This window comes from Bifidobacterium cuniculi (assembly GCF_000741575.1).
In the GTDB taxonomy this organism is placed as follows: domain Bacteria; phylum Actinomycetota; class Actinomycetes; order Actinomycetales; family Bifidobacteriaceae; genus Bifidobacterium; species Bifidobacterium cuniculi.
The window spans coordinates 1-172,397 of sequence record NZ_JGYV01000005.1 but is presented as its reverse complement, the minus strand read 5'-3'; the positions used below and the strand labels follow the sequence as shown (position 1 = coordinate 172,397).

The window sequence follows — 172,397 nt, the reverse complement described above, 5'->3', positions numbered from 1 at the left end:
CATCCAGCATCCACCGTTTACGGCGTGGACTACCAGGGTATCTAATCCTGTTCGCTCCCCACGCTTTCGCTCCTCAGCGTCAGTAACGGCCCAGAGACCTGCCTTCGCCATTGGTGTTCTTCCCGATATCTACACATTCCACCGTTACACCGGGAATTCCAGTCTCCCCTACCGCACTCCAGCCCGCCCGTACCCGGCGCAGACCCACCGTTAAGCGATGGGCTTTCACACCAGACGCGACGAACCGCCTACGAGCCCTTTACGCCCAATAAATCCGGATAACGCTCGCACCCTACGTATTACCGCGGCTGCTGGCACGTAGTTAGCCGGTGCTTATTCGAACACTACACTCAACACCCCCGAAAGGATGCCTTGCTCGTGAACAAAAGCGGTTTACGACCCGAAGGCCTCCATCCCGCACGCGGCGTCGCTGCATCAGGCTTGCGCCCATTGTGCAATATTCCCCACTGCTGCCTCCCGTAGGAGTCTGGGCCGTATCTCAGTCCCAATGTGGCCGGTCGCCCTCTCAGGCCGGCTACCCGTCAAAGCCTTGGTAGGCCATCACCCCACCAACAAGCTGATAGGACGCGACCCCATCCCATGCCGCAAAAAGCCTTTCCCACAATCACATGCGATCATGTGGAACATCCGGTATTACCACCCGTTTCCAGGAGCTATCCCGGTGCATGAGGCAGGTTGGTCACGCATTACTCACCCGTTCGCCACTCTCACCAGCCAAGCAAGCTTGGCCGGATCCCGTTCGACTTGCATGTGTTAAGCACGCCGCCAGCGTTCATCCTGAGCCAGAATCGAACCCTCCACAAAAAACATGAAGAGAGCATCAACAACGACTCTCAAAAAACAATCAAGATTTATTCATAAAGGAAAATCAACGAAACACCACCGACCCCACCCCCAAAAGGAGACAGGACACGGCGATGCCCACTCAAAACCTCCCAACCCCATTCACAGCTCTCACTGACCCACACCACACAGGCACGGGCGGGATTGGACTGGCAATCAAAAAACAAACCCTCCAACAAACGCTGGAGGAAGTAGTACAGTACACGCTCTTGAGTTCTCAAACCACCACCACACACCAGGAAAGCCCGGCACCCGAAGGAACCCGACCGCCCAGCGGCAGCAAGAGAAAAACCTACACCACAACCACCCAAAACGCAAACCCACCCCTCCCGGACACGCCCCGAACCCAACAAACACAACATCTCCACCGGCGTGTCGCAAACACCCCCACCCAACGCCCGCTTTAAGAACGAAAACACCACCAACCAACTGCCCACCTTAACGAAGAACAACAACCCCATGACACATTTCTACAGGCGTGAGAAATTGTGTAGGCCTCTGGCCCGCACAATTCCCAATTGTGCGGGCCAGAGGCCTACACAATTTCCCCGGCGCCAAAAATGTGTCATGCCCCCATCTGCCCAGACACACAAAGGCCGGGACGGCATACTCCGTCCCGGCCTCCTTCAGTCCTGTTACCTCACCGCTCCAGCAGAGGTGCGACCTGCTTGTCGAAAGCGATGAGAGCCTGGTTGATCACCTTGTCCATGTCGTAATAGGCGTAGGTGCCCAGACGTCCGCCGAACACCACCTGCGGCTCCTCGGCGGCCAGGCGTTTGTACTCGGCGTACAGGGCCTTGTCCTCGTCGGTGTTGATCGGGTAGTACGGCTCGTCGTCGCGGTCGGCGAAGCGGGAGTACTCCTCCCAGACCACGGTCGAATCGTGGCTCTGCTCGTCGGCACGGTCGGGACGGAAGTTCTTGAACTCGATCGCGCGGGTGTACGGCACGTCGGCGTCGGAGAAGTTCATCACCGGGCAGCCGAAATGGTCGTCCTCGTCGTAGCGCACTTCCTTGAAGTCGACGGTGCGCCACTTGAGCTCGCCGAGCTGGTAGTCAAAATAGCGGTCGACCGGGCCGGTGTACACCACCGGCACGCCCGCCTCCAGCAGCGCCTTCTTGTTCAGCGGCTGGGACTCGTCGAAGAAGTCGGTGCCCAGGGAAACGGTGATGCGCGGGTCGTCGATCATCTTCTCGAACCACGCGGTGTAGCCGTCCTCCGGCAGGCCCTCCCAGGTGTCCTTGAAGTAGCGGTTGTCGTAGTTGAAGCGCACGGGCAGTCGCTTGATGATGCTCGCCGGCAGTTCGCTCGCGTCGGTCTGCCACTGCTTGGCGGTGTAGTTCTTGATGAACGCCTCGTACAGCGGACGGCCGATCAGCGAGATGCCCTGGTCGTTGAGGTTCGTCGGGTCGGTGCCGGCCAGCTCGCCCGCCTGCTCCTCCACCAGCGCCTTCGCCTCGGCGGGCGTGTAGTGCGCGTGGAAGAACTGGTTGATCGTGCCCAGGTTGATCGGCAGCGGGTACACCTCGCCGTCGTGGGTCGCGTAGACGCGGTGGACGTAGTCGGTGAAGTCGGTGAAGCGGTTGACGTACTCCCAGACGCGCTCGTTGGACGTGTGGAAGAGGTGCGCGCCGTACTTGTGGATCTCCGCGCCCGTGGCCGGGTCGATGTACGAGTAGGCGTTGCCGCCGATGTGGTCGCGCACGTCGATGATGTGCACGCGCACGCCCAGCTTCTCCACCGCCTGCTGCGCAATGGTCAGGCCGAAGAGGCCCGCCCCCACGATGACGAGGTCCGGCGCCTCGGTCTTTGCTTCCGTCATGCCGCATCCTTTCTCGGTAACCAGCCGGCGGTCCGTCAGCCGACGGTGTTCGACGAAACTGTTGGACAGTCTACTGCAAGCCCACGCTTTCCGCCGCCACCCCGCGAACATGGCACCCGTCATGTTCGCGGGGCGCTTGGAGCGCAAACCTGCGCGCGATTCATAGCAACCGTGGTTTACGATAGTGTGCGTGACCGATTCCGAACTGCATGACCGCCGCGCATTGCCGCCCTTCACACTGCTCATGTCAGTGTACGCCGGCAACACCATGCGCGAACTCGAGCGTGCCGTGCAGTCGGGCACCATCGAGCAGCAGCTGCCACCGAGCCAGGTGGTGATCGTGCGCGACGGCCCGGTGCCCGAGGAGATGCAGCGCTACCTCGATTCGCTGCAGTCGACCGTGGCCGTGTGGTTCGCCGTCGAGTATCCGCTGATGGAACCGCCGACGGTGACCATCGTCCCCCTCGAACGCAACCATGGGCTGGCGCACGCACTGAACGTGGGGCTGAAGTACTGCGAATACGACTACGTGGCGCGCGCCGACTGCGACGACGTCTCCCTGCCCAACCGTTTCTCGACGATCATGCCGCACTTCGTCGGGCAGCACAAGGCCGGCCATGCCTCCGACGACACCATCGACGTGGTGGGCAGCGCCATCCGCGAGTTCCAGGGCGACGAGGACCATCCCGGCCAGGTGCGCCTGCTGCCGGCGGAAGGCAAGGAGCTGGAGCGGTACGCGCGCATGCAGTCGCCCGTCCACCATCCCAGCGCCGTCTTCCGCAAGGCCGCGGTGCTCGACGCCGGCGGCTACCCGGAGAACGCCGGTCGCTTCGAGGACTATCTGCTGTGGGAACGCATGATGCTCAACCACGCGCATTTCCTCAACGTGCCGCAGCCGCTGGTGCTCTACCGCACCAACCAGGAGGCGTACGAGCGGCGCGGCGGCTTCGCCATGTTCCGCGAGGAGTGCCGCCTGCAGTGGCGCTTCCTGCGTGACGGCTTCACCAATGCCTGGGAGTTCGTGCGCAACGTGGTGGTGCGTGCGGCCTACCGCGTCACCCCCACCGCCATCCGCAAACGCGCCTACCACGCCCTCGTGGAGCGGCACAACGTGACGCTGGGCGACGACCAGCTGCATCCACCGCCCGCCCCGCATGGCCGCCACAACCCGGCTGCCGTCAACGACGCTGCCCGCACCAACGCCGGCAGCGGCTCCGAGGGCTGAAGCCGGTCCGTTCGCCGGCGTTCCCCCCGGCCATGCCCGTGCCACGCATTGACGACGGTGCGCGGCCGTCCTGTCACCGTCCGCTCAGCCGAGCGACGGCAGTCCGGCGTCGGCCAGGATGCGCTCCGTGGGCGCCGGCTGCTCCTTCCACCCTTCACGCCAGCCCTGGCGGAAATACGCCGCGATCGACTGGCGGTCGGAGGCATGCAGCCAGGTAAGACCCCAGCGGCGCAGCGCCTTCGGCCAGTAGGCGAGCTGTTCGCCGACGTGGAAATTGCCGCGGGAGAACCGCCACAGCCAGATCTTGTTGCGCACCTCGTTGACGAAGCGCGGGCCCGGGTCGGCGTCGCTCGAGCCGAACACGCGCGTCTTGTGCACCACCACGCTTTCCGGCACGTAGTAGCCGACGTGGTCGCGCAGCAGCGCGGTCGTGTACTCGTAGTCGTCATTCCACAGGAAATAGCCGGCCTGCGGCAACCGCCCCAGTGCGCGGATCGCATCCGCGTTGAGCAGGCAGGAGACGAAGGACAGCGAGCGCACCTGGTATGTCTCAGGGAAGCCGGCGAGTCCGGCGGTGCCCTTGATGAGCCGTGTGCGCGGCCGCGGCTTGTTCATGAGGTGTTCGCGACCGTCGGTCCAGATGGCCTTCGAGCCGAGGGCGGCGGGCATGCAGTGGTTCTGGTCGGCGCAGGCGTCGGCGGCGGCGAGCAGCTCCTCGAGCGCGGTGGGTTCGGGGATGGTGTCGTCGTCCATGAGCCAGACGGCGGGGATGCGGCCGTCGGAGTCGGCAGCGTCGAGGGCAAGCGCGATGCCCGCGGCGAATCCTCCGGCGCCGCCGGTGTTGGCGGTCAGTGCCTTGATCTGGGTGGGCGTGGCGGCGGTGGCGGCGAAGGTGCGGGCCACGTCGAGCGCGTGGTCGGTGCTGGCGTTGTCCACCACGATGAGCAGGTCGGGCCGGCGCGTCTGTGCGTCCATGGCTGCGAGGCATTCCGCGAGGAGTTCCTCGCGGCTGTAGGAGACGACGACGGCTGTTACGTGGTACTGCATACGCGGCATTATACGTGGGCGCCGGGGCGCTGGTTGCCTCGTGAGGATACAATCAGCTCAGCGATTATCGCCCTCCCCATAGTGTGCCGGCGCCGTTTTCTGCGTGCGCCGAGGTGGTGGGAAGTGGCCATGGCGCCGTATGCGCGACTTGAGGAAAGGTTGATGTCCATGGGTGATCTGTCCCGGAATCGAGAGCTGCCGGAGGAGGAAGCGGTATCGGACGACCAGCCGCGGCCTGTCGACGGCGCAACGTCGGCCGTCCCCGCGGATACGGCGGAAGATGCCGTCGACGACGGTGCGGCGGTCGACGTGTCCGATGTGGACGTGACGGTCGACGGCGACGCCGTGACGGTGGCGGAGCAGACCGTCGCTGCCGGCGACCGTGCTGCCGCCGGCAGCCGCCACGGGACCGCAGACAACGGCATTGCCGCCGATTCCGTCGACAGTGGTGCCGCCGACGGCGACAGCACCGCCGATACCACCGAACGCGACACCGCGGACGGCGCCGACGGCGCGACGCCGGACACGGCTACGTCGGCCGTCACCAAGCGCCGTCGGCTGCACGCGCCGGCGTGGTGGCGCCACTACCGGGAGTCGAAGTTCTACCAGGTGTGGAACAAGCGGCCGAAATGGTCGTACGGCTCGTACGGGCTGGTGGCGCTGGTCGTGCTCGCCGTCGCGGACCTGCTCGTGTTGTGGAGCATGAACATGGACGCCAAGTACGATCCCGAGGCCGGCTGGATCGTCAATCAGGTGTTCCTGTCGGAGCTGCTCAAGCTGTCGAGCCTGCCGGGCTTCCTCAACTTCATCGCCCTGGCGCTCGTCTACCTCATCTGCGTGACGCTCATCAACCGTTTCTGGGTGGGCACGGCGGTGTTCGGCGCGATCGCCGGCGTCTATGCCTTCGCCAACAAGGTGAAGGTCACGATGCGCAATGAGCCGGTCATCCCCTCCGACCTGGGCTTCCTGACCGGCGGGGGCGGCGGCGAGGACGTCGCGTCGTTCATCACGGAGACCGTCAAGCCGACGGTCAACGCGGGCGTGGCGCTCGTCGTCTGGTTCGTGGTGCTGTGCGTGCTCATGCAGTTCGTGGACCGCCGCCGCGCCTTCATCCACTGTTCGTGGCGTCGTCCGCTGCGCCCGTGGACCAACGGCTTCGGTCTGGTGTGCCGCATCCTGGCGCCAATCTTGAGCATATGCCTGCTGGTGAGCTACGCAGGCGGCCTGGGCGAGCCGACATCCGCCACGCGCGCCTTCCTGAGGGAGTTCGGTTACCAGCCGACGCTGTGGAACGTGCTCGACGACGCCAAGTCGAACGGCGCGCTCACCACCTTCCTGAGCCTGACGGACGTGAAGGCGATGGACGACGAACCCGACTATTCCAAGGAGACGATGGCGGCCATCAACAGCCGCTACGCCAAGCTGGCGGACGAGGTCAACCAGGAGCGCACGCAGCAGCTGACGGACAGCACCGTCATCATGGTGCTCTCGGAGACCTTCTCCGATCCCAACCGCGTGCCCAACGTGCATTTCGACATCGACCCGATGCCCTTCATCCGCTCCCTCAAGGGCACCACGACCTCCGGCCTGATGCTCTCCCCCGGCTACGGCGGCGGCACCGCGAACATCGAGTTCCAGCAGATGACCGGCTTGAGCATGGCCAACTTCAGCGCGTCCATGCTCTCGCCGTACCAGCAGCTCGTGGCCACGCGCCCGAAGATGTTCTCCTTCAACCAAATGTGGAACGAGGCGTGCGGCGGCGACACCAGCTGTTCGGTGGGCTTCCACCCCTTCCTGCAGCGCTTCTACCTGCGCGGCGTGAACTACAGGAAGTTCGGCTTCTCGCACCTGTACACCCTGGACAGCGACCCGAAGATCACGCACGCCGACACCTACGAAGGCGCCGTGGCCAAGTCGAGCAACGTGTCCGACGAACAGGCCTACCTCAACGTGCTCGACGAGGTCAAGGCGAACGCCGCGGCGGACAAGCCGGCCCAGTTCATCGAACTGGTGACCATGCAGAACCATGCGCCCTACCCGGACCTGTACGGCGCCACCAACGAGTTCCATGCGGCCAACAAGACCACGGACACGCCCGGCGGCGAGATGGGCGTGATCGCGGAGTACGCCAAGGGCCTGCAACTGACCGACCAGGCCACCGAGGACTTCCTCGAGGAGCTCGACGCGATCGACGAGCCGATCACCGTGGTCTTCTACGGCGACCACCTGCCCGGCATCTACACGACCGCCGCAGCCAAGGACGAGAACAGCCTGACCCTGCACGAGACGGACTACTTCATCTGGTCGAATCAGGCCTCCAGCTCGCATGACGTGAAACTGCCCGAGTCCGACGCGGCCTACACCTCGTCGAACTTCTTCATGGCGCAGGCCGCCCAGCAGATGAACGCACGCATCTCGCCCTACCTGGCGCTGCTGACCAAGCTGCACCAGGAAGTGCCCGCGATGTCCCGCTCCGTGACCAGCGGCGGCGTGTGGAACACCGATGGCTCCGTCACCCTGCTCGACTCGTCGGGCAACCCGATCGACGAGAAGGACCTCAGCGACGAAGCCAAACAGCTGCTCAAGGACTACAAGCTCGTGCAGTACGACATGACAGTGGGCGACAACTACCTCATGGACGACGGTTTCATGGCCCTGCCGAAGCAGTAAGGGCGCCCTTGGCGCCCACACATGGTCCCCTTGCCGCCCCGGCAAGGGGACCATGTCGTTGAGAGATATCAAATTCCCCCGTATGGCGCGCAAGCGTATTTTCAAAACGGCTTGAAATCAAGGATCTTCGAATGTCCATATACGGCCGATGCCCCGTTTTTGATATCTCTCAACGTCATCCATGGTTCCCCAGAGCCTTGTTGCGCGGTTTTCACTGCGCAACAAGGCGGCAGGCCCCTGTTCATGGGACAAAGGACCCCGCTCACTATACTGGGGCGCATGGCTACCGACTTTGACTCCTGGGAGACCGTCAACCACGTGGTGTTCCCCGTGCGCGACGCCGACGAGACGATGCCCCTCTACGCAGTGCCGTGGACGCGTCCGCACCCCACGAATGAACAGTTCGACCCCCACCAGGACTTCGAACGCATCGGCTTCGAGGCCATGAACCGCAAGACCTTCCACCATCTGTTGCAGGAGACGGAACCGACCCTGCCGGGCGAACTGTCCGACGACACCGCCGTCGTCGGCCGCACCGCCATCACGCTGGCCGCGAACGACCACCTCACCTTCTGCACCTACTTCAATGCCTTCCCCGCCAGCTACTGGCGCCGCTGGACCGCCGTGCGCACCGTCCGCCTGACCATGGACACGGCCGGCGAAGGCACCATCGACGTCTTCCGTTCCACCGGCCGCGGCATCCCCAAGCCCGTCGAATCCATCGACGTGAGCGGCGAACACAGCCACATCGCCGTGGAGCTGTCCCTCGACGGCCTGCTCGACGGCGGCCTGTTCTGGTTCGACGCCAAGGCGGGCCCCGAGGGTCCGCTCACCGTGGCCGACGCCGCCTGGAGCGTACCCGAGGCCGCGCGGCGCACGCCGCAGCCGGGCACGCTGTCCATCGCCATCACCACCTTCAACCGCCCCTCCTACTGCCACGACCAGCTCAAGGCGATGGCCGGCGACGCGGGCGTGCGCGCGCGGCTCGACACGATCTACTGCGTCGACCAGGGCACCGACCTGGTGAGCGACCAGCCTGGCTTCGCGGACACCGCAGCCGACCTGGGCGGCCAGCTGACCTACCTGCGCCAGCCGAACTACGGCGGCTCCGGCGGCTTCTCCCGCGGCATGTTCGAAACGGTGAAGGCGGCGAAGAGCGCCTACGTGCTGCTGCTCGACGATGACGCGATCAGCGAGCCGGAGTCGATCGTGCGCGCCGTGTGCTTCGCCGACTATTGCACGGCGCCCACCATCGTCGGCGGCGGCATGCTGCACCTCGACAACCGCACCGTGCTGCACACGCAGGGCGAGAACCTTGACCCCAACCAGCAGCGCATGTCCTCCGCGGACCCACGCGGCTACAACCACGACTTCGCGCGTTTCCCGCTGCGCGACACCCCGGACCTGCACAAGCGCATCGACTGCGACTACAACGCGTGGTGGATGTGCCTGATCCCCGTGGAGACGATCCGCGAGATCGGGCTGTCGCTGCCGATCTTCATCAAGTTCGACGACATCGAGTACGGCGTGCGCGCCCGCGAACATGGCTACCTCACGGTGAGCCTGCCAGGCGTGGCGGTGTGGCACCAGGCGTGGCACGACAAGAATTCGCAGCGCACCTGGGAGGAGTACTTCATCGCGCGCAACCGGTGGATGTGCGCGTTGCTGCACCAGGACAGGCCGACGCTGCGGCACGCGGTGGAGATGATGTTCATGGACCTCAACCCGGGACTCAAGTTCTTCTACTCGGCCATGGCGCTCAACCGCATGGCGCTGCGCGACCTCATGCGCGGCCCGCAGTACGTGGTCGAGACGATGCCGCACACCCTGGCGGACGTGAACCGTGCGCGGCAGGGCTTCGTGGACACTGAGACGAAGCCGAACTTCGACGCATTCCCGGAGCCGCGCCGGCGGTTCTCAATCGACGACAACCCGGAGAACGGCGCGGACACGCTCAAGTCGGGCATGAAGACCTGCCTGCGAGGGATCCTGGCGAGGCGCGACGGCGTCGACGCCGAGCGACCGGACGTGGCCGTCCCCGCCCAGTTCACCGTGTGGCGCGCCTTCGAGAACGTGCAGTCCGCTCTGGTCACCTCCCCCGACGGCAACTCCGTGGCCTGGTGCCGCCGTGACAACAAGCTCTTCCGCGAGCAGCTGCGCCGCGGCCTGGTGCAGGTGCGCGCGCTGATGAGCCGCTGGGAGGAGCTCGCCGCGGAATATCGCGCCGCGGACATGGCGAGCTTCGAGACCTGGGAGAGGATCTTCGCGCAGTGAACGTCCGCGGCAAGGAGACGGGCCGCATGCGGCGCCTTCCCCAAGTTTTTGTTCATTTTTTGAACAAAAACTTGGGGAAGGCGGACAAGGCGAGCAGGGTACAGGGATGCGACAGCCCGTTCGGCCAAGTGCCCGACAGGCAAGCGCATGCAGGCGGCACGCAGCGTGCTGGCCACCGGCATGGCGATGGCATGCCTGGGCCTTGCGGCGTGCGGACCGGCCGCATCCGGGCGGCAGGGCGGTGAGGGGACAACGCCGTCGTCCTTCCTGCAGGTGGTGACGGGACACGACGATGCATGGCTGCGCGAGCAGGTGGCGTCGATGGACCGCGAGGAAAAACTGGAGAAGATCGCACACCTCTTCGACTACGGGTACAGCTCCAAGACCGGCCTCGAGTATTCGGGCATGACGAGCGACGGCACCATCTATCTCGAGATGCGGGGCGAAGGCACACGGGCTCCCGACTACGCTGAACAGGACCTGGAGCGCGACGCGCAAGCCACGTGGGACGAGATCAGCGACATCACCGGCCTGACCGACTTCGACCTGCATGTCACGATGCGCAACCGCGACGGCGATGTGGTCACGTGCAAGGTCGGGGCCGGGTCGTAGGAGTGTGGGTGTGAGGAGGATCCGGCGCAGCGGACTCCGTCATGTCCCACGCCGGTGCCCGCCTCTGCATCTCCGTGCACGTCTGCAGTTTGCACTTGTGCGCTCACAACTGTCGGAATGGGTCCGCATCTTCCAAAAGATGCGGACCCATTCCGACAGTTGTGAGCGCACAAGTGCAAATTACCTTCAATGTCGGAACCACAACCCATACAAAGCGATGGGCTCACGCGTCTTTTTGCATCATGCGTTCAAGCAGGTGCATCGGCTTGAGCAGTGCATGTCCAAGCCGATAGCTGTGGCTGGCATATATACGGCCGGCTTCTGCCTGCAGCCGCTGGTTTTCCGAGTACGCATGGTCCAGCTCATGCCGAAGGTCAGCCATCCTGCTGCGTTGCTCTTCGATGGTCCTTTTGCTTTCTGCCTCAGCATGCTGCAGGTCGGATACCTGCCGTTCTCGCTCCCTCATCTGGCCATTCACCCATATCTCGTAATCCCATGCCCGGTAGTATCGCCACGCGAAACGCATCTGATGCATCAGGCTCATGTCATACGTCTCGTAGGGGAAATGAATCGAGTCCCGCGGCTTGACATCCAGGAAGAGACGGGACAATACAGCGGAGAGACCGTATTGCCCTCGCCATTCGGCACAATGGGAATCGGCAAAATCGCATGCAGCGGCATAATCTTCCACAAGGCAACGTGCGATGTCATCTGATGCCATGACCGTCCCTCCGCGCCCAGAGAAATTCGCATAGGCACATGCTTCAAAATTCTGGGTATTCAAGTACCCGAATCCGCCGAACCTGTCGTATACGAACACCGGAGTGGCAGACATCATGCAGTATTGCACGGTCTTTCCGATGGTAACGACTGCGTCATAGCGTCCAATGAGCTCGGGGGTCACTTCAGTGACAATGCCCGATTCACCAATGATGTCCACGACAATGCCGTCAGCCTCCAATATCGTCTTGGCCTTATCCAACTCGTCAGGCACATGATTGGATACGATGGCGATGCGTCTCAGATGGCTGGCATGGGAGCTCGCCTTGTCGGGATGACAGTATGATTCCGGTGCCGGATTGGGGACGATGACCTGCGGGACATCCCGATTGGCGTCGGCATCATATTCAGATTGCAGTGCATCCTGTGCTTCCGGCGAAACGAAGACCTCCGCAGAAGCCAAGGACTCTTCAAGAAGAGGAATGTACGGGTGTTCGTCGGGCGCAATGTCCAATGCTGACATGTGATTAAAGACAAAGGCCGGCAATGGTTTGCCTTCCGGGACACCGTTCCGCGAAACTTCTGCGAGCGCACGGACGAATCCCAGGGGGAGCAACTGCGAATGCACCCAGACGTAATCGAAGTCAAAGGGATCGAAATCTTCGCCTTCCCCCACCACGACGTTCAATCCCCGGGTCTCGAACATGACGCGCGCAGGACCCGTATAGGCGGAAGTCAGAATCGTGACATCTGCGCCCATGTTCTGCAGAGCCTCGGCAATCTGGGCGCACACCACCGTGGACCCCATGATGTTGGAGATGAGCGTATGCGTGATGAGTATCCGTGTATCCTTGAGCAACATGGACGCCAGTGTAGCATTTACGTCATCAGCATCTGAGAGCTAAGCCACCGTAGATTCCTCAGCTGTCTCTCCAAGTGCCTCCTCGGGCGAAATGGGGACAATGGTCATCGCTCGATCGCTTAACAGTGCGTAATTACTGGTATTACGCTTGTCACGCACCACGAAGGTACATGCGTTATCGTCCAACGCCACCGCCACGGCATCGGTCATCGTGTCATTGTCTGGTTGGGGAATGCGCAAGGATGTGAGCAGTCGGAACTCGCCGTCGTTGAACAATTCCACCGGAAGCTCAAAATACACGGTGTGATGACCATGCTGTTCCATCTTGAATCGCTTGGGGCCGGTGTCGTATGTGATGCCTCCACGACGTATGTCGTGCATGGCGATGGCCAGATAGAAGTCACCCGGCTCATCATACTGGTATTCCACGGCGAATCGGAAACGTTCAGCTCCGCTGACCATTGCCTTGTCGACTGGATAAGTGCGAAGAATGGGACAGCGGGCATTCAGCCCATTAGGATATACTACGCCGTCCTCTTCGGTCTCCAGTCGCTTGCGACGTTCCGCCTGTTCCTGACGCTCCGCCTCGAGATTGGATAGCGTATACCGCTCTGCCACACTTGCTTTGTCGCCGATGACGGCCACCTCGCCGTCCTCGATGAACATGGCGCGGGTGCAATAGCGCTTCACGGCGCTCATGTCGTGGGTCACGAGGATCACGGTCTTGGTGGGGTCCTTACGGATCTGGGTGAAGAAGTCGTCGCACTTGCGCTGGAAGGCCTCGTCGCCCACGGCGAGCACCTCGTCGAGCACGAGGATGTCGCCCTGGGCCTTGATGGCCACGGAGAAGGCGAGACGCACCTGCATGCCGCTCGAGTAGTTCTTGAGCTTCTGGTCCATGAATTCGCCGAGCTCGGCGAATTCGACGATGTCGTCGTACATGCCGTCGACTTCCTCGGGGGTGAAGCCCAGGAGGGCGCCGTTGAGGTAGACGTTCTCGCGGCCGGTGAGTTCGGGATTGAAGCCGACGCCGAGCTCGATGAAGGGCACGAGCTTGCCCTGCACGCTCACCTTGCCGCGGTTGGGCATGTAGATCTGGGAGATGATCTTGAGCAGCGTGGACTTGCCACCGCCGTTGCGTCCGACGATACCGAAGAACTCGCCCTGATGCACTTGGAAGGTGATGTCCTTGAGCACGCGCTGCTCCTTGTATCCCTTGATGCCGCGCGTCCAGTTGATGAAGGCCTGCTTGAGGCCGCTGGCCTGCTCGGTGGGCAGCTTGAACCACTTCTCCACGTGTTCCACGTCGAGCACGACCGGCTGGTCCATGTAGTTGTGCATGCCGACGGCTTCGTCGCCGTCGGCCCTGGTCACGTCAGTCACGTACTGCGCCACGGGTCAGATCACCTCCGCGAACTTGCTGCTGTTGCGGCGGAACAGCCACACACCGAACCAGGCGAGCAGCAGCGTCACCGCGATGGGGAATGCCTTGGCCCACGGGTTGGAGAACATGTTCCACACAGTCGGCGTGGTCGCCGGGGCCAGGAAGTTATGCCGGATGTCCTGGATGCACTGCGCGATGGGGTTGAGTACCTCCACGCGTGCCACCAGCTCGCCGTAGGTACCGGCGTGGGTGAGGACGTACGACAGTGGGTACATGATCGGCATGCAGTAGAAGAGGATCTGCTGGACCACGTCCCAGATGTGCGCGATGTCGCGGAAGTAGACGTAGCAGGTCGCGCAGATCATGGCGATCGACAGGGCCAGCACATACAGCTGTATCAGGTTGAGCGGCAGCCAGAGCACTTCCCAGGTGAACTGCACATGACTGAAGAAGGCGAAGACGAGCACGACCACGAAGTTGATCGCCAGCGAGATGAGGGCGCCCAGAGATGCGGATACCACTACGATGACGTTCGGGAAGTGCACCTTGCGCAGCAGGTCGCCGCGGTCCACAATGGAGCGCAGGCCCATGGTGACGGTCTCCGTGACGAACTGCCAGGAGACGACGCCGCACAGCAGCACCACCGGGTAGGTGGGGGTGCCGTCGGAGATCTTCAGGAACCTGGCGAACACCACGTACATGACCGCGAACACCATGAGCGGCCGCAGCACGCTCCACGCCACCCCGAGAAACGACCCTTGGTAGCGCAGCTTGAAGTCGGTCTTCACCAGGCCGCGCAGCACGGTCATTGCATAGCCGTAGCGGCTCTTCACCGCCTCATTCACATTCGTCACACGGACCATCCTATCAGCGGCGTGGATGCAAACGCCCATGGCGCAACGGCTTTTTCCCGCGCGTGACTATGCTGGGAGACATATTGACCGAACCCGTCCGGGGCCCCTCGAAGAAACAAGGAAAACAGACCATGTCATCCATTCGGTTCGCCAACGTGCTGCTGGAGACGAAGCCGCGCGCCCTGAGCTATCCCACCATGTACTACCATACCGACCAGCTCCTGCACCCGGGACGCGCCAAGGGCGAATGGGTGATCGCCGGCGAGGGCACCGTGGACTTCACCACCTATTTCAATGCGCTGTCCGTGCTCAAGCTGCGCCGCTACACGCGCGCCACCGGCTTTACGCTGCACCTGGAGGTGCGGTCGAAGGCTCCGGCGCTGGTCATGCAGACCGTGGCCGACCGCCTGGCCACCGAGCCTCAGCCGGTGCCGTCCGTGAACGAGACCGTGCCCGGCGACGGCAAGTGGCACCAGCTGGCGCTCAAGCTGGAGGTGGACGAGCATGCGGTGCTCGCCGGCTTCCGCATCGAGACCGGCGCGGAGACCTCCATCCGCAACGGCTGGTACGAGGTGGAATACGAGGGCGAGGCAAACCCGGTGGAACTGTCCATCGCCACCACCACCTTCCGCAAGGAACGCTTCATCGAACGCAACATCGAGCTGGTGCGCACCGAGCTGCTCCAATCGGACGACGACATCGCGCAGCACCTGACCATGCACGTCATCGACAACGGCTCCACGCTGGACGCGGCGGCGCTGTCCGACGGGCGCATCACGGTGAGCCCCAACGAGAACGTGGGCGGCGCCGGCGGCTTCGCGCGCGGCATGATCGAGTCCCTTGAGCAGGACGTGCCCGCCACGAACGTGCTGCTCATGGACGACGACGTGGAGGTCTCCCCGGAGAGCATCCGCCGCACCTACAACCTCCTGCGCATCGTGAACGACGAGTACCGCGACGCCTTCGTCTCCGGCGCGATGCTCAACATGGAGGACGTGCAGGACATGAAGGAGGACACCGGCTTCATCTCCCCCGCCGAAGGCAACTGCGTGCCGGCCAAGCCGCCGCTACAAGTCACCAACTTCCTCGATGCCGTGTACAACGAATGCTACAGCGAGGAAATGGTAATACCGTCCGACGCACACCGCTACGCTGCCTGGTGGTACTGCTGCATCCCGGCGTCCACGATCCGCCGCGAGGGCATGCCACTGCCGATCTTCGTGCGCTACGACGACGTGGAGTACGGCATCCGCTGCAACCCGAAGTTCATGACGATGAACGGCCTGTGCGTGTGGCACGCCAAGTTCGAGATCCGCTACAACGCGGGCGTCGAACGCTACCAGACCGTGCGCAACTCGTGCATCGGCCAGGCGGTGACCGGCCTGGCGCCGAGCATGGACACCATGCTCACCGGCATGCGCAAGATGGTCAACCTGGAGCTGCGCAAGTTCAACTACACGGACGCCGAGCTGGCCCTGGCCGGCTTCGAGGACTTCCTCAAGGGTCCGCGCTTCATCGAGGAGCCGGTGGTGCAGGAGAAGTTCATGTGGGCCAACCGCGCCAAGGAGCAGATGGTGGACTTCGCCACGCTCACCCGGCAGGTGGAGGCCTTGGGAATCCATGGCTTCGACCCGGACACCCTCACCCGCCAGCGCATCGACCTCAACCTGCCGCGCAGCATGCGCCAGCGCGCCTACGACTACCTGACCGCCAACGGCCAGCGCGTGGCCCTGCTGGAGCAGAAGACCGCCGACGAGTCACAGCCGGAGGACTTCGCGCTCATCAACCACCAGGGCTGGGAGTACCAGGGCGGTTCCATCCACGGCCAGGATGTGATTGTCTCCATCGACTGGTCGACCCGCAAGGGTGTGGTACGCACCAAGGACACCGACCGCTACCGTGGCGTGCTCAAGCGCATGCGTCGCGACCTGGCCTACTGGCGCAAGCACGAGCAGGAGCTCATGGACGCCTGGCAGCAGGCCGCCCCCATGCTCAAGTCCGTCCCCTTCTGGAAGCGCTACCTGCACATGGACTGATCCGGATGGTCCACGACACGCAGGGGCTTGCCAAGGTAGGCCCCGTGTTGTAACCTATTCAAGTTGCCGCCGGAAGGCTGGCAGTGGAGGATTCGCCTAGTGGCCTATGGCGCACGCTTGGAAAGCGTGTTGGTGTAACAGCCTCGCGAGTTCGAATCTCGCATCCTCCGCCTGATGAAGAACCCCCGGTCCGAAAGGACCGGGGGTTCTTGGTTTCGGCGGCGAACGCGGGCCGCCCTAGAAATATCACGAAAAAATGAAACATTTCTCAAGGGGCTCCGATTACAAAGGATCGCCGCGCCTCCATATGAAGGAAGCCTCACCCCAAACCTGCCAAGGCACCCACGCAAAACCCCACCCCTCGTGCGCCCCATTTCGAACATCTGTTCCCTCCCCCGCCATTTCAGTGCTACCATGAACCCGCTATCCAACTCACCCACCACAGGAGCCCACCATGTCGTCGTCCATCGCACGCCGTTCCCTCGCCGCCTTCGCCAGCGCCGCACTGCTGCTCGGCCTCGGGGCCTGCTCCGCGGACGGCCTGTCCGCGACCTCGGACGCCACGCAGGCGTCGAGCTCCACCTCCGCCTCAGGCACCACGGCGCTGGACGTGCTCGAGACCTTGCCGGTCAAGGGCCGCGCGCCGAAGACCGGCTACAGCCGCGACCAGTTCGGCGCCGCCTGGGCCGACGTCGACCACAACGGCTGCGACACCCGCAACGACGTCCTCAACCGTGACCTCACCGACGTCACCTACAAGGACGGCACCCACGACTGCGTGGTCACCAGCGGCGTCCTCGACGACCCGTACACGGGCACGCGGATCGACTTCACGCGCGGCCAGGACACGAGCACCGCCGTGCAGATCGACCACGTGGTGGCGCTGAGCAACGCGTGGCAGACGGGCGCACAGCAGCTGAGCGAGGAGGAGCGTCGCCAGCTGGCCAACGACCCCTACAACCTGCTCGCCGTGGACGGCCCCGCCAACCAGCAGAAGAGCGACGGCGACGCCGCCACCTGGCTGCCGTCCAACAAGTCGTTCCGCTGCGAGTACGTCGCCCGGCAGATCGGCGTGAAGAGCAAGTACGGACTGTGGGTCACGCAGGCGGAGCATGACGCCATGGCGAACGTGCTGTCCGGCTGCCCCACGCAGGCCGTCCCGACCGACGACGGCGTACAGTCCGCCGGCAGCCAGACGACCAGCCAGTCCGCCGACAACGGCCAGGACACGTCGGGCACGCCGTCCGAGGCGGCGGACACGTCCGTCACCTATGCGAACTGCGCGGCGGTGCGCGAGGCTGGCAAGGCGCCGCTGCACCGTGGCGAGCCCGGCTACTCCACCGCGCTCGACCGTGACGGCGACGGCGTCGCTTGCGAGTGACCGGCCACGCTCAGGCGGCCACCGCCAGCCGCGAGATCTCACGTTCAATCACGGGCAGCACCACGTCGCAGTAGTCGCCGGGCAGCTGCCTGAGCAATCCCATGGCGGCCTGTGCACGGAAGGCGTCGTCCTTGAAATGCATGCGGGTGAGCACGATGGTCGCCGCGTCGTCACAGGCGACGCCGTAGGAGCACCACGCCTCGGTGCGCTGCTGCCAGGGGGCACGGCCCAGCGCGTCCCAGTCCGGCTCCGCGCGCTGCACGACCTGCAGGGGCACCATGAGCAGGTTCGTCTCCTGCACCATCTCACATTGCTCCTCCAGCCGGCGCCTGCCGGCCGCGAAGCGTTCCCTGTCGCGTCGTTCGAAGCCCTGCACCAGGTCCTCCGCGCCGGTCGGTCCCAGCAGGGACTCGGCCAGGTCGCGCAGGTAGAGGGGATTCCTGCGGACCTCGCCGATGGGGTGCTTCCGTTTCGACTCCACCGTGGCCGCCACCTGCGCCGCCGCGGGCACCTCCGGCCCTTCCCACAAGTCCTCGCAGGCCTGCAGTAGATACGCGGCATCGTAGAGGTAGCGCCGGTCCACGTCGAAGGTCAGCTCGCAACGTTCGTCCTCCTGTCCCAACGGCACCATGCCCGCAGCCACGGCGCGCGCGTACTGGAAATCACCCTCGACGCACAGGCGGCGCCGGTAGTCCACCAGCCGCCGGTAGCGGGTGTCGGTGGAGGCGCCGCGGGCGCGTACGGCGGGGTCCTCGCGCAGCAGGCAGCTGCCCAGCGAGGCGTCGGTGAGCAGCGTGGCGGCCATCTCGTTGACGATCCGGTGGGGACTGCCCCACTGCAGCAGGACCAGTGCGGCCAGCCGGTGCGCCTGGGTGGCATACTCGGCCATGTCCTCCTGCCTGGTGCGCGAACCGAAGCGGCCGCGCCCGCTGCCGCGCAGCCAGCGGACCATGCGCGCCAGTCCCATGGGCCGGATGGTGGGCGGCATGCGCGGGCTGGGTTCGTCCATCACGAGCGCCATCCGCGCATCGTTGACCAGTTCGTAGAGCCAGACCGTCAGCCCCTTGGCGCGCACGCCGTTTTCCGTGCGGGCCAGGAATTCCCGCGCGGCAGCGACGAGGGCGTCGTCGGCGCAGAACGCGGCGGTCGTCACCAGCGCGGACCAGCAGCTGCAGCCGAACAGTTCCCACGACAGGCGTCCCGGTTCGTCGACGACGGACGGCGGCACGTCCGGCTGCCGGTCGGCGGTGCCGGCAGCAGGGGCACCGGACAGCGCGGCGCCGACGGACACACCGGCATCGACTCCGGTGCGAGGACTGCCGGCACGCGCTGCCACGGTGCCCCCGCCACCGCCCGGACGACCTGCCATGGCACCTCCGTCGCGGTCCGCACCGCGCGTAGCGATCCTCGTCTCGGCCACCACCAGCTCGAAGCACTGCCGCAACTGCCGCAACTGGTTGAGGAACCGCGCGGAATCAAGGATGAACGGGGTCTGCATGCTGAAGGCTCCTTCCCTCGCCCCAAGGCCACGGACGGGCACCGCGGCCACCGGCGACGCGTGCCGGCATGTCCACCGTGCCACACCTCGCCCGCATGCGCCAACGGACACCCCCGGACATGTGGATATGTGGATGACACGCCCGCTATCCACATCCCCGACCATGATTGTGGATAACGCGCATTGCGCGGACATGCATGGACGTGCATGGTCCGCGCATGGACCAAACCAATGGAGAATCGCATATGTTCGTGTTACGAAATGCCTGCCGCACCCTGCGACGCCACCCATGGAGGAGCCTGCTGACCGTGCTCGTCGGCCTGCTCCTGGCCGCATGGTCGGTGTTCGGCACCGCCGTCCTCAACACCTGCCGCACCGCCCTGGGCGCCGACTACGACAGCATCGCCCCGCAGGTCACCATCCGCCCCAGCGCCGAGACGCTCAAGGAACGCGCCGGCGACGACGCCGACTGGACCAAGCACTACGTCAGCTGGGAGACCTACAACGAGATCGGCCTGGCCGCACAGCAGGCGAACGTCCAGTTCCAGTACTCCGTGACCACGAGCGTGCCAGTGCGCGAGGACTCCTCCTTCAAGGCCATCACGGACGACCACACCTCCGACGCCTCCCAGGACAAGACGGGCGGCGACTTCACGCTGGTCGGCGTCTTCAACGACGTGGCCGCGCAGGCCAACGAGATGGGCACCTGGAAGATCGTGGAGGGCGAGAACCTCTCCTACGACGACGTGAGCGAACCCACCGCCATCATCTCCAAGCAGCTCGCTGACGCCAACGGCACCAAGGTCGGCGACAAGATCACCGTCGCCAAGCCCACCGTCGCCAAGGCCACCTGCACCTTCAAGGTCACCGGCATCTACGAGTACGTCACCAACCCGAACGACGCGCCGGGCACCGACGCCGAGTTCGCCAAGGACGACCGCGACAACGCCCTGTACACCACCTACTACGACTTCGCCGGATACGGCCTGGACAGCACCGACGCCAAGGGCTGGGCAATCCCCGACGTCAACGTCATCTTCACACTCAACAGCCCCGCCGACTTCGAGAAGTTCAAGGCCGCCATCAAGGACGTGCTGCCTGAGGGCGACACCGTCACCTCGCCGAACCTCGACGCCTACCTCAAGTCGCTGGTGCCGCTGGAGCGCCTCGCTGAGCTCACCCGCATCATCCTGATCTGCGCGTGGGCGATCGGCGGCGCCATCCTGCTGGCGCTCACGCTGTGGCAGGTGCTGCCGCGCAGCAGCGAGATCGGCTACGACCTGGCGATCGGCGTCACCCGCCCGCGCGTCGCCCGCCAGTTCTCGCTGGAGAGCCTCTTCCTGACCGTGCCGGCGCTGGCGATCGGCCTGCTCATCGGCGCCTTCGCCACCAATCCGCTGGTCGGCATGCTCGGCGCCGGCCACGACATCGCCATGGACGCCGGCGTCGTCTGGAAGGTCGCATGGATCGGCCTGCTGTGCTGCCTGGCGCTGGCGATCGTGGCGATCGTGCGCGTCGCCTGCTACCGCACCGCGCACATGCTGCGTTCGCACTACCTGAACAATGCCGACTGAGAGGAGCCTGCCATGACCGATCACGAGAACGCCATGCATGACGACGATGCCGTCGAGACGCCGGCCGTGCAGTACACCATCGAATACGACGACGTGGTGGAGGCCGTCGATGCCACGGCCGACGCCATGACCGATGCGGTCGAGACCGCAGAGACCCTTGCCGATGCCGACGATGCGGATGCGACGGCAGACGCGGACACGACCGTGGGCGATGGCCCCGATGACGACGCAGCCGCAGTCGAGGTCACCGAGGTGCCTGCCGAGACGGCCGCAGAGGATTCGGCAGACACCGAAGCGGACGGCGGCACCGATACCGCCGCGTCAGTCGCCGCGGCGACTGACGTCGCCACCGCCAGTCGCGTCGCTTCCTCGCTCGACCAGGAACTGGTCGAGGAGGAGGACACTGCCGCCCGCGACGCCGTCTTCCGCTCCTATCCCCTGCTGGCGCTGCAGCACGTCACGCTGGCCGCACGCGGCGGCGGCAACCTGTGGGAGGACCTGTCGCTGACCTTCGAGGAGGGCCGCTCCTACGGCGTGCTCGTCGACGGCGACGACCGTCGGCATGCGGCGCTCGTCGGGCTGCTCACCGGTCTGGTGACGCCCAGTCAGGGCATGGCCGTCATGAAGACGACGAACCTGCTGGAAATCGACCCGCTGGCCCTGCGCGGCCACCGCATCGGCGTGATGCTGCCGCAGCTGGCCCTGCGCGACGACCTGACGGCCCTGCAGAACGTCACCAACGCCATGGAGGCCTCGAACCGCAACTTCCTCAAGCCGATGCCCACCATCGCCCGGGAACTGCTCGACGCCACGCACTTCGGCGAGCACGACGACGAGGCCGCCAAGCCCGCGCACGGCGTCGACACCCTGGGCGCCGACCTGGGCCCCGTGGACTGGCACCGTGCCGCCATTGCCCGTACGGTCTGCACGGACCCGGAAGTCGTGGTCGCCGACGAGCCGGCTGCCGACCTGTCCGGCGAGGACGTCGACGAAATCGTGTCCCTGCTCCAGGCCCAGGTGACCACCCCCGACCGCCGGCGTGCCGTGATCGTGGTGACCACGGACGAGCATGTGGCAGGCAGCTTCGACGAGCTGGTGGACCTGCGCTGACGCCCATACGCCTCCCTGCCCACGTGCGCCATGACTGGTTCGATGTGGGGTGCTTGCTCGATGTCGGAGCAATCCGCCTGCTTGGCCAGCACGCCCCTAGGCAACCCCGGGCGCACACAACCGAAGGCACGTAAGTCAGCCGGCGGATTTGTCTGGGTTTTGGCGCAGATCCGTACAAATTCGTCGTCCCAGCCTCTCTTTACGACGAGTTCCTACGGGAGCCGGCCGGGTCCCGTAAGAATTCGCCGTCCCCGTCCTTCTCCACGGCGAATTTGTACGGAATCCGGCCAGTTCCCGTAGGAATTCGCCGAAGACACCCGTCCGCCGACCTTGCCGACGGCGCATCCGCGGCAGATCAAGGAGCCCCGGCGCTACCATGGGCACCATGACCACAGGAACCATCCCCACGTTCGAGCAGATCGACGAACTGCATCGCAAGGTCGCGCCCTCCGACGCCGCCTATGACCTCATCCATACCCACTGCGTCATCGTCGCGCAGATCACCCGTGCGCTGGCGCACCGCCAGAACGCGCTGTACATGCGCCGCTGCACGCTGCCTGCCGACGCCGTCGAACGCACCGGCGACTACACGATGCTCGCCGGCGAAAACGGCAATGACGTGCTGCCACGCACCGGTCACGCCTTCGCCGTGCCCGCCACCGATGGCGTGACCGGCGGCATGATCCCCCCGCGCTACCTCGACGTCGCCCTCGCCGTCACCGGCGCCTTGCTGCATGACATCGGCACCTACCGCGTGCTCAAGGACGACGGCGCCGACGGCCGCCGGCCGCTCAGCTTCGACGGCCCGCACTACGTGCAACACGGCCTCATCGGCTACGAACTGCTGCTCAACGAGGGCATCGACGAGTCGATCGCCCAGTTCGCGCGCAACCACACCGGCGTCGGGCTCACCCGCGAGGCCGTCGAGGCGCAGGGGCTGCCCCTGCCGCCGGACGACTACGTGCCCATGAACCTCGAGCAGGAGGTCGTCATGGTCGCCGACAAGTACCACAGCAAGTCCGTGCCCCCGCGCTTCCTGACCGCTGCGAGCTACGCGCGCAAGGCCGCACGCTTCGGCGAGAAGAACAGGGAGGAGTGGCTGGAACTGGTGCGCAAGTACGGCGAACCGGATATCCCCGCGATGGCCAAGGAGCATGGCATGGCCGTGAAGTAGCTACCTGCCCCTTCCGGGACTCTCGGTCCGTGGGCCACTGGCGATTGGCCACGCATGGTCCCGGACCATGCGGATGCGCCGAGATTTTGCGGCTCTTTTCGTTGAGAGATATCAAAATCGGGCATACACCCGAGTATCCGCTTTCGCAAAATGGCGGTATTCCACCCTTTCGAGGAAGCGGATACTCGGGTGTATGCCCGATTTTGATATCTCTCAACGCCCAGGGCATTTTTGCCCATGGCCCGCGGCCACAGCCGTCAGATGGCGCGGATGCGATACTCCCCCGTTCGATTCGACGCGACAATCATGTGGTTGTTGGGAAGCTCCTGCCAGCCGTCCTGCGCGAAGCCGGAGGAGGCGACGACGAGGCCGCGCGGGCCGTCGAGCTCACGGTAGCGCAGCACGCTGTAGTCGGCAGCCTCGTCGGCGCGGCCGTACCGGTCGTAGACGTCGATCACGCCTTGGGAGGTCGGGCCGTCGCCGTGCGCGCGCAGGGCGATGAACGTCCCCTCGCCTTGGATGAGGCAGTTGTAGCTTGAGTCCGGGTAGGCGGCGCGCAGCTCGTGCACGGCCTGCGCGAGCGCCTCGTCGAGCGCGAAGCCGTAGCCGAGGTACTGCAGCACGGTGGCGAAGTACATGGCGGAGTCGGAGCGGCCGCCGGTGGACTGCACGAGGTTCTGGTCGATGGGCCACGCACGGTTCGTGGTGATGTTGCGTCCCGACGCATCGGAGATGTCGCCGTTGTGGGCGAAGCTCAGGCCGGAGGCGTGGAAGGGCTGCTGGTTCTCGAGCACGAGCGGCAGGTTGGAGCTCGCCAGGCGCAGGTGCCAGATGCCGCTGCGCGCCGGCACGTTCGCCAGTTCGGGGAACATGGGGTCGTGGTGTGCGGCGATGGTGTTGCGGTACAGCGAGAAGCCGGTCTCCGGGGAGGGAGCGCCGCCGTCGGTGGCGTGCGCGGCCTGCGCGGGTGCGGTCAGCAGTGCGGTGCCCCAGCCGTCGTTGTGGATGGTGGCGAGCTCGCGGTACGCGGCACAGTCGCGCATGCCAAGGGCCTCGGCGAGGCTCACGTTGACATTCGCGGTGGCGTATCCAAGCAATCTGCACATGGTTGGCTACTGTAGCCCAAACGGATTGCGAATGCACGCCCCCTCCGCGGATCCGTTATCGGTTCTCCTGATAGCCGGTTGCAGAGTCGTCCGACAGCAGGTCGTGGTTGGTGCCCATGCCGAGTTTCGCGCGGATGGCCTGCAGGTGCTTGCGCACGGTGGACGAGGCGATGTGCAGGAAGGAGCCGACGCTCGACGTGTCGCCGCCGCTCAGTCTGTAACCATTGAGGACCTTCTCCTCCTGGAGGGTGAGCTGGGCTTTCTCTTCCGCTTCCCGCACGACTCGCTCGTGGGCCTCTTCGGGCATCTCCCAGCCGTCGTAGGGGCGGCCTTCCGAAAGCTGGGCGAGCGAGTCGAGCAGCTGGTCCAGTTCCTCCTTGTACATCAGGCCCTGGGCGCCGGCGGCACGGAGGTCCCGCATGTAGTAGTTGATCTCGAAGCTGGTCATGCCGAGCACCGGCACCGTGCCGTTCTCCAGGCGCAGGCGACGGCACAGCTGCGGGCCGGTGAGGAGACCGAGGCCCATGTCCATCAGCACGAGGTCACCTTCGGCACACCGTGCCACGATGTCCGGCTCCGTGCCGACGTAGAGCCGCACCTCGTAGTTGTTCTTGCGCAGGAACTTCACCAGGAATTCCCCCGTGAAATGGTCATTCTCCACAATGCTGACCAGTTGCCTTGTTGCCATCAGTACCCCTTCGTCGCACCCAACACAATCATGTATCAGCTTGGCACATGGTTCGGAAGGTGTCAAATGGGGGTGTCCGCGTGTGGACCCCCTGCCCTTCTCCAGGGAGTTTTCAGAGAGGCGGAAGACATCAGACATCTACACGTTTCGTGTAGAACGCTTTCGCTCGAAGAAAACATGGTCCATAATCAGGAATCAAGCCGGAAAGCCGACCCACCAACATCAACGGAGATGTTCTCCCTAGACAAAGGAACCACCAATGATTAAGACAAAACACCGGGCACGTCACGCTTTCATCGCCACGCTACTCGCCACCGGCCTCGCATTCAGCATCACCAACGTAGCCCACGCAGCCACCGCCACGTACTACCCCATCAGCAGCGGCACCATCGAGAACGGCTACTTCCGCGGTAGCTACACGGCAGCCGCCGACCGCTCCTACATCACCCTGAGCTCGACGAGCAGCACTACCGAATGCTACGCGAAACAGGATGGAAACACAAACCCCGCATACCAAAAAGGAGGGCCCGGGCAAGGATGTACTGCCGTACAAACAGGCACCACGCTCACCGTCGGTGACTACGTGAAGTACGTCGTATCCTGACAGATATCTTTTCTACACCATGCTTGCAAGGTGCTTGGGATACATCCATATGCATCCCGGACACCTTGCGCTTTCCCATACATATGTATTTCAAAACACTCTACGCAACGTTTCTCAAGGTGCTGATCATGACACCAATATCCCCACCATCACGCCGATATCGCACTGGTGTTGCCGCTTGCATGGCCTGCATCCTTGCCTTGGCCGCCGGATGTTCGCAGACGTCTGCCACGGATGGCTCTCCACAGGCATCGGATACCGTCACGGCACAGGAGCAGGGTTCCAAGCGGGCCGGCTCGCTCAGCGAACGCATCGAATTCCTGATGGACTACGCTGACAACAACGCCGACCACGCCATGTCCGAACGCCAGCAGGCGATCCTGGAACGCGCGCTGGCCAATGACGGGATCATCACCAAGGCCGACTACGACCAGGCATGGAGCAATTTCTCGACATGCCTGACCGACAAGGGATACAATCCGCCGGTCACCGCCCGGTACCAGGACGGCGTCCACGGCAATACCTTCATGGTCGATGTCGGCGACCGCGGCGAGGAAGTCGACGAGAAAGTACATCAGGATCTCTCCCAATGTCTGGACCTGGAGTTCCTGAGCGTGGACGAACTGTATCGTGCCGCCGTGGGCAATCCCAACCTCTACCAGCAGAACGAAGTGGCACTGGCGGACTGCCTGCGTCGCAAGAACCTCGTCGAGGTCTCCTACACCTCCTCCCGCTACCTCGAGGAGCGGCAGCGCTCGTGGGACCTCTATGACGAGGCGGTCGCCGTCAGCAACGATCCCGCCTCCGCATGGGACGCATCCAAGGCCGGCTATTCCTTCGACCTCGACAACCCGGATATCCAACTGTGCTTCGTCACCAGCGGCATCGACATCCGCAGCCAGGATCCCGGCGCCCAGGACGAAGTCACGTGGAAGGTCTTCGACTAGAGCGCCCTGGGAAAAACGTAAGATTTCTCAAAAGGTCCCTACTCCACCTGCTTGAGCCTCGGAGGCCTCACGGTGGCCAGGAACAGGGGCTGCACCTCGGTGACGGGGTTGTAGGGGGCCAAGCCGAACCACTTGACCGGGGAGCCGGCCACGTGGCGGATGGCGTACTTGATGCGCAGGGCCATGGCGCCGCGCTGGGAGACCTTGGACTCGGGCATGAGCTCCTTGTGGATGAGCACGTACCGGATCGGCCCGATCTCGGGGTCCGCGTCCACCTTCGGGTAGCGCGTGTGCTGCTGCGGCAGGCGCCCCTCGCGCAGCAGGTCGTGCATGATCTGGTGCAGGTAGGCGGGGATGGACTGCGAGACCTTGAACCCGAGGCTGATCCTCACCCGGAACAGGTAGTCGGTGCCGTAGTCCTCCACCTGGTATTCGCGGGTGAAGGGCGCGTCGGTGGTCTGCACGGACACGATCCACCAGGCGCGGGCACGCTTGGGGTGGTCGGCGAAGATGGAGAAGAACACGTCGGTGTCGATGCGCTTCATGTCCTGGTCGCTCGTCAGGTACACGATGTTCTCCGCGTACATCGGCACCGACGCATCCTCGTGGAGCCGGCGCAGCACGGGCAGGCACTCGTCGGGCTGCATGTGCCGGCGCTGGGCGCGCTCCAGCCTGGTGCCCTCGTCCCAAGTGGCCATCACGGTGAGGATGGCGAGCGTGAGCAGCAGCGTGAACCAGCCGCCGTGCAGGAACTTCGCCATGGATGCCACGAAGAACAGCACCATGATCGTCGGGAAGACGACCGCGAACACCACGGCCGCGACCTTGCTGCGCACATGCCACAGGTAGACGGTGACGAGGATCGACGTCATGACCATGGTGACGGTCAGCGCCAGCCCGTAGGCGGCGGCGATGCGCTCGGAACTGCCGAAGACGAGCAGCACGGTGACGGTGGCCGCGCACAGCACGCAGTTGACGGTGGGGATGTACAGCTGCCCGCGCGTACGCGCCGGATAGCGCACCTGCAGGTGCGGCATCCAGTTGAGTCGCGTCGCCTCGGAGACGATGGTGAAGGCGCCGGAGATGAGTGCCTGCGAGGCGATGACGCCGGCCACCACGGACAGTACGACCGCCATGGTGCGCACTTGTGGCGACATCATGGCGAAGAAGGGGTTGGGAGCACCGCCGGCGCGCACGAAGGCGGGGTTCTCCAGGGTGCGGATGATCCACGCGCCCTGGCCGAAGTAGGACAGCACGAGTGCGAGGTTGATGAAGGGCCAGGTGACGTAGATGCTGCCGCGGCCCACGTGGCCCATATCCGAGTAGAGGGCCTCGGCGCCGGTGATCGAGAGGAACACGGTGCCCATGAGCGCGAGCCCCGCATGGTTGTCGCCGCTGACGAGGAACTCGATGCCGTAGGCGGGGTTGAGGGCGCGCAGCACCTCGGGGTTGCCGGCCATGCTGACGGCGCCGGTGACGGCGATGAAGAGGAACCAGACGAGCACGGTGGAGCCGAAGACCTTGCCGATGCGTTCGGTGCCGCGCGACTGCACGGCGAAGACGGCGAGGATGATGACCAGCGCGATCATGACCGTCAGGTTGGGGTTGGCGTCGAAGACGCCCTGCAGCGCGGGCAGCGTCTCGAGGCCCTCGACGGCGGAGCTGATGGACATCGCCGGCGTGAGCACGGAGTCCGCGAGGAAGGCGGCGCCGCCGACCATGGCGGGCACGATGAGCCACGCGCCGTACTTGCGCAGCAGCGAGTAGAGCGCGAAGATGCCGCCTTCGCCCTTGTTGTCCACGCGCATGCAGATGAGCACGTACTCGATGGTGGTGATGAGCGTCATCGTCCAGAAGACCAGGGAGAGCATGCCGATGACGGCGGTGGCGTCGGCGTGCGCGACGCCACCCTGGCCGGCCAGGAAGGTCTGCATGGTGTACAGCGGCGAGGTGCCGATGTCGCCGTAGACGACGCCGAGGGCGACGATGGCCATGGCCAGGGACACCTTGTCGGAGCCGGACTGCAGCCGGCGCCACCAGCGGCCGACGGGACCGCCGGCCCTCTGGGCCGCCTGCCTGTCGGCTGCCTGCTCCTGCAGCCGCTGCGCGTCGCGCAGCGCGGCGCGCTCCTGCTTGGTCATCACTTGGTGGGATACCTTCGGGGCGTGGGTGGTGCGGTCCGCCTGGACCAGCAGTTCCTCATCGCTTCCGTCGCTTGGCCGATCAGCCATGGCGGTTCCTTTCACGGGCGGGGCGGACCCCGCAAACACAAAAAGCAAATGAGAACACTACCGAGTCGCGCCCCGGTCCGCCAAATCGCTTTTCCCAAGGCGCAGCGGGCCCGGAAAAGTCGCAGGCGTGCGCATGCATGGCGCCTCCGCGGCGCCGGCCCTGCGCGCGCCTGCCCGGGAATGGCGTCACCGGGCCATTGTCAGATGCCATACACCGTCCTGGTGGTGGCCCGGGTGGCACGCGCCACCTCCCCGATCGGCAGGTCGAGATATTGAGCGAGTGCAGCCAAAGTGTATGGAATCATGTAGGGCGCATTCGTCCTTCCGCGGAATGGCATGGGCGTCAGGTAGGGCGCGTCCGTCTCGACCATCACGTGGTCGAGGCCGACGATGCGCGCGGATTCGCGGATGCCCTCGTTGCCCTTGTAGCTGCACGTGCCCGACATGGACAGGTACCAGCCCTGTTCCCTGGCGACCTGCGCCATCTCGGCGTCGCCGGAGTAGCTGTGGAAGACGGTGCGCTCGGGGGCGCCGTCCGCCAGGAGCGTCTCGATGACCTCGCGGTGGGCGTCCCGGTCGTGGATCTGCATGGGCAGCCCGAGTTCCTTGGCCAGGGCGATGTGGTCGCGGAAGGCCTGGCGCTGGATCTCCTTGCCGGCCTCGCCGGTGCGGAACAGGTCCATGCCGGTTTCGCCGATGGCCACCACCTGCGCCGGATAGGTACGTGCCAGGCGCGCCACCTCAGCCATCGCCTCGTCGAAGGGCACGTCGTGGTGGGGCTTGTAGCGCACGGGCAGGCCGTCCGGGCCGGGCACGCCACGGTGCCCGTGGAGCACGGACTCGTTGGGGTGGATGGCGATGGCGGCATGCACGGTGCCGGGGTGTTCGCGGGCCATGTCGACGGCGGTCATGAGCTCGGGCAGGGTGCAGCCGGAGTCGATGACGCCTTCCACGCCCACGGCAGCCGCCTGGGCGAGCAGTTCGTCCACGCCGTAGACGGGCACGGGGTCCTGCCCCTTGGCCACGGCCTCGTGGCTCATGGCCTCGGAGAAGGGCACGACGGAGGCGACGTGCGTGTGGTCGTCGATGACGTGCGCGTCCTCGGGCAGTGCCGGCGGCGCCGGCGCCCAGTTGCGTTCGCGATGCTTCTTGCCCATGTGCCCATTCACTCCTCGCCGTAGCTGACCTTGAAGACCCTTGCGGAGGGTTCGTCGTCGTCGGGCACCACCAGGCGCACCGTGGTCGGGTCCACCTGCTCGATGGTCCATGGCTTGGCGCCGGGCGCGTCCTCGGGCCTGGCCGGGTCGGGGAACACCTGGGTGATGTGCGCGTCCTCGCCCAGCTGCAGGAACATGGTGTCCGTGCCGCTGCGCCGCCAGACGGCCAGGTATTCGCTGTGCTCGCGGTCGGCCATCATGGTTTCCACGGCCGGCCACACGTCGTGTGCGATGGCGGCGTCGTGGCGCAGGCCGTAGGCCAGCCAGGGCCCGTTGAAGTCGGGCAGCCCATAGGGCCACCACGGCACCAGGTGCCCCTGTTCCTCGAGAATCTCGCGGTGGAGGGCCACCGCCTGGCGCACCAGCCGCATGCGCGGTTCGGGCAGCCGGTTGAGGAACCCTGACAGGTACAGGCGCCCCAAGACGCCGGAGACCAGCGCGAAGACGGCCTGCTCGTCGTCCATGTCCTCCTGGACGACCGCCCAGTCGCCCTGCTGTTCGGGCAGCACGGCCAGTCCCGCACCGGCGGCGATGGCGGCGAAGACGTGCGGGTCGCTTTGGTCGGAAGCCGACTGCAGGTCGAGGCGGCTGAGCATGGCGTAGTCGGCGCGCATGGCGCCGGCGGCCGCATTCTCGATCATGACGTCCGGGTGACGGCGGCGCAGCCCGTCGATCCACTGCTGCACGGCGCGGCAGTGCTCGAGCAGGCCGGCGCCCACGGAGTCGGTGTCGACGTCCGTGCCGGCGCCGGGCACCGTGTTGCAGTCGAACTTGAAGTAGCGGATGCCGAACTCGTCGATGAGCCGTTCGACGACGGCGGTGGCGTGCGCGCGTGCCAGCGGCGAGCGGAAGTCGAGGTGGTAGCGGTCGTAGTCGGCGACGCGCCTGCCGTGGCGGCAGAAGAAGGCGCTGTCGGGCAGCGTCTTCGCCACCGGCGAGTGCACGCCGACGATCTCCGGTTCGAGCCACAGGCCGGGCTGCATGCCGTGCGCGGTGATGTCGTGGATGATGCCGGCCATGCGCACGATGCCGAAGCGGTCGATGGAGGGTTCCCAGTCGCCCACGGAGCTCCACCAGTCGTCGTCGTCCTCGACGAACCAGCCGATGTCGATGCAGAAGACGTCGGCGCCGGCCTTCGCGGCGCCGTCGACGAGCGGCAGTTCGAGCTCGACGTTCGGCGAGCCTTCCACGGTGTTCATGTAATCGTTGTAGACGACCTTGAGCTCGCCGGCGTCGAACTGCTCGGTGCGGCCCTGACGCAGCGTCATGCGCTGGCGCAGGGCGCGGCGCTGGACGGTCATCTCGGCGACTGCGCGCTGCCAGTCGCCGGCGCAGATGACGAAGGAGACGGGCACCGTCACGAAATCGTTGCCCTCCCCCATCATGCTGAACCATTGGTGGTCGACGTATTCGGGGCCGTAGGCGGTGACGCGCAGGCCGGGGTTGTTCTCGCCGATCTCCCACTCCCAGGCGCCGTTGTGCTCGATCTGCCACATGAAGGAGAAGGAGGAGTCGGGCAGGGCCTCGTTGACGCCGGAGATGATACCGGTGGGCAGGAACTCGCCGGTCGACCAGGTCGAGGAGGAGGCGAAGACCAGGTGGGCGGTGGAGGCGCTGGGCACGCCCAGCTGGTCGTGGCCGCGCAGGGCGGTGGCGCGCAGCGGCTGGCAGGTCCACGCGTTCTCCAGGCACCAGGAGCTCTGCGCACAGTAGACCAAGGCCTGGGAGTCGTCGAGGCGGGCGGCGGCCATGGGCAGGGTCACGTTCATGGAGGAGACGGCCTCCACCGGGTACTGGTCGTCGCAGTGCACGCGCGTGCGGCAGCGCACGGCGCTGTGGCCGGGGATCACCTCGAACAGGGAAGTGACGACGGGGCCGCGTTCGTCGGTGGAACGCTGCACGATGGCCAGGCGCCACGTGGCGTCCGGGGCGTCGGGGTCGGCGGGTTCGACGACCCTGGCCTCCTCGAAGCGCAGCTTGAGGCCGGCCGCGGATACGGCGAGGCGCTGGTGGTTGTCGGCGCCGCCGTCGATGGAGGAGCGCAGTTCCACGATGGGCTGCGCGTCCGGCTGGCCGGGTATGTCCACGCGCGCGGGCATCATGCCGCGACCGGAGAGTCCCACGAGGGTGACGGGGGCGTCGTCGTGCACCTCGAAGACGCAGGTGACCACGCCGTTGCCCCATGCGATGCGCCCGGCCGTGTCGGGTGCCACCCGGCGCGCGCCCGCCAGGTCCGCCTCGAACTGTTCCACTGCGTTGCGTTCCTCGCGCATCACGCACCTCGCTTCCCTCCGGCGCCGTTCCTCTGCTCTCCGGCGCGGCCCCTACGCGGCGGGGGCAGGCGAGGTATCCCCTCGCCTACCCCCGTGATAACTGTTCCATTGTAGACCCAGACCGTACCGCATCCTCAGCCCAACGCCTGCGCGATCATCGCGGTCTGCGACTCCACCAGGCGCCAGTAGGCGCCCTTGCGGGCCATGAGCCCGTCGTGCGTGCCGCGTTCCACGATGTGGCCATGGTCCACGAAGCAGATCATGTCCGCGTGCTCGATGGTGCTCAGGCGGTGCGCGATCACGAAGCTCGTGCGCCCCTGGAGCAGGTGCTCCAGGCCGGCCTGCAGGGCCGCCTCGGTGGTCGTGTCGATGTTGCTGGTGGCCTCGTCGAGGATGAGGATGCGCGGGTCGGCGAGCAGCACGCGCGCGAAGGCGATCAGCTGGCGCTGTCCCATCGACAGGGTGCTGCCGCGTTCCTGCACGACCGTGTCGTAGCCGTCGGGCAGCGCGGCGATGAAGTCGTGTGCGTGCACGGCGCGGGCGGCGCGCTCGATGTCCGCGTCGGAGGCGTCGAGCCGACCGTAGCGGATGTTGTCGCGGATCGTGCCGGAGAAGATGAAGGTGTCCTGCAGCATGACGCCCATCTGGCGGCGCAGCGAGTCGAGCGTCACGCCGCGCACGTCGTGGCCGTCGACGCGCACGCTGCCCTCCTCCACGTCGTAGAAGCGCGACAGCAGGTTCACCACCGTCGTCTTGCCCGCACCGGTCGGCCCCACCAGTGCCACCGTCTGCCCGGGCGCGACGTGCAGGTCGAGCAGGTTGAGGATGGGCCGGCCCTCCGGCTCGTAACGGAACACGACGTCGTCGAAGTCGACTTGCCCGCGCACCGGCGGCAGCTCGACGGCATCCGGCGCGTCCTTGATCTCCGGGCGCACGTCGAGCGTCTCGAAGATGCGTTCGAGGTACGCCGAGCAGGTGATCAGCTGGTTGTAGAAGTTGCCGATGTTGATCACCGGCGTCCAGAAGTTGTTCGCGTAGCCGATGAAGGCGATGAGCGTGCCGGTGGTCGCCACGACGCCGCCGACGTGCATGACGCCCACGTAATACAGCAGCGCCATGGTGCCCACGGAGATGATCTCCATGCTTGGCCACAGCAGCATGTTGACGTGCACCGCGCGCATCCACGAACTGCGCACCGCGTCCTGCTGCTCCTGGAAGATGCGGAACTGCCCGCGCTCCTGGGCGAAGGTCTGCGTGGTCTTCACGCCGGCGATCGACTCGTGGATGAAGGCGTTGAGGTTGCTCTGCTTGTTACTCAGCCGCTGGTAGGCGCGCCGCTGGAAGTACTGCAGCACGCGCACCGTGACGATGAGCAGCGGGAAGAGCACCAGGCTCCACAGGGCCAGCCGCCAGTCGATGGCAAACATGACCACGAGCGTGATGACGAAGGTGAACACGTCGGCGATCACGTTCACCAGGCCCGAGCTCAGCGTGTCGGAGAGCGTGTTGACGTAGTTGACGACGCGGATGAGGATCTTGCCGTGCGGCCGCGAGTCGAAGTAGCTGAAGGGCAGCGTCTGGATATGCGTGAACAGGTCGCGGCGCATGTCCTTGAGCATGAGCTGGCCGACGCGCGTGATGGCGAGCGTGCGGTAGCGCAGCGCGATCTCGTAGAGCATGATCAGCACGAGCATGACCAGGACGATCCACCCGAGCAGCCGGTAGTTCCTGTCCGGCAGGACGTCGTCGATCACGACCTTCGTCAGGTAGGGCACGCTTACGGCGATGCAGCTCATGGACACCACGACGGCCACGATGCGCGCGATGTGCCCACGGTAGGGGCGCAGGTAGCTGCCCACACGCTTGAGGTCGGAGAAGTTGATCTGCTCCTCGAGTTCCTCGTCCTCGCGATAGGTGTTGCGACGGGCCATCTCATGCCTCCTTTCCGGTGCGGTCGGCGCGTGCGTCGGCAGGCGCCTCGTCACGGCCGTCGTAGCCCTGTGCGCTGCCGGACTGCAGGCCCAGCTGCCGTCGGTAGATGTCGTGGTAGCGGCCGTGCTGCGCGATCAGCTCGTCGTGCGTGCCGCGCTCCACGATCCGTCCGTGCTCCAGCACGAGGATCAGGTCGCAGTCCTTGACCGAGGAGATGCGGTGCGCGATCGTTACGATCGTCCTCGTGCCGCCCAGCTGCGCCAGGTGCTGCTGGATCTGCGCCTCCGTCTCCATGTCCACGGCGCTCGTCGTGTCGTCCATCACCAGGATCGACGGATCGTCCGCCAGGGCGCGCGCCAGCGACAGCCGCTGGCGCTGCCCGCCGGACAGGCCGACGCCGCGCTCGCCGACGACGGTGTCGTACCCCTCCGGCAGCGCCTCGATGAAGTCGTCGGCGCCGGCGATGAACGCGATGCGGCGGATGTACTCCGGGTTCGGGCCGCGGTCGTCGGGCATGCCGAAGCCGATGTTCGAGCCGATGGTGTCGGAGAACAGGAAGGTGTCCTGCGCGACGACGCTCACCGCGTCGCGCAGCTCGGCCAGCGGCCAGTCGCGCGCGTCGCGGCCGTCGATGAGCACGCGGCCGGCGGTGGGGTCGTAGAAGCGTTCGATCATGTTCACCAACGTCGACTTGCCGGAGCCGGTCTCCCCGAGGATGCCCAGGTGCGCGCCGGCGGGCACGGCGAAGTCGATGTCCTCGAGAACGGGCGTGCCCGGGTCGTCGGGGAAGGCGAAGTCGACGTGCTCGAAGCAGATCGCGCCCTGCACGTGCGCGGGGGTGGCGTCGGCGGTGCTGTCGCTGTCTGCGGTGTGCGTGTCGCGGATGCGCGGTTCCGCGGTGAGCAGCGCGCGGATCTTCACGCAGCTGGCGTTGAAGCGCTGCCAGTCGTTGACGAGCCAGCCGGACTGGCGCACCGGCGAGTCGATCATCCACAGGTAGGAGTTGAAGGCCACCAGGTCGCCCAGTGTCATGTTCCCCTGGAGCACCAGCCAGCCGCCGAAGCCGATCGTGATCAGCTGCAGGGAGAAGCCCAGGCCGTCGAGCCACGGCATGTAGCGGCGGGTGTTCAGCGCCATGTCCATGTTGCGCTGCATGTAGTCGTCGTTCGCGCGGTCGAAGCGGTCCGTCTCGTGGCGTTCGCGCACGAAGGCCTTCACCACGCGGTTGCCTTCGATGTTCTCCTCGACCAGCGAGTTGAGCGACGCCAGCGAGTTGCGGATGGCCAGGAACAGCGGCTTGGCGCGGCCGCTGAGCTTGCGCGTGAGCACGAACAGGAAGGGCGTGACGGCGGCGAGGGCCAGGGCGAGCCGCCAGTCGATGACGCTCATCATGGCCAGCGCGCCGGCGAACATGACGATGCAGTTGAGCATCTGGTAGCTCACCCAGCTGAGCAGGTGGCGGATGGCGTCCGTGTCGGAGGTCATGCAGTTCATGATGTCGCCGGTACGCGTGTGGTTGAAGTAGGTGAAGTCGAGGCGGTGCAGCTGTTCGAACTCGTCGGACACCAGACGGTAGATGGTGTTCTGGCCGAAGCGTTCCATCCACATCTGGTTGCCGTAGTAGGCGAGGTCGCGCACGATGGTGACGACGATCATGAGGATGCACAGGCCGCCGAGCTGGTTCAGGTGGCCGGCTTCGATGACCTGGTCGACGATGCGCGCGGAGATGAGCGGCGTGACGAGCGCCATGGCAGCGGACACCAGGTACAACAGGATGCCGCCGACGGCTCGCGGCAGGTCGGGGCGCGCGTAGGCGAGGATCCAGCGCAGGTTGCCGGCGTTGCGGTTGCGGGTGGGGTCGATGAACATGATGGGTGGTAGCCGCCCTCCTTGGCGGCGGGTGGTGGGTTGGGTTGGTCGTGGTCTGGTTGTCGGCGGGTCGGGTGCCGACCGACAGTCGGTTTCCGGTTGCCGGCAGTCAACGGGTGGGCGCGAGCCCGGTAGGCGTGACTGCGGTCCGCGGCCGACGACTGTACGGCTCGGCTGGCTGGCGGTCGGTTTGGTTGTGGTTTGGTTGTCGGTGAGAGCAGATAACGACGTTGTTTTCCGGCGCTCCGGTTCTCTCTCGGTTGCCCATTCTAAAGGTCTGCCAAGTGGATGCAAGCGGCCGACTCGGCGTGTCTCGAAAATAATTGCCACAATGGATTAAGCGTTACAGAAAACCGCTGGGTGCCAGTGGTGGCACGAGCGGCCGCAACGGTACATGAGCGTGATGGCGGGGTCCGGGCGTCGTAGCGTCGCAATCGCCGGCACACAACCTGAAAGGGGTCTCGCCCCGCTTCCTCTGACATTCCGTGTCACTCACGCACGCTTTGTCAGAGTTGGGAATCGCTCCGTCTGACAAAGCGTGCGTGAGTGACACGGAATGTCAGAGGAAACCACTTCAGCATGGATGGTACGGCATGCAGACATAAGAAAAGCCGGCGGAGAGAAGGCCGCCGGCTGAGAGAGAAGAGAGAAGAAGGGTTCAGTTATGGGGGTTCGGTTGGGAACCTCGCCAGCTTGATCGCTGACATGTTCCATGTAATCGTCCGATGCTGGATGGATGGGCAATTTTTCCTGATAAATCGCTGAATACAGCGGCGCCCATGCATCGCTCCTGCTCCTTTGTCATCATTCAAAATACTCGATATTCCGCCGTTTTCCTCGTCCGACGCCCCGCTTCATCCACCCACGGATCCGCAACGGAGTCATTTTCCCGTGAGCGTAAGAACAGCGACTCATCGCAGTTGATTTCTCCAAGCGCTCCCCTGAGTCACCTCCTCCCGCTCTTCTCGCCCCCCCCCCAGATACCGAGTAGAAAAAACAAGTTCAACTTGCATTTTCTACTCCGCATCCGTCCTTCGACAGGCACACAGAAACAGATTCCTCTACAGTCCCAGGATCTGCTGCTTCTTCGCATCAAACTCGTCCTGCGTGAGGATGCCTGCGTCCAGGAGCTCCTTGAGGCTCTTGAGCATCTCCACCTGTTCACCCATGCTCGGCGCCGCGGCAGTCGCGTTGTCGGTGCCGCCAGTCGCTCCCGCGTTGCCAGCTGCCGCAACCGTCTGTCCGCTCATCGCACCGGTCATCGGGTTGACTCCTTGTGCGAAGCCCATGCCGAGCATCATGCCACCTGCGTCGCCGAAGCCGTTTTCTTGCACGCCTTGCGCAATGCGCTGCTGTGCCGCCATGTTGCCTGCCTGCGCGGAGATGTTCTCGTAGGCCGCCACATTCATGCGGTTGCTGGAGAACTGCTTGACGAGTTCGCGCGACTCCGGCGTGAACTCGATGCTCTCGATGCCGATGCCGCACAGCTGCAGCCCGAAACGCGACTCCCAAGTACCGGCGTTGGCTGCGTCGGCGCGTACGGCCTGAGCAATGGCGTTCGCCTGCGCTGGCAGCTGCGAGATCCGGTACTCGTCGGACAGTGCGTTGAGCGCCACCGCGAAGGACTGGATGTACTCGGCCAGCAGCTGCGAGCGCGTGTTGACGTCGTCGAAGCTGATGAAGTCGACGTTCGGCGGCACGAACTGGCGGATGAACTCGACCGGGTTGGTGACTTTGAGCGACATCATGCCGCGCGCGCGGATCTCCAGGTCGGTGCCGTAGAACCTGTCATGGTAGATGAGCGGCGCCGGCGTACCGAACTTGATGCCGCGAATCTCGCGCAGGTTGACGAAGGCGATGCGCTTGTTCGCCACCGGCTCGCCGCCGTACTTGAAGCGCTCGCCGATCTGCCCGAAGATCGACTTGCCGATGCCGTCGCCGGCGAAGACGCTGTCCGTGCCGTTGCGGTACTCGTAGCCGCCGGGCTGCGTGATGACCGCCTCGATCCCCGACTGGTCGAAGATGAACGCGGCCGTGTTCTCCGGCACGTAGATGCGTGACCCGTTGGAGATGACCGCGTCGGAGTGCTTCGTATTCGATCCTCGGCCGTTATTGGTTTCCCGATAGACGCCCGGCGCCACGACCGTATGTTCGTCGAAGGGTGCCGCAGTGATGATGTCGAGCCACTGGTCCGCGAAAGTACCGGCGAGTGCGCCGGAGAATGCCCTGATGAGTGCCATGGGTGATGCCTTCCTTTGCTACCTACAGTTGGCGGGAAACGCAGCAGTATTCGCAGGTGACCGTGCCACCTGATTTGCCGTGCAATGAAGCGCCACAGCCTTCGCACACTGCGGATACCGTTTCCACCGTGGCTGACGGTCGGGAACCGAAGCCGAATGCCTGAGTGAACTCGCGGGTCGCGCCACTGAGCGTATTGGCAATGTCAGAGATGAATGTCTTGGGTGCACCGACGATATCCTCATCGCTACCGGTAAGTGCATGGTTGACGGCATTGCCCAACCGAGCAAGTTCCTGATGGGAATCCATGCGCAGTACCAGCTTGCCTTGGCGAAGCACGATGTTGCATTCGTGACTATCGCCCTTGTCGAAGATGAGCTGCGGCCTGCCGTCCACGACCTTGACATCACGCAACGGCCAACGGTATGCATGCTCGACATCCTTGGCGAACATCTTTGGTTGAGTATAGGTAAAGACGAGTGCCTGGTTGGTGAGAGAGAGTTCACCACGCTGGCTGCCTTTGAAATCAGGTGCATCGCACCATACCGAGTCAAACTGGGCAACAATGCCTTCATTGGGCATGAGGTCGATGTCTTTCACTGGCCCCTCCGTGTCCTTCTTCCATGCACACCTTGTGCATTATGCGGTGAGAAGAACATACCCCCCCCCCCGGACATAAAACGCTTGGAATTCCTTGGTTTTGTAATCGTTTCGTGAGGAACGGCACCAGCAGGCTCGGTCCGACCGGTTCGCCACGTCCGTATAGGCAAGGCAGCAGCGGGCCATGTCGAGCGATGGCATGTTCCCGGCTTCCCGCAGGTGCGGGGTTACACATTTTTGGGGCTGCATCAAAATGTGTAGGTCTCCAGCCAGCACAACTTGAAAAAGTGCGGGCTTCTGGCCTACACATTTTTTCTCCGTCCAAAAATGTGTCATCAGAGCCCCGGGGAGGCACCCTGACCCGGGGCGCTTAACGGCAGGATCTGCATCCGGCGGGAAGGCACCAGACTTGATACAAGACTTGACGCATGCACGTGCATTCACGTGCATATAGAAATCTCTCATTTTCCGTGATATTTCTAGGACACGGGTCGCACGGGCGGCCCGCCCTAGAAATATCACGGAAAACGAGAGATTTCTATGCCTTGGGATTCACATCATGCGCGTAGACGGATCCCGGATCACTGCTCCAACTTCGCCTGCTCGGCGGCGAGACGCTCGGCCTCGGCGGCCTTGCGGGCGTTGAGGGCTTCGGTGAAGCGGGCGAGCTCCTCGTCCACGGCCTCGGTGGGGATCTTCGCGAAGATCGGGGTGGGCTTGGCCACGGGAGCGCCGACCTCGATCGGTTCGCTCTTCCAGGGACGCAGGGTCTCGCCGAGCACGTAGTCGCCGGTGATCACCGGGTAGGTGAAGGCGGGGTTGTCCAGGTCGGTGACTTCCTCGATGCGCGGCAGCGGCGAGAAGGTGCCGGTGCCGCCCAGCGCCTCGTGCACCTTCTGCGCGGAGTGCGGCAGGAAGGGGGCGAGCAGGTGGTTGGCGTCGGAGACGGCCTGTGCGGCGACGTGCAGCACGGTGCCCAGGCGCTCCGGGTCGTCCTTGATCTTCCACGGTTCGGTGGCGGAGATGTACTTGTTGATGTCGCCGACCACGGCCATCGCCTCATTCAGCGCGTTCTTCTGGCGGTGGTGTTCAATCGACTCGCCCACCGCGTCGAAGGCGGCGACGGTGCGCTCGAGCAGCGCGCGGTCCTCGTCGGTGAGCTTGTCCTCGACCAACGGCGGCACCTCGCCGAAGTTCTTGGCGATGAGGTTGGCGACCCGGTTGACGAGGTTGCCCCAGCTGGCGGCGAGCTCCTCGTTGTTGTGGCGCACGAACTCGGACCAGGTGAAGTCGGAGTCGGAGTTCTCGGGGCCGGCCACGGAGATGTAGTAGCGCACGGCGTCCACCGGGTAGCGTTCGAGGATGTCCTTGACGTAGATGACGATGCCGCGCGAGGAGCTGAACTTCTTGCCTTCCATGGTCATGAACTCGGAGGCGACGACCTGCTCGGGCAGGTTGAGGGGGCCGAGCTGGCCGACCTCGCCGCCGCGGGAGCCCTGGCCGTTGTAGGCGAGCATCTCGGAGGGCCAGATCTGGGAGTGGAAGGTGGTGTTGTCCTTGCCCAGGAAGTAGTAGCCCGGCGTGGACGGGTCGTTCCACCACTTGCGCCACGCCTCGGGGTCGCCGGAGCGGCGTGCCCACTCGATGGAGGCGGACAGGTAGCCGATCACCGCGTCGAACCACACGTACAGACGCTTGTTCGGATTGTCGATCCAGCCCGGCACCGGCACGGGGATGCCCCAGTCGATGTCGCGGGTGATGGCGCGCGGCTTGACCTCGCGGAACAGACCGGTGGAGAAGTTGAGCACGTTGGTGCGCCAGCCCTGACGCGTCTTGAGCCATGCAAGGTTCGCGTCGGCGAGCGCGGGCAGGTCGAGGAAGTAGTGTTCGCTCTCCTGGAAGATGGGGGTCTCGCCGTTGATCTTGGAGACGGGGTTGATCAGGTCGTCCGGGTCGAGCTCGTTGCCGCAGTTGTCGCACTGGTCGCCGCGTGCGCCTTCTGCGTGGCAGATGGGGCATTCGCCCTCGATGTAGCGGTCGGGCAGGGTGCGGCCGGTGGACGGGGAGATGGCGACTTTCTGCGTGCCCTTGTAGATGTAGCCGTTGGCGAGGCACTGGCGGAAGAGTTCCTGCACCACGAGCTCGTGGTTCTTGGTGGTGGTGCGGGTGAACAGGTCGTAGCTCAGGCCGAGCCTGCACAGGTCGGATGCGATGACGCGGTTGTAGCGGTCGGCGAGTTCCTGCGGGGTGACGCCTTCCTTGTCCGCTTCGACGAGGATGGGGGTTCCGTGTTCGTCGGTGCCGGAGACCATGAGCACGTCGTTGCCCTTCATGCGCTGGTAACGTGCGTACACGTCCGAGGGGACGCCGAAACCGGCGACATGACCGATATGACGGGGGCCGTTCGCATACGGCCATGCGACATTCACCATAATATGACTCATGCGCCCGATTATCCGGCCCAGCCCAGACACGCCGGGCAGCCATCATGCACCTTGCACCGGCGACTGCCAGGAGAGGCGCCGGACCCCGGACAAGGCAGCCTGGACGACGCCGGCTGCCGGAGAGACACCAGCGGTTCCGGCAGCTGAGCCGCACTGCATGATTGGCCTCTCATGCTCCCTTGGGCATATTCCCGTAGATCGGCAGGTCTCCCAATCCATCTCGCGGTCCCTGATTGGCAGCCGTCGCGTCATCCACATGTGTATAACTCACGTGCGTCGTCCACGATGTGGAGGACCGGCTGCGCTCATCCACCGCACTACCCACATCCCGGTGGACGACCCGCCGAAGCCGTCCACATATCCACATTTCTGCACTGCCCCATTTCCCTGCACGCGCATCATCGCGTAGACTCGCGCACACCATGACCATGGACGACAAGGGGAATCCCATGAACAACGTCACCGGCACACCGGCACCATACTCACAACCGACCTTCGATTTGCTGGAAGAGGCCTCACAACCCACACAGAGCGCACGGACACGCACGCCGCCGCGCGCGCGAAACACCAACCGCCCGCACGGCCACATCGTCCACCTGAAGGACCTGCCCGGGCCGCTGTCCATGCACCGGCTGGTGCTGGAGGGCATCCTGGTGCGCCTCGACGACACCCAGGCCTACACGACGCGGGACGCCGGGACGCTCGCCGGCCGCACCGCGATCATCAGGGAGCTGCTGCCGCCGGGGATTCCCGCCTGCGGCCGCACCGCCGCCTGGGTCTGGGCCGGCGGCGACTTCCCGCAGGTCCTCGACGTGCTGTCGCGCAGCCATTTCCGCGCACCCGTGGCCGGCCGCCGCATCCACACGCTGTCACGCCGCGTGCCGTCCGAACAGCTGACCGCGCTCGGCGACCTGCAGCTGACCACCCCGGCACGCACCGCCTGCGACCTGGCGCTCTTCCCCTACGACGAGATCATCCGCCAGCAGCTGCACGAGACCATGGTCACCGTCATGCAGCAATGCCACGTGGACGTGCGCGACTGCCTGAAGATCCTCGACGGCTGCCCGCACCTGCACACCGCGCGGCAGGCGCGGCGCGTCATCGGCGACTTCGCCTGCATCGCCTGAGCGCGGTGCAGGAGAATCAGGGAAAGGACGACCATGCGCCACGACCGCCGCACCGACCGCCTCAAGGCCATGCGACCGGAGCCCGAACCGCTGGAGGAGCTGTCCGCTCCCCCGCCGCCGCCCATCGAGCTGACGGCCGCGCTGGCCACCGACCCGCACACACCCGCGGACGTGCTGTGGCACATCGCGCGCCACGCGCCGCAGCTGCGCCGCTGGGTGGCCGTCAACCGCAACGCCGACGCACACCTGCTCGAGTACATCTCCCAGCAGGGCGGCCCCGGCGTGCGCGAGACACTGGAGATTCTGCTGAGGGAAATGGAGCGCAACCGGCCGTCGGCGGACACGACTACCGACGTCCCGCACACGCCACCCGCAACAGCCGACAGCGCGCATCCGCCTCGTCCTACATGCAACACGACGCCCGGGAACGGCCTCGATGTCCCACATACGTCATCTGCAGCAGCCGACGGCATCCACCAGCCGCGCCCCGCACGCAGCACGACAAGCCGGCTCGGGAACAGCCTCGATGTCCTGCACGAGTCCTCAACCGCCGACACCGCACCGCCACATCCAACACACGGTGCAGCAGCCGCGCGCACGTCGTCGGCAGCGCGGCCGCTCAGCCCTGGCGCCCCAGCGCCGCCGCGTACACCTGCTTCTTGTTCGCCGGCTTGCCATCCGGACCGGGATGCTGCGCCACCACCTGCGCGATGGCGTCCTTGAGCCGCAGGTCCTGCTCGGCGGCGAGCGCGATCGCCAGGTCGGCAAGTTCTTCGACGCCCAGCGACTGCATCGACGCCGCCTGCTCCTCCTCGCTGGCGCCGCCGATCACCAGCACCATCTCGCCGCGCGGCGGGTCCGCCGACAGGCCAGCGCGGATCTCGCCGATTGTGCCGCGGCGGATCTGTTCGTAGTCCTTCGTCAGCTCGCGGCACAGCGCCATCGGCCGGTCGGGGCCGAGGACCGCCTCCAGGTCGGCCATCGCCTCGTCGATGCGGTGCACGGTCTCGTAGAAGACGATGGTGCGCGGCTCCGCCTTGAGCTGACGCAGGTGGGCGACGCGTTCGCCATGCTTGCGCGGCAGGAATCCCTCGTAGCAGAATCGGTCGGTCGGCAGTCCGGAGAGCGCGAGCGCGTCGAGTACGGCGCTCGGGCCGGGCGCGCAGGTCACCGGCACGCCGCGTTCGATGGCGCGGCGCACCACCGCCAGGCCGGGGTCGTTGATCGTCGGCATGCCCGCGTCGGACACGAGCAGCACCGTCGCGCCTGTCTCGGCCTCGTCGAGCAGTCGGTCGGCCATGCCGCGCTCGTTGTGGTCATGGTTGGCCACCACGCGGCCGGAGACGTGTACGCCCAGCCGGTTCGCCAGCGCGTACAGGCGCCGCGTGTCCTCCGCGGCGACGACGTCCGCGCGCTCGAGCAGCGCGACGAGCCGCGCGCTGGCGTCCGCCGTATTGCCGATCGGCGTCGCCGCCAACACCACTGTTCCACGTGGAACATCCACTTGCATGTCACCATCAGTCATGGCCTCCAGTATGCGCGCGTGCGCCTACATGCGCCGCCCCTCCTCGATTACGCCGAAGAAGTCATGTCGCATGCGGGCGCAAAGTCACTCATTCGCGCACCTGGCCCTCTTTGTGGCCCACCTTGCAGGGCGTCACGCGCCCACATGCCACCCTCATGCGTTGAGAGATATCAAAATTCGCCCTACCGCCGCGTATGTCATTCGCAGATCCTTGATATTTCGCCGTTCTTACGCCACCCTACCGGCCGATATGCCGAAATTTGATATCTCTCAACGAAAGGTGGCACGCAATCCCCCATCTACGCACCCAGCCCACGTATCCACGCCACGGCCGCACCGCCCGCGCGCAGCGAACACTTATTGGGGGCAGTGGTTTGGCGGGGTCATTCCGGCCGCACCACCCCACACGCAGCGAACACGGGCAGGCCCGTCGGGTAGCGTGGAAGGCGACCCCGCAGCCGCATAGCCCGGCAGAAAGGCAGCACGCACCATGAGCGACACGTACCCCATCCGCCACGCACGCCACCGCAGCCGGCCGGCCATGCCGACCGCCGGCTGGCTGACCTGGCTCGTCACGCTCGCGGTGGCCGCGCTCGGCGGCCTGCTGCGCTTCGTGCGCCTCGGCGAGCCGCGTGCCGTCGTCTTCGACGAGACGTACTACGTCAAGGACGCCTGGACCATGCTCAACACCGGCGAGCCGCGCAACTGGCCGGAGACGATGGACTGGCACGGCCAGGCCGTCAACCCGAACGTCGCTTTCGCCGCCGGCGACACCGATCATTGGCTGCCCAGCGCGGAATACGTGGTGCACCCGCCCTTCGGCAAGTGGCTCATCGCGTGGGGCATGCAGCTGTTCGGCGGCGCCTCCAACCCCGCGGCGTGGCGCGCGGCGACGGCGATCGCCGGCACCGTGGCCATCATCATCCTCATGCGAGCCGTCCTGCGGCTGTGGCACGACCTGCCGATCGCGGCGCTCGGCGGCGTGCTCATGGCCATCGACGGCGTGGGCATCACGATGAGCCGCACCGGCCTGCTCGACGTCTTCATCATGGTCCTCGCGCTGGGCGCCTTCCAGCTGCTGCTCATGCACCGCGACTGGGCGCACGGCCGGCTCGAGCGGGCGCGCGCGGCGGGCGCCGCCCGCGCGCCCCGGATCTGGCTGAGCTGGTGCCGCGTCGGCGCGGCCGTACTGCTGGGCCTGGCGACGGGCGTGAAGTGGTCGGGCACGTATTTCCTCGCCGTCTTCTGCGCCATCAGCGTGCTGTGGGATGCGTGGATGCGCCGCCAGGCGGGCTTCGACGGCTGGTTCCTGCGCGGAGTGCTGGGCGACGGCGCGCTCACCGCACTCTACATGCTGCCAATCTACGCGCTGACCTATCTGGCGACGTGGACCGGCTGGTTCCTGCACACCGACTCGTACATGCACGACTGGGCGCGGCTGCACCCCGGCGAGGGCATCTCCTGGTTGCCGGAGACGCTGCGGTCCTTCGTGCAGTACCACGCGCAGATGTGGCAGTTCCACACCACGCTCGACACCCCGCACGACTACCAGGCGAACCCGCTGACCTGGCCGTTGCAGATCCGCCCGACGAGCTTCTACTGGGAGAAGCTCGAGGGGCATCCCGGCCTGTGTTCGCTGGCGCCGGACAGCCAGTGCGTGGCGGCGGTGACGTCGCTGGGCAATCCGCTCATCTGGTGGCTGGGAACGCTGTGCGCGGTGGCGGCGATCGTCATTGCGATCGCACAGCGCGGCGACTGGAGGATCTGGGCGGTGCTCGCGGGCTTCCTGGGCGGCTGGCTGCCGTGGGCGCAGTACCTCAACCGCACCACCTTCACCTTCTATTCCATCGTGTTGCTGCCGTGGATGATCCTCGCGATCTGCTACGTGTGCAACTGGATCCGCGAGACCTGCGACCCGGGACTGTTCAACGGCGTGGTATGGGGCATAGGCATCGTGTGCGGCATCATGTCGCTCTACTTCTACCCGATCTGGACCGCCATGCCCGTCCCCTACGACTTCTGGCTGAGCCACATGTGGCTGCGCTCGTGGATCTGAGCAGGCGTTCCCGAACGCGGCGTCATGCTCTTCATACTTTCTTTTAATACTTTTAATACTTTCGACTGGAGGTGCCTGATGCCCAACCCGTTCAATCCCACTGCCGGTGCAGTCCTTGAGTAGCAAGTCAGCAGCGGCAGCGAACGGAATCCCGGATTGCCGCGTCGTGCAGATAGTCGGCCTGTCCGCGTATCCCGCCCAGGGCACCGTCGACGAGTTCCCTGACCATCAGGCACTCCGGCGCAGGCAGTTGCACGCCTTCGCCGGACAGGATACCGAAGTCGGCGGCAGTGACGAATCCCCGGGACCGGTAATTGTCCGGGTTGCCTTCCACGAGCACTGCAGGATAGCCCATCGCCCGCGCCTTGCCGAAACCGTATTCGATGAGTTCCTTCGACACGTGCCTGCGCTGCCTGTCGGTACGTACCGCAACAGGCGCAAGCAGCAGGATGGTGTGCGTATCGCCAGTGAGCTGCAGACGCGAAAACACGGCGCTGCCGATGACGGCATCGTCTTCGAGCATGATCAGGTCAAGTTCCGGCACGTACAGGTTGGCTGCTCTGGTTTCCTCGACCAGCCTGCGCACCTCGAGGGCGTTGTGCGCATTCTCGGATTCGGTGAATACGTCCTGCACGAGACGCAGTGACTCCTCGAGCTCGCGCGCAGTGGCGGCGTTGCGTATGGTCCGCGTTCCCGTCATGGTTCCTCCCTCGTCCCTGCGTGTCTCCACGCTCCCTTGGTTTGCCCTGCCATCCGAATGCACACGGTGCGGGGCCAAAACCGCCATGTCGCCTGCCCTGCCGAGCTGGAGACACCGTCATACAGGGGAAAGGCAGCCATTCTTGTGCAGGTCATGGCTCATGGCTCATAACGTAGCGGCACGTGCAAATCGACACGCCGGAAATGGCAAACGGACCATGCAGAACATGGCCGCAGGTTCCGGGGTGACCCCGGTACGCCCACAGTCGAACAGGCCTCATGGATGCACATCGCCGTTGGATTGCGTCGTGCAGGCAGGACCGTGGTCTGCATGGACGAGGAGCAGTCACGCGACTACATCGCCCGAATCGCCGACATCATCGAACCCATGGAGCCACTGGTGGTCTATCTCGACAACCCCGACGTGCGCACCACGGTGGACCGCGTGCTTGACGAACGCGGGAACGACTGGCTCGAGGCAGTGACCGCCTACCACGTACGGCAAGGCTATGGACTGGAACACGGCCTGCAGGGATACGACGGATACATCGCCTGCCTGGAGGAACGCAAGCGTCGGGAACGACACATCCTGCAATCCTTGCCCCTGGCCTCATTGACACTCTCGCGGGACCTCGCGGCGTGGACGAGTTCCTCAAGCTGTACGACAGCGCAGGATGGACGCCACCTTCGGCCAGACAGGTGGCATGGGCATTGGCCGGCCGTGACGCATCCTTCGTGCTCAGGGCGGCCGGCGAAGCCATTGCGATGGCAGGGCTGCTTTCCGACCATGCCATGCACGCATTCCTCACCGAACTGGTCGTTGCACCGTCGTGGCGGCACCGTTGCGTTGGCGGTTGCCTCCTGAGGTACGTCGAACGGTACGCAGCAAGTAGCCTGCAGGAGGGCTGGAAGATCTGCGCTGACCTGCGGTCGTCGAAGGACGCCGAAGGCTTCTATGGCCGTCATGGCTACACGGCCATGCCCACAGCCACGGATGGACCGGGCATGGAACGCATGCTGACCCGCTAGGATGGGATGGCCACGGTCGCAGGCATGCGCGCCCGTGGCCATGTATATGTACCGGTATGCTTGCCGGGACGGAACGCCGAATCGAGAAGGAGGATGAAGGCAACCATGGCACGAATGGCACGGGGCCTGGCCTGCACGGCCGTACTGTCGTCCGTGGCAGGCTGCTGCCTGGTGGGTGCGTCCCGACGCCGTGTCCGCAGGTCCACCGACCTGTCCGGCCCGGACGCGGCGCAGTGGCGGGGATACATGACGATTGGCGGCATTGGGCAGTACGTGCAGGTGCGCGGCCATGACAGGCACAATCCCGTAGTGCTCTGGGTGCATGGCGGTCCAGGCTACCCCCTGACCTATCTGTCGCGCCACTACCAGCAGGGGCTCGAGGAACGCTATACCGTGGCGACATGGGAACAGCGCGGCAGCGGACGCACCCATCGCCATGGCAGGGGAACCACACAACCCGAGTTGACCCTGGAACTCCTGCTGTCCGACATGGACGAGCTGGTGGATCGGTTGCGTAGCGAATACGGACGGGGCAGGGTGGTGCTTCTGGGGCAGTCATGGGGCACCGTACTGGCTACCGAATACCTGCAACGCCATCCCGGGAAGGTATCCGCCTACATCGGCACTGGACAGGTCGTCGACTTCAAGCAGGGCAAGATCGAGGCGGCGCATGCCGCCACCGCACTGAGCGACCGGCAGACCGCCATGCGCCTCGAGGAAGATGCCCGGTCCTTCGCGCAGACCGAGTCGGTCGATGACATGGATGCCATACGGCTCGAACGCATGGTCGTCGATTCGCTCAAGCCGTTGCGGGGAGACCGGGAACTGTCCGGCATGCAGCAACTGTGGTTTGGCCTGACATCACCCGATTTCACCATGCAGGACTTGCGTTGGCTGCTGGCGGCCTCGGATTCCGAACGGATCATCCGGTCGCAGCGCGAATTGGTGAACTACATGTACTACCGGTACAGGCTCGCCGACATCACGATTCCCGACACCATTCCCGTCTGCTTCATCCAAGGCCAATCCGACTGGATTACGCCCAGCATGATGGTCCGTGACCTCTGCAGGTCGATGCCCAACCACGACAGGCGATACATCGAGATTGCCGGTGCAGGACACACCCCTTTCCTCGACAACCCGACGGCATTCAACATCCAGGCAACACGGTTCCTCGACACCTACCGCACCGACCTCTAGAGCACCATGTTGGATGGGGGCATCCCCGCAGCGAATGCCCATGGCGCCCATGCAGCCGTTGCACTCGACGCTCCAGAAAAATAACCGCCTTCGTCTGGCAAAGTGTGTCAGTACTACACGCTTTGCCAGACGAAGTGTGTCCCCCATCTGGCAAAGCGTGCGCTACCGACACGCTTTGCCAGACGAAGGCGAGCTTGTACAACCCATGCCGGGGTTCATCCCGTCATTCGCTCCTGACGGCGTCGAGCACGGGCTCCTTGATTGCGCGCCGGGCGGGCGAAACGCTGGCGACCAGGCCGACGAGGATGGCGAGCGCGAGGAAGAGCAGCAACTGGCCCCACGGCACGGCAATCTTGCTGATGCCCTGGTCGGCGTATACCGCACAGAGCACCACGCCGGCGAAGGTGCCGACCACGATGCCCAGGACCGTGCCGTAGACGGACAGGATGACCGACTCGATGGCGAGCATGCCGCGCACCTGCCCGTTGGAGGTGCCGACGGCGCGCAGCAGGCCGATTTCCTTGGTGCGTTCCGACACGTTCAGGGCAAGCGTGTTGACGATGCCGAAGATTGCGATGACAATCGACAGGGCGAGCAGCGCGTAGATGATGGCGAGCACCTGGTCGACCATCGAGGCCATGGAAGACTTGAACTCGTCCTTGTCCATGACGGCGATGGTGTAGTACGGCTTGGCGATCTTCTCCAGGTCCTTGCGCAGGGTCTCCAGGTCGGTGCCGGGCGCGGCCTTGATGTACAGCTGGTCGAGCATCTGCCAGCTCGTATCGCTGACCTTGTTCGCCAGCTGCTGGTTGACCAATACGCAGTCCACGTAGAGATAGTCCTCGACGATGGCACCGACCGTGACCTGCTCGCTGCGGGTGACTTCCTTGGTCTTGACCAGGGATTGCGGGTCCACGTGCTGCGCATCCTCGACCACCTGCTGCGCCTGTGCCACCTTGGATCGGGCGCCGTCGGCATCGCCTGCGAGGGCCAGCTGCCGGGCCTCGGCCTGCAGTTTGCCTGCCTGTTCCTCGACCTGCCGCTGGTAGGCTTCCTGAGCCTTGGCCGTGGCCGCCTCGTCGATGTCCGTCGTGGTGGCCTTCAATTCGAGCCGCTGGCCGAGCTTCCACCCGTACTTGTCGGCCAGGGACTGGCCGACCACCAGCTGGCCGTCCTCCAATGCCTTGGCGGCATTGCCGTCCTGCACCTGCGGCGGGGCAATCGTCGTGAGCAGCGCCGGCTGCGTGATGGCGGCCGGCACATCCTTGCCGCCGACGGTGACGCCGTACATTTGGCGGAGCGTGGCGCTGGCCTCGATGCCCTTGACCTGTTCCATCTCCTTGACAGCCTTGTCCTGCAGGGCTGTCGTCATCGACGCGGAACGCACCGCGTAATCGGCATCCATGCCCGTGTCCACCACGTCGTTGAGCGAGGCCTTGACGGAACCGGCAATCACGCCCAGGCAGCTGACGATGGCGATGCCCACGAACAGGGCGGCTGCCGTATTCGCGGTGCGCCGCTTGGCGCGCGCGAGGTTGCGCGAGGCGAGCCTGCCGGTCACCGGGAACACGTGGTCGGGAACCCAGCCGAGTATCTTGCCGGCGGGACCGACCAGGGCGGGACCGGCCACGATGACGCCGATGACCAGGCACACGGCTCCCAACGCCATCGGAATCACGCTGTCCATGCCGTTGACGGCATCCCACGGCGTCGGCTTGCCATCCCCGGTTGCCAGGCCGTAGGCCAGCCACCAGGCCAGCGCACCGAACACCATCATGGCAATGCCAATGGCACCGCGCGTTCTGACGGGCTTCTCGGGGTTGACCGTCTCGTTCATCGCCTGGATCGGCGGTGCGGTCGCCGCGGTCCTTGCCGGGATGGATGCGCCCAGCACGGAGACGGCGATGCCGATCACCACGCCCCATACCACGTCCATGGTGGAGGGGGCCGCGGAACCGGACAGCGCATAGCCCATCTGGTTCATGCCCTGCGCAATCAATTCAAGCAATCCCCAGCCCAGCAGGACACCGATCACGGAGCCGACCACGCCCAGCAGGACGGCCTGCACGACCACCGTGAGGAACACCTGCGCCGGCGAGGCGCCCACGGAGCGCAGCAGTGCGTAACCGCGCATCGAATCGCGGACGATCATGGTAAAGGTATTCGCGATGATGAAGGATCCCACGAACAGTGCAATCACGGCGAATACCATGATCAGCGGCTGGATGAAGCCCAGCTGTTCCTTCGTGCTCTTGGCATCGTCGGCGCGCGCCTGCTCACCGGTTTCCACCTTGACCTGCTCCGTGGAGCCGAGCGCCGCACGGATCTTCCCGGCAAGTGCTTCCTGCGCCTTGGCGTCCAGCGGCGTGTGCTCGTCGCCGTAGACCCCGATGGTGCCGACCTTGTCCGTGTGGTTCGTCTCAACTGCGAGCTGCCTGGCAAGCGCAGGGGAAATGGCGACCAGGGAGGCACCCATCTGTGCGGCATCCGTGTCGAAGGTGCCGACCACCTTGAATTGTTCGGGCCCGTCGGGCAGTACCAGCGTGGCAGTGTCGCCCACCTTCAGCCCGGACTGGTCGGCCGCGCCTGCATGCAGGGCAATCTCGCGGTCGTTCTCGGGCCAATGGCCGTCCGTCAGTTTCGCGGCACGCCACGGCTGCTGCGCATCAATGCCCAGGAGCAGGGTCGGGGCACCACCGCCGTTAACCGCGGTGCCGTCCTTCTTCACCAGGACCGCGCCCATGTAGTTGTAGAACACCTTGGCGCTGCTCACGCCGTCAATCTCCTCCAGCGTACCGGCAACGTCCGGGTCGATGTCCTCGTACTGGACCTTGCCGTCATCCGCCGTGCCGGACGGTTCACCATCGTCGTCCGTCTTCACCACGGAACTGGAGACGTACACGTCCGCGTCCGAATTCGACGCCATCATGCTGTCGATCTGCGAATCAAGCATCTCGCCGAAGCAGAAGGAGCCCACCACGAAGGCGACACCCAGCGCAATCGCTATGATCGACATCACGAAACGACGCATATGGGACTTCGCGTCCCTCAAGCCGATCCTGATCATGCGCGCGCCCCCTTGCCCTGGGAGGAACGCTCCCCCGTGCCGGCGGCCGGGTCGAGGATCTCGTCGACGGTCACGTCATCCTCGCCGGCGAATACCTCGAGGATGGACTCGTACGACGGATGCTCCATGTCGTGCGTGATCCTGCCGTCCGCAAGCACGAGCACACGGTCCGCGAAGCTCGCCGCGCGCGGGTCGTGCGTCACCATGACGATCGACTGGCCGTACTCGCGCACCGACTGCTTGAGGAAGCCGAGCACCTCGCGCGAGGAACGCGAATCCAGGTTGCCGGTCGGCTCGTCCGCGAAGATCACCGACGGGCGCTGCATCATGGCGCGTGCGCATGCCACGCGCTGTTGCTGGCCGCCGGACAGCTGGCTGGGACGGTGGTCCAGGCGGTTCTCCAGCCCGACGACCCGCACGATCTTGCGGAACCAGTCGCGGTCGATCGGCCGCTTGGCGATCTGCAATGGCAGCAGGATGTTCTCCTCGGCATCCAGGGTGGGCACCAGGTTGAAGGACTGGAAGATGAATCCGATCTCCTTGCGGCGCAGCCTGGTCAGCTGCTTCTGGTTCATGGAGGACACCTCGAGCCCCTCCACGTCCACGGTGCCGGAAGTCGGGGTGTCCAGCCCGGCCATGCAGTGCATCAACGTGGACTTGCCCGAGCCGGACGGCCCCATGATCGCCGTCAGCTGGCCGCGCCGGAACTCGACGTCGATGTGGTCGAGTGCCACGACCTCGTTCTCCCCCGAACCGTACCGCTTGCACAGGTCACTCGCCCGCGCCACCACGGGATCACTGGTACCATGCTGCCGCATGTTCTGCTTCGCGCTCTTGGCCACGATGTCTCCTTTTTCTCTTTCGGTTTCCCGCCGTCGGCGTCCGCCGGTGTCGTATGGGTTGCCATACGCATGTTGCCCAGCATGCCTCACCAGGTATGTCCCGCATGGGTGAGGTCGCCGCAAACGATTGGGTCCTTCCATCCTGCCGTGCGACATTGGCGTTTTCAGGGACAATCAGGGTAGATTCAGGGTATGAATCAGGGTATGGCCCGTGTCGCACACAGCGAAGGCAAGGTCCATGGTGGCAGCCGGGACGCCATCGACACGGTGACGGCAGTCACCTTTCCCCGGCGGGATTGGTGAGGAATGTCACCGGTGGCCGGCAGGGAGCAATCATCGGCGGCCTGCCACGGCGGGCGGAGCGGGCGTGGTACACAGGAAAACGGCGTCTGGGCCAGGTGACCGCTTCCGACCGCTTGTGTCGAAGAATCGCTTGTGGGCTTTATCCATTCATTGCCAACCTGCTCAAGGACCCGCGCGGGGCCATCGCCGGCTGGATCTGGTCGAGCCTGTTCACCCTCCTGGGCTACTTCTTCGGCGGCATCCCCGTGGTACAGGAGAACTTCGAACTGGTGATCGTCGCCATCCTCGGCCTGGTCAAGGCGAAGTCCGGCAAGAAGAAGTCCGCAAGCGTCACCGAGACCGCCAAGACGGAGACCACGCCCCACACGCAATCCGACGCGAGCTGATCCCCCCGTTCCTCTCGTCGTTTTGTTGTTGTGTCGTGTTAGGGCGGGCACCCGCTCGGGGGTGGCTCCGTACTTAGGGCGGGCACCGGCTTGAAGAACTCAGAGTTCTTCAAGCCGGTGCCCGCCCTAAGTACGGAGCCACCCCCGAGCGGGTGCCCGCCCTAACACGACACAACAACAGGACAGGACTGGACAGGACAGACATCAACGCCGGCGGATGGAGAAGAATGAGGTCAGGCGCCGGGGGATGCTCGGCTTTCTGATCGTCGGCAGTGTCCTCGCGTAGAGCATGCAGGCCAGCCCGGGACCTTTCCCCGTCGTCCTGACCATCTGCTCGCCATAGCGCACAAAGCCGCGATGCTCGTAGAACTGCCAGGCACAGCTGCTGGCGGTGTACAGGAAGACCTCCCTGCCGGGCTCGCGGCGCGCCAGTTCGGTAAGCAGGGCGGTGCCGACGCCGGACATGCCGGCGTGCGGGTCGACGGTCAGGAACAGGATCTCGCCCACGCAGGTAGTCGTCGAGCATGACGCGCTTCGCACGCGCATGGCCGGCCTCCAGATTGCCCACGGTCACCACCACGTCCATGGCACGCCACACCAGCCGCGCACCCAAGGGCAGCGGACGGGTCTTGCCACCCCGCATCCTGGCGAGCAGCACGCCCAGGAGACGGTCGCCGTCATAGGCGCCGATGACCTGCGTCGCCCGGCGCAGCCCCGTACCACAACCACCAGGCGCAGGCACGGCGTAAGGGTTCGCAGGGGACGAAGGCGCCGCCCTCCATGGCGAAGGCCACGGCCGTTGCGCAGTCGCGTCGCGGGAGGTTCCTGATCTCGACAGCCATGGTCACGGTTGTAGCACAGGCGGGGCCTGCCGGGCAAAATCCCGGGGATCGCGACGACGTGAGCGGCGAACACGTCGCACACTCCGGCACCCGTTTCGTTGCGTGCGACGTGCGGACGCCACGAAACCGCGTCATTGCGCCGTTCGACGTAATCACGACGTCGCACGCAACGAGACTGGCGCCGGAGCGTGCGACATGCACCAGCTCGGAACAAGGGACTCCCGTGGCCCGATTCCCCCGGGCAAGGCCTGCTCACACCAAGCTGTCGCCTGGGCACTGTCGGGCCACCGGCCAAAAAGTGTGTCCGGAATCGGCCCTCACGCCAATCAGGAGAGCGCGTAAGGGCCGATTCCAGACACACGTTTCCGTCGTATCATGCCGTTGCGCCAAAACCGACCCTCCGAACGGCATTTCGTTCCCTCGAAGCTCACACCCACCCACTCGGTATAGTTCAACGCCTACAATAAGTCCTCATGCAATACATTTCCCGCGTCATTGACGACGCACGCCTCTTTGGCTATGTCCCCGACAACTCCGAGGAGATCCTCCCCAACCGCACCCGTACCACCGTGCTGGTGATCCCCGGCGGCGGCTACGAGATGACATCCGACCGCGAAAGCGAGCCGATCGCCCTCCAGTTCCTCGCGGCGGACTGCAACACCTTCGTACTGCGCTACTCGTGCCGTCCGGCCACCTACCCCACCCAGCTGCTGCAGGTGGCGGCCGCCCTCGCCGAGATCCGCGCACACGCGGACGAATGGCATGTCGACCTAGACCGCATTGCCGTCATCGGCTTCTCCGCCGGCGGCCACCTGGCTGCCGACTTCGCCACGGGCGCCTCGGACGAGGTGCTGCGCGCCCACGGCTACGACCCGGACGAGCTGCGCCCCCAGGCGCTCATGCTCGGCTATCCGGTGATCACCGCAGGCGAATTCCGCCACGACGGCAGCTTCAGCGCCCTGCTCGGCGAGGACTACGGCAAGCAGGAGAAGATGGACGAGGTAAGCGTGGAGCAGCACATCGACGCCCGGACTCCCCCGGTCTTCGTGTGGCACACCGTGCCGGACGACTGCGTGCCGGTCGAGAACACGCTCATGCTGGTCGAGGCCTGCCACAAGGCCGGCGTGCCCGTCGAGGCGCACCTCTTCCCCAGCGGCGGCCACGGACTGGCCCTCGGCACCGCGCAGACCGCCTGGCAGGGCGTCAACGGCATCGAACCCTGCGTGCAGACATGGATGAAGCTGGCCCTGGACTGGCTGGCCCGCCTCTTCGGCTGACCGGACGCCGCAAACCCATCCGGCTATCTGCCTTAAGTGCGTGCGCGGCAGCTTTCTCGGAGGTCCATCTGCCTTAAGTGCGTGGCAACGAAAACCGCCACGTCCGCACAAGCCACGCCAACAAAAACAAATATCATTGTTTAGCTCAAACGGCCATTGATTTTCGTATTGTTCGCGTATGACAGCGACAGATGCCACGCACTTAAGGCAGATGGACCTCCGAGCCTGCCCGAAAACACGCACTTAAGGCAGATAGCCATCCTCCCGGCCCCTGACCGGCCCTGACAGGGCACCAATGGCGCCAAAGCCACAGGGCAACCAGACCATAGCCGCCGAAATAGCGGCCCCGCGACACAATGAGGGAGATTTCAGGAAAGGACGTGACGCGATGCCGATCGCCGCATGGCAACAGATTCTCGAGCAGTTCTCCGACGGTACGGGACGCCGCGCCCCGCTCGCGTCGCATGAGATCACCGCCCGCGACACCACCTCGCACCAGGGCTTCGTCAAGCGCAAGCGCATGAGCCAGGAGGAACGCCAGCTGCAGATCCTGCGCGCCGCCGGCATGGTGATCGCCGTCAAGGGCTACTGGGGCATGACCCTGCAGGACATCTCCGACGAGATCGGCCTGAGCGAGGCCGCCCTCTACCATTACATCGATTCCAAGGAGGACCTGCTCGACATGGTCCTCACGGAAGGCTACGACACCACGGAGGCCAACGAGTTCAGCGCCCTCACCGCGAGCGTGAGCGACGTGGATGGCCACCGCGTCTACTTCTTCCCCCGCTACCTGCTGAACACGGTGCTCTACAACATGCAGCGCCCCGAGATGACCCAGCTGTTCTGCGTCCTGTCCGGAGAGGCCCTCAACCCCGACCATCCCGCCCACCGCTTCTTCACCGGCCGCCACAACCGCCTGTGGGAGATGGTCGGCTCGATGAGCTGGCTGCTACCCCCGGGCATCGACGAGGAGAAGCTCTTCGACCTGTACACGCTGGCTGCGAGCGCCATCGACGGCCTGCAGACCCGCTGGCTCGCCGACGACTCGCTCAACCTGGTCGACGAGTGGGTCCGCTTCAGCGAGACCATCTTCCCCGCTGCCACCTGGACCGGCTATCTGGACCCCAGCGAGCACGACCCCGAGGACACCCGCTGCCTGCTGCCCTACACCCTCCAGGAGCGGTAGGAAATTGTTCATTTTTCGAACAAAATCTAGGGGCGAGACACCCCGGGGTGTCTCGCCCCTAGATTTTGTTCGAAAAAATGAACAATTTCTTATGCGCCTACCCCATCTCCTCCATGAACGCGTAGTACGCGCCCATCAGGCCGGCGTTGCCGCCGTGCTTGCAGCGCTTGATCGACGTCTTGAAATCCCTCCAGTCGCGCAGGGTATCCAGCGCGTCCTCGAGCATGGGCAGCAACCTGGGCTCGCGGCTGATCGAACCGCCGATGAGCACGGCCTGGGGGTCGACGGTGGCGACGACGTTGAGCACGGCGACGGCCACGTACTTGAGCCAGCGTTCCACGATGGCGTACACGCGCGGGTTGTCGAGCTGGCGGAACAGGGAGCTGGGCAGCACGTCGCCGGGGGCGCCGCCGAATTCCTCGGCGTACCATTCGCTCAGCTTGGTGGTGGACACGAAGTCGTGCAGCGGCAGCGGGCCAGCGGAGTCGTAGTTGATGATCATCATGCCGAATTCGGCGGCACGCCAGTCCTTGCCGCGACGCAGTTTGCCGTCGAGGAACATGGCGCCGCCCAGGCCGGTGTCGAGGGTGAGCAGGACGAAGTCGTCGAGTTTTCTCGCGTTGCCGGAGAGCCGTTCCGCCATCGCCGCGCAGTTCGCGTCGTTCTCCAGCCACGTGGGGATGTCGGGCCGGCCGATGCGCTCCACGAGCTCCTTGCCGACCTGCCGGCGGCGCAGCATGGCCAGCACGCCGGCGGACTGCGCGGTCTGCACGGTCTGCGTCTTCGTGTCGATGAAGCCGGGACAGCTGATGGACACGCCGTCGAGCGGCACCTGCTGGCGCAGCACAATCTGGCCGAGCGCCTCGTAGAAGGCGTCGACGTCCTTGTTGGGCGTGGCGATGGTGCCGGGGATGCCCATCCTGCCGTCGGTGAACAGCGCGTAGCGCGTGAAGTTCGTGTTCACCTCGAACACCAGCACATGGTGCTTCCTGGACTGCTGTGTCATGTCAATCTGCTTCCCGGGCCGCGAAGGGTCCCATCGTGTGGTGCGGTGCGCCGCTGCTAGACCTGTCCAGTGTAGCGCCGACCGCGCCGCGCAGGGCCGCGCACCACCACGGGATTGCGCGGCCCTGCGCGGATTAGCGTGCCAGTTCCTCGCCGTCGGCGAAGACGCGCACGGCGAAGGCGCCCATGTCGAGTGCGCCGTCGACGCCGGGCACGCGCACGCCGTCCACCGGCGTCTCGCCGACGTTGATGACGAAGGTGAAGACGGTGCCGTCGTCGGCCACGCGGCGGCTCGCCTCGATGCCGTCGGGCAGGTCGAGCGCCTCGATGCCGGCCTCGGCGAGGATCGGGTCGATGACCGCCTGCATGCCGGCCTCGTCGAGTGCGGTGCCGACGAACCAGGCGCGGCCCTGCCCGAAGTCGTTGACGGTGACGGCCGGCGTGCCCACGTAGAAATCGCTGCCGCCGTAGCTGGCGACGGCCTGTGCACCCTCCGGCTCGATGACGCTGGCGACGATGCCGCCCTGCGCCGCGTGGCCGTCGGCGAACCGTACGTCGATGCCGTCGCCCGGGGCGAGCGCGTCGATCTCCTCGACCCACACGCCGGTGAGCGCGCGCAGTTCACCCGGATAGCCGCCTTCGACGACGAGATCGTGCCCGTCGTGGATGCCGGCCATGTAGCCGGTGACGAAGCGGCCGCCGCCGCGCACGTACCGTTCGAGCGTGTCGGCGACGCCCGGCTTAACCATGATGAGCGCGGGTGCGACAACGAGGTCGTAGCCGCGCAGCCGTTCGAGCGGCGTGGTGCTTTCGATCATGTCGACGGCGACGCCGCGGCGCCACAGCGCACGGTAGAAGCGGTGCACCTCGTCGGGGTAGCGCAGTCCCTGGGTGGGGCCGACGCAGCCTTCGAGCGACCAGAAGCTGGACCAGTCGAAGATGACGGCGACCTTGGCGGGCACCGTGGAGCCCATGATGGCGGCGGCGCGGGACTCGAGGTCGGCACCGAGGGCCTGGACTTCGCGCCAGGTGCGAGATCGGTCGGAGTCGTCGTGGCCGATGACAGCGCCGTGGAAGCGCTCGCAGCCGCCGCGCGACTGCTTGAGCTGGAAGAACTGCACGGTGTCGGCGCCGTGCGCGACGGCCTGCCAGCTGAGCTTGCCGACCTCGCCAGGACGCTTGGCCTTGCAGTAGGGGAACCAGTTCTGCTGGTTGGGCGTCTGCTCCATGAGCATGAAGGGCTTGCCGCTGCCGACGCCACGCATGAGGTCATGGCACATGGCGGTGAAGCTGGGCTGCGTATCCATGCCCGGGTAGTTGTCCCAGCTGACCACGTCCATCTCGCGGCCCCAGGCGAAGTAGTCGAAGTCCTTGTAGGTGCCCATGAGGTTCGTGGTGATGGGGGTGGTGGCGTCATGCTCGCGGATGGCGTCGCGTTCGATGCGGTAGCAGTCGAGGAACTGTTCGTTCTGGAACTGCCGGTAGTCCATCTGCAGGCCGGAGATGACGCATTTGTCGGCGCTGATGGCGTCGCCGGCGAGCACGGGCGGGATGATTTGGCTCCAGGCGGTGATGGTGTGGCTCCAGAAGTTCGTGCACCACGCCTCGTTGAGCGCCTCCAGCATGCCGTACTTGCGTTCCAGCCACGTGCGGAACTGCCGGGCGCACTCGTCGCAGAAGCAGTAGGAGGACCAGCCGCCGGCGTTGCCGTACTCGTTGTTGACGTGCCAGCAGACCACCTCGGGGCGGTGCGCGTAGCGTTCGGCGACGCGCGAGGCCAGAGCCTGCGCCAGACGACGGTAGTCGGGCGAGCTCGGGCAGAAATCGTGCCGCCCGCCGAACAGTTGCCGGCGCCCGTCGATATCCACGCGCATGGCCTGCGGATATGCGGTGGCCAGCCAAGCGGGCACTGCGGCAGTGCCCGTGGCCAGCGTGACGGACCAGCCGCGGTCCGCGACGGAGTCCATGATCGCGTCAAGCGTGGTGAAGTCGTAGGTCGCCTCGTCCGGCTGGAGCAGGCTCCAACCGAACACGTTGACGGTGGCCTCGTTGACGTGGGCTGCGTCGAGCAGGTCGAGGTCATGTTCCCACGTATCGCGTGGCCATTGCTCGGGGTTGTAGTCGCCGCCGAAGAGGAATCGGGGGAAAGTACGGGTCATGGGTGCTCCTTTGTGTCGGGCTCGCCTGGTGGCGCGGCATGCATACGGATACGGCCCGGATTCCGTACGATTTCGCCGCAGAAGATCCCCTGTGCGGCGAAATTCTACGGGAGCGGGCCGAATTCTCTACAGTTTCGCCGCCAGGGGCTTCCCCTACGACGAATCTTTACGGGCATCGGGCCGGATTCCCAAGGATTCGCCGTGGGGCGGGGTGCATCACGCGTTCAGCGGGTCCGCACCGGGACGCACCAGCACGGGCAGGGTGTGGTAGTCGTACCGCTCCGTGTACCAGCAGCCGGGCTCGTACTCGGTGCCGGTGATCAGGTTGCGCCACGGCATGCCGTCACCGGCGTCGGGCACGTAGAAGGTGGCGATGCCTTCCTCGTCGAAGACGGGGGCGACCAGGATGTCGTCGCCGAGCATGTACTGGGTGTCGATGTCCTCGCAGGTGCGGTCGTCCTGGAACTCCAGGACCATGGAACGCATCATCGGCAGGCCGGTGTCGTGCGTCTCCTGCGCCATGCGCTCCAGGTACGGCACAAGCCTGCGCTTGAGCTCCACGAACTCGCGGCACACGTCCACGGCCTCCTCGCCGTACAGCCACGGCACCTTGTACTCGGTGGAACCGTGGTAGCGCGAGTGCGAGCTGAGCAGGCCGAACTGCGTCCAGCGCTTGTACAGGTCCGGGGTCGGGCGGTCCTCGAAGCCGGCGATGTCATGGCTCCAGTAGCCGAAGCCGGACATGCCGAAGGACAGGCCGGCGCGCAGCGACTCCGCCATCGACGGGTAATTCGACGAGCAGTCGCCGCCCCAGTGCACCGGGTACTGCTGGCCGCCGACGGTCGCGGAACGGGCGAACAGAATCGCCTGGTCGGCGCCCTTCGTCTCCACGAGCACGTCATAGACGGCCTTGTTGTACAGCTGCGTGTAGTAGTTGTGCATGAGCTCCGGGTCGGAACCGTCGAAGTACTGCACGCCCTCGGTGGGGATGCGCTCGCCGAAGTCGGTCTTGAAGCAGTCGACGCCCATGGCCACGAGCTCCTTGAGGTAGCCCTGGTACCAGGCGACGGCGTCGGGGTTCGTGAAGTCCACGATTGCCATGCCGGCCTGCCACTTGTCCCACTGCCAGACGCTGCCGTCCGTGCGCTTGATGAAGTAGCCGTGCTCGGCGCCCTCCTTGAACAGGCGCGACTTCTGGCCGATGTACGGGTTGATCCACACGCAGTTCTTCAGTCCGCGCTCATGCAGCTTCTTGAGCAGGCCTTCCGGGTCGGGGAACTTCGTGGCGTCCCACTCGAAGTTGCACCATTCGAGTTCCTTCATCCAGCGGCAGTCGAAGTGGAAGACGGACAGCGGGATGTGGCGCTCGGCCATGCCGTCGACGAACCCGAGCACGGCCTTCTCGTCGTAGTCGGTGGTGAAGGAGGTGCTCAGCCACAGGCCGTAGCTCCAGTCCGGCACCAGCGGGGCGCGGCCGGTCAGGGCCGTGTAGGTACCCAGGATCTCCTTCATGCTGTGGCCGCCGATGACAGAGTAGGCCATCTCCTGGCCGGGCACGGAGAACTGCACGCGGGAGACCCTCTCGGAGCCGATCTCGAACTCCACCTTGCCCGGATTGTCCACGAACAGGCCGTAGTTGCGGTTCGACAGGTAGAAGGGCACGTTCTTGTACGCCTGCTCGGTGCCGGTGCCGCCGTCCTCGTTCCAGATCTCGACCGACTGGCCGTTCTTCACGAAGGCGGTGAAGCGCTCGCCCAGGCCGTAGATCTTCTCGCCGACGCCCAGGTCGAGCTGGTCGGAGACGTGCAGGCGGCCCTCGGGGTCGGTCACGAGCGCCTTGGCGCGCCAGCCGGAGTGCGCCACCGGCTTGCCGTCATAGGCGTAGGCGAAATCGATCTGCTCGCCCTTGGCGATGGTGAGCGTGAGCTTGCCGGAGGTGAAGGTCCAGGCGTCGTCGGTCTCGGCGATCTCGACCTTCGGGGCGGTCTCGTTGAGGTGGAACTTGGGGCAGTGCGAACGGTCCTCGCGGAAGTTGACCAGGCGCGTGGTGATGACGTCCTCGCGCGGCGAGGTCACCTCGATGGTGAGGATGCCACCGTCCAGCGTCATGCCCGGGTTGTAGATCGGCGAGCCGAAGGGGCAGAACAGGGTGAGCCTGTCCGCCTCGATGTCGGCCGTGTAGATGTTGGCGGCGTACTTGACGGAGCAGCCGTCGCGGATGAGCCATCCTCCGTTGAGGAACTTCATGGTTCTCTTCTCCTTGTGGTTGGTGGTTAGCGTGATAAGCGTGCCCCCTGAGAAATTGTTCATTTTTTTTGAACAAAATCTATGGGCGGCCCGCCCGCGCGGGCCGCACTCCCTAGATTTTGTTCAAAAAAAATGAACAATTTCTCAGGAGGGGAAGGGGGCGAGGCGGGGCGGGGTCAGAGGGAACCACTCAGGCGCAGGTCCTCCACGGACTCGCCCACGTAGACCTTGGCAGCGGGGGCGACGGCCCAGGCACCGGCCTTCGTATCCCAGTACTTCAGGGCCTCGTCGGCCTTCATCTCCACGCTGACCTGGACACGTTCGCCGGGGGCGATCCAGCGCTTCGTGAAGCCCTTGAGCTCATAGGCGGGGCGGTCCTCGCCGGTGCCTTCCAGGCGCAGGTACACCTGCGGGACGGCGGCGCCTGGGCGGCTGCCGACGTTGCGGATGTGCATCTGCACGCGCAGAGTGCCGTCGACCCGTTCGACCTCAAGGTCGGAGTACTCGAAGTCCGTGTAGGTCAGGCCGTGGCCGAAGCAGAAGCGCACGGGCACGTCCTTGGTGCGGTAGTACCGGTAGCCGACGTAGATGCCTTCCGTGTAGTCGACGTGGCCGGCCAGGCCGAAGGTTCCCACGGCATGCGCCGGGCAGTCCTCGAGCCGCTTGGGGAAGGTCTCCGGCAGGTGGCCGCTGGGTTCGGCGTTGCCCAGCAGCACGTCGGCGAGCGCGTTGCCGCTTTCGGCGCCGGCATACCAATTCCACACGATGGTACTGGCCTTGTCGGCCCAGTCCATGGTGACGGGCGAACCGGCGACGAACACGAGCACGGTGTCGGGGGCGATGTCGAGCATGGCGTCGATGAGCGCGTCCTGCTCGTAGGGCAGGTCCATGGCGGTGCGGTCGCGGCCCTCGAGGTCGTGGTCGTGGTTGAGGCCGCCGACGAAGACGATGGGGTCGCCGCCGGCCGCGTATTCGCGCACCTTGGCGAGCGCCTCCTCGCGCAGCCGCCTGCTGCGTTCGGCGTTGCGGCGCGTGTCGTCGGCGGAGTTCTCGAGGCTGTCCTCCTGCCAGGTGTCGTCCTGCGTGACCTGATCGGCCCAGTAGCCGGGCACGTATTCGATCTCGACGTTGCCGCCGATGCAGCCGTTGAGGCCCTGCAGCGGCGTGATCTCATGCACTGCCTTGACGACGGCGGAGCCGCCGCCGACGGAGTGCACGCGGTCGGCGTTGGCGCCTACGACGAGCAGGCGGCGCATGGCGCGCGCGTCGAGCGGCAGGACCTGCGCGTCGTTCTTCAGCAGGACGATGGATTCGCGGGCTGCGTCGAGGGCCGCCTGGGCGTGTTCGAGGGTAGCGTAGCTGCCGGCCTTGCGGTCGGCGCGCGCGTCGCCGAGCATGTGGAGGGCGTCCATGACGGCGAGGACGTGCTCGACCTTGGCATCGACGTCGGCTTCGGCCACCTCGCCGGCGCGCACCGCCTCGAGCAGCGGGCGGGCGAAGCGGTAGTCGTCAAAGTCGTAGGTGACGCTCATGTCGACGTCGAGGCCGACTTCGGCGGATGCCTTGGTGTCGCGCACGGCGCTCCAGTCGGAGACGACGAGGCCCCGGAAGCCCCAGTCGTCGCGCAGCACGTCGTCGAGCAGTTCCCTCGACTCGCAGCAGTGCACGCCGTTGACGAGGTTGTAGGCGCCCATGACGGTCAGTGCCTGCGCGTCGCACACAGCGGCGCGGAAGGCCGGGTAGTACAACTCGCGGAGGGCACGTTGGCTGATGGTCTCGTCGACGTCGAGGCGGTCGGTCTCCTGGCTGTTGGCCACGAAGTGCTTGGGGCAGGCGGCGACGTCGGATTCCTGCACGCCCTCGATGTATGCGGCGCCCTGCACGGCGGCCAGGACGGGGTCCTCGCTCATGTACTCGAAGTTGCGGCCGCACAGCGGGCTGCGCTTGATGTTCAGGGAGGGGCCGAGGATGATGTCCTTGCCGCGCCCGCGCGCCTCCTCCCCGAGGGCCTGGCCGACCAGGCGCGCCATGGCGGGGTTCCAGGTGGAGGCGACCGCGGAGCCGGAGGGGAAGTAGGTGACGGCGTCGCGGGTGTTGTGCCGGGGCGCCCAGTTGTCGTCGTAGGTGTCGGCGCGCACGCCCATGGGGCCGTCGTCGAACTTGAGCTCGGGGATGCCGAGGCGCGGCACGGCGGCGGTGTGGAAAAGCGCCGCGCCGTGGATCATGCCGATCTTCTCCTCGAGCGTGAGCCGTGCGGTCAGCTCATGCGCCTTGGCTTGGTTCGCTGCGGTGATCATCGTCATTGATGGCTCTCCTTGGGGTCGGTGGGTCAGCCGAGGTCGATCCGGAAGGCCAGAGGCAGTTCCGGGTCGACGGCGGCATGGTGGTCGGGGTGGATGTGCATGCCGTCGTCGCGCCGTTCGAAGGGCACGGGGCCGGCGCCGAGCTGTTCGACGGCGTTGACGACGCCGTTGAACACGGGCTGGTGAGTGCCATCGAAGGCGGCGAAGGTCGTGCAGGTCAGGTCGTCCTCGCCGGACGGGGCGAGGCAGCAGGCGTACAGGGCGCCGTCGCGGGCGGTGAAGCGCCAGTCGTGCGGCGTGTAGGCGACGGTCCGCTGGTCGGCGAACATGCCGCCGGCCGGCCTGGCGGGGCCTTCGGCGGCGATGCGCCAGGGTCGCGAGCCGTAGATGGTCTCGCCGTTGGCATCCAGCCAGCGGCCGATCGTCTCGAGCAGCGCGCGATCGTGGTCGGCGATGGAACCGTCGGCGCGCGGGCCGACGTTGAGCAGCAGGTTGCCGTTCTTGCTGACGGCGTCGATGAGGTTGACGACGAGCTCGGAGCACGGCTTGTACTCGAGGGAGTCCGTGTAGCACCAGGAGTTGCGGGCGATGGCGGTGTCGGTCTGCCAGACGAAGGGCGTGGGGTCGGGGTAGCCGCCGCGTTCGACGTCGACGATGCCGGCGCCCCAAGCGAGCGCGTCGTACTTGTAGCAGATGGCGGCGCGGCTGGCGCGGGCGGCGGCCATGTTGTAGTAGTAGGCGGCGAGGAGCTTGAGGTACGGCTTGAAGGCGCGGTGCTGGACCCACCAGTCGAGGTAGAGCAGTTCGGGCTGGTAGGCGTCGATGATCTCCGCGTTGCGCCGCAGCCAGTCCTCGAGGAACTCGGCGGTGGGCGCCGGCGTGCTGTCGATGTCGAACTCGTTGGGTTCGGGGACGGTGGCGGGCCAGTAGAAGTCGCCGCGGGCCATGGGGTCGCGCACGTCGGAGTCGAATTCGCGACCGTGGCCCATGAACCACCAGTGTTCGGCGCGGTGGTTGGAGGTGGTGAAGTGCAGTCCGTGGGCGCGCGCGGCGTCGGCGAGCTCGCCGAGGATGTCGCGCTTCGGGCCCATGGCGGCGGCGTTCCAGCGGCTCAGGTCGCTGGCGTACATCTGGAAGCCGTCGTGGTGTTCGCTCACCGGCATGACGTAGCGCGCGCCGGCGCGGGCGAAGAGCGCGCACCAGGCGTCGGCGTCGAAGGCGTCGGCGGTGAACATGGGGATGAAGTCCTTATAGCCGAATTCGCGCTGGGGGCCGTAGGTGGCCACGTGGTGGTCGAATTCGGGATACCCCTGGATGTACATGTTGCGCGAATACCATTCGTTGCGGTATTCCGGCACGGTGTACAGGCCCCAGTGGGTGAAGATGCCGAACTTGGCGTCGGCGAACCAGTCGGGGTTGCGGTTGGCGGCGAGGGAAGCCCAGTCGGGGCGGTAGGGTCCCGCGTTGGCGACCGAGGTGACCTGTGCGAGGGTGGGGGCCATGGCGTGCACCTCCTGGGGGTGTAGTGGGTGTCTTGGTGTGTGGCTGTCCGGTTGCCCGCGTTGCGCTAGATTTTGTTCAGAAAAATGAACAATTTCTAGCGCAACGCGGGCAACCGGACAGCCACACGATGACCGTCGGGATTACTTGTCTTCCTTGTCGGCGAACTGCTTGACGATCTCCTGGCGAGCCTTGATCAGGTCGTCGGCGTTCTTCTTGTCCACCTCGAGAACCTGGGCATAGCCGAGGTCGTTGATCTGGGTGCCCATGTCCTTGAAGATCTTCTGGCACTCGTCCTGGCTGCCGGCCATGACGGCCTGCCAGGAGGCGTTGATGACCTCGGTCTTCACGCTGGAACGCAGCGTGGAGATCTGGGAGTCCTCCTCCGGGGGCGTGTAGGTGGCGCCGGGGGCGACGGCCAGGCGGTCGGTCTTCTCGAGGTACTCGAGGTCGGTCTTCGCGCCGTCCATGTGCTTGGCCCAGTCCTCCTGCAGCTTGGTGGTCTTCGCCAGCTGGGTGGCCCACAGCTGCGGGTTGTAGGCGGCCTTGGTCTCGGGGTCGGTGCCGTTGGCGTTCACGGCCTTGAAGTTGAGCGCGGAGACGCCGTCGTTGTAGGAGCCGCCACCGTACTCGGCCGGCACCTGCAGGCCGGCGGAGTCGAACATGGCCTTCTCTCCGAACTCGTTGAGCTCAGGCTCGCCCTTGTCGTTGAGGGTCCAGCACATGTCCTTCGGGCAGGCGGCGCCGCCGGAGTTGAACGCGGAGGCGTAGATGCCCTCCGGGGAGTACAGCCAGTCGATGAACTTGGCGAGGCGTTCCTTGTTCTTGGCCTTGGAGCCGATGGCGATGAAGGAGTTGCCGTCACCCTCGGGCTGGAAGCCGGGGGTGTAGACCTTCATGTTCTCGAGCGGGGCGAGCATGAAGCCGATGCCCTTCTCCTGGTTCTCGGTGCTGTTCATGCGCGGCTTGCCCAGCCAGGACCAGATGGACATGAGGACCTTGCCCTCGGTGACCTTGGTGGACAGGTTGTCCCAGTTCTGGGTGGTGGACTCCGGGTCCACCAGGCCCATGTCGTTGCACTTGTTGAGGAACTCGATCATCTGGTCGTAGCCGCTGCCGACCTGGCTGGCGGGGGTGACCTGCGCGGCGTCGTCATCGGACGGCACGAGCACGGAGTTCTGCGCGTACCAGCCGTACCACTGGGAGGCGGCCTGCGCGTTCTGCATCAGCTCGCCGTCCCAGTCCTTGAACAGGGACACCGCGTAGATGTCGTCCTGGCCGGTCTCCTCGCGCGCCTTGTCCTGCATCTGCTTGAGCACGTTCGCGAAGTCGTCGAGGTTCGAGATCTTCGGGTAGCCGACCTTCGCGTAGTAGTCCCAGCGGATGTACGGCGCGGCCGCCGGCTCGACGCCTTCGGAGGACTTCGTCGGGGACTCGTCGGACACGTTGCCCGGCACGCCCCACACGCCGTCCTGCCCGGCCTGCTTGGTCACGTAGTCCACGCCGGCCTGGTAGTTCTTCACGTTGGTCATCTTGTCGTAGTACGGGGTCATGTCCGTGATGAGCTTGGACTTGACGAGCTTCTGCAGACGGCCGTTGCCCATGCCCACGATGACGAGGTCACCGAGGTTGCCCGCGGTCGAGCGGGTGTCGAAGAGGGTATCGCCGCCTCCGGCCACGTTCGGAGCGATGATGTTGAGCTCCATGTTGAACTTGTCCTTGACGATCTTGGCGAACCAGCCCTTCTGGACGCCCTGGTAGTTCGCGGTCGACGAGAACACGTCCACCGTCATGAAGCTGCCGTCGTCGGCTGCGGAGTCGCTGCCGCCGCCGCATGCCGCGGTGGCCAGCAGCATCGCCGCCGAGAGGGTGGCGGCCAGGCCGGAGACGACCTTCTTCTTGATTTCCATGAGGGAAACCTCCTTGTTATCCTCTTGCGTTTGGCTCATCGCTGAGCACAGTTTGGTTGGTTGTCGGTGGGTGGTTGGTTTGCGTCACCGCGCGCCGCCCGCGTCCGCTGCGGGCGGCGGTGCGGCAGGTCAGCCCTTGACTGCGCCGAGCATCATGCCCTTGACGAAGAAGCGCTGGAAGAACGGGTAGATGAACATGATCGGCAGGACGACGATCACGGAGACGGTCATGCGGATTGCGGTCGGCGTCGTCGCCGTCGCCAGCATCGCCGCGTTCGCCGCGTTCGCCTTCACCGAGTTCGCGATGGAGCTCGCCTGGTTGATGTACGTGTACAGCAGGTACTGCAGGCTGTACAGCTTCGAGTCGGTCATGTAGATCAGCGTGTCCTGGAAGGAGTTCCACTGGCCGACGGCGGAGAAGATGGCCACGGTCGCCAGGATCGGCGTACACATCGGCAGCACGATCTTCCAGAAGACGGTGAAGGTGCCGGCGCCGTCCACCTCGGCGGCCTCCTGCAGGGAGCTGGGGATGGACTCGATGTAGGTCTTGACCAGGATGATGTTGAAGGGCTGCACGATGGCGGGCAGCACGTACACCCAGAAGTTGTTGGTCAGGCCGTAGTTCTTCATGGTGATGAACATCGGGATCAGGCCGGCGTTGAAGTACATGGTGATGACCACGAAGCGGTACCAGAAGGACCGCTTCCACATCTTCTGCTGGGTGAACATGAAGCCCAGGTAGGCGCTGGCGAGCACGGTCAGGACGGTGCCGATGACGGTACGCGCCACGGAGATCCAGGCGGCGCGACCCAGGCCGTCGAGGCCGAGGACGGTCTTGTAGTTGTCCCAGTGGAGGCCCTGGATCCACCAGTTGACCTCGCCGGCGGCGGCCGCTTGGTTGTTGGACAGCGAGTTGATGATGAGGTAGTAGAACGGGTAGGTGCAGATCAGCGCGAACAGCGTCAGCAGCAGGACGTTGACGACGGTGAAGACCTTCTCGCCCTTGGTGCGGCGCATGGCCGGCGAGATGCCGGCGTTGTGGCCGCGCGGCTTCTTCGCCGTGGTGGCCGGTGCGGTTGCGGTTGTCATGGTTTCTCCTTGTGGACCCGAAGGCTCTTGGTGTGCTGGTGGATGCGCGCGGATCAGACGATGCCGACGCCGCGGGTACGCTTGGACAGCCAGTTGACCAACAGCAGCAGGCCGACCGAGACGAGGGACTTGAGCATGGAGATCGCGGTGCCCAGGGAGAGGCTGTTCTGGCCCATGCCCACGTTGTAGACGTAGAGGTCGAGGACCTGGATCCACTTCTGGTTGAACGCGTTCTGGAAGACGTAGTACTGGTCCATGCCGTTGTTCAGGAAGTTGGAGATCGAGAGCATGAGCAGGACGAAGTAGGTGGGCATGAGCTGCGGGATCGTCACGTGGATGATCTGCTGGAAGCGGTTGGCGCCATCCACCTGCGCGGCCTCGTAGAGCTCGGGGTCGATGCCGGCGATGCCCGCGAGGTACATGATGGAGCCCCAGCCGAGGCCCTTCCACAGGTTCCACAGCAGCATCTTGAGCCACACCTGGTCCGGGGAGTCGAGGAACTTGATCGGCTCGCTGATCAGGTGCAGGTTCATGAGGGTCTCGTTGACCATGCCGGTCGAGGAGAACATGGCGAAGGCGATGGAGTAGACCAGCACCCAGGAGATGAAGTTCGGCAGGGTGGTCAGGGTCTGAATGAGGTTCTTGAACCACTTCGCGCGGATCTCGTTGAGCATGATGGCGAAGATCACGGGCAGGAAGGAAGTCAGGATGTTCAGTCCGGACATGGCGAAGGTGTTGAGGAGCACCTGGCCGATGGTGCGCAACTGTGCGGGGTTCTGCACGAGCATCTCGAACCATTGCAGGCCCACGAACTTGCTTTCGGACAGCGGGATCGGCGGCTGGTAGTCATAGAAGGCGTAGATCCAGCCGAAGAGCGGCACGTAGCTGAACAGGAAGACCAGCACGAGCAGCGGCGCCACGTAGAGCCACAGCCGGAAGGCGTGCTTCTTGTCACCGGCCACGTGGGCGGCCATCTTGGCGGCCTTCCTGCGGGCACGTCGGTCCTTGCGGGACAGGTGTTCCGGCTCCCTGGCGTCGAGCGCGGCCTCCTCCTCCCTGCCGAGGACTGCAGCCGCACCGCCGGTCATGCCGACGGTTTCGTCGGTCTCGGTGCTTGAGGACGTCTGCATTCTCTTTTCCTCCTTTGGAAAATCCCTGCCACAGTGGGCGGCCGCTCCGTCGCGGGGTCTCCTCACTGCGTTGTTTAAGATGCTATAAACAACAACTGACGTTGTCAAATCGGATTACAGAGTCGGCGTTTCATTATGCCCGCAGCATAATCGCTGTCTAGCCACCCAACGGCGCGGTTGCTGCGGTATTGCGGGGAATCGTTGGTATTACACGGTGCGCGACGCGCTGAGGTGACGCCTCAAGTAGACAAAGCCAGTCGTTGTTTATACAATATTCAATAAGCAAGCGATGCACTGACGCATCGTTCTTGGCAGCGAGGAAGCGACACGATGAAGTTCAATACCGAGGCACCGTTCTGGCAGTTCCTGGGAACGCTGGTCAGGTTCACCGCGCTCAACGTGGTCTATCTGCTCACCATGGTCCCCATCGTCACCATCGGACCGGCGCAGGCCGCCATGTACAGCACGATGTTCAAGTACGACGACAACGAGGACATCAAGCTCGTGCGCGAATACCTCAGGCGGTTCGGGCGGGAGTTCCGCCAGGCCTTCGTCTCCGGCCTCCTGATGCTCGCGCTCGTCGCGGCCCTCATCTTCGGCCTGGCCTTCTGGGCGGCCTGGGATTCGAACATCGCCTACCTGCCGCTCATCGTCCTGGTCGCCGCCACCGTGGCCACCGTGTTCCTCGGCGAGTACCTCTTCCCCATCCAGGCCCGCTTCGCCAACCCGCTGGGCCGCCAGTGGAAGCTCGCCGCCATGTTCCCGTGGCGCGCCTTCGGCTATTCGCTGGCCCTCGTCGGCATCGACGTCTTCGCGCTCGCCCTGGGCTACGCCCTCCCCTTCGTGCGTGTGCTGCTGCTCGTCTTCGGCCTCAGCTGGCTCGCCTACGCGAAGTCGCTCGTCCTGCTGCGCGCCTTCGCCAAGTACGGCGGCACCGGCGAGCCCGAGCGCGCCACCTATGTCAACGCCAGCAGCGGCCTGTGAGGTTTGCCCACTGTCCGACCGACCCAGCAAAGGAGGCCTATCGACCGATTCCTTCATTCTTTCCTTTTTCTTTCCTCAAGGGGGCCGCACGCCAGTGCGGCCCCCTTCTGCATGCCCTTCCGCTCCCTCCCGAGAAATTGTTCATTTTTTTTGAACAAATCTAGGACGCGGGCCGCTCGTGCGGCCCGCGTCCTAGATTTGTTCAAAAAAATGAACAATTTCTCGGGAGGGGTCACCGTGCGGATATGATGGCGAAGTCAGCACCGTCGTCATGAAGGATCGCTTGTGGGATTCATACATTTCATCGCCAACCTGCTCAAGGACCCGCGCGGGGCCATCGCCGGCTGGATCGCCATGGGCGTCGCGCCGACGCTCGGCTTCATCTTCCTCATCGTCTTCGTCGAGACGGGCGTGGTCTTCTTCCCCTTCCTGCCGGGCGACTCGCTGCTCTTCGCCGCCGGTTTCTTCGCCGCCCCCGACGCGGCGACCGGACAGTCGGCACTCCCCCTGGCGGCGCTGCTGCCGGTCGTGTGGCTGGCGCCGATCATCGGCGACCAGTGCAACTACTTCATCGGCCACTTCTTCGGACGCCGCATCATCGACTCCGGCAAGGTCAAGGCCCTCACCCCCGAACGCCTCGCCAAGACGGAGACCATGATCGACCGCTGGGGGCCGCTCGCCGTGTTCCTCGGCCGATTCTTCCCCTTCATCCGCACCTTCATGCCCTTCATCTCCGGCATCTCCGGCATGCAGTGGCGCCGCTTCACCCCCTTCTCCGTGCTCGGCGGCCTGGTCTGGTCGAGCCTGTTCACCCTCCTGGGCTACTTCTTCGGCGGCATCCCCGTCGTCCAGGAGAACTTCGAGCTGGTGATCGTCGCCATCCTCGTCATCTCCCTGATCCCCACCATCGTCGGCCTCGTCAAGGCGAAGTTCGGCAAGAAGAAGCCCGCAAGCGCCACCGAGGTCGCCGAGGCCGAGACGACGCCCCACACCGAGTCCGCCACCCCGCGCCACCGCCGCTGACCGAATCCCTCCCCACCGCTTCGGTCGCTGTTTCCGTGTCGTACCGTCGTTGTGTCGTCGTGTCAGTTTTCTGTCGTTAAGGCGGGCATCCGCCCGGGAACGAATCGCCACTTAAAGCGGGCACCGGGATGGGTCCGTTTCCTGACTTAGAGCGGGCACCGGGTCGAAGGAACAAAAAGTTCCTTCGACCCGGTGCCCGCTCTAAGTCAGGAAACGGACCCATCCCGGTGCCCGCTTTAAGTGGCGATTCGTTCCCGGGCGGATGCCCGCCTTAACGACAGAAAACGACAGGAATACACGGGGCGAGTCAACGGGGGTGACGGCGGAAGAGCCTGGAGGCAAGGCGGCGGGGGATGCTCGGCTTTTTGATCGCCGGCAGGACCCTGGCGTAGAGCATGCAGGTCAGCTCCGGGCCTTTCCTCGACGTCCTGACCGTCCGCTCGCCGTAGCGCACGAAACCGCGCCGCTCGTAGAACTGCCAGGTACAGCCGCTGTCGGTGTAGAGGAAGACCTCCTTGCCGGACTCGCGGCACGCCAGTTCATTGAGCAGCGCGGTGCCGATGCCGGGCACGCCGGCGTGCGGGTCGGCGGTCAGGAAGAGGATCTCGCCGTCGGGACGGTGGTCGCGCAGGTAGTCGGCGCGCATGGCACGGTTCGCGCGCACATAGTCGGCTTCGAAATTCCCCAAGGTCACCACCACGTCCATGGCACGCCATGCCAGCCGCGCACCCAAGGGCAACGGACGCGCCACGCCGGCGCGCATCCTGGCGAGCAGCACCCCCAGGAGCCGGTCGCCGTCATAGGCAGCGATGACCTGCGTCGCCTTGCGCAGCTCGTCGTACCAGAACCACCAGGCGTAGGCGCGCCGCAGGGGTTCGATGGGGATGAGGGCATCGAAGTGCATGCCCTCCATGGCGAAGGACACCGCCTTCGCGTAGTCGCGTCGTGCCACGGTCCTGATTGCGTATGTCATGGTTATGAGTTGTAGCACACATCAGTCCTGTGAGGAATCGTTCGTTTTTTGAACAAAAACGAACGATTCCTCACGGGACTACCGCAGCACCACCGTCCCCTCGCCGGACACCACCTCGCCGGAGGTACCCAAGCGAGCACGGAAAGCGCCGTCGTCGTCGCGGGTCACCTCGACATGCGAACCGTCCACGCGCCGCGCACGGAACCCGACGCACGAACCGTCCATGCGCGTCACCGCCCACTCGGCAGCGGCACCCTCGCCCAGGCACACGTTCACCAGCGGATCCTCCGCATAGTCGTAGTCCGCTCGCATCGCACCGGGCGAGGTCACCAGCAGGGAGCCGTCGCGCACCCACAGCGGCACCGTGTCGTAGCCGTGGCATTCGTGGCGCCAGCAGCCGTCGGCACTCACCACGCGCTCGCCGGTGAACCAGTTCGTCCAGCCGCCCGCGGGCAGGTAGTAGTCCACGTCGCCCGAGTAGGTGAATACGGGCGCCACCAGCAGGGACGGGCCCAGCATGTACTGGCGGTCCAGCAGGCGGCAGGCGTGGTCGTCGGGGAACTCCATGAACATGGAACGCATCACCGGCGTGCCGTTGCGGTGCGGCTCCAGGCCCACCGCATACAGGTACGGCATGAGCGAGAGCTTCAGCCGGGTGAAGTCACGGCACACGTCCACCGCGCTCTGCCCCGCCGGCAGCGACTCCAACCCAGGATCGGCCTCGTCGAACAGCCACGGCACGCGGTACACCGTCGAGCCGTGCAGGCGCGAATGCGAGCTCAACAGACCGAAGGCCAGCCAGCGCTTGTACACCGCCGGATCCGGGAAGGCGCCCTCGAAGCCGCCGATGTCATGGCTCCAGAAGCCGAAGCCCGAGCTCGTCAGCGACAGCCCGGCACGCAAGCTCTGCGCCATCCCGTTGAAGGTCGACTCGCAGTCGCCGCCCCAATGCACCGGGAACTTCTGGCCGCCCACCGTCGCCGAGCGGGCGAACACGCACGCCTGCCCCACGCCGTACACCTCCGCAATCGCCTCGAACACGGTCTCGTTGTACAGCTGCGTGTACCAGTTGTGCATCGTGTCCGCCGGCGAGCCGTCGAACCATGTCACGTCGCGCGGGATGCGCTCGCCGAAGTCCGTCTTGATCGCGTCGATGCCCTGCCCCAGCAGCGCCTTCACCTTCGCCTTGTACCAGGCGCGCGCCGCCGGGTTCGTGAAGTCCACCAGCGCCATGCCCGCCTGCCAGTTGTCCGTCTGCCAGATCGTGCCATCGGGATTGCGGACCAGGAAGCCGCCGTCCACGCCCTCGTCGAACATCGAACCGTTCTGGCCGATGTACGGATTGATCCACGCGCACAAGTGCAGTCCCTTCTCGCGGTGCAGCCGCTCCAGCGTCGACTCGATGTCGGAGAACCAGCGGCGGTCCCACTCGAAGTCCGTCCAGTGGAACTCGCGCATCCAGTAGCAGTCGTAGTGGAAGGCACTCAGCGGGATGCCGCGCTCGGCCATGCCGTCGATGAACGAGCTGACCGTCGCCTCGTCGTATTTCGTGGTGAACGACGTCGTCAGCCACAGCCCGTAGCTCCACGCGGGCACGTCCGCCGGCCGTCCCGTCAGCGCCGTGTAGCGCTCCAGCACCTGCTTCGGCGTTGGCCCGTAGATCACACAGAAGTCGAGCTCCTCGCCCGGCACGGAGATCTGCACCGCCTCCGTGTTCACCGTGCCCACCTCGAAGGACACGTGGCCGCGGTTGTTCACCAGCACGCCGTAGCCGGCGGAGGTCATGTAGAAGGGGATGTCCTTGTACCCCTGCTCGCTGGCAGTGCCGCCGTCCTCGTTCCAGATCTCCACGCTCTGGCCGTTCTTGGCGAAGGCAGTGAAGCGCTCGCCCAGCCCGTACACCGTCTCGCCGATGCCCAACGACAGCTGGATCGACGTGAAGGTGCGCGACTCGTCCTTCGCCAGGCCCGTCATCGTCACGCCGAACTCGCCGACCGGCTCGCTCGTCACGTTCGCCAGGTCGCTCAGCGCGAAACGCGCCAGCGACTTGCCGCGGCTCGCCGTGAGCGGCTCGCCGTCGGCGCCCAGGAACTCGAGGTTCCACTCCGGCCCCTTGACGACGCGCGCTGCGAGCGGGCCGGCGTGCAGCGTGGCGCTGGCGCCGCGCTCGCCGGCCTCGCCGTCGCCGTTGCCCTGGGTTTCGACGCTCAGGTAGCCGCGGTCCGCGCTCTCGTTGAGCGGGAAGCCGATGCCGCGCCGCCCGCCGCGCCAGTGCGTCGCCCGGACGCGCACGACGCCCTCGGCCGGCGAGGTCAGCCGCACGTTGAAGGCGGGCTGGTTGAGCGTGTTCGCGCGCTCGGCGATCACGCGGGTGGGCGCGAGGACGTCGATCGCCTCGCTGCCGGGGTGGATCTCGTAGATGTCGCGGGCGAAGAGTGCGTCGACGCCGGCACGCATGAGCCAGTATCCGTTGGTGAATTTCATGGGAGGTCCTTACTTGACCGCGCCGGCGGTGATGCCGCGCGAGAGGGTGCGCTGGAAGACGAGGAAGAAGATGAGCGTGGGCACGATGCTGATCAGCGACGCGGAGGCCGTGGTGGTGACGTCCATGAGGCGGTCGCCGCTCAGCGAGCTGATGGCGATCGGCACGGTCTGCGCGGAGTTGTCGACCAGGAAGGCCAACGGGATCATGTACTCGTTCCACGTCCAGATGAAGAAGAATACGAGCAGCACGCTCAGCGTGGGCCTGGAGATCGGGAAGACGATGTCGCGGAAGACGCGCCAGCGGCTGGCGCCGTCGATGGCCGCGGCCTCGAGGATCGACTTGGGGAAGGTGCCCAGGACGCTGGAGAGCAGGTAGGTGCCGAAGGCGCTCTGGATGACGGTGAAGATGATGACGATGGCCCAGGGGCTGTTGTACAGGCCGATGCCCTTGAACATGGTGTACAGCGGGTAGAGCATGGCTTCCTGCGGCAGCATGTTGGCGAGCATGATGAGCAGCACGATCCACTTGCGGCCCTTCACGCGGCCGATGCCGAGGGCGAAGGCGTTGAACAGGGAGAGGATGACCGCCAGGACGGCGACCAGGCCGGAGGTCCACACGCTGTTCCACACCTTCTGCGGGAAGTTCACGCGGTTCCAGAACGTGGCGAGGCCGTCGAAGCTGAGCTCCTTGGGCCAGGAAAGCGGGCCGGAGGCGTTGTAGTCCGCGGTCGTCTTGAAGGCGTTGAGCAGCAGCACGATGAAGGGGAAGAGCATGATCAGGCCGCCGATGATGAGCAGCGCGAGGATCACCCAGTCGCCGACCGTGCGGTTCTTCTTGACGTGCGCGATCTTCCTGAGTTCCTCGGGGCTGAGCTTGACGTGCTGGTCCGGCGCGATGTATTCGTAGTCCTGCACCGGCGAAACGAGTGTGTTGGTCATGGCTTACTCCTCATCTTCCTTCGTGACCTTCTCCTGCAGGTTGGTGAACACGATGGCCACGACGATGATGACCACGGTCAGCGCGGTGGCGATGGCGGCGCCGTAGCCGACCTGCTGGGACTGGAAGAACTGCTTGTACGAGTAGTAGGACGGCACGATGGTGGAGGTGCCGGGGCCGCCGCGGGTGAGCATCTGCACGGGGCCGAACACCTTGAGGGCGGCGATGGTGCAGGTGAGCGCGACGACGAAGATCTCCGGCTTGATGCTCGGCAGCGTGATGGCGCGGAACCGCTGCCACCAGTTGGCGCCGTCGAGGCTGGCGGCCTCGTAGAGCTCGGGGTCGACGCGCTGGAGGCCGGACATGAAGATGACGAGCGGGTAGCCCAGCTGGATCCAGATCATGATGACCATGAGCACGATGAGTGCCGTGTCCGGCTTGCCCAGCCAGTCGTGCTGGAAACGGCCCAGGCCGATGGCCTCGAGCATCGCGTTGAGGGCGCCGTTCTCGGGGCGCATGATCCAGCCCATGACCAGGGAGGCGACGGCGATCGGCAGCAGCTGCGGGAAGTAGTAGACGGCGCGCATGGTGGAGGCGGTCTTGGGGCCGAACTTCTTCTGGACGACGTCGAAGAGGAGGGAGGAGAGGACCAGGCCGATGAGGATCGGGATGACCACCATGGCGATGATCATCCAGATGGAGTTCATGAAGGACACCCAGAAGGTGTGGTCCTTGACGAGGCGCGCCCAGTTCGTCAGGCCCGCCCAGGTCGGCGGCTTGATGCCGCGGTAGTTGGTGAAGCTCAGGTAGATGTTCCAGACGGCCGGGATGACGATGATCCACAGCAGCAGCAGGAAGCCGGGGACGAGGTACCACCAGAAGCGGTTCGAGGGATTGCCCGGGATGCGGGACATCCCGCGTTCCTCATCGGAACGCGCCTTGGTCTTGGTTCGGGTAGACATGATGCAAGCTCTTTCTTCCTTGAGAAATTGTTCATTTTTCTGAACAAAATCTAGGGCGGGCCGCGCGAACGGCCCGCGTCCTGGATTTTGTTCAGAAAAATGAACAATTTCTCAGTGGTCGGTTCAGTCCTTGACGCCGGCGTCCTGGACGCCCTTGTCGTAGTCGCTCTTCATCTGCGCCAGGGCGGCGTTGACGTCCATGCTGCCGTTGACGACTTCCTGCAGGGAGGCGTTGAGCTCGTCATAGAAGGTGGCGGTGGGCCAGTCGGGGTAGAAGCCCAGGCCGTTGCGCTTGAGCACGTCGTTGAAGGATTCGATGAGTTCCTTGGTGGCGTCGTCGGTGATCTTGGCCGGGTCGGCGGCGATCGGCAGGCCGCCGGAGTTGCCCATGAGGTCCTGCACCTCGTCGCTCAGCGTGATGTTGATGAACTTGGCGGCCAGGTCCTTGCGCTTGGAGTTCTCGGGGATCACCCACAGGTTGCCGGAAGAGCCGACGACCTTCTCGGAGCCGGGGAAGGTGGAGAAGGTGACGTTCGCGTCCTTCATGTCCTCCTGGAAGCGGCCGAACCACCAGGTGCCGGAGAAGAACATCGGGTAGGTGCCGTTCATGAAGGCCTGGCCGACGTCCTCGGCCTTGAGGCCCGTGCAGTCCTTGGAGATGTAGCCCTTGTCGACCCAGTCCTTGATGGTCTGCGTGGCGTAGACGAGGGCGGGGTCGTTCCAGTCCACGTCGTTCTCGTACATCTCGTAGTCCTTGATGAACTGGTCGGAGGCGCGGCTCAGCACCAGCTGCCACCACAGGTGCTGCAGCGGGTACTCGGCGGCGCCTTCGGCCAGCGGGGTGATGCCCTTGTCGGTGAACTGCTGCATCGCGTCGGTCAGTTCGTCGAAGGTGGTCGGCACCTTGATGCCGTTTTGATCGAACATGTCCTTGTTGTAGTACATGATCACGTCCTCGCCGTAGTTCGTGATGCCGTACCAGCTGCCGGAGCCCATGATGCCCTTCTCGTTGTACTTGCCGGTGTCGGCGAGAGAGCCGGTGACCTTCTCGTCCCACTTGTATTCGGAGACGTAGCTGTCGAGGTTACTCAGCAGGCCCTGGCTGGCGAGGAGGCCGGCGGTGGCGTTGCCCTTGTTGTACTCCATGACGTCCGGCGCCTCGTCCGAGTTGAGGATCTGCGAGGCATTCTGGCGGATCTGCTCGAAGGACTTCTTCTCGAACTCGACCTTCGCGCCGGTCTCCTTCTCGAAGATTTCGATGGCCTTGGCCCACGCCTTGCCCATCGCGCCGTTGTCTTCCTCGTAATGCCACACCTTGAGCGTGGTGGGATTCTCCTCCTGCGCGGTCCCGGACGAGCCACAGCCCGACGCGAGCGTGAGCATGCCGGTGGCGGTGACTGCCGCGAGTCCTGCCGCGATTGCCTTGCGAATCTTCATGATGTCCTCTTTCAGCGCCATTACTGATGGATATGAGATTGGTTGGTTTCGGTTTGGTTCGGGGCTCTCCGGTGAGCTCCATGGTTTAATTACAGCATTGAACTAAGTTGGGCACAAATTGTTTCGATGAAGTGTCGAAATATGCTTCGAAAAAGTGCACGGGGTGGGGTGTGAGGTTTTTCGGTGGGAGGGGGTTTGGTACGGAGGGATTTGGTACGCGAAGGTTCGGTGCAGGAGGATTCGACGTAGGAGGGTTTTAGCGCGCGAGGGTTTTTGGGGAGCACCTGGATGGGGGTTTGGCATCCGGATGCCAACAGAAATCTCACGAAAAAACGAGAGATTTCTCGGAGGGGAGGGTTGGTGATGGGGGACCTAGGCTAGCGCTTTTGCCCGCATCGTGCCGTGGGCGCTGTAGGGGGCGGGGAGGAGCTCCACGTAGCCGACGTCGGACCTGCGGCCCTCCAGCACATCCATCATGATCGCAACGGCACGCTCGCACACCGCCGACGAGTTCATCTGCAGTTCGTCGGTGATGTGCGCGCCGCCGGTCGTGCAGACGGCCATCACCGAAACATCCTGCGGTACGCGCTTGCCGCGACGGGACAGCGCGTTGACGACGAAGGACATCTGCGCCGCGTTCTCCTGGCAGATGATCGCGCTGATCTCGGGGTCCTGTCCGAAGGCCTCCTCGATGGCCAGCGTGATGTCGTCGGCGCTGCGGCCGGACGCGAACTCGCGCACGACCTGCAGGTCGAGCTCCTCGGCGCGCTGCACGGCGGCGTCGAGGAAGCGGACGAGGAAGTTCGAGCCGTCGAGGAAGGAACGGCGGTCCGGACACAGCAGCATGACGTGCCGATGGCCCAGCACATGCGCCTTCTCCACCGCCTCGCGGCCCATGCTCGCGAAGTCCATGTCGACCGACCAGACGGCGGCGGTGTCGGTCGCACAGCCGATGCTCACCACCGGAATCGGCAGCGTGGCCGCGACTTCGGTACGTGAGTCGCTCAGCAGCACGTCGAGCAGGAAGATGCCGTCGACCAGTCCGTCGTCGGCCACGCGGCGCATCTCCTGGTCACCCGCCTCGTGCATGAGCAGGAGGATGTCCGAGCCGTAGCGCTTCGCCGACGTGGCCAGCGCGAAGAAGAAGGACGCGTAGTTGGAGACGTCGGTGTAAGGGCGAATCGGCGCGCTGACCGCCAGGACGTGGCGGCGAGAGCGTTCATGTTCGTCGCGCACCGCGTCGAGCACCGGCCGGTACCCCAGCTCGAGGGCCGCCTGCCGGACCTTCTGCCTGGTCTCCTCCTTGATGCGCCGTTTGCCGCTGACCACGTAGGACACGGTGCTGATGGACACCCCCGCGCGTGCCGCTACGTCCTTGATGCCTGCCATGGTTACCCCCAGCCTTGTCCGTCATTGCACTGCCCTGGTGGGGTTCATTGTACGGGAAGCGTTCAGGTGTATGCCAGTGGAGAAGGCGGATTGTCGAAATTTGTCGAAATAGGTGAAGGGGCGCGGGGTTTGCCGAGGGTGGGCGAGGTGGGGAGGGGAAGGGTGAGGTGGGATGAAGCAGGACGAGGCGGGATGGGTAGAGCGGAGCGGGAAGTGCGGCTTCAGGCGTGGAGGGGCCGGGAGAGGGGCTTTCTTGTGACAAGGGTCTGCTTGTGGCGAAACTCCTCGTGTCAAGCATCCCCTTGAAAAATGTTTCATTTTTTTCGAACAAAATTTAGGCCGGACCGCATGGGCGGGCCACGTCCCAGGACGAACTTGCACTGGCTGCTTTCCCATGCCTGTCTCGGGAACAAAAACAGGCATGGTTCTTGTTCCCCAAGCCGGACACGAAAACCAGCCAGTGCAAGTCCGCCTTGCAAATACCACGAACAACGAGAGAGCCCCACGACGAATCCGTACGGGAACGTGCCGGACCCCGTAAAGATGTGCCGCCCCAGCCTCTCATTACGACGAATCCCTACGGGAACCTGCCCGGTTCCGTAAGAATGCGCCGTCCCGGACCCTCGTTGCGACGAATTTGTACGGGCTTGCACCCAGACCCGGACAAATCCACCGGTCACCTTGCGCGCCTTGGGTCGCGTGCGTCCGGGCTGCCAGGTGCGCCGTCCCAAGCAGACGGATGGTTCCGACATCGGGAAGTGCCGGCCGTCCAATCCCGCGTTGTTGCCGTTTTGGGAGACGGCGGACACGGCACGGGCCGCACGAAGGCCACGCAGGGCGCATCGGACAGGCCGGGGCACACGTGGGCACACGCCCGGACCGGCAGGTGAACGGCCAAGGAGTAGCGGCCGTCACTGGCGTGGCGACGCACACGCAGGCACAATGTGTCTCGAGGAGCATGGTCCCCGTTGTCTGCGGCTTGGTTTGAACACCCCGCAACAGCAAGAACCGTGCCCGTCTTCGTTCCCGAAGATGGGCACGGAAAACCAGTCAGTGCAAGGCCGCCCCCAGATTTTGTTCGAAAAAAGAAACACTTCTTGAGAGGGAAGCAATCACGCTTCAAGGGCATTCACCATTTCGCGGGCCTCCTCATTGTCCGGCGTATACCGCTCCGCCAAGACCCTCAACTTTTCCACGGCCGCACGCACCCGCTCCCGCTCGTCATCATCCAGACCCCGCTCGAACCGCCCACGCCACGCCTGCGCGAACCGCTGGCCGTCATCGCCATCGTAGAGCACCTCGCCGTACCGGTCCACCACGGTGAACCGATCCATCAGGCCGCTGCCGCCGATCGCAGCCACGTTCCCCGCCAGGTTGCGCACCGTCGTCTCGTGGGCGGTCGGCGGCGTCCAGCGCGCCTGGCCCTGCCGCACGACGTCGAGATAGAAACGCTCCAGGATCGCCAGCCGCGAAAGCGCCGGCGGCACCGCCACGGCGACGGCATGCGTGCGCCGTCCCAGCTGCCGCGCATGGCCGGCTTCGTCGAGCACCGTGGGCAGGTTGCGCCACGTCCCCTCGATGACGCTGCCCACCCGCGCATCGTCCGCCCAGCCGACAGCCATGCCGGTCCACACGCCCGCCGCCGGCGCCGTCAGCTCGGACATGTGCAGCGGGTCGTCGGCCACGAGCCGGCCATAGTCGGGGTGGAACTGCCGGTAGTCGTCGCCGAAGATCGGCAGCAGCCCCGCCCCAGGGTACGCAACAGGACGGTGCGCTGCGCCTGCGTCTTGCCCGCGCCGGGCTGGCCGCCGAGGAACACCGTCACCGGCCTCTCGCCCGGCGACGCCAGCGACTCGAGGATCGGCAAGACCTGCCGGTCGAAGATCGACTGCAGGTTGTCGTCGGCGCCGCTTGTGCCGACCGTGATTTCCCGCTCCAGCTGCGCGCGCCGGTCGTCCCATCGGCGGATGCAGTCGACCTGCCGGTCGGCGTCGTACGCGCCAACCGACTGACGTTCCGCGAACAACTGACGGTGCAGTGACATAAGGTTGTCGAACCGCGCGGTGTCGCCGGCGGCGATGGCCTGCCGCTCGAGGGCGGCGAACGTGCCGCCGAGGCGGGTGCCGGTTTCGTAGAAGATATCGTAGAGGACGGAGGGGGGGTGAGGTCGGCGGGGTCGATGGCGGGGGCGGGTTGTTCCTTCTCCATGGTGTCGATTGCAGTGCGTGGGGCGGTGGGTGGCGGGCGACGACCAAGTTGGGCAGGACGCATCTCTGGATGCTAATTGATCTTGTTCCCGACAACAAGCGCATATGGTGGCCACAGGTGCATCAAACAACTAGATCTACGGAATGTCCCAGTACTTTGACAGCATTCCCACCAAACAGTAAGATTGAATGCGTTAAAAGCCACTAATGCCTCCCATTGTCTCAATGGTGCACACTAGGGTGGCATTTTTCTTGACAGGAGCATCTCCACGCGTGCGAAGCAAACATGCTCATCATTTACCTGTCAACAAATACATGCCCCGCCTATAAACCCGTACGCAAGCCTCGCAGCCCTTGAACAGAAAGCCTAAGGAAAATAATCAAATCGACAATCCACCTAATATCAATATTGAAATACCGTCAACTATGACAGTAAACATTGCTTATTCATCAAGCGTTTCTATTTCTGTTGGTTTTTTGGGACAAACCGGCCGTCCTTGATTCCATAGTTGCTCCATTTCATCCTTAATGGCTTTCGACGCCAATAAAGGAAGAGGAAGAAAAATGGTCGTGCTCCGCCCAATACCATTAATGGACCTTCCTATCATATACGTCGCCCCATCCTTACCGATCACATATCGGTCATGCAAATTCGCAGCATCAGTCGAACGCACTTCTACCATATCGCGTCCCTGCGCTTCCAACCCACCTAGGGCCAATTCCAGAGATATAAGCTCTTTGCGACCATTACCGTGTACGCTGTTTGCGACCAGTATTCGTTGAATAGATGTAGTGATTATAAACCCAAGGTAATCAGCCTTGAAGTAAGGATCGATTAAGTAAAGCATGTTTGGCGCAGACAACGTCTGCCACAGCTTTTGGTATGCATATGGATCGTCTTTCTTAAACGTTACAGCTACATCTGAATCATCCTCAACGTGATTAGCATCTTCAACCAAAGCGCGCCCAAAAGATGTGATTTGAATTTTCCCATCCTCAATTTCTATGAGGCCTGCTCCACTCAAATAATCCGTGGCAGAATCTGTAGAACTCGATAAATGCGAAGAAGAAAAAACAACATCCATAAGCTCCCGACTCCTAGGACCGAAGTCAAAGTCTCTTAGCCTTGTGGCAATCGGCTCTCTGTGAGAAAAGATGTATTCAATATCCGCAACTTGAGGACAGCATTGATGGTCATTGGCAATTTGAACAAATGACAATATGCGGATAAGATCGTCCCGCAACGGACTCACCACTTCAGAAGACATAGGACCGCTTTCCCTCTCTCCTCATTTTTTCACCTATAATACATCTTCTCCCTTGCAATCGGTCACTTCACCTGTCTCAATTACATTTGCACAACAAAGGTTGACTGCGAGACGTATCATGATTTCCAGCCCCTTTACATGATCATTCTTTTCCAGTAGCAATACGTGAAATATATCGACACCATTCAGGCGCGTCCATAGAATCACGCTGAGCCTCACTGGACGTCAATAGGTTTTTAAGAACTGTCGGCTTATCCGTAATACCTTCTTCAAAAAGCATCATGAAAAACTCTCTAAAATCGGCTAGGTCCATAGGAACAATGTCTAGCCTCTCCTTTGAACCCTCGTTGTCATACCAGACACCATGCCGGAACGTTTCCGCCGTATTGTTATTTACCTTGTTAGCAATAAACAGTCCGTATGTATCTGTTTGTCGACCTCGTTCACGGTTTTTCTGTATCTCATCCCAAAGATGACGGCGCACAGGCTCTCCCTCCATGGCCTCCTGCCTAGACGAGGTGGACAGAGTCACTTCAGTAAGCAGTGAATAGTCAGCATAGTCACTGTAAAGGTCTCCTTGCCCTCCCCCGGCTGTCGACACAGGGAAAAAATCAGCATCTAAGCGAAAATGCCTCACCATACTTGGCGGGTTTTCCAAATGCCCCATGGCCAGCAAAGCTCGCCAAAGCGTCCATTCGAGATAGGAAGCTGCCTCTTCACGAGGTACTTCTATACCTTCATTCTCGTCTTCATGGTTGACGCTTTTACCCCCTCCTTTAGTGAGCAAGCGCATATATTCAGAAATCTCCTGCCATTGTTCCGGCTGCTTCTGCGCATACGCCATCTCATCGTGCTCCTGCAATTCCTGTTCGAGTGCTTGGCACGCCATATTGATCTCAGAAACTTGACTCAAGTCATATTTTGAAAGATCATAACTGAGCTCGTTATCCTTAAGCTGCTTCTCAACACCACGTAGCACTTGCATTGCGCTGGCGCGGTTATCAATCGGCAATGGAGCACCATGACATAAAACACGATATGTTTCCAGGATCGGTTCATGACTCATAGTGAGCTTGGCTAATTGTTCAGCCAGCACGTGCTTAGATGACGCGATCTCCAAACCGCGTCCCTTACGATGCAGAACGCCTCCGATACGCAGATAACGCATGTTCATGTCGCCATAATCGGTGAAGTTGTTTTTCTGCTTTGAATAAGCTTGGGCTCGGGCAGAGATCTCAGCAGAATCGAACCTTCTTTTCGCAGTAGCGCGCATTCGACGTTCTCTAAGATCAAGAATCTTCGCAACCACTTCTTTTACTTCATCGGTAGGATCAGTGGTTTGCCCCCATAAACAAAACTCAATCCTAGTAAGTTCACTGCTACCCGTTTGACGTTCCAGCTCGAGCATGATTGCCAATATCCAACGCAACGGAGAGAACAATCCACTCTTGTCGGCGGTGGGGTACTGTTCCACGCTCAAAGAGCGTAAAAAACACTCTTGACGGCTCGCATCACTGTCAGCTTTCAGAAAGGTATAGCCAAAAGGCGTAACTTCATCAAGGATTCCAAGCTCATCCTGCTGCCCATCCTTCTTGTTGACCTTGGGGAAAGTAAGGCCAAATCTGCCAAAGATGTAACGCCATTTTCTGGCATAGCTACTTGTATCCTTGGCCGTTCCCGTAGGCTTTACAAGGCCCTTCTCAATGAGCAGCTCTTGAAAGCGGGCCTCGTTAGCACCCCTGAGATCACCGTTGAAAGGTGAATCGGCAAAAATACGTAGTCCCTCCCAGACGCGCGCTGGGCTGCGTAACCCTGTGTTACCGATTTGCCAGATATCCAGTTCTTTTCCCATAGGTCTATTCTAAGGCGAAAAGAACTGGATGGCTCATAAGACGCATCAATTAGGACGCAGAATCAGTAAGCAACAAAGAAATACTCCTGCACCTGATTGCGATTGGAGCTTCCTTTGTGCTGCGTGCCAAAGGAATAACGATAATCTACCGGCACCACTTCCACATGCCGCTTATATCGCCGCAACAGCTCCACCATTTCCTCCTTCGTAGGCAAACTGTTCGATGAATAAGAGACGATCAGAATGCTTTGAGCGTAGCGCTTGAACAATTCATCAAAAGCTTGCGCTGCACCAGTTCTAGAAGAGAAAGGCGTAGGGTATGACTTAAATTTCTTGGTCTTTGTGTGCTCTTGCATCTGCACACCTTGCCAGTCACAGGCCAGCCCCTCTACAAAATGGTAACGCCGCACATATTCATTATCAGATAAAGGCGAGTAATAAGGCGGATCAATGTAAACTAAATCAAAAGAGCCTGCACCAACTTTCAAAGCATTTGATCTTACGGATCGATTTGCCTTGCCATTGTCAAATACCGCAGCGTTTATTGCATCAACAGCTTCCAAAAACTGCCTAGACAGACTTTTACGCAAATCTTGACGTCCATCATCATAACGTTGACCGGTGTACGTGAAGATGCCACGCGGCCTTTTCTTCGTGCAAGCACGAATCAATGCCATCATGGCTATAGCATGCTTGTAGGGGTCCTCCAGGGTTTTGATCCTAGTGCGCAACACGTCGATGAGGTGGTTATCCTCATCCGAATAATACAAGTCTTTAAAGGTACTCTCCACGAAATTGTCTGTAGAGCAGTCTTCGAGTAGCCTTAAGGCCTCTTCTCGGGGAAGCGTTACGTGATTATTTTCCACTAAGGCCTTGGTGAACGTTGCGCTCATCGCCATGTAATCATTACTGAAGACCTGTTTTCCACGTGCTTTGAACATATAACTGACGACACCGGATCCAGAGAATAAGTCCGCAACTGAATCGAACTCAAACCGAGAGACCGCATCCCATAACTCATTAAGAAGCTTTTGCTTAGAACCCATAAAACGAGTAGCTGGATAAAGCCGCGTCTGCCCGTCTGGATCAATCTTGGCATGGCCATGCGAAGTACCCAACTGCAATTTAGGAAATGCAGAGACAACGACATCCTCGCCACCCCTGCTAGACGTCTTGCATGACACAGACCGCCTGGTTGGGATAACTTGAATTTTGAAAGAGGAATATAGCTCATGGACCAAAGGATGATTCGAATTGGTCAGTACCACTTGACATCCCATAGAATATAGGCGCATGAACTCTATAGCTAGCTTGGAGTGATCCCCTATACCGAACTGTTCCTTGGTATACCTTTTGAAATCCGCGTACTTGGACACAGGAATGTAGGGAGGGTCGAGAAAGATGAAGTCCCCCGGCTTGGCATGTTTCTTGAGGATGGTCAAGTAGTCACCACACTCAATCACTGCATGCGACAGAGCCCCTGAAGCCTCCCTCAATGCCGCGGGATCGCAGATGGTGGGATTTTTGTATGATCCAAACGGTGTGTTGAACTGTCCCTTGCGGTTCACTCGGTACAAACCATTGAAGCAGGTCTTGTTGAGGAATAGCGTACGTGCCGCCGCCTCTATCGGCGACATAGCCTGCCAGTCCAATGCGCGAGTGGAAAGGAAAAGTTCTTTGTCATTGCGGTATTGGGAGAGCGCTTCGATCACGTCATCCACATGGTCGCGCACCTGTACATAGAGGTTTACAAGTTCAGGATTACTGTCCGCAATCACTGCATTGTTCGGACAGAGAGCAAAGAACAACGCACCACCGCCGAAGAACGGCTCAATATAAGTACCATATTGCTGAGGCACCAGGGGAAGCAGCGTGCCCAACATCTGCGTTTTACCACCTGCCCACTTCAGGATGGGCTTAGCTCTCTGGCCATCTTCTCCGACACCAACAATCCGATCATTAGATACCTTGCGGGGACGACCAGCGGTCTTGGGGTGAAGCATTCTGCCTAGAACCGCACTGAGATATGGCTGTCCTTGACGGGACGCAAGAGTACCACGCCGCACCAAGGTGGATACGGTTCCTTTTGTCACCCCCAGTATTTTCGCCGCATCCACGCAGGACACAACGCTCACATCTAAATCATCTATATTCTGGGCAGCAAATCTGCCCAGCGGAGTACGCCACCACTCCGGTTCAGCCATTCCACGTTTTCTTAGATTGTCCTTCAACAATTTCCAACGTGGATCGTTCCTTCCTTCCTGAAACATCGTCTCAAAGGAACCGAACTGTTCAACAATGCTGTCAATGTCGCCAGGGGTCACAGGTAAAATGCTCAGCAGATCTTGTTGAACCTCGTCGAGAAATTGATGTCGTACTTCACTACCGATATTACCCATCAACAGACTCCTAAGCAACATGGATCTCAATCACTATTTTGTCTACTAGATAGTATGACATTTTCATTAGACAGATCCTGCTTAGGAAACTCCTACAGCTTTCTCACATGCTGGACGCATAGCGACAAGATCGTCGAAATACGGCCTACTCTCGATAACGCGAATAGTCATAATTAGCAATATGCTTATGAAGGGTGGATGTTATGGCTGCTTTACCCCTAAAGATGCGACAAATTGCGGGGCAGCTGGAACAGCTGATGCCAGAAGTAGACATGTCAGATTTCAGCTCCAGTAACGAATCAGCCAAGGAAAGCGCTAAGTATTCTCGGCGCCTTGCTGCTTTGGCTGTTCAGATGGAATCCTCCAACTGCAGCGTACAGGACGCATTAGATTCCGTCGTTGACGGCTTCGGAGATATCGGCATTGACGCAATGTACTTGGACGAGATAAATCGAAATTTGATTATAGTCCAAAGTAAATGGCACGAATCAGGAAAGAAAGGAATAAGTAAAAATGAAATTCTTAATTTCAAAAATTCGCTAGAATGTATCACCGACTTAAACCTAGGCGAAGCAAACAAACGCCTACGGACACATTATGACGAGATCGTTAAAGTTCTAAGCACTCCAGGCTACTCCATAACAGCAGTCTTCGTCACCACATGCAACAACAAAATTAATAAAGAAAACAAATCAATAATTGATAATTATATCAAAAATAATAAACGACGAGGGAGATGAGCCTCTCCGCTTTAGAGAGATATCTCAAGGCGACATATACGAGTTCCTTTCACAAGGAACAGAACGAAAAGACATCGATGTTACACTTGACTTGCTCCAATGGGGAAGCATCACAGAACCATACCGCGCATATTACGGCTTAGTAAGTGCCGACGTAATTGCTAACTGGTACAACGAATACGGAAATTCGCTATTCTCTCAAAATATTAGATATTTTAAAGTAGATTCTGAAGTCAATCTTGAGATAATGGAAACCCTTTCCTCCGACCCGGGAAATTTCTTCTATTATAATAATGGAATTAAATTACTTTGCTCAAGAGTTGACAAAACTTTAGCCAATGCAGGTAACCACGAAGTAGGACATTTTGAACTGCACAATCTTTCTGTAGTAAATGGTGCGCAAACTACTGGAGCAATTGCAAGAAGCTACGAAAAAGATCCCGAAAAAGTAGGAAGAGCCAAAGTTCTTCTTGAGATTATTGACCTCTCGGACATGCCAGACGATGCAGCATCAAGAATCACAAGGCATTCCAATATGCAAAACCGTGTTGACGGCAAGGATTTTGCGTCGCTCGACCCGCAGCAAGAACGACTTCGTAAAGAATTGTTGATGGAAACACCAAGAATCAACTATGTCTACAGGACCTCTTCCACGGAGAATGATGGAGAGCGTGTTATCACATTAGATCAGGCAACTCCTGCATTAGCATGCCTCAATTCAGACGTCGCTCTGTCGACGATGGCAAAAAGTAAACTCGGCGCCTTGACTGCGAGCATATCCAAGCCGCCATACACACGCCTCTTCAATGAGAGTTTAAGCGCGATAGCCATGTACAACGCTGTCCAAATAATGACAGGGGTTGAGCATTCCCTAAACAATGTACGAAAAGGTCTTGGCAGCAACGTTTCACCCCTAATCCTAATTCATGGCAATCGATTCCTGCTTCACCTTGTCCTACAGGAATTGAAAGCAACGAAAGAGCTAGGAGATGAGATCCTTCAAGAACAAGAAATTGATGAAATGATTTCACCTTTGTTAAAGAAGTACATAGCAAAAACACAAGATGCTGTCTCGAATCTGTTTCCAGCCTCATATCCAGCCAACATATTCAAAAATCAACAAAAATGTCAAAAAATTAAAGATTTCGTACTTAAAGAATGATTATTATGTGAATTGAGCCACTCAAAATCATTAATCAAATGACGGAAGTGCGTATGCCGAAATAATATTATAGTAAACCTGCGTCACCTACAGCAAATTTAAAAAATTATAGCGTATAACGCAAGTGCCACTCGTTACCTTCTCCTATGGAGATAACTGGGAAAGCAAGCTTCGAAGGCGCTTCCAGGAACTTAGTTTTGGGAGTGGAGCAGAGATGTCATCTCTGCTCCACTCCCAAAATGCTAATGCTCGAGCAAATTCACTATGCATGTATCTTGTCTCCTGCAAATCACCGACTGGCCTTAGAGACGCAGAACAGGGGATTGTTTTTTTGTCAAGTCGGTGTTTCGGAAATAGTCATGTAGTTTTTTCGGTTCTGGTCACAAGCTCATGCCATGGTGTTTTGGTTGGTTGGTGGTTGTTCTTTTCCGAACATGAGGGCTTGGTCCATGCGCCTGCTGGGACCCTGGAACTCGACGAGCCGGCCGTGGTGCACGATGCGGTCTACGATTGCGGCGGCGAGCTTGTCATCGGAGAAGATCGTGCCCCATTTGCCGAAACTCGATGTTCGTGGCGGAGGATGATGCTGCGTCGTTCGTAGGCGCCCGCGATGATCTGGTAGAGTAGCCTGGCGCCGTCGATGTCGAAGGGTACGTAGCCGAACTCGTCCAGGATTACCAGGTCGGCCTTGCCCAAGTCACGCAGCAACGTGTCCAGGCTGCCGGCGCGTTTGGCCTTGCCCAGTTGCAGGACGAGTTCCGCGGTCTGGCAGAAGCGCACGTTCATGCCCTCCTCGACGCCCCTTGAGGCCCAGGGCGGTCGCCAAGTGGGTCTTGCCCCTGCCGGTGCGAGCAGTAGAACACCAGGTCCTGGGCGCGCGGGATGAACTCCAATGAGACAAGTTGTTCCCTGGTGTAGCCGTCGGGCAGCTTGACATGGGTGAAGCCGTAGCCGTCCAGGGTCTTGACGACGGGGAACCTGGCACGCTTGAGCAGGCGTGCTTTCTTGCTGGCTTCCCGGTTGGCGATCTCGGTGGCCAGCAGACGACTGATGGCGTCTATCTGGCGGGGCGTGGCCCATTCGAGCATGTCATCGATCGTGGCAGTGGAAAGGAACAGACTGCGTGCATCCCGTCGCAGCCGTTCGCTGGCAGCGGTGGATTCCATCGGACGACCTCCTCGTCATCGTGGCTGAAGGCGATGTCATATTCGCCCAAGGTCGATCTCGTCGTCATAGCGAATGGGCTCGCTTCCGGATGCCAAGCGAGCGGCCTGCAGATCGATGCTGGCGCGTTCCAGGGTGCCGGTGGCCTCGAGCACCCCGCCCATCGCGGCCAGGGCGGTTTCCCACCCGGTCTCGCGGCTGGTCCGCGGCAGGGTACGCAAGTGGCCCTGCAGGCTGATGCGGTCCTGTTGGTCGAGGAAGTCGCGCAACGGGTCGGGCAGCGCGTCCCTGACCTGGCTGTTGGGCCACGCGTTGGCCTTGCAACACAACGCCTCCAACTGCTGGATCGCCTCCTCGCTGCTCGAGGGACCGTCCCCGTAGGCACGCTCGTGCGCGATGATTTCCCCGCCCTTGGCGTCCAGCAGGTCGACGTCCAGGGCGCGAAGACCGACGACGGTCTCACGGCCTGCATGCTCGATACCCGCCAGGTAGCGATGCCTGCCCTGCAAAGTGACGGCGCCGTACTTGTCGGCCTTCATGCGCTTGTAGGTGACGACGTCGAAAGCCTTGGCCGGCAACGCCAGCAGCCGGGCACGGTCATGTTCGAACAGGAGGGCCTCGCTTTCGCCTTTGCGGTAATGCTCCTTGGACGCCATCGCCATGCACCGTTCGAATAGTTGCGCATTGAACGTGTCGTAGGACCATGCCCTGGGCACCGGCACGAACAGGGATCTCCTGATTGCACCCACCTTGGATTCCACATTGCCTTTCCCTGGCCCGAATACGGGTTGCACAGACTCGACTCAAACCCGTAGTGGGCACGGAACGCGGCGAACAGTTCCGCGTAGCGCACCGACCCGTCACGATCCTTATGCCCGATGCCCGCGGCATTGACCGGACACGATCCGCCGGGGCACCCCACCGATGCGTTCGAACAGGTCCCTGAGAGCCTGGCAGGTGCATTCAGCGTTCTCGCCCGGCATCAGGGAAGCGACCGCGGTGTTCGAATACGGGAACGAGAGCACGAAGATGCGCATACGTCGGCGGATGCCATGCCAGTAGACGTCCACCCGGCACGGAATCGGCCTGTGCCTCGGCCTCGTACCAGGACAGGCCCCGAGAACCCGTGTTCGCGTTCGAGGCGGAACTGCTCCTTGAATTCGTTGACCTTGCGGTTGACGGTCGACAGGGAAACCTTCACGCCATGCTCCTCGACCAGACGCTGGTGGATGCGCGTTGCGGTGTGCCGCTGCTTGCTCCAACTATCCCGGTCTTCGGACAGCCACTGCCCGAATAAGCGGCATGTATGGGTCGAGTATCGACGGGCGGGAAGCACGTACGGGCGGCCTGGGTGACAGGCCGTCGGCCCTGAGGTACTTGCGCACGGTCGGTTCGCTGATCTCCAGGTCGCGGGCGATGGCCGTGATGGTGGCGCCGTCCCTTCGCTTGCGACGGATAGAATCGATGGTCGGCATGCCGGTCATTGCCTTTCCGGCCTTTCACTGAGAAGAAGCAGGAGCGCTTCCCAGTCAAACAGGCCTACGAGTCAGTGGTCGGCATGTTCTTGTGACCAAACCCGAAAAATCTTCGTGACTAAACCCGTAACATCACATTGAACACAAACAGGGGATACAGGCGTTTCCACCCCAGAACGAAACGAATGAACAACATGTATTCCCGCCTCAAGCAGAAGCAGTCAGGTTGTTCATCCAGTACGTTGCGAGCTTGCAAGCTATGAACAACGAGTCAGAACAGCCAAGCGAGCACCGACGTGCAGCCCAGAGATGGGGACTGGGAAAGAAAAACATCTACGTTTGACATCTCTTGCAGCAGCTACAACAACTTCCCTCAACAGCCAAGAATACCTTTTCATATCAAGGAGGTATATGCCGGTTGAGTTGTCGTCGCGGTCTCACAACCGGCAACACCATATATGACGAATAACAAGCGCGATTCGATTGTCGATTTCACTAATCCGCGATAAGGCTGTACAATGTCATTCAGAAATACAAGAAACCGTTTTCATATAGCAAGTAAAAGATAGACTGGTGAAACGGCCATTAGAGAAGGATCTGCGATGGAGCAGAAGCTGACGCATCTTCAATGGGGCAACGACCTCCTCGCCCTCACGCTTGGGTGGGATGACGCCACGCCCGTCCACTTGACCCATATTCGCAGTGCAGCCGTTTCCTTGCACTTCACCCGCAACATCCCCATCGTCGAGATCATGACTGCCAGGCATGGACACTGGGAGGCCAGCGACAGGCTCATCCACACCACCTTGGGCGCCTCTATGAGGGTTATCAGCTCCCGCCAATGGCAAGAAAACGGTTCCCGCTTCCTGAACGTTATGCAGGAAAGCATCCAGGACGGTGTACAGGCCACCCTCCAGCTCGAATTGCCCGATGGCTGCGTCATGTTCCGCTCCACTGTCGAAATCAGGAATACGGGAACAGAGGTACTTTCCCTGGAGTCGGTGACGAGTTGGGCCACGCTACTGGGGTCGCCGGACGGCATGAGCCCAGACCCGGGAGCTTGGAACATTGCCCAATGCCGTCAGGAATGGCTCAGCGAAGGACGATGGGGCACCAAGAACCTCCGGGAATTGTTCCCCGTCATTTCACAGGGGCTGACAGGCCATGATCCGCGCAGCAAGCATGCCGTCGTGTCAACCGGCACATGGTCAACGGGCAACTATCTGCCGATGACCCTGTTCATCTCCAAGTACCTTGGTGCTGCCTGGTTCATGCAGATCGAGCATAACGGCGCATGGCGATGGGAAACCGGGGATTGCACGCGTGATGCGTACATGGCAACTTCAGGCCCCACATTCGACGACCACGCATGGAGCCATGAGCTGCAACCCAACGAAACGTTCCGCTCTGTCCCGGCATCGGTGAGCGTGGCGGACACGATGCAAACGCTGGCCGAGCAGGTGACGGCGTACCGTCGCACAATGAACACGGCCGGTGACGAGATTCGCCATCCGCACGTGATCTTCAACGACTACATGAACACGATCAACGGCGACCCGACAACGCAGAAACTCCTGCCTCTCGTCGACGCGGCGGCACAGGTCGGATGCGAAGTCTTTTGCATTGACTGCGGCTGGTATGACGATTCCGGAGACTGGTGGCCCACGGTCGGCGAATGGAAGCCGAGCGTGACGCGGTTCCCCAACGGATTGGAGGAGGTGACCGACACAATTTGCGCAAAGGGGATGATTCCTGGCCTGTGGCTCGAGCCTGAAGTCATCGGCGTCAATTCCCCCGTTGCCGAGCAGCTCCCCGACGAGGCATTCTTCTGCCGCCGTGGACACCGGATCGTGGAACAGGAACGCTACATCCTTGATTTTTCCCACCCGGCTGCCGTTTCCCATCTGGACAGCGTGATCGACCACCTAATCCGCGATTGCTCCATTGGCTATTTCAAGTTCGATTGCAACGTCTCTCCCGGTGCCGGCACCGACATCGGCGGTATCTCACCCGGGGCAGGAATGCTTCGGCATCTGCGCGCATACAACCACTGGATCGATGACCTTCATCGGCGCTACCCGGACCTGATCCTGGAGAATTGCTCATCGGGAGGAATGCGGGAGGACTTTGCCCAGACCAGCAGGTTCCAGGTACAATCCACCTCCGACCAACAGGACTGCCGCCTGTATCCGGCAATCGCCGCCGCCGCACCGTTGGCCATCCTGCCGGAACAGGCCGCCAACTGGGCATACCCGCAAGCAAGCATGGACAAGGAAACCAGCGCGTTCACACTCGTCACGACGATGCTGGGACGTTTCTTCCTCTCGGGGTACCTGAACCGTATGGATACGGCCCAGCGGGCATTGTGCGCCGAAGCGGTACGCACCTACACGCAAGCAATCCGGCCACGTCTTTCGAAGGCCTTCCCCTTCTGGCCATTGGGCTTGCCACAGTGGACGGACCACCTCATGGCCCTTGGCATGAAAGACTCCGACACTGCCATCGTGGCGTTGTGGGCACGCCGACTTGACCAAGGCGAACGGGTACGACTTCCCATCCCCCATCTGCAAGGAGTCAAGGCAGATGTCACGACCCTTTTCCCGACACAATCGGGCTTCGGGCCATGGCATGCACAGTGGGAACCGACCCAAGGCCTGCTCACGGTCGACATCCCTGCATGTAACGAAGGCGCACGAATCTTCCAACTCACGATGCCCGACTAAGAACAACACCCCCTCGCATGAACCCAGCCAAAGAAAGGAGTCTTCCCAATTCTCATCCGAATCCTGTCGGAACCACCCACTCAAACATCATCAGGAAAGGAAGAAAACAATGAAGTTTTCCCAAATCATGCGCAGGGTCACGGCAACGGCAACAGCTCTCTCCATCGGAATCACCCTCGCAGCCTGCTCCAACCCCACGGCTAGCGAAGACACCACCGACACGACAGCTGCAGGGTACTGGCCTGCTGCCACCACGAAACTCGACGGGGTGAAGCTGACACTCTGGGCAGCCCAGAATTCCAACAAGATCCCCCTCAAGGTCATCTCCGACTTCGAGCAGGCGACCGGCGCCAAGGTGGACGTCGTCACCACTCCCGACCCATACGAGCAGAACGTCCAGACGAAGATCACCACAGGAGATACCCCTGACCTTGCGTTCTGGCAGCCGACGAAATCCATGCTCCAGGGGTTCATCGCCCAGGACAAACTCCAGAAGCTCGACAACGCCCCTTGGGTCAGCAACTATACCGAGGGTATCGCCGACGCAGGAGGCATCGTGGACGGCACCCGGTATGCCGCCCTCGTCTCCACACCACCGGTCATGGGCGTCTACTACAACAAGCAGGTGTTCGAAAAGGCCGGCATCACCGAGACGCCGAAAGGCTGGGATGCATTCGTCGCCACGGCGAAGAAAATCGCCGACGCCCACGTATCCGGCATGGACTCACCGCTCTTCGAGATGGGCGGTTCCCAGTGGGGTACGCAATACGCCGTACAGATCCAGCTGGCAGAAGCCTCCAAGGACGGTCTCTGGGACCGCGTGAATACCGGCAAGGAAAAGTTCACGGACCCGACCATCAAGAACGCCATTGCCAACTACGACGAATTGTTCAGCCAGGGACTCTACAACAAGGACGCCGGCTCCGCCAAGGACACCGACGAGGCCGAGGCCTTGTACACCGGCAAGACCGGCATGGTGATCTGCGTCAACTCCCTGTTCAACGAGATTGCCGCCTTGGCCAATAACGATACCGCCGACCTCGACGAGAAAATCGGGTTCTTCCCGCTCTCCAGCGAAGGCAATATCGGCACCGTCATCCCCGAGCAGAACAATGCCGTCGTGGCCTTCAGGACCGGCGACGAAAAGCGTGAGGCTGCGGCTCGCCAGTTCATCAACTTCTGGATGACCGAGGATTACGCCAACTTCGTCGAGGACCAGAAAATCATCTCCGTGATCAAGGACGTCGATTCCCCGTCGACGGTTCCCCAGGCCCTGCGGGATTCTGCTGCTGCCATCGAAGGTGTGGCCGGTTCCATGCAATCCGCCGCCATCGCCAACCCCGACCTGTACATCAACCTGTCGGACATGATCAACAAGACGAAGACAGTCGATTCAGCCGCCGAGGCAACCCAGGACCAGTTCGCCCAGATCGCCAAGGCACAAGGAGCCGAAGGTTTCTGAGGTACGGCTCCTCGCAATCGCTCCGCCAGCACTTCCCCACCAATGGCCAGGCGCCGCAACACATGAACAATCCCTCGTCACCCCTCCGGCGCCTGGTCCCTTACCACCTCTACCTAAGGATTTACCGTGCTTCGTTCCTCTTCCCGGGTGGCACAGCCACGAGAGGCCAGCCACAGTGCCCTGCTTCAAATCAACAAGCAGAACTATCCCGCCCGCTTCCTCATACCGGCATACGCCATTCTCGTGGTGTTCTTCTTTGCGCCGACGGTCCTCAACCTGTTCTACGCATTCACCAACTGGTCCGCATTCTCCAAGACAATCAGCTTCAATGGATTCAACAACTTCATCCAGCTCTTCCGGTCCGGCACGCTGCTTCGCGACTTGCGGATCACCATCGTCTATGCCGTGCTCGTCGGCATCTTCCAGAACACGTTCGGCCTGATTCTGGCCGTATTCCTCGAAAAGGACACGGCATTGAACCGTTTCGCCCGCACGATGTTCTTCCTCCCGGTCCTCATGAGCGCCTTGGCCGTCGGATACATCTGGCAGGCCGTCCTGAAGACGAACGGAGCTCTCAACCAGATCCTTTCCGCCATTGCCAACCAGGAGATTGCCATACCATGGCTCGGCTCCACCACCTGGACCATCGTTCTGGTCGCCGCCATTCATGGATGGAAGTGGATGGGCCTGTCGATGCTCGTGTTCCTGGCCGGCCTGAAGACAATAGATGCCGACCTCCTCGAAGCGGCTGCCCTGGATGGCGCAAACCGCTGGCAGTTGTTCTGGAGGGTCAAGTTCCCGCTTCTGGCACCGGCATTCACCTTCAACGTGGCCACATCGCTCCTCGGATCCATGAACGGGTTCGACATCGTCCAGGCCACGACCAACGGAGGACCCGGAGGCTCGACCGAAATCGTCAACCTTTTCATCTGGCGCACGTTCGGGCAAGGCCTCTACTCGCAGTCGACCACGATGAGCCTCGTCCTTTTCCTCATGGTCATGATCATCGCCATTCCACTCATTGCCTACCTGCGCAGAAGGGAGCACAAGATCCTATGAGTGCCGTAAGTTACGGAGTCACCGCGACAACGAACGACTCCATCGACATCAACAAGCCGAGCCGGATGTGCCAAGTCATCCACAACATACTGGTAATCCTCGTCATGCTTGCCCTTTTGGGGGTTCCCTTCTGGGTTCTCATCGTCACTGCCGGCAAAAGCCAAGCCGAGTCGGTGGCACCCAACATGGCATTGCCCTCACGGTGGCAGCTCCTGGAGAATTTCCGCACCGTCATGGTGGACGGGAAAATGTGGCAGGCTCTCCTCGGCTCGCTGCTGGCCACCATACCCTCGGTGTTTCTGGTACTGCTCTTCGGATCCATGGCCTCCTGGATCGTAGCACGGCGTCGGACCAAACCCATGACCGTCACCTATGCCTTGGGAATCTCAGGACTCATCCTGCCTCCGTCCATCGTGACGGTGATGATGCTCCTGAAGTTCATGGGGCTTTCCGGCACTGCAGTGGGCATGATCGGCGTATATACCAGCATCTACATGTCGACGGTCATCTTCTTCGTCACGGGCTTCATCCGTACCATCCCGATCTCTCTCGAGGAAGCTGCGCGCATCGACGGAGCAGGGCCTACACGCACTTTCTTCATCATCATCCTGCCGCTGCTGGGGCCCACGCTGTCGACGGCCACCATCCTGGTGACGCTCTACATCTGGAACGACGTGTTCTATTCGCTCTTCATCCTTTCCGGTAAGATGGACCTGCTTCCCCTCAATCTGTACAACATCGCCTCGGCGGGACTGTACCTGAACAACTGGCACCTCATTTTCGCCTACATCATCCTGATGAGTCTTCCGTTGCTGCTGGTCTTTGCGCTTGCGCAACGCAAGATCATCAGCGGCATCACCGGTGGTGCCGTGAAATGATTTCCCCGCCTCTCCGTTCTTGACAGACATGAACGGAGGGGTGGCCCTCGTGGATATTGGGAGCATCTGCCGGAATCCCAGAGGTATTGTTACCAAGGATGCCCACGCCAACCATCGGGACAGGAGTTCGCGGTTCCTATTCCCAGAGAGGAGATGCCGCATGTCAGGGCGGAAAGAGCAGAAAGCCGTCTCCATCAGGGACGTGGCAACCTTGGCCGGGGTCTCGCCTTCCACCGTTTCCCGGTACGTGAACAAGTCAGCGTACGTTGCGCCCGACAAGGAAGAGAAAATCAGGGATGCCATCCAGCTGTTGGGGTACTCTCCGAACCCAATCGCCCAGGCACTCGTCAACCAGCATACTTATTCGATTGCTGTTCTTTCCTCCAATACGGTGCTGTACGGGCAGGCACAAACCATCGCCGGCATCGAGGCAGCCGCCCGCGCAGCAGGATACACGATCAGCATCGGCGTACTCACTGGGACAACGCGAAAAGAGATTCAAGACGACATCCAGGCCAGCCTTGCCCAACGTCCCGCCGGAATCATCATCCTCAACTATGACAAGATAGGACACACGGCGCTCTCCCTGATCGACGGTTCCTTGCCTGTGACAGTAATAGCTGGCGAGCGCACACCCGAGTATGCCCAGGTTTCCCTTGAGGAACGGCAAGGCGGTTACGAAGCCACTCGTTATCTGCTCTCGTTGGGACACAAAAACGTAGTACACATTGCCATCCCCGGAGAACCGTCCAATGACACACGTCTGGCCGGATGGCGACAGGCCTGTGAAGAGGCCGGCGCCGCCATGTCCACTCCCATCAGCGCACCTTGGGATCCAGAGCAAGCCCGCGAAATCGGGCGCAATCTGCCTTCTGGCACCACGGCTGTCTTTGCCGGCAACGATGAAATCGCCATGGGCGTCATCCGCGGATTGAAGGATTCAGGGCGAGCTGTTCCCCAAGACGTGTCCGTTGTTGGGTTTGATGACAACCCGCTGGGAAGGATATGGGATCCTTCCCTCACCACCATTCGGCAGAACTTCTATGAAGCCGGCTGCGCTGCAGCTGAATTGCTGAGGCAACAAATCGAGCCTCAGGATGTCGACGGAACAGCCGGAAAAGTCCCTGAATCTTTTCATGCCACGCAGGAAAAAGAAATCCCCCCTGCTTCCGACTACCGACGAATCACCGGACAGCTCATTGTCCGCGAATCGGCCCAAGCCATATGACCTCGGCAGCCATTGACTTCGTTGACCTCATCAACCAAGAGGATTGTCTGCCCCATTGGGGGATTCGGTTTCCTGAGCCATGAGACCGATACGCCCACATTAGGAAAGACCATGACACATAATCATTGGGCATGGTAGACGACAGTCCCCGCCATCAAATCAGCCAAGGTCCGCTTGTGCGGCTCCACCAAGGGCAACAGGAACCCCAATGCCGTGACCGCCCAATCCGCGAGGTGGAACACGTCCCTGGCCATCAGCCTCCAGCCGGATGCAGGCCGACCGTCATCAGCCATACATACTTGCAACCCCATGATGGCATGCGCCCAAGTCCGCCCATCCCTGGCCGATAGATTGGTCACGGCAACAACGACCAGGAAGCTCCCCCACCAGATCAGGGTTCCTATGCAACCGTCAGGCGACGAACGCCCGGTCAGGATGGTCCCGGCCAGCTGCGAAAGAAGCGACGTGGGAAGCATGATGCGCAGCATGTAGGATACGGCCCGACGCCACCACACACCGTATGTCCGTCCGGCGGCACAGGGACTGGCACTGCTGCTCATGCTCATGACCGTTCACCTGCTCTCCGTCGAGTGGCTTCTGTGTGGATCCCTATCCCTTGGTTACAAGGTACATGCTTCCGTCAGCCCGGCGCAATCGGTATAGACGGGGCAACTGTCTGGACGCTTCCCTCCGTCATGCGCAGTCAGGACGCATACGGTCCGAGCATGTGCCTGGATGATTTCTGGATAATCGAAGCGCCATGCACCGGCATATGCCAGTGCGAGCCGGATCCAAGCAACAGGTTCCAGCCGATTCACCCGCGCAAATCGAGGCGCAGCTCAGGGCGCACTACCCGGTGTCCCATTCGACGGCAAGCGGCAACGTGGCGGTCGCCACCTGGAGGGATGGCGACATCATCAGATACGAGCACAACCTGGTGGACGATGATGCCGTCTGCACCGGTTCGTTCGAGTATCCGACGGCGAGGCCATCGGCAGGTGGCGACCACGCTGCGGCGGACACAGCGGGTGGGTAACGCATCGGCAGGCTGCGCCATCGGGAATGTGACGGTAAGTGATGCATACCACCACATTTCCTGCGCATGTCATACCCTCCGATACGCTTTTCAGATCATCCGATACCCTCGTATTGCTTATGAGGTGTGGGTTAACACGGATAGACCAAGTATGCCCCTTGGCATTCCGCCATTTTCGGGTCCTCTATCCAGCCCGTTTCCACTTAACCCACACCTCATAAGCTCAAGGGCACCACAATGCCTTCCCATTCGAGCCCGCGCCCGCCCTATTTGGCGATTTGCACAAGTCCTATTTGGTGATTTGCATGAATCCTAATCGTCGATTTGCAAGAACCTCATCCAACCATCTGTGAACCTCCAGCATTCACCCTGCTGTTGCATGTTCCAGCCACGCCAACCGCCACCACGCTCCAACCATTGTCATCATTAGGCCGCCATTCGGTAGTATGGGCACGGAAACCCGCCGAGCGCATCCGTCCCGCCCGACGCACCGCACAAACCACGCACGCACACACCCCGACCCCGAAGGACCCCCACATGACCCACAACATCGCCGCCAACTGGCCCGGAGACCCGCAGATGCCCGCCGACACGGTCGTCGCCGGAGGCAACGCCGCCGGCACCGCGCACAATCCGCTGACCGACGTGATCTTCGACTTCGGCAACGTGCTCATCCAGTGGGATGCCGAGTCGGTGATGGTGCCGCGCTACGGCGCCGAACTGACCCGGGAGTTCTTCACGCCCGGCACGTCCGGCTACTTCGAGGCAAGCAACATGCTGGACGCCGGCGAGCCCGCCGAGCAGGCCTACGCTTTCGTGAAGGACCGCTACGGCGAGCGCTGGGCCTCGATGATGCGCTACTACCACGAGAACTTCGTGGATTCCCTGCACGGCCTCGTGCCGGGCGCCCGCGTCCTGGTGGACGACCTGCGCCGCGCGAACATCGGCGTGTGGGGCCTGAGCAACTGGGATCCGGAGACCTTCCCGCTCGCACAGCGCCAGGTCACCCTCTTCGAGCAGCTCGACGGCATGGTCGTCTCCGGCTACGTCGGGCTCATCAAGCCCCACGCGGACATCTTCGAGCACGCCCTCAGGCAGTTCGGCATCGACCGCGCCACGAGCGTCTTCGTCGACGACCGCTCGGGCAACATCCAGGGCGCCAACGCCGTGGGCCTGCGCGGCATCATGTTCCGCGACCCGCGCGCCCTGCGCGCCGCCCTCATCGCCTTGGGCGCCGACATTCCCCCGGTTGAGGAATCCTAACCCGCTTTCCGCGCGTGCGTGAGCACGCCATGGCGCTTGACCGCGACCATTCCATGTATATACTAGTATATACATCATTGCTCTGCGAAAGGTATTTCCATGACAACCCTGACTCTCAGCAAATGGGGAAATGCCCAAGGGGTGCGGCTCCCCAAGGAGTTGCGCGAACAGGTAGGCATGGCCGACGGCTCCCGTCTTGAGGCCACCGTCAAGGATGGCGCCATCGTATTGCGTCCACTCCACGACAAGACACGCGTCATCCACGTACCCCGCCTCTCCGACGTCTTCCGCGAGCGCCAAGGAGAGTACAAGGCCGTCGAAGAGCTGGGTGGCCCTTCTGTTGGCGAGGAAGAGCTATGAGCGCTTGGCGATATGGCGATGTGCTGCTCGTGGATCTCGACCCGGCCAAGGGGCATGAACAACGCAAGCGGCGACCGGTCGTCGTCGTCAGCAATGACGATTTCAACCGGCACTGCAGCCTCACCGTCGTCATCGCAATCTCGCACGGGCGCGGTGACTTCGAACTGCACGTGCCCATCACGGCCACACGACGCAACGACGCAGACGGATGGATCGACGGCTACGCACAAGTCGAGCAGATTCGTGCCTTGGACATGGAACAACGCAATCCCGTCAGGATCGGCCGTCTCAAGGACAACGACATGGACCGCATCACCGGAATGCTCATCAGCTGCTACATCCAACCGGACATGATGGTCCTGCCCACGTATGATTAGGACCATGCCCCACCTCATCGAACTGACCGACCGCACCATCGTCATCGACGGCACTCCCCTGCAGTTCCCGCTCTCCCGCGCCGAACTGGCCGCCGAGCTCGGCGCGCCGTCCCGCGAGATCCCCGACGGCCGCGGCACCACCGACCTCGTTTACGACGACCTCGGCCTGGTGTTCCGCGAACCCGCCGACAACCTCGACTGGCTGCGCAAGCGCGCCAGCTACGTCGACGACGCCCACCGCATCACCGGCGTGTCCATCTACTGCGGCCCCGTCGTCCGCGCCCAGTGGCGCGAGACGACGCTGCCCGCGCACCCCTTCACCGGCGACGTACGCAAGACCGACGGCCACCCGCTGTGGTTCATCACCGACCGTGACGAGATCGGCGACCTCCACGTCATCCGCTGGACCGCCGACGGCACCGGCGCCGACGGCCCCGCCGCGCACGTCGATGACCCGCTGAGCGTCACCTTCTGCCCCGAACGAACCTTCCCGCCCGCCGACTACAGGATCCGCAAAGCCGCCGGCCCGGTGCTCGAGTTCGCCGACCTCAACCTCAAGCTGGCCGTCGTGCAGCGCCTCATGTACGAGCTGGAGGTGCTCACGCCGCGCTTCGACCTCTTCGACTTCGCCGACCGGTACGGCGGCAAGCCGATCGACACCGCCAGCACCACCGTCGTCCGCCCCGCGCTCAACTGGTTCAAGCGACTGCCCATCCCTGCCGAGCTCGGCGCGCAGGTCGACCGGCTGGACATGGACGGCGGCGACGAGATCTACCTCAACATCATCCCGCAGTGGGACGGCGAGGACGGCACCTTCGACCTGGCCGAGGTTACCGCCGCCGACCTCGCGCAGCTGCCCAACCTCACCCACGCCACCCTCATGGCCAGGGACCCCGCCAAGCTGACTGCCGTCTTCCAGGCCGCCGGGGTGACGGTCGACTGACCGTCTGCCTACACATTTTTCGGCGTGGGAAAATTGTGTAGGTCTTGGGACCGCACAACACCAAATTGTGCGGTCCCAAGGCCTACACAATTTCCACACGCCGAAAAATGTGTCAACGGCCACCCCAGCCGTCCGCTCCATTTCAGCCCCAGAAGAAGCCCAGGACAATACAATGGGACGGAGTACCCCTCACCCAGGCCACCAGGGAAAAAACCCCATGCCCAACCAACCCTCCACCCCCACCGCCATCGAAGTCCGCGGCGGCGCCGTCAACAACCTCAAGGACATCGACGTCGACATCCCCCTGCACCGCTTCGTCGCCATCTCCGGCCTGTCCGGGTCGGGCAAGTCGTCGCTGGCCATGGGCATCCTCTACGCGGAAGGCTCGCGCCGCTACCTGGAGGCGCTCTCCACCTACACGCGCCGGCGCATCAGCCAGGCGAAGGCCACGCAGGCGCAGAGCGTGCGGCACATCCCCTCGGCACTGGCCTTGCGCCAACGCCCCGGCGTCCCCTCCGAGCGAAGCACCGTCGGCTCCATGACGGAGATCTTCAACGTCATCCGCCTGATCTTCTCGCGCCTGGGCTCCGTCGTCTGCCCCAACGGCCACCGCCTGGAGCCGACCCTGAAGATCGCGCAGGTGATGGACCTGCCCAACACCCCGGGCTCAGGCATGGGCATCCTGACATGCCCGGAGTGCGGCGTGGAGTTCATGGCGCACTCCGCCGAGGATTTCAGCTTCAACGCGGCCGGCGCCTGCCCCACCTGCTCCGGCACCGGCCAGGTGCGCACGCTTGACGAGACGAAGCTGATCGGCGACCCGGACCTGACCCTGGACGACGGCGTCGTGCAAAGCTGGCACCTGCCCGGCCGCAACTTCATGCCGACCGTCGCCAGGGTCCTGGGCGTGCGCACCGACGTGCCGTGGAAGGACCTGACCGACCGCGAACGTGACATCGTGCTCAACGGCCAGGAGACACAGGTTTCCGTCGACTTCCCCACGTCCACCGGCCGCGTCTTCCACACCGACAACACGCTCTACGAGAACGCGCACAACGCGGTCCTGAACTTCGGCAAGACCGCGAAATCCGACCGTTCCCTGGCGCAGGCGAACCGCTTCTACCACTTCTCCACCTGCCCGACCTGCCACGGCACGCGCCTCGACCCGGACCTGCTCAAGCAGACCGTCGCCGGCATGACGATCGCCGACGCCGACGACCTCACCCTGGGCGACCTGCCCGACTGGCAGCGCAAGGTCCTCGACTGGCTGCCGAACAACATGCAGGAACTCGCCCACCGCCTGTTCGCCGACCTGGAGGACGACCTGCAGCCGCTGCTGGAGCTGGGCCTCGACTACCTGCAGCTGTCGCGCGTCGGCAACACGCTGTCCACCGGCGAACTGCAGCGCATCCAGCTGTCGCGCACGCTGCGCACGGAGACGACCGGCGTGCTGTACGTGCTCGACGAGCCGTCGGTCGGCCTCCACCCGGACAACATCCGCGGACTCATCCACGTCTTCCGCCAGCTCATCGCGCAGGGCAACTCGCTGGTCGTCGTCGACCACGACGTCGACATCATCGCACAGGCCGACTGGGTCATCGAGATCGGTCCCGGCTCCGGCGACGCCGGCGGCACCGTGGTGGCCGCCGGCACGCCCGCCGACCTCGCCGACGACCCGCAGTCGAAGATCGGCCCGTTCCTCGCCGGCCGCGCGCCGCTCCTGCAGGACGCGCCGACCTTCGACCCGGCGGCGAAGTCGGCGAAGTGGATCGACATCACCGTCACCGACCGCTTCAACCTGCACGACGTCTCCGCGCGCTTTCCCGCCAAGCGCATGAGCGTGGTCACGGGCTTCTCCGGCGCCGGCAAGACGACGCTCGTGCTCGATTCGCTGGTGCCGTCGATCGAGGCGAGGAAGGCGAAGAAGGCGCTGCCGGCGTGGGTCGGCGCGTTCGAGTCGCCGGTGCGGCAGGTGGTGAGCGTGGATTCGACGCCGGTCGGCAAGAACACGCGCTCGTCGGTGGCCACGTACTCGGGGATCATGGACCGGCTGCGCCGACTCTACGCGTCGCTGCCGGAGAGCCGGGAGCGGGGATTCGGCATCGCGCACTTCTCCTACAACAACAAGGAAGGCCAGTGCCCCACCTGCCAGGGGCTGGGCCGGATCACGCTCGACCTGCAGTTCCTGCCGGACATGGAACAGGTGTGCCCCACCTGCAACAGCAACCGCTACAAGCCGGAAATCCAGGCGATCCGGTGGAACGGGCGATCGATCGTGGACGTCCTGGCGCTCTCGGTGCGCGAGGCGCTGGACGTCTTCGGTGACCAGCCGGACATCGAACATGAGCTTGAGCTGCTCGACGAGGTCGGCCTGGGCTACCTGACGCTCGGCGAGGACACGCCCACGCTTTCGGGCGGTGAAGCACAGCGGCTCAAGCTCGCCGGGCACATGGACCGTCGGCAGGCTTCGACGCTGTTCGTCTTCGACGAACCGACGGTCGGATTGCATCCGCTCGACGTGCAGACGCTGCTGCATGTCTTCCGCCGCCTGCAGTCGCAGGGCGCCACGCTGCTGGTGATCACCCACGACCTCGACCTCATGGCGAACGCCGACTGGCTGGTGGACCTGGGCCCGCACGGCGGTGCCGCCGGCGGCCGGATCTTGGCTGCCGGTCGCCCGCTTGACCTGGTGCGCCAGTGGCGTGCCGCCGACGCAGCGGCAAGCAAGCCCTCGGTGGAGACAGGCCGTCATGACGACGCCCTGCAAATTCGCCATGACGGCCCATCCCATCCGGCCGACGACGGCACCTCCCTCGCCCAGTCACTGACACTGAACTACCTGAGCCGACACCTGGGTGAGCAGCTCGGTTCGTGACATCCCGTGCAGGCCGGGATCATCGGTGCGCTGACCCGATGAGTAGGTCTCTGCGCTTATGAGGGGTGGGTTAAGCGGGACCCTATTGGATAGAGGTGTCTGAAAAGGTTGAAACGCCAAGGGTGTATCCAGCACATCCGTCTTGTCCTGGATCACGTAGTCGACGGTCAGCTTGGGGATGAAGTCACCCTCGCCGTAGCCCAGCTTGTTGTCCTTGAGCGCGTGGATGTCGGCCTCGAGGTGCAGGTTCGACTCCGCGGCGGACAGGCCCATGCCGGCCGGCTCCATGTCGATCGGCTGGAAGTACACGGCCGCCACGTTCAGCGGGCCGACCTCCTGGTCGGTGCCGATCGGGATCTCCTCGAAGCCGGCGCTGGCGTCCTCGGTCTCCTCGTCGGTCTCCACGACCTCGCCGGCCGTCTGGTCCTGCGCGTTCGACGTCGCATCCGCGCTGGAGTTGCCACATGCGGACATCGACACGGCCAGCACGCCTACGGTGAGCATCGCCAGCAGTGCGGTGAGCTTGTTCTTCTTCATCTCTTGTTCTCCTCTGGGTTTGGGGAATTGTGTTGGGAAAAATCCGTCAGTCGGCGGCAGGCGCGGCGGCCGGTGCCGGGGTGGGTACGGTCACGTCGTGTGCCGGCGTGTCATCCGCCGGCGCTGGCTGCGCGGCCGCCGCCTTGCGCCGCTGTGCGCGGACGGCGATCACGAACATCGCGATCAGCAGCACGGCGGCGAGGGGCTGCGCCACCAGCGTCTGCACGTAGGGGTAGACGCCGAGCCAGTCGTTCGTCGGCCAGCCCTCGAGGTAGGTGCCGTCGACCAGGTCGCCCTCGATGAGCGCGTGCACGCCGCCGCCCACGAAGATCACCGCGAGCGCGGTCATGAGCACCGAGGTCACCGTGAAGAACGGGCCGATCGGCAGGCGCGCGGACGTCAGCCTGATCACCGCGAAGACGACGGCGAGCACGACCGCGGCCAGCAGGCCGCCGATCCACATGCCGCGCGCGTCGTCGGTCATCGAGAGGATCGACTCGTAGAAGATCACCGTCTCCGCGCCTTCGCGGAACACCGCGAGGAAGCTCAGCAGGGCGAGCGAGCCGACGGCCCGCAGCGAGACGCCGTCGGTCGTGCGCGCCGCGCCGACCGCGGCTTCGGTCTTCGTGCGGATGTAGCTGTTCCAGGAGTCCGCGGACCGCTTCGAGAACATCCAGTTGCCCGACCAGGCGAGCATGGCGGCCGCGACGAGCGCGCAGACGCCCTCCATGATCCCCTGCTGTGGGCCGGAGCCGCCGAAGAGTGCCGTGAACAGCGCGGCGACGACGCCGGCGACGACGAGCAGCGCCTCCAGGCCCTCGCGCAGCAGCACGAGGAACGCCTAGCCGGCGGCACTCGTCACGGCCTTGGTGAAGCCGTTCGCGGAGCCGGTGGCGCCGCCGTCGAGCGCGGCGGCGTCCTCGGCGAGCATGGCGTCGAGGTCCTTGACGTAGGTGTCCGCGGCGGCGGTGTCGCCGGCAACCATCGCCTTGCGCGCGTTCTTGAAGGTCGCCTCGACCTTGGAGACGCGCGAGCCGCCGATGGCGTTCATCACGTTCTTCTCGAAGCCGAGTTTCTCGTAGTACTGGTAGTAGGCGTCGTTGACGCCCGCGGCGCCGGCCTCGCCGTCGCCCTCGCGGGCGGTGTCGGCGGCCTGGTCGAGGATCTGCGTCATCTCCTCGGCGACCTGTGCCCAGGTGCGGTCGCCGCGGCCTTCGTTGACGCGTACCTTGGCGGCGTCGAGCCGTTCGCGCTCGGCCTAGGTCTGTGTGGCGCGGGCGGCGGCGTAGTCGCGGGGGTCGGGCTGGGCCGTGTCCTGGGTGGCGGCCGCGGCCAGTTCGGTGCCGAGGGCGGCGATGGTGTCGGCGATTCTGGCTTCGTTGCCTTCCGCGTAGGCGAGGCGGGTGAGTTCGCGCAGCTGGGCGAGCTGGTCCTGGCATTGGTCGGCGCCTTGGGTGTCGTTGACGAGCTTGGCGAGGTTGGAGGCGATGTAGCCGGTGTTGAGGGCCCGGCTGAAGTGGGAGGCGGCCTTGGCGCGCTCCCCTTGCGCGTAGGCGTCCCGGCCGGCCGCGAGTTCCTCTTCGATGGACTGCGCCACGGCGGTCCGGGAGTCGAAGTCGGTGGCGGAGGTGGTTGGTTCGGTTTGGGTTTGGGTGTCGTCGGCCTGCGCCTGCGGCGTTCCGGATGCCCATGCCATTGCCACCATGGTGGCGCATGCCAGGAGGATGCCGAGACATGCGGCGAGGATGCGGTGCATCGCGCGGCGGGATGATGTCGGTTCAGGCATGCTGGCGCTCTTTCGTAGGCGGGGCGAGGGAGTGCTTGGTTGCTTCCAGCGTATGTTGTGGAGATTTGGAAAAACCGTCTTGTTTTTTGAAGTGGTTTGCGATATGTCGAGGTGGCGGCGCTGGAGCGTGGAATCGTTGGAATTCCGGTGATGTTTTGGATCGAGCGGCCTCATCTCGGCCATGACGGGTAAACGATGCAGGACTCCCGTATATTGAGATGCGGGACTGGGCGTTTCACATGGCGAGACGGCGGCGCGCCGAGGCGACGGTGAATACGGCCCTCCGCATGAAGGCGTGCGCCCCATTGACGGCGGCATCCTCATCACGGAAACAAGCGGAACATGGAGAAATTGTTGCCGACGGACCGTCTGCGGCGTCCCCATCACGGGAACAGCCGGGTGAATCCCTTCTCCCGCTATCCGATTTTCATGTGCAAACCGCCAAGGCGATCGGCTCCCGCGTGGCAGAAGACACGACCTCAATGCGGAAGCCCTGGAAATATCACGGAAAAACGAGAGATTTCCATGGGCGCATCAGGGCGCTTGGCCTATGAGGGGTAGGTTAAGCGCGGATGGTCCGGATATACCCCTTGGCATTCCAACGTTTCCGGGCCCTCTATCCAGCAGGGTGCCGCTTAACCTACCCTTCATAAGCTCAAGACGCCCTAGGATAGGACCCATGGACCACGATGCACGACCTCTTACCGATCGCCTCCCCCATCTCACCGCCTTCGATGGCATCTTGGGCGGCGGCATCCTCATCCACGCCTCACGCCCCTTGCCCGACGCCACCGTGGATGCGATGCGGGCGTGCATCGAGGACATGGAGCGTACGCTTTCCCGCTTCCGCGAGGATTCCCTCGTGACTCGCATGGCCCGCGCCACCGCCGGGGGCACTTTCACGTTCCCCGACTGGACGCTTCCCCTCTTTGCGTGGATCGACGAGCTCGCACGTCTCACCGACGGACGCCTCGACCCCTGCGTCGGCGCCGACCTGGTCCGGCTCGGCTACGGCCCGGCCTATGACCTGGGAGGCAACGCCGATTCCCATCGCATCTCATGGCAAGCCGACGTACACCGTGACGGCACCACGCTGACCACGACGCGTGCCGTCGCCCTCGACTTCGGCTCCTGCGCCAAGGGGTACTGCGTCGACCTGCTCATGGAACTGCTGCCGCCGGAAACCGACGTCGTCATCGATGCTGGCGGCGACCTGCGCGCACGGCTGTCCGACGCCCCCATGAGCGTGGCCCTCGAGGACCCGCACGACTTCACGCAGGCCATCGGCGTCACCCGGCTGCAGGACGGCGCCCTATGCGCGAGCGCCCCGAGCCGCCGCTCCTGGATCGACCAGGCCGGCCGTCGTGCCCACCACCTGCTCGACGCCGCCACCGGCCAGCCGGTGCAGGACGTTGCCGCCACCTGGGTCAAGGTGCCGGCCGCGGTGAACGAGTACCCCACCATGGTCGCCGACGGCCTGGCCACCGCCCTGTTCACCACCCGGATCGGCGGCGCCGATTGCCTGGTTCTCATGGAGGACGGCCAGGCCTACCGGGCCGGCGCCTTCGAGGTATTCACCGACTGATTCGGTGCGCACGTTTTTCGGCCGGGAGGAATTCTGCGCCGCTTGGGAGCGCACAACTCAAGTTGTGCGCTCCCAAGCGGCGCAGAATTCCTCCCGGCCGAAAAACGTGCGCACCGAATCAGCTGGCGAGGACCTCCTCGGCGCCCACCACCTCGCGAATCGAGCTGGTCAGGGCATCGAGGAACCAGTCGAAGTCCTCCTCGGTGGTGGCGATGTTCGGATAGCAGCGCAGGATCGTGTCGTCGTTCGTGGAGGTCATGGTATGCACGAAGTGCTTCTGTGCCATGATGGCGGCCACGCGGTTGGCATAGCCAGCGCCTTCGCCGTCGCGGCCGAACTTGAGTCCGATCATGAAGCCACGGCCGCGCACCTCGGCCAGGATGTCGGGGAACCGCTCGCGTACGCGCTCGAGTTTCTCGAAGAACAGCTTGCCCATGCGACGCACATGCCCCGCCACGTCGTGTTCGATCATGTACTGCAGGGAACTGAGGGCCACGGCTGCCGAGATGTTGTTGTCCTGGTAGGTCGCGGTGTGCATCATGGCGGAGTCGTAGGAACCGTAGGCCTCCCGGTAGACGCTGTCCTTGACCTGGATGCCGGAGACGGGCAGCACGCCGTCGCTGATGCCCTTGGCGAAGGTGAAGATGTCGGGCACGAGGCCCTCGTAATACTGGTGCGCCCACACGTAGCCGGTGCGGCAGGAACCCGCCTGCACCTCGTCCATGATCATGTACACGCCGTACTCGTCGCACAGCTTGCGTACGCCGGGGAAGTAGTCCTCGGGCGGCACGACCACACCACCCTCGCCCTGGATGGTCTCGGCGATGAAGGCGATGACGTCACCCTTCCTGAACTCCTCCTCCACGGCGTCAAGGTCACCGTAGGGGATGTAGGTATGGTCGGAGATGACCGGCTGCCAACGACGCCACACGTCCTTGCCGCCGGCGGACACGGCACCCAGCGTCTTGCCATGGAAGGAGTTGAGCGTGGACACGATGCGCTTGCGCTCGGGGTGCTTGCGGCCCGCGGCGATGCGCACCAGCTTGAGCGCCGCCTCGACCGCCTCGGCACCGCCGCCGCCATTGATGATGGTGCGGGTGAGCTCGGGGGTGACCAACGCCATGTTGTGGGCGAAGGCCGCCGTGACCGGCTTGAGTGCGAGCGGATCCATGGTCAGGGGCTTGGTGGCCAGGTACTTGCGCACGTTCTCCACGACGAAGGGGTTGTTGTGCCCCAGCAGGTAGACGCCCACGCAGCCGATGAAATCGAGCCTCTTATTGCCGTCCGCGTCCCAGATGTAGCAGCCTTCGGCGCGTTTGATGTCGAAGGTCAGGCCGCCTTCCAGGCCGAGCTTGGTGCGGTATTCGTTCATGTGGTCGAGCTGCATCTGCCGCACCTGCCCCTCGGACAGTTCGAGGCTCTCTTCGAGGGAGATGAAACCGGGATAGAGTCCGGATGCCTTGGTCATGGTCGTTCCTTTCGTCATACATGTCCTGCACGTCACGCACGGCCGGCGAGCCTCGCCGTGCTTTATTGAGCGTATGCTCACTATAAAACGGCTACGATTGCCGCACGATTACCTCAATGTTTCCAATGACCGCACGACGATGACGACGAGGTTAACCAGACGCCCATCAAAACAACACCCCGCGTCACCCGTGGCGGCCAGCGACCGGCCCTCCCCGCTTGTTCAGTGCAGCCGCACCAGCGCCCGCGCCAGGTCGCGCGCGGCCAGCGCCTGGTGGTCGTCGCCGCTCATCGCATACTCCACCTGCGCGTTGCCCACGATGGCCATGATGGCATCGGCGATGACCGTCACGGGCACGTCCTCGGCGACTTCGCCACGGTCGCGCGCCTGCCCCAGCAGGTCGGCCAGCTGGGCGCGCCAACAGTCGTGGCCCTCCAGGTAGGACGCCTCGGCCCGCGCTTGGACATGCCAGTACTCCGCCACGATGCGCGCCTCCGCCTTCGACACCGAGGTGACCGGCAGCAGCTCGTCGATGAGCGCGTACACCGCCTCCATGCCGACCTTGCCCTCCAGGGCCGCGTCCACCCGCCCATGGGTCTGCCGCACGACCTGGTCGTAGGCGCTTTCCACGATGGCGTTCATGTCCTTGAAATACCGCCACAGCAGCCCGTTGGAGATGCCCATGCTGGAGGACAGCGCACGCGAACTTGCGGCGGTCAGCCCCTCCTGCTCCACCAGCTTGAGAAAAGCCGCGATGATCTGCGCGCGGCGCTGGTCATGGTCGACGATCTTCGGCATGGGACCCTCCAACGATGCGGATGACTGCCCACATTGTACGACCATCCACCGCAGCAGGGGACCCACGGTCCGCATCGCAGCGACGGGCGTGCGACGGCCATATGCGGCCGTCGCCCGCCCGTCCACGGATTGCGTCGTCAGCTACCGCATCGACGCCTCCAGCGCCTCGCGTGCGCCGGGATCGACCCTGCGCATGACCGCCGCGCCGGCGACGCCCAGCAGCAGGGATGCCGCCACGCAGGCGACCAGCGTGCCGCACACCGCCCCGAAGACCGGCACGCCGCCCGAACCGGTCTCCCCCACCAGGTCGGCGAAGTTGAACAGGGCGCACCCCAGGATGCCCGCCAGCAGGACGAGCGCCGCACCCGGCACGACCTGCGTGCGCAGCGCCCCCTCCCGGACGCGCAGCGCGGGGCGGCGCGCGAAGAACGCGATGACGGCGGCACATGCCAGGAAGAGCAGAACCACGAAGCCGAGCACCGCCGCGCCGGAGAACCAGGAGAAAGCCTGGGTGAAGGGGTCGATGCCACTGGACACGACGCCGCCCACCACCGTCAGGGACACGGCCGACACGGCCAGGGAGGCGCGCGCGGGGGACTGCGTGCGCGGGTCCAGCCGTCCCAGCGACGCCGGCAACGCATGCGCGGCACCCATGTGCTGCAGATAGCGCGACAGCACGTTGTGGAAGGACAGCACGGCGGCGAACAGGCTGGTGACGATGAGGACGCTGATGAGCGCGGCGCACCACTGCCCCACATACCGCGCCGCGACCTGCTGGAGCATGTCGCCCGCGCCGAGCAACGCGTCGGCCGCCGCCGGGTCGTCGACGTCCGACCACGCCGTCACGACGGCATAGGACGACACCAGGTACAGGACGGTGACGAAGGCGACGGCAATATACGTGGCGCGGGGAACGGTGCGGTCCGGGTCTCGCGCCTCCGAACGGTAGATGGCCGTCGATTCGAATCCCACGAAACTGGCGATGGCGAAGATGACGGCGACTCCCGGCGCGCCCTGGGTCAACGCCGCAGGGTGGAAGGTGGCGGACAGCGCAGTGCCGGAGACGCCGACCTGCGAGAAGACGCCCACGCACAGCAGCACGGCGACGCCGATTTCACCGGCGATGAGCACGTTGAGCACATTGGCGCTCATGCCGATGCTGCGGTACCCGAGGAACGCCACGGCCGCGAGCGCGGCCAGCGAGCAGCCCCACCAAGGCACCGCGATGCCCAGCAGGGATTCCAGGGAGGCGCTCAACTGCATTCCCAGGAAGCACGTGATGGCGGACTGGATCATGCCGTAGGTGAAGAGTGCCAGGGTGGCGGCTCCCACTCCCGAAGTGGGGCCCAGTCCGCGGCCGATGGCATTGAAGAAGGCGCCGGAATCCCCGGTGTGGCGCCCCATGGCCGAGAACCCGACCGAGAAGAGCAGGAGGGCCAGGCCCACCACCAGGAAGGTCACCGGGAATGCGGCCCCGTTGCCGTTGAGGATGCCCAGCGGCGTGCTGCCTCCGAGGACGGTGAGCGGCGCGGCCGCGGCCACCACCATCATGGTGATGGCGGGGGTACCCAGGCCTGCAGGCCTCCCCCGCCCGGCATCATTGGTGTTCCTGATGGCTGGTCTTGCCAGCGTGTTCAAGGTCTGGTCGGTCATGGTCGGTCCCCTTTCCGGGCGGAGCTCTATCTGCAGTCCACGTTCAATCGCTTTCCTTGGATGCCGGGCCGACGTGCCGGTCCGGATAGAGGGGATTTTAAATGAGCAGTTGTTCACTTTCAGTGACGTGAACGTCACCGCCATGTTACGGCAGGACCGGAGGGACCGACCTCATCGAAACGGTTCGGAAACAAACGGGATTACGCCGCGTCCGCCTCCATGATCCAGTCGGTCTGCAGGTCGTCGCCCACCTGGAAGCCATGTTCGCCGGTGCGCACGAAGCCGAACTTCCCGTAGAAGGCCTGCGCGGCATCGTTGTGCTCCCACACGCCCAGCCACACGCGCGTCTTGCCGAGGCGGCGCGCCATGGCGAAGGCCTCCCGCATGAGCCGCGTCCCCAACCCGTGCCCTTTATATCCCGCCAGGATGTAGATCCGCTGCACCTCCAGGTACCGCCCGTCGTGCGGCTCGGTCTGCGCCTCCCCCACGTTCACCTTCATGTAGCCGGCCGGCACGCCGTCCACCTCGGCAAGCACGAAGACGGAGTCGGGGTCGTCGATCTCCCGCTGCAGCACGTCCTCGGCATAGTCGTGCGCGAGGAATTCGGCGAGGTCCTCCTCGGTGTTGTCGGCGGCGAAGGTCTCGGTGAAGGTCGCCACGCTCAGGTCGCGCACCACGCGCACGTCCCGCGTCGGCGCCAGCGCCACGGTCGTCAAGTCAATGTTCCTTTCGAAAAAACGGTACGTCCACGCCCATGGTACTTCGCGGTCGCCTCGATCCGGGTACCAAGGAAGTCCGACCGGCCTGGTTCCACATGCCGACGCGAGCCGGGACCAAGGCCGCGGTCAGGCCTGCCCTGTCAGCATGAACGCCATCGTCACCCTCCCCCTCGGCCATCGCCCGCGCAAGCTCAAGCCGCTCATGGGAAACGGGTACGTCGTCCGGCTCCTCGACCGCACGCATGCGCAGGTCCTGACATGGGTCGACGGGTCTACGCCACGGGCAATATCCTCAGGCAGTGCCCCGATGCGCCTCCCGCCGTACTGCTCGACTACAAGGGGGCGGCCGGAGGCAGCATCCGCCTCCACGGATCCCGTGTCGGCCGCTGCCGGCTGGCGGGCGCCGACTATGCCGAAACCGTGGAGTGCGACCTCGACCTCGGCCCCTACGGCCGGGGCACGCAGCCCATCGCGCCGTTCCTCGCCGCACTCTGGGTCGCCGTGTCGCACACAACCGCCGGCTGACCGTTGCGTGCGACGCCCCGCCCATTCGTCGACATTTCGCGTCTTTCGTCGCCGGCGAACGTCGCACGCAACGCCGCGGCCGGCGAAGCGTGCGACACGTCAGTGCGCCCCGCGCCCGCCGACCGCGAGCACGATCGCCGTCAGCACGCTCGCCACGACCGCGAACAGGCAGATGATGAGCGGGATGTGCGACTGCGACGTCATGTCGATGCACACGCCGCCCAGGAACGCGCCGAGTGCGCGGCCGATGTCGCCCATGAACTGCAGTTCGCCGTTGGCAACGCCCCAGTGCGCCTTACCCACGGACTGCGAGGTCAGCGTCTTGAGTGCCGGCGACATGACGCCGATCGAGCAGCCGTAGCAGATCGCGGCGAAGACGAGCACACCCCAGTTCGGCCAGATGGCGAGCAGGCCGAAGCCGAGGACGTCGATGAGCATCATCGGCAGCAGCACCCAGCGGTTGACGTGGTTGAAGGCGCCGGCGAACACGATGCGGCAGATGAGCGTGGCCAGGCCGGCGACGATGAAGAACAGCGCGCCGGTGCCGAAGCCGTTGTGCTTGGCGTAGACGAGCATGAAGGACAGGCACGCGCCCTTGGGCAGGCGGCGCAGCAGCTGGATGACGGTGTAGGGCACGGCCTGCGGCAGCTTGTAGCTGGCCAGCGTCTCGCGCCAGCCGACTTTCCGACGCGGCGCGGCGGCGCGCAGCTGCGCGTCCTGCCGGCGCGCCGTCTCGATTTCCTTGGTGCAGCTGATCAGCAGTACGAGCACGAGGCCGGCGAGCGCCATGAGCGCGTACGCCGCGTAGAACACGCGGTAGCTGCAGGTGGCAAGCAGCCAGGTGGCGATGGCGGCGCCGAACATCATGGCGAGCGACGTGCCGATGCCCTTGTAGCTGATGCGCTGCCCGAGTTTCTTCTTCGGCGCGGTGTCCATGACGAGCACGGAGATGACGTTCGACGCGAAGGCGAAGCCGCAGCCCTGGATGATGCGGGAGACGACCACGACGGCGAAGTTCGGCCAGATGGCGGGCAGCACGGCGCCGACGAGCAGCATGCCCATGCCGGCCAGGAGTGCGTGGATGTGGTCGGTGGTGTCGGTGATGCGGCCGCCGACGAGGCGCATGATCATGGAGGCGATGGTGAAGATGGCGACGAGGGTGCCGCCGACGGTGGCGGAGTCGCCGATGGACGTGTAGTAGAGCGGGATGCCGCTGTCGAGGCCGCGCTGGTAGAGGCCGTTGAGCGTCGTGACTGCGATGAGCACGATGAAGGCGGCGGTGAGGACGCGGGTGTTGGCGGGTTTGGCCGTGGGCCCGGTCGTTTGTGCAGCCGCACGGTCAGCGGTGCGTGCGTCGTTCTGTGGTGTGGGCATGCTTCCACCCTAGGACGCGGGCAACTGCGGGACCGCACGGTTTGCCCACAGGGGACGAATCACCCACGCGCCAAGCCGGCATTCCTTTCCGCACGGTTTGGTTCCGTAGCGCGTACCTTACCGTTCGTTCGGCTTTCCGGCCGCGCCCATCCATGCTTTCTGTCTTAAGTGCGTGTTTGCGGTCGCACTCGGAGGTCTATCTGCCTTAAGTGTGGGCGCGCCCCATCTCTGTTAATTGCTCTACAGTTTTTTATCCTTTTCTTTTAAGCTTCAGCCTATTGTGCAATGTTTTGTTTCTCTCCGGTACGTGGTGACACCAGCAACGCGCCCGCACTTAAGGCAGATAGACCTCCGAGTGTGACCGCAAACACGCACTTAAGGCAGAAAGCACGGCGTCCAGTGATCCGACGCGGCACATCGGAGGCAAGGCTCCGGGCATATGCCTGCCAGGAAATCACACAAGACCAACCAGAAGGCAAAAAAGAAACCCACTGCGGTGGAATGAATGCAGTGGGTTTCAGTGGAGCTGATGGTAATCGAAGTAACACTTGGAAAATAGCGGTTTTTCGATGATTAATTATTTTGTGTACCTATTTGTGTACCTATATTTCCTGTTGGCTAAAGGTACAACGGTGGTGGGCTATTAGCCATGAGACGGTTTGTCTGTGCGGGTTTTCAGTGTTCTCCCTTGGAGCCTTTCGTAGGTTTCCCAATCTTCGGGAGTGGGTGCTGCAAGGTGTCCACGGCGGTCGTCCACTGCGAGGATCGGGTCGATTAGGAATGCGTATCGATAACGTTCGCCGTCTTTCGACAAGATTTGACGATATCGTTGTTCGTCTTCTTCTGGGATTTCGATCTGTTCTTCCATGAGGCCATCGTGGATGGCAATCATATTGAGAACGACGGCTTCAAGATAATTAAATTTGTCGTCGTAAATATCTGCTGGCGAGACACCGTATTCATTGGGTTCCGTTGGTAGGGTGTAAGCGGTCCAATTCTTGGTCATTGTTTCGACAGCCCGGAGAGAATCTTCTAATTCCTGAACTCTGTTCTTTTCCACGGTCCCGATGCGGTTGCCTGTGACCATGCGCATGAAATGCGGGTCTACGTCCAATTCTTCTTTATGGCTGATGATGTAACGTCTCAATTCGTTCTCGCAGTATTCCTTGGCCTCGTGCCCGGTTTTATCGTTGTTGAGACGGTTCCAGTAAATATTGGTTGCATGCATCGTCTTGTTGTATTCGATCCAACCCAAACGTGTCATAGCTCGCAGTGCCGTGAGAAAATCCGGTGCTATAGGTCTAAATGAGCGTTGCTCATCTTCAATTTCGGTAGAACATATCCATCCTGTTCGCAATATCCACCACTCCTTGTCGGCCATTACGTCACGGGCCGCTTCGCTCAATGGCTTGCAAACGTTCGTTTGCATCAGGGACGACTGGATCGGTTGAGTGAACATCATTGCGTCTTCGTTAGCGGCGTCTATGATCTGATGTCGCTGTTCAACGTCCGAGATTTCTTCTTGCAGATTCCAGTATGTCATGTACCTGCGCAGTTTCGGCAGCGAGTAGTCCGGATTGCTTAGGATTTGCAACACGTCATCGCCACTGAGTTTGGTTCGTTCGCTGAAGATATTCTTGGCGCGATCCTTGGTGAACCCTAAGGTCATTCCGAGTTCCGTCTTCGTCATATGACGATCTTCTCCCATTTTCAGCAGGAGCTTTACGAGGCGTTCAGTAGTGAGTTCCATTTTCTTTAGAATCCTTAAAAACGGCTATTTCCCAACGAAACAACAACCTCCAAGTGTAGATATTACACCACTTCCAATTTTGTGCGGTCGCTTCTGAGGTTGGATGTAATCGTCAACCAAAACCACTACCGAGGAGGTAGCAATCATGGATATGGATAACGAAACCCCGATCTTGCACGCGGATGTCGTGCGAGCCGTTTCCAAGGAAGGTCGTCCCTATGAGTGCGTCGAGGTCAAGCTCGGCGACGTGAGTGTGGGCCGGATCTTCCCGCGGCCACTTGAGATGGCCGCAATCAAGAATGCGCTTGGCTATAACTAAGCGCTGACTCAAGATGCATGTCGGGGACGGTTCCAGCGTCCCCGACTGTATCCAACGCAGTATTAATTACCTACAGGAGATAACGATGGATACATCTATCATCGTAACGCTTACGCAGCACTGGAGGGCAATTGCGGCCCTGCTTGCTGTCGTAATGCTTATTGTGCTTGTCTTCTACGTTCGTTCCGTGATCCGTCGGTGCCAGCGTCATGACGCGGTGAGTGCCAAGCCGCTGAGTTTGACTGAGGAACAGGAGAAGACTGTCATAGTCAAGCACAGGTACCGGTCCCACCAGCTGGTATACCGCATTCCTGCCGCACTCACCACGTACGACATTGTCTATGAGTGGGCAGCACTTGTCCGCCCACGCCTAAGCGGTGGCTACGGTACCTATGACGTGAAGACCATACCGAGCCGCCTGTGGCATGCGAGCTACTACGAAGTGGTCTTCTCACGCTTGGACGATCTGCGTAGCGATATGAAAAACGGCACTGAAAGCGATAGTGGCGAACGGTACGTCTTGGGTGAGGATCTCATATCACCTAAGACCGATGTGTCGGTACCGCGTTCGGCGCACCTTGCCATTATCGGCAAGAGCAATAGCGGCAAGGGCAGCGTTATCGCCAACATCATTACGCAGGAGGTTGCTGCCGACGGCGAGGTTTGGTTCATCGATCTCAAGGGCGGTATGGAAGCCGCCCACTATGAGCGTGCGCTCACTTGCAAGGCGTACACGCTTGACGAAGCCGAGCAGCTCCTCACCGATTTCAATGACGGCGTTGATGAGCGTGCACGGCAATGGCGCGGGAAGACCCGTACGTTGACCGATCGAGAAGTACAGCATCGTCTTCTGGTGATCGATGAGGCCGCCGACCTGATCAAAGGCGGCGCATTGAAGAAGCAGTCCGACCATTGCGTCGAACTGATCCGCTCGATTCTGTCGCGTTCGCGCGCGTTGAACTGCACCGTCGTGGTTGCCACGCAGAACCCGCGCGTCAGTTCAAGTCTGCCGTACCGCAGTCTGCTATTGACCACGCTCGCGTTGAGGTTGAACTCCAAGAGTGAGGCCGTGATGGCGTTGGGTGAGGATGCCGTCCGTCAGGGGGCGCGCCCGTGGCAGATCTCGTTCAACCGTCCCGGTGACGGGTACTTGTGGGATGCGGAGGCGAACGCCGTACGGTTCGTGCACGTGCCGTTCGTCACGGACGAGGAGATCCACGGTCTTCATCGACGTGAGGCGGGCGGCGGCGCGTGGAGCGACAGCGGCAACGCGATGCCGGACGATTCCGAACAGTGGTAGTAGCTAGCCCGATGGGAGGGGGCTACTACGACAGCCCCCTTCCGTGACGTGTGACAGGAGACGAAATGTCTAAACCCAACGAAAAGGGACGTTCATGGGCCGGCCTGATCTACCCGGGCGACAGTTGTCCGGAAAACTGGGAAGAGCTCATGCGAAAGTCGGGCCTGAAGATCCTCGTCTCGCCCCTTCACGATCGTGATGTGAAGGACAAGGAGACCGGCGAATTGAAGAAGCCCCACCGTCATGTGATCGCCATGTGGGACAATCTCACAACGCGGCGCAACGCGGAAACCTTCTTCTCCCGTTTCAACGGCCCCGACGTGATCCTCCGCCTCGAGAACCCGCGCGGCATGGCCCGCTACCTCGTCCATCTCGACGACCCAGACAAGGCCCTGTATGATCCGGCGGACGTGGTGGAATTCAACGGTGCTGACTGGAAGAAGATCGCCATTCCCGAAGACGATACCAGTGAGGCCATGAGCGTCGTGGCCATCGTCGAGGAACTGGAACCGCACGGCTACTTCGACCTGCTCAAGTTCTGCGAACATGAGCGACCCGACCTTCTTGACTTCGTAACGAGGCGCACCTCGTACTGCAAGGAGGTCATCTGGAGCTACTGGCACTGCCTCGCATACAAAGAATCAGCAAAGGAAGAGGCCGGGGAGGACCAGCCCACGGAAGAAACCAAAGGCGAAAAGCCTGAGGGCGAGGGATCCGGAACCGAACCCCAACCGCCAGCGGAAGGAGACGAACAATGAAGCAGATACCCGCGACGTACACGGTAACCGAGGCGCGAACACTGCTGCACTGCTCGAAAAGCTTCCTGTACCAGCTGATCCGCGACGGCAAGCTGCGCAGCTACACGATCGGCGGCAAACGGCTGATCGACGCAGACTCACTCGCCCGACTGTTCAGGCAACTACAGCTGTTATGACATTGATGCATAACCTGTTTAAGTGACTGAAGCACCATTGAGCCCCAATTAGACTGCTCGTCATCGAACTACCTTGATGACGAGCTTTTCTATATCGTATATGTGAGCAGCAATCGATCTTTGACGACGTCGCCTTCCAAAGATTCTCCACCCATCTGGAAACGATGCAACATTGATCGGCCCACTGTTATAGCTGCTTCCGTTTCAAACATTCCCCTAGGGTAATCGAGGAGTATCTTTTTCAAGCCACTCTTTTTTGAGCCATCGATAGAAAGGGCAACACGAACTCCCCTTGACTTGGCTTTGTCTATAGCTTCGAACAATTCAGAGAGGTCAAAACGCTGGGCACCATAGAGAATCGACTGAGAATCTGAATATGGAGGGTCGCAATATATTAGGTCTCCCGCCGCTGCCATCTCAAACGTCTCACGGTAATCCTGACAATAAAAATCAGTGCCTAACACCCTCTCATGCCACACTCTAACGCGTTTAGCAAAGCTATCTGAAGATATGGGCATATGAGCACCGCAAGGGGTAGACATGCCACCATCAGCTTTCCTGAAACGAACTACGCCCCCATAACAAGAGCGAGTTAGGAAGACGAAGTCAGCTCCGTTTGGGTGCGCATTGAAGTTGGCCAGTACTTCAGCATACCTCTTTACGACTTCATTATGTGTTTCAAGGTCTCTGCGCCTATTCGCATACCATGAAATCAATTCATCGGGTTCGTTTCGAAGAGCAAACCAGATGTCCATCAATGGACGCAGAATATCGGATGCAACGGCATATTTGGGGGATAAAGTTCCGAGCACACCACCGGATCCCAAGAAAGGTTCGAAATAAGTCTTCGAATCATCGGGGAACAGGGAGATAATCTTGGGGGCAAACCGCTGCTTGTTCCCAACCCATTTAATTAACTGGGGCTTGAAAGGAGCAGGCTCCGGCATAGCCATCTCAAACTGGTCTGTCATCATTTATATTCACCTAAAACTCAGAATATCCTAATTCGGAATATTCTAGTCTTGTGCCCTAACTTACTCTGTATGGGCAAGAAGGATAGCACGCGGGACGACGAAATCATCGCTAATTATCTGCGTGATCTACGAATGACCCGTCATATCAGCCAACAGGAGCTAGCTGAATCTCTAGGTGAACCGCAATCCTTCGTCTCGAAATATGAGAATGCCCAACGGAAAATCACGGCAGCAACATTCCTCCGAATCGTCGTAGCCTTGGGAGTTACTCCAGCGGCAGCGGCACAGGCTGTTTCAAGGAAATTGGGCATATGAAGGCAAACCCTCGATTTGAGAATAAAGGTATGGAGTTCTGGGCATATGTTCGTGCGATCACCCAAACTCTAAATGCCGCAAAGCGTGGTGAGGATAAAATAAACCCATACTCCCTTATTGAAATCCTTGAGTCTCTTAGAATGCAGAATTATCCCACAAAAGCTCTTGGGGATATCGAACATCCAACTCAGCTGGCAGTTGATCTGGCTGCCTATTTCGAATACAGAGCCAATGTATTGAATACGCACGTTCGAAAAGTTCTCATGCGTGCAGATGAAGCGGAAAAAGAGTTTAGTGATCTCTGCAAACGACTAGGTGTTGGTAATGGGGATGAAATTAGAGATAGAAGCGGTAGAAAATGTGCTATTAGATACGATGTTGGCGGCGTCAAAGTAGAAGTCGCAATGAATAAACAAAAAAACGAGAAGAGGGCCATCCAATACTTTACTGGCATGATAGATCTGACGGTCGCTGATAGTTTGAAGTGCGAATTTGACTATGATCCACATCAGCTTGCCACGATAGGCGATTCTAAGAAACTTTATGCGACTATGGCGAGACGCATGGATGGCGCTTTCCCTTCCACTCACAATCCACGAGCAGTGTGGGAGATAAAAGAGTATTACTACACCACTACATTCGGGTCAAAAATCTCTGATGCTGTTTATGTCACCCAGCTTGATGGGTATGAGCGAGATGAAATTAAAGCGATGACTGGCGATGCACCGCAACTTCTCCTCATGGTCGATGCATATGACACTTGGTGGGGAAAAGGAAAATCATATCTATGCAGATTGATCGATATATTGAATATGGGCAAAGTTGATTACATACTATTCGGACGAGAAGTAATAAGCGACCTCCCCTCCATTGCTAAAGGTTGGCTGCGAGCGTGAGTGCAGCTTTCCCATGAAGTTTTGAAGGCTTATCATCATTTTCACTTGCCACTTTGGTATAGGTGTTAAGCGTTACATTCAGGATTCCATAATTAAAGTGGGGATACGTTGTTCCCAGATTCACTCATCGCCTATCTCCGCAATACTTGGCGATCCACTCGTGCACGACGGCAGAAACCGTCATCTCACGGTCCACAGCATATTTCTTAAGCTACTTCTTCTCTTCGACGCTCAACGACACGTTGATTACCGTGCACGTTTCCTTGCCACTCATGGGACCCTCCCAACCAATACGTTCGCCCATTACTATATGCGAAATACAAAGGTTTCACACATGCTGCACCATTACCAGCGGCGGGAATCCTCTATTCGTCGGTAGGGGAAGCACGCAATTCCGCCTCAAGATCCTCAAGACGCTTCTTCGTATCTGCTATGTCCTTTTCAATGTCGGCTCTTGTACGTCGTTGCGGAAGAAGTGAATCTGCCACTTTGTTCGACAACTCTCTCAGCCGATCTGTGCTGGCCCGCTGGTAGCGTTCGACGGAGGTTCGTTCGTCGTCGTGGCGTCCTAATGCCATGGTCTCGCGCAAGGTTGCGCCTTGATGGGTGGCCGCATCGACGGCCGTGGCCCTGAGCGTGTGGAAGTGCAGGTCGGGGCGTCCGGCTTTGGCTGCTGCCCGGTTGAACAGACGTCGCAATGCTGGGTCGGTCATGATTCCGCCGGTCTTGGGAGACGCGATGAGCATGGCATCTGGGCCTCGGTCGCCGATTTGCTCTTCGAGCATGGGCACCATGCCCTCGGGAATGGGCAGAATCGCATTGCTGGCAGCGGTCTTCGTGTCCTTCAACCGGCGCAATCCCCTGTCACCTTCTCCCTTGCCTACAGAGTGACGCACGTGCAGCTGGCGACGGGGAAGGTCAAAGTCACGTACCTGAAGCGCGCACACTTCGTTGATGCGCAGGTCGAAGCACACGCCAAGATACACGGCGATACGACAGTACGGTGGCATCGCTTGATAGATGACTCAAGTTGCTCTCGCGTCGCCACGGGAATCTGTGCCTGCTTGCTCTTGGGCAGCTTTGGCGCGCTCATCGTCACCGGGGAGCGGCCGATCAGCCCGGTTTGCTGGGCCTTGAGCATGATGCGCTTGAGCAGCTGGAACGCGCGAAGCCGTGGAGTAGGTTCCATGGGAGTCGCAAGCCACATATGAATGTCGGCTTCCGTGATGCTCGTCAGCGTCTTGCCCGCGAACGGCGCTTGAAGGAGATGGCGCAAATACTCGTTGTTCTTGCGCTTGGTAGCCTCCTCGAAGGGCCGACCGTCCTTTCGACGCCATTGTTCGACGAACTCGACAGCATAGTCACGGAACACCAGATGGCGTTTTTCCTGCTCGGCCTTCCTTGCGGCATCACGCTCGCTAGGGTGCGTCCACGTGTCTAGTCCGGCTTTGTCAGCTTCAACGAGCCGTTGCTCCTGTGCCAGCCATCCCTGTGCGGTGAGCTTGTCGGCAAAGACACGCTGAACGGTTCGACCCGGCACGTGCGGATGCTGATATCGGGCACGGTAGGAGCCGCGTTTCCTGTCATAGATGACGGAACCCCATGAGCCTTTCGTTCGCATGGTTCCAGTGTAAATCTTGTGTACCTATCTGTGTACCTAAAACGACTTCTCATGTGGTCGTTCGCGTACCTTTATGCACAGAACAACATAGGGATTGAAGGCGCTGAAACCGTTGGAAATTCGCGGTTTTCAAACAAAAAGGGCCACCGCGGTGGAATGAATGCAGTGGCCCTCGTGGAGCTGATGGTAATCGAAACCACGACCTCTTCGATGCGAACGAAGCGCTCTACCAACTGAGCTACAGCCCCGGCGTCACGTTTCCGTGACAACTTGACCAACAATAATACAAGCCCTCCCCAAAAGCAACTCGCGTGTCTTCTCTTGGTGTGGTGCATATCTGCGGTTTGCAGTCGTGCGCCCATAGCCCGCAAGATAGGTCCGCAACATGCGCATGTTGCGGACCTATCTTGCGGGCTATGGGCGCACGACTGCAAACCGCAGATATGCACCACGGGACCAACCAAGCCCCGCGCACCATGCGGCGGCCCTACCGCTTCCCCAAGTCCATGGCGTCCTTGAAACGCCGCACCATGCGGTCCAGGGATGCGGGGGTGATGTCGTCGTAGCCGTCGGCGTCGCAGTACTGGGGGCCGGGGCGCGGCCCGTCGGGCATGCAGACGGTCTGCGCGATGGTCGTGGCGCCGGACGCCACCGCCGAGGCCAGTCCGGACGGGGAATCCTCGAAGGCCACCACCTGCGCCATGCGCGTCTCGGGGATGCCCAGTTTGCTGGCCGCCAGCAGGTAAGGTGCCGGGTCGGGCTTCTTGGCCACGTCGTCGTCACCGCACACATAGTCGACGAAAGCACCCTCCGGCGCCTGCGAGATGAGGTGTTCCGCCAGGTTGCGCGGCGACGTGGTCACGAGCACGTTCGGTACGCTGGCATCGCGCAGGTCCGTCAGCAGACGCTGGACACCGGGGACCCACGGGATGTGAGCCATCTCCGTTTCCTCTACGTAGTCGAACATCATCTGTCCGATCCGCTCTGCCGGCAGCGGGCAGCCGAGCTCCACCATCTCCCGTGCAATCTGCGGCACCGGCCGCCCGGAACCGCCGATGGCCAGTTCCTTGGTCCAATGGCCTCCGTACTTGCGCACGATCCGCAACTCGCTTTCGTGCCAGATCGGCTCGGAATCGATCAAGGTGCCGTCCATATCCCAGAACACGGCCAGCAGGGCGCGGTCCTTGTGCTCAGTCATCGTGGATCATCCCGTCTGTAGCGTTTCATCTGCGCTTCCCACTGTAGCGCCAGCCCCGGCATGGGCGGTCGACGCACAGCTAACGCAACGCACCGACGAGGAAGTCGTACAGTGCCGGCTCGTCAGGGAATACGGCGATGTTGCCGAGGATCCGCCGACAGATCGAGGCGATCTCGTCGCGTACCAAGGCGCGCACACGCGCCCGGTCGGCCTCGGCGGGACCCGGCCCGCCGTTGCCGCCCATCGCATCCCGCACTTCCTCGGCTGCGAGCGCAAACGCCGACAGTTCCCGGGACAGCGGACCGCCCGCCGCCAGTACGTCTTCAAGCTGGCCCAGTTGCCGTTCGAGACGTGCGGGCAGTATGAACAGTCCCTGTGCTTCTATGAGTCCGATGCCTTCTCGCTTGACGAAGAAGTATTCGGGGTGCGCGTGGAAGACGCCCAGCGGATATGTTTCGCTGACCGCGTTGTTGCGCAGGACGATGTTCATCTCATAGCCGCGCTCGGTGATCCGTGCGCTTGGCGCGAGCGACGATTGCGGCTCGCCGTCGGGCCCGACGGGTTCGACGCCCAGTGCCGGGTCGGCATATGCGGTCCATGCGGCGCGGATTCGTTCGCACGTGTCCACGACTGCTTCGCGCGAACGCGACACGACGCGCACCGCACTGGCAGGCCAGTCGAGTGTTTCGACGACGGCGTCGGGCACGCGCAGCGCATGCAGCGCGACCGCCCGCTGCATGGGCAGGATTCCGCCGCCGCCCTGATAGTGGTCGTGGGAGAGAATGGATCCGCCGATGCGTGGCAGCGCGGCGTTGCAGCCGAGGAAGTAGCCGGGGAACCTGTCCACGAAGTCGAGGAGCCGCACAAAAGCCATACGGTCCACATGCATGGGAACATGGGTGCGGTTCACACAGATGCCGTGCTCACGGAAGTACCCATAGGGAGAGAATTGCCAGAACCATGCCTCGCCGCCAAGCGTGACGGGCACGGTGCGCAACGTGCGTTTGCCGCGCGAGGCGAGTCCTTCGTTGGCATGGCAGATCGTGCACTGCGCGTAGCTGCCGTCCACGCTGTTGGCGAGGGCGGCGGCGTGCGTGTCGGCGAATTCCGGCTTGGCCTTGTTGATGGTGACGACGAGGCCGCTGCCTTCGAAGCGCACGTTGCGCGCCAGGCGCGCCTGCTTGACGTACCCGTTGGATACGCCGTACCGATAGAACCAGCGCATGGCTGCCATGCTGCCGTCGACATCCTCGATGGCGGCAAAGGTGTCCTGGACCCGTGACGGCGGGGCGGAAAGCAGCCCCATGACGGCATCGTCCTCAAGTACATCGCCTTCAAACACGCCAGGGTGGGCCTGTGCGTATTCGAGGAGCCGGTTGCGCATCCAGTCAGCGTCACGCGGGTCGAGGTCAAGCCGGTCGACGGCGTACTGCACCCAATGGTCCACGGCGCGCACCGGCGGCATGCCGACGCGGTCCCTGCCCGTTACGGCCGCGGGGTCCGCCGTGTCCGTGCCTGTCGTGGCCGGCATATCCACCGAATCGCCCATCATCGTCCGGGCGCCGTCCTGCCCGGCAGAAAACCGTTCCCCGCTCACGCCGCCCTCCCCGCCGTCACATCGTGGATGGCCTGCGCCATGGCGTCGGCCTGCTCTTCCATCTCCTGGGCGAGCCGGATCTGCGTTCGCGCACGCACCAGGTTGTGTTCGGGATAGGCGGTGGCGAAGTAGGCGTCGCCACTCAGGTAGTCTCCGAGGAAGCGCATGCCGCACTCCATGGTCATGAGCCGTGCCGCCAGCGGCATGAGTTCCAGTTCGTCGTCGGTCACGTCATCGCCTGCGGCCCCGAGGAATCCGGCGGCGTAGGCCCGGAACAGCGGGAGGCTGAAGTGCACGCGCGACAGGTCCTGTTCATCCTCGAGCGCCGTGGAGGCGCCGAAGCGGATGGAGTCTCCGAAATCGTAGAGCAGCGAGCCGGGCATCACGGTGTCCAGGTCGATGATGGCGCGCGGCCGCCCTGTCCGGGCATCGATGAGGATGTTGTTGAGCTTGGTGTCGTTGTGCGTGACGCGCAGCGGTACGCGCCCGTCGCGCATGGCGTCCGTGACGGTGCCGTACTCGTCGGCGTGCGCCATGAAGAAGGCAATGTCCCGGCGGCACGACGCGGCGCGCCCGACCTCATCGCGCGTCACGGCCGCCTGGAAGTCCGCGAACCGCGACGGCGTGTCATGGAAGTGCGCAATCGTTTCGGCGAGACCGCTGGCGTCGAAAGCCGCAAGTGAACGTTGGAAGGCGCCGAAGGCCGCGCCCGCCCGCCGAAAGACGTCGGCATCCTCGACGAGGTTGTACGAGACCGTGTCTTCGATGAACTCGTACATGCGCCACGCGCCGGTCGGGTCGTCGAGCCAGCTGCCGCCGTCGCGCACCGGCACCAGCGTGAGCGTCTCCTGGCCTTGCGCGTGCAGGAAGCCGGTGACGAGCTCGATGTTGCGCATGAGTGCCGCGGTGTCGGGGATGACATCCGTGTTCATTCGCTGGAGGATGTAGCGCGGGCCGTCGGTACACACGAGGTACGTCGTGTTGATGTGTCCGTCTCCGTACGGTTCGACCGACTGCACGTCACCGCGCAGGGCGAATGACCCGGCGACGCGCGCCAGGTCGCGCGCATCGGTTGCATGGTTGGCCATGGTGACTCCTTGTCATCTTTCAGCGGTGTCACAGACTGCGCCACGCGATGCCGCTGCCCGGCAGCGCGACGTCGTCGACGCCGCCGCCGGCACGCGTCACGCGCGTGGACTGGGCACGGTCGGTGTTGTTGACGACGCAGTAAGTGCCGCGGTCGGGGAAGACCGCGACCTCGCATTCCGGGTTCGTGGAGCTCCATGCGACGTACCGGTCCTCGGCGTGCGCCGCGTGGAACAGCGCGCGCTCGAGCAGGCGTGCGTTGAGTGCGCTGTACGGCAGTCCGGCGACGTAGACGCCGCGGCCCTGCCCGTAGTCGTTCGTCGCAAGCTGCACGTCGCCGCCGGCGGCGCGCAGCAGCTGCACGGATTCGTCGATGGCGTACGTGTTGACGACCGGCTCGCCGAAGTCGCCGGCGCCGGGCAGGTCGGCGGTGATGAAGTGCGTGTCAAGCGGTTCGGGACCGTACTTGTCGACGGACAGCGTATGGAAGACCTCCTGTTCGACGCCGAGGACGTCGGCGAGCTGGAAGAAGCGCCCCTGCCACCAGGTGGCGGTGGGCTGTCCGACGCCGACGAAACCGCCACCTGCGCGCACCCAGGCGCGCAGGGTGGCGACGAGGCGCGGGTCGCGCCATGCGTCGCCGCCGCTGAAGGCGGTGTGTGCGGGGCCTGCGTTGATGATGACGTCGATGTCCGGGTCGACGCCGTGGTCGAGCACGTCGTCGAAGCTGATGAAACGCACGTTGACGCGCATGCCGGAGAGCGCCTCGAGGATCCCGTAGTACGACGTCGTCTGCTTGTCGGGCAGTGCATGCGCCACGGTGAAGGCCATCCAGCTGCGCATGGCGCCCCACGAGTTGAGCAGGGCGACGGTGAGTTCGCCTTCGGCGCGCTGCCCGCCGGTGCGGTCGTGCATATCGCGGAATTCGTCGGCGATGCCTGCGACGGTGTCCACGAACTTGGGGAACTTCGCGGCGAGCGAGAGGTAGCCGCCGTAACCCATGCGCGCCACGGGGCCGCGCAGGATCGCGCGGCGCGCCTTGCGCCAGTTGTCGAGCGCCTCGATGCTCGGGTCGTTGCCCTCGTGGAAGGTGTCGGGGAAGAAGTACGGCAGGAAGCGCCCTTCCGTGTAGCGTACGCCGGGAATGTCTGCGATCATGCGCAACGTGGTGCCGTCGCCCACGGAGCCGACCACCGCGTCCAGGCCCAGGTCGGCGAAGCCGGGCAGGTAGGGTTCGGTGCCGATCCACTGATCGCCGAGAAACATCATGGCTTCCTTGCCGGCGGCGTGCGTCTCGTCCACGAGCCGCTTGACGTTGGCGCGTACGAAGGTCGTGAGGAATTCGATCCAGTCGCGCTGCGCCTGGCGCGGGATGCGCCAGGAGGAGTCGTAGCAGCCTTCGTCCACGAAGTCCTCGGGGCGCAGGCGATAGCCGTAGCATTCCGCGAAGTCGTCGAGCGCCTGCGGGGATACGGTGCAGGCGCAGCCGAACCAGTCGACGACCTTCTCGCGGTGCTTCCGGTCGAAGAGCAGGGTGAACTGGTAGAAGAAGGTGGTGAAGCGCACCACGTCGGTGCGCGGGTTGTCCTCCAGCCACTTGCGGAAGGTGTCGAACACGAATTCACGGGTGGCGGGGTGGTAGATGTCGAAGGGGATCTCGTGTTCCTTGTCGCCCCAGTCGTTGGTGAGATGGTTGTACATCTCCACCGGATCCCAGATGATATGTGCGAGGAACGCGACCGTATACTCGTGCATCGCCTCGGCAGCCTCAATGGTTACCGTGTCGCGCTGCGGATCATAGGACCAGCGTTCGGCCGGCACGACCTGCCCGGCAGTGCGGTCCATGACTTCCCAGTAGCGGTGCGGGTCAGCCAGCCGGTTCGGCTGGAGCTGCTCGGCGTAGAAGGCCGCCATGAGGTCCACTTCCAGCGGGCCGCCGGTCTCCGCGAGCGTCCGATCCGTCAGCAGGTACACCTGGGGCGTCTCGTCCATGTGCAGGCTGATCCACTCGTTGTGGGCGCGGCTCGGGAAATAGGCGCTGTAGATGCGCTTGCCGAGGGCGAGGACGGCGTCGTCGAGTTCGGTGCCGTCGGAATTGCGGATGGCATCGGCACCCCACAATTCGGCAAGACGGGCAGTCTCCTCAGCGAAATTCGCTTCGCTGGGCAGGGTGAAACGGCCGGGTTCGGTCATGGGTGGCTCCTTGGTCACGATTGGTCATAGCAGGGAACAAAAGGGATGGTCGGTTGCACGTGCGTCCGGCCCGGCGCAACCGCTGCCGGGCCGGGACTCAGCCCTTCACGGCACCGGCGGCCAGGCCGGCACGCCAGAAGCGCTGCAGGGTCAGGAAGAGGATGATGACGGGCAGGACGCCGAGCAGTGCGCCCATCATGAGCGCGCCGCGGTCGTTGAACACGGCCAGCGACACCATGCCGTACAGGCCCAGGGTCACCGGATAGAGGTCCTCGCTGGACAGCATCATGAGCGGCAGCAGGAAGTTGTTCCAGGTCGCCACGAACATGAACAGGAAGATGGTCACCATGGCCGGGGCGAGCAGGCGCAGCACCATGGTGAAGAAGATGCGGGCCTCCCCCGCCCCGTCGATGCGCGCCGCCTCGAGCAGTTCGTCGGGTACGGAGCTCTGCGCGTAGACGCGGCCGAGGAAGAAACCGAAGGGCGAGACGCAGCAGGGGATGATCACGGCAAGCATGGTGTTGTCCAGGTGCAGCGCGTTGAAGATGGCATACTGCGGGATGGTCAGCAGGGTCGCCGGCATGAGCATGGCGGCCATGATGATGCCGATGGTCACGCCCTTGCCGCGGAACCGGAACTTGGCGGTGGCGTAGCCGGCCATCACGGAGACGACGGTGCCGACCAGCGCGGAGACGCACGAGTAGAGCAGCGAGTTGCCGACCCAGCGCCAGAAGCGGTCGCTGGTCCAGCCCAGGAGGGTCGCATAGTTGGCCGCGATGGCATCCGGAAGTTCGTTCAGCGGCACGGCGAACCACAGCCCGTTGCTGCCGGTGAGCTGCGAAGGCGTCTTGGTGGAGGCCACGATCGCCCAGTAGATGGGGAACAGGAAATAGACGAGCGCAACCACCAGCACGACGACGGTGATGGTCTTGACGGCCTTTGACGGGCGCATGGAACGCGGCAGGTCCGCCTGCGCACGTTCCCTGCGCCGTTCGGCACGGCGGGCCTCGCGACGGGTGGCGATGCTCATGATTCGCTCACCTTCCTTTCCACGAAGGCATAGGCCATGGCAAGCAGGCCGGCGATGACGGCCATGACGATGGCGATGGCGCTCGCAGGGCCGTCGCCCTTCGGCGTGAGGAAGCCGCGTGAGGTGTTGAAGGCCATCATCATCGGCGTATACGAGTAGGAGATGCCCGGGTCGGCCGTCTGCATGACCTGCGGTTCGTTGAACAGCTGGATGGTGCCGACGATGGACAGCAGCATGGCGAGCAATGCCGCGCCGCGCACGTTCGGCAGCTTGACCTTCATGGCGACCTGCCAGCCGTTGGCGCCGTCGATGCGCGCCGCCTCGTACAGCTCGTGCGGGATGGCCTGCAGCGCGGACAGGAAGATGAGCATGTTGTAGCCGGTGAAGGTCCACGTGGTGATGTTGACCATGGAGCCGAGCACCACGTTGCTGGCGAAGAAGTCCACGTTGACGCCCAGTGCCGCCAGGCCCTTGACGATGGGTGAGATCTGCCCGTTGTACAGGTACACCCAGATGATGGAGGCGATGACGCCGGGGATGGCGTAGGGAAGGAAGTAGCCCAGGCGGAAGCCGGAGACGTGCTTGACGACGAAGGAGTCGATGAGCATGGCCAGCACCAGCGCGGCGACGATCATGAGGGGCACCTGGATGACGGTGTACAGCAGCACCCGGCCCATGCCGGCCCAGAATTCGCCGGACGTGACCACGTACCTGAAGTTCTCCAGGCCGACGAAACGGTTGACGAGTTCGCCGCCGCCGTAGGCGCCGCCACCTGTGGCGACCTGCTGGAAGAAGCTCGAGTAGATGGCGTAGCCGATCGGCACGATGAAGACGAGCAGGAACAGCAGGACGAAGGGGAGCATGAACAGCCAGCCGGTGCGTTCCTCGCGCCGTGCCGCCGGCGAGCGCCGCCGCCTGGCCGGCGCAGTGGTTGTGTGGGCAGTCATCGTGATTCCTTTTGTGCGTGTCGGAGGGGAAGGGCCGGGCGTCCGCGCCGTGGCGTGGACGCCCGGCGGTGGCTCATTCGGACACGGCCAGACCGTAGTCCTTGAGGGTGTCGATCGAGGAGGTCTGCGCGGTGGAGAAGACGCTCTCGACCGTGGCGGTGCCGGCGGCGGCCTTGGCGGCCTGTTCCTTCATGGCGGTGCCCACCGAGGAGAAGCCGGGGATGTAGGAGAAGTCGCCCATGTTGGCGTTGGCGTCGAAGAATTCCTTCATGACGTCCTGGCCGCCGTAGAACTCGGACCAGCTTTCCGGGGTGGAGGGGGTGCCGGTGGAGGCTGCCACCACGAGACCCTGCGAGGTGAGGTCCTCGATCTGGGTGTTGAACCAGTCGAGGAACTTCATGGCCTCGGCCTTGTGTTCGCATCCCTTGATGGCGGCGACGCCGGAGCCGCCGTCCGGGCCGGTCTTGGATCCGTTGCCGAACCAGTCGCCGATCTGGGCGACACGCCAGTCGCCCTTGCCGCCCTTGTCCGCCATGGAGTCCATGAGCAGCGGGGCCTCCCATGCGGCGCCGACGGTGCCGATGAGCCTGCCCTGCTGCAGTGCGGCATCGAAGGACGGGTCCCAACGCGGGTCGGTGGCGACGGCCTTGGCGTCGAGCAGGTCCTGGAAGACCTTGGCCACGGCCTGCGAGCCGACGGTTTCGGTGTCCACCTTCCACGCGTCGCCTTCGACGGTGTACCAGGGGCCGGAGGCACCTGCCAGGCCGGAGAGCATGTTGCCGGCCTCGTCGGCCTGGAAGGACATGATGTACTTGCCCTGTTCGGCGGCCTTCTTCGCGGAGGCGACGAGTTCGTCCTGCGTTCCGGGCACCTCGATGCCGAGCTTGTCGAATTCGGCCTTGTTGTAGAAGTAGACGAGCGGGCCGGTGTCCTGCGGCAGGCCGTAGGTCTTGCCTCCGATGCCCATGAGTTCGTAAGGCCCGGCCGCGAAGTCGCCCTTGTATTGTTCCGCCTCGGCGGTGACGTCCTCGAGGATGCCCTTGGTGAATACCTCGGGCAGTTCGGCGTAGCCGACCTGGGCGAGGTCGGGCGCGTTGCCGGCCTTGACATCCGTCTCGAGCTTCTTGATGAGGTCGGAGGCGTTGCCGTTGAAGTGGACGGCCTTGACCTGGATGTCCGGATTGGCGTCGTTCCAACGCTGCACGATGTCCTCGACGCTGGTCATGCCGGGCTTGTCCGGCAGGCGGTGGATGTACGTGAGTTCCACCTTGCCTCCGGATGAGGCCGATGCCGCACCTCCCGTGGAGGATGACGCGCCCGAGCCGCAGCCCGCCAACGCCATGCCGACCGCACTCACCATGGCGACCGTCGCCATGCAACGCTGCTTCCAGTTCATGATCCCTCTCCTTTGCGAGATGCCGCTGTGGCTGGGTATTTTCCGAGTATGTGGTCTTGATGTGCACCGTCACGGCCCTGTGACGGTGCCTTCACTCTAACTGTCCGGGAAACAATTGTCAATTTCGATTACTTTTATTCTTCGCCCACAGCGATATCAGACATCAGATTCTAATGATTTCAACGCTTCTACGGCGTTTCGCTATTGATTATCATGGTGACGATTATTCGCTATGATGAAAGGCATCCACCCCATGACACTCAATGCGGAGCGAATCATGACCCTGTACTACCTCTCGGCAGCATACGGCAGCGACGACAACGACGGCACTTCCCCCGACCGCCCATGGCGCACGCTCGGCCGCCTCGCCGACGTCCGGCTGGACCCCGGCGACGGCATCCGTCTCGAACGTGGTTCCACGTGGAACAACGAAGCCCTGCATCTGCATGACGGCGGCACGCAGGGGCATCCCGTCACCATCGACGACTACGGCGACCCCACCCTGCCTCCCCCGCACATCGCCTGTGACGGCGCGGGCCTGTGGCACGAGGACTACGGCGCGCCGATCGGCGGCGCGCCGCACCGGCATAAGGGTGAAATCTCCACTGCCCTCCTCCTCATGGACACTTCCTACGTCGAAGTGTACGACCTGGAACTGTCCAACCGTCGCAAGCCGGGCGAAACGCCCGCCTTCAACGACCGCGACGCCCGGGACCGCACCGGCGTGGCCGTCATCGCCCAGGAGCGCGGCACCGTCTCGCACGTCACGCTCGAGCGGCTTCACGTTCACGACGTAGAGGGCAACATCTACGACAAACACCTGGCCAACGGCGGCATCTACTGCAATGCCCACTTCCCCGCCGAGCGCAATCCCGCCGATGCACCTGTCGCCCGCTTCGAGCACGTGCGCATCGCCCACAACACCGTGGAGCGCACCACCCGCTGGGGCATCGCCGTCGGCTATACCGCGTACCTTGCCTTCATCGACCGCGCAACGCCCGACGGCCATGGCGGCTTCCTCAATGAATTCGACTACGGCGACGGCCGCATCGACGACAACATGCTCGCCCATTACGGGGCAACCGACGTGATCGTCGAACACAACACGGTGACGCGCGCCGGCGGCGATGCGATCACCGTGATGTACTGCCTACGGCCGGTCGTACGCGCCAATACCGCGAAAGACGCCGCCTGGTTCATCCGCGACGACGTATACATGGCGACCGACGCCGACCGCGTGGCGGCCGCCATCTGGCCCTGGCGCTGCAAGGACGCGCTCTTCGAACGCAACGTCGCCTGCCGCACGCGCAACGCCGACCGCGGCAACGGTGACGGTCAAGCATGGGACGCCGACTTCGGCGACGGCACCGTCTATCGGCACAACTACTCGGAAGGCAACTCCGGTGGCACCGTGATGTTCTGCAACGAGTGCGCCGTGCGGTCCGTCTTCGAACACAACGTGGCCGTCGGCGACCACATGGGCGCCATCGACATCCCGCACAACCCCGACGCCACGGTGCGCGGCAACGTCTTCGTCCTCGCCGACGGCGCGCACCCGCTGCGACTCGACCGCGCGGACGGCGCAGCCGCCGTGGAAGGCAACATCTTCGTCGCCAAAGGCGGCCGGCCGCTGGCGACCGACTGGCACCCCGCCGGCTCACACGTGGCCTGGCGCGGCAACACCTACGTCGGATTCGCCACGATACCCGACGACGACCGAGAAGGCACAATCATGGACGGATAGTTGACATATTCAACCACTACCCCCTCGGAGAAAGTCGTCAAAAGCATGGTATCATTGGGTTCATCAGAATGAAATCAATTGTTTGACTCGCTGACATTTGCATCTGCACCCATGCCACTGCCCATGTCCTGCACACACGGACCAGCATACGCCGCGGTGCACCCCCACGGACGCGAAGGAGCACGCCATGTCCCCCACCAAGACCGTCGCCGCAGACATCCGCACCCGCAACATCATGGCCGCCTTCCGGCTGCTGTTCCCCGCGGCGCGCATCTCCCGCAGCGAGCTGGGACGCCAGCTGGGCCTGTCGCGCATGGCGGCCAACGAGGTCACGCGGGAAATGCTCGACGAGCACATCATCCGCGAGATCGGCGAGGACACCCGCACCGGGCGCGGCAAGCGCTCCCAGGTGCTCGCCATCGACACCGCACACTGGCGCGTCCTGTCGGTTGACCTGTCCGAACCGTATGTGCTCAAGGGCGCCGTCGTGGACCTGTGCGGCCGCATCGTCGACCGTACGGAGATCCCCAGCGACGACCCCGAACGCGCCGACTTCGAGGACGTGACGGCCCTCTCCCGCCAGCTCATGGACATGGCCGGCGACGCCCCCGTGCTCGGCCTCGGGCTCGCCGTGCCCGGCATCGTCGACGCCGACGGCAACGTCATCCACGCCGTCCACCTCGGCTGGCACGACCTGCCCGCACGCCAACGCCTCGAGGACGCCCTGCAGGTGCCCGTGCTCGTCGGCAACGCCACGGACGCCGCGCTCCTCGCCGAACGCCACTTCGGCGAGGGATCGGACAACTCCATGCTCATCCGCATCGGCGCCGGCGTCGGCGCCAGCCTGTGCGTCAACGGCGAGATCGTGGAAGGCCAGCATTACATGGCGGGCGAGATCGGGCACGTCGTGGTCGACCCGAACGGTCCCGACTGCGCCTGCGGCAAGCGCGGCTGCGTGGAGGCCTACCTGTCCACGACCAACCTCTACGCGCAGATCGCCGCCGACCCCGCCGCCAGGATCGAGATCCTCACCGGCGCCGGCCAGATGCTGGGCCGCATCATGGCCGTCTCCCTCGGCCTGCTCGACCTCGGCGACGTCGCCCTCGACGCCCCTGCCGACATCGCCGGCGAAGCCTTCCTCAACGGCATGCGCGGCGAACTGAGTTCGGCCATGACCTCCCACACCAGCCACCACATCCCCCGTCTCCACCGCTGTCAGGTAGGGTCGGACGCCTCGCTGCGCGGACAGGCCATCGCCGTCATCCATCGTCTGGTCCCCACCATCCGCACCCGCACTGCCGATGGCACGGCAACCCACTGAGTCCGGCGCCCACCGGGCCATGCACGTTCCCCGGCGGCAACGACGCCGCCGTCCCCACCAAGGAGCCACCATGCACTCCCACACCCCGCCTGCATGCCTGCTCGGCATCGACGTCGGCGGCACCACCATCGGCGGCGTCGCCGTCGTGACACACCCTGACGGCGCGGTCGACATCCTCGCCACCGGCGAACGGCCGGCGAGACAGGGGCGGGACGCCCTCGTCGAGGATGTCGCCGCCGTCTGCGACATCCTGCGCGACGCCGTCGACGGCCGCGCCGTGCCGCGGTCCATCGGCATCGGCACGCCCGGCAAGGTGGACGTCGCCAGCGGCAACGTCTCGGACATCGCTAACCTCAGCGTCGACACCGTCGCCCTCGGCAGCGACGTCGCGCGACGTACCGGGCTACCGGTGCAGGTCGAGAACGACGTCAACGCCGCCGCCATCGGCGCTGCGCGCATGCTCGGCACCGCCGACGCGCACGTCGTCGCCTTCCTCAACCTGGGGACCGGCCTGGCCGCCGGCATCCTGCGCGACGGCCGGCTCGACCACGGCGCGCGCCACACCGTCGGCGAAATCGGGCACATCCCTGTTGAACGCCACCGCTGGCCGTGCGGCTGCGGCCAGCGCGGCTGCCTGGAGACGGCGGGCAGCGGCGGCGCCGTGACGCGCCTGTGGCCCTACGACTCGCCGCCCATGCCCGGACTGCTGCGCGCCGCCGCCGATGCTCGTTCGCCCCGGCATGCGGAGGCGGTGGACACCAAGCGTACGGTGGTGCGCGCCATCTGCGACGCCATCGACGTACTGGCGCTGGCCGTCGACCCGGATCTCATCATCGTGGGCGGCGGCATGGCACGCACCGGCCAGCCGCTGCTGGACGCCCTGCGTGGGGAACTGCACGACCGCGCCTCCGCCAGTCCTTTCATCCGTTCCCTGGCCATCCCCGACCATCTCCGCCTTGCCCCCGACGCCCTCCCCCTGGGCGCCATAGGTGCCGCCCTTGTTGCCCCCTGATTGATCTCCCCTCGCTATAAGGGGCACTTCGCGTTTGTGTGTAGGCGGGGCCCTGAGCTCACGTCTCCTCCCCGCTCGATACGCCCCGCATCCCGGGTGCCGAGTGGAAAACGCAGGTTGAACCTGCATTTTCTACTCGATGTCCAGTGGCTGCGGCGCATGGCGCCGGAACGGTATGGCACATACGGCTCGCACCGTCCCGGAACCATCACGATGCTGGTGCAGGATCCCTGAAGGCACCCGTCCCTTACGCACTAAAACGCAAAGAGCCAGCAACAGAGAGACTAACGTCGCCAAAGCACCACCGACTTCGACGCGCTCTCCTCCCCTGCGGGCAGGGCACGCCGGTCCGTGTCGTCGCGGTGGCGCCAGTGGCGGGCGCGCCTCGACCGGCGCGTCTGCGTGATGCCGCCCGCGGCGTCGGCGGTGAAGACGGAGATGCCGTCGTACTTGAGCTGGTCGAGTTCGCGGCGCAGTTCGCGGTTCTGCTCCTCGAGGTCGAGGATGCGCATCACGCCGCTCAGGTTGATGCCGTCGTCCTGGCTGAGGCGCTGCGCCTGCAGGAGATGGTCGACGTCACGCAGCGAATACCGCCGCGCGCCGCCCTCCGTGCGCTTGGGCACCACCAGGCCGATGCGGTCGTACTGGCGCAGGGTCTGCGGATGCACGCCCGTGATCTCGGCGGCCCGGCTCACGCTGAGGATCGGCAGTTCGATGTCGAAACCGACGCGCGCCGCGCCGTCAAGGTCGGCGCGGCGTTCGACGATGGCCATCGCGCACATCTCGTACAGCCTGCGTTTCTGCTGTGCCATGCGCGCCATGCCGATCAGTCCTCACGCATCTTCACCACGTCGTCGACGAAGCCGCCGCAGGCCTCGTCGAAGGCCTTGGCCGCGTGCTTCTCCTTGCCGCTGGGATGCTTGGGCACGACGATGCGCACGCGGCCGACCAAGTCGCCCGTCTTGCGCGGCGTCTTGACGCCCTTGCCGGAGACACGCACCTCGTCGCCGCTGGATGCGCCGGCGTGCACCTTGAAGGTGACCGGCTCGCCGTCCATGTCCTTGATCTCGACCTTGGCGCCATCGACGGCCTGGCCGACGGTAATCGGCAGGTCGACCACCAGGTCGACGCCGTCCATGGAGAACTTCGGGTCCTCGGTGACGGTGAGCTGCAGGTACATGTCGCCGTTCCTGCCGCCGTGCTGGCCCGGCTTTCCCTTGCCGGCCAGCTTGATCTTCTGGCCGTTCTTCACGCCTGCGGGCACGCGGGTCTTGAACTGCTTGCCGTTTGCCTTGAGGGAGACGGTGGCGCCCTTGACCGCCTGGCGGAAGGTCAGCGTGATCTTCGAGTTGAGGTCGCCGCCGTCCTCCGGCGCATGCGTCGGCCGGTAGCCGGCGTAGGCGCCCTCGCCGTAGTCGTCGTAGCCATAGCCGCCGTAGCCGCCCTGGCCTCCGGCACCGCCGCCGAACATCGAGAAGATGTCGTTGAGGTTGGACGCGCCGCCACCGTTCGTGGAGAAGCGGATGTGCGAGCCGTTGCCGCCCGCTCCGCCGCCGAACATCGAACCGAAGATGTCGGAGAAGTCGGCGCCGTCGAAGCCGCCGCCGGAAGCGCCGCCCGCGAAGCGTGCGCCGCCCATGCCGAACTGGCGGATCGCGTCGTACTTCTCGCGCGAATCCTTGTCCTTGAGCACGTCATAGGCCTCGGAGATGTCCTTGAACTTCTCCTCGCCTTCCTTGGTCTTGTTGATGTCCGGATGGTACTTGCGGGCCAGCTTGCGGTACGCCTTGGTGATCTCGCTCTCGGTGGCGTCCTTGGAGACACCGAGGGTCTTGTAGAAGTCTTTGTTCAGCCATTCGTTCTCAGCCATGTTGTGCCTCCTTTCGAGGTCCTGAGAAACAACAGAAAAGCAGTGGCCGCGAACCGTAAATCATCTGCGGTCCACGGCCACTGCACATTACATCGGGGATGTCGCTACGCCTGCGGGGAGGCGACGACCACACGGGCGGCGCGAATCACGCGGTCGCCGATGCGGTAGCCCGCCTCGACCACGGTGTCCACGGTCGCCTTGTCGGCTTCCGGGTCCGGCTTGTGCAGGATCGCGTCATGGCGGGTCGGATCGAAATCCTCACCCTTGACGCCGAACTTCTCCACGCCGAACTTCTCGAAGGTCTTGTCGAGCTTCGCTGCCACGGCCTTGAAGGAGTCGTCCATCTCACCGTGTTCACGGATGCGGTCGATGTCGTCCAAGGCAGGCAGTTCCGCGGTCAGCACGTCGATGATGCCCTGCTGGCGCGCACGCTCCATGTCCTTCTTCGTGCGGTTGCGGTAGTTGATGAACTCCGCGCGCTCACGCTGGAGGGCCTCGAGGTACTCGGCGGCCTCCTTCTTGGCCTGGCCAAGCGGGGTGAGCGTGCCGTCCACCGAGTCGGCCTCGGGCTGTTCGCCCTCGGGCTCGGCTTGCTTGGCATCGCCCTGTTCCTCGGCCTTGGCCCGGGCCTCGGCGTCGGCGGCTGCCTGTTCCGCGGTCGCCGCAGCGGCCTCGGCCTCGGCGGCGTCGTCACGGATCTCCTCGGCCGCAGGGGCGGCCTGCCCGTCGGCGAGCTCGTCGGCGTCGGGCAGGTCGTTCAGGTAATCGTCCTTGTTGAACTCAGCCATTACTGGTTGTCCTTGTCGTCGTCCACGACCTCGGCGTCGACCACGTCATCGTCGCCACCGTTGCCGGAATCCGGCTGCTCGCCCGCAGCGGCGCCCTCGGCGCCCTGCTGCGCGTACAGCGCCTGGCCGATCTTCTGGGCCGCGGTCATCAGCTTCTCCTGGTCGGACTTGATCTTCTCGATGTCGTCGCCCTTGAGCGCGTCCTTCAGCTCGTTGACCGCGTCGGTGACTTCCTTGGCCACGTCGTCGGACAGCTTGTCCTTGTTGTCGTTGACGAGCTTCTCGGTCTGGTAGGCGAAGGCCTCGGCCTGGTTGCGGGTCTCGGCTTCCTCCTTGCGCTTCTTGTCGTCGGCTTCGTGGGCCTCGGCGTCGCGCACCATGCGGTCGATCTCGTCCTTCGGCAGTGCGGAGCCGCCGGTGATCGTCATGGACTGCTCCTTGCCGGTGCCCTTGTCCTTGGCGGAGACGTGCACGATGCCGTTGGCGTCGATGTCGAAGGTGACCTCGATCTGCGGGACGCCACGCGGCGCCGGTGCGATGCCGGTCAGCTCGAAGGTGCCCAGCGGCTTGTTGTCGCGTGCGAACTCACGCTCGCCCTGGTAGACCTGGATGAGCACGGACGGCTGGTTGTCCTCGGCGGTGGAGAAGATCTCGGAACGCTTCGCCGGGATGGCGGTGTTGCGCTCGATGAGCTTCGTCATGATGCCGCCCTTGGTCTCGATGCCGAGGGACAGCGGGGTCACGTCGATGAGCAGGACGTCCTTGCGGTCGCCCTTGATGACGCCGGACTGCACGGCGGCGCCGATGGCCACGACCTCGTCCGGGTTCACGGACTGGTTCGGCTCCTTGCCACCGTCGAGCTCCTTGACGAGCTCCTTGACGGCCGGCATACGGGTCGAGCCGCCGACCAGGATCACGTGGTCGATCTGGGAGACGGAGATGCCGGCGTCGGCCAGCACGTTGTTGAACGGCGTGCGGCAGCGGTCCAGCAGGTCCTTGGTCATTTCCTCGAAGTGCGCACGGGTCAGCGTCTCGTCCAGGTGCACCGGGGTGCCATCGGGCGTCATGGCCAGGTACTGCATGTTGATGGTGGTGCTCATGGAGGAGGACAGTTCCTTCTTGGCCTGCTCCGCGGCTTCCTTCAGGCGCTGCAGGGCGATCTTGTCCTTGCTCAGGTCCACGCCGTACTTGTTCTTGACCTCGCCGACGAGCCAGTCGATGATGCGCTGGTCCCAATCGTCGCCACCGAGGTGGTTGTCGCCGGAGGTCGCCTGGACCTGGATGGTGGAGAAGCCGTCGTCGTCCTTGCCGATCTCCAGCAGGGAGACGTCGAAGGTGCCGCCGCCGAGGTCGAAGACCAGGATGCGCTCGTCTTCCTTGCCCTTCTCGAGGCCGTAGGCCAGTGCGGCCGCGGTCGGCTCGTTGATGATGCGCAGGACGTTGAGGCCCGCGATGGTGCCGGCGTCCTTGGTGGCCTGGCGCTGCGCGTCGTTGAAGTACGCAGGGCAGGTGATGACGGCGTCCGTCACCGGCTCGCCGAGGTATGCCTCGGCGTCGCGCTTGAGCTTCATGAGGATCTGCGCGGAGATCTCCTGCGGCGTCCACTCCTTGCCGTCGATGTCGACGGTCCAGTCAGTGCCCATGTGGCGCTTGACCGAGCTGATGGTGCGGTCGACGTTGGTGACCGCCTGGCGCTTGGCGACTTCGCCGACGAGAATCTCGCCGGACTTGCTGAATGCCACGACCGACGGCGTGGTGCGCGAGCCCTCGGCGTTCACGATGACGGTCGGCTCACCACCTTCCAGCGTCGCGATGCAGGAATTGGTGGTACCCAGATCAATACCGACTGCACGTCCCATACTTATATCTCCTTTGGTTGGATGCTTGTTACGTTGTTCGCTCCGGTTCCGTCAGGCGGCGCCGGATGCCGTGCACCCGTTGCCCTTTCCGAACCTTCTGAAACTTGAGCCTACATCACTCAACTCTGTGCAAGCCGATATTATTCCCTGTGCAGAAGATTTTTTGGAAAAACACGGAATCGTCGGAATTCCAGTCGTCTCAAGCCCCCTCCAGCCCCTGGGAAGCCCCTTCCCAGCAAATCCCCAGCCGTGACGAGTAGTGCATTCGTACTTCTTTTGTCCCTTCCTTCCCGGTCCTTGCCCTGAAGCCTGAACGCGCAGCCCCCGGGTTCCGTCCTTGTCCTCGCACGTCCATGTGTACAGGTCGAAGCGGGGCCCGATTGCATGGCCGTCATCGCCGTCGGTCTTGTGCAGGTCGATCGAGGCGCCCCCCGTTTTTCTCCCTCGCCGGGAGACGATGGCCACGGGAGCATGAACCGCTGCTTCATCGTCGTTGCAGGCTGCATTGCCCGCAGAGCGACGGACTTCCCGTCATGGGTGCGCCGCCTTGGTCATCCCCTCGATCGTCCGCCCGTGACCTCTCCTGGGATCTCTCGTTGTTCCGTGACGTTTCCGGGCAAGGCCCCGGAAACGTCACGGAACAACGGGAGATTTCCTACCCGCGCACCAGCGGCTGGTCCGGGTTCCTCCTCGCGTCGGTGCCCCTCAGGATCAGCCTCGGCTCGATGACCGAATGCGCCTCCTTGAGTTCCTCGCCGTGCAGCAGCGCGAGGCCCTTGCGGGCCGCGGACGCGCCCATGGCGTAGGGGTCCTGCCGCATGGTGGTCAGGTCCACGGTGTCGGCGTAGTTGGCGTCGTCGAAGCCGATGATCGAGTAGTCGCGCGGCGTGTAGTAGCCGTGGCGCTGCATCTTGAGCATGAGCGGGATCGCCATCATGTCCATCTGGCAGCAGATCGCGTCCGGGAACTCCTCCTCGGAGAGCACGGCGGCGAGCGCGGAATCGGCGAAGTCACGGCCGCGCGGCACGGACAGCACCTTCCAGTGCAGGTCCGGGTCCTTCTCGGCGGCGGCGGTGCAGGCGCGCACGAAGCCGCGGCCGCGGGCGTCGATGGAGGATACCAGCGACTCCTCGGGCGCGGAGCAGGTGTAGACGATGCGCTTGTGGCCCAGGTTGATCATGTGCTGGGCCGCCTTGAACATGCCGCCCTCGTCGTCGATGCACACGGAGGCGTCGAAAGCGTCGATGTTGGGCGTGTTGATGCCGATGATCGGCACGCGGGTGCGCCGCAGCGCGTCGACTTCCTCCGGCTCGATGGCGAAGGACGCCACGAAGACGGCGTCGACGTTGCGCAGCACCGGCAGGTCGGTGAAGAACGACTCGCGGTTCTTGGCGTCGTCGATGTGCTGGAACAGGGAGATGTCGTAGCCCTGCGCGTGCAGCACGGACTCGAGGCCGGCGAAGACCTGCGCGTTGAACCAGCTGGTCACCTCCTGGTTCATGAGCAGCGCCACGCGGAAGGTCTGTCCCGACTTCAGCGCCGTCGCCGAGCGGGAGATGTTGAAGTCGAGCTGGTTGGCGGCCGTCATGACCTTCTCGCGCGTCTTCGGCGACACCAGGTCGGGGCGCGTGAACGCCCTGGATACCGTGGAAATCGACACGCCAGCCAACTGCGCGACGTCGCGTATGCCTTGCTTGTGCACGATGACCGCTTCTCTGTGTTTACTCTCGGTTGTGGGTTTTCGGGGGACGGTTCAGATGACGATGAGCGCGCAGACGGCGAGCACCACCGGGTAGATGCAGTAGAACACCCATTTGTCCCACGCATGCCCGTAGCCGAGCTCGTCGTTGCGGTAGTGGAGGACGGCCACGCCAATGCCAGGGGCGATCAGGCAGACCGCACCCAGCGCGCCCGCGGTGAACAGCATGCTGTTCTCGCGGCCGTCCAGATAGTAGAAGATGACCACGAAGCCGAGGGTGAGCATGCCGATGTTCATCAGCAGGCCGGTCTGCCCGATGCGGAACAGGTAGCTCCACGCCAGTCCGACGAGGATGACGAGGATGCCGAGCACGACCTTGGCGCCGGTCGGGTAGTCGCGGATGGCGTCGAGCAGCATGACGACGATCAGCGCGATGAGCAGTCCCCACACCGGGTTCTGCGAGCTGAAGTCAATCATGGCGTGCGTGTTGCAGATGTCGTAGGGCACTTCGCACACCAGCGCGAGCACCAGCAGCTGCACGGCGTACAGCAGCTGGCTGTGGGTGTGGTCGAAGCCGGAGTACAGCAGCCATGCGTAGATCGGCACGGCGGCCCAGGAGACGACCTCGCACAGCACGGCGCCGGTCAGGCCGACCATGTTCTCGTCGGTGGGCACGCCGAGGAACAGCGGCACGATGGTCGTGCTCGCCGCGCCGACGAACAGCAGGACGGCGCCGATCACCTTGAGGCGGAAGTTCGACAGGTTGCCGACACCGCGGTCCCTGGCACGGCGTTGGCGTTTCGTCTCGCGCTTCTCTTCCAGTCTTCGTTCGTACTCGTTGGCCAAGGCAATCCCCCCAATCAGGCGCGTTCCGCTGCGCGGTCGGCAGCGTGGATGAATTCGAGCAGTCCGCGGTAGTCGGCGCCCTCGAAGGAGCGCACGGCCTGCGGTGCGACCTTGCCGCCGGTGTTCTCGTCGGTGTGCAGGTAGGCGGCGTCGATGCCGGCATGCGCGGCACCGAAGATGTCGCTGGTCTCGTCGTTGCCGACCATGAGCGTGTGCTCGGATTCGGCGTCGGCGCGGATCAGCGCGCGGCGGAACAGCTCGACCGACGGTTTGCGCACGCCCTCGTCACTGGAGATGAGCAGGTGGTCGAAGGCGTCGTCGAGCCCGAGCAACTCGAGCTCGGGACGCGTATAACAGCTTTGCGCGTTGCTGACAAGGACGACCTGGCGACCTTCGTCGCGCAGCGTGTCCAGCAGCTCGCGGGCACCGTCGAAGAGCCTGAGCTTCTGCGTGCTGGCGCGGCGGAAGGTCCAGGCGACGTCCCGCGCGTCGTCGTTCGTCGCGTCGACCCAGCAGTCCTCGAACAACGCGCGGTATGCGGGCAGGTAGTCCGGCTCGAACCACTCGCCCTGCGCGCGCAGGGCGTTCGCGCGGGTCACTTCGCGGCGGAACGCGTCGCGCAGGCGCGCGTTCGTCGCGAAGTCGGCGCCGTGGCGGTACAGCGCGATGCGCAGTGCCGTCCAGGCGGCCGCCGAGTCCTCGTCGGTGTGGATGTCCGCCAGTGTGCCATACAGGTCGAAGAACACGGTCGAGTACTTCATCGCTTGGTGTCCTCCCCGGCCTGCTGCCAGATGGACAGCGACAGTGCGGGCATGGGCAGTTCGCCGTCCGCCGCTGCACCGTCGGAGGCGCCGGCGACGCCTTCAAAGGTGCGCGAGTCGAGCAGGCAGGTCCAGCTGCCGTCGATCGCCAGCGTGTGGTCCTGCCCGTCGGGGTTGATGAGCACGACGCAGTCGTCGATGCGGTAGGCGACGGTGTCGCCGGGCGCATCGAGCGGGACATGCGTGGCGTCGAACCAGCCCGGGTGGGCGCGGCGCAGGGCGATGAGCGCGCGGTAGTAGTCGAGCAGCGGCGTCATGCGCGAGGCGCGCACCCAGTTGACCTGGTTCACCCACTTGCCGGAGGCGAAGGAGTTGTCGTTGCCGTGCTTGGTCTTGCCGAACTCCTCGCCGGAGAGCATGAAGGGGATGCCGGCGGCGGTGTAGATGATGCCCGCGGCGAGCATGTTCGCCTGGAGCACGCGTTCGGTGTCCGGGCCGTCGATCGCCTCGTAGATGTCGCTCAGCTGGGCGGGGTCGGAGCCGAACATGCTCAGGCTCAGCTTGTCCCACAGCGTCAGGTCGTCGTGCGCGGAGACGTACTGCACCACCTGGCCGGCGTTGCCTTCGCTGGGTTCGGCGGCGCGCCATGCGTCGACGGCCAGCTCGATGAGCGGCTTGTTCGACGGCGCGTCGCCGTTCACGTAGCCCTTGAACTCCGGATAGAAGACGTGGCCCTTGATGGCGTCGCGCGTGCGGTCGCAGAAGTGGCCGATGCGCGAGTCGAGGAGGGCCAGTCCGGCCTTGTCGGCCAGCTCGGTGCCCGCCAGCGTCGTGGAGGGACCGGCCGCCCACGGCTCGCCGTACATGATGATCGACTCGCCGCCGGGCAGGGCGTCGAGGGATGCGCGGATGGCGTTCATGGTTTCCACGTCGATCAGGCCCATGAGGTCGAAGCGGAAGCCGTCGATGTGGTATTCGCGCGCCCAGTAGGTCACCGACTCGACGATGAAGCGGCGGAACATCTCGCGTTCCGTGGCCATGTCGTCGCCGCAGCCGGAGCCGTTGGACAGGGTGCCGTCGTCGTTGCGGCGCATGAAGTAGCCGGGCACGGTGCGTTCGAACCAGTTGTCCGCGGAGTACATGTGGTTGTACACCACGTCCATGATTACCTTGAAGCCGTTGGCATGCAGGGACTGCACCATGCGCTTGCACTCGACGATGCGGCTGGCGCCGTCGTACGGGTCCGTGGAGAACGAGCCTTCCGGCACGTTGTAGTTGAGCGGGTCGTAGCCCCAGTTGAACTGGCGCGGGTCGGACTCGTCCACGGAACCGTAGTCGTAGAAGGGCAGCAGCTGCACGGCGGTGATGCCGAGACGCTTGAGGTAGGCGACGCCCGTCGGGAAGTCGCCGCGCCCGTCGAGGCTCGTGTCGGTGTCGGTGAACGCCAGGTACTTGCCGCGGTGTTCCTTGGGGAAACCGCCGTGGGGACCGTTGCTGAAGCTGCCGACGTGCGCCTCCCAGACCATGGTCTCGCTCAGCGAGGTGTCCGGGCGGCGGTCGCCGTCCCAGCCGGCCGGGTCGGTGCGCGTCAGGTCGACGACCATGCTGCGCTGGCCGTTGACGCCCGCCGCGCGGGCCCATGGGTCGGCGGAACGGAACTGCCGTCCGTCCTCGAAGTCCACGAGGTAGTCGTAGTAGGTGCCATGCAGGTCCTCGTCGAAGTGCGCGGTCCATGCGCCGTCGTACTGACGGTCCATGACCACGGCGGCCAGGTCCTGCGCGCCGGTTTCCCCGTCGCTGCCGCGGCTGAAGAGACGCAGGGTCACAGAGCGCGCCGACGGTGCCCAGAGAGCGAACTGGGTGCCGGATTGAGAAACCACGGCACCCAGTTCACGTTCCAGGCAAAGCGGGAACGGTTCTGCGACACCCGGCTCCAGTCCAGCGGACAGGGGCTCGAATGCCTGGATCATGTCTTTAGCCCTTCACGGATCCGGCCATGGACTCCTGGTAGAAGCGCTGCATGACGATGAACAGGATGGCGATCGGGATGGAGATGATCACCGATGCGGCTGCGAAGCGGCCGAACCAGTTGTTGATGTACTCCTTGTCGAGCATCAGCCACAGGCCCAGGGAGGCAGTGTAGTTGTCCTGCGTACGGGCGATGACCTTCGCCATGACGAAGTCGAGCCACGGGGTCAGGAAGCCGACGATGGCCTGGTACACGATCATCGGGCGGGAGATCGGGATGATGATCTTCGTGAACACCTGCCAGCGTGTGCACCCGTCGAGCATGGCGGCCTCGTCGAGCGAGGTCGGGATGGTGTCCATGTAGCCCTTCATCACGTAGAAGCCCGCGCCGGTGCCGGCGGAGTAGACCAGGATCAGGGCCAGGGTGGTCATGCCGTCCGAGGTCAGGCCCATGGCCTTGAGGATGAAGTAGATGGCCACGACAGACATGATGCCCGGGAACATGCCGATGATGAGCACGAAGTTCATGAAGGCGCGGCGGCCGCGGAAACGCATGCGGGACATGACGTAGGCCACGGACAGCACGAAGAACACGGAAATCAGGCACACGAAGATGGCGATGATGAAGGTGTTCATGAACATGCGCGGGAAGTCGAGCACGTTGCGCTGGGTGAACAGGCCGGTGTAGTTGTCGAAGGAGAACTGCGTCGGGAAGAACGTGTTCTGGTACGGCGCGGGGTTCTTGTTGAAGCTCTCCAGGAAGATCCACACGATCGGGAAGAGCCAGACCACGGCCAGGACGCCCAGCAGGACGTAGGTGGCCACATCGGCCACGATACGGCGCTTGCGCTGGTCGTGCATGAGACTTTGGCTCTCGGGCTTGGACTGGGTGTGCTTACTCACCGGAATCCCTCCTCATTCTTGTAGGAACCGCTGTTGCGGTACGTGATCAGCGAGACGACGGCAAGCACGATGAAGGTCATGATGCCGATGACGGCGCCGAGGTTGTAGTCGCTGCGGTCCACCGTGAGCTTGTAGAGCCACGTGATGAGCAAATCGGTCTTGCCGGCGGATTCGCCGACGACGCCCGGGTCACCGCGGGTCAGCAGGTAGATGACGTTGAAGTTGTTCACGTTGCCGGTGAAGGTCGTGATCAGGTACGGCGTGAGCACGAAGAAGATGTACGGCATGGTGATCTTCGTGAAGGTCTGCCACCAGTTGGCGCCGTCGATCTTCGCGGCTTCGTACAGCTCCGCCGGGATGTTCTGCAGGATGCCCGTCACCTGCATGATGGTGTACGGGATGCCGACCCACAGGTTGATGATGATGACGGTCACGCGGGCCCAGGTCGCGTTCGTGAAGAACGGCAGCGCCTGGTCGATCCAACCCCAGTTCATGAGCAGGCGGTTGATGGCGCCGCTCGGCTGGAGCATCTGGTGCATGACCAGCAGGGAGACGAACTGCGGCACGGCGATGGACATCGAGAAGATGGCACGCCACACGTTCTTGCCGTAGGTGGTCTTGCGGTTGATCACCATGGCCAGGAACAGACCGCAGAAGAAGTTCAGGAAGGTCGCGAAGAACGCCCACACGAGGGTCCACAGGAGGACCGAGAGGAAGAGGCGTCCGGAGACGATGGAACCGGAGTTCGAGAAGACCGCCTTGAAGTTCTCCAGGCCGACCCACTTGAAGATCACCAGATGGTTGTGGTCGTAGCTGGTGAAGGCCATGGAGATCATGAAGATCAGCGGCAGCACCGTGAAGATGAGGATGCCGGCCAGGGGCAGGAACAGCAGCAGCTGGTTCGCCTTGGCGTCGAGCAGGGTGTGGATGTCGTCCATGAAGGACGGCGCGCGGCGGTCCTTGCCGCCGCCCAGGACCTGCGCCTTGTAGGCGGAGCGGATCACGAGGCTCCACCACAGCACGAAGGCGATGCACAGCACGACCGTGCACACGCCGTACAGCAGGATGATGACCGAGTTGTCGCCGGCGATGTGGACGTACTTGCCGTCGACCCAGCCGCTGGAAGCCTCACGGCCGCCCAGGGAGGGCAGCAAGGACAGGTTCTTCACGCCCGCCGTGGCCATGAAGATGATGAAGAGCACCTCGCTGGCCAGGAAAATCAGGCCCTTGAGATACTGCTTGTGGACGAAATTGCCGAGACCGAAAACGACGATGGACAGCTTGGTGAAGAGGTCACCCTTCTCGAGTGCGTTCTTCAGCGTATATGGCGAGGGAGCCACATAGTCTGCGCCCAGTTTCCGGCGGCGTTTCATCTCTCGTTGTGAAAGGGTTACGGTGCTCATGAACCCTTACCGCCTCTCTTCGTTGATTCACAGATGTATTCGTGGATAGTCCGCTCCGGCCCGCACCTCCCGCGGCGTCGCGGCGGTGCGGTGTGGGGAGGTGCCGGGCCCGGCCACGAGAACGACCGGGCGGCACCTGCCAGCGGGGCGGGACGCCCCTTGGTGGACCCTGAACATGAGGTGTGCGGAAAGCTCAGGATCCGAGGCTCTCCGCACACATGGGGTTGAATTGTCTACTTCAGGCTGCGCCCGTGCGGGCGTTGGCTCAGCTCTGGGCCTTGACGTCCTTGGCGACGGAGTCAGCCCAGTCCTGGGTCTTCTGCTGGTAGTTGTCGGCGTTCACGTCCTTGGACACGAGGGCCTTGCCGAAGGTCTCGGCCGGGGTCCACCAGGCGTTCATCGCGGCGATGGTCGGCTGGACCACGGAGGTCTTCTCCAGGGTGGCGGCCTGGGCCTTCACGGCCGGGTCGTCAGCCATGCCGTCGAGATCCGTGAGGTTCTTGTCGGACGGGATGATCTGGCGCATCTCCCAGTGCTTGGTCTGGGCCTCCTCGGAGCCGAGGTAGGCGGCGAACTTGGAGGCGACTTCCGGAGCCTTGGTGTTCGGGTTGAAGGCCACGGCCTTGGAGCCGGCGAAGGACTTCATGGTGTAGTTCTTGCCGTCCACCTTGAAGGCCGGCATCTCGGCGGCACCGAGCTTGTCGCCCAGCTTCTTCTTGAGGTCCGCGGAATCCCAGGAACCGGAGAAGTACGCGTCGACGGAGCCTTCCGTCAGCATGGAGAGGCCGGCGTTGTTCTCGTCGTTGGTGAAGTTCGGGTTGGCGACCATGTCCACAAGGTACTTGGTCACGGCGTCGGCGTTGTCGCCGAACTTGATGCCGGCGGCGGCGTCGGTGCCGTTAGCGCCGAACATGGTCATGCCGGCGCCCAGGTAGAAGGCCGGGATGTACCAGGAGTCGCTCAGCGGGTAGGCGACCTTGCCCTTCTCGAGCATGGTGTCGAGGTTCTTGACGTCCTCCTCGGAGAACTTGTCCTTGTTGTAGTACATGAAGTAGGTGTTGCCGGTGTAGGGCACGCCGTAGATCTTGCCGTCGGTGCCGGTCACGGACTGCACCAGGGTCTCGGCGTTCTGGTCCTTGACCTGCTGGGCGACGTCCTCACTCACCTCGCCGATGGCGTTGAGGTTCTGCAAGGTGCCGAGCTGGTCGTTGGCGAACATGTAGACGTCGGCGGCGGCAGACGGGTCGGTCTGCACGGTCTTCGCGGCGTCACCCTCGGAGACGGTGGCGTTCTTCCACGTGACCTTGTAGTTCGGGTTGGCCTTCTCGAAGGCCTCCTCCATGGCCTTGAGCCAATCCTGGTCCTGCTCCGGGCCCCAGACGGTCAGCGTGGCCTCCTGGGATTCGTTGCTGCCGCTGGAAGAGCCGGTTCCGCTCGCAGCGTTATCGTTGCCGCCGCATGCCGCCATCGGGACGAGCATCGCGACTGCCGCGGTCAGGCCGACTGCCTTCTTCCAATTGATCATCATTGACCTTTTCCTTTCCATCAACGCAATTGCTGCATTCCTAGTTCCTTCAGCGATGCGCACGCCCGCACCATCGGAACCTGCGGAAAACCCCACAGAACCCCTTGCGGTGCAACGATTCTTACCTCGTGACCTGCGCAGCGCATCAGTAGCTCTATACTGTAGTCAAATGTGCAAACGTTGTCAATCTCTGTCCACCATGTGAGTGTCGTCACACCGGGCAACACGCCGTAGAATCGACGGTCTGTAAGGAGCCAAAAATGACCGTATCCCAACATCGTCCCAACCAGTGGCTGAACGACGCCATCTTCTACCAAATCTTCACCGCCAGTTTTTGCGACACCGACAGCGATGGCATAGGTGACCTCAAGGGTATCACCACCCATCTCGACTACATCCGATTGCTGGGTGCGAACGCCCTGTGGCTCAACCCGGTCTACGATTCCCCGTTCCGCGACGCCGGCTACGACGTGCGCGACTACCTCAAGGTCGCCGAACGCTACGGCACGAACGAGGACCTCGAGGAGCTCTTCGACGCCGCGCACGCCCGCGGCATGCACGTCCTGCTCGACCTCGTGCCTGGCCACACCAGCACCGAACACCCCTGGTTCATCGAAAGCGCACAGGACACGCCGAGCTACGCCACTGACCGCTACCTGTGGACCGATCACTGGATCACCGGCGGCGACGGACTGCCCTTCGTCGGCGGCGCATACCCGCGCAACGGCGCGTACATCGTCAACTTCTTTGCCTTCCAGCCCGCGCTCAACTACGGCGTCGCCCACCCCAGCCGCTCCTGGGAGCAGCCGGCGCTCGGCGGGACCGCCCTCGACACCTGCGGCGCGATGCTGGACGTGATGCGCTTCTGGCTGTCGCGCGGCGCCGACGGCTTCCGCGTGGACATGGCGGACAGCCTGGTCAAGCGCGACGACGACGGCAAGCCCTTCACCATCCGCACCTGGCAGTACATGCTCGGCCAGATCCGCGAGGAGTTCCCCGAGGCCGCCTTCGTCTCCGAATGGGGCCGCCCCGAGGAGTCCCTCAAGGCGGGCTTCGACATGGACTTCTACCTCGACTGGCGCTGGGACGGCAAGCCCAACGGCTACAGCATGCTGCTGCGCGACACCGACGACCAGTTCGACCGCGACCATGACGCCAGCTACTTCAACGCCGACTCCGGCACCGGCATCGGCCGCTTCCTGCGCGAGTACGAGCCACGCCTGGCGGCGGCGCGCGAGCTCGGCGGCTACTTCGACTTCATCACCGGCAACCACGACACCCCGCGCGTCGCGCCGCGCCTGACCCCGCGCGAGATCCGCCTGGCCTACGCCACGCTGCTGCTCATGCCCGGCGTACCCTTCATCTACTACGGCGACGAGCTGGGCATGCGCTACCGCGACCTGCCCAGCAAGGAAGGCTCCTACACGCGCGCCGGCTCGCGCACGCCGATGCAGTGGGACGACTCCGCGAACGACGGCTTCTCCGGTGCCGACGCGAAGGACCTCTACCTGCCCGTCGACGAACTGTCCGGCCACCCGACCGTGGCCGCCCAGGAGGAGGCCGGCGACTCGATCTGGACGACGGTGCACGACGTGCTCGCCATCCGCCGCGACAGCCCCGCCCTCGCCCCCGACGCGGACTTCGCGACCCTCTTCGGCGACGACGGACACCGCGCCTTCGTCTTCAAGCGCACCAAGGACGACGTGAGCGTCGTCGTGGCCGTCAACCCGGGCCGCGACACCGAGACCGTCCAACTGCCCGAAGGCGACGGCAGCGAGGCCCGCACCCTCGCCTACGCCATCGGCGACCCCGCCCTGGAGTACACCACCCTGACCCTCCCCGCGCAGTCCTTCGCGGTCCTGCAGTAAGTCTGCCCGCACCACACCCGGAACCCCCGCTTTGCAAACGTGGGTTCCCACGCCAAACCCATTCCTCAAACCCCACCACACCAAACCCCCATTTCAAGCCAATCCCAACCCGCCACGCCACCTTGCAAACGCTTTCAAAAAGCGCTATACTACCTAGGTAACAGCGCTGCTCCACGACGACGTCGCAGCAGCCATGCCACCGAACACCGCAGAGAACCAAAGGAGCAAGGATGCCCGAGACCACACCCACCGAAACCACCCAGCGCACGGAGAGCCCGGAGCGGCTCGCCCGCCCGCTCATCAGGCTTGCGAACGACTGGGGCATCGCCACCTCGTACATCGACCAGCTGGGCACCTACGTCGAGATCGAGGACGAGGTGCTCGTCACCGTCCTCAAGGCCCTCGGCATCGACGCTTCCAGCGACGAGGCCATCGAGGCCGCCCTGGAGGCCCATGCCCGCGCCCGGGCGGACCAGCTGGTGCAACCTACCATCGTCAAGTTCCTCGGCACCGATTCGCGCATACCCCTGCGCACCCACACCGACACCCCCGGCCTCCACATCACCCTCGAGGACGGCACCGACGGTACCGAGTTCGCCATGGTCTCCCCCGCCGCCAAGGACGGCGACGTCGTCGTGCACGACCTCACCTTCCGCGACGACATGCCCATCGGCTACCACACGCTCACCGTGTCCGACGGCGCACGCACCGCCTCGGCGCGCGTGCTGTGCGCGCCGGCGCGCATCCCCGTGCCGCAGTCGGTGCAGGACAGACAGCGGTGGGGCTGGATGGCGCAGATGTACTCCGTGCGCAGCCCCGAGTCGTGGGGCGTGGGCGATTACGGCGACCTGCGCCGTCTCGCGGTGGACGCGGCGACCAAGTCGGGCGCCGACTTCATGCTCATCAACCCGATCCACGCGACCGCGCCGGTCACGCCGCTCGAGCCGTCGCCGTATCTGCCGGAGTCGCGCCGCTTCCTCAACGTCACCTACATCCGCCCGCAGGACATTCCCGAGTTCCAGGAGGCGTCGGACGTGCAGCGCGCGCCCATCGAGCAGCTGCACGACACGGTGGCGCCGCTCAACACGGATCCCGAGCCGATGGACATCGACGCCGCCTGGGACGCCAAGCGCAAGGCGCTGCGCCTCATCTTCGAGATGGGCCGCCCGCCGGAGCGCCAGGCGCAGTTTGACGCCTTCCGCGCCGAGGCCGGCGACGACCTGCGCGCCTTCGCCCTGTGGAGCGTCGCCTTCCAGGTGTGGGGCGCGCCGTGGGAGGATGGCGACGGCTGGTTCGCGAACTACGACCGCACCAGCCCCGAGGTGGCCGCGCTGGAGCGCGACCACGCCGACCTCTACGAGTTCGAGTGCTGGCTGCAGTGGATCGCCGCACAGCAGGTAAGCGAGGCGCAGCAGGCCGCCAAGGACGCGGGCATGGCGCTGGGCCTCATGCAGGACATGGCCGTCGGCGTGCACACCTACGGCTCGGATGTGTGGTGGAGCCCGGAGCGCTTCGCCGTGGGCACCGTGACGGTCGGCTGCCCGCCGGACTTCTACAACCAGCATGGCCAGGACTGGGGCCAGCCGCCCTTCAACCCCGTCTACATGAACGCCACCGGCTATGAGGTGTACCGCGACATGGTGCACAACATGTTCACCCGCGCCGGCGCAATCCGCATCGACCACGTGCTGGGCATGTTCCGCCTGTGGTGGATCCCGCAAGGCAAGGGCGCGCGCGGTGGCGCCTACGTACGCTACGACCACGAGGCGATGCTGGCGATCCTGTCCATCGAGGCGACGCGCGCCGACGGCATGGTCATCGGCGAGGACCTGGGCACCGTGCCGGACTACGTGCGCCAGGTGCTGGCCGACCACGGCGTCCTGGGCACCACGGTCGAGTGGTTCGCGCGCGTGGACGACTCCCCCAACGCCGGCGACCCCTACGCGAGCCCGGAGACCTACCGCAAGTACTCGCTGGCGTCCGTGACGACCCACGACCTGCCGCCGACCGCCGGCTACCTGAAGTTCGAGCACGTCAAGCTGCGCGAGGAGCTGGGACTGCTGGGCGAGCCGGTGGAGTCCTTCCAGCGTTCCGCCGACGCGGAGCGCCAGGCGATGCTCGACCTGCTGGTCAGCGGCGGCTGGCTGCCCCAGGAGGCCGCGGACGACGTCGACGGCCACATCCAGGAAATCGTCGAGGCGATGCACGCCATGCTCAAGGACGCCCCGTCGCTGCTCCTGCAGGCCGCCTTGGTCGACGGCACCGGCGAGTGCCGTTCGCAGAACCAGCCCGGCACCTCGACCGAATACCCGAACTGGCGCATCCCCCTGACCGACGAGCACGGCAAGGTCGTGCCCACCGGCGAGGTCTTCGACCTGCCGCGGGTGATGTCGCTGAGCAAGATCATGAACCGCTAGCACCGCCACGCACTAGAACCCACACTAGGAATTGTTCGTTTTTTTGAACAAAATCTAGGGGCCGGCGAGGGGCCCGAGATTTTGTTCAAAAAAACGAACAATTCCTCATGGGCCGCACTATGCGTGTGTACTGAAGCTCTGCCCCGTATACCGCTTGAGCACGTACTCCTGGATCGGCACGTGCAGGCTCAGCACGGAACCGTAGCCGAGGACCACGATGAGGAAGAGCGCCTGGGGGAAACGCAGCCAGGAGAAGACGAAGAGGCCGACGAAGACGGTGTCGATGGCGGCCATGGCGAGGGTGGCCGGGAAGTAGGTCACGCCGAAGACGAAGCCGTTGACGAAGGTGCGCATGGGGGTGTTGTCGAAGCGCGCCTGCAGGCAGAAGGTCCACTCGAAGCCGATGACCCACACGATGCTCAGGCCGATCTTGGGGATGAGCAGCGGCGTGATCTGCAGCACGACCCACGAATACGCGAGCCCGGCGCCGGAGACGAGGTAGACGAGCCACAGCAGCGTGGCGCGCGGGAAGTTCTCCTTGAAGGCGGCGAAGTAGTTGCGGGTAACATGGCCCTCGCCGATGAGCATCTTGCGGATGGCCGACTGGCCGGCGCTCAGCGCGGCGCCGGCGGTGAAGACGGGGATGGAGGTCACGAGCATGAGGATGTTGACGATGACCGCGTCGACCAGGTTGCTCCACCCCTGCATGAAGCGTGAGTCCGGGGACAGGAATTTCATGTGCTACCAACCTTCCGTTCGTCGGTGTCGATTCTAGCGGGGCGCGCCCACCAAGGACACGGCCCGGAAAACCCAAGGAGGGGGCCGACCATGAGGTCGGCCCCCTCCGGGCAATCAAGGCGGAAAGGAATCAGCCCTTGACCGCACCTGCCATGACACCCTTGACGATGTACTTCTGGCAGATGACGTAGAAGATGATGATCGGGATGATCGCCATGACCAGGCAGGCCATCATCGCGCCCATGTCGACCGAACCGTAGCCACCCTTGAGGTACTGGATGGCGACCGAGATCGTCTTGTACTTGTTCAGGTCGAGCGTCAGGTACGGCAGCAGGTAGTCGTTCCACACCCACATGGCCTCCAGGATGGCCACGGAGATGATGGACGGCTTCATGATCGGCACCACGACCTGGAAGAAGATGCGCGGCACGGAGGCGCCGTCGATCATCGCGGACTCCTCGAGGGACTCCGGGATGCCCTTGACCACGCCGGTGAAGATGAACACCGCGAGGCCGGCACCGAAGCCGAGGTACACGATGCACAGGCCCCACGGCGTGTTGAAGCCGAGGCGGTCAGCCAGCCAGGACAGGGTGAACATGAGCATCTGGAAGGGGACGATCATGTTGAACAGGAACAGTGTGTAGAGCAGCTTGGCCGCCCAGTTGTTCACGCGTACGATCCACCATGCGCACATCGAGGTGCACAGCAGGATCAGCACCACGGAACCGACCGTGATGAGCAGCGTCCACCCGAAGCTCGCGAAGAAGTTCGTGGTCTCGACGCCGCGCACGTAGTTGTCGAAGCCGACCATGGCGTCGCCGGTCGGGAAGGAGAAGGCGTTGTCGGAGATGTATGCCTTGTTCTTGAAGGAGTTGATGATCACCAGGAAGATCGGGAAGACCCACGCCAGCGAGAGCATCGAGAAGAAGATGGTCCACAGCAGCCCGTGCTTCGGCTTTTCGGCGTTCACGCGTTGACCTCCTTGGAAGTGGTGAGCTTGTTCTGCAGCAGGGACACGATGGCCACCAGGATGAAGAACAGGACTGCCTTCGCCTGGCCGACGCCCTCGTAGCCCACGCGGCCGTAGAACGTGTTGGTGATGTTGAGCGCCAGGCCCTCGGACATGCGCGACGGCGCGCCGTTGGTCAGGGCGAGGTTCTGGTCGTAGAGCTTGAAGCCGTTGGTGATGGTCAGGAAGGAGCAGACGGTGATGCTGGGCATCATGAGCGGGATGATGATGCGGAACATGGTCTGCGTGCCGGAGGCGCCGTCCACGGAGGCCGCCTCGAGTACGTCGGTCGGCAGCGACTGCATGCCGGCGATGTAGATGATCATCATGTAGCCGATCTGCTGCCAGCACACGAGGATGACCAGGCCCCAGAAGCCGTACTTCTGGTCATAGGTCAGCGAGCGCTCCCAGTGCGCCAGGACGCCGTTGAGCAGCAGCATCCAGATGTAGCCGAGGATGATGCCGCCGATGAGGTTCGGCATGAAGAAGACGGAGCGGAACAGGTTGGAGCCGCGGATCGACTTCGTCAGCATGTATGCGATGGCGAAAGCGACAACGTTGATGATGATCGTGGTGACGATCGTCAGCAGGGTGGAGAACAGCAGCGCATGCAGGAAGGTCTTGTCCTGCAGCGCCTTTCCGTAGTTGGAGAATCCGACCCACTCGGCATCGGTCACCGTGGTGAAGTTGCAGAAGCTCAGGTACACGCCGTAGATGAACGGCACCACGAAGCCGATGATGAATGCGATGAATGTCGGAAGCACAAATAACGCCCACCAACGGCGTATTGCCTTACCGGCCATACTGATCATGGTATGCCCACTTTCCTCGTTCTTTCCGCGCATACTCCTGCGTATGCGATCAGGTTCCGGCGCCCGACAACCACGTCATGAGGCACAACAACGTCGCCTGCGCGGATCCGAATGACAGCTTTCACGATAGCAACGATTGCCAGAGCTGTCAAACGTTTACATTTTTGGGTGTGTTCCGGGAGTCCCGCGCGTCTGTTCCATCGAGACGCTATGATGAATAAAAGGCGAAAGTTCGCCGTCTTGACCAATATATGGTATGATGAAAACGTTTGTGTTTTCTAGCTTGCACAAACGTTTGCACGTTGCAACTGCACGCAATGCGCACCACTGCTTCGACGAGGAAGAGAAAAAGGACGGCCCATGAGCACCAGCATCCAGGACGTGGCCAAGCTGGCCAACGTATCGATATCCACCGTCTCGCGCTCGTTCACGCGCCCCGAACTGGTGTCCGAAGCGACCCGCGAGAAGGTCCTGCGCATCGCCGAGGAGCTCAACTTCTCGACCTCGCGTTCCGCGGTGGCGCTCAAGACGGGCCGCGCGCTGCGTGTCGCGCTGCTGGTCAGCGACCACATCCACCTGTGGTTCGCCGCCTCCGTGATCGAGGGGCTCAACGCGGTCCTCCACCCCCAAGGCTACGACCTGTCCATCTTCCAGATCTCCAGCACCGAGGAGCGCAAGGAGTTCTTCGAGATGCTGCCGGTGCGCCGCAACGCCGACGCCGTCATCGTGGTCTCCTTCGACATCGACGCCGAGGAGATCGCGCAGCTCAACTCGATCCACGTGCCCATCGTCGGCATCAACTCGGTGCTTCCGCAGGAGCGCGGCTTCTCCGCCTCCGTGAACATCGACGACGAGCAGGGTTCCATCCTCGCCGCGCGGCACCTCATCGCCCTTGGCCACCGCCGCATCGCGTACGTGCGTACGAACCGCGACGTCTCCCTGCATTTCAGCGTGCAGCAGCGCTTCGACTCCTTCATGGAGTGCTGTGCGCGCGCGGGCATCGCCCCGCAGGTCATCGTCGCCGACGAGGGGCCGGACCGCATCGCGGAAGTGATGACCTCCATCATGAGCCTCGATCCCCTGCCCACCGCGATCGCCTGCCAGGAGGACGGCTTGGCCATCCCCCTGATCTTCCAGCTGATGCGTGCCGGCTACTCCATCCCCGCGCAGTTCTCCGTGGTCGGCTTCGACAACGGCCTGTACGCGAACGACATCGGCCTGACCACCATCAGCCAGGACCCCGTGGAGCTGGCCCGCCGCGCCGCCCACATGACCCTCGACCTGATCGAGGGACGCGACCCCGGGGAGCTCTACGTGCTGGAACCCGCCCGCCTGGTGGTGCGTTCCAGCACGGGTCCGGCAACCACCCGGTAAGGAAGGTTCTGCGCCCCGGGGCCACGTGGAGTTGACCGGACGGGTGCATATGGAAGCCGCGGCCTCCTTCGTGAGAGGTCTCCTTGAGAAATCTCTCGTTTTTTCGTGATATTTCTAGGGCGGGCCGCGCGAGCGGCCCGCGTCCTAGAAATATCACGAAAAAACGAGAGATTTCTGGAACGGGAGCATCCGCAAAGGAGACCTCGGCTTCCATATGGCCTCTCTCGCCCCACTCCCCTCCATCTCCCACCCACACAAACAGCAGTGGGCTGCCACGGTCTCCCATGGCAGCCCACTGCTGCTGATAGAAAAGAAACTCAAGAGAAGTCTGTGGTGTCCGGCGGGGATTCCTGCCGGCCGGGCCGGACGGCCGACCGGCAGGTCACGGTCTACTCGTGGGTGGCGTTGTACTCGGTGGCCCAGTTGTCGACGAAGGCCTTGACCACGTCATCCCAGGAGCCGGTGCCCTGGGCGTAGGCCAGCATGGCCTGGCCGAGGACGTTCTTGTACTCCTCGGACGGCATCATCGAGAAGTCCCAAGCGACCTGGGTCAGCTTGCTGTCCTGGATGCTGGCGTTCGCGTCGGCGATCAGCGGATTGTCGGTCTTGACGTCGTTGAAGGTCTTGAACGGGGTGGTGAAGCCCATGTCCGTGCTCAGCGACTCCTTGCCCTCGTCGGAGGAGATGACCCAGTTCAGGAACTCCTCGGATGCCTTCTGGTCAGCCTCGGAAGCCTTGGCGTTGATGCACCAGTAGTTCTCGGAACCGGTGGCCAGGCCCTCGGTGGCGTCGTCCACGCCGATGTAGATCGGCAGCATGCCGACGGAATCGGCCTTCATGCCGGCCTTCTGCAGGTCGGACCAGGCCCAGGTTCCGTTCTGGTAGAAGGCGGCCTTGCCGAGCGCGAACTCGGAGGACGCGTCGTCGCCGGTCTTGGAGCTCAGCTGGGTCTTCGGGGTGGTGGAGTTATCGATGTACAGGTCGAAGATGTTCTTGAAGTTGTCCATGTACATGTCTTTGATGGTGGCCGGCTGGGTCTCCACGTTGTCCTTCTTGAACTGGTAGTACAGCGGGATGTTGGCCAGGTGGGTCTTGAAGCGCCAGTCGGAACTGGAGTCGAAGCCGGCGGAGGTGAAGGCGCCCTCGATGCCGAGGTCGGCCTTGCGCTTCTGCATGTCCTGCGCGACTTCCTTCAGCTTGTCGAAGGAGTTGATCTCGGAGGCTTCCTTGATCTTGGCGCCGTCGAGCGCGGTGTACTTCGCCACGAGGTCCTTGTTGTAGATGATGCCGTAGGACTCGATCACGTACGGCACGCCGACGACCTTGTCGCCGTCGGACAGGGCCAGGGACTGGTCGTTCATCTGCTTGTAGATCTCGGTGTCCTTGAGGTCGGCGGTGTAGGCCTTCCAGGAGGCGTAGCCGACGGGGCCGTTGACCTGGAAGATGGTCGGCGCCTCGCTCTTGGACAGCTCGGACTTCAGGGTCTGCTCGTAGGTACCGGAGGCAGCGGTCTGGATCTTGACCTTGACGCCCTTCTCCTCCTCGTACTTCTTGGCGAGCTCCTGCCACTGGTCATTCGCTTCCGGCTTGAAGTTCAGGAAGTAGACGGTGCCCTTGCCGTCCGAGGAGCCGGAGCCGGAGCCACCGCCACACGCTGCGAGCGGGACCGCCATCGCGGCGACGGCGAGCATGCCAACAGCTGTCTTCATCGTACGATTCATCTTCGAACCTTTCTCTGTACGCCTTGCGGCGCCGCACATGTTGTGCTTGTAAGAAGCCACTTTCCTCACTAACTTCTTGTCGCACACCATTGTGCACCAAAACTCCGAAAAGTGCAAACGTGGGCACGCCGATGAGGCAAAAAAGCCCATTATTCGGCATGTCGCGCACTATAACGTGATTGATTTTGCAAGTAGTAGCTTATTATTTGGGCACTATGAAAACGTTTACTAAGCTGACGGCAGCTTTTCCGACCCGCCGCGGCGGGCGCTAGAATGCCGCCCAAGTGGCCGTCCCCGCGGCCGAAAGGAGCACCCCATGACAGCCAACAACCTGCGCGACGACTGGTGGAAGCAAGCCGTCGTGTACCAAGTCTACCCCCGCAGTTTCCGGGACGCCAACGGCGACGGCCTCGGCGACATCGCCGGCATCACCGACCGCATGGTGTACCTGAAGGACCTGGGCGTCGACGCGATCTGGCTCTCGCCTTTCTACCCCTCCGAGCTGGCGGACGGCGGCTACGACGTCATCGACTACCGCAACGTCGACCCGCGCCTGGGCACCATGGACGACTTCGACGCCATGGTGGCCGCCGCGCACGACGCCGGCCTCAAGGTGATGGTGGACATCGTGCCGAACCACACCTCCGACAGGCACGCCTGGTTCCTGGAGGCGCTGTCCAGCCCCGCAGGCTCCCCCGCCCGCGACCGCTACATCTTCCGCCCCGGCGCCGGCGAGCACGGCGAACTGCCGCCCAACGGCTGGCAGTCCCTGTTCGGCGGCCCCGCCTGGGAACCCGCCGGCGACGGCACCTGGTACCTGCACCTGTTCACCAAGGAGCAGCCCGACCTCAACTGGAAGAATCCCGAGGTCCACGAGGACTTCAAGCGCACGCTGCGCTTCTGGTCCGACCACGGCGTCGACGGTTTCCGCATCGACGTGGCGCACGGCCTGGCGAAGGACCTGGACTCCGCGCCGCTGTCCGAGCTCGGCGAGAAATACTCCGTGGGCAACGACCAGAACGCCGACGGCACGCACCCGCTGTGGGACCGCCCGGAGGTGCATGACATCTACCGCGAGTGGAACGCCGTCTTCAACGAGTACACGCCCGCCCGCTTCGCCGTGGGCGAAGCGTGGGTCGTGCCCGAGCACCAGCACCTGTACGCCTCCGAGCAGGAGCTGGGTCAGGTCTTCAACTTCGAGTTCGCCAAGGCCAACTGGGACGCCGACGAGTTCCGCACGGCCATCGAGGAGGGCCTGTCCTCGGCGAGCGAGTCGAAGAGCACCACGACCTGGGTGATGAGCAACCACGACGTGCCCCGTCATGTGAGCCGCTACGGCCTGCCGCAGGTGCGCACGAACGGCTATCACGACCTGCCCAACGACTGGCTGCTGCGCAACGGCACCACTTACCTCGAGGACCGCGCGCTCGGCGAGCGCCGTGCGCGCGCGGCCCTGCTCATGGAGCTGGGGCTGCCGGGTTCGGTGTACGTGTACCAAGGCGAGGAGCTGGGGCTACCCGAGGTGGCGACGATCCCGTGGGACCGCCTGGAGGACCCGGTGGCCTTCAACACCGACCACGGCACCGCCGCCAAGGGCCGTGACGGCTGCCGCGTGCCACTGCCGTGGGTCGTCTCCGACATGCCCGAACCGGCGCCCTGGGACCCCGAGTTCGGCACTGGCGCCTCCTTCGGCTTCTCGAACGTGGGAGAGCGGACCGCCGACCCGCACCTGCCGCAGCCGCTGTGGTTCGCCGGGTACGCCGCCGACGCCGAGGCCGACGACCCCGACTCGATGCTCAACCTGTACCGCCGCGCCCTGGCGTGGCGACAGGAGCGTCTCACCGCGACCAGCGACCTCGGTCTGGAGTGGGTCGCCTCGGAGGAGCTCGGCTACCCCGAGGACAAGACGATCGTCTACCAGCGTCCCGTGGCCGGCGACGGGCGGACCTTCATGTGCGTGGTGAACTTCACCGAGGCTCCCGTAAGCCTGCCCGACGGTCAACTGGTGATGGCGTCCGTGCCCATCGCCGACGGCCAGCTCCCAGGCGACGCCACCGCCTGGCTGCTGCGCTGACTTGAGAAATCTCTCGTTTTTCCGTGACCGTTCCCGGGGATCTCCGAAATTAAAGCGGGCACCCGGACGAGGGCGAATCCCAACTTAAAGCGGGCACTGGGTCGAAGAACTTAAAAGTTCTTCGACCCAGTGCCCGCTTTAAGTTGGGATTCGCCCTCGTCCGGGTGCCCGCTTTAATTTCGGAGATCCCCGGGAACGGTCACGGAAAAACGAGAGATTTCTTTTACGCTACTTGTTCCAGCCCTTGATCACGTGGTCGCCCTTGTACCAGCCGAGCACGCAGTACTGCGCAGTGTCCAGCTTGAGCTTGCGTCCGAAGACGGGCTCCAGCTCGAGCCATTGGCTCGTCAGGATGCGCAGGATGTGCGCATGGGCGACCATCAGTACGTTGCCGCCAGCCTGCAGGGTGGGCATCGCCAGCTCGATGGCCCGTCGGGTGCGCGTCGCCGCGTCCTCGAGGGATTCACCGCGGCCGTTGACCACGGTCACCTCGCTGCCGTCGGGGAACATCTCCACGTGCTCGCCGGACAGCGCATCCGACAGGGAGAGCGGACCGTCGGCCCACACGTCCCACTGCATGCCCATCGCCTGGAAGATCTCCTCGCGGGTGCGTCCCTCCGCGCCGCCGTAGTCCCATTCCTCCAGCTCCGGCGTCTCGATCGAGGGTTCGAAGCCGGCGAGCTTGGCGGTCTGCACGGCCCGTCGCAGGTCGCTGGTGATCACGGTCGCGAAGCCGTCCGGATAGGCGGCGCGCAACCGCACGCCGGCGGCGACGGCCTGTGCGCCGCCTTCGTCGGTCAGGGGGATGTTCGTCCGCCCCGTGTACTGGCCGGACTCGCTCCACAGGGTCTGGCCGTGTCTCAGGAGGACAAGTTCGCCGAACGGCACGACATCGACGTCGGTCTCGGCATTCGTTGCATCGCTCATAGGGTTCCACTCTAGCCGGTGCTCCGAAGAAACGCGCGCAGCCGCGGCACGGCATGAGCCGCGGGCGCAATCCGGGAATCGCCGCACAGGAGCGGTGCGGAAACGCCATGGGGCGGTCGCCGCATGGACCGTCATCTCGCGACGCGTAACCATGATGTGGCCTAGACTGGGTACATGAGCAAACGCAACGAACATATTTCCCCGGCCGACGGCACGGATCTCGACTCCACCGCCGACAAGGCCGTCAAGGCCATCAACAAGGTCGACGACAAGGTCACCGCGTTGCGCCGCCAGCGCATGACGGACCCCGACACGCTCGGCGACAAGGCCGTCAAGGCCATCATCCCCTCGCTGGCCGGCCTGGTCGGCGGCAAGCTCTTCCAGCTCGTCTGGAACTCCGTCACCAGCAAGGTCCACCCCGACCTCGACGACGACGAGCGCGACCGGCAGTCGGGCATCATGATGAGCATGCTGTTCGCCGCCGCGTCCGCCGCTTTCGGCGTCCTCGTGACGCGCATCTCCGACAAGGGCGCGCTCGACTTCGTGCAGCACCGCCAAGCCAAGCGCACACGCCGCTGACCCATCCGTCATCTGACTGGCTGTGGCGGTCCCGTGCCCACCCTCTCCTCCGCTAGAAATCTCTCGTTTTTCCGTGATATTTCTAGCGGAGGAGAGGGTGGGCACGGGACCGCCACAGCCAGTCAGATGCTCCGCTCCTGTTCGTCGGTGTTCACCCAGCGGTCAGCTTCGTCGCCGCCGCCGATGCCGCCGTACATAATGGCGGTATGACCAACAGCACCATCGATATCCTCAATACCCGCAAGTCCATCCGCGCCTTCGATGGCGAGGCACTCTCCGAGGAGACGCTGGAGACGCTGGAGCGCGCCGCCCAGCATGCCGCCAGCAGCCAGTACCTCAACGACTGGTCGGCAATCCGCGTCAAGGACCCGACCCTCAAGCAGCAGCTGGCAGCCATCGGCGGCCAGTCATACATCGCCACTGCACCGGCGCTCTACGTCTTCGTGCTCGACGAGTACCGCAACGCGCAGATCGCCAGGAAGGCGGGCATCGACCCTGCATCCGACGACTTCATGCTCAAGTACGGCTACCGCTTCTCCCAGGCGCAGAACGACGCCGTACTCGCGCTGCACGCCATGGAGACCGCAGCCGAGGCGCTCGGCCTCGGCTGCGTGATCCTCGGCTCCCTGCTCAATGACATCCCGCAACTGATCGAGCTGCTGGGACTGCCGGAATACACCTTCCCCGTGCTTGGCCTGGCCATCGGCAAGCCGGCGCAGGATCCCGAGGTCAAGCCGCGCATGCCGCGCCCGATGCAGTTCTTCGACGACCGCTACGACACCGATGCCAATCACCTGGACACCTACCTGCAGCAGTTCGACGACGAGGTCTGCCACTACTACGACCTGCGCGATGTCTCCCGGCCCGTGGAGACCTTCACCAAGCAGATCGCCCAGAAGGCCGTGCAGCCCGTGGAGGGCAAGGGCGTGGCACAGGCCGGCGCACAGGGCTTCGACCTGAGCAAGTAGGCACCGTGCGGCACCGTGCATAACTGCATTTTGCAGGTGTGCGCCCATAACTGATGAAATACCCCGGCAACGTGCGCACGTTGCCGGGGTATTTCATCAGTTATGGGCGCACACCTGCAAAATGCAGTTATGCACCGAAGCTTCGGGGAGCACAAAGGGATAAGGCCCAGGGGCATTGATTGAGGCCGATGTGCGTCCGGGCTCATTCAGCGTTTGCGGGGCTTGTAGCCCTTTTTCCTGGAAGTGGGCTTCCTGGTGTACCCGCCGTTGAAATGGAAATGAATCTGGGGATCCTTGTGGGTCAGGTGCCAAGTGTTGCAGTATTGGCACTGATACACCCACAGTTCCACGCCGCGCTCGATGCGACTGTCCTCTGCGGCTCGCAAGGCAACGATCTTGCTCTGGTACATGATCTTGTTGGTAGGCTCGCAACGTTTGGGCGTGAAGAAGTGCATGGGTCTCATCATAGGCAAGCACCGGGATTGTCTGTTATTCCTCCCTTCCCGGCAAATTTTCGTTAAAGCGGGCACCGGGTCGGTGCTTCCCCCGATCTTACGGCGGGCAGCCGGGTCGGGGCCGTTCCCCAAGCCACGGCCGGACAGCCGGGCCAAACACCCCCGAGTGGAAACGGGGGGGGGGGAAATAAAAGGAGGGGGTGTCCCGCAACGGGACACCCCCTCGAAAGAAGAAAGCGGCAGCGTGCTACTCTCCCGCACCCTACCAGGTGCAGTACCATCGCCGTGCCAGGGCTTAGCTACCGGGTTCGGAATGGGACCGGGCGTCTCCCCTGGGCCAAGGCCACCGCAAAACCAACAAAGACCCGACACACACCCCACACACAGGGGACGCATCCCGGCAGTCTTGCACAGGAAACCAACTATACGTAGCGGTCAGGGAACCGGACAGCGGACGCGACAACAAGCCCATGACTATGCTTGCTCATCTCAGTGACCCGACGACCCATGTGCCATCCCCGCCCGCCCCGGAAATGCCCGCAGCGCCAGACAAAGCAACCAAAAGGGTCGTCTTCGGCCATTAGTACCGGTCAGCTCCACCCCTCACAGGGCTTCCACACCCGGCCTATCAACCACGTGATCCACATGGGGCCTCACCCGCCCCCGAAGGGACGGCAGGAACCGTTATCTTGGAGCAGGCTTCCCGCTTAGATGCTTTCAGCGGTTATCCCTCCCGAACGTAGCCAACCAGCCATGCCACTGGCGCGACAACTGGCATACCAGAGGTTCGTCCACCCAGGTCCTCTCGTACTATGGGCAGGCCTCCTCACGATTCCAACGAGCGCAGAGGATAGAGACCAAACTGTCTCACGACGTTCTGAACCCAGCTCGCGTGCCGCTTTAATCGGCGAACAGCCGAACCCTTGGGACCTGCTCCAGCCCCAGGATGCGACGAGCCGACATCGAGGTGCCAAACCATCCCGTCGATATGGACTCTTGGGAATGATCAGCCTGTTATCCCCGGGGTACCTTTTATCCGTTGAGCGATGCCGCGTCCGTACGCCGGCACCGGATCACTATCTCCGACTTTCGTCCCTGCTCGAGCCGTCACTCTCACAGTCAAGCTCCCTTGTGCGATTACACTCGACACCCGATTGCCAACCGGGCCGAGGGAACCTTTGAGCGCCTCCGTTACTCTTTGGGAGGCAACCGCCCCAGTTAAACTACCCGCCAGGCACTGTCCCCGACAAGGCTCACTTGTCCGGGTTAGGCACCAGATGGGGACAGAGCGGTATTTCACCTTGCGACTCCACACACACTGGCGTGCATGCTTCACGGTCTACCGCCTATGCTACACAATCCGCACCTGATACCAATACCAAGGTATAGTAAAGGTCCCGGGGTCTTTTCGTCCTTCTGCGCTTAACGAGCATCTTTACTCGTACTGCAATTTCACCGAGTTCCTGGTCGAGACAGCGGGGAAGTCGTTACGCCATTCGTGCAGGTCGGAACTTACCCGACAAGGAATTTCGCTACCTTAGGATGGTTATAGTTACCACCGCCGTTTACCGGGGCTTGAATTCACCACTTCACCCCACGAAGGGGCTGATGGATCCTCTTAACCTTCCGGCACCGGGCAGGCGTCAGTGCATATACGGCGACTTACGTCTTGGCATGCACCTGTGTTTTTGGTAAACAGTCGCTACCCCCTGGCTTGTGCCACCCCCAACCGCTCACCGGCGCAGGACCGGATCACCATCAGGGGCCTCCCTTATGCCGAAGGCACGGGAGCGGTTTGCCGAGTTCCTTGACCAGGATTCACTCGCTCGCTTCGGTATACTCTACCTGACCACCTGTGTCGGTTTAGGGTACGAGCGGCACCCGACCTCACGCCGAAGGTTTTCTCGGCAGACAGGATCACCGGATATCGGCCCACAAGGGCCCCATCATCACGCCTCACCCATTACCGTCCCCGGATTTGCCTGGGAACAGGGCCACACGCTTGACCAGGGAAAACCACCTCCCCGGCCGGCTACCTGACCGCGTCACTCCACGCGCTCAACCCACAAGACGCCACGACGAACCACAACCCACCCGCACGATCCGAAGACCATGCAGGAAGGAAATGAAACACCGCCTTGTCGAGCGGGCCGTTGATCGGTCGTGCGCCGGTACGGGAATATCAACCCGTTCATCCATTCGACTACGCCTGTCGGCCTCGCCTTAGGACCCGACTCACCCAGGGACGACGAACGTGGCCCTGGAACCCTTGGTCATTCAGCGGCAAGGATTCACACCTTGCTCCCGTTACTCATGTCTGCATTCTCACTCCCACACAATCCACGGCCAGATCACTCTGCCGCTTCACCTCGCGCAGGACGCTCTCCTACCCAACAGCCAAAAGACTGTTGCCGCGTCTTCGGTGGCGTGCTTGAGCCCCGCTACATTGTCGGCGCGGAACCACTAGACCAGTGAGCTGTTACGCACTCTTTCAAGGATGGCTGCTTCTGAGCCAACCTCCTGGCTGTCTATGCGACTCCACATCCTTTCCCACTTAGCACACACTTAGGGACCTTAGACGACGATCAGGGCTGTCTCCCCCTCGACGACGGAGCTTATCCCCCGCCGACTCACTGCTGGCATACACACGACACGTATTCGGAGTTTGGCTGCTATTGGTACCCCATACGGGCCCGCAAGCATCCAGTAGCTCTACCCCATGCGCGCAAAGAACCAACGCTGCACCTAAATGCATTTCGGAGAGAACCAGCTATCACGGAATTTGATTGGCCTTTCACCCCTAACCCCAGGTCATCCCCTCAGTTTTCAACCTAAGTGGGTGCGGTCCTCCACGCGGTCTTACCCACGCTTCAACCTGCCCAGGGCTAGATCATCCCGCTTCGGGTCCAGGACACACGACTCAAACGCCCATTTCGGACTCGCTTTCGCTACGCCTCCACCCAACGGCTTAGGCTCGCCACATGCCACTGACTCGCAGACTCATTTTTCGATAGGCACGCCATCACCCCACACAAGGGCTCTGACGGTTCGTAGGCGCACGGTTTCAGGAACTCTTTCACTCCCCTCCCGGGGTACTTTTCACCTTTCCCTCACGGTACTCGTGCACTATCGGTCAGACAGTCATACTCAGGCTTACCCAACGGTCTGGGCGGATTCACACGGGATTCCACGAGGCCCGCGCTACTCGGGACACGACTACCGCCAGACGCTGCGCCTTCGGCTACGGGACCATCACCCTCTCCGGTCCGGTATCCAACCCGGTTCACCTCACACAACGCTTTCTCACTGACGTCCAGCACGTCGGCACTGGAACGGCCGCTCCCACGACACCGCGCACGCAACCCCCGACGGGTAACCACACGCACACGGTTTAGCCATCATCCGCTTTCGCTCGCCACTACTCACGGAGTATCCTTTCCTGCAGGTACTGAGATGTTTCACTTCCCTGCGTACCCCCCACCCCAAAAGGGTGGTGCCAGCCCATGACGGCTGACGGGTTGCCCCATTCGGAAATCCTCGGATCAACGTCCTGTCGGCGACTCCCCGAGGCCTATCGCGGCCCCACACGTCCTTCATCGGCACTGTCTGCCAAGGCATCCACCACACGCCCTTGACAACGACCCACGCACCCCAACAGGATGCGGGCCACTGCCCAACGCTGACGAACAACCAAAAAACAAGCAGATCAACTAACACAAAATCATCAGATCACAAAACAAGCAAACAAACCCCACCACGACCCCAACAAAGGCCATGGCAAGGAAAATCAAAACTCGATTGCAAAAAATGCAACACACGACAACACGCACCACCACGCACCCGACACCCAACAGGCACCGGAACCAGCGGAACATGCTCTCATGCTCGCGTCCACTCTCCAGTTCTCAAACCACCACACCACCAAGCCGACCAACCCGCACCACACAAGCACGAACCAACCGACCAGGGGCAGGACAACCACCACACAGCCAGCCGACCAGGCAACACCAAGCCGACAACCGCACCGGGTGGCAATCCGGGGACCCAACAGCATGCACCACACCACCCACACGACCAGGCAACCCCACCAAAGAAGCCACCGACCGCATGACCCGTTTCCCGATCCTTTTCCAGCCAGCACGGACACCCCCACGGCACCAACGGCACCATGACCAAAGGGCATCCAACAAACGCCGCCAGACCAGCGGCACGAAAAAACTCCATAGAAAGGAGGTGATCCAGCCGCACCTTCCGGTACGGCTACCTTGTTACGACTTAGTCCCAATCACGAGCCTCACCTTAGACGGCTCCGCCCCATGCGGGTTCGGCCACCGGCTTCGGGTGCTGCCCACTTTCATGACTTGACGGGCGGTGTGTACAAGGCCCGGGAACGCATTCACCGCAGCGTTGCTGATCTGCGATTACTAGCGACTCCGCCTTCACGCAGTCGAGTTGCAGACTGCGATCCGAACTGAGACCGGTTTTCAGCGATCCGCCCCACCTCACGGTGTCGCATCGCGTTGTACCGGCCATTGTAGCATGCGTGAAGCCCTGGACGTAAGGGGCATGATGATCTGACGTCATCCCCACCTTCCTCCGAGTTAACCCCGGCGGTCCCACATGAGTTCCCACCACGACGTGCTGGCAACATGCGGCGAGGGTTGCGCTCGTTGCGGGACTTAACCCAACATCTCACGACACGAGCTGACGACGACCATGCACCACCTGTGAACCGGCCCCGAAGGGAACCCGCGTTTCCACGGGCGTCCGGCACATGTCAAGCCCAGGTAAGGTTCTTCGCGTTGCATCGAATTAATCCGCATGCTCCGCCGCTTGTGCGGGCCCCCGTCAATTTCTTTGAGTTTTAGCCTTGCGGCCGTACTCCCCAGGCGGGATGCTTAACGCGTTGGCTCCGACACGGGACCCGGAAAAAGGACCCCACATACCAGCATCCACC

130 protein-coding genes, 2 tRNA genes, 4 rRNA genes and 3 pseudogenes are annotated in these 172,397 nt (G+C 63.3%); 52 read left to right on the top strand and 87 right to left on the bottom strand.

What is annotated here, in order from left to right:
- From BCUN_RS04755 to glf, 3 genes are all read right to left on the bottom strand, one after another.
- Positions 1-825: ribosomal RNA gene (locus tag BCUN_RS04755) — 16S ribosomal RNA — on the bottom strand; the annotation flags it as partial.
- A 47-nt stretch (positions 826-872) separates the two neighbouring features.
- Complete coding sequence (locus BCUN_RS12545) at positions 873-1,325, bottom strand: hypothetical protein (protein ID WP_162178410.1); 453 nt, start codon at positions 1,323-1,325, stop codon at positions 873-875.
- A gap of 179 nt (positions 1,326-1,504) precedes the next feature.
- Complete coding sequence (gene glf, locus BCUN_RS04750) at positions 1,505-2,686, bottom strand: UDP-galactopyranose mutase (RefSeq protein ID WP_033518285.1); 1,182 nt, start codon at positions 2,684-2,686, stop codon at positions 1,505-1,507.
- A gap of 244 nt (positions 2,687-2,930) precedes the next feature.
- On the opposite strand from glf, the gene BCUN_RS04745 reads away from it, so the two are divergent.
- A complete protein-coding gene (locus tag BCUN_RS04745; RefSeq protein WP_081895543.1) occupies positions 2,931-3,911 on the top strand; it encodes a glycosyltransferase in 981 nt (326 codons plus the stop codon).
- 84 nt (positions 3,912-3,995) lie between these two features.
- On the opposite strand, the gene BCUN_RS04740 is transcribed toward BCUN_RS04745, so the two are convergent.
- A complete protein-coding gene (locus BCUN_RS04740) occupies positions 3,996-4,958 on the bottom strand; it encodes a glycosyltransferase (protein WP_051920773.1) in 963 nt (320 codons plus the stop codon).
- A 162-nt stretch (positions 4,959-5,120) separates the two neighbouring features.
- Here BCUN_RS04740 and BCUN_RS04735 point away from each other — a divergent pair, with 162 nt between their 5' ends.
- The 3 genes from BCUN_RS04735 to BCUN_RS04725 all read left to right on the top strand — a co-directional run bounded on the left by BCUN_RS04735 (position 5,121) and on the right by BCUN_RS04725 (position 10,514).
- On the top strand, positions 5,121-7,628 hold the full coding sequence (locus BCUN_RS04735) for an LTA synthase family protein (protein ID WP_238552323.1): 2,508 nt from the start codon (positions 5,121-5,123) through the stop codon (positions 7,626-7,628).
- Between the two features lie 279 nt (positions 7,629-7,907).
- Complete coding sequence (locus tag BCUN_RS04730; RefSeq protein ID WP_152598094.1) at positions 7,908-9,902, top strand: glycosyltransferase; 1,995 nt, start codon at positions 7,908-7,910, stop codon at positions 9,900-9,902.
- A gap of 147 nt (positions 9,903-10,049) precedes the next feature.
- Positions 10,050-10,514: a hypothetical protein gene (locus BCUN_RS04725; protein ID WP_033516165.1), complete on the top strand. Its 465-nt coding sequence runs from the start codon at positions 10,050-10,052 to the stop codon at positions 10,512-10,514.
- 223 nt (positions 10,515-10,737) lie between these two features.
- Here BCUN_RS04725 and BCUN_RS11380 read toward each other — a convergent pair whose 3' ends face one another.
- From BCUN_RS11380 to BCUN_RS04710, 3 genes are read right to left on the bottom strand one after another with little or no spacing between them, the layout of a single operon-like run.
- On the bottom strand, positions 10,738-12,096 hold the full coding sequence (locus BCUN_RS11380) for a glycosyltransferase family protein (RefSeq protein WP_051920771.1): 1,359 nt from the start codon (positions 12,094-12,096) through the stop codon (positions 10,738-10,740).
- 39 nt (positions 12,097-12,135) lie between these two features.
- Complete coding sequence (locus tag BCUN_RS04715) at positions 12,136-13,437, bottom strand: ABC transporter ATP-binding protein (RefSeq protein WP_051920789.1); 1,302 nt, start codon at positions 13,435-13,437, stop codon at positions 12,136-12,138.
- Between the two features lie 57 nt (positions 13,438-13,494).
- A complete protein-coding gene (locus BCUN_RS04710) occupies positions 13,495-14,343 on the bottom strand; it encodes an ABC transporter permease (RefSeq protein ID WP_033516164.1) in 849 nt (282 codons plus the stop codon).
- A 122-nt stretch (positions 14,344-14,465) separates the two neighbouring features.
- On the opposite strand from BCUN_RS04710, the gene BCUN_RS04705 reads away from it, so the two are divergent.
- From BCUN_RS04705 to BCUN_RS04695, 3 genes are all read left to right on the top strand, one after another.
- Entirely contained in the window at positions 14,466-16,370 is a 1,905-nt protein-coding gene (locus BCUN_RS04705) for a glycosyltransferase family protein (RefSeq protein WP_033516162.1), read from the top strand.
- Between the two features lie 85 nt (positions 16,371-16,455).
- Positions 16,456-16,540, top strand: a tRNA-Ser gene (locus BCUN_RS04700).
- Positions 16,541-16,824: 284 nt separating this feature from the next.
- Positions 16,825-17,751 carry a GmrSD restriction endonuclease domain-containing protein gene (locus BCUN_RS04695; protein WP_033516160.1) on the top strand — a complete coding sequence of 309 codons (927 nt, stop codon included), beginning with the start codon at positions 16,825-16,827 and terminating at the stop codon, positions 17,749-17,751.
- A gap of 10 nt (positions 17,752-17,761) precedes the next feature.
- Here the strand turns inward: BCUN_RS04695 and BCUN_RS04690 are convergent, their stop codons facing one another.
- Positions 17,762-19,249, bottom strand: a complete 1,488-nt coding sequence (locus tag BCUN_RS04690; RefSeq protein ID WP_033516159.1) for a hypothetical protein — start codon at positions 19,247-19,249, stop codon at positions 17,762-17,764.
- 245 nt (positions 19,250-19,494) lie between these two features.
- Here BCUN_RS04690 and BCUN_RS04685 point away from each other — a divergent pair, with 245 nt between their 5' ends.
- From BCUN_RS04685 to BCUN_RS04675, 3 genes are all read left to right on the top strand, one after another.
- Positions 19,495-20,823, top strand: coding sequence for an ABC transporter permease (locus BCUN_RS04685; protein ID WP_033516158.1), 1,329 nt, complete (start codon positions 19,495-19,497; stop codon positions 20,821-20,823).
- A 12-nt stretch (positions 20,824-20,835) separates the two neighbouring features.
- Positions 20,836-21,933 (top strand): P-loop NTPase family protein, encoded by a 1,098-nt coding sequence (locus BCUN_RS04680; protein ID WP_051920768.1) that lies wholly within the window; start codon positions 20,836-20,838, stop codon positions 21,931-21,933.
- A gap of 385 nt (positions 21,934-22,318) precedes the next feature.
- Entirely contained in the window at positions 22,319-23,107 is a 789-nt protein-coding gene (locus BCUN_RS04675) for an HD domain-containing protein (protein WP_033516175.1), read from the top strand.
- 257 nt (positions 23,108-23,364) lie between these two features.
- Here BCUN_RS04675 and BCUN_RS04670 read toward each other — a convergent pair whose 3' ends face one another.
- Both BCUN_RS04670 and BCUN_RS04665 read right to left on the bottom strand, forming a co-directional pair.
- A complete protein-coding gene (locus BCUN_RS04670) occupies positions 23,365-24,213 on the bottom strand; it encodes a class II glutamine amidotransferase (RefSeq protein WP_033516157.1) in 849 nt (282 codons plus the stop codon).
- A gap of 55 nt (positions 24,214-24,268) precedes the next feature.
- Complete coding sequence (locus BCUN_RS04665; RefSeq protein ID WP_051920766.1) at positions 24,269-24,901, bottom strand: response regulator; 633 nt, start codon at positions 24,899-24,901, stop codon at positions 24,269-24,271.
- Between the two features lie 259 nt (positions 24,902-25,160).
- Here BCUN_RS04665 and BCUN_RS04660 point away from each other — a divergent pair, with 259 nt between their 5' ends.
- Complete coding sequence (locus BCUN_RS04660) at positions 25,161-25,505, top strand: hypothetical protein (RefSeq protein WP_033516155.1); 345 nt, start codon at positions 25,161-25,163, stop codon at positions 25,503-25,505.
- Between the two features lie 182 nt (positions 25,506-25,687).
- The gene (locus BCUN_RS04655) at positions 25,688-26,452 is read left to right on the top strand and encodes a hypothetical protein (RefSeq protein ID WP_033516153.1); all 765 of its coding nucleotides are present in this window, start codon (positions 25,688-25,690) and stop codon (positions 26,450-26,452) included.
- Between the two features lie 38 nt (positions 26,453-26,490).
- Here BCUN_RS04655 and BCUN_RS04650 read toward each other — a convergent pair whose 3' ends face one another.
- From BCUN_RS04650 to metG, 8 genes are all read right to left on the bottom strand, one after another.
- The gene (locus tag BCUN_RS04650; protein WP_033516151.1) at positions 26,491-28,683 is read right to left on the bottom strand and encodes a KUP/HAK/KT family potassium transporter; all 2,193 of its coding nucleotides are present in this window, start codon (positions 28,681-28,683) and stop codon (positions 26,491-26,493) included.
- Positions 28,684-28,883: 200 nt separating this feature from the next.
- Positions 28,884-29,840 carry a TatD family hydrolase gene (locus BCUN_RS04645; RefSeq protein ID WP_033516149.1) on the bottom strand — a complete coding sequence of 319 codons (957 nt, stop codon included), beginning with the start codon at positions 29,838-29,840 and terminating at the stop codon, positions 28,884-28,886.
- An 8-nt stretch (positions 29,841-29,848) separates the two neighbouring features.
- On the bottom strand, positions 29,849-32,173 hold the full coding sequence (locus BCUN_RS04640; RefSeq protein WP_081895535.1) for a beta-L-arabinopyranosidase: 2,325 nt from the start codon (positions 32,171-32,173) through the stop codon (positions 29,849-29,851).
- A gap of 134 nt (positions 32,174-32,307) precedes the next feature.
- Positions 32,308-34,104: an ABC transporter ATP-binding protein gene (locus BCUN_RS04635; RefSeq protein WP_033516146.1), complete on the bottom strand. Its 1,797-nt coding sequence runs from the start codon at positions 34,102-34,104 to the stop codon at positions 32,308-32,310.
- Between the two features lies 1 nt (position 34,105).
- Positions 34,106-35,974 carry an ABC transporter ATP-binding protein gene (locus BCUN_RS04630; protein ID WP_033516144.1) on the bottom strand — a complete coding sequence of 623 codons (1,869 nt, stop codon included), beginning with the start codon at positions 35,972-35,974 and terminating at the stop codon, positions 34,106-34,108.
- A gap of 1,061 nt (positions 35,975-37,035) precedes the next feature.
- Entirely contained in the window at positions 37,036-38,214 is a 1,179-nt protein-coding gene (locus BCUN_RS04625; protein ID WP_033516142.1) for an SPFH domain-containing protein, read from the bottom strand.
- A 22-nt stretch (positions 38,215-38,236) separates the two neighbouring features.
- On the bottom strand, positions 38,237-38,812 hold the full coding sequence (locus tag BCUN_RS04620; RefSeq protein WP_033516140.1) for a hypothetical protein: 576 nt from the start codon (positions 38,810-38,812) through the stop codon (positions 38,237-38,239).
- Positions 38,813-39,393: 581 nt separating this feature from the next.
- On the bottom strand, positions 39,394-41,256 hold the full coding sequence (metG, locus tag BCUN_RS04615; RefSeq protein ID WP_033516138.1) for a methionine--tRNA ligase: 1,863 nt from the start codon (positions 41,254-41,256) through the stop codon (positions 39,394-39,396).
- A gap of 422 nt (positions 41,257-41,678) precedes the next feature.
- Between metG and BCUN_RS04610 the strand changes: the two genes are divergently transcribed.
- Complete coding sequence (locus BCUN_RS04610) at positions 41,679-42,383, top strand: hypothetical protein (RefSeq protein ID WP_152598093.1); 705 nt, start codon at positions 41,679-41,681, stop codon at positions 42,381-42,383.
- Between the two features lie 33 nt (positions 42,384-42,416).
- Positions 42,417-43,106: a variant leucine-rich repeat-containing protein gene (locus BCUN_RS13030; RefSeq protein WP_476559205.1), complete on the top strand. Its 690-nt coding sequence runs from the start codon at positions 42,417-42,419 to the stop codon at positions 43,104-43,106.
- Here BCUN_RS13030 and rsmI read toward each other — a convergent pair.
- Positions 43,003-43,908, bottom strand: coding sequence for a 16S rRNA (cytidine(1402)-2'-O)-methyltransferase (gene rsmI / locus BCUN_RS04605; protein ID WP_051920762.1), 906 nt, complete (start codon positions 43,906-43,908; stop codon positions 43,003-43,005). The genes BCUN_RS13030 and rsmI overlap by 104 nt on opposite strands.
- Positions 43,909-44,398: 490 nt before the next feature.
- On the opposite strand from rsmI, the gene BCUN_RS04600 reads away from it, so the two are divergent.
- Positions 44,399-45,964 carry a dolichyl-phosphate-mannose--protein mannosyltransferase gene (locus BCUN_RS04600; RefSeq protein WP_081895534.1) on the top strand — a complete coding sequence of 522 codons (1,566 nt, stop codon included), beginning with the start codon at positions 44,399-44,401 and terminating at the stop codon, positions 45,962-45,964.
- Between the two features lie 127 nt (positions 45,965-46,091).
- On the opposite strand, the gene BCUN_RS04595 is transcribed toward BCUN_RS04600, so the two are convergent.
- Both BCUN_RS04595 and BCUN_RS12235 read right to left on the bottom strand, forming a co-directional pair.
- Positions 46,092-46,664 (bottom strand): GNAT family N-acetyltransferase, encoded by a 573-nt coding sequence (locus BCUN_RS04595; protein ID WP_033517778.1) that lies wholly within the window; start codon positions 46,662-46,664, stop codon positions 46,092-46,094.
- Positions 46,665-47,009: 345 nt separating this feature from the next.
- On the bottom strand, positions 47,010-47,249 hold the full coding sequence (locus tag BCUN_RS12235; RefSeq protein ID WP_033517780.1) for a hypothetical protein: 240 nt from the start codon (positions 47,247-47,249) through the stop codon (positions 47,010-47,012).
- Positions 47,250-47,302: 53 nt separating this feature from the next.
- Here BCUN_RS12235 and BCUN_RS04585 point away from each other — a divergent pair, with 53 nt between their 5' ends.
- Together BCUN_RS04585 and BCUN_RS11375 are read left to right on the top strand one after the other, a co-directional pair.
- A complete protein-coding gene (locus tag BCUN_RS04585) occupies positions 47,303-47,692 on the top strand; it encodes a GNAT family N-acetyltransferase (RefSeq protein ID WP_033517781.1) in 390 nt (129 codons plus the stop codon).
- 105 nt (positions 47,693-47,797) lie between these two features.
- Positions 47,798-48,892 carry an alpha/beta fold hydrolase gene (locus BCUN_RS11375; RefSeq protein ID WP_160257653.1) on the top strand — a complete coding sequence of 365 codons (1,095 nt, stop codon included), beginning with the start codon at positions 47,798-47,800 and terminating at the stop codon, positions 48,890-48,892.
- 223 nt (positions 48,893-49,115) lie between these two features.
- Here BCUN_RS11375 and BCUN_RS04575 read toward each other — a convergent pair whose 3' ends face one another.
- Entirely contained in the window at positions 49,116-51,959 is a 2,844-nt protein-coding gene (locus BCUN_RS04575) for an ABC transporter permease (RefSeq protein ID WP_033517783.1), read from the bottom strand.
- Positions 51,956-52,777, bottom strand: a complete 822-nt coding sequence (locus tag BCUN_RS04570; RefSeq protein WP_033517788.1) for an ABC transporter ATP-binding protein — start codon at positions 52,775-52,777, stop codon at positions 51,956-51,958. The genes BCUN_RS04575 and BCUN_RS04570 overlap by 4 nt, the downstream gene beginning before the upstream one ends.
- A gap of 497 nt (positions 52,778-53,274) precedes the next feature.
- On the opposite strand from BCUN_RS04570, the pseudogene BCUN_RS12230 reads away from it, so the two are divergent.
- A pseudogene (locus BCUN_RS12230) lies at positions 53,275-53,490 on the top strand (DedA family protein); the annotation flags it as partial.
- Between the two features lie 204 nt (positions 53,491-53,694).
- Here BCUN_RS12230 and BCUN_RS04560 read toward each other — a convergent pair.
- Positions 53,695-54,036: a GNAT family N-acetyltransferase gene (locus tag BCUN_RS04560; RefSeq protein WP_051920760.1), complete on the bottom strand. Its 342-nt coding sequence runs from the start codon at positions 54,034-54,036 to the stop codon at positions 53,695-53,697.
- A 769-nt stretch (positions 54,037-54,805) separates the two neighbouring features.
- On the opposite strand from BCUN_RS04560, the gene BCUN_RS04555 reads away from it, so the two are divergent.
- Both BCUN_RS04555 and BCUN_RS04550 read left to right on the top strand, forming a co-directional pair.
- Positions 54,806-55,609 (top strand): alpha/beta hydrolase, encoded by an 804-nt coding sequence (locus BCUN_RS04555; protein WP_033516939.1) that lies wholly within the window; start codon positions 54,806-54,808, stop codon positions 55,607-55,609.
- 388 nt (positions 55,610-55,997) lie between these two features.
- The gene (locus tag BCUN_RS04550; RefSeq protein ID WP_033516941.1) at positions 55,998-56,795 is read left to right on the top strand and encodes a TetR/AcrR family transcriptional regulator; all 798 of its coding nucleotides are present in this window, start codon (positions 55,998-56,000) and stop codon (positions 56,793-56,795) included.
- Between the two features lie 97 nt (positions 56,796-56,892).
- Here the strand turns inward: BCUN_RS04550 and BCUN_RS04545 are convergent, their stop codons facing one another.
- The 8 genes from BCUN_RS04545 to BCUN_RS04510 form a co-directional block, all read right to left on the bottom strand.
- Positions 56,893-57,801 carry an ROK family protein gene (locus BCUN_RS04545; RefSeq protein ID WP_033516943.1) on the bottom strand — a complete coding sequence of 303 codons (909 nt, stop codon included), beginning with the start codon at positions 57,799-57,801 and terminating at the stop codon, positions 56,893-56,895.
- A gap of 133 nt (positions 57,802-57,934) precedes the next feature.
- Entirely contained in the window at positions 57,935-59,959 is a 2,025-nt protein-coding gene (locus BCUN_RS04540) for a beta-galactosidase (RefSeq protein ID WP_051920758.1), read from the bottom strand.
- A gap of 216 nt (positions 59,960-60,175) precedes the next feature.
- Positions 60,176-62,206, bottom strand: coding sequence for an alpha-xylosidase (gene yicI, locus BCUN_RS04535; RefSeq protein WP_033516945.1), 2,031 nt, complete (start codon positions 62,204-62,206; stop codon positions 60,176-60,178).
- A gap of 176 nt (positions 62,207-62,382) precedes the next feature.
- Positions 62,383-64,509, bottom strand: coding sequence for a beta-glucosidase family protein (locus BCUN_RS04530; RefSeq protein ID WP_033516947.1), 2,127 nt, complete (start codon positions 64,507-64,509; stop codon positions 62,383-62,385).
- A 26-nt stretch (positions 64,510-64,535) separates the two neighbouring features.
- Positions 64,536-66,011, bottom strand: a complete 1,476-nt coding sequence (locus tag BCUN_RS04525) for an alpha-L-fucosidase (RefSeq protein ID WP_033516949.1) — start codon at positions 66,009-66,011, stop codon at positions 64,536-64,538.
- 141 nt (positions 66,012-66,152) lie between these two features.
- Positions 66,153-67,919, bottom strand: coding sequence for an ABC transporter substrate-binding protein (locus BCUN_RS04520; protein WP_033516951.1), 1,767 nt, complete (start codon positions 67,917-67,919; stop codon positions 66,153-66,155).
- Positions 67,920-68,048: 129 nt separating this feature from the next.
- A complete protein-coding gene (locus BCUN_RS04515) occupies positions 68,049-69,008 on the bottom strand; it encodes a carbohydrate ABC transporter permease (protein ID WP_033516953.1) in 960 nt (319 codons plus the stop codon).
- Between the two features lie 53 nt (positions 69,009-69,061).
- Positions 69,062-70,138, bottom strand: a complete 1,077-nt coding sequence (locus BCUN_RS04510; protein WP_238552322.1) for an ABC transporter permease — start codon at positions 70,136-70,138, stop codon at positions 69,062-69,064.
- A 330-nt stretch (positions 70,139-70,468) separates the two neighbouring features.
- Between BCUN_RS04510 and BCUN_RS04505 the strand changes: the two genes are divergently transcribed.
- Together BCUN_RS04505 and BCUN_RS04500 are read left to right on the top strand one after the other, a co-directional pair.
- Positions 70,469-71,122 (top strand): YesL family protein, encoded by a 654-nt coding sequence (locus BCUN_RS04505; RefSeq protein WP_051920756.1) that lies wholly within the window; start codon positions 70,469-70,471, stop codon positions 71,120-71,122.
- A 285-nt stretch (positions 71,123-71,407) separates the two neighbouring features.
- Complete coding sequence (locus BCUN_RS04500) at positions 71,408-72,145, top strand: DedA family protein (RefSeq protein ID WP_051920755.1); 738 nt, start codon at positions 71,408-71,410, stop codon at positions 72,143-72,145.
- Positions 72,146-72,452: 307 nt separating this feature from the next.
- Here the strand turns inward: BCUN_RS04500 and BCUN_RS04495 are convergent, their stop codons facing one another.
- From BCUN_RS04495 to BCUN_RS04450, 11 genes are all read right to left on the bottom strand, one after another.
- Positions 72,453-73,118 carry an N-acetyltransferase gene (locus tag BCUN_RS04495; RefSeq protein WP_051920754.1) on the bottom strand — a complete coding sequence of 222 codons (666 nt, stop codon included), beginning with the start codon at positions 73,116-73,118 and terminating at the stop codon, positions 72,453-72,455.
- 78 nt (positions 73,119-73,196) lie between these two features.
- Entirely contained in the window at positions 73,197-75,602 is a 2,406-nt protein-coding gene (yicI, locus tag BCUN_RS04490; protein ID WP_033516043.1) for an alpha-xylosidase, read from the bottom strand.
- 9 nt (positions 75,603-75,611) lie between these two features.
- Positions 75,612-76,541 carry a carbohydrate ABC transporter permease gene (locus BCUN_RS04485; RefSeq protein ID WP_081895531.1) on the bottom strand — a complete coding sequence of 310 codons (930 nt, stop codon included), beginning with the start codon at positions 76,539-76,541 and terminating at the stop codon, positions 75,612-75,614.
- A 3-nt stretch (positions 76,542-76,544) separates the two neighbouring features.
- On the bottom strand, positions 76,545-77,501 hold the full coding sequence (locus BCUN_RS04480; RefSeq protein ID WP_033516042.1) for a carbohydrate ABC transporter permease: 957 nt from the start codon (positions 77,499-77,501) through the stop codon (positions 76,545-76,547).
- A gap of 123 nt (positions 77,502-77,624) precedes the next feature.
- On the bottom strand, positions 77,625-78,959 hold the full coding sequence (locus tag BCUN_RS04475; protein WP_238552321.1) for an ABC transporter substrate-binding protein: 1,335 nt from the start codon (positions 78,957-78,959) through the stop codon (positions 77,625-77,627).
- A gap of 351 nt (positions 78,960-79,310) precedes the next feature.
- Positions 79,311-80,327, bottom strand: coding sequence for a LacI family DNA-binding transcriptional regulator (locus tag BCUN_RS04470; RefSeq protein WP_033516041.1), 1,017 nt, complete (start codon positions 80,325-80,327; stop codon positions 79,311-79,313).
- 1,112 nt (positions 80,328-81,439) lie between these two features.
- Positions 81,440-82,012, bottom strand: a complete 573-nt coding sequence (locus BCUN_RS12900) for a zeta toxin family protein (RefSeq protein WP_051920752.1) — start codon at positions 82,010-82,012, stop codon at positions 81,440-81,442.
- A complete protein-coding gene (locus tag BCUN_RS12895) occupies positions 81,979-82,371 on the bottom strand; it encodes a zeta toxin family protein (RefSeq protein ID WP_051920750.1) in 393 nt (130 codons plus the stop codon). Before BCUN_RS12895 ends, BCUN_RS12900 begins: the two co-directional genes overlap by 34 nt.
- A gap of 606 nt (positions 82,372-82,977) precedes the next feature.
- Entirely contained in the window at positions 82,978-83,802 is an 825-nt protein-coding gene (locus BCUN_RS12225) for a hypothetical protein (RefSeq protein ID WP_152598084.1), read from the bottom strand.
- A gap of 142 nt (positions 83,803-83,944) precedes the next feature.
- Entirely contained in the window at positions 83,945-85,654 is a 1,710-nt protein-coding gene (locus tag BCUN_RS11820) for an AlwI family type II restriction endonuclease (RefSeq protein ID WP_081895529.1), read from the bottom strand.
- 62 nt (positions 85,655-85,716) lie between these two features.
- Complete coding sequence (locus BCUN_RS04450) at positions 85,717-88,053, bottom strand: Dam family site-specific DNA-(adenine-N6)-methyltransferase (RefSeq protein ID WP_202961086.1); 2,337 nt, start codon at positions 88,051-88,053, stop codon at positions 85,717-85,719.
- 203 nt (positions 88,054-88,256) lie between these two features.
- Between BCUN_RS04450 and BCUN_RS12220 the strand changes: the two genes are divergently transcribed.
- Positions 88,257-88,793: a hypothetical protein gene (locus tag BCUN_RS12220; RefSeq protein WP_156100125.1), complete on the top strand. Its 537-nt coding sequence runs from the start codon at positions 88,257-88,259 to the stop codon at positions 88,791-88,793.
- Complete coding sequence (locus tag BCUN_RS11815; RefSeq protein WP_081895527.1) at positions 88,753-89,955, top strand: AIPR family protein; 1,203 nt, start codon at positions 88,753-88,755, stop codon at positions 89,953-89,955. Before BCUN_RS12220 ends, BCUN_RS11815 begins: the two co-directional genes overlap by 41 nt.
- Before the next feature lie 388 nt (positions 89,956-90,343).
- Here BCUN_RS11815 and BCUN_RS12890 read toward each other — a convergent pair whose 3' ends face one another.
- From BCUN_RS12890 to istA, 4 genes and pseudogenes are all read right to left on the bottom strand, one after another.
- Entirely contained in the window at positions 90,344-90,466 is a 123-nt protein-coding gene (locus BCUN_RS12890; RefSeq protein WP_274518377.1) for a hypothetical protein, read from the bottom strand.
- Positions 90,460-90,810, bottom strand: coding sequence for an ATP-binding protein (locus tag BCUN_RS12885; protein ID WP_274518376.1), 351 nt, complete (start codon positions 90,808-90,810; stop codon positions 90,460-90,462). The genes BCUN_RS12890 and BCUN_RS12885 overlap by 7 nt, the downstream gene beginning before the upstream one ends.
- The gene (locus BCUN_RS12880; RefSeq protein ID WP_169744065.1) at positions 90,738-91,121 is read right to left on the bottom strand and encodes an ATP-binding protein; all 384 of its coding nucleotides are present in this window, start codon (positions 91,119-91,121) and stop codon (positions 90,738-90,740) included. The genes BCUN_RS12885 and BCUN_RS12880 overlap by 73 nt, the downstream gene beginning before the upstream one ends.
- Positions 91,122-91,138: 17 nt before the next feature.
- Positions 91,139-92,594: pseudogene (gene istA, locus BCUN_RS04440) on the bottom strand (IS21 family transposase); the annotation flags it as partial.
- 602 nt (positions 92,595-93,196) lie between these two features.
- Here istA and BCUN_RS04435 point away from each other — a divergent pair.
- From BCUN_RS04435 to BCUN_RS04415, 5 genes are all read left to right on the top strand, one after another.
- Positions 93,197-95,317: a glycoside hydrolase family 36 protein gene (locus BCUN_RS04435; protein WP_033516037.1), complete on the top strand. Its 2,121-nt coding sequence runs from the start codon at positions 93,197-93,199 to the stop codon at positions 95,315-95,317.
- 109 nt (positions 95,318-95,426) lie between these two features.
- Positions 95,427-96,779 (top strand): ABC transporter substrate-binding protein, encoded by a 1,353-nt coding sequence (locus BCUN_RS04430; protein WP_033516035.1) that lies wholly within the window; start codon positions 95,427-95,429, stop codon positions 96,777-96,779.
- 147 nt (positions 96,780-96,926) lie between these two features.
- Positions 96,927-97,838, top strand: coding sequence for a carbohydrate ABC transporter permease (locus BCUN_RS04425; protein WP_238552320.1), 912 nt, complete (start codon positions 96,927-96,929; stop codon positions 97,836-97,838).
- The gene (locus tag BCUN_RS04420; RefSeq protein ID WP_033516033.1) at positions 97,835-98,716 is read left to right on the top strand and encodes a carbohydrate ABC transporter permease; all 882 of its coding nucleotides are present in this window, start codon (positions 97,835-97,837) and stop codon (positions 98,714-98,716) included. Before BCUN_RS04425 ends, BCUN_RS04420 begins: the two co-directional genes overlap by 4 nt.
- A 160-nt stretch (positions 98,717-98,876) precedes the next feature.
- The gene (locus BCUN_RS04415; RefSeq protein ID WP_051920748.1) at positions 98,877-99,944 is read left to right on the top strand and encodes a LacI family DNA-binding transcriptional regulator; all 1,068 of its coding nucleotides are present in this window, start codon (positions 98,877-98,879) and stop codon (positions 99,942-99,944) included.
- 122 nt (positions 99,945-100,066) lie between these two features.
- Here BCUN_RS04415 and BCUN_RS04410 read toward each other — a convergent pair whose 3' ends face one another.
- Complete coding sequence (locus BCUN_RS04410) at positions 100,067-100,510, bottom strand: RDD family protein (protein WP_051920747.1); 444 nt, start codon at positions 100,508-100,510, stop codon at positions 100,067-100,069.
- A gap of 206 nt (positions 100,511-100,716) precedes the next feature.
- Between BCUN_RS04410 and BCUN_RS04405 the strand changes: the two genes are divergently transcribed.
- The 6 genes from BCUN_RS04405 (at position 100,717) to BCUN_RS04380 (ending at position 106,798) form a co-directional block, all read left to right on the top strand.
- Positions 100,717-100,980 (top strand): hypothetical protein, encoded by a 264-nt coding sequence (locus tag BCUN_RS04405; RefSeq protein ID WP_152598083.1) that lies wholly within the window; start codon positions 100,717-100,719, stop codon positions 100,978-100,980.
- A gap of 537 nt (positions 100,981-101,517) precedes the next feature.
- Positions 101,518-102,243, top strand: coding sequence for an HAD family hydrolase (locus tag BCUN_RS04400; protein ID WP_033516029.1), 726 nt, complete (start codon positions 101,518-101,520; stop codon positions 102,241-102,243).
- A gap of 99 nt (positions 102,244-102,342) precedes the next feature.
- Positions 102,343-102,603: an AbrB/MazE/SpoVT family DNA-binding domain-containing protein gene (locus tag BCUN_RS04395; RefSeq protein ID WP_051920745.1), complete on the top strand. Its 261-nt coding sequence runs from the start codon at positions 102,343-102,345 to the stop codon at positions 102,601-102,603.
- On the top strand, positions 102,600-102,980 hold the full coding sequence (locus BCUN_RS04390; RefSeq protein WP_033516027.1) for a type II toxin-antitoxin system PemK/MazF family toxin: 381 nt from the start codon (positions 102,600-102,602) through the stop codon (positions 102,978-102,980). Before BCUN_RS04395 ends, BCUN_RS04390 begins: the two co-directional genes overlap by 4 nt.
- Positions 102,981-102,984: 4 nt before the next feature.
- Positions 102,985-103,923, top strand: coding sequence for a DUF6892 domain-containing protein (locus BCUN_RS04385; protein ID WP_051920743.1), 939 nt, complete (start codon positions 102,985-102,987; stop codon positions 103,921-103,923).
- A gap of 217 nt (positions 103,924-104,140) precedes the next feature.
- Positions 104,141-106,798: an AAA family ATPase gene (locus tag BCUN_RS04380; protein ID WP_152598082.1), complete on the top strand. Its 2,658-nt coding sequence runs from the start codon at positions 104,141-104,143 to the stop codon at positions 106,796-106,798.
- On the opposite strand, the gene BCUN_RS04375 is transcribed toward BCUN_RS04380, so the two are convergent.
- Positions 106,745-107,335: an iron transporter gene (locus tag BCUN_RS04375; RefSeq protein ID WP_051920741.1), complete on the bottom strand. Its 591-nt coding sequence runs from the start codon at positions 107,333-107,335 to the stop codon at positions 106,745-106,747. The two genes, BCUN_RS04380 and BCUN_RS04375, sit on opposite strands and share 54 nt — an antisense overlap.
- 46 nt (positions 107,336-107,381) lie before the next feature.
- Positions 107,382-109,121 (bottom strand): annotated as a pseudogene (locus BCUN_RS12965) (FTR1 family iron permease).
- 679 nt (positions 109,122-109,800) lie between these two features.
- Here BCUN_RS12965 and BCUN_RS04365 point away from each other — a divergent pair.
- The gene (locus BCUN_RS04365; RefSeq protein WP_051920738.1) at positions 109,801-110,706 is read left to right on the top strand and encodes an FAD:protein FMN transferase; all 906 of its coding nucleotides are present in this window, start codon (positions 109,801-109,803) and stop codon (positions 110,704-110,706) included.
- A 118-nt stretch (positions 110,707-110,824) separates the two neighbouring features.
- On the opposite strand, the gene BCUN_RS04360 is transcribed toward BCUN_RS04365, so the two are convergent.
- The 4 genes from BCUN_RS04360 to BCUN_RS04345 all read right to left on the bottom strand — a co-directional run bounded on the left by BCUN_RS04360 (position 110,825) and on the right by BCUN_RS04345 (position 115,332).
- Positions 110,825-112,174 (bottom strand): aspartate aminotransferase family protein, encoded by a 1,350-nt coding sequence (locus BCUN_RS04360; RefSeq protein WP_033516026.1) that lies wholly within the window; start codon positions 112,172-112,174, stop codon positions 110,825-110,827.
- Between the two features lie 222 nt (positions 112,175-112,396).
- Entirely contained in the window at positions 112,397-112,972 is a 576-nt protein-coding gene (locus BCUN_RS04355; RefSeq protein WP_033516025.1) for a TetR/AcrR family transcriptional regulator, read from the bottom strand.
- Positions 112,973-113,113: 141 nt separating this feature from the next.
- Entirely contained in the window at positions 113,114-114,625 is a 1,512-nt protein-coding gene (locus BCUN_RS04350; protein ID WP_033515744.1) for an APC family permease, read from the bottom strand.
- 200 nt (positions 114,626-114,825) lie between these two features.
- Positions 114,826-115,332 carry a GNAT family N-acetyltransferase gene (locus tag BCUN_RS04345; RefSeq protein ID WP_238552325.1) on the bottom strand — a complete coding sequence of 169 codons (507 nt, stop codon included), beginning with the start codon at positions 115,330-115,332 and terminating at the stop codon, positions 114,826-114,828.
- A gap of 270 nt (positions 115,333-115,602) precedes the next feature.
- Here BCUN_RS04345 and BCUN_RS04335 point away from each other — a divergent pair, with 270 nt between their 5' ends.
- Entirely contained in the window at positions 115,603-115,869 is a 267-nt protein-coding gene (locus BCUN_RS04335; protein ID WP_033515737.1) for a hypothetical protein, read from the top strand.
- A gap of 99 nt (positions 115,870-115,968) precedes the next feature.
- Here BCUN_RS04335 and BCUN_RS04330 read toward each other — a convergent pair whose 3' ends face one another.
- Positions 115,969-117,243: an MFS transporter gene (locus BCUN_RS04330; protein WP_033515734.1), complete on the bottom strand. Its 1,275-nt coding sequence runs from the start codon at positions 117,241-117,243 to the stop codon at positions 115,969-115,971.
- A 643-nt stretch (positions 117,244-117,886) separates the two neighbouring features.
- Positions 117,887-118,993: a hypothetical protein gene (locus BCUN_RS04325; protein ID WP_051920736.1), complete on the bottom strand. Its 1,107-nt coding sequence runs from the start codon at positions 118,991-118,993 to the stop codon at positions 117,887-117,889.
- A gap of 145 nt (positions 118,994-119,138) precedes the next feature.
- On the opposite strand from BCUN_RS04325, the gene BCUN_RS12215 reads away from it, so the two are divergent.
- The 4 genes from BCUN_RS12215 to BCUN_RS11810 all read left to right on the top strand — a co-directional run bounded on the left by BCUN_RS12215 (position 119,139) and on the right by BCUN_RS11810 (position 121,546).
- Entirely contained in the window at positions 119,139-119,312 is a 174-nt protein-coding gene (locus BCUN_RS12215) for a hypothetical protein (RefSeq protein WP_156100124.1), read from the top strand.
- Between the two features lie 85 nt (positions 119,313-119,397).
- The gene (locus BCUN_RS12725; protein WP_238552316.1) at positions 119,398-120,612 is read left to right on the top strand and encodes a type IV secretory system conjugative DNA transfer family protein; all 1,215 of its coding nucleotides are present in this window, start codon (positions 119,398-119,400) and stop codon (positions 120,610-120,612) included.
- A 65-nt stretch (positions 120,613-120,677) separates the two neighbouring features.
- Positions 120,678-121,370 (top strand): replication protein, encoded by a 693-nt coding sequence (locus tag BCUN_RS04315; protein WP_081895523.1) that lies wholly within the window; start codon positions 120,678-120,680, stop codon positions 121,368-121,370.
- Positions 121,367-121,546, top strand: a complete 180-nt coding sequence (locus BCUN_RS11810) for a helix-turn-helix domain-containing protein (protein ID WP_081895522.1) — start codon at positions 121,367-121,369, stop codon at positions 121,544-121,546. Before BCUN_RS04315 ends, BCUN_RS11810 begins: the two co-directional genes overlap by 4 nt.
- Before the next feature lie 89 nt (positions 121,547-121,635).
- Here BCUN_RS11810 and BCUN_RS11805 read toward each other — a convergent pair whose 3' ends face one another.
- Positions 121,636-122,520: a DNA adenine methylase gene (locus tag BCUN_RS11805; RefSeq protein ID WP_152598072.1), complete on the bottom strand. Its 885-nt coding sequence runs from the start codon at positions 122,518-122,520 to the stop codon at positions 121,636-121,638.
- A gap of 69 nt (positions 122,521-122,589) precedes the next feature.
- Between BCUN_RS11805 and BCUN_RS11800 the strand changes: the two genes are divergently transcribed.
- Positions 122,590-122,835: a helix-turn-helix domain-containing protein gene (locus BCUN_RS11800; RefSeq protein ID WP_081895521.1), complete on the top strand. Its 246-nt coding sequence runs from the start codon at positions 122,590-122,592 to the stop codon at positions 122,833-122,835.
- Positions 122,832-123,731, top strand: a complete 900-nt coding sequence (locus BCUN_RS12210) for a DUF7687 domain-containing protein (protein ID WP_152598071.1) — start codon at positions 122,832-122,834, stop codon at positions 123,729-123,731. Before BCUN_RS11800 ends, BCUN_RS12210 begins: the two co-directional genes overlap by 4 nt.
- 365 nt (positions 123,732-124,096) lie before the next feature.
- Here BCUN_RS12210 and BCUN_RS04310 read toward each other — a convergent pair whose 3' ends face one another.
- The 10 genes from BCUN_RS04310 to BCUN_RS04270 form a co-directional block, all read right to left on the bottom strand.
- Positions 124,097-124,678 carry a tyrosine-type recombinase/integrase gene (locus tag BCUN_RS04310; protein WP_238552324.1) on the bottom strand — a complete coding sequence of 194 codons (582 nt, stop codon included), beginning with the start codon at positions 124,676-124,678 and terminating at the stop codon, positions 124,097-124,099.
- A complete protein-coding gene (locus BCUN_RS12535; RefSeq protein ID WP_160257629.1) occupies positions 124,612-125,352 on the bottom strand; it encodes a hypothetical protein in 741 nt (246 codons plus the stop codon). Before BCUN_RS12535 ends, BCUN_RS04310 begins: the two co-directional genes overlap by 67 nt.
- 175 nt (positions 125,353-125,527) lie before the next feature.
- A tRNA-Ala gene (locus BCUN_RS04305) sits at positions 125,528-125,600 on the bottom strand.
- Between the two features lie 239 nt (positions 125,601-125,839).
- Positions 125,840-126,550: an HAD family hydrolase gene (locus BCUN_RS04300; RefSeq protein WP_033515731.1), complete on the bottom strand. Its 711-nt coding sequence runs from the start codon at positions 126,548-126,550 to the stop codon at positions 125,840-125,842.
- 79 nt (positions 126,551-126,629) lie between these two features.
- Positions 126,630-128,015 carry a galactose-1-phosphate uridylyltransferase gene (locus BCUN_RS04295; RefSeq protein ID WP_033515746.1) on the bottom strand — a complete coding sequence of 462 codons (1,386 nt, stop codon included), beginning with the start codon at positions 128,013-128,015 and terminating at the stop codon, positions 126,630-126,632.
- A gap of 128 nt (positions 128,016-128,143) precedes the next feature.
- Positions 128,144-129,235 (bottom strand): phosphotransferase enzyme family protein, encoded by a 1,092-nt coding sequence (locus BCUN_RS04290; protein WP_033515729.1) that lies wholly within the window; start codon positions 129,233-129,235, stop codon positions 128,144-128,146.
- Between the two features lie 28 nt (positions 129,236-129,263).
- Positions 129,264-131,426 carry a 1,3-beta-galactosyl-N-acetylhexosamine phosphorylase gene (gene gnpA / locus BCUN_RS04285; RefSeq protein ID WP_033515727.1) on the bottom strand — a complete coding sequence of 721 codons (2,163 nt, stop codon included), beginning with the start codon at positions 131,424-131,426 and terminating at the stop codon, positions 129,264-129,266.
- Positions 131,427-131,523: 97 nt separating this feature from the next.
- Positions 131,524-132,456, bottom strand: a complete 933-nt coding sequence (locus BCUN_RS04280; protein WP_033515725.1) for a carbohydrate ABC transporter permease — start codon at positions 132,454-132,456, stop codon at positions 131,524-131,526.
- The gene (locus BCUN_RS04275) at positions 132,453-133,403 is read right to left on the bottom strand and encodes a carbohydrate ABC transporter permease (protein ID WP_033515723.1); all 951 of its coding nucleotides are present in this window, start codon (positions 133,401-133,403) and stop codon (positions 132,453-132,455) included. Before BCUN_RS04275 ends, BCUN_RS04280 begins: the two co-directional genes overlap by 4 nt.
- A 73-nt stretch (positions 133,404-133,476) precedes the next feature.
- Positions 133,477-134,802, bottom strand: coding sequence for an ABC transporter substrate-binding protein (locus BCUN_RS04270; protein WP_193345977.1), 1,326 nt, complete (start codon positions 134,800-134,802; stop codon positions 133,477-133,479).
- A gap of 250 nt (positions 134,803-135,052) precedes the next feature.
- On the opposite strand from BCUN_RS04270, the gene BCUN_RS04265 reads away from it, so the two are divergent.
- The 3 genes from BCUN_RS04265 (at position 135,053) to BCUN_RS04255 (ending at position 138,876) form a co-directional block, all read left to right on the top strand.
- Entirely contained in the window at positions 135,053-136,543 is a 1,491-nt protein-coding gene (locus BCUN_RS04265) for a right-handed parallel beta-helix repeat-containing protein (RefSeq protein ID WP_033515719.1), read from the top strand.
- Positions 136,544-136,730: 187 nt separating this feature from the next.
- The gene (locus tag BCUN_RS04260; RefSeq protein ID WP_033515717.1) at positions 136,731-137,864 is read left to right on the top strand and encodes an ROK family protein; all 1,134 of its coding nucleotides are present in this window, start codon (positions 136,731-136,733) and stop codon (positions 137,862-137,864) included.
- A 70-nt stretch (positions 137,865-137,934) separates the two neighbouring features.
- On the top strand, positions 137,935-138,876 hold the full coding sequence (locus tag BCUN_RS04255; RefSeq protein WP_034258397.1) for an ROK family protein: 942 nt from the start codon (positions 137,935-137,937) through the stop codon (positions 138,874-138,876).
- 284 nt (positions 138,877-139,160) lie between these two features.
- On the opposite strand, the gene BCUN_RS04250 is transcribed toward BCUN_RS04255, so the two are convergent.
- The 11 genes from BCUN_RS04250 to BCUN_RS04200 form a co-directional block, all read right to left on the bottom strand.
- Positions 139,161-139,697 carry a heat shock protein transcriptional repressor HspR gene (locus BCUN_RS04250; protein ID WP_033515713.1) on the bottom strand — a complete coding sequence of 179 codons (537 nt, stop codon included), beginning with the start codon at positions 139,695-139,697 and terminating at the stop codon, positions 139,161-139,163.
- Positions 139,698-139,702: 5 nt separating this feature from the next.
- On the bottom strand, positions 139,703-140,746 hold the full coding sequence (locus BCUN_RS04245) for a DnaJ C-terminal domain-containing protein (protein WP_033515712.1): 1,044 nt from the start codon (positions 140,744-140,746) through the stop codon (positions 139,703-139,705).
- Positions 140,747-140,850: 104 nt separating this feature from the next.
- Positions 140,851-141,534, bottom strand: a complete 684-nt coding sequence (gene grpE / locus BCUN_RS04240) for a nucleotide exchange factor GrpE (RefSeq protein ID WP_033515710.1) — start codon at positions 141,532-141,534, stop codon at positions 140,851-140,853.
- A complete protein-coding gene (gene dnaK, locus BCUN_RS04235) occupies positions 141,534-143,393 on the bottom strand; it encodes a molecular chaperone DnaK (protein WP_033515708.1) in 1,860 nt (619 codons plus the stop codon). The genes grpE and dnaK overlap by 1 nt, the downstream gene beginning before the upstream one ends.
- 655 nt (positions 143,394-144,048) lie before the next feature.
- Positions 144,049-145,095 carry a LacI family DNA-binding transcriptional regulator gene (locus BCUN_RS04230; RefSeq protein WP_033515706.1) on the bottom strand — a complete coding sequence of 349 codons (1,047 nt, stop codon included), beginning with the start codon at positions 145,093-145,095 and terminating at the stop codon, positions 144,049-144,051.
- 51 nt (positions 145,096-145,146) lie between these two features.
- Positions 145,147-145,938, bottom strand: coding sequence for a TraX family protein (locus tag BCUN_RS04225; protein WP_033515704.1), 792 nt, complete (start codon positions 145,936-145,938; stop codon positions 145,147-145,149).
- Positions 145,939-145,952: 14 nt separating this feature from the next.
- Complete coding sequence (locus tag BCUN_RS04220; RefSeq protein ID WP_033515701.1) at positions 145,953-146,699, bottom strand: HAD family hydrolase; 747 nt, start codon at positions 146,697-146,699, stop codon at positions 145,953-145,955.
- On the bottom strand, positions 146,696-148,669 hold the full coding sequence (gene pulA, locus BCUN_RS04215) for a type I pullulanase (protein WP_033515699.1): 1,974 nt from the start codon (positions 148,667-148,669) through the stop codon (positions 146,696-146,698). The genes BCUN_RS04220 and pulA overlap by 4 nt, the downstream gene beginning before the upstream one ends.
- 4 nt (positions 148,670-148,673) lie before the next feature.
- Positions 148,674-149,528, bottom strand: coding sequence for a sugar ABC transporter permease (locus BCUN_RS04210; RefSeq protein WP_051920777.1), 855 nt, complete (start codon positions 149,526-149,528; stop codon positions 148,674-148,676).
- Between the two features lie 38 nt (positions 149,529-149,566).
- On the bottom strand, positions 149,567-150,943 hold the full coding sequence (locus BCUN_RS04205; RefSeq protein ID WP_033515695.1) for a carbohydrate ABC transporter permease: 1,377 nt from the start codon (positions 150,941-150,943) through the stop codon (positions 149,567-149,569).
- A 295-nt stretch (positions 150,944-151,238) separates the two neighbouring features.
- Positions 151,239-152,501: an extracellular solute-binding protein gene (locus BCUN_RS04200; protein ID WP_033515693.1), complete on the bottom strand. Its 1,263-nt coding sequence runs from the start codon at positions 152,499-152,501 to the stop codon at positions 151,239-151,241.
- 257 nt (positions 152,502-152,758) lie between these two features.
- Between BCUN_RS04200 and BCUN_RS04195 the strand changes: the two genes are divergently transcribed.
- Together BCUN_RS04195 and malQ are read left to right on the top strand one after the other, a co-directional pair.
- Positions 152,759-154,366 carry an alpha-amylase family glycosyl hydrolase gene (locus tag BCUN_RS04195; RefSeq protein WP_033515691.1) on the top strand — a complete coding sequence of 536 codons (1,608 nt, stop codon included), beginning with the start codon at positions 152,759-152,761 and terminating at the stop codon, positions 154,364-154,366.
- A 230-nt stretch (positions 154,367-154,596) separates the two neighbouring features.
- Positions 154,597-156,783, top strand: a complete 2,187-nt coding sequence (malQ, locus tag BCUN_RS04190) for a 4-alpha-glucanotransferase (RefSeq protein WP_033515689.1) — start codon at positions 154,597-154,599, stop codon at positions 156,781-156,783.
- Positions 156,784-156,900: 117 nt separating this feature from the next.
- Here malQ and BCUN_RS04185 read toward each other — a convergent pair whose 3' ends face one another.
- From BCUN_RS04185 to BCUN_RS04175, 3 genes are all read right to left on the bottom strand, one after another.
- Positions 156,901-157,521, bottom strand: a complete 621-nt coding sequence (locus tag BCUN_RS04185) for a DUF624 domain-containing protein (protein WP_033515687.1) — start codon at positions 157,519-157,521, stop codon at positions 156,901-156,903.
- A gap of 130 nt (positions 157,522-157,651) precedes the next feature.
- A complete protein-coding gene (locus tag BCUN_RS04180; protein WP_033515685.1) occupies positions 157,652-158,491 on the bottom strand; it encodes a carbohydrate ABC transporter permease in 840 nt (279 codons plus the stop codon).
- Positions 158,488-159,342: a carbohydrate ABC transporter permease gene (locus BCUN_RS04175; protein ID WP_033515683.1), complete on the bottom strand. Its 855-nt coding sequence runs from the start codon at positions 159,340-159,342 to the stop codon at positions 158,488-158,490. The genes BCUN_RS04180 and BCUN_RS04175 overlap by 4 nt, the downstream gene beginning before the upstream one ends.
- Before the next feature lie 360 nt (positions 159,343-159,702).
- Between BCUN_RS04175 and BCUN_RS04170 the strand changes: the two genes are divergently transcribed.
- Positions 159,703-160,716, top strand: coding sequence for a LacI family DNA-binding transcriptional regulator (locus BCUN_RS04170; RefSeq protein ID WP_033515681.1), 1,014 nt, complete (start codon positions 159,703-159,705; stop codon positions 160,714-160,716).
- A 389-nt stretch (positions 160,717-161,105) separates the two neighbouring features.
- On the opposite strand, the gene BCUN_RS04165 is transcribed toward BCUN_RS04170, so the two are convergent.
- Positions 161,106-162,437: an ABC transporter substrate-binding protein gene (locus BCUN_RS04165; protein WP_033515679.1), complete on the bottom strand. Its 1,332-nt coding sequence runs from the start codon at positions 162,435-162,437 to the stop codon at positions 161,106-161,108.
- Positions 162,438-162,753: 316 nt separating this feature from the next.
- Between BCUN_RS04165 and BCUN_RS04160 the strand changes: the two genes are divergently transcribed.
- The gene (locus BCUN_RS04160) at positions 162,754-164,511 is read left to right on the top strand and encodes a glycoside hydrolase family 13 protein (RefSeq protein WP_033515677.1); all 1,758 of its coding nucleotides are present in this window, start codon (positions 162,754-162,756) and stop codon (positions 164,509-164,511) included.
- A gap of 228 nt (positions 164,512-164,739) precedes the next feature.
- Here the strand turns inward: BCUN_RS04160 and BCUN_RS04155 are convergent, their stop codons facing one another.
- On the bottom strand, positions 164,740-165,438 hold the full coding sequence (locus BCUN_RS04155) for a histidine phosphatase family protein (RefSeq protein ID WP_033518670.1): 699 nt from the start codon (positions 165,436-165,438) through the stop codon (positions 164,740-164,742).
- A 174-nt stretch (positions 165,439-165,612) separates the two neighbouring features.
- Between BCUN_RS04155 and BCUN_RS04150 the strand changes: the two genes are divergently transcribed.
- Both BCUN_RS04150 and BCUN_RS04145 read left to right on the top strand, forming a co-directional pair.
- Positions 165,613-166,017: a DUF4235 domain-containing protein gene (locus tag BCUN_RS04150; RefSeq protein WP_051920729.1), complete on the top strand. Its 405-nt coding sequence runs from the start codon at positions 165,613-165,615 to the stop codon at positions 166,015-166,017.
- A gap of 206 nt (positions 166,018-166,223) precedes the next feature.
- Positions 166,224-166,985 carry a nitroreductase family protein gene (locus BCUN_RS04145; RefSeq protein WP_033518668.1) on the top strand — a complete coding sequence of 254 codons (762 nt, stop codon included), beginning with the start codon at positions 166,224-166,226 and terminating at the stop codon, positions 166,983-166,985.
- Positions 166,986-167,191: 206 nt separating this feature from the next.
- Here the strand turns inward: BCUN_RS04145 and BCUN_RS04140 are convergent, their stop codons facing one another.
- The 4 genes from BCUN_RS04140 to BCUN_RS04125 form a co-directional block, all read right to left on the bottom strand.
- Positions 167,192-167,440: a hypothetical protein gene (locus BCUN_RS04140; protein WP_033518662.1), complete on the bottom strand. Its 249-nt coding sequence runs from the start codon at positions 167,438-167,440 to the stop codon at positions 167,192-167,194.
- 234 nt (positions 167,441-167,674) lie between these two features.
- Positions 167,675-167,791: ribosomal RNA gene (gene rrf, locus BCUN_RS04135) — 5S ribosomal RNA — on the bottom strand.
- 210 nt (positions 167,792-168,001) lie between these two features.
- Positions 168,002-171,085: ribosomal RNA gene (locus BCUN_RS04130) — 23S ribosomal RNA — on the bottom strand.
- 581 nt (positions 171,086-171,666) lie between these two features.
- Positions 171,667-172,397: ribosomal RNA gene (locus BCUN_RS04125) — 16S ribosomal RNA — on the bottom strand; the annotation flags it as partial.

What these genes read in the sequence shown, in the direction of transcription:
- BCUN_RS12545 (WP_162178410.1), bottom strand. Translation starts at nt 1,325, where the DNA reads ATGGGGTTGTTGTTCTTCGTTAAGGTGGGCAGTTGGTTGGTGGTGTTT.
- glf (WP_033518285.1), bottom strand. Translation starts at nt 2,686, where the DNA reads ATGACGGAAGCAAAGACCGAGGCGCCGGACCTCGTCATCGTGGGGGCG.
- BCUN_RS04745 (WP_081895543.1), top strand. Translation starts at nt 2,931, where the DNA reads ATGTCAGTGTACGCCGGCAACACCATGCGCGAACTCGAGCGTGCCGTG.
- BCUN_RS04740 (WP_051920773.1), bottom strand. Translation starts at nt 4,958, where the DNA reads ATGCAGTACCACGTAACAGCCGTCGTCGTCTCCTACAGCCGCGAGGAA.
- BCUN_RS04735 (WP_238552323.1), top strand. Translation starts at nt 5,121, where the DNA reads ATGTCCATGGGTGATCTGTCCCGGAATCGAGAGCTGCCGGAGGAGGAA.
- BCUN_RS04730 (WP_152598094.1), top strand. Translation starts at nt 7,908, where the DNA reads ATGGCTACCGACTTTGACTCCTGGGAGACCGTCAACCACGTGGTGTTC.
- BCUN_RS04725 (WP_033516165.1), top strand. Translation starts at nt 10,050, where the DNA reads ATGCAGGCGGCACGCAGCGTGCTGGCCACCGGCATGGCGATGGCATGC.
- BCUN_RS11380 (WP_051920771.1), bottom strand. Translation starts at nt 12,096, where the DNA reads ATGTTGCTCAAGGATACACGGATACTCATCACGCATACGCTCATCTCC.
- BCUN_RS04715 (WP_051920789.1), bottom strand. Translation starts at nt 13,437, where the DNA reads ATGCACAACTACATGGACCAGCCGGTCGTGCTCGACGTGGAACACGTG.
- BCUN_RS04710 (WP_033516164.1), bottom strand. Translation starts at nt 14,343, where the DNA reads ATGGTCCGTGTGACGAATGTGAATGAGGCGGTGAAGAGCCGCTACGGC.
- BCUN_RS04705 (WP_033516162.1), top strand. Translation starts at nt 14,466, where the DNA reads ATGTCATCCATTCGGTTCGCCAACGTGCTGCTGGAGACGAAGCCGCGC.
- BCUN_RS04695 (WP_033516160.1), top strand. Translation starts at nt 16,825, where the DNA reads ATGTCGTCGTCCATCGCACGCCGTTCCCTCGCCGCCTTCGCCAGCGCC.
- BCUN_RS04690 (WP_033516159.1), bottom strand. Translation starts at nt 19,249, where the DNA reads ATGCAGACCCCGTTCATCCTTGATTCCGCGCGGTTCCTCAACCAGTTG.
- BCUN_RS04685 (WP_033516158.1), top strand. Translation starts at nt 19,495, where the DNA reads ATGTTCGTGTTACGAAATGCCTGCCGCACCCTGCGACGCCACCCATGG.
- BCUN_RS04680 (WP_051920768.1), top strand. Translation starts at nt 20,836, where the DNA reads ATGACCGATCACGAGAACGCCATGCATGACGACGATGCCGTCGAGACG.
- BCUN_RS04675 (WP_033516175.1), top strand. Translation starts at nt 22,319, where the DNA reads ATGACCACAGGAACCATCCCCACGTTCGAGCAGATCGACGAACTGCAT.
- BCUN_RS04670 (WP_033516157.1), bottom strand. Translation starts at nt 24,213, where the DNA reads ATGTGCAGATTGCTTGGATACGCCACCGCGAATGTCAACGTGAGCCTC.
- BCUN_RS04665 (WP_051920766.1), bottom strand. Translation starts at nt 24,901, where the DNA reads ATGGCAACAAGGCAACTGGTCAGCATTGTGGAGAATGACCATTTCACG.
- BCUN_RS04660 (WP_033516155.1), top strand. Translation starts at nt 25,161, where the DNA reads ATGATTAAGACAAAACACCGGGCACGTCACGCTTTCATCGCCACGCTA.
- BCUN_RS04655 (WP_033516153.1), top strand. Translation starts at nt 25,688, where the DNA reads ATGGCCTGCATCCTTGCCTTGGCCGCCGGATGTTCGCAGACGTCTGCC.
- BCUN_RS04650 (WP_033516151.1), bottom strand. Translation starts at nt 28,683, where the DNA reads ATGGCTGATCGGCCAAGCGACGGAAGCGATGAGGAACTGCTGGTCCAG.
- BCUN_RS04645 (WP_033516149.1), bottom strand. Translation starts at nt 29,840, where the DNA reads ATGGGCAAGAAGCATCGCGAACGCAACTGGGCGCCGGCGCCGCCGGCA.
- BCUN_RS04640 (WP_081895535.1), bottom strand. Translation starts at nt 32,173, where the DNA reads ATGCGCGAGGAACGCAACGCAGTGGAACAGTTCGAGGCGGACCTGGCG.
- BCUN_RS04635 (WP_033516146.1), bottom strand. Translation starts at nt 34,104, where the DNA reads ATGGCCCGTCGCAACACCTATCGCGAGGACGAGGAACTCGAGGAGCAG.
- BCUN_RS04630 (WP_033516144.1), bottom strand. Translation starts at nt 35,974, where the DNA reads ATGTTCATCGACCCCACCCGCAACCGCAACGCCGGCAACCTGCGCTGG.
- BCUN_RS04625 (WP_033516142.1), bottom strand. Translation starts at nt 38,214, where the DNA reads ATGGCACTCATCAGGGCATTCTCCGGCGCACTCGCCGGTACTTTCGCG.
- metG (WP_033516138.1), bottom strand. Translation starts at nt 41,256, where the DNA reads ATGAGTCATATTATGGTGAATGTCGCATGGCCGTATGCGAACGGCCCC.
- BCUN_RS04610 (WP_152598093.1), top strand. Translation starts at nt 41,679, where the DNA reads ATGACCATGGACGACAAGGGGAATCCCATGAACAACGTCACCGGCACA.
- BCUN_RS13030 (WP_476559205.1), top strand. Translation starts at nt 42,417, where the DNA reads ATGCGCCACGACCGCCGCACCGACCGCCTCAAGGCCATGCGACCGGAG.
- rsmI (WP_051920762.1), bottom strand. Translation starts at nt 43,908, where the DNA reads ATGACTGATGGTGACATGCAAGTGGATGTTCCACGTGGAACAGTGGTG.
- BCUN_RS04600 (WP_081895534.1), top strand. Translation starts at nt 44,399, where the DNA reads ATGAGCGACACGTACCCCATCCGCCACGCACGCCACCGCAGCCGGCCG.
- BCUN_RS04595 (WP_033517778.1), bottom strand. Translation starts at nt 46,664, where the DNA reads ATGACGGGAACGCGGACCATACGCAACGCCGCCACTGCGCGCGAGCTC.
- BCUN_RS11375 (WP_160257653.1), top strand. Translation starts at nt 47,798, where the DNA reads ATGGCACGAATGGCACGGGGCCTGGCCTGCACGGCCGTACTGTCGTCC.
- BCUN_RS04575 (WP_033517783.1), bottom strand. Translation starts at nt 51,959, where the DNA reads ATGATCAGGATCGGCTTGAGGGACGCGAAGTCCCATATGCGTCGTTTC.
- BCUN_RS04570 (WP_033517788.1), bottom strand. Translation starts at nt 52,777, where the DNA reads ATGCGGCAGCATGGTACCAGTGATCCCGTGGTGGCGCGGGCGAGTGAC.
- BCUN_RS04560 (WP_051920760.1), bottom strand. Translation starts at nt 54,036, where the DNA reads ATGCGCGTGCGAAGCGCGTCATGCTCGACGACTACCTGCGTGGGCGAG.
- BCUN_RS04555 (WP_033516939.1), top strand. Translation starts at nt 54,806, where the DNA reads ATGCAATACATTTCCCGCGTCATTGACGACGCACGCCTCTTTGGCTAT.
- BCUN_RS04550 (WP_033516941.1), top strand. Translation starts at nt 55,998, where the DNA reads ATGCCGATCGCCGCATGGCAACAGATTCTCGAGCAGTTCTCCGACGGT.
- BCUN_RS04545 (WP_033516943.1), bottom strand. Translation starts at nt 57,801, where the DNA reads ATGACACAGCAGTCCAGGAAGCACCATGTGCTGGTGTTCGAGGTGAAC.
- BCUN_RS04540 (WP_051920758.1), bottom strand. Translation starts at nt 59,959, where the DNA reads ATGACCCGTACTTTCCCCCGATTCCTCTTCGGCGGCGACTACAACCCC.
- yicI (WP_033516945.1), bottom strand. Translation starts at nt 62,206, where the DNA reads ATGAAGTTCCTCAACGGAGGATGGCTCATCCGCGACGGCTGCTCCGTC.
- BCUN_RS04530 (WP_033516947.1), bottom strand. Translation starts at nt 64,509, where the DNA reads ATGACGATGATCACCGCAGCGAACCAAGCCAAGGCGCATGAGCTGACC.
- BCUN_RS04525 (WP_033516949.1), bottom strand. Translation starts at nt 66,011, where the DNA reads ATGGCCCCCACCCTCGCACAGGTCACCTCGGTCGCCAACGCGGGACCC.
- BCUN_RS04520 (WP_033516951.1), bottom strand. Translation starts at nt 67,919, where the DNA reads ATGGAAATCAAGAAGAAGGTCGTCTCCGGCCTGGCCGCCACCCTCTCG.
- BCUN_RS04515 (WP_033516953.1), bottom strand. Translation starts at nt 69,008, where the DNA reads ATGACAACCGCAACCGCACCGGCCACCACGGCGAAGAAGCCGCGCGGC.
- BCUN_RS04510 (WP_238552322.1), bottom strand. Translation starts at nt 70,138, where the DNA reads ATGCAGACGTCCTCAAGCACCGAGACCGACGAAACCGTCGGCATGACC.
- BCUN_RS04505 (WP_051920756.1), top strand. Translation starts at nt 70,469, where the DNA reads ATGAAGTTCAATACCGAGGCACCGTTCTGGCAGTTCCTGGGAACGCTG.
- BCUN_RS04495 (WP_051920754.1), bottom strand. Translation starts at nt 73,118, where the DNA reads ATGACATACGCAATCAGGACCGTGGCACGACGCGACTACGCGAAGGCG.
- yicI (WP_033516043.1), bottom strand. Translation starts at nt 75,602, where the DNA reads ATGAAATTCACCAACGGATACTGGCTCATGCGTGCCGGCGTCGACGCA.
- BCUN_RS04485 (WP_081895531.1), bottom strand. Translation starts at nt 76,541, where the DNA reads ATGACCAACACACTCGTTTCGCCGGTGCAGGACTACGAATACATCGCG.
- BCUN_RS04480 (WP_033516042.1), bottom strand. Translation starts at nt 77,501, where the DNA reads ATGTCTACCCGAACCAAGACCAAGGCGCGTTCCGATGAGGAACGCGGG.
- BCUN_RS04475 (WP_238552321.1), bottom strand. Translation starts at nt 78,959, where the DNA reads ATGGCGCTGAAAGAGGACATCATGAAGATTCGCAAGGCAATCGCGGCA.
- BCUN_RS04470 (WP_033516041.1), bottom strand. Translation starts at nt 80,327, where the DNA reads ATGGCAGGCATCAAGGACGTAGCGGCACGCGCGGGGGTGTCCATCAGC.
- BCUN_RS12895 (WP_051920750.1), bottom strand. Translation starts at nt 82,371, where the DNA reads ATGTCACTGCACCGTCAGTTGTTCGCGGAACGTCAGTCGGTTGGCGCG.
- BCUN_RS12225 (WP_152598084.1), bottom strand. Translation starts at nt 83,802, where the DNA reads ATGTCTTCTGAAGTGGTGAGTCCGTTGCGGGACGATCTTATCCGCATA.
- BCUN_RS11820 (WP_081895529.1), bottom strand. Translation starts at nt 85,654, where the DNA reads ATGGGAAAAGAACTGGATATCTGGCAAATCGGTAACACAGGGTTACGC.
- BCUN_RS04450 (WP_202961086.1), bottom strand. Translation starts at nt 88,053, where the DNA reads ATGGGTAATATCGGTAGTGAAGTACGACATCAATTTCTCGACGAGGTT.
- BCUN_RS12220 (WP_156100125.1), top strand. Translation starts at nt 88,257, where the DNA reads ATGGCTGCTTTACCCCTAAAGATGCGACAAATTGCGGGGCAGCTGGAA.
- BCUN_RS12880 (WP_169744065.1), bottom strand. Translation starts at nt 91,121, where the DNA reads ATGGAATCCACCGCTGCCAGCGAACGGCTGCGACGGGATGCACGCAGT.
- BCUN_RS04435 (WP_033516037.1), top strand. Translation starts at nt 93,197, where the DNA reads ATGGAGCAGAAGCTGACGCATCTTCAATGGGGCAACGACCTCCTCGCC.
- BCUN_RS04430 (WP_033516035.1), top strand. Translation starts at nt 95,427, where the DNA reads ATGAAGTTTTCCCAAATCATGCGCAGGGTCACGGCAACGGCAACAGCT.
- BCUN_RS04420 (WP_033516033.1), top strand. Translation starts at nt 97,835, where the DNA reads ATGAGTGCCGTAAGTTACGGAGTCACCGCGACAACGAACGACTCCATC.
- BCUN_RS04415 (WP_051920748.1), top strand. Translation starts at nt 98,877, where the DNA reads ATGTCAGGGCGGAAAGAGCAGAAAGCCGTCTCCATCAGGGACGTGGCA.
- BCUN_RS04410 (WP_051920747.1), bottom strand. Translation starts at nt 100,510, where the DNA reads ATGAGCATGAGCAGCAGTGCCAGTCCCTGTGCCGCCGGACGGACATAC.
- BCUN_RS04405 (WP_152598083.1), top strand. Translation starts at nt 100,717, where the DNA reads ATGCCAGTGCGAGCCGGATCCAAGCAACAGGTTCCAGCCGATTCACCC.
- BCUN_RS04400 (WP_033516029.1), top strand. Translation starts at nt 101,518, where the DNA reads ATGACCCACAACATCGCCGCCAACTGGCCCGGAGACCCGCAGATGCCC.
- BCUN_RS04395 (WP_051920745.1), top strand. Translation starts at nt 102,343, where the DNA reads ATGACAACCCTGACTCTCAGCAAATGGGGAAATGCCCAAGGGGTGCGG.
- BCUN_RS04390 (WP_033516027.1), top strand. Translation starts at nt 102,600, where the DNA reads ATGAGCGCTTGGCGATATGGCGATGTGCTGCTCGTGGATCTCGACCCG.
- BCUN_RS04385 (WP_051920743.1), top strand. Translation starts at nt 102,985, where the DNA reads ATGCCCCACCTCATCGAACTGACCGACCGCACCATCGTCATCGACGGC.
- BCUN_RS04380 (WP_152598082.1), top strand. Translation starts at nt 104,141, where the DNA reads ATGCCCAACCAACCCTCCACCCCCACCGCCATCGAAGTCCGCGGCGGC.
- BCUN_RS04375 (WP_051920741.1), bottom strand. Translation starts at nt 107,335, where the DNA reads ATGAAGAAGAACAAGCTCACCGCACTGCTGGCGATGCTCACCGTAGGC.
- BCUN_RS04365 (WP_051920738.1), top strand. Translation starts at nt 109,801, where the DNA reads ATGGACCACGATGCACGACCTCTTACCGATCGCCTCCCCCATCTCACC.
- BCUN_RS04360 (WP_033516026.1), bottom strand. Translation starts at nt 112,174, where the DNA reads ATGACCAAGGCATCCGGACTCTATCCCGGTTTCATCTCCCTCGAAGAG.
- BCUN_RS04355 (WP_033516025.1), bottom strand. Translation starts at nt 112,972, where the DNA reads ATGCCGAAGATCGTCGACCATGACCAGCGCCGCGCGCAGATCATCGCG.
- BCUN_RS04350 (WP_033515744.1), bottom strand. Translation starts at nt 114,625, where the DNA reads ATGACCGACCAGACCTTGAACACGCTGGCAAGACCAGCCATCAGGAAC.
- BCUN_RS04335 (WP_033515737.1), top strand. Translation starts at nt 115,603, where the DNA reads ATGGGTCGACGGGTCTACGCCACGGGCAATATCCTCAGGCAGTGCCCC.
- BCUN_RS04330 (WP_033515734.1), bottom strand. Translation starts at nt 117,243, where the DNA reads ATGCCCACACCACAGAACGACGCACGCACCGCTGACCGTGCGGCTGCA.
- BCUN_RS04325 (WP_051920736.1), bottom strand. Translation starts at nt 118,993, where the DNA reads ATGGAACTCACTACTGAACGCCTCGTAAAGCTCCTGCTGAAAATGGGA.
- BCUN_RS12215 (WP_156100124.1), top strand. Translation starts at nt 119,139, where the DNA reads ATGGATATGGATAACGAAACCCCGATCTTGCACGCGGATGTCGTGCGA.
- BCUN_RS12725 (WP_238552316.1), top strand. Translation starts at nt 119,398, where the DNA reads ATGGATACATCTATCATCGTAACGCTTACGCAGCACTGGAGGGCAATT.
- BCUN_RS04315 (WP_081895523.1), top strand. Translation starts at nt 120,678, where the DNA reads ATGTCTAAACCCAACGAAAAGGGACGTTCATGGGCCGGCCTGATCTAC.
- BCUN_RS11810 (WP_081895522.1), top strand. Translation starts at nt 121,367, where the DNA reads ATGAAGCAGATACCCGCGACGTACACGGTAACCGAGGCGCGAACACTG.
- BCUN_RS11805 (WP_152598072.1), bottom strand. Translation starts at nt 122,520, where the DNA reads ATGATGACAGACCAGTTTGAGATGGCTATGCCGGAGCCTGCTCCTTTC.
- BCUN_RS11800 (WP_081895521.1), top strand. Translation starts at nt 122,590, where the DNA reads ATGGGCAAGAAGGATAGCACGCGGGACGACGAAATCATCGCTAATTAT.
- BCUN_RS12210 (WP_152598071.1), top strand. Translation starts at nt 122,832, where the DNA reads ATGAAGGCAAACCCTCGATTTGAGAATAAAGGTATGGAGTTCTGGGCA.
- BCUN_RS12535 (WP_160257629.1), bottom strand. Translation starts at nt 125,352, where the DNA reads ATGCGAACGAAAGGCTCATGGGGTTCCGTCATCTATGACAGGAAACGC.
- BCUN_RS04300 (WP_033515731.1), bottom strand. Translation starts at nt 126,550, where the DNA reads ATGACTGAGCACAAGGACCGCGCCCTGCTGGCCGTGTTCTGGGATATG.
- BCUN_RS04295 (WP_033515746.1), bottom strand. Translation starts at nt 128,015, where the DNA reads ATGCCGCCGGTGCGCGCCGTGGACCATTGGGTGCAGTACGCCGTCGAC.
- BCUN_RS04290 (WP_033515729.1), bottom strand. Translation starts at nt 129,235, where the DNA reads ATGGCCAACCATGCAACCGATGCGCGCGACCTGGCGCGCGTCGCCGGG.
- gnpA (WP_033515727.1), bottom strand. Translation starts at nt 131,426, where the DNA reads ATGACCGAACCCGGCCGTTTCACCCTGCCCAGCGAAGCGAATTTCGCT.
- BCUN_RS04280 (WP_033515725.1), bottom strand. Translation starts at nt 132,456, where the DNA reads ATGAGCATCGCCACCCGTCGCGAGGCCCGCCGTGCCGAACGGCGCAGG.
- BCUN_RS04275 (WP_033515723.1), bottom strand. Translation starts at nt 133,403, where the DNA reads ATGACTGCCCACACAACCACTGCGCCGGCCAGGCGGCGGCGCTCGCCG.
- BCUN_RS04265 (WP_033515719.1), top strand. Translation starts at nt 135,053, where the DNA reads ATGACACTCAATGCGGAGCGAATCATGACCCTGTACTACCTCTCGGCA.
- BCUN_RS04260 (WP_033515717.1), top strand. Translation starts at nt 136,731, where the DNA reads ATGTCCCCCACCAAGACCGTCGCCGCAGACATCCGCACCCGCAACATC.
- BCUN_RS04255 (WP_034258397.1), top strand. Translation starts at nt 137,935, where the DNA reads ATGCACTCCCACACCCCGCCTGCATGCCTGCTCGGCATCGACGTCGGC.
- BCUN_RS04250 (WP_033515713.1), bottom strand. Translation starts at nt 139,697, where the DNA reads ATGGCGCGCATGGCACAGCAGAAACGCAGGCTGTACGAGATGTGCGCG.
- BCUN_RS04245 (WP_033515712.1), bottom strand. Translation starts at nt 140,746, where the DNA reads ATGGCTGAGAACGAATGGCTGAACAAAGACTTCTACAAGACCCTCGGT.
- grpE (WP_033515710.1), bottom strand. Translation starts at nt 141,534, where the DNA reads ATGGCTGAGTTCAACAAGGACGATTACCTGAACGACCTGCCCGACGCC.
- dnaK (WP_033515708.1), bottom strand. Translation starts at nt 143,393, where the DNA reads ATGGGACGTGCAGTCGGTATTGATCTGGGTACCACCAATTCCTGCATC.
- BCUN_RS04220 (WP_033515701.1), bottom strand. Translation starts at nt 146,699, where the DNA reads ATGAAGTACTCGACCGTGTTCTTCGACCTGTATGGCACACTGGCGGAC.
- pulA (WP_033515699.1), bottom strand. Translation starts at nt 148,669, where the DNA reads ATGATCCAGGCATTCGAGCCCCTGTCCGCTGGACTGGAGCCGGGTGTC.
- BCUN_RS04210 (WP_051920777.1), bottom strand. Translation starts at nt 149,528, where the DNA reads ATGCACGACCAGCGCAAGCGCCGTATCGTGGCCGATGTGGCCACCTAC.
- BCUN_RS04205 (WP_033515695.1), bottom strand. Translation starts at nt 150,943, where the DNA reads ATGAAACGCCGCCGGAAACTGGGCGCAGACTATGTGGCTCCCTCGCCA.
- BCUN_RS04200 (WP_033515693.1), bottom strand. Translation starts at nt 152,501, where the DNA reads ATGATGATCAATTGGAAGAAGGCAGTCGGCCTGACCGCGGCAGTCGCG.
- BCUN_RS04195 (WP_033515691.1), top strand. Translation starts at nt 152,759, where the DNA reads ATGACCGTATCCCAACATCGTCCCAACCAGTGGCTGAACGACGCCATC.
- malQ (WP_033515689.1), top strand. Translation starts at nt 154,597, where the DNA reads ATGCCCGAGACCACACCCACCGAAACCACCCAGCGCACGGAGAGCCCG.
- BCUN_RS04185 (WP_033515687.1), bottom strand. Translation starts at nt 157,521, where the DNA reads ATGAAATTCCTGTCCCCGGACTCACGCTTCATGCAGGGGTGGAGCAAC.
- BCUN_RS04175 (WP_033515683.1), bottom strand. Translation starts at nt 159,342, where the DNA reads ATGATCAGTATGGCCGGTAAGGCAATACGCCGTTGGTGGGCGTTATTT.
- BCUN_RS04170 (WP_033515681.1), top strand. Translation starts at nt 159,703, where the DNA reads ATGAGCACCAGCATCCAGGACGTGGCCAAGCTGGCCAACGTATCGATA.
- BCUN_RS04165 (WP_033515679.1), bottom strand. Translation starts at nt 162,437, where the DNA reads ATGAATCGTACGATGAAGACAGCTGTTGGCATGCTCGCCGTCGCCGCG.
- BCUN_RS04160 (WP_033515677.1), top strand. Translation starts at nt 162,754, where the DNA reads ATGACAGCCAACAACCTGCGCGACGACTGGTGGAAGCAAGCCGTCGTG.
- BCUN_RS04155 (WP_033518670.1), bottom strand. Translation starts at nt 165,438, where the DNA reads ATGAGCGATGCAACGAATGCCGAGACCGACGTCGATGTCGTGCCGTTC.
- BCUN_RS04150 (WP_051920729.1), top strand. Translation starts at nt 165,613, where the DNA reads ATGAGCAAACGCAACGAACATATTTCCCCGGCCGACGGCACGGATCTC.
- BCUN_RS04145 (WP_033518668.1), top strand. Translation starts at nt 166,224, where the DNA reads ATGACCAACAGCACCATCGATATCCTCAATACCCGCAAGTCCATCCGC.
- BCUN_RS04140 (WP_033518662.1), bottom strand. Translation starts at nt 167,440, where the DNA reads ATGCACTTCTTCACGCCCAAACGTTGCGAGCCTACCAACAAGATCATG.